The 214608-nt window shown below is 49.5% G+C and carries 219 protein-coding genes, 2 tRNA genes, 1 other RNA gene, 12 pseudogenes and 1 other annotated feature (1 of these 235 running past the window's edge); of the genes and pseudogenes, 108 read left to right on the plus strand and 126 right to left on the minus strand.

Features of this window, described 5'->3' with window-relative positions; translation table 11 throughout:
* Nucleotides 1-329 carry the 3' portion of a superoxide dismutase [Fe] gene (sodB, locus tag A9587_RS02570; RefSeq protein ID WP_000007276.1) on the plus strand. Its footprint begins 253 nt before the window's first position, so 329 of the gene's 582 nt are visible here — the last part of the coding sequence; the start codon falls outside the window, past its left edge; the stop codon is at nucleotides 327-329.
* A 146-nt stretch (nucleotides 330-475) separates the two neighbouring features.
* Here the strand turns inward: sodB and A9587_RS02575 are convergent, their stop codons facing one another.
* Nucleotides 476-1645 (minus strand): MFS transporter, encoded by a 1170-nt coding sequence (locus A9587_RS02575; protein ID WP_000701022.1) that lies wholly within the window; start codon nucleotides 1643-1645, stop codon nucleotides 476-478.
* Nucleotides 1646-1810: 165 nt separating this feature from the next.
* Nucleotides 1811-1900, minus strand: a complete 90-nt coding sequence (cydH, locus tag A9587_RS02580) for a cytochrome bd-I accessory subunit CydH (RefSeq protein ID WP_000102278.1) — start codon at nucleotides 1898-1900, stop codon at nucleotides 1811-1813.
* A gap of 298 nt (nucleotides 1901-2198) precedes the next feature.
* Between cydH and purR the strand changes: the two genes are divergently transcribed.
* A complete protein-coding gene (purR, locus tag A9587_RS02590; protein WP_000190977.1) occupies nucleotides 2199-3224 on the plus strand; it encodes an HTH-type transcriptional repressor PurR in 1026 nt (341 codons plus the stop codon).
* Here purR and punR read toward each other — a convergent pair.
* Nucleotides 3221-4153, minus strand: a complete 933-nt coding sequence (gene punR, locus A9587_RS02595; RefSeq protein ID WP_000269487.1) for a DNA-binding transcriptional activator PunR — start codon at nucleotides 4151-4153, stop codon at nucleotides 3221-3223. The genes purR and punR overlap by 4 nt on opposite strands.
* Before the next feature lie 112 nt (nucleotides 4154-4265).
* Here punR and punC point away from each other — a divergent pair, with 112 nt between their 5' ends.
* Complete coding sequence (gene punC / locus A9587_RS02600; RefSeq protein ID WP_016261990.1) at nucleotides 4266-5477, plus strand: purine nucleoside transporter PunC; 1212 nt, start codon at nucleotides 4266-4268, stop codon at nucleotides 5475-5477.
* 290 nt (nucleotides 5478-5767) lie between these two features.
* Nucleotides 5768-6916 (plus strand): cyclopropane fatty acyl phospholipid synthase, encoded by a 1149-nt coding sequence (cfa, locus tag A9587_RS02605; RefSeq protein WP_000098885.1) that lies wholly within the window; start codon nucleotides 5768-5770, stop codon nucleotides 6914-6916.
* 59 nt (nucleotides 6917-6975) lie between these two features.
* Here the strand turns inward: cfa and A9587_RS02610 are convergent, their stop codons facing one another.
* Complete coding sequence (locus tag A9587_RS02610; protein WP_000493961.1) at nucleotides 6976-7602, minus strand: riboflavin synthase; 627 nt, start codon at nucleotides 7600-7602, stop codon at nucleotides 6976-6978.
* Nucleotides 7603-7817: 215 nt separating this feature from the next.
* Between A9587_RS02610 and mdtK the strand changes: the two genes are divergently transcribed.
* A complete protein-coding gene (gene mdtK / locus A9587_RS02615; protein ID WP_001174974.1) occupies nucleotides 7818-9191 on the plus strand; it encodes a multidrug efflux MATE transporter MdtK in 1374 nt (457 codons plus the stop codon).
* Between the two features lie 40 nt (nucleotides 9192-9231).
* On the opposite strand, the gene A9587_RS02620 is transcribed toward mdtK, so the two are convergent.
* Complete coding sequence (locus A9587_RS02620; RefSeq protein WP_016248672.1) at nucleotides 9232-10488, minus strand: AIDA repeat-containing protein; 1257 nt, start codon at nucleotides 10486-10488, stop codon at nucleotides 9232-9234.
* A 307-nt stretch (nucleotides 10489-10795) separates the two neighbouring features.
* Here A9587_RS02620 and A9587_RS02625 point away from each other — a divergent pair.
* The 4 genes from A9587_RS02625 to A9587_RS02640 all read left to right on the plus strand — a co-directional run bounded on the left by A9587_RS02625 (nucleotide 10796) and on the right by A9587_RS02640 (nucleotide 13098).
* A tRNA-Val gene (locus A9587_RS02625) sits at nucleotides 10796-10872 on the plus strand.
* 4 nt (nucleotides 10873-10876) lie between these two features.
* Nucleotides 10877-10953 (plus strand) — tRNA-Val (locus A9587_RS02630).
* A gap of 109 nt (nucleotides 10954-11062) precedes the next feature.
* Nucleotides 11063-11368, plus strand: a complete 306-nt coding sequence (locus tag A9587_RS02635) for a monooxygenase (RefSeq protein WP_001516325.1) — start codon at nucleotides 11063-11065, stop codon at nucleotides 11366-11368.
* 125 nt (nucleotides 11369-11493) lie between these two features.
* On the plus strand, nucleotides 11494-13098 hold the full coding sequence (locus A9587_RS02640; protein WP_061091130.1) for an FAD-NAD(P)-binding protein: 1605 nt from the start codon (nucleotides 11494-11496) through the stop codon (nucleotides 13096-13098).
* A gap of 11 nt (nucleotides 13099-13109) precedes the next feature.
* On the opposite strand, the pseudogene A9587_RS24610 reads toward A9587_RS02640, so the two are convergent.
* From A9587_RS24610 to fumD, 3 genes and pseudogenes are all read right to left on the minus strand, one after another.
* Nucleotides 13110-13256, minus strand: a pseudogene (locus A9587_RS24610) (protein YdhT); the annotation flags it as partial.
* Nucleotides 13257-13310: 54 nt separating this feature from the next.
* Nucleotides 13311-13379, minus strand: a pseudogene (locus A9587_RS24940) (ferredoxin-like protein); the annotation flags it as partial.
* A gap of 122 nt (nucleotides 13380-13501) precedes the next feature.
* Nucleotides 13502-13711 (minus strand): fumarate hydratase FumD, encoded by a 210-nt coding sequence (gene fumD / locus A9587_RS02650; RefSeq protein ID WP_000528337.1) that lies wholly within the window; start codon nucleotides 13709-13711, stop codon nucleotides 13502-13504.
* 338 nt (nucleotides 13712-14049) lie between these two features.
* Here fumD and ynhH point away from each other — a divergent pair, with 338 nt between their 5' ends.
* The 3 genes from ynhH to lpp all read left to right on the plus strand — a co-directional run bounded on the left by ynhH (nucleotide 14050) and on the right by lpp (nucleotide 16211).
* Entirely contained in the window at nucleotides 14050-14244 is a 195-nt protein-coding gene (ynhH, locus tag A9587_RS25400; protein WP_242664678.1) for a protein YnhH, read from the plus strand.
* A 7-nt stretch (nucleotides 14245-14251) separates the two neighbouring features.
* Nucleotides 14252-15664, plus strand: a complete 1413-nt coding sequence (gene pykF / locus A9587_RS02655) for a pyruvate kinase PykF (protein WP_000751442.1) — start codon at nucleotides 14252-14254, stop codon at nucleotides 15662-15664.
* A gap of 310 nt (nucleotides 15665-15974) precedes the next feature.
* Nucleotides 15975-16211, plus strand: a complete 237-nt coding sequence (gene lpp, locus A9587_RS02660) for a murein lipoprotein Lpp (RefSeq protein WP_000648420.1) — start codon at nucleotides 15975-15977, stop codon at nucleotides 16209-16211.
* A 64-nt stretch (nucleotides 16212-16275) separates the two neighbouring features.
* Here lpp and ldtE read toward each other — a convergent pair whose 3' ends face one another.
* From ldtE to ydiJ, 10 genes are all read right to left on the minus strand, one after another.
* Nucleotides 16276-17280: a L,D-transpeptidase LdtE gene (gene ldtE / locus A9587_RS02665; protein ID WP_000817073.1), complete on the minus strand. Its 1005-nt coding sequence runs from the start codon at nucleotides 17278-17280 to the stop codon at nucleotides 16276-16278.
* Between the two features lie 148 nt (nucleotides 17281-17428).
* Nucleotides 17429-17845 (minus strand): cysteine desulfuration protein SufE, encoded by a 417-nt coding sequence (gene sufE, locus A9587_RS02675; RefSeq protein ID WP_001516323.1) that lies wholly within the window; start codon nucleotides 17843-17845, stop codon nucleotides 17429-17431.
* 12 nt (nucleotides 17846-17857) lie between these two features.
* Entirely contained in the window at nucleotides 17858-19078 is a 1221-nt protein-coding gene (sufS, locus tag A9587_RS02680) for a cysteine desulfurase SufS (protein WP_105263206.1), read from the minus strand.
* A complete protein-coding gene (gene sufD, locus A9587_RS02685) occupies nucleotides 19075-20346 on the minus strand; it encodes a Fe-S cluster assembly protein SufD (protein ID WP_000907679.1) in 1272 nt (423 codons plus the stop codon). Before sufD ends, sufS begins: the two co-directional genes overlap by 4 nt.
* Entirely contained in the window at nucleotides 20321-21067 is a 747-nt protein-coding gene (gene sufC / locus A9587_RS02690; RefSeq protein WP_016248669.1) for a Fe-S cluster assembly ATPase SufC, read from the minus strand. The genes sufD and sufC overlap by 26 nt, the downstream gene beginning before the upstream one ends.
* A 9-nt stretch (nucleotides 21068-21076) precedes the next feature.
* Entirely contained in the window at nucleotides 21077-22564 is a 1488-nt protein-coding gene (gene sufB / locus A9587_RS02695; protein WP_001516322.1) for a Fe-S cluster assembly protein SufB, read from the minus strand.
* Nucleotides 22565-22572: 8 nt separating this feature from the next.
* The gene (sufA, locus tag A9587_RS02700) at nucleotides 22573-22941 is read right to left on the minus strand and encodes a Fe-S cluster assembly scaffold SufA (RefSeq protein ID WP_000367150.1); all 369 of its coding nucleotides are present in this window, start codon (nucleotides 22939-22941) and stop codon (nucleotides 22573-22575) included.
* Between the two features lie 550 nt (nucleotides 22942-23491).
* A complete protein-coding gene (locus tag A9587_RS02705; protein ID WP_001516321.1) occupies nucleotides 23492-23680 on the minus strand; it encodes a YdiH family protein in 189 nt (62 codons plus the stop codon).
* A 99-nt stretch (nucleotides 23681-23779) separates the two neighbouring features.
* On the minus strand, nucleotides 23780-24190 hold the full coding sequence (menI, locus tag A9587_RS02710) for a 1,4-dihydroxy-2-naphthoyl-CoA hydrolase (RefSeq protein WP_000637992.1): 411 nt from the start codon (nucleotides 24188-24190) through the stop codon (nucleotides 23780-23782).
* The gene (gene ydiJ, locus A9587_RS02715) at nucleotides 24187-27243 is read right to left on the minus strand and encodes a D-2-hydroxyglutarate dehydrogenase YdiJ (protein ID WP_105263207.1); all 3057 of its coding nucleotides are present in this window, start codon (nucleotides 27241-27243) and stop codon (nucleotides 24187-24189) included. The genes menI and ydiJ overlap by 4 nt, the downstream gene beginning before the upstream one ends.
* A gap of 213 nt (nucleotides 27244-27456) precedes the next feature.
* On the opposite strand from ydiJ, the gene ydiK reads away from it, so the two are divergent.
* From ydiK to A9587_RS02755, 7 genes and pseudogenes are all read left to right on the plus strand, one after another.
* Entirely contained in the window at nucleotides 27457-28569 is a 1113-nt protein-coding gene (gene ydiK, locus A9587_RS02720; protein ID WP_001516319.1) for an AI-2E family transporter YdiK, read from the plus strand.
* A gap of 184 nt (nucleotides 28570-28753) precedes the next feature.
* An RNA gene (gene rprA / locus A9587_RS02725) (antisense sRNA RprA) lies at nucleotides 28754-28859 on the plus strand.
* 135 nt (nucleotides 28860-28994) lie between these two features.
* The gene (locus A9587_RS02730; protein ID WP_105263208.1) at nucleotides 28995-29351 is read left to right on the plus strand and encodes a YdiL family protein; all 357 of its coding nucleotides are present in this window, start codon (nucleotides 28995-28997) and stop codon (nucleotides 29349-29351) included.
* Nucleotides 29352-29447: 96 nt separating this feature from the next.
* Nucleotides 29448-30354, plus strand: a pseudogene (locus A9587_RS24365) (MFS transporter); the annotation flags it as partial.
* Nucleotides 30355-30435: 81 nt separating this feature from the next.
* On the plus strand, nucleotides 30436-31200 hold the full coding sequence (ydiB, locus tag A9587_RS02745) for a quinate/shikimate dehydrogenase (RefSeq protein ID WP_272896979.1): 765 nt from the start codon (nucleotides 30436-30438) through the stop codon (nucleotides 31198-31200).
* A gap of 30 nt (nucleotides 31201-31230) precedes the next feature.
* Nucleotides 31231-31989, plus strand: coding sequence for a type I 3-dehydroquinate dehydratase (gene aroD, locus A9587_RS02750; RefSeq protein ID WP_085448837.1), 759 nt, complete (start codon nucleotides 31231-31233; stop codon nucleotides 31987-31989).
* Between the two features lie 127 nt (nucleotides 31990-32116).
* Nucleotides 32117-33076, plus strand: a complete 960-nt coding sequence (locus A9587_RS02755; protein WP_105263235.1) for a CoA-transferase — start codon at nucleotides 32117-32119, stop codon at nucleotides 33074-33076.
* A 56-nt stretch (nucleotides 33077-33132) separates the two neighbouring features.
* Here A9587_RS02755 and ppsA read toward each other — a convergent pair whose 3' ends face one another.
* Complete coding sequence (gene ppsA / locus A9587_RS02760; RefSeq protein ID WP_000069391.1) at nucleotides 33133-35511, minus strand: phosphoenolpyruvate synthase; 2379 nt, start codon at nucleotides 35509-35511, stop codon at nucleotides 33133-33135.
* A gap of 332 nt (nucleotides 35512-35843) precedes the next feature.
* Here ppsA and ppsR point away from each other — a divergent pair, with 332 nt between their 5' ends.
* The 3 genes from ppsR (at nucleotide 35844) to hemP (ending at nucleotide 38203) form a co-directional block, all read left to right on the plus strand.
* Nucleotides 35844-36677, plus strand: a complete 834-nt coding sequence (ppsR, locus tag A9587_RS02765; protein WP_105263209.1) for a posphoenolpyruvate synthetase regulatory kinase/phosphorylase PpsR — start codon at nucleotides 35844-35846, stop codon at nucleotides 36675-36677.
* 156 nt (nucleotides 36678-36833) lie between these two features.
* Nucleotides 36834-37880, plus strand: coding sequence for a 3-deoxy-7-phosphoheptulonate synthase AroH (gene aroH / locus A9587_RS02770; protein WP_001516314.1), 1047 nt, complete (start codon nucleotides 36834-36836; stop codon nucleotides 37878-37880).
* Nucleotides 37881-38011: 131 nt separating this feature from the next.
* Entirely contained in the window at nucleotides 38012-38203 is a 192-nt protein-coding gene (gene hemP / locus A9587_RS02775) for a hemin uptake protein HemP (RefSeq protein WP_001516313.1), read from the plus strand.
* Nucleotides 38204-38206: 3 nt separating this feature from the next.
* Here hemP and selO read toward each other — a convergent pair whose 3' ends face one another.
* The 14 genes from selO to thrS form a co-directional block, all read right to left on the minus strand.
* Nucleotides 38207-39643 (minus strand): protein adenylyltransferase SelO, encoded by a 1437-nt coding sequence (gene selO / locus A9587_RS02780; protein WP_105263210.1) that lies wholly within the window; start codon nucleotides 39641-39643, stop codon nucleotides 38207-38209.
* A 62-nt stretch (nucleotides 39644-39705) separates the two neighbouring features.
* Nucleotides 39706-40419 (minus strand): EAL domain-containing protein, encoded by a 714-nt coding sequence (locus A9587_RS02785; RefSeq protein WP_000866247.1) that lies wholly within the window; start codon nucleotides 40417-40419, stop codon nucleotides 39706-39708.
* Nucleotides 40420-40662: 243 nt separating this feature from the next.
* The gene (locus A9587_RS02790) at nucleotides 40663-41127 is read right to left on the minus strand and encodes a C40 family peptidase (protein WP_001209789.1); all 465 of its coding nucleotides are present in this window, start codon (nucleotides 41125-41127) and stop codon (nucleotides 40663-40665) included.
* 77 nt (nucleotides 41128-41204) lie between these two features.
* On the minus strand, nucleotides 41205-41954 hold the full coding sequence (gene btuD, locus A9587_RS02795) for a vitamin B12 ABC transporter ATP-binding protein BtuD (protein ID WP_105263211.1): 750 nt from the start codon (nucleotides 41952-41954) through the stop codon (nucleotides 41205-41207).
* Nucleotides 41954-42505, minus strand: a complete 552-nt coding sequence (btuE, locus tag A9587_RS02800) for a bifunctional thioredoxin/glutathione peroxidase (protein ID WP_105263212.1) — start codon at nucleotides 42503-42505, stop codon at nucleotides 41954-41956. The genes btuD and btuE overlap by 1 nt, the downstream gene beginning before the upstream one ends.
* Before the next feature lie 61 nt (nucleotides 42506-42566).
* On the minus strand, nucleotides 42567-43547 hold the full coding sequence (gene btuC, locus A9587_RS02805; RefSeq protein ID WP_000956546.1) for a vitamin B12 ABC transporter permease BtuC: 981 nt from the start codon (nucleotides 43545-43547) through the stop codon (nucleotides 42567-42569).
* Between the two features lie 100 nt (nucleotides 43548-43647).
* Entirely contained in the window at nucleotides 43648-43947 is a 300-nt protein-coding gene (gene ihfA, locus A9587_RS02810; RefSeq protein WP_001229265.1) for an integration host factor subunit alpha, read from the minus strand.
* 4 nt (nucleotides 43948-43951) lie between these two features.
* Nucleotides 43952-46339 carry a phenylalanine--tRNA ligase subunit beta gene (gene pheT, locus A9587_RS02815; RefSeq protein WP_000672317.1) on the minus strand — a complete coding sequence of 796 codons (2388 nt, stop codon included), beginning with the start codon at nucleotides 46337-46339 and terminating at the stop codon, nucleotides 43952-43954.
* Nucleotides 46340-46353: 14 nt separating this feature from the next.
* Complete coding sequence (gene pheS, locus A9587_RS02820) at nucleotides 46354-47337, minus strand: phenylalanine--tRNA ligase subunit alpha (protein WP_000018588.1); 984 nt, start codon at nucleotides 47335-47337, stop codon at nucleotides 46354-46356.
* Nucleotides 47338-47545: 208 nt separating this feature from the next.
* Nucleotides 47546-47670: a sequence feature (Phe leader region), on the minus strand.
* Entirely contained in the window at nucleotides 47620-47664 is a 45-nt protein-coding gene (gene pheM, locus A9587_RS02825) for a pheST operon leader peptide PheM (protein ID WP_001386830.1), read from the minus strand. It overlaps the preceding feature by 45 nt.
* A 116-nt stretch (nucleotides 47671-47786) precedes the next feature.
* Nucleotides 47787-48143: a 50S ribosomal protein L20 gene (rplT, locus tag A9587_RS02830; protein ID WP_000124850.1), complete on the minus strand. Its 357-nt coding sequence runs from the start codon at nucleotides 48141-48143 to the stop codon at nucleotides 47787-47789.
* A 51-nt stretch (nucleotides 48144-48194) separates the two neighbouring features.
* Entirely contained in the window at nucleotides 48195-48392 is a 198-nt protein-coding gene (rpmI, locus tag A9587_RS02835) for a 50S ribosomal protein L35 (RefSeq protein ID WP_001124225.1), read from the minus strand.
* A gap of 92 nt (nucleotides 48393-48484) precedes the next feature.
* A complete protein-coding gene (gene infC, locus A9587_RS02840) occupies nucleotides 48485-49027 on the minus strand; it encodes a translation initiation factor IF-3 (protein WP_001700733.1) in 543 nt (180 codons plus the stop codon).
* 3 nt (nucleotides 49028-49030) lie between these two features.
* Entirely contained in the window at nucleotides 49031-50959 is a 1929-nt protein-coding gene (gene thrS, locus A9587_RS02845; protein WP_001144185.1) for a threonine--tRNA ligase, read from the minus strand.
* Nucleotides 50960-51260: 301 nt separating this feature from the next.
* Between thrS and yniD the strand changes: the two genes are divergently transcribed.
* Nucleotides 51261-51368, plus strand: a complete 108-nt coding sequence (gene yniD, locus A9587_RS02850; protein WP_001142445.1) for a small membrane protein YniD — start codon at nucleotides 51261-51263, stop codon at nucleotides 51366-51368.
* A 62-nt stretch (nucleotides 51369-51430) separates the two neighbouring features.
* On the opposite strand, the gene A9587_RS02855 is transcribed toward yniD, so the two are convergent.
* Nucleotides 51431-52189 carry a DUF481 domain-containing protein gene (locus A9587_RS02855; RefSeq protein WP_016261976.1) on the minus strand — a complete coding sequence of 253 codons (759 nt, stop codon included), beginning with the start codon at nucleotides 52187-52189 and terminating at the stop codon, nucleotides 51431-51433.
* 286 nt (nucleotides 52190-52475) lie between these two features.
* Here A9587_RS02855 and pfkB point away from each other — a divergent pair, with 286 nt between their 5' ends.
* The 3 genes from pfkB (at nucleotide 52476) to A9587_RS02870 (ending at nucleotide 54762) form a co-directional block, all read left to right on the plus strand.
* The gene (gene pfkB, locus A9587_RS02860; protein ID WP_000251744.1) at nucleotides 52476-53405 is read left to right on the plus strand and encodes a 6-phosphofructokinase II; all 930 of its coding nucleotides are present in this window, start codon (nucleotides 52476-52478) and stop codon (nucleotides 53403-53405) included.
* Nucleotides 53406-53505: 100 nt separating this feature from the next.
* Nucleotides 53506-53796, plus strand: coding sequence for a type V toxin-antitoxin system endoribonuclease antitoxin GhoS (gene ghoS, locus A9587_RS02865; protein ID WP_000896961.1), 291 nt, complete (start codon nucleotides 53506-53508; stop codon nucleotides 53794-53796).
* Nucleotides 53797-53901: 105 nt separating this feature from the next.
* Nucleotides 53902-54762, plus strand: coding sequence for a fructosamine kinase family protein (locus A9587_RS02870; protein ID WP_000267664.1), 861 nt, complete (start codon nucleotides 53902-53904; stop codon nucleotides 54760-54762).
* Between the two features lie 40 nt (nucleotides 54763-54802).
* On the opposite strand, the gene A9587_RS02875 is transcribed toward A9587_RS02870, so the two are convergent.
* Complete coding sequence (locus tag A9587_RS02875; protein WP_000222161.1) at nucleotides 54803-55339, minus strand: YniB family protein; 537 nt, start codon at nucleotides 55337-55339, stop codon at nucleotides 54803-54805.
* 146 nt (nucleotides 55340-55485) lie between these two features.
* Between A9587_RS02875 and hxpB the strand changes: the two genes are divergently transcribed.
* The 3 genes from hxpB (at nucleotide 55486) to tcyP (ending at nucleotide 58432) form a co-directional block, all read left to right on the plus strand.
* Nucleotides 55486-56154 (plus strand): hexitol phosphatase HxpB, encoded by a 669-nt coding sequence (hxpB, locus tag A9587_RS02880; RefSeq protein ID WP_000106844.1) that lies wholly within the window; start codon nucleotides 55486-55488, stop codon nucleotides 56152-56154.
* A 163-nt stretch (nucleotides 56155-56317) separates the two neighbouring features.
* On the plus strand, nucleotides 56318-56908 hold the full coding sequence (locus A9587_RS02885; protein WP_001516308.1) for a metal-dependent hydrolase: 591 nt from the start codon (nucleotides 56318-56320) through the stop codon (nucleotides 56906-56908).
* Nucleotides 56909-57040: 132 nt separating this feature from the next.
* The gene (gene tcyP / locus A9587_RS02890; protein ID WP_001010689.1) at nucleotides 57041-58432 is read left to right on the plus strand and encodes a cystine/sulfocysteine:cation symporter; all 1392 of its coding nucleotides are present in this window, start codon (nucleotides 57041-57043) and stop codon (nucleotides 58430-58432) included.
* A gap of 45 nt (nucleotides 58433-58477) precedes the next feature.
* On the opposite strand, the gene cedA is transcribed toward tcyP, so the two are convergent.
* The gene (cedA, locus tag A9587_RS02895; RefSeq protein WP_001241549.1) at nucleotides 58478-58741 is read right to left on the minus strand and encodes a cell division activator CedA; all 264 of its coding nucleotides are present in this window, start codon (nucleotides 58739-58741) and stop codon (nucleotides 58478-58480) included.
* A 182-nt stretch (nucleotides 58742-58923) separates the two neighbouring features.
* Between cedA and katE the strand changes: the two genes are divergently transcribed.
* A complete protein-coding gene (katE, locus tag A9587_RS02900) occupies nucleotides 58924-61185 on the plus strand; it encodes a catalase HPII (RefSeq protein ID WP_085448840.1) in 2262 nt (753 codons plus the stop codon).
* A 141-nt stretch (nucleotides 61186-61326) separates the two neighbouring features.
* Here the strand turns inward: katE and chbG are convergent, their stop codons facing one another.
* From chbG to osmE, 7 genes are all read right to left on the minus strand, one after another.
* A complete protein-coding gene (gene chbG / locus A9587_RS02905; protein WP_000440424.1) occupies nucleotides 61327-62085 on the minus strand; it encodes a chitin disaccharide deacetylase in 759 nt (252 codons plus the stop codon).
* Between the two features lie 12 nt (nucleotides 62086-62097).
* Complete coding sequence (celF, locus tag A9587_RS02910) at nucleotides 62098-63450, minus strand: 6-phospho-beta-glucosidase (protein WP_105263213.1); 1353 nt, start codon at nucleotides 63448-63450, stop codon at nucleotides 62098-62100.
* Nucleotides 63451-63569: 119 nt separating this feature from the next.
* On the minus strand, nucleotides 63570-64412 hold the full coding sequence (gene chbR / locus A9587_RS02915) for a transcriptional regulator ChbR (RefSeq protein WP_105263214.1): 843 nt from the start codon (nucleotides 64410-64412) through the stop codon (nucleotides 63570-63572).
* A 7-nt stretch (nucleotides 64413-64419) separates the two neighbouring features.
* Nucleotides 64420-64770, minus strand: coding sequence for a PTS N,N'-diacetylchitobiose transporter subunit IIA (chbA, locus tag A9587_RS02920; protein ID WP_001516303.1), 351 nt, complete (start codon nucleotides 64768-64770; stop codon nucleotides 64420-64422).
* 51 nt (nucleotides 64771-64821) lie between these two features.
* Nucleotides 64822-66180, minus strand: a complete 1359-nt coding sequence (gene chbC / locus A9587_RS02925; protein WP_016248655.1) for a PTS N,N'-diacetylchitobiose transporter subunit IIC — start codon at nucleotides 66178-66180, stop codon at nucleotides 64822-64824.
* 80 nt (nucleotides 66181-66260) lie between these two features.
* A complete protein-coding gene (gene chbB / locus A9587_RS02930) occupies nucleotides 66261-66581 on the minus strand; it encodes a PTS N,N'-diacetylchitobiose transporter subunit IIB (protein ID WP_000412169.1) in 321 nt (106 codons plus the stop codon).
* A gap of 300 nt (nucleotides 66582-66881) precedes the next feature.
* Nucleotides 66882-67220, minus strand: coding sequence for an osmotically-inducible lipoprotein OsmE (gene osmE / locus A9587_RS02935; RefSeq protein WP_001039038.1), 339 nt, complete (start codon nucleotides 67218-67220; stop codon nucleotides 66882-66884).
* Between the two features lie 200 nt (nucleotides 67221-67420).
* On the opposite strand from osmE, the gene nadE reads away from it, so the two are divergent.
* The gene (gene nadE, locus A9587_RS02940) at nucleotides 67421-68248 is read left to right on the plus strand and encodes an ammonia-dependent NAD(+) synthetase (protein WP_016248654.1); all 828 of its coding nucleotides are present in this window, start codon (nucleotides 67421-67423) and stop codon (nucleotides 68246-68248) included.
* Nucleotides 68249-68307: 59 nt separating this feature from the next.
* On the opposite strand, the gene ves is transcribed toward nadE, so the two are convergent.
* The 7 genes from ves to astC all read right to left on the minus strand — a co-directional run bounded on the left by ves (nucleotide 68308) and on the right by astC (nucleotide 75927).
* Nucleotides 68308-68883, minus strand: coding sequence for an environmental stress-induced protein Ves (gene ves, locus A9587_RS02945; RefSeq protein ID WP_105263215.1), 576 nt, complete (start codon nucleotides 68881-68883; stop codon nucleotides 68308-68310).
* A 202-nt stretch (nucleotides 68884-69085) separates the two neighbouring features.
* Nucleotides 69086-69571, minus strand: coding sequence for an ATP-independent periplasmic protein-refolding chaperone Spy (gene spy, locus A9587_RS02950; RefSeq protein ID WP_001228965.1), 486 nt, complete (start codon nucleotides 69569-69571; stop codon nucleotides 69086-69088).
* Nucleotides 69572-69899: 328 nt separating this feature from the next.
* Nucleotides 69900-70868 (minus strand): succinylglutamate desuccinylase, encoded by a 969-nt coding sequence (gene astE, locus A9587_RS02955; RefSeq protein WP_001516299.1) that lies wholly within the window; start codon nucleotides 70866-70868, stop codon nucleotides 69900-69902.
* Nucleotides 70861-72204 (minus strand): N-succinylarginine dihydrolase, encoded by a 1344-nt coding sequence (gene astB / locus A9587_RS02960; protein ID WP_000993902.1) that lies wholly within the window; start codon nucleotides 72202-72204, stop codon nucleotides 70861-70863. Before astB ends, astE begins: the two co-directional genes overlap by 8 nt.
* Nucleotides 72201-73679, minus strand: coding sequence for a succinylglutamate-semialdehyde dehydrogenase (astD, locus tag A9587_RS02965; protein ID WP_105263216.1), 1479 nt, complete (start codon nucleotides 73677-73679; stop codon nucleotides 72201-72203). The genes astB and astD overlap by 4 nt, the downstream gene beginning before the upstream one ends.
* Entirely contained in the window at nucleotides 73676-74710 is a 1035-nt protein-coding gene (astA, locus tag A9587_RS02970; RefSeq protein WP_105263217.1) for an arginine N-succinyltransferase, read from the minus strand. Before astA ends, astD begins: the two co-directional genes overlap by 4 nt.
* Nucleotides 74707-75927 carry a succinylornithine/acetylornithine transaminase gene (gene astC / locus A9587_RS02975; RefSeq protein WP_000083390.1) on the minus strand — a complete coding sequence of 407 codons (1221 nt, stop codon included), beginning with the start codon at nucleotides 75925-75927 and terminating at the stop codon, nucleotides 74707-74709. The genes astA and astC overlap by 4 nt, the downstream gene beginning before the upstream one ends.
* A 444-nt stretch (nucleotides 75928-76371) precedes the next feature.
* Here astC and xthA point away from each other — a divergent pair, with 444 nt between their 5' ends.
* The 9 genes from xthA to ynjE all read left to right on the plus strand — a co-directional run bounded on the left by xthA (nucleotide 76372) and on the right by ynjE (nucleotide 84718).
* A complete protein-coding gene (xthA, locus tag A9587_RS02985; protein ID WP_000673938.1) occupies nucleotides 76372-77178 on the plus strand; it encodes an exodeoxyribonuclease III in 807 nt (268 codons plus the stop codon).
* 166 nt (nucleotides 77179-77344) lie between these two features.
* Nucleotides 77345-78055: a TVP38/TMEM64 family protein gene (locus A9587_RS02990; protein WP_016242631.1), complete on the plus strand. Its 711-nt coding sequence runs from the start codon at nucleotides 77345-77347 to the stop codon at nucleotides 78053-78055.
* Nucleotides 78056-78059: 4 nt separating this feature from the next.
* Nucleotides 78060-78737 (plus strand): lipoprotein YdjY, encoded by a 678-nt coding sequence (ydjY, locus tag A9587_RS02995; protein WP_016248649.1) that lies wholly within the window; start codon nucleotides 78060-78062, stop codon nucleotides 78735-78737.
* Nucleotides 78738-78751: 14 nt separating this feature from the next.
* Nucleotides 78752-79459 (plus strand): TVP38/TMEM64 family protein, encoded by a 708-nt coding sequence (locus A9587_RS03000; protein ID WP_016248648.1) that lies wholly within the window; start codon nucleotides 78752-78754, stop codon nucleotides 79457-79459.
* Nucleotides 79459-80007 (plus strand): carboxymuconolactone decarboxylase family protein, encoded by a 549-nt coding sequence (locus A9587_RS03005; protein ID WP_000524099.1) that lies wholly within the window; start codon nucleotides 79459-79461, stop codon nucleotides 80005-80007. The genes A9587_RS03000 and A9587_RS03005 overlap by 1 nt, the downstream gene beginning before the upstream one ends.
* Nucleotides 80008-80016: 9 nt before the next feature.
* Nucleotides 80017-81183, plus strand: coding sequence for an ABC transporter substrate-binding protein (locus A9587_RS03010; RefSeq protein WP_016248647.1), 1167 nt, complete (start codon nucleotides 80017-80019; stop codon nucleotides 81181-81183).
* Nucleotides 81156-82691 (plus strand): thiamine ABC transporter permease, encoded by a 1536-nt coding sequence (locus tag A9587_RS03015; RefSeq protein WP_105263218.1) that lies wholly within the window; start codon nucleotides 81156-81158, stop codon nucleotides 82689-82691. The genes A9587_RS03010 and A9587_RS03015 overlap by 28 nt, the downstream gene beginning before the upstream one ends.
* Nucleotides 82691-83344 (plus strand): ATP-binding cassette domain-containing protein, encoded by a 654-nt coding sequence (locus A9587_RS03020; protein ID WP_085448844.1) that lies wholly within the window; start codon nucleotides 82691-82693, stop codon nucleotides 83342-83344. The genes A9587_RS03015 and A9587_RS03020 overlap by 1 nt, the downstream gene beginning before the upstream one ends.
* Nucleotides 83345-83410: 66 nt before the next feature.
* The gene (gene ynjE / locus A9587_RS03025; RefSeq protein WP_010376084.1) at nucleotides 83411-84718 is read left to right on the plus strand and encodes a thiosulfate sulfurtransferase YnjE; all 1308 of its coding nucleotides are present in this window, start codon (nucleotides 83411-83413) and stop codon (nucleotides 84716-84718) included.
* An 8-nt stretch (nucleotides 84719-84726) separates the two neighbouring features.
* Here the strand turns inward: ynjE and A9587_RS03030 are convergent, their stop codons facing one another.
* Nucleotides 84727-85347: a CDP-alcohol phosphatidyltransferase family protein gene (locus A9587_RS03030; RefSeq protein WP_105263219.1), complete on the minus strand. Its 621-nt coding sequence runs from the start codon at nucleotides 85345-85347 to the stop codon at nucleotides 84727-84729.
* Between the two features lie 86 nt (nucleotides 85348-85433).
* Here A9587_RS03030 and A9587_RS03035 point away from each other — a divergent pair, with 86 nt between their 5' ends.
* Nucleotides 85434-85847, plus strand: coding sequence for a pyrimidine (deoxy)nucleoside triphosphate diphosphatase (locus A9587_RS03035; RefSeq protein WP_000781858.1), 414 nt, complete (start codon nucleotides 85434-85436; stop codon nucleotides 85845-85847).
* Here A9587_RS03035 and A9587_RS03040 read toward each other — a convergent pair.
* Nucleotides 85807-86079 (minus strand): YnjH family protein, encoded by a 273-nt coding sequence (locus A9587_RS03040; protein WP_000085224.1) that lies wholly within the window; start codon nucleotides 86077-86079, stop codon nucleotides 85807-85809. The two genes, A9587_RS03035 and A9587_RS03040, sit on opposite strands and share 41 nt — an antisense overlap.
* 331 nt (nucleotides 86080-86410) lie before the next feature.
* Between A9587_RS03040 and gdhA the strand changes: the two genes are divergently transcribed.
* Entirely contained in the window at nucleotides 86411-87754 is a 1344-nt protein-coding gene (gene gdhA, locus A9587_RS03050; protein WP_000373052.1) for an NADP-specific glutamate dehydrogenase, read from the plus strand.
* Nucleotides 87755-87919: 165 nt separating this feature from the next.
* Here gdhA and topB read toward each other — a convergent pair whose 3' ends face one another.
* The 3 genes from topB to A9587_RS03070 all read right to left on the minus strand — a co-directional run bounded on the left by topB (nucleotide 87920) and on the right by A9587_RS03070 (nucleotide 91591).
* Entirely contained in the window at nucleotides 87920-89875 is a 1956-nt protein-coding gene (topB, locus tag A9587_RS03055) for a DNA topoisomerase III (RefSeq protein WP_016248644.1), read from the minus strand.
* A gap of 4 nt (nucleotides 89876-89879) precedes the next feature.
* Entirely contained in the window at nucleotides 89880-90923 is a 1044-nt protein-coding gene (gene selD / locus A9587_RS03060) for a selenide, water dikinase SelD (RefSeq protein ID WP_001516286.1), read from the minus strand.
* 116 nt (nucleotides 90924-91039) lie between these two features.
* Nucleotides 91040-91591 carry an NAD(P)H nitroreductase gene (locus A9587_RS03070; RefSeq protein WP_000339299.1) on the minus strand — a complete coding sequence of 184 codons (552 nt, stop codon included), beginning with the start codon at nucleotides 91589-91591 and terminating at the stop codon, nucleotides 91040-91042.
* A gap of 161 nt (nucleotides 91592-91752) precedes the next feature.
* On the opposite strand from A9587_RS03070, the gene sppA reads away from it, so the two are divergent.
* The 4 genes from sppA (at nucleotide 91753) to pncA (ending at nucleotide 96380) form a co-directional block, all read left to right on the plus strand.
* Nucleotides 91753-93609 carry a signal peptide peptidase SppA gene (gene sppA / locus A9587_RS03080; protein ID WP_001259890.1) on the plus strand — a complete coding sequence of 619 codons (1857 nt, stop codon included), beginning with the start codon at nucleotides 91753-91755 and terminating at the stop codon, nucleotides 93607-93609.
* A 115-nt stretch (nucleotides 93610-93724) separates the two neighbouring features.
* A complete protein-coding gene (locus tag A9587_RS03085) occupies nucleotides 93725-94435 on the plus strand; it encodes an SIMPL domain-containing protein (RefSeq protein WP_001030440.1) in 711 nt (236 codons plus the stop codon).
* Between the two features lie 131 nt (nucleotides 94436-94566).
* Complete coding sequence (gene ansA, locus A9587_RS03090) at nucleotides 94567-95583, plus strand: asparaginase (RefSeq protein ID WP_001516285.1); 1017 nt, start codon at nucleotides 94567-94569, stop codon at nucleotides 95581-95583.
* Between the two features lie 155 nt (nucleotides 95584-95738).
* A complete protein-coding gene (gene pncA / locus A9587_RS03095; protein ID WP_001120524.1) occupies nucleotides 95739-96380 on the plus strand; it encodes a bifunctional nicotinamidase/pyrazinamidase in 642 nt (213 codons plus the stop codon).
* A 153-nt stretch (nucleotides 96381-96533) separates the two neighbouring features.
* Here pncA and A9587_RS03100 read toward each other — a convergent pair whose 3' ends face one another.
* Both A9587_RS03100 and msrB read right to left on the minus strand, forming a co-directional pair.
* Nucleotides 96534-96806, minus strand: coding sequence for a YeaC family protein (locus A9587_RS03100; RefSeq protein ID WP_010376102.1), 273 nt, complete (start codon nucleotides 96804-96806; stop codon nucleotides 96534-96536).
* Nucleotides 96807-96847: 41 nt separating this feature from the next.
* Complete coding sequence (msrB, locus tag A9587_RS03105) at nucleotides 96848-97261, minus strand: peptide-methionine (R)-S-oxide reductase MsrB (RefSeq protein WP_001284624.1); 414 nt, start codon at nucleotides 97259-97261, stop codon at nucleotides 96848-96850.
* A gap of 341 nt (nucleotides 97262-97602) precedes the next feature.
* Here msrB and gapA point away from each other — a divergent pair, with 341 nt between their 5' ends.
* Nucleotides 97603-98598, plus strand: coding sequence for a glyceraldehyde-3-phosphate dehydrogenase (gapA, locus tag A9587_RS03110; RefSeq protein WP_000153502.1), 996 nt, complete (start codon nucleotides 97603-97605; stop codon nucleotides 98596-98598).
* An 83-nt stretch (nucleotides 98599-98681) separates the two neighbouring features.
* Nucleotides 98682-99566: a D-hexose-6-phosphate mutarotase gene (locus tag A9587_RS03115; RefSeq protein ID WP_016261957.1), complete on the plus strand. Its 885-nt coding sequence runs from the start codon at nucleotides 98682-98684 to the stop codon at nucleotides 99564-99566.
* 50 nt (nucleotides 99567-99616) lie between these two features.
* On the opposite strand, the gene yeaE is transcribed toward A9587_RS03115, so the two are convergent.
* A complete protein-coding gene (gene yeaE / locus A9587_RS03120; RefSeq protein WP_001186329.1) occupies nucleotides 99617-100471 on the minus strand; it encodes a methylglyoxal reductase YeaE in 855 nt (284 codons plus the stop codon).
* 89 nt (nucleotides 100472-100560) lie between these two features.
* Nucleotides 100561-101307 (minus strand): scaffolding protein MipA, encoded by a 747-nt coding sequence (gene mipA, locus A9587_RS03125; RefSeq protein ID WP_000163778.1) that lies wholly within the window; start codon nucleotides 101305-101307, stop codon nucleotides 100561-100563.
* Between the two features lie 435 nt (nucleotides 101308-101742).
* On the opposite strand from mipA, the gene yeaG reads away from it, so the two are divergent.
* From yeaG to yeaK, 5 genes are all read left to right on the plus strand, one after another.
* A complete protein-coding gene (gene yeaG / locus A9587_RS03130; protein WP_001019882.1) occupies nucleotides 101743-103677 on the plus strand; it encodes a protein kinase YeaG in 1935 nt (644 codons plus the stop codon).
* Between the two features lie 123 nt (nucleotides 103678-103800).
* Entirely contained in the window at nucleotides 103801-105084 is a 1284-nt protein-coding gene (locus A9587_RS03135) for a YeaH/YhbH family protein (protein WP_000219671.1), read from the plus strand.
* 278 nt (nucleotides 105085-105362) lie between these two features.
* Nucleotides 105363-106706, plus strand: a complete 1344-nt coding sequence (locus A9587_RS03140; protein ID WP_001516280.1) for a sensor domain-containing diguanylate cyclase — start codon at nucleotides 105363-105365, stop codon at nucleotides 106704-106706.
* Between the two features lie 180 nt (nucleotides 106707-106886).
* Complete coding sequence (gene dgcJ / locus A9587_RS03145; RefSeq protein ID WP_001516279.1) at nucleotides 106887-108377, plus strand: diguanylate cyclase DgcJ; 1491 nt, start codon at nucleotides 106887-106889, stop codon at nucleotides 108375-108377.
* 42 nt (nucleotides 108378-108419) lie between these two features.
* Complete coding sequence (yeaK, locus tag A9587_RS03150) at nucleotides 108420-108923, plus strand: mischarged aminoacyl-tRNA deacylase (protein WP_000138169.1); 504 nt, start codon at nucleotides 108420-108422, stop codon at nucleotides 108921-108923.
* On the opposite strand, the gene yoaI is transcribed toward yeaK, so the two are convergent.
* Nucleotides 108924-109028 (minus strand): small membrane protein YoaI, encoded by a 105-nt coding sequence (yoaI, locus tag A9587_RS03155; protein ID WP_050558860.1) that lies wholly within the window; start codon nucleotides 109026-109028, stop codon nucleotides 108924-108926.
* A 168-nt stretch (nucleotides 109029-109196) separates the two neighbouring features.
* Here yoaI and A9587_RS03160 point away from each other — a divergent pair, with 168 nt between their 5' ends.
* Complete coding sequence (locus A9587_RS03160; protein ID WP_001516278.1) at nucleotides 109197-109643, plus strand: DUF441 domain-containing protein; 447 nt, start codon at nucleotides 109197-109199, stop codon at nucleotides 109641-109643.
* Nucleotides 109644-109740: 97 nt separating this feature from the next.
* Nucleotides 109741-110088 carry a DUF488 domain-containing protein gene (locus tag A9587_RS03165; RefSeq protein WP_105263220.1) on the plus strand — a complete coding sequence of 116 codons (348 nt, stop codon included), beginning with the start codon at nucleotides 109741-109743 and terminating at the stop codon, nucleotides 110086-110088.
* Nucleotides 110089-110109: 21 nt separating this feature from the next.
* Here the strand turns inward: A9587_RS03165 and A9587_RS03170 are convergent, their stop codons facing one another.
* A complete protein-coding gene (locus A9587_RS03170; RefSeq protein ID WP_001516276.1) occupies nucleotides 110110-110364 on the minus strand; it encodes a putative hemolysin in 255 nt (84 codons plus the stop codon).
* 184 nt (nucleotides 110365-110548) lie between these two features.
* Between A9587_RS03170 and A9587_RS03175 the strand changes: the two genes are divergently transcribed.
* From A9587_RS03175 to yoaJ, 3 genes are read left to right on the plus strand one after another with little or no spacing between them, the layout of a single operon-like run.
* Nucleotides 110549-111574 carry a sensor domain-containing diguanylate cyclase gene (locus tag A9587_RS03175; RefSeq protein WP_001516275.1) on the plus strand — a complete coding sequence of 342 codons (1026 nt, stop codon included), beginning with the start codon at nucleotides 110549-110551 and terminating at the stop codon, nucleotides 111572-111574.
* 32 nt (nucleotides 111575-111606) lie between these two features.
* On the plus strand, nucleotides 111607-111705 hold the full coding sequence (locus A9587_RS03180; RefSeq protein ID WP_001219350.1) for a YoaK family small membrane protein: 99 nt from the start codon (nucleotides 111607-111609) through the stop codon (nucleotides 111703-111705).
* Nucleotides 111706-111707: 2 nt separating this feature from the next.
* Nucleotides 111708-111782: a protein YoaJ gene (yoaJ, locus tag A9587_RS03185; RefSeq protein ID WP_001386836.1), complete on the plus strand. Its 75-nt coding sequence runs from the start codon at nucleotides 111708-111710 to the stop codon at nucleotides 111780-111782.
* 58 nt (nucleotides 111783-111840) lie between these two features.
* On the opposite strand, the gene A9587_RS03190 is transcribed toward yoaJ, so the two are convergent.
* The 5 genes and pseudogenes from A9587_RS03190 to A9587_RS03210 form a co-directional block, all read right to left on the minus strand.
* Complete coding sequence (locus A9587_RS03190; protein ID WP_000512152.1) at nucleotides 111841-112089, minus strand: GlsB/YeaQ/YmgE family stress response membrane protein; 249 nt, start codon at nucleotides 112087-112089, stop codon at nucleotides 111841-111843.
* A 148-nt stretch (nucleotides 112090-112237) separates the two neighbouring features.
* Nucleotides 112238-112420: a DUF1869 domain-containing protein gene (locus tag A9587_RS03195; protein ID WP_000513737.1), complete on the minus strand. Its 183-nt coding sequence runs from the start codon at nucleotides 112418-112420 to the stop codon at nucleotides 112238-112240.
* Nucleotides 112421-112423: 3 nt separating this feature from the next.
* Nucleotides 112424-112783, minus strand: coding sequence for a DUF1971 domain-containing protein YeaR (gene yeaR, locus A9587_RS03200; RefSeq protein ID WP_000939314.1), 360 nt, complete (start codon nucleotides 112781-112783; stop codon nucleotides 112424-112426).
* Nucleotides 112784-112954: 171 nt separating this feature from the next.
* On the minus strand, nucleotides 112955-113593 hold the full coding sequence (gene leuE, locus A9587_RS03205; RefSeq protein WP_000457213.1) for a leucine efflux protein LeuE: 639 nt from the start codon (nucleotides 113591-113593) through the stop codon (nucleotides 112955-112957).
* A gap of 126 nt (nucleotides 113594-113719) precedes the next feature.
* A pseudogene (locus A9587_RS03210) lies at nucleotides 113720-114040 on the minus strand (LysR substrate-binding domain-containing protein); the annotation flags it as partial.
* 1 nt (nucleotide 114041) lies between these two features.
* On the opposite strand from A9587_RS03210, the pseudogene A9587_RS24945 reads away from it, so the two are divergent.
* Nucleotides 114042-114152 (plus strand): annotated as a pseudogene (locus tag A9587_RS24945) (tartrate dehydrogenase); the annotation flags it as partial.
* A 97-nt stretch (nucleotides 114153-114249) separates the two neighbouring features.
* On the opposite strand, the gene rnd reads toward A9587_RS24945, so the two are convergent.
* From rnd to A9587_RS03240, 5 genes are all read right to left on the minus strand, one after another.
* A complete protein-coding gene (gene rnd, locus A9587_RS03220) occupies nucleotides 114250-115365 on the minus strand; it encodes a ribonuclease D (RefSeq protein ID WP_001516274.1) in 1116 nt (371 codons plus the stop codon).
* Between the two features lie 81 nt (nucleotides 115366-115446).
* Entirely contained in the window at nucleotides 115447-117132 is a 1686-nt protein-coding gene (gene fadD / locus A9587_RS03225) for a long-chain-fatty-acid--CoA ligase FadD (RefSeq protein ID WP_010376141.1), read from the minus strand.
* Between the two features lie 204 nt (nucleotides 117133-117336).
* On the minus strand, nucleotides 117337-117918 hold the full coding sequence (yeaY, locus tag A9587_RS03230; protein ID WP_000290579.1) for a Slp family lipoprotein YeaY: 582 nt from the start codon (nucleotides 117916-117918) through the stop codon (nucleotides 117337-117339).
* 39 nt (nucleotides 117919-117957) lie between these two features.
* Nucleotides 117958-118653: a tRNA (adenosine(37)-N6)-threonylcarbamoyltransferase complex dimerization subunit type 1 TsaB gene (tsaB, locus tag A9587_RS03235; RefSeq protein WP_001221005.1), complete on the minus strand. Its 696-nt coding sequence runs from the start codon at nucleotides 118651-118653 to the stop codon at nucleotides 117958-117960.
* A gap of 57 nt (nucleotides 118654-118710) precedes the next feature.
* The gene (locus A9587_RS03240) at nucleotides 118711-120621 is read right to left on the minus strand and encodes an ATP-dependent DNA helicase (protein WP_000128825.1); all 1911 of its coding nucleotides are present in this window, start codon (nucleotides 120619-120621) and stop codon (nucleotides 118711-118713) included.
* Nucleotides 120622-120752: 131 nt separating this feature from the next.
* Here A9587_RS03240 and A9587_RS03245 point away from each other — a divergent pair, with 131 nt between their 5' ends.
* Nucleotides 120753-121097, plus strand: coding sequence for a RidA family protein (locus A9587_RS03245; protein WP_010376144.1), 345 nt, complete (start codon nucleotides 120753-120755; stop codon nucleotides 121095-121097).
* A gap of 419 nt (nucleotides 121098-121516) precedes the next feature.
* Nucleotides 121517-121816, plus strand: coding sequence for a DUF1889 family protein (locus tag A9587_RS03250; protein WP_001112001.1), 300 nt, complete (start codon nucleotides 121517-121519; stop codon nucleotides 121814-121816).
* 91 nt (nucleotides 121817-121907) lie between these two features.
* Here A9587_RS03250 and A9587_RS03255 read toward each other — a convergent pair whose 3' ends face one another.
* Together A9587_RS03255 and A9587_RS03260 are read right to left on the minus strand one after the other, a co-directional pair.
* Nucleotides 121908-122360 (minus strand): pentapeptide repeat-containing protein, encoded by a 453-nt coding sequence (locus A9587_RS03255; protein ID WP_000618094.1) that lies wholly within the window; start codon nucleotides 122358-122360, stop codon nucleotides 121908-121910.
* Nucleotides 122361-122366: 6 nt separating this feature from the next.
* A complete protein-coding gene (locus A9587_RS03260; protein ID WP_000457334.1) occupies nucleotides 122367-122546 on the minus strand; it encodes a YoaH family protein in 180 nt (59 codons plus the stop codon).
* 73 nt (nucleotides 122547-122619) lie between these two features.
* Here A9587_RS03260 and pabB point away from each other — a divergent pair, with 73 nt between their 5' ends.
* The 4 genes from pabB (at nucleotide 122620) to A9587_RS03280 (ending at nucleotide 127839) form a co-directional block, all read left to right on the plus strand.
* The gene (gene pabB, locus A9587_RS03265; RefSeq protein ID WP_001516272.1) at nucleotides 122620-123981 is read left to right on the plus strand and encodes an aminodeoxychorismate synthase component 1; all 1362 of its coding nucleotides are present in this window, start codon (nucleotides 122620-122622) and stop codon (nucleotides 123979-123981) included.
* Nucleotides 123982-123984: 3 nt separating this feature from the next.
* The gene (locus A9587_RS03270; protein WP_000456725.1) at nucleotides 123985-124563 is read left to right on the plus strand and encodes a CoA pyrophosphatase; all 579 of its coding nucleotides are present in this window, start codon (nucleotides 123985-123987) and stop codon (nucleotides 124561-124563) included.
* A gap of 183 nt (nucleotides 124564-124746) precedes the next feature.
* Entirely contained in the window at nucleotides 124747-126111 is a 1365-nt protein-coding gene (gene sdaA / locus A9587_RS03275; RefSeq protein ID WP_000624308.1) for an L-serine ammonia-lyase, read from the plus strand.
* Nucleotides 126112-126240: 129 nt separating this feature from the next.
* Complete coding sequence (locus A9587_RS03280; RefSeq protein WP_001516271.1) at nucleotides 126241-127839, plus strand: EAL domain-containing protein; 1599 nt, start codon at nucleotides 126241-126243, stop codon at nucleotides 127837-127839.
* Nucleotides 127840-127842: 3 nt separating this feature from the next.
* Here A9587_RS03280 and yoaE read toward each other — a convergent pair whose 3' ends face one another.
* A complete protein-coding gene (gene yoaE, locus A9587_RS03285; protein WP_000395006.1) occupies nucleotides 127843-129399 on the minus strand; it encodes a CNNM family cation transport protein YoaE in 1557 nt (518 codons plus the stop codon).
* Entirely contained in the window at nucleotides 129387-129545 is a 159-nt protein-coding gene (locus A9587_RS25405) for a protein YoaL (protein WP_269471531.1), read from the minus strand. Before A9587_RS25405 ends, yoaE begins: the two co-directional genes overlap by 13 nt.
* Before the next feature lie 316 nt (nucleotides 129546-129861).
* On the opposite strand from A9587_RS25405, the gene manX reads away from it, so the two are divergent.
* The 5 genes from manX (at nucleotide 129862) to mntP (ending at nucleotide 134057) form a co-directional block, all read left to right on the plus strand.
* Nucleotides 129862-130833, plus strand: a complete 972-nt coding sequence (gene manX / locus A9587_RS03300) for a PTS mannose transporter subunit IIAB (RefSeq protein WP_000150534.1) — start codon at nucleotides 129862-129864, stop codon at nucleotides 130831-130833.
* Between the two features lie 62 nt (nucleotides 130834-130895).
* A complete protein-coding gene (gene manY / locus A9587_RS03305; RefSeq protein WP_000406934.1) occupies nucleotides 130896-131696 on the plus strand; it encodes a PTS mannose transporter subunit IIC in 801 nt (266 codons plus the stop codon).
* 12 nt (nucleotides 131697-131708) lie between these two features.
* Entirely contained in the window at nucleotides 131709-132560 is an 852-nt protein-coding gene (manZ, locus tag A9587_RS03310) for a PTS mannose transporter subunit IID (protein ID WP_001516270.1), read from the plus strand.
* 54 nt (nucleotides 132561-132614) lie between these two features.
* Nucleotides 132615-133073, plus strand: coding sequence for a DUF986 family protein (locus tag A9587_RS03315; RefSeq protein ID WP_000156311.1), 459 nt, complete (start codon nucleotides 132615-132617; stop codon nucleotides 133071-133073).
* Between the two features lie 417 nt (nucleotides 133074-133490).
* The gene (gene mntP, locus A9587_RS03325) at nucleotides 133491-134057 is read left to right on the plus strand and encodes a manganese efflux pump MntP (protein ID WP_001027737.1); all 567 of its coding nucleotides are present in this window, start codon (nucleotides 133491-133493) and stop codon (nucleotides 134055-134057) included.
* Here mntP and rlmA read toward each other — a convergent pair.
* The 5 genes from rlmA to mgrB form a co-directional block, all read right to left on the minus strand.
* Nucleotides 134054-134863: a 23S rRNA (guanine(745)-N(1))-methyltransferase gene (rlmA, locus tag A9587_RS03330; protein WP_000010094.1), complete on the minus strand. Its 810-nt coding sequence runs from the start codon at nucleotides 134861-134863 to the stop codon at nucleotides 134054-134056. The genes mntP and rlmA overlap by 4 nt on opposite strands.
* A 166-nt stretch (nucleotides 134864-135029) precedes the next feature.
* A complete protein-coding gene (gene cspE, locus A9587_RS03335; RefSeq protein ID WP_001062678.1) occupies nucleotides 135030-135239 on the minus strand; it encodes a transcription antiterminator/RNA stability regulator CspE in 210 nt (69 codons plus the stop codon).
* A 39-nt stretch (nucleotides 135240-135278) separates the two neighbouring features.
* Entirely contained in the window at nucleotides 135279-135395 is a 117-nt protein-coding gene (locus tag A9587_RS03340) for a DUF2627 domain-containing protein (protein ID WP_032141266.1), read from the minus strand.
* Nucleotides 135396-136054: 659 nt separating this feature from the next.
* Nucleotides 136055-136342: a YebO family protein gene (locus A9587_RS03350; protein WP_001006870.1), complete on the minus strand. Its 288-nt coding sequence runs from the start codon at nucleotides 136340-136342 to the stop codon at nucleotides 136055-136057.
* Between the two features lie 74 nt (nucleotides 136343-136416).
* A complete protein-coding gene (gene mgrB, locus A9587_RS03355) occupies nucleotides 136417-136560 on the minus strand; it encodes a PhoP/PhoQ regulator MgrB (RefSeq protein WP_000714549.1) in 144 nt (47 codons plus the stop codon).
* Nucleotides 136561-136717: 157 nt separating this feature from the next.
* Between mgrB and A9587_RS03360 the strand changes: the two genes are divergently transcribed.
* Nucleotides 136718-136957, plus strand: a complete 240-nt coding sequence (locus A9587_RS03360; RefSeq protein ID WP_001211005.1) for a YobH family protein — start codon at nucleotides 136718-136720, stop codon at nucleotides 136955-136957.
* 154 nt (nucleotides 136958-137111) lie between these two features.
* Here A9587_RS03360 and kdgR read toward each other — a convergent pair whose 3' ends face one another.
* On the minus strand, nucleotides 137112-137903 hold the full coding sequence (gene kdgR / locus A9587_RS03365) for a DNA-binding transcriptional regulator KdgR (protein ID WP_001262177.1): 792 nt from the start codon (nucleotides 137901-137903) through the stop codon (nucleotides 137112-137114).
* 176 nt (nucleotides 137904-138079) lie between these two features.
* Here kdgR and A9587_RS03370 point away from each other — a divergent pair, with 176 nt between their 5' ends.
* Nucleotides 138080-139453 carry an MFS transporter gene (locus A9587_RS03370; protein WP_105263221.1) on the plus strand — a complete coding sequence of 458 codons (1374 nt, stop codon included), beginning with the start codon at nucleotides 138080-138082 and terminating at the stop codon, nucleotides 139451-139453.
* 46 nt (nucleotides 139454-139499) lie between these two features.
* On the opposite strand, the gene htpX is transcribed toward A9587_RS03370, so the two are convergent.
* The 4 genes from htpX to msrC all read right to left on the minus strand — a co-directional run bounded on the left by htpX (nucleotide 139500) and on the right by msrC (nucleotide 143933).
* Entirely contained in the window at nucleotides 139500-140381 is an 882-nt protein-coding gene (gene htpX, locus A9587_RS03375) for a protease HtpX (protein ID WP_000984500.1), read from the minus strand.
* A 191-nt stretch (nucleotides 140382-140572) separates the two neighbouring features.
* Entirely contained in the window at nucleotides 140573-142621 is a 2049-nt protein-coding gene (gene prc / locus A9587_RS03380; protein ID WP_001516268.1) for a carboxy terminal-processing peptidase, read from the minus strand.
* 19 nt (nucleotides 142622-142640) lie between these two features.
* Entirely contained in the window at nucleotides 142641-143339 is a 699-nt protein-coding gene (proQ, locus tag A9587_RS03385; RefSeq protein ID WP_000431382.1) for an RNA chaperone ProQ, read from the minus strand.
* A 96-nt stretch (nucleotides 143340-143435) separates the two neighbouring features.
* Nucleotides 143436-143933 carry an L-methionine (R)-S-oxide reductase gene (gene msrC / locus A9587_RS03390; protein WP_001043873.1) on the minus strand — a complete coding sequence of 166 codons (498 nt, stop codon included), beginning with the start codon at nucleotides 143931-143933 and terminating at the stop codon, nucleotides 143436-143438.
* Nucleotides 143934-144062: 129 nt separating this feature from the next.
* On the opposite strand from msrC, the gene yebS reads away from it, so the two are divergent.
* The 5 genes from yebS to A9587_RS03415 all read left to right on the plus strand — a co-directional run bounded on the left by yebS (nucleotide 144063) and on the right by A9587_RS03415 (nucleotide 150115).
* The gene (gene yebS, locus A9587_RS03395) at nucleotides 144063-145346 is read left to right on the plus strand and encodes a membrane integrity lipid transport subunit YebS (RefSeq protein ID WP_001516266.1); all 1284 of its coding nucleotides are present in this window, start codon (nucleotides 144063-144065) and stop codon (nucleotides 145344-145346) included.
* Complete coding sequence (gene yebT, locus A9587_RS03400; protein ID WP_105263222.1) at nucleotides 145315-147948, plus strand: lipid-binding membrane homeostasis protein YebT; 2634 nt, start codon at nucleotides 145315-145317, stop codon at nucleotides 147946-147948. Before yebS ends, yebT begins: the two co-directional genes overlap by 32 nt.
* Before the next feature lie 79 nt (nucleotides 147949-148027).
* Nucleotides 148028-149467 (plus strand): 16S rRNA (cytosine(1407)-C(5))-methyltransferase RsmF, encoded by a 1440-nt coding sequence (gene rsmF / locus A9587_RS03405; protein WP_024193571.1) that lies wholly within the window; start codon nucleotides 148028-148030, stop codon nucleotides 149465-149467.
* Between the two features lie 115 nt (nucleotides 149468-149582).
* Nucleotides 149583-149819: a YebV family protein gene (locus tag A9587_RS03410; protein WP_001516264.1), complete on the plus strand. Its 237-nt coding sequence runs from the start codon at nucleotides 149583-149585 to the stop codon at nucleotides 149817-149819.
* 104 nt (nucleotides 149820-149923) lie between these two features.
* Nucleotides 149924-150115 carry a YebW family protein gene (locus tag A9587_RS03415; RefSeq protein ID WP_001516263.1) on the plus strand — a complete coding sequence of 64 codons (192 nt, stop codon included), beginning with the start codon at nucleotides 149924-149926 and terminating at the stop codon, nucleotides 150113-150115.
* On the opposite strand, the gene pphA is transcribed toward A9587_RS03415, so the two are convergent.
* The 4 genes from pphA to yobA all read right to left on the minus strand — a co-directional run bounded on the left by pphA (nucleotide 150116) and on the right by yobA (nucleotide 152786).
* A complete protein-coding gene (gene pphA, locus A9587_RS03420) occupies nucleotides 150116-150772 on the minus strand; it encodes a protein-serine/threonine phosphatase (RefSeq protein ID WP_000806226.1) in 657 nt (218 codons plus the stop codon).
* A gap of 409 nt (nucleotides 150773-151181) precedes the next feature.
* Nucleotides 151182-151523, minus strand: coding sequence for a YebY family protein (locus A9587_RS03425; RefSeq protein ID WP_105263223.1), 342 nt, complete (start codon nucleotides 151521-151523; stop codon nucleotides 151182-151184).
* Between the two features lie 12 nt (nucleotides 151524-151535).
* Complete coding sequence (gene copD, locus A9587_RS03430; RefSeq protein WP_000879335.1) at nucleotides 151536-152408, minus strand: copper homeostasis membrane protein CopD; 873 nt, start codon at nucleotides 152406-152408, stop codon at nucleotides 151536-151538.
* A 3-nt stretch (nucleotides 152409-152411) separates the two neighbouring features.
* Complete coding sequence (yobA, locus tag A9587_RS03435; protein WP_000168753.1) at nucleotides 152412-152786, minus strand: CopC domain-containing protein YobA; 375 nt, start codon at nucleotides 152784-152786, stop codon at nucleotides 152412-152414.
* A 138-nt stretch (nucleotides 152787-152924) separates the two neighbouring features.
* On the opposite strand from yobA, the gene holE reads away from it, so the two are divergent.
* The 3 genes from holE to exoX all read left to right on the plus strand — a co-directional run bounded on the left by holE (nucleotide 152925) and on the right by exoX (nucleotide 154599).
* Nucleotides 152925-153155, plus strand: coding sequence for a DNA polymerase III subunit theta (gene holE / locus A9587_RS03440; RefSeq protein WP_000916764.1), 231 nt, complete (start codon nucleotides 152925-152927; stop codon nucleotides 153153-153155).
* A 100-nt stretch (nucleotides 153156-153255) separates the two neighbouring features.
* Nucleotides 153256-153912, plus strand: coding sequence for a carbon-nitrogen hydrolase family protein YobB (yobB, locus tag A9587_RS03445; RefSeq protein ID WP_000122137.1), 657 nt, complete (start codon nucleotides 153256-153258; stop codon nucleotides 153910-153912).
* 24 nt (nucleotides 153913-153936) lie between these two features.
* Nucleotides 153937-154599, plus strand: a complete 663-nt coding sequence (gene exoX / locus A9587_RS03450; protein ID WP_000944296.1) for an exodeoxyribonuclease X — start codon at nucleotides 153937-153939, stop codon at nucleotides 154597-154599.
* On the opposite strand, the gene ptrB is transcribed toward exoX, so the two are convergent.
* The 4 genes from ptrB to yebG all read right to left on the minus strand — a co-directional run bounded on the left by ptrB (nucleotide 154596) and on the right by yebG (nucleotide 158544).
* Complete coding sequence (gene ptrB / locus A9587_RS03455; protein ID WP_105263224.1) at nucleotides 154596-156656, minus strand: oligopeptidase B; 2061 nt, start codon at nucleotides 156654-156656, stop codon at nucleotides 154596-154598. The genes exoX and ptrB overlap by 4 nt on opposite strands.
* A 208-nt stretch (nucleotides 156657-156864) precedes the next feature.
* Nucleotides 156865-157524 (minus strand): tellurite resistance TerB family protein, encoded by a 660-nt coding sequence (locus tag A9587_RS03460; protein WP_000024720.1) that lies wholly within the window; start codon nucleotides 157522-157524, stop codon nucleotides 156865-156867.
* A gap of 306 nt (nucleotides 157525-157830) precedes the next feature.
* Entirely contained in the window at nucleotides 157831-158187 is a 357-nt protein-coding gene (yebF, locus tag A9587_RS03465; protein ID WP_001516261.1) for a protein YebF, read from the minus strand.
* Between the two features lie 66 nt (nucleotides 158188-158253).
* A complete protein-coding gene (yebG, locus tag A9587_RS03470) occupies nucleotides 158254-158544 on the minus strand; it encodes a DNA damage-inducible protein YebG (protein WP_016248628.1) in 291 nt (96 codons plus the stop codon).
* Nucleotides 158545-158685: 141 nt separating this feature from the next.
* On the opposite strand from yebG, the gene purT reads away from it, so the two are divergent.
* The gene (gene purT, locus A9587_RS03475; RefSeq protein ID WP_105263225.1) at nucleotides 158686-159864 is read left to right on the plus strand and encodes a formate-dependent phosphoribosylglycinamide formyltransferase; all 1179 of its coding nucleotides are present in this window, start codon (nucleotides 158686-158688) and stop codon (nucleotides 159862-159864) included.
* A 55-nt stretch (nucleotides 159865-159919) separates the two neighbouring features.
* On the opposite strand, the gene kdgA is transcribed toward purT, so the two are convergent.
* From kdgA to A9587_RS24615, 4 genes are all read right to left on the minus strand, one after another.
* Nucleotides 159920-160561: a bifunctional 4-hydroxy-2-oxoglutarate aldolase/2-dehydro-3-deoxy-phosphogluconate aldolase gene (gene kdgA, locus A9587_RS03480; RefSeq protein ID WP_000800529.1), complete on the minus strand. Its 642-nt coding sequence runs from the start codon at nucleotides 160559-160561 to the stop codon at nucleotides 159920-159922.
* A gap of 37 nt (nucleotides 160562-160598) precedes the next feature.
* Nucleotides 160599-162410, minus strand: a complete 1812-nt coding sequence (edd, locus tag A9587_RS03485; protein WP_001516259.1) for a phosphogluconate dehydratase — start codon at nucleotides 162408-162410, stop codon at nucleotides 160599-160601.
* Nucleotides 162411-162644: 234 nt separating this feature from the next.
* The gene (gene zwf, locus A9587_RS03490; protein ID WP_000301721.1) at nucleotides 162645-164120 is read right to left on the minus strand and encodes a glucose-6-phosphate dehydrogenase; all 1476 of its coding nucleotides are present in this window, start codon (nucleotides 164118-164120) and stop codon (nucleotides 162645-162647) included.
* 15 nt (nucleotides 164121-164135) lie between these two features.
* The gene (locus A9587_RS24615; protein ID WP_000155615.1) at nucleotides 164136-164435 is read right to left on the minus strand and encodes a hypothetical protein; all 300 of its coding nucleotides are present in this window, start codon (nucleotides 164433-164435) and stop codon (nucleotides 164136-164138) included.
* Between the two features lie 22 nt (nucleotides 164436-164457).
* Between A9587_RS24615 and hexR the strand changes: the two genes are divergently transcribed.
* Both hexR and pyk read left to right on the plus strand, forming a co-directional pair.
* A complete protein-coding gene (gene hexR / locus A9587_RS03500; RefSeq protein WP_001056699.1) occupies nucleotides 164458-165327 on the plus strand; it encodes a DNA-binding transcriptional regulator HexR in 870 nt (289 codons plus the stop codon).
* A gap of 126 nt (nucleotides 165328-165453) precedes the next feature.
* The gene (gene pyk / locus A9587_RS03505; protein WP_000091161.1) at nucleotides 165454-166896 is read left to right on the plus strand and encodes a pyruvate kinase; all 1443 of its coding nucleotides are present in this window, start codon (nucleotides 165454-165456) and stop codon (nucleotides 166894-166896) included.
* Nucleotides 166897-167050: 154 nt separating this feature from the next.
* Here the strand turns inward: pyk and lpxM are convergent, their stop codons facing one another.
* The 3 genes from lpxM to znuA form a co-directional block, all read right to left on the minus strand.
* Nucleotides 167051-168022, minus strand: coding sequence for a lauroyl-Kdo(2)-lipid IV(A) myristoyltransferase (gene lpxM / locus A9587_RS03510; RefSeq protein ID WP_001516257.1), 972 nt, complete (start codon nucleotides 168020-168022; stop codon nucleotides 167051-167053).
* A 118-nt stretch (nucleotides 168023-168140) separates the two neighbouring features.
* Nucleotides 168141-169463, minus strand: a complete 1323-nt coding sequence (mepM, locus tag A9587_RS03515) for a murein DD-endopeptidase MepM (protein ID WP_001184055.1) — start codon at nucleotides 169461-169463, stop codon at nucleotides 168141-168143.
* A 15-nt stretch (nucleotides 169464-169478) separates the two neighbouring features.
* Nucleotides 169479-170411: a zinc ABC transporter substrate-binding protein ZnuA gene (gene znuA / locus A9587_RS03520; RefSeq protein WP_024191867.1), complete on the minus strand. Its 933-nt coding sequence runs from the start codon at nucleotides 170409-170411 to the stop codon at nucleotides 169479-169481.
* Between the two features lie 78 nt (nucleotides 170412-170489).
* Between znuA and znuC the strand changes: the two genes are divergently transcribed.
* Both znuC and znuB read left to right on the plus strand, forming a co-directional pair.
* The gene (gene znuC, locus A9587_RS03525; RefSeq protein ID WP_001516255.1) at nucleotides 170490-171245 is read left to right on the plus strand and encodes a zinc ABC transporter ATP-binding protein ZnuC; all 756 of its coding nucleotides are present in this window, start codon (nucleotides 170490-170492) and stop codon (nucleotides 171243-171245) included.
* Nucleotides 171242-172027, plus strand: coding sequence for a zinc ABC transporter permease subunit ZnuB (gene znuB / locus A9587_RS03530; protein ID WP_000571466.1), 786 nt, complete (start codon nucleotides 171242-171244; stop codon nucleotides 172025-172027). Before znuC ends, znuB begins: the two co-directional genes overlap by 4 nt.
* An 836-nt stretch (nucleotides 172028-172863) precedes the next feature.
* Here the strand turns inward: znuB and A9587_RS03535 are convergent.
* The 3 genes from A9587_RS03535 to A9587_RS03545 form a co-directional block, all read right to left on the minus strand.
* The gene (locus tag A9587_RS03535; protein WP_001516253.1) at nucleotides 172864-173310 is read right to left on the minus strand and encodes a YcgN family cysteine cluster protein; all 447 of its coding nucleotides are present in this window, start codon (nucleotides 173308-173310) and stop codon (nucleotides 172864-172866) included.
* Nucleotides 173311-173401: 91 nt separating this feature from the next.
* Nucleotides 173402-174061, minus strand: coding sequence for a fumarylacetoacetate hydrolase family protein (locus tag A9587_RS03540; protein ID WP_000284291.1), 660 nt, complete (start codon nucleotides 174059-174061; stop codon nucleotides 173402-173404).
* Nucleotides 174062-174132: 71 nt separating this feature from the next.
* Entirely contained in the window at nucleotides 174133-174426 is a 294-nt protein-coding gene (locus A9587_RS03545; protein ID WP_001516252.1) for a YcgL domain-containing protein, read from the minus strand.
* A gap of 128 nt (nucleotides 174427-174554) precedes the next feature.
* Between A9587_RS03545 and minC the strand changes: the two genes are divergently transcribed.
* From minC to A9587_RS03570, 6 genes are all read left to right on the plus strand, one after another.
* Entirely contained in the window at nucleotides 174555-175250 is a 696-nt protein-coding gene (minC, locus tag A9587_RS03550) for a septum site-determining protein MinC (RefSeq protein ID WP_001516251.1), read from the plus strand.
* A gap of 23 nt (nucleotides 175251-175273) precedes the next feature.
* On the plus strand, nucleotides 175274-176086 hold the full coding sequence (gene minD / locus A9587_RS03555) for a septum site-determining protein MinD (RefSeq protein WP_000101053.1): 813 nt from the start codon (nucleotides 175274-175276) through the stop codon (nucleotides 176084-176086).
* 3 nt (nucleotides 176087-176089) lie between these two features.
* Entirely contained in the window at nucleotides 176090-176356 is a 267-nt protein-coding gene (minE, locus tag A9587_RS03560) for a cell division topological specificity factor MinE (RefSeq protein WP_001185664.1), read from the plus strand.
* A 283-nt stretch (nucleotides 176357-176639) separates the two neighbouring features.
* The gene (locus tag A9587_RS25615; protein ID WP_372340132.1) at nucleotides 176640-176789 is read left to right on the plus strand and encodes a hypothetical protein; all 150 of its coding nucleotides are present in this window, start codon (nucleotides 176640-176642) and stop codon (nucleotides 176787-176789) included.
* 16 nt (nucleotides 176790-176805) lie between these two features.
* On the plus strand, nucleotides 176806-177150 hold the full coding sequence (locus tag A9587_RS03565) for a YMGG-like glycine zipper-containing protein (protein ID WP_000726984.1): 345 nt from the start codon (nucleotides 176806-176808) through the stop codon (nucleotides 177148-177150).
* 3 nt (nucleotides 177151-177153) lie between these two features.
* Nucleotides 177154-177489 (plus strand): YmgD family protein, encoded by a 336-nt coding sequence (locus A9587_RS03570; protein ID WP_000979974.1) that lies wholly within the window; start codon nucleotides 177154-177156, stop codon nucleotides 177487-177489.
* A 307-nt stretch (nucleotides 177490-177796) separates the two neighbouring features.
* Here A9587_RS03570 and ymgF read toward each other — a convergent pair whose 3' ends face one another.
* The 3 genes and pseudogenes from ymgF to A9587_RS25620 form a co-directional block, all read right to left on the minus strand.
* A complete protein-coding gene (gene ymgF / locus A9587_RS03575) occupies nucleotides 177797-178015 on the minus strand; it encodes a cell division-associated protein YmgF (RefSeq protein WP_001065870.1) in 219 nt (72 codons plus the stop codon).
* A 170-nt stretch (nucleotides 178016-178185) separates the two neighbouring features.
* Nucleotides 178186-179709, minus strand: coding sequence for an EAL domain-containing protein (locus A9587_RS03580; RefSeq protein WP_105263226.1), 1524 nt, complete (start codon nucleotides 179707-179709; stop codon nucleotides 178186-178188).
* A gap of 672 nt (nucleotides 179710-180381) precedes the next feature.
* Nucleotides 180382-180467: pseudogene (locus A9587_RS25620) on the minus strand (capsid protein); the annotation flags it as partial.
* A 52-nt stretch (nucleotides 180468-180519) separates the two neighbouring features.
* Between A9587_RS25620 and A9587_RS03590 the strand changes: the two are divergent.
* Nucleotides 180520-180849: a YkgJ family cysteine cluster protein gene (locus A9587_RS03590; protein ID WP_032240664.1), complete on the plus strand. Its 330-nt coding sequence runs from the start codon at nucleotides 180520-180522 to the stop codon at nucleotides 180847-180849.
* A gap of 274 nt (nucleotides 180850-181123) precedes the next feature.
* A complete protein-coding gene (locus tag A9587_RS03595) occupies nucleotides 181124-181840 on the plus strand; it encodes a YebC/PmpR family DNA-binding transcriptional regulator (protein ID WP_000532916.1) in 717 nt (238 codons plus the stop codon).
* A gap of 112 nt (nucleotides 181841-181952) precedes the next feature.
* Here the strand turns inward: A9587_RS03595 and A9587_RS03600 are convergent, their stop codons facing one another.
* Nucleotides 181953-182279, minus strand: a complete 327-nt coding sequence (locus A9587_RS03600) for an EthD family reductase (protein ID WP_000092982.1) — start codon at nucleotides 182277-182279, stop codon at nucleotides 181953-181955.
* Between the two features lie 228 nt (nucleotides 182280-182507).
* Here A9587_RS03600 and A9587_RS03605 point away from each other — a divergent pair, with 228 nt between their 5' ends.
* Entirely contained in the window at nucleotides 182508-183419 is a 912-nt protein-coding gene (locus A9587_RS03605; protein ID WP_105263227.1) for a LysR family transcriptional regulator, read from the plus strand.
* Here the strand turns inward: A9587_RS03605 and A9587_RS03610 are convergent, their stop codons facing one another.
* A complete protein-coding gene (locus A9587_RS03610) occupies nucleotides 183420-184529 on the minus strand; it encodes an alkene reductase (protein WP_105263228.1) in 1110 nt (369 codons plus the stop codon).
* Between the two features lie 193 nt (nucleotides 184530-184722).
* Nucleotides 184723-184982: pseudogene (locus A9587_RS03615) on the minus strand (terminase small subunit).
* Nucleotides 184983-185768: 786 nt separating this feature from the next.
* Between A9587_RS03615 and ynfU the strand changes: the two are divergent.
* On the plus strand, nucleotides 185769-185939 hold the full coding sequence (gene ynfU, locus A9587_RS24955) for a putative zinc-binding protein YnfU (RefSeq protein WP_001405948.1): 171 nt from the start codon (nucleotides 185769-185771) through the stop codon (nucleotides 185937-185939).
* 279 nt (nucleotides 185940-186218) lie between these two features.
* Here the strand turns inward: ynfU and cspB are convergent, their stop codons facing one another.
* From cspB to A9587_RS03640, 4 genes and pseudogenes are all read right to left on the minus strand, one after another.
* Nucleotides 186219-186434: a cold shock-like protein CspB gene (gene cspB / locus A9587_RS03625; protein ID WP_000066486.1), complete on the minus strand. Its 216-nt coding sequence runs from the start codon at nucleotides 186432-186434 to the stop codon at nucleotides 186219-186221.
* 372 nt (nucleotides 186435-186806) lie between these two features.
* Nucleotides 186807-187131, minus strand: a pseudogene (locus tag A9587_RS03630) (antitermination protein Q); the annotation flags it as partial.
* Between the two features lie 216 nt (nucleotides 187132-187347).
* Nucleotides 187348-188143, minus strand: a pseudogene (locus A9587_RS03635) (helix-turn-helix transcriptional regulator).
* Nucleotides 188144-188152: 9 nt separating this feature from the next.
* Entirely contained in the window at nucleotides 188153-188704 is a 552-nt protein-coding gene (locus A9587_RS03640; protein WP_105263229.1) for a kinase inhibitor, read from the minus strand.
* Nucleotides 188705-189065: 361 nt separating this feature from the next.
* Here A9587_RS03640 and A9587_RS03645 point away from each other — a divergent pair, with 361 nt between their 5' ends.
* On the plus strand, nucleotides 189066-190109 hold the full coding sequence (locus A9587_RS03645; RefSeq protein ID WP_105263230.1) for an alpha/beta hydrolase: 1044 nt from the start codon (nucleotides 189066-189068) through the stop codon (nucleotides 190107-190109).
* Nucleotides 190110-190169: 60 nt separating this feature from the next.
* On the opposite strand, the gene emrE is transcribed toward A9587_RS03645, so the two are convergent.
* Nucleotides 190170-190502 (minus strand): multidrug efflux SMR transporter EmrE, encoded by a 333-nt coding sequence (gene emrE, locus A9587_RS03650; RefSeq protein WP_001070432.1) that lies wholly within the window; start codon nucleotides 190500-190502, stop codon nucleotides 190170-190172.
* Nucleotides 190503-190697: 195 nt separating this feature from the next.
* Between emrE and A9587_RS25625 the strand changes: the two are divergent.
* Together A9587_RS25625 and A9587_RS03665 are read left to right on the plus strand one after the other, a co-directional pair.
* Nucleotides 190698-190844: pseudogene (locus tag A9587_RS25625) on the plus strand (exonuclease); the annotation flags it as partial.
* Nucleotides 190845-191146: 302 nt separating this feature from the next.
* Entirely contained in the window at nucleotides 191147-191557 is a 411-nt protein-coding gene (locus tag A9587_RS03665) for an ASCH domain-containing protein (protein WP_172953840.1), read from the plus strand.
* A gap of 263 nt (nucleotides 191558-191820) precedes the next feature.
* Here A9587_RS03665 and icd read toward each other — a convergent pair whose 3' ends face one another.
* Entirely contained in the window at nucleotides 191821-193071 is a 1251-nt protein-coding gene (gene icd, locus A9587_RS03670; protein WP_000444484.1) for an NADP-dependent isocitrate dehydrogenase, read from the minus strand.
* 171 nt (nucleotides 193072-193242) lie between these two features.
* Between icd and rluE the strand changes: the two genes are divergently transcribed.
* The 8 genes from rluE to roxA all read left to right on the plus strand — a co-directional run bounded on the left by rluE (nucleotide 193243) and on the right by roxA (nucleotide 201065).
* Entirely contained in the window at nucleotides 193243-193896 is a 654-nt protein-coding gene (rluE, locus tag A9587_RS03675) for a 23S rRNA pseudouridine(2457) synthase RluE (protein ID WP_001516210.1), read from the plus strand.
* Between the two features lie 9 nt (nucleotides 193897-193905).
* Nucleotides 193906-194367, plus strand: a complete 462-nt coding sequence (nudJ, locus tag A9587_RS03680; RefSeq protein ID WP_000476079.1) for a phosphatase NudJ — start codon at nucleotides 193906-193908, stop codon at nucleotides 194365-194367.
* 53 nt (nucleotides 194368-194420) lie between these two features.
* The gene (mnmA, locus tag A9587_RS03685) at nucleotides 194421-195527 is read left to right on the plus strand and encodes a tRNA 2-thiouridine(34) synthase MnmA (RefSeq protein WP_001516209.1); all 1107 of its coding nucleotides are present in this window, start codon (nucleotides 194421-194423) and stop codon (nucleotides 195525-195527) included.
* Between the two features lie 34 nt (nucleotides 195528-195561).
* Nucleotides 195562-196203, plus strand: coding sequence for a high frequency lysogenization protein HflD (gene hflD / locus A9587_RS03690; RefSeq protein ID WP_105263237.1), 642 nt, complete (start codon nucleotides 195562-195564; stop codon nucleotides 196201-196203).
* Between the two features lie 3 nt (nucleotides 196204-196206).
* On the plus strand, nucleotides 196207-197577 hold the full coding sequence (gene purB / locus A9587_RS03695; protein WP_000423722.1) for an adenylosuccinate lyase: 1371 nt from the start codon (nucleotides 196207-196209) through the stop codon (nucleotides 197575-197577).
* Between the two features lie 159 nt (nucleotides 197578-197736).
* Nucleotides 197737-198408 (plus strand): two-component system response regulator PhoP, encoded by a 672-nt coding sequence (gene phoP / locus A9587_RS03700; RefSeq protein WP_001265481.1) that lies wholly within the window; start codon nucleotides 197737-197739, stop codon nucleotides 198406-198408.
* Nucleotides 198408-199868 (plus strand): two-component system sensor histidine kinase PhoQ, encoded by a 1461-nt coding sequence (phoQ, locus tag A9587_RS03705; protein ID WP_001516207.1) that lies wholly within the window; start codon nucleotides 198408-198410, stop codon nucleotides 199866-199868. The genes phoP and phoQ overlap by 1 nt, the downstream gene beginning before the upstream one ends.
* Before the next feature lie 75 nt (nucleotides 199869-199943).
* The gene (roxA, locus tag A9587_RS03710; protein WP_000456528.1) at nucleotides 199944-201065 is read left to right on the plus strand and encodes a [50S ribosomal protein L16]-arginine 3-hydroxylase; all 1122 of its coding nucleotides are present in this window, start codon (nucleotides 199944-199946) and stop codon (nucleotides 201063-201065) included.
* A gap of 48 nt (nucleotides 201066-201113) precedes the next feature.
* On the opposite strand, the gene pepT is transcribed toward roxA, so the two are convergent.
* Entirely contained in the window at nucleotides 201114-202340 is a 1227-nt protein-coding gene (pepT, locus tag A9587_RS03715; protein WP_105263232.1) for a peptidase T, read from the minus strand.
* A gap of 249 nt (nucleotides 202341-202589) precedes the next feature.
* Between pepT and potA the strand changes: the two genes are divergently transcribed.
* Together potA and potB are read left to right on the plus strand one after the other, a co-directional pair.
* Nucleotides 202590-203726: a spermidine/putrescine ABC transporter ATP-binding protein PotA gene (potA, locus tag A9587_RS03725; RefSeq protein WP_000531593.1), complete on the plus strand. Its 1137-nt coding sequence runs from the start codon at nucleotides 202590-202592 to the stop codon at nucleotides 203724-203726.
* On the plus strand, nucleotides 203710-204573 hold the full coding sequence (potB, locus tag A9587_RS03730) for a spermidine/putrescine ABC transporter permease PotB (protein WP_105263233.1): 864 nt from the start codon (nucleotides 203710-203712) through the stop codon (nucleotides 204571-204573). The genes potA and potB overlap by 17 nt, the downstream gene beginning before the upstream one ends.
* Nucleotides 204574-204804: 231 nt before the next feature.
* Here the strand turns inward: potB and A9587_RS03735 are convergent.
* The 10 genes and pseudogenes from A9587_RS03735 to A9587_RS24965 all read right to left on the minus strand — a co-directional run.
* A pseudogene (locus A9587_RS03735) lies at nucleotides 204805-204921 on the minus strand (tail fiber assembly protein); the annotation flags it as partial.
* A gap of 17 nt (nucleotides 204922-204938) precedes the next feature.
* Nucleotides 204939-205232 (minus strand): hypothetical protein, encoded by a 294-nt coding sequence (locus tag A9587_RS03740; protein WP_021555269.1) that lies wholly within the window; start codon nucleotides 205230-205232, stop codon nucleotides 204939-204941.
* A gap of 42 nt (nucleotides 205233-205274) precedes the next feature.
* Complete coding sequence (locus A9587_RS03745; protein WP_105281895.1) at nucleotides 205275-206315, minus strand: tail fiber domain-containing protein; 1041 nt, start codon at nucleotides 206313-206315, stop codon at nucleotides 205275-205277.
* A gap of 9 nt (nucleotides 206316-206324) precedes the next feature.
* Nucleotides 206325-206606, minus strand: a complete 282-nt coding sequence (locus A9587_RS03750; protein WP_021555267.1) for a hypothetical protein — start codon at nucleotides 206604-206606, stop codon at nucleotides 206325-206327.
* A complete protein-coding gene (locus A9587_RS03755; protein WP_021555266.1) occupies nucleotides 206603-209002 on the minus strand; it encodes a prophage tail fiber N-terminal domain-containing protein in 2400 nt (799 codons plus the stop codon). Before A9587_RS03755 ends, A9587_RS03750 begins: the two co-directional genes overlap by 4 nt.
* Before the next feature lie 64 nt (nucleotides 209003-209066).
* Nucleotides 209067-209666: an Ail/Lom family outer membrane beta-barrel protein gene (locus tag A9587_RS03760; RefSeq protein ID WP_021555265.1), complete on the minus strand. Its 600-nt coding sequence runs from the start codon at nucleotides 209664-209666 to the stop codon at nucleotides 209067-209069.
* 67 nt (nucleotides 209667-209733) lie between these two features.
* Entirely contained in the window at nucleotides 209734-213129 is a 3396-nt protein-coding gene (gpJ, locus tag A9587_RS03765; protein WP_105281896.1) for a phage attachment tail tip protein J, read from the minus strand.
* A 60-nt stretch (nucleotides 213130-213189) separates the two neighbouring features.
* Nucleotides 213190-213837, minus strand: a complete 648-nt coding sequence (locus A9587_RS03770; RefSeq protein ID WP_099588091.1) for a tail assembly protein — start codon at nucleotides 213835-213837, stop codon at nucleotides 213190-213192.
* Nucleotides 213735-214457, minus strand: a complete 723-nt coding sequence (locus A9587_RS03775) for a C40 family peptidase (protein WP_236942423.1) — start codon at nucleotides 214455-214457, stop codon at nucleotides 213735-213737. Before A9587_RS03775 ends, A9587_RS03770 begins: the two co-directional genes overlap by 103 nt.
* A pseudogene (locus tag A9587_RS24965) lies at nucleotides 214354-214608 on the minus strand (hypothetical protein); the annotation flags it as partial. The pseudogene A9587_RS24965 and the gene A9587_RS03775, both read right to left, overlap by 104 nt.

The following is a 214608-nucleotide window of genomic DNA, read 5'->3' on the forward strand; positions in this document are numbered from 1 at the left end:
CCGGTGGCGAACCGACTGGTGAACTGGCTGACGCTATCGCCGCTTCTTTTGGTAGCTTTGCCGATTTTAAAGCGCAGTTTACTGATGCTGCGATCAAAAACTTTGGTTCTGGCTGGACCTGGCTGGTGAAAAACAGCGATGGCAAACTGGCTATCGTTTCTACTTCTAATGCCGGTACTCCGCTGACCACCGATGCGACCCCGCTGCTGACCGTTGATGTCTGGGAACACGCTTACTACATCGACTATCGCAATGCGCGTCCTGGCTACCTGGAACACTTCTGGGCGCTGGTGAACTGGGAGTTCGTGGCGAAAAATCTCGCTGCATAATAACTGATGGCAAATGCAACATTGCCTGATGCGTTGCGCTTATCAGACCTACGCGGATGAGGCGTTAACACCACATCTGGCAAGATAAATCGCACTTTGCCTGCAAACTGTAACGCAGAAGGTTATCCTTCTGCGTTTTTGTTTTATTAGCTGTTGGCAACGCAAACTGCTTCAGGTTGTTTTCTGGCTGACATAAACACCAACAATAATGCCAGTCCCGCGACAATCGCCCCCATCACCGGCACAAAACTGTACCCCAGACCACCGGAAATCACCGCACCACCAGCAGCCGCTCCCAATGCATTTCCAAGGTTAAAGGCACCAATATTCACCGATGATGACAGACCCGGCGCTTCGCTGGCGACTCGCATCACTCGCATCTGCAAGGGCGGTACGACCGCAAAGGTTGCCGCGCCCCACACTACCATGCTGATTGCCGCACCGAACTCATTACGGGCCAGGAACGGGATTGCCAGCATAATCACCATCAGCAGCAACAAAAATCCCTTCAGCGTGCCGTTGACCGAACGATCTGCCAGTTTACCGCCGAGATAGTTACCGATAGAGAATCCGACACCAATCAGCACCAGCATGGCTGTAACAAACACCGGCGTCGCGTGGGTGATACTTTGCAGCACCGGAGAAATATAAGTGTAGAGCGTAAACATTGCGCCAGCCCCCAACACCGTCGTCAGTAAAGCCGATAACACCTGCGGACGCAGCAGCACCGCCAGCTCTTTTTTCACTTCTGGTCGCGCCCCTGCGCCACCTTTCGGTAAAGAGAAGTACAGGCTAATCATCGAAATCACGCCCAACCCCGCCGTTGCCAGGAACGACATTCGCCAGCCAATAGTTTCACCCAGCCAGGTCGCCGCCGGAACACCGCCGATATTCGCCAAAGTTAAGCCCATAAACATGGTCGCAACTGCGCTGGCCTGTTTATGTTTTGGCACAACGCTTGCGGCCACAACTGACCCCAGGCCAAAAAATGCACCGTGATTCAGACTGGTCAAAATACGTGAAAGCAGCAGTGTCATGTAATCCGGGGCAATGGCAGAAAGTACATTACCAAGGGTAAAAATCGCCATCAGGAAAATCAGCGCGCTGCGGCGGGCACGATGAGAAAGTAATAATGTCATCAGCGGCGCGCCAACCATCACACCAACCGCATAGGCACTGATTAACATTCCGGCAGCAGGGATCGAGACATCCACACCGCGCGCAATGACGGGCAACAGGCCCATTGGCGAGAACTCCGTTGTCCCGATACCAAACGCGCCAATCGCCAGCGCCAGCAACGGATAGTTAATTTTCATGCCTAATCTCCACCTCTTCGCGTCATCACGCGATGTTCATCAAAGTGGCGAAAGCATGACATCAATCACAAAAGAATGAAAATAACAAAAAGAGAAAACACTTTTGCCATTTTGCTAACAAAGAGGAGAGAGATGCGAGGGAGAACGCGCTCCCTCGAGGGGAAATCAGTGCAGCGCGGCAGTCAAACCCACTGCCACGATCAAACCAAGAACGATAATGGTTGTTACCAATGAAAATTTAAGGTCGGTGCTCATCAAGTTTTCTCCTTTTTTATTACCACACAAAAAATGATATTACTCATTTTTACACAGTGTGATGAAAAAATCTCCCGGCATTTATAATGATAAGTGTTTTTACTACTTCCCCTTTTCATCAAGATCGGCCAAAATTCCACGCTTACACTATTTGCGTACTGGCCATTGACCCCTTCCTGACGCTCCGTGTCATTTTTCCGGCGTACCGCAACACTTTCGTTGTGCGTAAGGTGTGTAAAGGCAAACGTTTACCTTGCGATTTTGCAGGAGCTGAAGTTAGGGTCTGGAGTGAAATGGAATGGCAACAATAAAAGATGTAGCGAAACGAGCAAACGTTTCCACTACAACTGTGTCACACGTTATAAACAAAACGCGTTTTGTCGCGGAAGAGACTCGTAACGCTGTGTGGGCAGCGATTAAAGAATTACACTACTCTCCTAGCGCGGTGGCGCGTAGCCTGAAGGTTAACCACACCAAGTCTATCGGTTTGCTGGCGACCAGCAGCGAAGCGGCCTATTTTGCCGAGATCATTGAAGCGGTAGAAAAAAATTGCTTCCAGAAAGGCTACACACTGATTCTGGGCAATGCGTGGAACAATCTTGAGAAACAGCGGGCCTATCTGTCGATGATGGCGCAAAAACGCGTCGATGGCCTGCTGGTCATGTGTTCTGAGTATCCGGAACCATTACTGGCGATGCTGGAAGAGTATCGCCATATCCCGATGGTGGTGATGGACTGGGGCGAAGCAAAAGCGGACTTTACCGATGCAGTTATCGATAACGCTTTTGAAGGCGGCTACATGGCCGGGCGCTATCTGATTGAACGCGGTCATCGCGAAATTGGCGTTATTCCTGGTCCGCTGGAGCGCAACACCGGCGCTGGCCGTCTGGCGGGTTTTATGAAAGCGATGGAAGAAGCCATGATCAAGGTGCCGGAAAACTGGATTGTGCAGGGTGACTTTGAGCCTGAATCGGGTTATCGCGCCATGCAGCAAATCCTGTCGCAACCGCACCGCCCTACTGCTGTCTTCTGTGGCGGCGATATCATGGCTATGGGCGCACTTTGCGCCGCTGATGAAATGGGTCTGCGCGTACCGCAAGATATTTCGCTGATCGGTTATGATAACGTGCGCAACGCCCGTTATTTTACTCCGGCGCTGACGACTATCCATCAGCCAAAAGATTCGCTGGGCGAAACGGCGTTCAACATGCTGTTGGATCGTATCGTCAACAAACGCGAAGAACCGCAGTCAATTGAAGTTCATCCGCGGCTTATTGAACGCCGCTCCGTGGCTGACGGCCCGTTCCGCGACTATCGTCGTTAATCATCCGTTGCGGGAGTCTCTTCCGGCTCCCGCAGCCATTCCTTATTCAGCGTCTCGCTATCACCGAGATACTCCAGCAGCCAGGTTAACGCAGGCGACATATCATTCTGCTGCCAGGTCAGACAACATGCCGAATCAGGGAATGGATTTTCCAGTTCTAATGCTACCCACTTCCCCTCGTTCAGCCACGGTTTAGCGAAATGGGTCGGCACCATGCCAATGCATAACCCGGCCGAGATACAGGTTGCCGATGATTCCCAGTCCGGGACAACCAGGCGCTTTTGGTTATCAAGCAGCCAGGTAATACGTTTGGGCAGCGTCCGTGACGTGTCTTCGCGCACCAGTGACGGCCAGTTGCGCAACGTATCATCGCTGAACGGCCCATTCATCGACGCAAGCGGATGGTGGCGGGCAACAACACAACTCCAGCTCAACATTCCCATATCACGGAAGGCGTAACGCCCACCTACCGGAATCGCCCGTGTCGCACCAATCGCCAGTTCCACACGTCCGTCGGAAAGCGCATCCCAGACACCGTTAAACACCTCCTGAAAAACCAGAAGTTCGACGTCATCAAAATGGCGATAGAAATCAACAATCATCTGCCGCGTGCGTTCTGGCCTGACAATATTATCTACCGCGATGGCTAACTGACCGCGCCAACCGTTCGCTATCTGCTGACATTGCTGGCGAGTGATCTGCATTTTTTTGACAACAGAACGCCCTTCTTTGAGAAACCACGCCCCGGCAGCGGTCAGTTCCACGTCACGATGACGCCTTTCAAAAAGCGGCACTGCCAGCCACTCTTCCAACTGACGAACGGTATAGCTGACCGCAGAAGGAACGCGATGCAACTCCTGGGCCGCGGCGCTAAAACTACCATTACGCGCCACCGCATCAACCACTTCGAGAGAATACTCAGACCACATAGTTTGCCTGCAAAATTTTTGAAACCAGTCATCAAATATTACCGTTTCACAACACGAATTTCACTCCCTACACTTTGCGACGGTGTTTAATTGAGAGATTTAGAGAATATACATGCAACCTGGGAAAAGATTTTTAGTCTGGCTGGCGGGTTTGAGCGTACTCGGTTTTCTGGCAACCGATATGTATCTGCCTGCTTTCGCCGCCATTCAGGCCGATCTGCAAACGCCTGCGTCTGCTGTCAGTGCCAGCCTTAGTCTGTTCCTTGCCGGTTTTGCCGCAGCCCAGCTCTTGTGGGGGCCGCTCTCCGACCGATATGGTCGTAAACCGGTGTTATTGATCGGCCTGACAATTTTTGCTCTGGGTAGTCTGGGGATGTTATGGGTGGAAAACGCTGTCACTCTGCTGGTATTGCGGTTCGTGCAAGCTGTGGGGGTCTGCGCCGCGGCAGTTATCTGGCAGGCGTTGGTGACGGACTACTACCCTTCACAAAAAGTGAATCGTATTTTCGCCACTATCATGCCGTTAGTGGGGCTGTCTCCGGCGCTTGCTCCTCTTTTAGGTAGCTGGCTGCTGGTCCATTTTTCCTGGCAGGCGATTTTCGCCACCCTGTTTGCCATTACCGTAGTACTGATTCTGCCCATTTTCTGGCTTAAACCCACGACTAAAGCACGTAATGATAGCCAGGATGGTCTGACCTTTACCGATCTGCTGCGTTCAAAAATCTATCGCGGAAACGTACTGATTTATGCTGCCTGTTCAGCCAGTTTCTTTGCCTGGCTGACCGGTTCTCCGTTCATCCTTAGCGAAATGGGTTACAGCCCGGCCGTCATTGGTTTAAGTTATGTCCCGCAAACTATTGCGTTTCTGATTGGTGGTTATGGCTGTCGCGCCGCGTTGCAGAAATGGCAAGGTAAGCAGTTGTTGCCGTGGCTACTGATGCTGTTTGCTGTCAGCGTCGTGGCAACCTGGGCGGCAGGATTCATTAGCCATGTTTCACTGGTCGAAATTCTGGTCCCATTCTGTGTGATGGCGATTGCCAACGGCGCAATCTACCCGATTGTTGTCGCACAGGCGTTGCGGCCCTTCCCACATGCAACCGGACGCGCCGCAGCCTTGCAGAACACTCTGCAACTGGGACTGTGCTTCCTCGCAAGCCTGGTGGTTTCCTGGCTTATCAGCGTTAGCACACCTCTGTTCACCACCACTAGCGTGATGTTATCAACTGTGGTGCTGGCCGCTCTGGGTTACATGATGCAACGTTGTAAAGAACGAGACTGCCAGAATCAAAGCAATGCCGAAGTCGCTCATAGTGAATCGCATTGATATATATCGATATCTTTATACTTAGGCCGCTAACAAAATTTTGTTGTATGATTGAAATTAGCGGCCTATACTAATTTTCAGTTGTTAAGATTACGATAAATATTATGTTTCTACGGGGACAGGAGTGTTCCCGGTTTACTATGGATGGTCATTTCGGCAAGGGTTCCTCCTTTCCCTCTGTTCTACGTCGGATTATAGACTCGCGGTTTTTTCTGCGAGATTTCTCACAAAGCCCAAAAAGCGTCTACGCTGTTTTAAGGTTCTGATCACCGACCAGTGATGGAGAAACTATGAGTTCATCGTGTATAGAAGAAGTCAGTGTACCGGATGACAACTGGTATCGTATCGCCAACGAATTACTTAGCCGTGCTGGCATTGCTATTAATGGCCCTGCTCCGGCAGATATTCGTGTTAAAAACCCCGATTTTTTTAAACGCGTCCTGCAAGAAGGATCGTTAGGGTTAGGCGAAAGTTATATGGATGGTTGGTGGGAATGTGACCGACTGGATATGTTTTTTAGCAAGGTCTTGCGCGCAGGTCTCGAAAACCAACTCCCCCATCATTTCAAAGACACACTGCGCATTGCTGGTGCACGCCTTTTCAATCTACAAAGTAAAAAACGTGCCTGGATAGTTGGCAAAGAGCATTACGATCTCGGTAATGACTTGTTTAGCCGCATGCTTGATCCCTTCATGCAATACTCCTGCGCTTACTGGAAAGATGCCGATAATCTGGAATCAGCCCAGCAAGCGAAGCTCAAAATGATCTGTGAAAAATTGCAGTTAAAACCGGGTATGCGCGTACTGGATATTGGCTGTGGTTGGGGCGGTCTGGCACATTACATGGCGTCTAATTATGACGTAAGTGTGGTGGGTGTCACGATTTCTGCCGAACAGCAAAAAATGGCTCAGGAGCGCTGCGCAGGTCTGGATGTCACCATCTTGCTGCAAGATTACCGGGACCTGAACGACCAGTTTGACCGTATTGTTTCGGTTGGAATGTTCGAACATGTCGGGCCGAAAAATTACGATACCTATTTCGAAGTGGTGGATCGTAATCTGAAACCGGAAGGTATTTTCCTGTTGCATACTATCGGCTCGAAAAAAACCGACCTGAATGTTGACCCGTGGATAAATAAATATATTTTTCCGAACGGTTGTCTGCCCTCTGTTCGGCAAATTGCTCGCTCCAGCGAACCGCATTTCGTGATGGAAGACTGGCATAACTTTGGTGCCGATTACGACACCACGTTAATGGCCTGGTATGAGCGATTCCTCGCCGCATGGCCAGAAATTGCTGATAACTACAGTGAGCGCTTTAAACGGATGTTTACCTATTATCTGAATGCTTGCGCTGGTGCTTTCCGCGCCCGCGATATTCAGCTCTGGCAAGTGGTGTTCTCACGTGGGATCGAAAGCGGTCTTCGGGTTGCACGCTAAATGTCATTCTATCGCCCCCGTTTTGGGGGCGATGTCATTTCAAATCAGGCTTCAGTATCTTATTGATTCAAGGCCTGCTCACGCATTGCCAGCACACGTTCTACCGTATCTACCACTGCCTGAGTTTGTGGATCGATTTCGATATTGACACGCGCGCCGAGTTTTTTCTTACCGAGGGTGGTACGTTCCAGCGTTTCCGGAATTAAATGCACACAGAAACGGGTCGACGTTACTTCGCCTACGGTCAGGCTAATACCGTCGATTCCGATAAATCCTTTATACAGGATATATTTCATCAACTGACTATCCTGCACTTTAAACCAGATCTGGCGATTATTTTCAGAGGTTAATATTTTCGCGACTTCGGCGGTGGTCATAATATGACCCGACATTAAATGCCCACCTATTTCATCACTGAATTTCGCCGCACGTTCTACATTTACCCAATCCCCAACCTGTAAATCGCCAAGATTGGTAATGCGTAACGTCTCTTTCATCAGGTCAAAACTGATATGGTTACCGTTGATTTCCGTCACGGTCAGGCAACAACCGTTGTGTGCTACAGACGCTCCGGTCTCCAGACCATCAAGCATGTAGTCAGGTAACTCAACCACATGAGTACGAAAATTTGGTTTCTCGTCAATCGACACCAGTTTTGCAGTGCCCTGCACTATCCCCGTAAACATACTTACAACTCCTGAAATCAGTTAAGGCATTCTGTTCAGCACAATAGCAGGTGGGAAACACCCTTGCCAGTAAAGGGGGCTGAATGGTTATTTTTTCACTGGAGAATTAATAAATCCTCGCTACAATAGACTGAATTTCCCCTGCTTCTTCTTTTTGCTGCCCATTCAGGCGGCTTTTTAGTCTCTCATATAACAACAATATAAAAGGTGTTCACGTGCAGAAGTATATCAGTGAAGCGCGTCTGTTATTAGCATTAGCAATCCCGGTGATTCTCGCGCAAATCGCCCAAACCGCAATGGGTTTTGTCGATACCGTGATGGCGGGCGGCTATAGTGCCACCGACATGGCGGCGGTGGCTATCGGTACGTCAATCTGGCTTCCGGCCATCCTCTTTGGCCACGGACTGCTACTGGCATTAACGCCGGTTATCGCGCAATTAAATGGTTCTGGTCGCCGTGAGCGCATTGCGCACCAGGTGCGACAAGGTTTCTGGCTTGCCGGTTTCGTTTCAGTGCTCATTATGGTGGTACTGTGGAATGCGGGTTATATCATCCGCTCCATGCAAAATATCGATCCGGCGCTCGCTGATAAAGCGGTAGGTTATCTGCGAGCACTGTTGTGGGGCGCACCGGGCTATCTATTCTTCCAGGTCGCACGTAACCAGTGTGAAGGTCTGGCAAAAACCAAACCTGGGATGGTGATGGGTTTTATTGGCCTGTTGGTGAACATTCCAGTGAACTATATCTTTATTTATGGTCATTTTGGGATGCCAGAACTCGGTGGCGTCGGCTGTGGTGTGGCGACTGCGGCTGTGTATTGGGTGATGTTCCTCGCTATGGTTTCTTATATTAAACGTGCCCGCTCCATGCGCGATATCCGCAACGAAAAAGGCACCGCTAAACCGGATCCAGCCGCCATGAAACGCCTGGTGCAACTTGGTCTTCCTATCGCGCTGGCGCTGTTCTTTGAAGTGACGCTGTTTGCTGTGGTGGCGCTGTTGGTATCCCCACTCGGTATTGTCGATGTGGCAGGCCACCAGATTGCACTGAACTTCAGTTCGTTGATGTTCGTTCTTCCAATGTCACTGGCTGCAGCGGTAACCATCCGCGTAGGTTATCGTCTGGGCCAGGGTTCGACGCTGGATGCACAAACAGCCGCACGGACAGGGCTTATGGTTGGCGTTTGTATGGCGACTCTGACCGCAATTTTCACGATTTCACTGCGGGAGCAAATCGCCCTGTTGTATAACGATAACCCAGAGGTTGTGACGCTGGCGGCTCACTTAATGTTACTGGCAGCGGTGTATCAGATTTCTGACTCCATACAGGTGATCGGCAGTGGGATTTTGCGTGGTTATAAAGATACGCGTTCCATTTTCTATATCACCTTTACGGCTTACTGGGTGCTGGGTTTGCCGAGCGGCTACATTCTGGCTCTGACCGATCTGGTGGTTGAACCAATGGGGCCAGCAGGCTTCTGGATCGGTTTTATTATCGGCCTGACTTCTGCTGCCATTATGATGATGCTGCGTATGCGTTTTCTGCAACGTTTACCGTCAGCCATTATTCTGCAACGAGCCGCTCGTTAATAAAGACAAGGCGCAACCTTCGCGGGTTGCGCCTTTGTTTTCATGCAGGCCGGAGCGTTGCGCCAATCCCGTCTTCGTCTGGCTGAAGTTTAAGCGCGCTACAGACAGGTTGCCGACTGGCATCCGTTATCTCAACGTGAATATCACCGCTAACTTCCCCTTTCACACTGATAGAGTCAGGCGAAATCTCTTTCGCACTGGTTTGCAGGCAGATCGTTCCTTCTCCGCGCAGGCTTTTCGCTTTCAGTTGTACATGCGTTGCTGCCGCCGTGATCAGCCACACTTTTCCACCGTCAAGCTTTAACTCTCCAATACGAAAAGTGACACCGTCACCTTTCACCGTGCTACCATCGAGGATTAACACGCCACCCTGCTGTACCGTAACCGTTGACTGCTGTAAATCGGCACCATAACCAATAATCAAAGAGCTACTTTCTTGTACGGCGACGTTACCCATCAGTTCAACTGGCGCACAATCCTCTTCCACTACAAATTTATCGTCCGCGCTGGTGGGAGACATGACAATCATCGTGCCACCTTTCACCACCACATTTTCCACCGTCCCCGCATGAATTTCAGCCCGTCCTCCCGTATTCACCGCCAAATCTTTGGCCTTACCGGAACTGTAGAGCTGTAGACCGTCCGTCCCCAGGCGATAAACGGCGCTATTCTCAACCAGGGTGTGGATGTCTTCTCCACCAAGATTATTCATGGCACCGCCCACAAGTGTCGTATCGCTGGCTTTCCCCGCCAGCATAAAGACACCGCCCTGGTTAATCATACTGTTGGAAGCTTCTCCACCTGGGTAAACCAACAATTCACCGCCTTCATCCACTATTGCAGATGAAGTTGTTCCGTTAACCAACAAACCACCAGCCTGATCGAGAATGATTTTTTCTGCCCGATGACCTTCCAGTACGCGCAAGTTACCGCCGTTCTCCAGCAACAAACCGCAGGCATAGCCCTGATCAACGCTAAATTCACCTTCAGGATGGCGGCCATTAACAGTGGCGAGCGTTGAAAGGCTAATTGCTCCACCGTCGGACTGAACAATATCTGTGGCAATGGCCCCGTCACTGACTGATAACGTGCCATTGTTGCCGTACTGTGCCCCCCTGGCGATCCCGCCTGCTTCCACTTTCAGCCAGCCCGCACCAGTCACTATGGTGTTTTCTGCCCTTCCGCCAGCCTCAATAATCAACTCACCGTCCGTAAGTTGAGTCGCACCGACGACCTCGCCTGTCTTAACAATTTGCACGTTCCCGTCGCTCATCAAATTTTTTTCATCAGATCCCATGATTTATTCCTTTGCTGCATCTGTGTGCCCTTATCACCACCTAAGTGTAAAGGCTACGAAGGATTTATCCACGCCAGAATTGATATGGAGGCAAACGGCACGGTTTACATCCTGATGCGCGAGGCCATTGACTGTGTCAGATGTAAATATGACTCTGAACAAAAACCGCCCTTTAAAATCAACAAAATATAGACAATTTGCTTAAAAGCTCTGCAAACGGTCGAAATGGTGCAGAAAATTACGTTTTACCTCTTGCCACCTTTCCACTCTGCCGCTAATATTCGTCCCCGTTGTCACCTACAACGTTGCGTTCATAGCTCAGTTGGTTAGAGCACCACCTTGACATGGTGGGGGTCGGTGGTTCGAGTCCAATTGAACGCACCATCCTGCGTCCGTAGCTCAGTTGGTTAGAGCACCACCTTGACATGGTGGGGGTCGGTGGTTCGAGTCCACTCGGACGCACCAGATTTTCTTAGTCTGGTCTCCTCATTTTTATTCCCTTATTTATTCTCTGTATCCAATACGTTAAAAGATTTACACTATTTTCGTATGTGTTATCAGAAGGAGAATAACGATGGCGACTTTGTTACAGCTTCACTTTTCATTTAATGGTCCCTTTGGCAATGAAATGGCCGAACAGCTTAAACCGCTTGCCGAGTCGATTAATCAGGAACCCGGTTTTCTGTGGAAGGTGTGGACGGAAAGTGAAAAGAACCACGAAGCCGGTGGCATCTATCTCTTTGCTGATGAAAAAAGCGCTCTTGCCTATCTGGACAAACATACAGCTCGCCTGAAAAATCTCGGTGTCGATGAAGTTATTGCCAAAGTTTTCGATGTCAATGAGCCACTGAGTCACATCAATCAGGCAAAACTCGCCTGACAGATCTTAATGAAGGGCGGTTAGCGCCCTTTTCATCCCTGTCTGAAATTTCTCATTTTATATAGATTTCAACCAAACTTATCTGATAACGCTAAATTCGAAAGAATGCACACAGGTAAGTAACAATGAAAAAAATCGCCATTGTGGGTGCCGGACCAACAGGGATTTATACTTTCTTCTCACTTTTACAACAACAAACGCCGCTTTCTATTTCCATCTTCGAGCAGGCCGACGAAGCCGGTGTCGGTATGCCGTACAGCGATGAAGAAAATTCTAAAATTATGCTGGCAAATATTGCCAGTATTGAAATACCACCGATTTATTGTACTTATCTGGAATGGTTACAAAGGCAAGAGGCCAGTCACCTGCAACGTTACGGCGTTAAAAAAGATACCTTGCACGATCGCCAGTTTTTACCGCGTATTCTGCTGGGTGAGTATTTTCGCAATTGCTTTTTACAATTAGTTGAACAAGCCCGACAGTTGAATTTTGAGATAAACGTGTATGAATCATGTCAGGTGACCGATCTGCAGGTCACAGACTCCGGTGTCATTCTTGCCACAAATCAGGAGCTACTCACAGAGACGTTTGATTTAGCGCTGATAGCTACCGGTCACGTCTGGCCTGATGAAGAAGAAGTCACCCGAACGTATTTCCCCAGCCCGTGGTCAGGATTACTGGAAGCGAAAATTGATGCCTGTAACGTCGGAATTATAGGCACATCCTTGAGCGGACTGGATGCAGCAATGGCGGTTGCCATTCAGCACGGTTCGTTTATTGAAGAAGATAATCAACACGTTCGCTTTCAACGCGATAGTAACAGTGAAAATCTGCATATTACGTTGATGTCCCGTACAGGTATTTTGCCGGAAGCCGATTTCTATTGCCCTATCCCCTACAAACCATTACGCATCGTCACAGAACAGGCTTTAAATAGAGAAATAGAAAAAGGTGCAGACGGTCTGTTGGATCGGGTATTCAAATTGATACAACAAGAAATTAGTTCTGCCGATCCTGACTGGAGTCAACGTATAGCGTTAGAGAGCCTCAATGTAGATACCTTTGCTCAAGCCTGGTTTGCCGAGCGTAAACAACATGATCCTTTCGGCTGGGCGGAAGAGAACTTAGCCGAAGTCGAGCAAAATAAACGGGAAAAACATACTGTCCCCTGGCGTTATGCCATTCTGCGTTTGCATGAAGCCGTACAGGAAATTGTGCCGCATCTGAATGAACACGACCATAAACGATTCAGTAAAGGACTTGCCAGAGTCTTTATCGATAATTATGCGGCAATCCCTTCAGAATCTATTCGTCGCCTGCTGGCCTTGCGCGAGGCGGGGATCATTCATATTCTCGCCCTTGGTGAGGACTACGAGATGGAAACCAACGAAACGCACACCGTTCTGAAAACAGCAGACAACAGCTACTCGTTTGATGTTTTTATTGATGCCCGGGGTCAACGTCCACTCAAAATACAAGATATTCCTTTCCCTGGGCTGCGCGAACAGTTGCAGAAAACAGGCGAGGAAATCCCTGATGTTGGTGAAGATTATTCGTTACAGCAGCCTGAAGAATTACGGGGGCGCGTGGCATTCGGCGCGTTACCCTGGCTGATGCACGACCAGCCTTTCGTTCAGGGGCTTACGGCTTGTGCAGAAATTGGCAAGGCTATGGCACAGGCCATCGCAAAGCCTGCTTCCCGTTCACGCCGGCGTCTTACGTTTGATTAAAGGTAAAGTTATCAGCACTCAACAAACTGATGTTGCTCATTGAGACGATAGCGAACTCCGGCACAAATATTATTTTCGCCTTCAACGGCGACGGCAAAGCGCACTCTTTCGCCGTCATGATATGCCAGCACGGCGCTGCAACCTGGACCGAGAATATTAGCCATGATTTTTCCTTTGCAAGACTCACACAGTAATATCTTTCCACTCGGTTATTTTTTACTTTTGGTATTTACGGTGGCCATCATCCACGGACATGCCGTAGTACAGGCACTACAGCCAATACGCTATAAATTAAAATACATATCGAAATTATGATAATTCCCTTTTATACCTTTCTTAAAACAAATCCTCATAGAGCAATAAAATAATAGAGGATGAAGTATTGCACTCCATCCCCAAACAATTATTTCACCAGTGCGTTAATAACTGTTTCCATCGCTTGCTTTTCCAATTCGCTACGCTGAATACGTTTATTTGCTAATGCTGTACGCAACACACCAGCGATGACTATGTGCTTTGGCTCCTGACCCAAATCGCGCATCTCCAGAACCACCTTCCCTACCACTCTGCACATTTCGCGGTACAGCTCGTCATCTTTTGTCCGGTTGCCCATTATTCATACCCATTTATCATGCCAGTCATCAGCATATATCAATCTCATCAATTAAACAAAAAACAAACAAAATCAAACAAATAACCCGATAAATTATTTTAATTGTATCAGTTGAATGGTATGACTTTGCGCCAGCAGACCTTCTCTCTCCAGCTATCGTTTTCACGTTGCGCAAACAGTGATGTTTTTGCGTAATCTCTTTCTGAGGACGTTAAATCTTTGATAACAATTTATTGTGAATATGGATGATTGTTTTTTGAAACGCTGTTTTTGTTTTCCTTTTGGATTAAATTCAGCGTATAATGCGCGCCAATTGACTCTTGAATGGTTTCAGCACTTTGGACTGTAGAACTCAACGACTCAAAAACAGGCACTCACGTTGGGCTGAGACACAAGCACACATTCCTCTGCACGCTTTTTCGATGTCACCTATCCTTAGAGCGAGGCATCATCACTTTCGTAATACCGGATTCGCTTTCCGGCAGTGCGCCCAGAAAGCAAGTTTCTCCTATCCTTCTCAACTTAAAGACTAAGACTGTCATGAAAAAGACCAAAATTGTTTGCACCATCGGACCAAAAACCGAATCTGAAGAGATGTTAGCTAAAATGCTGGACGCAGGCATGAACGTCATGCGTCTGAACTTCTCTCATGGTGACTATGCAGAACACGGTCAGCGCATTCAGAATCTGCGCAACGTGATGAGCAAAACCGGCAAAACTGCCGCTATCCTGCTCGATACCAAAGGTCCGGAAATCCGCACCATGAAACTGGAAGGCGGTAATGACGTTTCTCTGAAAGCTGGCCAGACCTTTACTTTCACCACTGACAAATCTGTTATCGGCAACAGCGAAATGGTTGCGGTAACTTATGAAGGTTTCACTACCGACCTGTCTGTCGGCAACACCGTGTTGGTTGACGATGGTCTGATCGGTATGGAAGTTACCGCTATCGAAGGTAACAAAGTTATCTGTAAAGTACTGAACAACGGTGACCTCGGCGAAAACAAAGGTGTGAACCTGCCGGGCGTTTCTATTGCCCTGCCGGCACTGGCTGAAAAAGACAAACAAGATCTGATCTTCGGTTGCGAACAAGGTGTAGACTTTGTTGCAGCTTCCTTTATCCGTAAGCGTTCTGACGTTATCGAAATCCGTGAACATCTGAAAGCGCACGGTGGCGAAAACATCCAAATCATCTCCAAAATCGAAAACCAGGAAGGCCTCAACAACTTCGACGAAATTCTCGAAGCCTCTGACGGCATCATGGTTGCACGTGGTGACCTGGGCGTAGAAATCCCGGTTGAAGAAGTTATCTTCGCCCAGAAGATGATGATCGAAAAATGTATCCGTGCACGTAAAGTCGTTATTACTGCGACCCAGATGCTGGATTCTATGATCAAAAACCCGCGTCCTACCCGTGCAGAAGCCGGTGACGTCGCGAACGCCATCCTTGACGGTACTGACGCAGTCATGCTGTCTGGTGAATCCGCAAAAGGTAAATACCCGCTGGAAGCTGTTTCTATCATGGCAACCATTTGCGAACGTACTGACCGCGTGATGAACAGCCGTCTCGAGTTCAACAACGATAACCGTAAACTACGCATTACCGAAGCAGTTTGCCGTGGCGCGGTTGAAACGGCTGAAAAACTGGATGCTCCGCTGATCGTCGTCGCAACCCAGGGCGGTAAATCTGCTCGTGCAGTGCGTAAATACTTCCCGGATGCAACTATCCTGGCCCTGACCACTAATGAAAAAACTGCACATCAATTAGTGTTGAGCAAAGGCGTTGTACCGCAACTGGTTAAAGAAATCACCTCTACTGATGATTTCTATCGTCTGGGTAAAGAACTGGCTCTGCAGAGCGGTCTGGCGCACAAAGGCGACGTTGTAGTAATGGTTTCTGGCGCACTTGTCCCGAGCGGCACTACCAACACTGCATCTGTTCACGTCCTGTAATATTGCTTTTGTGAATTAATTTGTATATCGAAGCGCCCTGATGGGCGCTTTTTTTATTTAATCGATAATCAGAAACAATAAAAAATCAAATCGGATTTCACTATATAATCTCACTTTATCTAAGATGAATCCGATGGAAGCATCCTGTTTTCTCTCAATTTTTTTATCTAAAACCCAGCGTTCGATGCTTCTTTGAGCGAACGATCAAAAATAAGTGCCTTCCCATCAAAAAAATATTCTCAACATAAAAAAGTTTGTGTAATACTTGTAACGCTACATGGAGATTAACTCAATCTAGAGGGTATTAATAATGAAAGCTACTAAACTGGTACTGGGCGCGGTAATCCTGGGTTCTACTCTGCTGGCAGGTTGCTCCAGCAACGCTAAAATCGATCAGCTGTCTTCTGACGTTCAGACTCTGAACGCTAAAGTTGACCAGCTGAGCAACGACGTGAACGCAATGCGTTCCGACGTTCAGGCTGCTAAAGATGACGCAGCTCGTGCTAACCAGCGTCTGGACAACATGGCTACTAAATACCGCAAGTAATAGTACCTGTGAAGTGAAAAATGGCGCACATTGTGCGCCATTTTTTTTTGCCTGCTAATGACTGCTATTGCGTCGCGCGTAACATATTTCCCTGCTCAGGCTCGCCATTCTGCGCTGACTCAACTGCGGACGCATTGCTGGCTGCGGGCGTCGCTCCGTTGCTCACCGCAACCGGATACCCTGCCCGACGATATAATGCTTTATCAACTAGCGTCTGATCTACCGCCTTATTATCTTTGAATTGTGTAAAACCAACGGGCAGTTTATACGGCATCGTCTGAACGTTCTGCTGTTCCTCTGCCGATAGCGGTCGATGCACTTCCACATAACGCATTCCGTTCGGTTCTACGGAGTATTTCACCGGCTCATTGATCACTTTAACCGGCGTTCCCGTTCTCACGCTGGAGAACAACGCTTTAATATCCGGCGCATTCATACGAATACAGCCCGAACTGACGCGCAAACCAACGCTGTCCGGCGCGCTGGTGCCATGAATAAGATACTCGCCATTACCATGCGCCAGGCGCAGTGCGTAGCGTCCTAGTGGGTTATTTGGCCCGGCGGGTACAACTGGCGGTAATTTGATGCCTCGCTCCAGTGAGCGTTGACGAATACCTGCAGTTGGCGTCCAGGTAGGATTCGGGATTTTTTGCCCTACCCGTGTTTCCATCACCGGCGTTTCCAGTCCCTGCAAACCAATTCCTATCGGGTAGACCTGTACGATATTTTCTCCCGGCGGATAATAATAAAGTCGCAGCTCAGCAAGGTTAACAATAATTCCCTGACGCGGCGCATCAGGTAATAATAATTGCGAAGGGATGGTTATCATCGTGCCAGGTTTTGGTACTGGTGCAATGGTGTTATTGGCTTCAAGGATCAACATTGCCGCAGTATCAAAACGTCGTGCGATAGCCTGAAGGTTTTTATCCCCCTCTTGAACCGTATAGGTTTGATTCTGCCCAACCAGTCGGCTTCCGGTTGGTGGAAGCGGATAATCTACCGCCCAGGCCGCGTGGATGGCGCTAAAAGCACCGATAAGAGTCAGTGTAAGCAGAGACGCGCGTTTCATTGTAAACCTCCTGTATTTGCCGGAGACTCACGCTGAGACGTCGGATGGTGCTTTTGCTTACCTGAAGCCAAAACACTCCTGTGCTGGCCAGAGTAAACATCGACCATCCGGCAATGTGAGTCATCCGGATGAAAGCTGTTCTTTTAGTTTAGCTAAGTGCAGCGGCTTTGGCGCGAATTGCACGAATCATCGCTTCCAGACCTTGTGAGCGAGACGGGGTGAGATGTTGGGTGAGCGCCATTTTTTCAAACCACGGACGCACGTCAAAATTAATAATATCCTGCGGCGTCATCTGGTCGTAGAGAATAAAGACGACCGCGATAAGCCCTTTCACAATGGCGGCATCGCTGTCGCCCTGTAATTCAATAATTCCCTGCGCATTCTGGCGCATCACAATCCACACCTGACTCTGGCAGCCCTGAATGCTATTTTGCGGACTTCTGTCTTCGTCACGTAATTCAGGCAGACGCTGGCCCAGCTCAATAATGTAGAGGTATTTTTCTTCCCAGTTGGTGCAACGTAAAAAATTACGCAGCAATTTTTCTTTATCTGGCAACACAGCCATAGAGCCTCCCTGTTATCCCAGCAGACGGTGAATACGTTGTAATCCTGTTACCAGACGATCCACTTCTTCATGGGTGTTATACATAGCCAACGATGCCCGACACATAGCGGGCACGTTGTAATACGCCATTAATGGCATCGCGCAGTGATGACCGGTACGCACAGCAATGCCATAGTTATCAAGAAAACTGCCGACGTCATAGGCATGATGTTTACCGAGATTAAAGGCAATAACGCCAAGTCTGTTCTGTGGGCCATAGAGAGTAAGATCCGGCACTGCTGCCAGTTGTGACAGCGCGTAATGCATCAGATTCTGTTCATACTCAGCAATGTGCTTAAGCCCCAGCGCCGAAACATATTCCAGCGCCGCGCCAAGTCCAATAATGCCGCCGGTATTGGGCGTACCTGCTTCAAACCGCCACGGCGCTTTGGCCCAGGTGGTGCCTTCGCTAAGACTAACGGTGGCGATCATTGATCCGCCCCCTTCCCACGGCGGCATCTCCTGCAACAAGGCTTCTTTAACATAAAGAATGCCAATCCCGGTGGGACCATACAGTTTATGCCCGGAGAAAACGTAGAAATCGCAATCCAGCGCCTGCATATCCACCGGATGATGCATCACTGCCTGAGCGCCATCCACCAGCACTTTTGCGCCATGCTGATGCGCAAGAGCAATCATTTCCGGTAGCGGATTTTCCGTCCCCAGCACATTAGACACGTGAGTAATCGCCAGCAGGCGGGTTTTCTCATCGAACAGATTAGGCAGCGTCTCCAGTTGCAGCGTACCATCGGGGTTGAGGGGGAGCACCCGCAACTCTGCACCAACGCGCGCACAAAGCATTTGCCAGGGAACGATGTTAGCGTGGTGCTCCATCTGACTGATAATGATGTTATCGCCCGCCCGCACGTTGCTGTTGCCCCAGCTATTGGCCACCAGATTGATGCCTTCCGTTGTACCGCGAACGAACACCAGTTCTTCCGCCGAGCGGGCATTGATAAACAGCGACGCCCGCTTGCGCACGTTCTCCATTTTCTCGGTCGCCTGGGCGCTCAACGTATGAATACCGCGATGCACCGCCGCATAGCCGTGACGATAGAACCCGGCTTCAGCGTCAATCACCTGGCTCGGTTTCTGCGCGCTGGCGGCGCTGTCGAGATAAGCCAGCGGCAGACCGTTCACCTCACGCGAAAGTACCGGAAAGTCGGCCCGCACTTTGTCGACGGAAAAAGTCATCTTGCACCTCCCGGCAGCCGTTGACCGATACGGGCCAGCACCTGCTGTTTAAGCCCCTCATCACGCAATGCTTCTGTCAGTTCAGCAGCAAAGGCGTAGATAATCATCTGCAGGGCATCCTGCTGATTGATCCCGCGCGAACGCAGATAGAACATCTGTTCGTCATTGATGCGCCCGACCGTTGCACCGTGGCTACATTTCACATCATCAGCATAGATTTCCAGTTGCGGTTTGGTATCCACTTCCGCCAGCTTGCCCATCAACAGATTATTGTTGGTCATCTGGCCGTCAGTTTTAATGGCGTGCTGCGCGACGTTAATCAAACCATTAAATACCGCGCGCCCTTTGTCGCTGACGATGGTTTTGTGCAACTGACGGCTGTTACAAAACCCTTTATTATGTTCAAGCCAGGTGCGGGTATCACATACCTCGTTTTTCACCGGCATCGCCAGGCTATTAATACGTAACGTGCTGTTTTCGCCATTGAGTTGCGTACTGGTGTTATGGCGTAAAACAGCGCCACCAAGCAGGAAACTGTGGCTAAATGCGGTGGCATCGCCCGCCAGCAGCAAATCGTTATGTGCAAAGTGGTGGCTTACAGGATTTTCAAACGCGAGCTTGATATGCTGCAAGTGGGCGTTCGCGGCAACGTTGATAGTGAACCGCGCTCCGGTAAAATGACGAGCGTCATTCAGGCTGACAAAATGTTCAATCACCGTGGCTTCGGCACCTTCCGCCAGATCCAGATGATGCCGATAGTGGGCGGTGTTCACTTCTTCACCTGCCACGCCCTGGGTAATATGCATTAACAGCAATGGCTTCGCGGGCCGTTGACCGCGCTTCACGGCAATATGTGTCACGCTTTGTGCCAGGCTTTCCGTCAGATGCAGAAACACTTCCGGCTGTATGGCATCAGGCAGTCCCTGACGTTCGTCGTTAATACTCACCTCATAGCCGCTGCCTTCGGTCGTATCGCTAAGTGATGGCACGTAGCGTCCATCGACAAACACCAGCCGCACGGCGTCTAAAGTGAGTGCTAAAGCATCTCGCTGTTGCGGGGATATCTCACCCGCAATGCTGACAAACTGGCTATTGGTCAGCCCTTCCAGTGGCGTATATTTCCAGTGCTCATGTTTACGTGTCGGCAGTCCGGTACGCAGCAGTTGTTGTAAATGCTGCTGTGCTTGCGGGGAGCGTTTCGCCCCTCCGACCTCAAACAAATGATGCCACTGTTGCAGCATGTTACTGCTGTTCGCTAAGCCAGCCATAACCCTGCTCCTCCAGTTGTTTGACCAACGTGAAATCACCGGATTTCACAATTCGCCCCTGATACAAAACATGGACATAATCAGGTTTGATGTAATCAAGAATGCGCTGGTAATGCGTAACGATGATGAACGAGCGTTTGCCATCACGCAGCGAGTTCACACCATCAGCAACCACTTTTAATGCGTCAATATCCAGCCCGGAGTCCGACTCATCAAGAATACACAGTTCCGGCTCCAGCACGGCCATTTGCAAAATATCGTTGCGCTTTTTCTCGCCCCCGGAAAACCCAACGTTAACCGAACGGGTTAATAAATCTTCCGGCATTTTCAGCAGGGCGATTTTCTCTTCCATCAAATCCTGAAAATCGAAGCGGTCGAGTATTTCCTGGCCGCGATAGCTGCGCACCGCATTGAGCGCCGTTTGCAGGAAAAACTGGTTACTGACGCCAGGGATTTCCACCGGATACTGGAAGGCCATAAAGATACCTTCACCTGCACGATCTTCCGGCGACAACTCAAGCAAATCTTTGCCTTTAAACTCAACCGTCCCCCCCGTCACTTCATAATCTTCGCGCCCGGCAAGCGTTGCCGATAAGGTACTTTTCCCCGAACCGTTTGGCCCCATAATGGCGTGAACTTCACCTGGACGAACGTCGAGGCTTAATCCGCGCAGGATAGCTTTATCTTCCACGCTGACGTGTAAATCTTTAATACTTAACATATTTATTCCTTATCCGACGCTATGTTCAAGACTAATGGCGAGGAGTTTTTGTGCTTCAACGGCAAATTCCAGCGGCAGTTCAGAGAACACATCTTTGCAGAAACCGTTAACAATCATCGAGATGGCGTCCTCTTCACTGATCCCGCGTTGCAGGCAATAAAACAACTGATCTTCGCCAATGCGCGACGTAGTCGCCTCGTGCTCCAGTTGCGCGCTGTTATTGCGACACTCGACATACGGGAAAGTATGCGCCCCGCAGTTAGCGCCAATCAGCATTGAGTCGCACTGAGTGAAATTGCGCGCATTGGTTGCCGTTGGCATGATTTTCACCAGGCCGCGATAACTGTTCTGGCTGTGCCCTGCGGAGATCCCTTTCGAGATAATGGTCGATTTGGTGTTCTTACCGATGTGGATCATCTTGGTGCCGGTATCAGCCTGCTGATGGCCACTGGTCAGCGCCACCGAGTAGAACTCACCGATTGAGTTATCGCCGCGCAGAATGCAGCTTGGGTATTTCCAGGTAATCGCTGAACCGGTTTCCGATTGCGTCCACGACATTTTACTGTTTTCTCCTTCACACAAGGCGCGCTTGGTGACGAAGTTGAGAATACCGCCAGTATTGTTATCGCCTGGGAACCAGTTTTGCACCGTGGAATATTTCACCTCGGCGTTTTTATGGATGATGACTTCCACCACCGCCGCGTGTAGCTGATAGCTATCTCGCACTGGTGCGGAGCAGCCTTCGATGTAGCTGACATAACTGTCTTCGTCGGCTATCAGAATAGTGCGCTCAAACTGCCCGGTTTTTTCTGCGTTAATACGGAAATAGGTCGAAAGTTCCATTGGGCAGCGCACACCTTTAGGTACATAAATAAACGTACCGTCGGAAGCTACTGCCGCATTGAGTGCGGCAAAGAAATTGTCATTACCTGGCACCACAGTGCCGAGATATTTCCTCACCAGTTCCGGGTGTTCATGAATCGCTTCGCCAAAGGAGCAGAAGATGATCCCTTGCTCTGCCAGTTTTTCACGGTAGGTGGTGGCAACCGAAACAGAATCGAAAATGGCATCCACCGCCACCTCTTTGCCTTCACGCACCGGTACGCCCAACTGCTCAAATGCCGCTTCCACCTCTTTACTTAAAAAAGCGTTCGCACCCGTTTGTTGCACGGCACCAGGTTCCGACGCACAAGTATCATCACAGTTACCGCACGATGGTGCCGAGTAATAGCTGTAATCCTGATAATTCAGCTTGTCATAGTGGCCTTTCAGCCAGTGCGGTTCTTCCATCTCCAGCCATGCGCGGTAGGCATTGAGCCGAAATTCCAGCATCCATTCTGGCTCATTACGCTTAGCCGAAATTGCGCGCACCACTTCTTCGTTTATGCCCTTAGCCAGCTCATCAGTGGCTAACTGGGTGAAGAATCCTTCTTTATAATTCAGTGGGCCGCCGGTCCAGGTTTTGACATCGTCAGTTGCTTCAGTATTACGAGACATAGTACCGCCTATACCCCAAAGCTTTCGCCACAGCCACATTCATTCTGGGCTTTCGGGTTGTGAAATTTGAATATCTGATTAAGTCCTTCGTGAACGAAATCGACTTCCGTGCCATCAATAAACGGCATCGCTTGCAGCGGGACGAACAACTTCGCGCCGTCGTGTTCAAACAGCAGATCGTCTTTGTCCGGCTCGCTGACGCTGTCGAGTACATAGCCAAAGCCCGCACAGCCCGTTTGTTTAACACCTAATCGCACGCCGACCATGCCCGACTGCTTCGCCACCAACTCACGGATGTGTGCTGCCGCTGCCGGTGTTAGCGTTAAGCCTTGCCAGGCGAAATCCTCTGGATTAAACGTTCCTGAATGCATGTCCATCGATTTACCTCACTTAAATCGCTTACCGCGGATAACAGCATGTTAGTGATAATGATTATCAGTTCAACCCAGCAAACGCAGGGGCTTTCCCATAAAACATGCTTTTTGCCTGCATTTAATAAGCATAGACCCTGATTTGTGGGTTAACAGGCACGCTAAGAATTAGGTATCTCATTGTTAGATAATGATTATTATAGAAATAGAGTTAAGGCGGTGATGGAAAAGGAAAAGTTGTATCGAAAATGACTATTTAAGGGATAGGTAAAAAAGTAGCGAGTTCAGAAATAAGAAAACCCTTAAGTCTGTTCGACACAGACTTAAGGGTTTCTACCCCATCCGGCGCTTATCTCCGGCACTCACAGTGGCTTAGCTCTTGAAGGGGCGATAAGAATAATCTCATAAGACCAGGCCACCGTTTTAACACAAACTGCGATTTGTATTCTTTTTAAGCGAGATCAAGCGGGTAAAATAAGCAGCATTAAGGAAGCCGTCGAGCCTGGACGGAGGTTAATCCAGGTCGATTTGGCGAGCTTTCGGCATTACACCACAATCAATGCACGCCCAGACGCCAGGCGAAGTAGATTTCTTCTTTTAATTCAGCAGAAGAGAGTGTGAGCAGGTCAGCGAATTCAAGTTCTAATTGTTTCAGTCGTTTGAGATATTGGGCAGGAGAAAGATTGCTCTGGTCACGGCGTAAAAATTCCATAGCCAGTTGGGTGGGATCAAGTTGAGTAGACATAGCATCCTCGTTTGTAGACAAGACCTGCACAGTATACCACCGTTTACTGCGCAGATAATAACCAAAAACAATATGCGTCACATTTTTCTGGTGACAACGTCACAAAATGGCGGTCGTCAATCGTGACGAACAGCACAAACGCTCTTTCTCATCGAAGATTTCAATCTGCCAGACCTGGTGCCTTGAACCGAGATGCAGCGGTTTGCAAACGCCGCGAACCCGCCCTTCTCGCGCCGACCGGACATGGTTGGCATTGATTTCCAGACCAACGACTTTTTGCTCGCCTTCGGTACATAAATAACCGGCAACGGAACCGATACTCTCAGCCAGAACCACAGACGCCCCGCCATGCAGCAACCCAAAAGGCTGCTTCGTCCGCTGATCTACTGGCATTGTCGCTTCCAGCGTGTCATCACCAATATGTTCAAAGCGAATATCCAGTAACCCCACCATGTTTCCTTCACCCATGACATTCAGCGCCTCAAGGGTGATTTTACGTTTCCATATCATTTAATAATCTCCAGTAATGCCTGCACAGGATGGCGTACCCCCGTGCCTTCAACCCGTTTTACCTGGCTTCGGCAGGAATATCCGGTTGCCAGGCAGCGATTACGCGGCAGTCGCTGCATCGCCTGATGCCAGGATAACTCATAGATCCCGAGCGAATTTTTATGATTTTTCGCTTCATGTCCGTAAGTCCCCGCCATGCCGCAGCAACCCACACTGACATTTTCCAGCTTCGCGCCAAAACGGGCAAATATCGTGGCCCACTGCGCTGGCGCACCCGGCAAGGCGGTGACTTCGGTACAGTGGCCAAAGAAATACCACGGCTCGCCACTAACCGCTGCCACCGGCTGTGGCTGAAGTGCGTTTGCCAGCCATTCATTTGCCAGTAAGACCTGAAAATCACCGCGCTCCTCGCCCAGCGTCAGCTTATATTCGTCGCGATAACAAAGCACCAGAGCTGGATCGACGCCCACCATTGGCATTCCCAGCTTCGCCATGCGGTTGAGGAAATCCGCCGTCTTTTTCGCTGTCTTTGCAAAACGATTGAGAAAGCCTTTGATATGCTGCGCTTTACCATTTGGTGAGAACGGCAGTAACACGGGCTGGAAACCTAATTTCTCGACCAGACGGACAAAATCCGCTACCACCTGTGCATCGTAATAACTGGTGAAAGGGTCTTGCACCACCAGCACCGTGCGTGCTTTCTGCTCAGCATTAAGCACTTCAAGCTGTTCCAGCGTCATGTTTGCCGAGCGATGCCCCACCATTTGTTGTTGCAACGACGGCACCGAAAGCAGCGGCAAGTCGACCATGCCGATATGTTTTTTCGACAGTTTGCGCACCAGCGGTTGGTTAATGAAGAAGTTAAACGTCTTCGGCGCTCGCGCCATCAGCGGCGCATAACTCTCGACCGTCACCACCAGATGGTCACGCAGCGGGCGTAAATAACGGGTGTGATAAAGTTGCAGGAAACGAGAGCGGAACTCCGGCACATCAATTTTGATAGGGCACTGGGTTGAACAGGCTTTACAGGCCAGGCAGCCAGACATCGCCTCTTTGACTTCGTGGGAGAAGTCATACTCACCTTTATTGGCATGCCAGCTATTACGAGTGCGGGCAATCAACGTGCGCAAACTGGCTCGCGTTTCAGGCAGTTCTTGTTCCAGTTTTAATGGGTCAACACCACGGTCAGCCAGCAAACGCAACCATTCGCGCACCAGCGTCGCGCGCCCTTTCGGTGAATGGATACGATTCTGGGTTATCTTCATCGACGGGCACATTGGGCTACGAGCATCAAAGTTGAAGCATAAACCGTTGCCGTTACATTCCATTGCCCCGCGCCACTGCTGACGAACTGCGATAGGGATCTGCCGGTCAAACGTACCGCGTTTCACCGCGTCCACTTTCATCATCGGCGCGTCGATACCTTCTGGCGGACAAATTTTCCCCGGATTAAGCCGATTATGCGGATCAAACGCCGCTTTAACTTTGCGCAGTTCAGCGAAAAGTTCCTCACCGAAAAACGCCGGGCTGTATTCGGCACGAAAACCTTTACCGTGCTCCCCCCACAACAAACCACCGTATTTCGCGGTAAGCGCCACCACGTCATCAGAGATTTGTTTCATCAAAATCTCTTGTTGCGGATCGCACATATCCAGCGCCGGACGGACGTGCAAGACCCCCGCATCGACGTGGCCAAACATACCATAGCTTAAACCGTGACTGTCGAGCAGTGCGCGAAATTCAGCAATATAATCCGCCAGATGTTCCGGCGGTACGCAGGTATCTTCGGCAAATGGGATCGGTTTGGCTGCCCCTTTAGCATTGCCAAGCAGGCCAACAGCTTTTTTACGCATCGCATAAATGCGCTCGACTCCAGCCAGCTCACGACACACCTGCCAGCCGATCACGCCCGCTTGCTGGCTGGCGATCAGCTCATCCAGCCGCGCACAGAGTGCGTCTACCCGCTCGTCGATCAACGCCTCATCGTCCCCGGCAAATTCAACAATGTTCAGCCCGAGCATCTCTTTGTCGGGCACATCGGTAATCAGTTCGCTAACGGAATGCCAGACGATATCTTCCCGCGCCAGATTCAGCACTTTAGAGTCCACCGTCTCTACTGAAAGCGCGCGCGCCTCAACCATAAACGGCGCATTACGCAGCGCGGAGTCAAAAGAGTCATATTTGACATTCACCAGACGGCGCACTTTAGGCAAACGAGTAATATCCAGTCGCGCTTCGGTAATAAAGGCCAGCGTCCCTTCTGAACCCGTCAGAATACGAGTCAGGTCGAACTCGGTCATCTCATCGTTAAAGACATGGCGCAGATCGTAACCGGTAAGAAAACGGTTAAGTTTGGGGAACTTGTCGATAATTAACTGCCGCTGCTGGCGGCAGCGTTGATAAACCGTTTTATAGATACGCCCGATAGCGGTGTTGGTTTTACCCAGCGTTTCAGCCAGTTCTACGGGTAAAGGTTGCGTATCGAGAATATCGCCCCCCAACAACACCGCCCGCACGCCCAGCACGTGATCTGACGTTTTGCCATAGACCAGCGATCCCTGACCGGAAGCATCGGTATTAATCATCCCGCCAAGCGTTGCCCGGTTGCTGGTCGAAAGTTCCGGTGCAAAGAAATATCCGAACGGTTTCAGATACTGGTTAAGTTGATCTTTAATCACCCCAGCTTCAACGCGCACCCAGCCCTCTTCAGGATTAATTTCGATGATGCGGTTCATATGGCGAGACATATCAACAATAATCCCCTGGTTGAGCGCCTGACCGTTAGTGCCGGTGCCACCGCCGCGTGGGGTGAAGATCAGCGATGAATAGCGTTCCTGCGCAGCCAGACGGGCGATTAACGCCACATCTGCGGTTGAACGTGGAAATACCACCGCATCGGGGAGAAGTTGGTAAATGCTGTTGTCGGTCGACATTGTCAGACGATCGGCATAACTTGTCGCCGTATCGCCAGTAAAACCCTGTTGCTCCAGCTCTTGCAAAAAATTAAGCACCAGTTGAACGACGCCGGGTGCCTGGGAAATCTGTGGAATCATTATATTGACCCTTTCCTGCGGTCTGTGATGAGAGATTAATCGTTTGCGTGTTATGTCACTTGTTGTACCACATTTTTTTCTTACACGCCCATCAGAATTAAGGGCAGAATCGGCCTGTTAAAAACCGCTGAAATTGCTCATCATTATGCAGGTGAGTTTCACGTGTTCACGTCGCGTCGACGATTTGACGCACAAAAAAGGTGAAAAGTAGTTATGGTAAATGTTCGTCAGCCCAGGGATGTCGCACAAATTCTGCTTTCGGTGCTGTTTTTAGCCATCATGATTGTGGCATGTCTGTGGATTGTTCAACCCTTTATTCTCGGCTTTGCATGGGCCGGTACGGTGGTTATCGCCACCTGGCCGGTATTGTTACGTTTGCAAAAAATCATGTTTGGCCGCCGCTCTCTCGCCGTTCTGGTAATGACGCTGTTGTTGGTGATGGTGTTTATCATCCCTATTGCCTTACTGGTTAACAGTATTGTCGATGGCAGCGGTCCGGTAATTAAAGCCATTTCCAGCGGTGACATGACGTTACCCGATTTAGCGTGGCTTAATACCATTCCGGTGATTGGCGCGAAGCTGTATGCAGGCTGGCACAATTTGCTGGATATGGGGGGGACGGCGATCATGGCGAAAGTCCGTCCTTATATTGGCACCACCACCACCTGGTTCGTCGGACAAGCGGCACATATTGGTCGCTTTATGGTGCATTGTGCGCTGATGCTGTTATTCAGCGCCCTGTTGTACTGGCGCGGTGAACAGGTAGCGCAAGGTATTCGCCATTTTGCGACTCGTCTGGCAGGCGCTCGCGGTGATGCCGCTGTACTGCTGGCGGCGCAGGCTATCCGCGCAGTAGCGCTGGGCGTTGTGGTGACTGCGTTAGTACAAGCCGTTCTTGGTGGGATCGGTCTGGCCGTTTCCGGCGTTCCTTACGCCACACTGCTGACGGTATTAATGATCCTCTCCTGCCTTGTCCAGCTTGGTCCGTTGCCGGTGTTGATTCCGGCGATCATCTGGCTTTACTGGACCGGCGATACCACCTGGGGCACGGTATTGTTAGTGTGGAGTGGCGTGGTCGGCACACTGGATAACGTTATTCGCCCGATGTTAATTCGCATGGGGGCAGATTTACCGCTCATCCTCATCCTCTCCGGGGTCATCGGTGGTTTGATTGCCTTCGGTATGATCGGCTTGTTTATTGGTCCGGTACTTCTGGCTGTTTCCTGGCGTCTGTTTGCCGCGTGGGTGGAAGAAGTCCCGCCGCCGACTGACCAGCCGGAGGAAATTATCGAAGAACTGGGCGAAATTGAAAAAACGAATAAGTAAATCTCTCATCAGGCGGCTTTGCCGCCTGATTGTTAATCAGGGCTAATTAATATTTCCTTTTTTTCATTCACCCTCTTGCTTACTGCCATTCAGCAACGCTTACCTGTCGCAAATCCTTTACAGTTTTTAAACTAATGAGACGAATCTGATCGACGCAAAAAGTCCGTATGCCTACTATTAGCTCACGGTTATAAATCAACATATTGATTTATAAGCATGGAATCCCCTGAGTGAAAAACGAATTGCTGTGTGTAGTCTTTGCCCATCTCCCATGATGGGCTTTTTTTTAACACTTTTTCGCCCCAACAACTCGCCTCTCGATATCTCCAGGAATATTGCACAAGATACTGTGATTCTCTTCAAGCCGTTAGCTGGCTGATAGTGCTATTTATATTTTATCCTTTTATTCATGCAGCCATTACACAATGAACGCTTATGAACTCCAGGCACTACGCCATATTTTTGCCATGACTATTGATGAATGCGCGACCTGGATTGCCCTGACGGGTGACAGTGAAAGCTGGAAACAGTGGGAAGACGGCAAACGCGCCATTCCTGATCGCGTTGTTGAACAACTACTGGCTATGCGTCAGCAAAGAAAAAAACATCTTCACGCTATCATAAAGAAAATAAATAACCGCATCGGCAATAATACCATGCGTTCCTCCCCTGACTTAACTGCGTTTCAACGTGTCTACCCTGATGGCAATTTTATTGACTGGAAGATTTATCAATCGGTAGCCGCTGAATTATATGCGCACGACCTTGAGCGTCTTTGTTGATATTTTAACGGGAATCAATAGCCATTATTACAAGAATAATGACCGGATATTGACGCAACATCGCCACACTTTTTAAAGCAAAATTGCTAAGTGGAACTTATGAAAATGCTGTTTTTATTTGGTATTCCTGCCTGCCCGAATTTAACCCTCGCTTACTGTCTGGCTGTGTGCGTCGGTATCGCCAACTCAGCACTGGATACTGGTGGCTACCCCGCGCTGATGGAATGTTTCCCGAAAGCCTCCGGTTCAGCGGTAATTCTGGTTAAAGCGATGATCTCATTCGGGCAAATGTTCTATCCAATGCTGGTGAGTTATATGCTGCTGAATAACATCTGGTACGGCTATGGGTTAATTATCCCAGGCATATTATTTGTACTTATTACATTGATGCTATTGAAAAGCAAATTCCCCAGCCAACGGGTTGATGCTGGCGTTGCCGGAGAATTACCGCAAATGAACAGCAAACCGTTAGTCTGGCTGGAAGGTGTTTCATCGGTAGTGTTCGGTGTCGCGGCATTCTCGACCTTTTATGTGATAGTGGTGTGGATGCCCAAATATGCGATGGCATTTGCCGGTATGTCGGAGGCCGAGGCTTTAAAAACCGTATGGGTTCGCTGGTCTGTGTCTTTATCTTTGCTGCGCTACTGAAAAAATGGTACGCCCCATCTGGGCTAATGTTTTTAACTCTGCGCTGGCAACGATCACTGCCGCCATTATCTATCTCTACCCTTCTCCGCTGGTGTGTAATGCCGGAGCCTTTGTTATCGGTTTCTCTGCTGCTGGCGGTATTTTACAGCTCGGTGTTTCGGTCATGTCAGAGTTCTTCCCAAAAAGCAAAGCCAAAGTCACCAGTATTTATATGATGATGGGGGGATTGGCTAACTTTGTTATTCCACTGATTACCGGTTATCTGTCGAATATCGGCCTGCAATATATCATCGTTCTCGATTTCACTTTTGCTCTGCTGGCTCTGGTGTTAATTATGGATGTTACGGCTAAATATGAATTAATTGGGCTGATGGCTTATCCTATCCGCCATAGCTTATCGCCTGAAATGCAGAATAAAGCCTGAGAAAAAGCGGGATTGCCATTTACCTATATGGCCTTTGAGGTGGATAACGACAGCTTTGCCGGTGCAATTGAAGGATTAAAAGCCTTGAAAATGCGCGGAACCGGTGTGTCGATGCCAAACAAACAACTGGCGTGTGAATATGTTGATGAATTAACGCCAGCGGCAAAACTGGTGGGGACGATCAATACCATCGTCAATGATGACGGCTACCTGCGCGGCTATAACACTGACGGCACGGGTCATATTCGCGCTATTAAAGAGAGCGGTTTTGATATCAAAGGCAAAACTATGGTGCTTTTAGGTGCCGGTGGTGCATCAACGGCAATTGGCGCTCAGGGTGCAATTGAAGGTTTAAAAGAAATTAAACGCTTTAACCGTCGGGATGAGTTTTTCGATAAAGCCCTCGCCTTCGCGCAACGGGTTAATGAAAACACCGATTGTGTCGTAACAGTCACCGATCTTGCCGACCAGCAAGCCTTTGCTGAAGCGCTGGCTTCTGCCGACATTTTAACCAACGGCACAAAAGTAGGAATGAAACCCCTTAAGAATGAGTCTTTAGTTAATGATATCAGTTTGTTACATCCAGGACTTCTGGTCACTGAATGCGTGTATAACCCGCATATGACGAAGTTATTACAGCAGGCGCAACAAGCAGGTTGCAAAACGATTGATGGATACGGCATGTTGTTGTGGCAAGGGGCTGAACAGTTCACGTTATGGACTGGCAAAGATTTCCCTCTGGAATACGTTAAACAGGTCATGGGGTTCGACGCCTGACAGGCTGACCGCGTGCAGAAAGGGTAAAAAATGAAAACCGTAACCGTAAAAGATCTCGTCATTGGCACGGGCGTACCAAAAATCATCGTCTCGCTGATGGCGAAAGATATCGCCAGCGTGAAATCTGAAGCTCTCATCTATCGTGAAGCGGACTTTGATATTCTGGAATGGCGCGTGGATCACTTTGCCGACCTCTCCTGTGTAGAGTCGGTCATGGCAGCGGCAAAAGCTATCCGTGAGATAATGCCGGAAAAACCACTGCTGTTTACCTTCCGCAGCGCCAAAGAAGGCGGTGAGCAGGCACTTTCGACAGAAGCGTATATTGCGCTCAATCGCGCAGCCATCGACAGTGGTCTGGTCGATATGATCGATCTGGAGTTATTTACCGGCGATGATCAGGTTAAAGAAACCATCGCCTACGCTCACGCGCATGATGTGAAGGTTGTCATGTCCAATCATGATTTCCATAAAACGCCAGAGGCCAAAGAAATCATCGCCCGTCTGCGCAAAATGCAGTCCTTCGACGCCGATATTCCCAAAATTGCACTGATGCCACAAAGCACCAGCGATGTGCTGACATTACTTGCCGCGACCCTGGAGATGCAGGAACAGTATGCCGATCGTCCAATCATTACGATGTCGATGGCAAAAACTGGCGTAATTTCTCGTCTGGCCGGTGAAGTATTTGGTTCGGCGGCAACCTTTGGCGCAGTAAAAAAAGCCTCTGCGCCGGGGCAAATATCGGTGAATGATTTACGCACAGTATTAACTATTTTGCATCAGGCATAATAAATAACGCTCCGGCGGGAACTTCCTTACCCGCCGAAATAAAAGTAAGTATTTTAAGAGTATTTAATAAAAATATTCCGTGAATATCTGCGCGCTATTTTTCTGGCTGACGCAGGGAAATTCACACCTGAATCAGGAAAAAAATAATGAAACCTGTAAACCATCTCGTATTAATGGACGAGTGCCGATCCTGTCGGCACAGGAAGCAGTAAATTATATCCCCGACGAAGCAAGGCTTTGTATATTAGGCGCTGGCGGCGGTATTCTGGAGGCCACCACATTAATTACCGTTCTTGCTGATAAATATAAGCAGACCCAGACACCGCGTAATTTATCAATTATTAGCCCTACAGGGCTTGGCGATCGCGGTATTAGTCCGCTGGCGCAAGAAGGTCTTGTGAAATGGGCATTATGCGGACACTGGGGACAATCGCCGCGTATTTCTGACCTTGCAGAACAAAATAAAATTGTTGCCTATAACTATCCACAAGGTGTGCTCACCCAAACATTGCGCGCCGCCGCTACCTACCAGCCGGGGATTATTAGCGATATTGGTATCGGCACATTTGTCGACCCTCGCCAACAAGGCGGAAAACTTAAGGAAGTGACCAACGAAGACCTGATTAAAATGGTCGAGTTTGATAATAAAGAATATCTCTATTACAAAGCGATTGCGCCGAATATCGCCTTTATTCGCGCCACCACCTGCGACAGCGAAGGCTATGCCACCTTTGAAGATGAAGTGATGTATCTCGACGCATTGGTTATTACCCAGGCGGTGCACAATAACGGCGGTATCGTGATGATGCAGGTGCAGAAGATGGTTAAGAAAGCCACGCTGCATCCCAAATCTGTCCGTATTCCGGGTTATCTGGTGGATATCGTTGTTGTCGATCCCGATCAAACTCAGCTTTATGGCGGCGCACCGGTTAATCGCTTTATTTCTGGTGACTTCACGCTTGATGACAGCACCAAACTTAGCCTGCCCCTTAACCAACGTAAACCATCCGGTAAAATACAAAAGTTTTTGTTAAGGAAAGATATTATTCAGCGATTAACCCAGCGTTATTGCGAAATCATGGAATAAGTTTCGTATGCGGAAATAGCGTAAGCCCGGCGACAGGACGCCGCCGGGTATTTATTTTACTTTTTCAGTTCAGCCAGACTTAACCATGTTTGCACCACGGTATCCGGGTTCAGGGACAAGCTATCGATCCCTTCCTCCATCAACCATGCAGCAAAGTCCTCGTGGTCAGACGGGCCCTGACCGCAAATCCCGACATATTTGCCCTGTTTCTTCGCGGCACGGATCGCCATTGATAACAGTGCTTTCACGGCGTCATTGCGCTCATCGAACAGTTCAGAAACTACGCCGGAGTCACGATCCAGACCGAGCGCCAACTGTGTCATATCGTTTGAGCCGATAGAAAAACCATCGAAATATTCGAGGAACTGTTCAGCGAGCAAGGCGTTGGACGGAATTTCACACATCATGATGATCTTCAGCCCGTTCTCACCACGTTTCAGCCCCTGACGCGCCAGTTCTTCAACAACCGCTTTCGCCTGCTCAACGGTACGCACGAACGGGATCATGATCTCAACGTTGGTTAACCCCATGTCGTTGCGCACACGTTTCACCGCTTCACACTCCAGCGCGAAGCAGTCGCGGAAACTTTCGGAAACGTAGCGCCCCGCGCCACGGAAGCCAAGCATCGGGTTCTCTTCATGCGGCTCGTAACGCTCGCCGCCCACCAGGTTGGCGTATTCGTTAGATTTAAAGTCCGAGAGACGAACAATGACGCGCTTCGGATAAAACGCAGCGCCCAGCGTCGCGATCCCTTCGGTCAGACGACCAACATAAAATTCACGCGGAGAATCAAAACCTTTCATCATCTCGCGGATTTCGTTTTGCAACTGCGGTTCCTGGTCGTCAAACTCGAGCAGTGCGCGCGGGTGAACGCCAATCATGCGGTTGATGATAAATTCCAGACGCGCCAGACCCACGCCTTCGTTTGGCAGGCAGGCGAAGTCAAACGCACGATCCGGGTTACCGACGTTCATCATCACTTTCAGCGGCAGATCCGGCATGGTTTCCACGCTGGAGCTTTTCACGCTGAATTCCAGCAGTTCGGCATAAACGTAACCGGTGTCGCCTTCGGCACAGGAAACGGTAACCTTCTCACCGTCTTTCATCCGTTCGGTTGCATCACCACAGCCGACTACCGCCGGAATACCCAGTTCACGAGCGATGATCGCCGCGTGACAGGTACGCCCACCACGGTTAGTGACGATGGCCGACGCTTTCTTCATGATCGGTTCCCAGTCCGGGTCGGTCATGTCGGTGACCAGCACATCACCTGGTTCGATGCGGTTCATTTCGCTGATGTCATGAATGACTTTCACCGGGCCTGCGCCAATGCGATGGCCGATAGCACGGCCTTCTGCGATAATCTTGCCCTGTGAATGCAGGGTATAACGTTCCGTGACCTGGCCGCGTGAACGCACGGTTTCTGGACGCGCCTGCACAATGAACAATTTGCCGGTGTGACCATCTTTTGCCCACTCAATGTCCATCGGGCGACCGTAGTGTTTCTCAATTTGTACGGCCTGTTTTGCCAGTTCCTGCACTTCTTCGTTGGTCAGCGAGAAGATGTCACGCTGTTCCTGTGGCACATCTTCAATTTTAACCTGTTTGCCATGTTCCTGAGTCGGCGCGTAGACCATGCGGATTTTTTTCGACCCCATCGTGCGGCGCACGATAGCCGGACGATTCGCCGCCAGCGTTGGTTTATGCACGTAAAATTCATCCGGGTTAACCGCGCCCTGCACCACCATTTCACCGAGGCCCCATGCGGAAGTGATAAACACCACCTGGTCGAAACCGGATTCGGTATCAATGGAGAACATCACGCCAGAGGATGCGAGGTCGGAACGCACCATCCGCTGAACACCGGCGGAGAGCGCCACGCCACGGTGATCGTACCCCTGGTGAACGCGATAAGAGATAGCGCGATCATTAAACAGGGACGCAAAGACATGTTTCACAGCTACGAGGACGGCGTCAAACCCCTGAACGTTAAGGAAAGTTTCCTGCTGACCGGCAAAGGAGGCATCCGGCATGTCTTCTGCGGTGGCGGAGGAACGCACTGCAAAAGAGGCGTTTTCGTCATCGGCAGAAAGCTGGGCATAGGCTTCGCGGATGGCATTTTCCAGCTCAGGCTGGAAGGGAGTGTCGATAATCCACTGGCGGATTTGCGCGCCCGCTTTCGCAAGCTGGGTAACATCGTCAATATCCGTTTTATCCAGCAGTTCATAAATGCGCTGGTTTACGCCGCTTTGATCCAGAAACTGGTTAAACGCATCGGCGGTTGTGGCAAAACCATTCGGAACGGAAACACCCATTCCGGAAAGGTTAGTAATCATTTCACCCAGGGAGGCATTTTTGCCCCCAACCCTGTCTACATCATTCATGCCGAGTTGGTTATACCAAAGCACCAGCGGTGACGAGCCATTGTTGGACATCGAACAATCCTTTTGTGATAAATGAACGGTTTGAGAAACACATTTCTGCGCATTTATCTTTGCATATTTAACCGGATGAAAAAAACGGTGAATCGTTCAAGCAAATATATTTTTTTGCTTTTTAAGAGTGCTCCCAGCGTTGCGCAAATCCACTATCTTCGATAATTCCCACATAAACCATCGGTATAAACGAAACCATAAAAATGAAATGCTATTTTCATAAAAAATAAAATTGAAGGTTCATTTTATAAACCAGTCATAACGTTCTACGCTTCTGTGCATTTTTAATTTATGCTTTCATAGAATTATGTCTGCATCTCGGGAAGAACAAAATGGATAATGCTGTTGATCGCCACGTTTTTTATATTTCTGATGGTACGGCAATTACTGCGGAGGTATTAGGTCACGCAGTCATGTCGCAATTTCCCGTTACTATCAGCAGCATTACGCTGCCGTTTGTCGAAAATGAGAGCCGTGCACGGGCGGTGAAAGATCAGATCGACGCGATTTACCAGCAGACGGGCGTGCGCCCGCTGGTCTTTTACTCCATTGTGTTACCGGAGATTCGCAACATCATTTTGCAAAGCGAAGGGTTTTGTCAGGATATTGTTCAGGCGCTGGTTGCTCCGCTACAACAAGAGATGAAGCTGGCCCCGACACCAATTGCTCACCGTACCCACGGCCTGAACCCTAATAATCTTAATAAATATGATGCGCGCATTGCGGCGATTGATTACACCCTCGCCCATGATGACGGCATTTCGTTGCGCAATCTGGATCAGGCGCAAGTGATCCTGCTCGGCGTCTCTCGCTGTGGTAAAACACCTACCAGCCTTTACCTCGCGATGCAGTTTGGCATTCGCGCAGCAAACTACCCCTTTATTGCCGATGATATGGACAACCTGGTCCTGCCTGCGTCGCTCAAACCACTTCAGCATAAGTTGTTCGGCCTGACTATTGACCCGGAGCGGCTGGCAGCCATTCGCGAAGAACGTAGAGAGAACAGCCGCTATGCCTCGTTGCGTCAGTGCCGGATGGAAGTCGCAGAAGTGGAAGCGTTGTACCGTAAAAATCAGATCCCGTGGATCAACAGTACCAATTATTCGGTAGAAGAGATTGCCACCAAAATCCTTGATATCATGGGACTTAGTCGGAGAATGTACTAGAAAACTAGTATAGAAGTTCGTTTTTTTGTTACTATGCCGTCAATTGCGCGAGGTGTTGCCTGCCTCGCACTTGAAATCAGCAGGGATTGGTTTATCGTGATGCGCATCACTTCCTGGCAACCCTGCCGTTGAAGCAACAAATTTCTGAGACTTGTAATGAACAGAACTGACGAACTCCGTACTGCGCGTATCGAGAGTCTGGTAACGCCCGCTGAACTCGCGCTGCGGTATCCCGTAACGCCTGGCGTTGCCAGCCATGTAATTGATTCCCGGCGCAGAATTGAAAAAATATTGAATGGTGAAGACAAGCGACTGTTGGTCGTTATTGGTCCCTGTTCGATCCACGATCTTACCGCTGCAATGGAGTACGCCACCCGTCTGCAGGCGCTGCGTAATCAGTACCAGTCACGGCTGGAAATCGTAATGCGCACTTATTTTGAAAAACCGCGCACCGTTGTCGGCTGGAAAGGATTAATTTCCGACCCGGATTTAAACGGCAGCTATCGCGTAAATCACGGCCTCGAACTGGCGCGCAAGTTACTGTTGCAGGTGAATGAACTGGGTGTGCCCACTGCCACTGAGTTTCTCGATATGGTGACCGGTCAATTTATTGCCGATCTGATTAGCTGGGGGGCGATTGGCGCACGCACAACCGAAAGCCAGATCCACCGTGAAATGGCTTCAGCTCTCTCCTGCCCGGTAGGTTTTAAAAATGGCACTGATGGCAACACGCGGATTGCCGTAGATGCAATCCGTGCTGCCCGCGCCAGCCATATGTTCCTCTCGCCAGACAAAAACGGCCAGATGACCATTTACCAGACCAGCGGCAACCCGTATGGCCACATTATTATGCGTGGCGGCAAAAAACCGAATTACCATGCCGATGATATCGCCGCCGCCTGCGATACATTGCACGAGTTTGATTTACCAGAACATCTGGTGGTGGATTTCAGCCACGGCAATTGCCAGAAGCAGCATCGTCGCCAGTTAGAAGTCTGTGAAGATATTTGTCAGCAAATCCGCAATGGCTCTACGGCGATTGCCGGCATTATGGCGGAAAGTTTCCTGCGCGAAGGTACGCAAAAAATTGTCGGCGGTCAGCCGCTCACCTATGGCCAATCCATTACCGACCCGTGTCTAGGCTGGGAAGATACCGAACACCTGATCGAAAAACTCGCCTCTGCGGTAGATACCCGCTTCTGAATGCGTGCCCATTCCGTCGGGAATGGGCATTTCTGCTCAACCTGTTGTCTTCACAACGAATTATTACTTGCCCTGACGCAATATTATATTGATAATAAGAATCATTGTTATATCAATTATTATTAATTTTTATGAGCTATACGGATAGCAGCAGACTCACACCTAAAACGGATGCAAATCAGAAGGCTCCTTCCCCACAGCCCATTCGGCGGATTGCCAGCCAGACACTGCTAGGTCCGGATGGCAAGCTCATCATTGATCATGACGGACAAGAATATCTGCTACGTAAAACACAGGCAGGCAAACTGTTGCTGACCAAGTAGCGTTTAACTTGAACAACTGACTTCCAGCCGTTTGCCCCAGTCCGGTGGACGGCTGACATAATCATCATCTCTGTCGCTGAAAGGATTTCGCAACGCCTCATGCAGGCGATGTAACTCCGTCATATCGCCTTGTTCTGCCGCCTCGATGGCCCGTTGTGCCAGCCAGTTACGCAACACCAGCGCCGGATTGACGCTCTGCATAAGTTGCTGACGTTCGCTGTCGGTGACTTCATCTTGCTGCAAACGCACCCGATAACGCGCAAACCAGTTATCAAACGCCGCACGATCAATAAATTCATCACGCAGTGGTGATGCCGCGCTGTGCTGCCCGGTCAGACTCAACATGCGGAATGTGCGGGTATAATCGCTGCGCTCTCGCGCCATCAGGCTGAATAATTCACTCAGCAAAACGTTATCCTCTTTTTGCTCCGTCATGAAGCCCAGTTTTCGGCGCATCCGTTGCCCATATTGGCTCAACAAAACCTGCTGATAGCTGTCCAGTGCCTCATTCAACGCATCCACAGAAATAAATGGCGATAATGTCTGTGCCAGACGCTGTAAATTCCACAACGCGACGGCAGGTTGATTATCAAAACTGTAACGCCCTTGATGATCCGAGTGATTACAGATAAAGCCCGGTTCGTAATCATCAAGAAAACCAAACGGTCCGTAATCGAGCGTCAATCCGAGAATTGACATATTGTCAGTGTTCATCACGCCATGTGCAAAGCCGACTGTCTGCCAGTTAGCAATTAACGACGCGGCACGTGCAACAACATCGGTAAACCAGAGACGGTATTTGTTCTCATCATCCAGAAGGTGCGGCCAGTAATGACGAATGGCAAAATCAGCCAACTGGCGAACTTTTTCCGGCTCGCGGCGATAATAAAAGTGCTCGAAGTGGCCAAATCGTAAGTGACTGCGCGCCACACGCATCAGCATCGCGCCCGATTCCACCGTTTCCCGATAAACCGGCGTATCGCTGGTGACAATACTTAAAGCGCGCGTCGTTGGAATGCCCAGGTAATGCATCGCCTCGCTGGCGAGGCTTTCGCGAATCGTAGAGCGTAATACCGCCCGTCCATCGCCCATTCGCGAATAAGGCGTCAGCCCCGCACCTTTCAAATGCCAGTCCATTGTGGTGCCATCGGCAAGCTGTTGCTCACCAAGTAGAATGCCGCGCCCGTCACCCAACTGGCCCGCCCAGACGCCAAACTGATGACCACTGTAGACCTGCGCCAGTGGTGACATGCCCGGTAGTAATGTTTCTCCTCCCCAGACGCCCGCGCCACTTTCAAACAGCGACGATGGAATACCCAGCGTATTAGCCAGTTCGGCGTTATACCAGATCAGCCGGGCATTATTTAAAGGCGTGGGGGAAAGTGATGTATAAGTTGCAGGTAATTCATCACGCCAGCGAGTAATAAAAGACAGGGTCATAGATCCTCCTGTCTGATAGTGTAGACGGTAACCCTCGTCTTAAACACCAGCAAACAAAGGGGTTATCGCTGAACCAGAGTTGTTACCTTGCTTACGGGAACGGCTGGCCATAAGCTTCCTTGTAGGGCATGGAAACCATACGGCGTTATTTTCGCCAACATTCCTGAGGTATCAATACCCGCCGCAATGATATAGTTGCAACAGGGTGATATTTGCGCATGAATAGCACGAATAAATGGCGCGAAGGATGTATTAGCTATTTGTTGCTGAACAAAGCCTTTATCCAACATAACTCGGGTGAAAAGACCATCAAATATCGCTTTCATGGTACTGTTTCCCGCACCTAAATTTCCCAATACCAATGGAAAAATTTGCGATAAGTGCAAAAGGTTGTAATTATCTTTCCCCTCATTAAGCTGTGGATAATTTTCATTAATCCGCAATTCAACAAAGGGGATTTTTAATAGTTGGGCTGCGTAATTATTATCAATTAATAATAACCTTGCCACTTGCGGTGTCAAATTAACCCATGCAAAGAGTTTGTGTCGAATAAAAAAATGTTGGCATGATTTAAGTAATTCCAACTGCTCGACAAATAACTGCCAATGCTGCTCCTCGGAAAGTTGCGCCATAACCCGCGTCGTCGGGATGCGAACCGTACCGTCTTCACTGGAGAAATGGGTTATTAATTCAATCCCAACAAGATTTTGCTGACTATCTCTTATCGGCAGAAAATAGCAATCAGAATGATAAACATTCTCCAGTAGAACCTTCATGGTAACCACCCTTCTCCAGGAATGTTTTTGCAATTCCGGCTAAAAAAGATGAGACCATAAGGCATAAAAAATACAGATCGGATAACTTTCATTTTTTCCTTGTTAACCACTTTTTCAGGGGTCCCTTTTAAGATTATCCTAATTATAAACGAATATTCCATTTACGGAATTTTTGTCTGAAAAATACTACTTTATTCAGAAGTAAAAGGACGGCGATGTATCATCACCGTCCTTTTTGACATACTAGATCCGTCTTGCTTGCCAGAAATTTTTCTGCCAGTAGACATTATCAAGGGAAGAGCGCATCACCCCTTTGCTGGTAGAAGCATGAATAAATTGGTTGTTGGTATCATAAATACCCACATGTAAACCATTTTGCCCGGAGCCAGTTTTGAAAAAAACCAGATCGCCTGGCAGCAACTCTTCTTTATCAATTTGAGTACCGATAGAGGCCTGCTGCTTTGTTTCACGCGGCAACTGCAAATCGAAACGATCGCGCATCGTTACGACCACAAAGCCTGAGCAGTCCACCCCACGACGACTCATGCCGCCATAACGATAAGGTGTGCCATGCCAGCTTTGTAGTTGATCGTTCAAACCGGCAATGACGGTAATAGAGTCAGAAAGTCTGGCATTTGGCGGCGGCGCTTTGTGATGGCTACACCCAACCAGAAACAGTGCTGTGATTAAAATAAGGCAGAAACGCATTCCGTACGAATCCTCTGTTTTTTATTCTTGCATTAATTTAGCGTCGAAATTACCCGATTTTCAAGATGCTATTGCTATCAGGCAGTCGAAATCAGCATTCTGTGTCCTTCAATGTCCAGACGGCGGAAATTCATCCCGTAAGCCTGGGCCAGGTTCGGCGGCGTCAAAACTTCATCCCGGCGTCCACTGGCTAACAGTTTCCCTTGTTTAAGTAACCAGGCCCGATGCGCGTGACGCAATGTGTGATTGAGATCGTGACTGCTCATCACTATCGCCAGTCCTTGCTGGCACAGCGCGCTCAGAATTTTGTCTAACGCACTTTGCTGGGCAACATCAAGGCTGTTCATGGGTTCATCGAGAAGCAGCAATTGACCATCAGGATTGGCTTGCGGCGTGATTTGCAGTACCACCGCAGCAAGACGCACTCGTTGCCATTCACCGCCGGAAAGTTGATTAGTGTTACGTCCGAGCTTGTCATCAAGGGCCAGCGCCCCGGCAACATCATTTAGCGGGTCAGTACGCGTTTTATCATGCTGATGCATGGTCAGGTAATGCCATACCGGCATAGCAAATGGCGGCGTTTGTTGCTGCGAAAGGTAAGCACGATGCAGCGCGAGCTTCGCCGCGGACCATGCTTCCAGTGGCTGGCCAGCAAACTGAATGTTTCCCATACCGCTGGTCATTCCGGCCATCCGCGCCAGCAACGTACTCTTGCCTGCGCCGTTCGGCCCCACCAGATGCAGGATCTCCCCTGCCCGGACTTCGCCAGAAAGCGGCCCCAGGCGGGTTGATTCCGCAACATCCTGTAACTGCATCACAATAGACATTATTTCGCCAACGCCAGTTTAATGCTTTCCATCACAATAGGATCTTCCGGCGTCATATCCGGGGAAAAACGCTGGATAACCTTACCATCCCTGCCCACTAAGAATTTTTCAAAATTCCATAAAATATCATCAGGATACAGTGGTGCCCGCCCCTTACTGGCCAGGCGCGTATAGAATCCGCTTTCTTCCGGCGCAACGGCGGTCGGCGCTGCGGCAATCAATTTTTGGTACAGCGGATGACGACCTTCGCCATTAACTTCAACCTTACTGAACATCGGGAACGTCACACCCCAGGTCATTGTACAGTAAGTTTTAATTTCTTCATCGCTGCCCGGCTCTTGCTCAAGAAACTGGTTGCACGGAAATCCCAATACTATAAAACCACGATCGGCCCAAGCTTTCTGAATGTTCTCTAACTGTTCATATTGCGGCGTTAAGCCACACTTTGAGGCGACATTGACAATCAGTAGCACATTACCGGCATATTTCTCCAGCGTGGTCACTTCACCGTCAATCGTCTTCACTATGGTGGTCAGTATGGAATCTTGCATCGTGTCTCCTGGATGAGGTCAGTAAAAATCTTAGCTTTTAATCATAGACCGTCTTTTGCGGCTAACGCCCTGCTTTTAACAATAACCAGATAAACACCGGCGCTCCCAGGGTTGCGGTGACCACACCAATGGGCAACTCGGCGGAAACCAGCGCCAGGCGAGCGACAATATCAGCGAGAAGCAATGCGGTAGCTCCCGCCAACGCACAGCCGGGAAGCAATACACGATGATCGGTTAACCCGCACAGCCGCAGAATATGCGGGATCACCAACCCAATAAATCCGATAGCACCAGCAAGCGCCACACTGACGCCGACCATCCAGCCGGTCGCGGCCACCAGCACATTGCGCCAGAACCACAGAGGCAAACCTAACTGTCGCGCCGGGATCTCACCAAGCGCTAACATATTCATCGGTCTGGACTGGCAGCAGACCCACAGCAGCACGGGAATCAACGCCAGCATCAACCAACTTTGCCGCCACTCAACGCCGCCAAAGCCGCCCATCATCCAATACATCAACTGCCGTAAATCAACAGAAGTGGAAAAGTAGATGGCCCACGTCATTAATGCACTACAGATAATCCCTAATGCAACCCCCGCCAGCAATAATCGGCTGGTCGAAAGATGACGACGAGCAAAACGTAAGAGAATTAAAGTGATAATGAGCGCACCAGCAATAGCACAAAGTCCCAGCGCCCACTCAGGTAATTGCCCTTGCCCCAGCAATACAGCAGCAATAAGCCCCACACCTGCACCGTTAGAGACGCCGAGTAGCCCGGGTTCTGCCAATGGGTTTTCAAATAACGCCTGCATCACTGCACCGGACAATGCCAGCGCCGCTCCAACCAATAGCACAGCCAGCGTGCGCGGAAGACGTATTTGCCAGATAAAAAGCTCGCCTCGGGGGGTAAACCAGTCATCTGGCGAGATCCATTGTTCACCAGCACAAAGGCTTAAAAGAAGCGCCAGCAGCATTAATGCTGACAAGGTAAATAACCAGCGTACATTTTGTCGCTGTTGTTGGCGGGCAAGTGTCAGCATGATATCCGTTCAGCTTCAGAATAATGCTGTTGATTTTACGGTGACTCAGCGGGAGTGAAAAGAAAAAAGGCCGCAGAGCGGCCTTTTTAGTTAGATCAGATTACTCGTCTTTGGGCGAAGCGTTTTCGACCCGGCTTTTTAACTTCTGCCCTGGTCTGAAGGTCACCACGCGCCGTGCTGTAATGGGAATATCTTCGCCCGTTTTCGGGTTACGTCCCGGACGTTGATTCTTATCACGCAGATCGAAGTTACCAAAGCCAGAGAGTTTTACCTGCTCGCCGTTTTCCAGAGCGCGACGGATCTCTTCGAAAAACAGTTCAACCAGTTCTTTGGCATCCCGCTTGCTAAGCCCAAGCTTATCAAACAGATATTCTGACATTTCAGCTTTTGTAAGCGCCATAGGTTCAATCCCTCAATGATGCCTGGAATCGCTCTTTTAATGCCTCTACACATTTGGCGACGGTAGCGGCAATCTCCTCTTCTTCGAGTGTACGGCTGGTATCTTGCAGGATCAGGCTTATGGCGAGGCTCTTATACCCCTCCGCAACACCCTTACCGCGGTACACGTCAAATAAGTTTACGCCAACTACCTGATTTACGCCAACTTTCTTACATTCGGATAAAATATCCGCAGCGGGAACGTTTTCTGCGACCACAACCGCGATGTCGCGACGGTTCGCCGGGAAGCGAGAAATCTCGCGCGCTTGAGGCACCACGCGGTCTGCGAGCTTGCTCCACTCCAGTTCGAACACCAGAGTGCGACCGTTGAGATCCAGTTTACGTTCCAGTTCAGGATGAACAACCCCAACAAAACCAATGCGTTCACCTTTCAGATAAATCGCTGCGGATTGTCCAGGATGCAGCGCCGGATTCGCTTCTGCACGGAACTCAACCTCATTCAGTTTACCAGTCAGGTCGAGAACGGATTCCAGATCACCTTTCAAATCATAGAAATCAACGGTCTCTTTTGCCAGGTTCCAGTGCTCTTCATAACGGTTACCGCAAATAACACCAGCTAACATCAGATCCTGACGAATGCCCAATGGTGCCTGGGTGTCCGGAACAAAACGCAGACCACTTTCGAAAATACGCACACGGTTTTGCTGACGGTTCTGGTTGTACACTACCGTTGCCAGCAGGCCAGTCCACAAAGAAAGGCGCATTGCTGACATTTCAACCGAGATCGGACTTGGCAGCAGTAACGCTTCTGCACCCGGGTGGATCATCTGCTGAACTTTCGGATCCACGAAGCTGTAGGTGATCACTTCCTGATAGCCTTTGTCGTTGAGAAGCGTTTTCACACGCTTGAGCGACAGGTCAGCTTCGCGGTGAGTGCCCATAATCAGGCTCGCCTGCACCGGCTCGTCCGGAATGTTGTTGTAGCCATAAACACGAGCGACTTCTTCGACCAGATCCTCTTCAATCTCCATGTCGAAACGCCAGCTCGGCGCAACTGCCTGCCACTCGTCCTTACCTTCGGTCACTTTGCAGCCGAGGCGACGCAGAATGTCGGTAACCTGCTCATCGGCAATATGATGGCCGATCAGGCGATCCAGTTTGCTGCGACGTAAAGTGATAGTCGCACGCTTCGGCAGCGTTGCTTCGTTGGTGATATCGATAACCGGACCTGCTTCACCGCCGCAAATGTCAATCAGCAGACGAGTCGCACGTTCCATTGCTTTATGCTGCAGTGCCGGATCAACACCACGCTCGTAACGGTGAGACGCATCGGTATGCAGGCCATGACGACGAGCACGACCGGTGATAGACAGCGGGCTGAAGAAAGCGCATTCCAGCAAAACGTTTTGCGTTTCTTCATTTACGCCAGAATGTTCGCCGCCGAAGATGCCACCCATTGCCAGTGCCTTGTTGTGGTCAGCAATAACCAGAGTGTCAGCATTCAGCTTCGCTTCAGTGCCATCGAGCAACACCAGCGTTTCACCCTCTTTCGCCATCCGCACCACAATACCGCCTTCAATGCGATCTTTATCGAAAGCGTGCATCGGTTGACCCAGTTCAAGGAGCACGTAGTTGGTCACGTCAACGACCGCATCGATAGAACGAATGCCGCAGCGACGCAGTTTTTCTTTCATCCACAGCGGAGTTGGGGCTTTAACGTTAATGCCTTTTACGACGCGACCAAGATAACGCGGGCAGGCTTCAGGCGCTTCTACTGCAATCGGCAACGTATCGTCAATGGTTGCACCAACCGGAATGATTTCCGGTTCAACCAGCGGCAACTGGTTCAGCACAGCAACGTCGCGCGCAACACCAATGATGCCTAAGCAGTCGGCACGGTTTGGCGTAACGCTGATTTCGATAGTGTTATCATCGAGTTTCAGGTATTCACGAATGTCAGTACCAATCGGCGCATCCGCTGGCAGTTCAATAATGCCGTTATGATCGTCAGAAATGCCCAGCTCGGAGAAAGAGCACAGCATCCCTTCAGACGGTTCGCCACGCAGTTTCGCCGCTTTAATTTTAAAATCACCCGGCAGAACAGCACCAATGGTCGCTACCGCCACACGCAGGCCCTGGCGGCAGTTTGGTGCGCCACAGACAATATCCAGCAGGCGATCACCACCAACGTTGACTTTCGTCACTCGCAGTTTGTCAGCGTTTGGATGCTGTGCGCACTCAACTACTTCACCAACAACCACGCCATGGAAGCTACCGGCAACCGGTTCTACACCGTCAACTTCCAGACCCGCCATAGTGATTTGATTCGCCAGCGCATCGCTATCAATCGCTGGGTTCACCCATTCGCGTAACCACAGTTCACTGAATTTCATAATCTATTCCTGCCTTATTTAAACTGTTTGAGGAAACGCAGATCGTTTTCGAAGAATGAACGCAGGTCGGTGACGCCGTAACGCAACATAGTCAGGCGCTCCATCCCCATCCCAAAGGCAAAACCGGAGTAAACTTCCGGGTCGATACCGACGTTACGCAGCACATTTGGATGCACCATGCCGCAACCCAGCACTTCCAACCATTTGCCGTTTTTACCCATAACGTCCACTTCTGCAGACGGTTCGGTGAACGGGAAGTAGGAAGGACGGAAGCGGATCTGCAAATCTTCTTCAAAGAAGTTACGCAGGAAGTCGTGCAGTGTGCCTTTCAGGTTGGTAAAGCTGATGTTGGTGTCAACAATCAGGCCTTCCATCTGATGGAACATCGGTGTGTGAGTCTGGTCGTAGTCGTTACGATAAACACGGCCAGGTGCGATGATACGAATCGGTGGCTGCTGGGCTTTCATGGTGCGGATCTGTACGCCAGACGTCTGGGTACGCAGCAGACGAGTAGCATCAAACCAGAAAGTGTCGTGGTCAGCGCGCGCCGGGTGGTGACCTGGAATGTTCAGAGCATCAAAGTTATGATAATCGTCTTCGATCTCCGGCCCGGTAGCCACGGTAAAGCCAAGCTCACCGAAGAAACTTTCGATACGGTCGATAGTACGGGTCACCGGATGCAGACCGCCGTTTTCAATACGACGCCCCGGCAAGGAGACATCAATAGTCTCTGCTGCCAGACGCGCATTCAACGCCGCGCTTTCCAGCTCGGCTTTACGCGCATTCAGCGCCTGCTGCACCTGCTCTTTTGCTTCGTTGATAACCGCACCGGCTGCCGGACGCTCTTCTGGCGGCAGCTCACGCAGGGTCGTCATCTGAAGGGTCAAGTGCCCTTTTTTACCCAAATATTCGACGCGCACATTGTCTAACGCGGCAACATCTGACGCCTGGCTAATGGCCGCCTTCGCACTGGCAACCAGTTCTGCGAGATGTGACATGGTTTTCCTCATTGTGTCGGTGGTGACACTGGTTCGTTGGACTTAGAGCCTATCCCATCAGGCTATTTTACTTGCCATTTTGTCCCGGACAGTGCTCGAAATCCTCACGTACTTAAGTACGCTCCGGTTTCTCCGCGCTGGCCGTGTCCAAACTGACTGCGACAATTACGCCTGATGAGACAGGCTTTTTATTTTTCAGAACGCGCATACAAAAAAAGCCTCCACTGGGAGGCTTTCAGGCGCTGTTTTCCGTTTCTCTTCTCACGCGCTAGCCTCCTGGAGTCAGGTGCTAAAGTAAAAAAAGAAGCGGAAAATAGCAGCATTCATTGCTTGCGTTACCTTTTGGAACTTTTCAAAAGACCTTTATTGAAAAGGCTACGACGATAAAAGTCAATGTTCTGATAGTGTTGAAACGAAAAGAGGGAGACAAGCTCCCTCTTTCAACTGGCTTATGCCAGAGCTGCTTTCGCTTTTTCAACCAGAGCGGTGAACGCTACTTTGTCGAATACTGCGATGTCAGCCAGGATCTTACGGTCGATTTCAACAGAGGCTTTTTTCAGGCCATTGATGAATTTGCTGTAAGAAATACCGTTCTGACGTGCTGCTGCGTTGATACGCGCAATCCACAGTTGACGGAACTGACGCTTACGTTGACGACGGTCACGGTAAGCATACTGACCAGCCTTGATAACAGCCTGGAAGGCAACGCGGTATACGCGAGAACGCGCACCGTAGTAGCCTTTAGCTTGTTTCAAAATTTTCTTGTGACGTGCGCGTGCAATAACACCACGTTTTACGCGAGCCATATGTGCTCTCCTGTATCTATTCTAATTAAAAAGTTAAAAAACGTTAACGACTTATGCGTACGGCAGGCACGCGATTACCAGGCCCAGATCGCCTTTAGAAACCATGGCTTTCGGACGCAGGTGACGTTTACGTTTGGTCGCTTTTTTGGTCAGAATGTGACGCAGGTTAGCGTGCTTGTGCTTAAAACCACCTTTACCGGTTTTTTTGAAGCGCTTAGCAGCACCGCGTACGGTCTTAATTTTTGGCATTTTAATAACTTCCACTTCGCATTGTTGATAAACAGAAACAAAGGCGAATCACCCTGTGAGCCGAGGCCCACAGGAATGATTACTTGATGGCCTTACTGTTTCTTCTTAGGAGCGAGCACCATGATCATCTGGCGGCCTTCGATCTTCGTTGGGAAGGATTCGACCACTGCCAGTTCTTGCAAATCGTCTTTCACGCGATTAAGCACTTCCATACCGATTTGCTGGTGCGCCATCTCACGACCGCGGAAACGCAGTGTGATTTTGGCTTTATCACCCTCTTCCAGAAAGCGAATCAGGCTGCGGAGTTTTACCTGATAGTCGCCTTCATCTGTACCAGGACGGAATTTAATTTCCTTAACCTGGATAACTTTTTGCTTTTTCTTCTGTTCCTTAGAAGACTTGCTCTTTTCATAGAGGAATTTGCCGTAATCCATGATACGACAAACCGGCGGCTCGGCGTTAGGGCTGATCTCGACTAAGTCTACTCCGGCTTCTTCAGCTTTCTCCAGAGCTTCTCTCAGACTCACAATACCAAGCTGCTCGCCTTCCAGACCTGTTAAGCGAACTTCCTGGGCGCGAATTTCGCCATTAATACGGTTAGGGCGCGCCGTTTGAACTCGTTTTCCGCCTTTAATACCTTATTCCTCCAATTGTTTAAGACTGCGGCTGCGAATCTCTTGTTGCAGCTTCTCGATCACTTCATTTACGTCCATGCTTCCCAGGTCTTTACCACGGCGGGTGCGAACGGCAACTTTGCCAGATTCCACCTCTTTATCACCACAGACCAACATATACGGGACGCGACGCAAAGTGTGCTCGCGGATTTTAAAGCCAATCTTCTCATTTCTCAAGTCTGCTTTAACACGAATGCCCGCATTTGATAGTTTTTGCGTCAATTCGTTAACGTATTCAGACTGCGAATCAGTAATGTTCATGATAACAACCTGAACCGGCGCAAGCCAGGTCGGGAAGAAACCAGCGAACTCTTCGGTCAGGATACCGATGAAACGTTCCATAGACCCCAGAATTGCGCGGTGAATCATTACCGGAACCTTACGCTCGTTGTCTTCGCCCACATAGGAGGCGCTCAGACGAGACGGCAAGGAGAAGTCCAGCTGTACCGTACCGCACTGCCATGCACGATCGAGGCAGTCATACAGGGTAAATTCAATTTTCGGACCGTAGAAAGCGCCTTCACCCAGTTGATATTCAAACGGGATGTTGTTTTCTTCCAGCGCAACTGCCAGGTCCGCCTCAGCACGATCCCACATTTCGTCGCTGCCAATACGTTTTTCAGGACGAGTGGAAAGTTTGACCACGATTTTCTCGAAGCCAAAAGTGCTGTACATATCATAGACTAAACGGATACATCCGTTAACTTCATCGCGAATTTGTTCTTCAGTACAGAAGATATGCGCGTCGTCCTGAGTGAAACCACGTACACGCATCAGTCCATGCAGAGAACCTGACGGCTCGTTACGGTGGCAGCTACCGAACTCGGCCATACGCAGCGGCAGATCGCGATACGACTTCAGCCCCTGGTTGAAAATTTGTACGTGACCCGGGCAGTTCATCGGCTTAATGCAGTATTCACGGTTCTCTGAAGACGTGGTGAACATCGCATCTTTGTAGTTTTCCCAGTGTCCGGTTTTTTCCCACAGGACGCGGTCCATCATGAACGGACCTTTTACTTCCTGATACTGGTACTCTTTCAGTTTAGAACGTACGAACACTTCCAGTTCACGGAAGATTGTCCAGCCGTCGTTGTGCCAGAACACCATACCCGGCGCTTCTTCCTGCATATGGTACAGGTCAAGCTGCTTACCGATTTTACGGTGGTCGCGTTTCGCGGCTTCTTCCAGGCGCTGCAGGTAAGCGTTGAGGGCTTTTTTGTCTGCCCACGCAGTACCGTAAATACGCTGCAACATTTTGTTGTTGCTATCGCCGCGCCAGTAAGCCCCTGCCGTTTTCATCAGTTTGAAGTGATGGCAGAAACGCATGTTCGGTACGTGCGGACCGCGGCACATATCGACATATTCTTCATGAAAATAGAGACCCGGCAGGTCATCATGGGCAATATTTTCGTCCAGGATGGAGACTTTATAGCTCTCGCCGCGTTTAACAAACGTTTCACGCGCTTCGTGCCAGCTAACTTTCTTCTTAATGACGTCGTAGTTTTTCTCAGCAAGCTCATGCATCCGCTTCTCGAGTGCTTCGACATCTTCCTGGGTTAACGTGCGGTCAAGATCAACGTCATAATAGAAACCGTTGTCAATAACCGGGCCGATTGCCATTTTGGTATGCGGCCAAAGTTGTTTAATTGCGTGCCCTAACAGGTGCGCGCAGGAGTGACGAATGATCTCCAGACCTTCTTCGTCTTTAGCGGTAATGATCGCCAGTTTAGCGTCGTTTTCAATCAAATCGCACGCATCTACCAGTTCGCCATTAACGCGCCCTGCGATACAGGCTTTCGCCAGACCTGGACCAATGTCCAGCGCAACATCCATGGGGCTTACAGCGTGGTCGTAATGGCGTTGGCTGCCATCAGGAAGAGTAATAACAGGCATGTTATATCCTTATTTGCAGTGGTGACCCACACGAAAGATCACATACAAAGATTCATATGAAATTTACCAAAAAGGTTTGGGTTGATTCCCGCTTCACTCTGCGAAATATGTCACAGCATACCGGTTGGTGATGCCAGACCTACACCCACTTTCTGATAATACCGCCTGGCAGTTTACACGGTATTTGTTGTCGGGCAAAGCGACAATCACCATGATCGATATGATATAAATCAACGCAGGCAACACCTGCCCATTTTGTTACACTCGATTATCGACTACTCGAAATACGCAGGAAAATCGCATGCCGACAAAACGTTTTGACAAAAAACACTGGAAGATGGTGGTGGTACTACTGGCTATCTGTGGCGCGATGCTGTTACTGCGTTGGGCAGCAATGATTTGGGGCTGAATGGTAAGACTCTATCCGCTAACGTAAAAGCCAGACCGCACGTCGCAGTCCGGCAGTAATAGTTACATTTTATATCCCAGCGATAACGTTGTTCGGCGGTCAGTATGTTCTGGAGCCGATTCAGGCGGTTCAGAGTTCCACGTGACGTTGTAAGCCACTTTAAGACCGAAATGCTCATTGATGGCAACATTCAGCGCGCTTTCCGAGTTTAACGTCGTGTCTTCCGCGCCAAAGACGGAAACACCTTGGGTAAATTTAGCGTTGTCGGTCAACTGCCACGCATAAGCCCCGGAAGCATAACCCAGCGGCTGAGTTTCACTGGCATTGTCGGTATATTTGTCGTAACGCACGCCAGGACCGAATTCAAAGCGGAAACTGTGTACCGGACCATTCAAAAACTGGCGACCATAACCCGCAGTCAGCACATCGCGTTCGCGATAACCGTTATAACGGTCTGTCAGCCAACTAGCCTGACCAAATAAATAGTCATAGTCAGTTAAATTAAAACGGCTACGCCCGCCCACCGCATATTTTTCCGAAGAACGTTCATCATTAGAAGACGTATTGCTGGCGTTCCCCCACAGCGACCAGGCAGTAGTATACCCATACCAGGTCATAGTGGTATCAGCCGTTAGTGAAGAACTTTTCGTGTTACCTGATTGTGCAAGGTAACCTGCATTCAGATTACCTTCGAAAGGTTTTTTGGCGCTGGCAGGGTCGTCCATGACAGTAAAAACGGAATCATCGGCAGTTGCATTCAGAGACGCAAACATACCCCCCGCCAACATAACGATGGCAGGAACTGTCTTCAAAAGCTTCATTTATTAAAAGTCCGTACAACAAAAAAAGAGACCATCGCGGTCCCGGAAACTTTCTTGAGGATCAAAGAGTAGCGTCCCTGGAAAGGTAACAAATTATAAAAAGGAGTGAAAAACTTAGCAATGACTTCTTATTTCATTTTTTGAATAAGCACATTGCGAAAACAGATATTTATTTATATATCTTTACCCGATTAATTTTATATAAATATCCAATAAATCATATTGTTAATTTCTTCACTTTCCACTGATTCAGTGCCAGACTGAAATCAGCCTATAGGAGGAAATGATGGTACGTATCTATACGTTGACACTTGCGCCTTCTCTCGATAGCGCAACAATTACCCCGCAAATTTATCCCGAAGGAAAACTGCGCTGTACCGCCCCGGTGTTTGAGCCTGGTGGCGGCGGTATTAACGTCGCCCGCGCCATTGCTCACCTTGGGGGTAGCGCCACGGCAATCTTCCCGGCTGGCGGCGCAACCGGCGAACATCTGGTTTCACTGCTGGCTGATGAAAATGTCCCGGTTGCCACTGTCGAAGCAAAAGACTGGACCCGCCAGAATCTGCACGTACATGTAGAATCTACGGGTGAGCAGTACCGATTTGTCATGCCTGGCGCGACGTTAAGTGAAGATGAATTTCGTCAACTTGAAGAACAGGTTCTGGAAATTGAATCAGGGGCTATCCTGGTCATAAGCGGCAGTCTGCCCCCAGGTGTGAAGCTGGAAAAATTAACTCAACTTATCTCCGCTGCACAAAAACAAGGGATTCGTTGCATTGTCGACAGTTCCGGCGATGCACTAAGCGCGGCACTGGCCATTGGCAATATCGAACTGGTGAAACCTAACCAGAAAGAGCTCAGCGCACTGGTCAATCGCGAACTCACCCAGCCAGATGATGTGCGCAAAGCCGCGCAGGAAATCGTAAATAGTGGTAAGGCCAAACGGGTTGTTGTTTCTCTTGGCCCGCAAGGGGCGTTGGGAGTGGACAGCGAAAACTGCATTCAGGTAGTGCCGCCACCGGTGAAAAGCCAGAGTACCGTCGGTGCAGGTGACAGCATGGTCGGCGCGATGACGCTGAAGCTGGCGGAAAATGCCCCTCTTGAAGAAATGGTTCGTTTTGGCGTAGCCGCAGGTAGTGCCGCCACGCTCAATCAAGGAACTCGCCTGTGCTCCCATGACGATACGCAAAAAATTTACGCTTACCTTTCCCACTAATAGAGATATTCCCCCAACATTGGGGGAATCACCACAAACCTGTCGGCAACGTGTTTCTCCGACTATGCTAAAAAATCACGTGATAACAAAGAGGTGAATTATGGCCGGTGGCGACCTTGTCCGTTATGTCATTACCGTCATGTTGCATGAAGACACATTAACTGAAATTAATGAGTTAAATAACTTTCTGACACGCGACGGTTTTTTACTGACCATGACGGATGATGACGGAAATATCCATGAGCTGGGAACGAACACCTTTGGGCTTATCAGTACTCAAAATGAAGATGAAATAAGAGAGCTGGTTGCCGGGCTTACCCAAAGTGCAACCGGCAAATCCCCGGAAATCACAATAACCACCTGGGAGAAATGGTATAGCGACAGAAAATAAATGGTTTTTGGGCAATAATCAGTCTGTGGTGTGCGTTAGCTCGTGTTTTTTCACCGCATTCTTGCGCTAACTTTATGATCTGGCAGACAACATGGGAGAGACATCATGTGGCAGGCAATCAGTCGTCTTTTGAGCGAGCAGTTAGGTGAAGGCGAAATCGAACTGCGTAATGAACTGCCTGGCGGGGAAGTCCATGCCGCATGGCATTTGCGCTATGCTGGACGTGATTTTTTCGTCAAATGTGATGAAAGGGACCTGCTTTCCGGTTTTACCGCCGAAGCCGATCAACTGGAATTATTATCACGCAGTAAAACCGTTACTGTGCCCAGAGTCTGGGCTGTTGGCGCTGACCGGGACTACAGTTTTTTGGTGATGGACTATCTCCCGCCTCGCCCATTGGATGCACACAACGCATTTATTTTAGGGCAGCAAATTGCGCGCCTGCATCAATGGAGTGATCAGCCACAATTTGGCCTCGATTTCGATAACGCACTTTCGACTACTCCACAACCCAACACCTGGCAACGTCGCTGGGCAACGTTTTTTGCTGAACAACGTATTGGCTGGCAACTGGAACTGGCGGCAGAAAAAGGGATCGCCTTCGGCAATATCGACGCCATCGTCGAACACATTCAGCAACGTCTGGCCTCACATCAGCCGCAGCCGTCACTGTTACACGGTGATTTATGGTCCGGAAACTGTGCGCTGGGTCCGAATGGCCCGTACATCTTCGATCCCGCTTGTTACTGGGGCGACAGAGAGTGCGATCTGGCGATGTTGCCGCTGCACACTGAACAACCGCCGCAAATCTATGACGGCTATCAGTCAGTTTCACCGCTACCGGCAGATTTCCTCGAACGTCAACCAATTTACCAGCTCTACACGTTACTTAATCGTGCAAGGTTGTTTGGCGGGCAGCATTTGGTTATTGCTCAGCAGTCACTGGATAGATTATTAGCGGCGTGATGTGAGTTGATGATAATGGCCGCTTCGCGCGGCCTTTTGATTAAATAAACCCAAGCAGAGAAAAAAACACATACCCAGCAGCAATACAAATGACCGGCAAGATATAGAGTGAAAAAAACTGCAAGAAAATGGTATGGTGCGGAACAACAATGCGTGACTCAATCTGTTCACGCGTTAACCCCTCGTCTCCTTTAGCCTTCTCCAGAATGAGTTGATCCTCAACACCTTCACGTAAGAAACGCGCCTGGCGGCTCATACGGGCACCGGAGTCTTGCAACGCAAGTCCAACAAATATCAGGATGAAAATCACCCAGAACATAATATTCACACCGCCATTAAAATTGGGCGTCGGTGAGTTGTACCAGAACAGATTCAAAAAAGGCGTATTCGCCTGCATCATATCGATCATGACATGGGTAAAGTCGAGCATGACCGCATTAATGCCTTCCTGATTTTCCTGCCGGGTATTCATAAATTTCAGCAAAGAAATCAGCGTAGAGATCAGTGCGGGTATAAAAATCACCCAACCGAAAATCCTTTTCAAAACAGCAATGCGTCCAGCTTGTTGATACGTCATGAGTTCTCCTTGATTAAGACGCGTCGATTCACTTAGTTTACCTGTAGATATCTGTTTTCGCCCATTCTTTAAAGGCGATATGATAGGCGCTTAATCATAAGCACTGCTTAATACCTTACACTTAATGCTCTAAAGGAGAGGTTGTAATGTCAACCCCGCGACAGATTCTTGCTGCAATTTTCGATATGGATGGATTACTTATCGACTCTGAACCTTTATGGGATCGAGCCGAACTGGATGTGATGGCAAGCCTGGGGGTGGACATCTCCCGTCGTAACGAGCTACCGGACACCTTAGGTTTACGCATCGATATGGTGGTTGATCTGTGGTACGCCCGGCAACCGTGGCGTGGGCCGGGTCGTCAGGAAGTGGTAGAACGGGTTATTGCTCGTGCCATTTCACTGGTTGAAGAGACTCGGCCATTACTGCCTGGTGTGCGTGAGGCCGTTGCGCTGTGCAAAGAACACGGTTTATTGGTTGGCCTGGCCTCTGCGTCGCCGTTACATATGCTGGAAAAAGTGCTGACCATGTTTGACTTACGTGACAGTTTCGATGCCCTCGCCTCCGCAGAAAAACTGCCTTACAGCAAACCGCACCCGCAAGTGTATCTCGACTGCGCAGCAAAGCTGGGTATTGATCCGCTGGCCTGCGTGGCGCTGGAAGATTCTGTAAACGGTATGATCGCCTCTAAAGCAGCCCGTATGCGTTCCATCGTCGTTCCTGCGCCAGAAGCGCAAAATGATCCACGTTTTGTGTTGGCAAACGTGAAGCTTTCATCTCTCACCGAACTCACCGCGGAAGACCTCCTCGGCTAATAAAAATCGGGCAGTGTCATCACTGCCCCTGGTTTTTTATCTGAATTTTTATTCAACTGGCGGATTTATCATCATTTTGTGATAAAGAGTTACACCGTCACCACTTCCGCGCACTGTATAAAAATCCTATACTGTACGTATCGACAGTTTAGTGAGTTTTATCATGACGGCGGAAGGTCACCTTCTTTTTTCTATTGCTTGCGCGGTATTTGCCAAAAATGCCGAACTAACGCCCGTGCTGGCACAGGGTGACTGGTGGCATATTGTCCCTTCCGCAATCTTAACGTGTCTGTTACCGGACATCGACCACCCAAAATCGTTTCTTGGGCAGCGATTAAAGTGGATATCAAAACCCATTGCCCGGGCATTTGGACACCGTGGATTTACCCACAGTCTGCTGGCGGTCTTTGCGTTGCTGGCGACCTTTTATCTTAAAGTTCCGGAAAGCTGGTTTATTCCGGCTGATGCTTTGCAAGGTATGGTGCTGGGTTATTTGAGCCATATCCTTGCCGATATGCTGACACCGGCTGGCGTTCCCCTCCTCTGGCCATGTCGCTGGCGCTTCCGCCTGCCAATTCTGGTGCCACAAAAGGGCAATCAACTGGAACGTTTTCTCTGCATGGCATTATTTGTCTGGTCGGTGTGGATGCCCCATTCATTGCCCGAAAACAGTGCCGTGCGTTGGTCATCGGAAATGATCAATACCTTGCAGATCCAGTTTCATCGCCTTATTAAGCATCAGGTTGAATATTAAAGCGGCAAAAACCGTCTTTCTGGAATAAGCAATTCCATTTGAATATAAGAGCCAGCTCACAGTTCTGTTAATCTTGCGACAACACTATGACTGTTACACAGTGATAGAAATAATAAGATCAGGAGAACGGGGATGAACTTTCCATTAATTGCGAACATCGTGGTGTTCGTTGTGCTGCTGTTTGCGTTGGCCCAGACTCGCCACAAACAGTGGAGTCTGGCAAAAAAAGTGCTGGTGGGTCTGGTGATGGGCGTGGTCTTTGGCCTTGCTCTGCACACCATTTATGGTTCTGACAGCCAGGTACTTAAAGATTCTGTACAGTGGTTTAACATTGTCGGTAACGGCTATGTTCAGCTACTGCAAATGATCGTCATGCCGTTAGTATTCGCCTCTATTCTGAGCGCGGTTGCTCGCCTGCATAACGCATCTCAGTTAGGCAAAATCAGTTTTCTGACCATCGGTACGCTGCTGTTTACCACGCTGATTGCGGCGCTGGTCGGTGTGCTGGTGACCAACCTGTTTGGTCTGACTGCTGAAGGTCTGGTTCAGGGTGGCGCAGAGACGGCGCGTCTGAACGCTATCGAAAGCAACTATGTTGGTAAAGTTGCAGACTTAAGTGTTCCGCAACTCATTCTGTCCTTTATCCCGAAAAACCCGTTTGCCGATTTGACTGGTGCCAATCCGACGTCAATTATCAGCGTGGTAATTTTTGCCGCCTTCCTTGGTGTCGCCGCGCTAAAACTGCTGAAAGATGATGCGCCGAAAGGTGAACGCGTCTTAACCGCTATCGACACGCTGCAAAGCTGGGTGATGAAACTGGTTCGCCTGGTCATGCAATTGACCCCTTACGGCGTGCTTGCGCTGATGACCAAAGTCGTTGCCGGTTCCAATCTGCAAGACATCATTAAGCTGGGTAGCTTCGTTGTCGCGTCCTACCTGGGTCTTATCATTATGTTTGCGGTACATGGCATTCTGCTGGGTATTAACGGCGTAAGCCCGCTGAAATACTTCCGTAAAGTATGGCCAGTACTGACGTTTGCCTTCACCAGTCGCTCCAGCGCCGCGTCTATTCCGCTGAACGTAGAAGCGCAAACGCGTCGTCTGGGTGTTCCTGAATCCATTGCCAGTTTCGCCGCTTCTTTCGGTGCGACCATTGGTCAGAACGGCTGTGCTGGTTTGTATCCGGCAATGCTGGCGGTGATGGTTGCACCTACAGTTGGCATTAACCCACTGGATCCAATGTGGATTGCGACACTCGTCGGTATCGTCACGGTGAGTTCAGCAGGTGTTGCAGGTGTTGGTGGTGGTGCGACATTCGCCGCGTTGATTGTTCTGCCAGCAATGGGCTTACCGGTAACGCTGGTGGCTCTGCTAATCTCCGTTGAACCGCTTATCGATATGGGCCGAACTGCATTGAACGTTAGCGGCTCAATGACCGCAGGTACGCTGACCAGCCAGTGGCTGAAGCAAACCGATAAGTCCATTCTGGACAGCGAAGACGACGCCGAGCTGGCACACCGTTAATCCTGGTTTATAACGCAAAACGCCTGTCATCCGACAGGCGTTTATTTATTCTTCGATCTCATTTTCTTGCCGCACCTGATTTGCCCAACGCTGGGCCGACTCCGGTACGCTAAACGCCGGTGAGCGCAAGAATGATTCCCCCACCAGGACAAACGCCACATACTTGCCGCGCAGTATCCAGACATCACGAAACGAATCCATTTTAACCGCATGTTCTGGCGGCGCGGGTTCTGTGCGCGGAACATAGCTAATAATCGGGCGGTTTTGCTGACGTAGCGGTTTCTTCATTACTGGCTTCACTAAACGCATATTAAAAATCAGAAAAACTGTAGTTTAGCCGATTTAGCCCCCGTCCGTCCTGCTTTGCGTACATTCCCAAAAACCTTCTCTGGCACCACTTCCAGAGCGAGATCCCCCTGGTGGTCTATAGTTAGAAGGTTTTTTGACCAAAACAGCGGCCCTTTCAGCAATGAAATAAGGAGACGAGTTCAATGTCGCAACATAACGAAAAGAACCCACATCAGCACCAGTCCCCCCTGCACGATTCGAGCGAAGCGAAACCCGGGATGGACTCACTGGCACCTGAGGACGGCTCTCATCGTCCAGCGGCTGAACCGACCCCGCCTGGTGCGCAACCTACTGCGCCAGGTAGCCTGAAAGCGCCGGATACGCGTAATGAAAAAATAAATTCCCTGGAAGATGTGCGTAAAGGTAGCGAGAATTATGCACTGACCACCAATCAGGGCGTACGCATAGCCGACGATCAAAACTCCCTGCGTGCCGGTAGCCGTGGGCCTACGCTGCTGGAAGATTTTATTCTGCGTGAGAAAATCACTCACTTTGACCACGAACGCATCCCGGAGCGTATTGTTCACGCACGCGGTTCTGCTGCTCACGGCTATTTCCAGCCGTATAAAAACTTGAGCGACATCACCAAAGCCGATTTTCTGTCTGATCCGAACAAAATCACTCCGGTATTTGTGCGCTTCTCTACCGTTCAGGGGGGCGCTGGCTCGGCAGATACCGTGCGTGATATCCGTGGTTTCGCCACCAAGTTCTATACCGAAGAAGGTATTTTTGATCTCGTTGGCAACAACACGCCGATCTTCTTTATTCAGGATGCACACAAATTCCCCGATTTTGTTCATGCGGTAAAACCGGAGCCGCACTGGGCGATCCCACAGGGAGGCAGCGCCCACGACACTTTCTGGGATTATGTTTCCCTGCAACCTGAAACCCTGCATAACGTAATGTGGGCGATGTCAGACCGTGGGCTCCCCCGCAGTTATCGCACAATGGAAGGCTTCGGCATTCACACCTTCCGCCTGATTAACGCCGAAGGTAAAGCAACCTTTGTGCGTTTCCACTGGAAACCACTGGCAGGTAAAGCCTCGCTGGTATGGGATGAGGCGCAGAAACTGACGGGGCGAGACCCGGACTTCCACCGTCGCGAACTGTGGGAAGCGATTGAAGCGGGCGACTTCCCGGAATATGAACTTGGCTTCCAGTTGATTGCGGAAGAGGATGAATTCAAATTCGACTTCGACCTGCTTGACCCAACAAAACTTATCCCGGAAGAGTTAGTCCCCGTTCAGCGCGTCGGTAAAATGGTGCTCAATCGTAACCCGGATAACTTTTTTGCCGAAAATGAACAAGTGGCTTTCCATCCTGGACACATTGTCCCCGGTCTGGATTTCACCAACGATCCGCTGTTGCAGGGGCGTTTGTTCTCCTACACCGACACACAAATCAGCCGTCTTGGCGGGCCGAATTTCCATGAAATTCCAATTAACCGCCCAACCTGCCCGTACCACAATTACCAGCGTGACGGCATGCATCGGATGGGAATCGACACTAACCCAGCAAACTACGAACCGAATTCGATCAACGATAACTGGCCGCGAGAAACACCGCCGGGGCCGAAACGCGGAGGTTTTGAATCCTATCAGGAGCGCGTAGAAGGCAATAAGGTACGCGAGCGTAGCCCATCGTTTGGCGAATATTATTCCCATCCGCGCCTGTTCTGGTTAAGCCAGACACCATTCGAACAGCGCCATATTATCGATGCTTTCAGCTTTGAGTTGAGTAAAGTTGTACGCCCATATATTCGTGAGCGCGTTGTTGACCAGCTAGCGCATATCGATCTCAACCTGGCGCAAGCGGTAGCAAAAAATCTCGGTATTGCACTGACAGACGACCAACTGAACATTACGCCACCACCGGACGTGAACGGGCTGAAAAAAGATCCTGCGTTAAGTCTGTATGCCATTCCGGATGGGGATGTGAAAGGCCGTGTGGTCGCGATTTTGCTTAATGATGAGGTGAGATCGGCAGACCTTCTGGAAATGCTCAAGGCACTGAAAGCTAAAGGCGTTCATGCCAAACTGCTTTATTCACGGATGGGAGAAGTGACAGCAGATGACGGTACAGTATTGCCAATAGCCGCTACCTTTGCTGGAGCCCCCTCACTGACGGTTGATGCGGTTATTGTCCCATGCGGCAATATCGCGGATATCGCAGACAACGGCGACGCAAACTACTACCTGATGGAAGCCTATAAACACCTTAAACCGATAGCCCTGACGGGAGATGCACGCAAGTTCAAGGCAACAATCAAGGTCGATGACCAGGGTGAAGAAGGGATTGTTGAAGCCGACAGAGCTGACGGCAATTTTATGAATGAGTTACTGACTCTGATAGCGGCGCACCGCGTCTGGTCACGTATCCCTAAAATTGACAAAATCCCTGCCTGAATATAGGCGGCGCAGTTGCGCCGCCTTTGCCTGATGCACTGCGCTTATCAGGTCTAGCGTAATAATTCATAATATATTGAAATTGCGACACTTTGCTGGCCGGATAAGGTATTTACGCTACATCCGGCAAAACAACATTACCTACACATCAAGATAACTACCCAACCGATAACCTCGCTCGGCAATGGCATACTTCAACGATGCTGATGTCAACACTTCCAGCTCCGTTAACCGTGGAAAACAGTAAGCACTCTGGCGAATCGTATTATCAATAAACGCCGGATGGCACATCACTTCCAGCGAGCGCTCACCGCGATGACTGGAATCATCCACCGCTTGCAGGAACAGGGACTCGCTGATCTCTTCACCATAGAATGCGCTACTGAAGCCCTGCGAACTGCGCAATTTAGCCGGTAAATCACTATCGTTAAATACTGGCTGACGATCGATGCGCAACGCAATCCCCTCTTCAGCGGCAAACCTGGCCACAATCGGGAAAATCTGCGGAAACATATGCACATGATGATGACTATCAAGATGGGTAGGTTTGCGCCCAAACAGCTCAATGAAACGCAGATACTGGCTGGCAAGTTCCTGAGCAATTTCCTCCAGTGGTAAAGCATCTTCTTTTGCCAGTTGCCAGATCCATTTCCCCAACACGCCTTCGCGGGTTAAACCGGGCATTGCAGTTAGCGGCTTGCCCAGGGTGAGGACAAAATGCATCCCGACGGCCAGGCTCGGCTCATCACGACTCAACTGCACCGCATGGTCGATGGCTTCACCATTTACCAGCGCCGTCGTCGACGTGACAATCCCGTTGCGACAGGCCTCGATAATGCCGTAGTTCTGACCTTTACTTAAGCCAAAATCATCTGCATTAACAATCAGTAAGCGTTCCATAATCAGCCCCGGTTAATGTGCTTTTTTGAGATCTACAATACAGTCAGCAAAGTTTGGTAGCCACTTCTCGTGCGCCAGAATCATCTCACGTGCCAGCAACTCTGCGTCATGATCGGAATGCACCAACGGGCTAAGGTTTAGCGCCAGTAACACATCGTTAAATTCACCGCTAAGTGCTGCGTTGCTGGCGGCAATTTCAAAGCCTTTAATGGTGTGGATCAGCCCCATGACTTTGTCATCAAAATGGGTAATTCGCGGATGTGGCGTCGCGCCATTGCGACCCAGCGTACAGGTCATTTCTACCGCCCAGTCAGGCGGAATATTATCAATATGCCCATGATGCGGGATATTAATGTAATGTTCCGTTTGCTTGTCGTTGTAGATAGCGTTAATCACCTCGCACGCCGCGTCTGAGTAATAAGCCCCACCGCGCTGCTCCAGCTCTTTCGGTTTAACTTTCAGCTCCGGGTTTTTATACAGCTCAAAGAGTTGTTTCTCGACTTTCTGCACTATCTGCGCACGCGCACCGCCTTTGTAGTATTCACCCATTTCAATCGCCAGCATCTCTTTTTGCTTGAAGTAATAAAGCAGATAAGAACATGGCAACAGATTCAGCGAACGAATTAAGCCTTCGCTAAACGGCAGATCGAAAATGTTTTTTACGCCAGACGCTTTTAACTGCCCGGATGCCACGCCGTCGAGCAATTCGGCAAAGCGCGATTTGCCATTTACCAGCACATCCTTAATAAACACCATATGGTTCAGGCCGAACAGATCGATAGATAAATCATCGCTCTCATTCAACGCTAAAACATCGCTGATAAACATTTTCATACCCACAGGAATATTACACACGCCGATAAAGCGTTTAAATCCAGTGTGACGATAAACCGCTTCAGTGACCATTCCCGCCGGGTTAGTAAAGTTGATAACCCACGCATTCGGACATAGTTCTTCAACATCGTTCACAATATCGAAAATCACCGGAATGGTGCGCAGACCTTTAAACAGGCCTCCCGCACCGTTGGTTTCCTGGCCAAGATAGCCATGACTTAACGGAATGCGTTCATCCAGTTCACGTGCCGGTAATTGACCTACGCGCAGTTGGGTAGTGACAAAATCAGCCCCTTTCAGCGCCTCACGACGATCAAGCGTTTTATAAAGCTTTATCGGTACGCCAGCGTTATCAATCATGCGCTGACAGAGTTCAAAAATAATATCCAGTTTCGCTTTACCACCTTCGACATCCACCAGCCATAATTCAGTAACCGGCAATTCGTGATAACGCTTAATAAACCCTTCCAGTAACTCCGGGGTATAACTACTCCCGCCACCAATAGTGACGATTTTTAATTTCTGGTTCATAATTTCTCCCTTCATCAGGAAATACTGATATTCTTCATGCCTGCCTCTGTGTCAGGAATATCCCGGTTTCCCCAGGATAAACAAGGCACGCATGTAAATTTAATGATCAGCGATAACAGCTACTGATTAAATTCAGTCAATTTCTTACGATAGCTATTTGGCGTAAAAGACGTTAGTTTCTTAAACGTTTTAATGAACAGACTTGGGCTACTATAACCAGCTTCAAATGCAATATCCGTCACAGAATAGTTGGTCATTTCCAGTTGTTTTTTGGCAAAGTTAATGCGGATTTCATTAATAATCTGCATCGGCGTTTTGCCATAGTACCGCTGAGTCGCACGCGTCAAATACTCCTGCGATTTAGCCGATAACGTCACCATGTTTTCCAACGCATTTTCACTGAACTGCACTTTATCATGCATCTTTTCAACCGTATTTTTTAGCCACTGTGGCACATCATCAATCACCTGTTCTTCGCGGTAATGGCGTAAACGGTTAATGACATAAAAAGTGACTATCTCAACAAATTCTTCCAGCCCGGTTTCACTGAAATTCAATGAAGAAATTACCGTTTCCACATAAGTGAGAAAAGCATTATTAGTGCGGTAAACCTGTGAAGCAACAAAGCAATAAGGTAACAACGGTAAATAATGCTGTTCAAAAAAATGTTTACTGATCCCAACGTTCAATATGCGCGTGGCACCAAACGCATAAAAACTTTGATGGTGTGATCCTAACGGAATAAAAACAAAATCGCCCCGTTCCAGCAACACACGCTTGCCGTTAATCTCCTGGAAATAACGACCGGTTAAAACCAGGGTAAATTCATAATAGTCATGCTGATGCAACCCAGTAATACTTTCGGTTTTATTGTAGATAAACACATGGAAATTTTTGCCATTAAATAATTGCTGCTCACGGGCAGTGGCAATTTCCGGCGCGTTAATCACTGGCTGCATCATTGACTCCTTATGCTTTCAGTTTTTCATGAAGCTCAATTAATTCACTAATCAGTTCACGCGCGAGCATTGAAGTCATTAAATGATCCTGCGCGTGGACCAGCACCAGGCTAACTTTCATCTTTCCTTCGCCCTGATCGCCTTCAATCAGCTTCGTCTGTACCAGATGCGCTTCATTCAAGGCCATCCGCGATTGATCCATCATCGTTCTGGCGGCTGCAAAATCGCCCTGCTTCGCCTGCTTCAGCGCGGCATACGCCAGACTACGTGCCTGTCCGGAGTTGATGATAAGCCCCATCACCACTTCTTCCAGTTCTTCGGCTTCGGTTTGCGTGTCAGGAATGTTTTCGAGATCCATCATACATCGTTCCTCTCTATTCTTACCGGCACGAGTTGCCCGCGCCGGTGTCGATTAAAATTTCAGGGCGTTAGCAATATCTTCTTCACTCTCTTCTTTATCAATCACGTTCTGCGCTTTGTTCGCCACCACAACAAATGGCAGATAAATCAGCGTTGCGATACCAAGGTTGAAGAGTGCGACCAGCAATGCGGCGACGCTACCGTTAGTATTAAAGAAGGCTCCCAGACCGGTTGGCATGGTCCACGGCGCAATGTTGGTCACCGGCGGGATAATGCCCATGTAGTACGTCGCCAGGGTAATTGCCGCCAGAATTGGTTGCACCAGCACGAACGGGATAAACATTACCGGATTCATGATAATCGGCAGACCAAACAGAATCGGTTCGTTAATCTGGAAGATGCCTGACGGCAGTGCCAGTTTTGCCACCTGACGATAGTCAGCACGACGAGAAGCGATAAAAATGGCCAGAATAAGCCCCAGGGTCGCGCCGCTGCCGCCGAGGAAAATAAAGGAGTCCAGCATCGGCTTGGCCCAGATATGGAAAGTCTTACCGGCTGCCAGCGCCGCTTCGACGGAACCATATTGCTGGTAGGTGGCGATGTTTTCCAGCGCCCACGGCGTCATAATGCCGTTGTCCAGGGCGGTCAACGCCAGCGCGCCATGAATACCAAAGAACCAGAGCAGCGGAACAAAGATCACATAGGCCCAGCCAACCACGCTACCCAACGATGCCAGCGGCGTCGAAATGGTATCCATAATAATCTGGTGGAAGTTAGTGCCCCAGGTAGTCAGCGCCCAGGCAATAATCCCCATCACGGAAAGAATAATAAAGCCGGGAATTAATGCAGAGAAAGAACGCGATACCGATGTCGGTACGCTGTCGGGTAATTTAATGACCCAGTTGCGGCGGACAATAAAGGTAAACATTTCTGCTACCACCAGGCCGATAATAATCCCGGAGATAATATTCGCGCCGCCTAACCAGTTTGCGCCGACCGCATAGGCTTCACCGACGCTATAAGGAGTGACGGTCATAAATGCCGCAACGGATAACAATCCTGCCGCCAGTGCATCGACTTTACGCTCTTCTGCCAGCGCCATGCCGATAAAGAACGGTGTCATTAAAGACATAATCCCTAACGTTCCGTTATAAACGTTGCCGCCAATACCCTTCAGCCCATTGAGTGTTTCAATAGTTGAGGCATCAAGGCGAATACCTAACGAGTAAAAAAACGACCCCTCCCCAAAGCTCAGAAAAACGTTATTGATTAATACAAACATGGCCCCTGCGAGGGTTAACGGCATTAAGCGAATAAAGCCGTTTTTGATTGCATTAACGTGTGGCTGCTTTCCTATTTTGACTGCAAAAGGGAGGAGTACCTTTTCAAGCGATGCAATAACATTACTCATAGAAAAATACCCTTAAAAACCGCAATTAAAATATTGCGGTATAGATTTATGAAATAACTCTTTGACGGAAAATTTAAAAATTAATTTGCTGCGGCTTTTTTAATTGCTGCAACTGCAGCCTTAAGCACGCCTAAACCATCGACTTTGCCATATAACAGTGAGTCAATTACTTCAACCGGTTTGTTGGGTAACAAACGCTGGATTTCGGGCAACATATAAGCAATCTGCGGCCCCAATAACACGACATCGGCATTCTGACCTTTTTCACCAGCCAGTGTTTCCGGAAATGCTTCAATAATGACCGGAACTTCATATTTTTCTGCCTGAGCGCGCATTTTTGATACCAGTAAAGAGGTAGACATGCCCGCAGAACAAAACAGATAAATGTGTTTCTTTTCCATAAAACTGCCCTCATCAACGACTATCTGTCAGCCAGACACTCCGCAAGTCTTAACCTGCTTCCATGCTCTGGGTAACTTGCGAAACCAACATGACTTTTTTTGGTGGCTGAAAAGAGTATACGGTATTGACCTGAACGATAGTATTTCCTTGACCTCATAAATTGTCTCTCCTTGACCTGCCGTTATGACCTTCTTCACATTTCAGTTAAATAATTCGCGACAATAAATAAGAACAAGGGTCAAAAAAAAACCGGCGCAATGGCCGGTTTCTGTTGTAACTCAAGCTTTCTGGCGAAGAAATTACTTCGCTGCTTGTGGATCGGTGTCGTATTCGGCACAGGTCTGATAGCCGGAGTTGATGACATGTCCGGTATCATCTAACGCGACAAAATAGGTTTCTGCTTTACCATCACGTTGACCCAGGATATAGGTCTGGCAAGTACCACGAGCATGGATCATGCTCACTTCAGACGAAGGTTTACCCGCAATTTGTGCAACCTGCGCCCGGCTCATGCCTTTTTTGACGTCTTTCACCACAGGCTGTACAAACTGGTCTTTGGTACGATCATACGCCGTACAACCTGCCAGCATGGTTAATACCGCCGCTGCACCCAGAATTCCTGCCATATTCTTGTTCATATTTCGTCCTCTTGTTTATCAGCGTGTTAGATAAGCCTGGAATACATCGGGGGCTTTTTCAAGCCTGTGAACGAAACGGCTCCGCTTTCAGAGGATTCCTGTATGACGTTTTAACCGCCATTCAACTTGCTGTCGCTTGTCGTTTCTGTAGCAACGGGTTAGCTTTAAGGAAGTTTTATTTTTTTGTCTGGAGGGGTTCAATGACATTGCAACAACAAATAATAAAGGCGCTGGGCGCAAAACCGCAGATTAATGCCGAAGAGGAAATTCGCCGCAGTATCGATTTTCTGAAAAGCTATCTGCAAACCTATCCGTTCATTAAATCACTGGTACTTGGTATTAGTGGCGGTCAGGACTCCACGCTTGCCGGGAAACTGTGTCAGATGGCGATTAACGAACTTCGTCAGGAAACGGGCAACGAGGCACTGCAATTTATTGCAGTACGCCTGCCCTACGGTGTTCAGGCCGATGAACAGGATTGTCAGGATGCCATTGCCTTTATTCAACCGGATCGCGTATTAACCGTTAATATCAAGGGCGCGGTATTGGCCAGCGAACAGGCACTGCGCGAAGCGGGTATTGAATTAAGTGATTTCGTTCGTGGCAATGAAAAAGCACGTGAGCGAATGAAAGCACAATACAGCATTGCAGGCATGACCCACGGCGTCGTGGTGGGCACCGATCATGCGGCAGAAGCCATTACCGGATTCTTCACTAAATACGGTGACGGAGGCACTGACATTAACCCGCTATACCGTTTGAACAAGCGTCAGGGTAAACAATTACTGGCAGCGTTAGGTTGCCCGGAGCATCTCTATAAGAAAGCACCAACCGCCGATCTGGAAGATGATCGTCCGTCACTGCCGGATGAAGTCGCGCTTGGCGTCACTTATGACAACATTGATGACTATCTGGAAGGGAAAACCGTACCGGAACAGGTCGCCAGAACCATTGAGAATTGGTATCTGAAAACCGAGCATAAACGCCGCCCGCCCATTACCGTTTTTGATGATTTCTGGAAAAAATAACGCAGACATGCTGTGTCAGATATCACCAGTGTTATCGGGCGCAGCATTCTAATAATGAATCACTGAACTTGATCCGGTGAATAGCCTGCAAGCCAGCTAATTTCACTGAACAGCAGTCTGCCTTGCGGTTGTAAAAGCCGCAGGGTGTGCCTGCCATCGTACCAGCATGCGCCCTGGTCGGTAGTCAACAGCTTGTCGCCCAGTTGCCACGCTCCGCTAATAACAAACACCACCCCACCACGTGAGCCAAAAGTGGTGAATGTGCGATCGGCAATTCTGACTTTCGCCTTACAGGCATCAAGGCGCGTCATAATGTTGAAATCCATCGACATCTGCCCTTCGGTCAGTTTTGCTTTTACCACCTGGTCCGCCGCGAAGGCAAAAGGCTGTAACGGTTTTAAGGTATGGCTAAAATGGCCTGCGCTTTCAAGGAGCATCTCGCCACCTTCCAACAGCGTCACACTCCTTTCCATGCCCGGAAACAAAGAAAACTCACCATTTGCGGCAATGGAAGCAATGCTGGCGCGCCAGTAAAAATCACGTTTTGCCGGGGGAAAGCTACAGATTTCGCGAGTTTCACCGGCAGCGTTTCGCCACAGGTTCACCGACATTTTACGCATATCAAAGTATTCCATACTCGCTCCCGGCATGCTCTTTTCATTGTTATCGTTCAGGCAACCGGGGATTGTTATCGGCAACTCGGGTGATTTACCTTAGTGGTGATTAGGCTTTTTTTGCAAAAGTTGAGCAGCAGAAAAGAAAACCGCCGATCCTGTCCACCGCATTACAGCAAGGTAGTGGACAAGACCGGCGGTCTTAAGTTGTCAGGCTGAAAGATTATTCAGCAGTTGCAGGCATTTTACCCTTTGCCGCAGGGCGTTCTGTCAGACGCTTCTCAAAATTGGCATTAAATTGCTTTTTCTGCTCCGGCGTCAGGATGTTGTAAATCTTGTTCTGGGTTTCCAGGTGCGCCAGCATGTTAGCTTTGCGCTGCTCTTCCATTTTTGCGATCTGCGCTTCAGCTTTTGCTTTGTCGAAGGTATCGCTGGCAATAATGTCATGCATTGCGCGGCGTTCTTCCAGCGGCGGACGTTTCATCTGATCACGCTGACCTTTCATGATTTCGCGGATCTGCTGTTTCTGCGCGTCGGTCAGGTTCAGGTCTTTAAACATCATGTCGTGATGTGGACCAAATTTACCTTTATGGTGCATCATCGGCTTGGCGTCAGCCGGTGCTGCGGTAGTGGTATCAGCGGCATGGGCCAGGTTAGCCGCGCCAAAAGCCAGGGTAGAGGCAACAAACAGTGCAGTTAATTTACGCATATTCAATATCCTTCCTTTCAGTTATTTATTACGGCTTTCTTAAGTAACGTGCCGTGTTGACGAGATTAACTTTACTGACTTTAGCGTCAATTAATCAGAGCAACGGTAAATCAATGAAAGTGTAAAAAACACTTTTGCGCCAATTATGGAGAAAAAAAGAAAATTTGATGGAGAGTGATGAATAAATATTACAACACGCTGATTTTGCAGTAATTATGAAAAACTATACCTGATAGCTGGTGATAATTAAAGCAAATAACCAGGATTAATCCGTATTATTTCATTAAAAACCCAGTAAATACCCGCAGATGATTTCTGCAGGTAAGCATCAGATTATTTGCTCCAGCATTAACCCTGCACGCAATCCCAGCGCCACCAATGGATTAGGGAATAACACATATTCAACATCATGAGTCACCGTAAAGCGTTCTTCGCCATCCTGCGCTAACAACGTCCCCTTCTTAAACGCCGTGAAGTTCAATGTCTCGCTCGCCATATGCAGTTCAAAATCAGTGGAGTGGCGGGTAATTTGCGAAACCACCCGGTAACGTAATGGCGGCTTTTTATCAAAACCGACGCTCATCCCGGATAACAGCGCGGCAATCGCGCTGGACGTTGGCGCAAACTGGCAAAGATCGTTTTGCCCAAACGGCAACGCTTTGCCAAGTTCCAGCGTACACGCCTGGGTGCCAAAATGTTCGGCGCTAAAATGGGTAAACGTGCCGCCAGGCGTCTGGTGAAACACCAGTGCCTCCAGCCCCGCTGCGCCCAGCCACGTCAGAAACTTCTCATCCCAGGGAATGTCACGTTGCGGTAAAACACCAAAACGCGGATGGTATGAACCACGAATTGCGGTATGCAAATCAAGGTGCCAACGAACGGACTCTTTACCCTGTTGATAAAAATCTTCCAGACTCTGTTCCAGTTCGCGGGCGCGACAGGTTTCGCCGCTTTCGGCAAATAGCTGCCAGCGTCCGCCAAACATTCGATTCATATCGCTATGACAATAACGCTTACCTTGCTTCAGGGCAGGAGGATTTCCGAGGATCGCCAGCAGCCGCCAGCGCAACTGAATCTCACCGTGATAAATTGCCCCAAGCAACGCCTCCAGCATCTCAACAGGTGCCGTTTCATTACCGTGGATCCCCGCTGATATCACCAGCGCACCTTGCGGTGGGGTGACTGGCGTCAGTTCCAGCAGCCCGTCACCCAGCCAGCGCCAGTGGACACCGTTGCTTTCTCTCGCTGTTACGGCTGGCTTTTTACCCGTTAACGTCAGGGCAAGAAAATTATCCATTGCCACTCCCCTCCCGTTGGAACGGGTAAACCGAACCGAGATTCAGCAAACGAGTCAGTGCATCCAGAGCTTCCCTTCCTTCGCGCAGCAATTGCGGATCGGCAAGATCGGCAGCGGTAAGACGATCGCGGTAGTAACGATCCACCCAGTCATTGAGCGCATTAAACTGTGTCTCGTTCATCATCACCGCCGGATTCACCGCCTGACGTTCTTCTGCCGTCAGCACCACGCGCAAACGCAGGCACGCAGGGCCGCCACCGTTTGCCATACTTTCGCGTAAATCAAAAACTTTCAGTTCACTGATCGGGTTATCGGCAACAAGTAATTCATTGAGATAACGCCATACCCCGGCATGTTCCCGACACTCCTGCGGCAGCACCAACACCATCGAACCGTCATCACGGCTCAACAACTGGCTGTTAAACAGATAGGTCGAGACAGCATCCGCTACGGAAACCTGTGCCGACGGAACTTCTATTGCCATAAAACCGCTCACCCGCGCACACAGATTTGCCAGTAATTGCGCCTGACGGGCGAATGCCTGCTGATGGCAAAACAGCACCTGGCGGTTGCTCACGGCAATCACATCATTATGAAAAACCCCCTGATCGATAACTTCCGGGTTTTGTTGAGCGAAAATTACCTGTTGTGGATTAACCTGATTCAGCCTTGCTACCGCCTCGCTGGCTTCGCGGGTTTGCCGCGCCGGATAACGGGAAGGTCGCGTGCCAGTGCCCTCTTCCCGGCCATAGACGAAAACCTGTATACCCGGATCACCATAGTTACCACTGAGCCGATTGTGGTTTGCCGCCCCTTCATCACCGAGCAGCGCCACTTGAGGCAGTGCCGAATGCACGGTGAATTTCTCTTCATCAATAAAAATGGCTTTTAACAGCAATTCGGTGGTCGGTGCTTCCAGCGAACGGTGAAATTTGTTGTTCAGATTGGCAACCGTCAGGTGCACTTTGCCATCCAGCGTGTCGGCAGAAGGTGCCACCGTCGCCGCATTCGCGACCCACATTGGCGAAGCGGAACTGACACTGGAAAGCCAGTGCGGCGCCTGACGAGCAACCTTTTCCAGCACTCGCTCATCGCTGCCGCTGAATCCCAATTGACGCAAAACCGGAATAAACGGGCGCTCGTGAGGCGGGATCACCGCCTGCGGGAATCCCGCATCGGCAAGGGCTTTCATTTTCAGCAAGCCCTGTTTTGCCGCCAGTCGCGGGTTAGATACCTGAAAACGGTGGCGGGTAGAAGCTTCATTACCAAACGACAGGCCAGCGTAATGATGCGTCAGCCCCACCAGCCCGTCGAAATTAACTTCCCGGGCGTTCATGGCACCACCTCATCGGAAAAATCCAGCCCGGGGTTAAGCGTAGTGGGCAGCGTTAACGAGTCCGATTCCAGGCTTGCCATCGGCCAGGCACAATAATCAGCGGCATACCATGCACTGGGGCGATGATTGCCGGAAGCGCCTACGCCACCAAATGGTGCAGTACTGGCCGCACCGGTCAGCGGTTTGTTCCAGTTAACGATCCCCGCTCGTGCCTCCAGTAACAGTTGTTCGAATTTTTCCCGCGCCGGTGAAACCAGCCCACAAGAGAGGCCAAAGCGAGTGTTGTTCGCCATCTTAATCGCCTCATCGAAGGTGTCATAACGCCAGACACGCAGTAACGGCCCGAACACTTCTTCATCCGGCACACCAGAAATGCCCGTCATGTCAATGATTCCAGGTGAAAGCAGTGAAGTACCTGGTTGCAGTAAGCGTGGCGTAAGCAACGTCCGTCCGCCCATGTTTTCCAGCTCCTGCCAGGCGGTAACAACATGCTGCGCGGCCTGTTCAGAAATCAGCCCGCCGATAAACGGCTGTGGTTCGTCATCCCAGTTGCCCGGTGTTAATCGCTGGCTGACGGCAACCAGGCGAGCAAGAAACGCATCGCCCTGCGCTCCACTTTTCAACAATATACGACGGGCGCAGGTGCAGCGTTGTCCGGCAGTGACAAATGCCGACTGGATAGTCAGATGCACTGCGGCGTCGATATCCGCCACTTCATCAATAATCAGCGGGTTATTGCCGCCCATTTCGAGGGCGAGGATTTTTTCTGGCTGACCGGAAAGCTGACGATGCAACTGGTAGCCAGTGTTGGCGCTACCGGTAAACAGCAAACCATCGAGATCTTCCAGCGCACTCAGCACCTGACCGGTTTCGCGCCCACCCTGCACCAGATTCAGCACCCCTGGCGGCAATCCAGCCTGCTGCCATAAGCGCATTACCGCTTCGCTGCTCCACGGTGTCAGCTCACTGGGTTTAAAGATAATTGTGTTGCCTGCCAGCAACGCCGGAACAATATGCCCGTTAGGTAAATGCCCAGGAAAATTGTACGGACCAAACACCGCCAGCACGCCGTGTGGGCGATGGCGTAAGCTTGCCGCCCCGTCTGGCATTTCACTGCGCTGATCACCCGTGCGCACGTGATATGCCTTGATTGAAATAGCAATTTTATTAATCATCGCCGTCACTTCGGTTGCCGCCTCCCAACGCGGCTTACCCGTTTCTCTGGCAATAATCGTCGTTAATTCAGCTTTATTGCTTTCCAGCAGTCCGGCAAATCGTTCAACTCTTACCTGACGATCGCCAAAGGAGAGCCGCGCCCAACGCGGAAACGCTGCGCGAGCAGCACGACATGCCAGCGCCACCTGAGCAGCATCGGCATCATTGCCTTGCCATAAAACGTCGCCAGATACCGGATTACGCTTCACGCGCAGCGCACCCAGGCCCGTCACCCAGTCGCCGTTGATCCATAAAGTCATACTGTTTTCTCCTCTGCGCACAGGCGTACCAGACGAACGTGATCCCCGGCATGACACTTGAGAGCGTCCAGTTGTGCGGCGGTTAAAATCAAACGCTCGGTAGCCGGATCGCTACGCACCAGCACCACGCGGAAATGATGATAATTTTCATTGGCGACCAGACAGGCCGGAAAATCGCCCTGTGCGGGTTGCCCTTCTGCCACTTCCACCAGCCGGCTTTTGCGAATGGCGCGAACGCGGTCGATGTCACACTCCAGCGTCGGCCCACCGTCGAAAATGTCGATATAGTTGCGGTAGCGAAAGCCCTCTTTTTCCAGCACCGCCCGCGCGGGTGCCGTTTGCGGATGTACCTGACCGATAACGTCTTGCGCTTCCTGGGATAAAAAGTCCGTATAGATCGGATGTTTTGGCATCAACTCAGCAATAAATGCCTTTTGACCAGTACCGCAGAGAAAATCGGCTCGGCTAAAATCCATCGAAAAGAAGCGTTTACCGAGGCTTTGCCAGAACGGCGAATAGCCGTGTTCGTCAATCACCCCACGCATTTCGGCAACCACTTTGTCGTTAAACTTGTCGCGAAAGGCTGCCATAAACATGAAGCGAGATTTCGACAACAAATAGCCGTTGCCCTCTTTGCGCCAGCCCGGATCGAGAAACAGCGTGCACAATTCGCTACTTCCGGTGTGATCATTACTGAGAAAAAGCGTCGGTAGCGCGTTATAAACATTCAGCTCTTTCGAAGCATGAACCAGCGTGCCGACGCGATAGTTGTACCAGGGATCGTTTAGCCCAACAGCCACCTCAATGGCGCAAATGCCCGCCACCGTACCTGTTTCACTCTCTTCCAGCACAAACACATAACCCTGCTCACTTTTGGGTAATTCGCCTTGCCATGTTTTGATGGCTCTATCGATACGCGCCGAAAGTGTGGCTTCATTGGCAGGAAGCGACGTTAAACCGCCGCCCGTTTTACTGGCAAGTTGCATTAACGCCGCGACATCGCTGCGCTCAACGGGACGGATGACCATCATGATGAACCTCGGCTAACAACGCGTTCACAGGCCAGCGCAAAGCGATCCAGCCCGGTAGCCATATCTTCTTCGCTGACATTCAGCGCCGGAGCAAAACGCACCACGCTGCCGCCCGCAATCAGCACCATCACGCCTGCTTCTGCCGCTTCCTGAGAAATCTGTTTCGCTTGTCCGGCATAGTCGGCATTCAGAACACAGCCAATCAGCAGACCCAGGCCACGAATTTCACTGAACAAACCGCAGCGATGATTAATAGCGTTAAGCCGCTCAACAAACCCGTCGTGGCGCTGTTTGACGCCATTACGCATTTCCGGCGTATTGATAAGATCCAGCACTTTGCCCGCCACTGCTGATGCCAGCGGATTACCGCCATAGGTGGTGCCGTGGGTGCCAACGGTCATCACGCTGGCGCACTCCTCCGTTGCCAGCAGCGCACCAACGGGGAAACCGCCGCCCAGCGCTTTGGCGGTGGTCAGCAGATCGGGGGTTACGCCGTAGTGCATATAGGCATACAGTTCACCGGTACGCCCGACGCCGGTTTGTACCTCATCAAAAATCAGCAATGCATTGTGGCGGTCACACAATTCTCGCAGCCCCTGTAAAAACGCTTTGCTGGCTGGCACCACGCCGCCTTCACCCTGCACTGGCTCGACAATTACCGCGCAGGTGGCGTCGTCAATCAGCGCACTGGCAGAATTGAGATCGTTATACGCGGCATGACGGATGTCCGGCGGCAGTGGCGCAAAATCCTGAGAATAGGCTGGCTGGCCACCTGCGCTAACGGTAAACAGCGTGCGCCCGTGGAACGCATTGTTAAACGCCACGATGCCGCTCTTATGGCTGCCGTAGCGGTCATGGGCGAATTTGCGCGCCAGTTTCAACGCTGCTTCGTTGGCCTCCGCACCGGAGTTACAAAAGAACACGCGATCGGCAAACGTCGCGTCGATAAGTTTTTTCGCCAGTCGCAGCACGGGTTCGTTGGTATAGCCGTTACCGGTATGCCAGAACTTACTCGCTTGCTCGTTTAGCGCCTCGCGCAATTCCGGATGCGCATGGCCCAGCGCGTTCACTGCAATGCCACCCGCGAAATCGATATACTCTTTCCCCTGCTGATCCCACAAGTGCGAACCTTCACCGCGTACCGGAATAAACGGTGCCGGAGCGTAAACAGGTATCATCCATTCATCAAAGTTTTCACGCGTAATTGACTGAGACATAGCGACCCCACAGTAAATAAATAGTTATTTATATGTTAATTATAAGTAATGTTTTCGCTGTAAATGTAGATTGCAGGGTTTGTGCCAGCCAGGGGTAAAATTGCATAAGCGACGGCGGCCAACTGAAAATCAACGAGTTATAACCAACTGATATGCACTTAAAGTGCATATAAAGTGAATACGTTTGCGATACGGATGAATAAAAAGAATAAAAAACGCAATGTTATGCAGAAGTAAAATATAATTCTGGAATTGTGATCATTGACGAAATTTACTGGAAATTACTGCGCCATTCTGACGCAGACCGCACCAAAAGCGGGCATTTTTTGCGCCATCGTTGACATCATTAACAACCATCGATCAAATCACTTAACAACGGGCGGTAAGTGCAGCGAATTTCTGCTACCATCCACGCACTCTTAATATGAATAAACGGCAGCGACTATGAAATTTGTCTCTTTTAATATCAACGGTCTGCGCGCCAGACCTCACCAACTTGAAGCCATCGTCGAAAAGCACCAACCGGATGTGATTGGTCTGCAGGAGACAAAAGTTCATGACGATATGTTTCCGCTCGAAGAGGTGGCAAAGCTCGGCTACAACGTGTTTTATCACGGGCAGAAAGGCCATTATGGCGTGGCGCTGCTGACCAAAGAGACGCCGATTGCTGTGCGTCGCGGCTTCCCGGGCGACGGCGAAGAGGCTCAACGGCGGATTATTATGGCAGAAATCCCCTCGCCGCTGGGCAATGTCACCGTGATCAACGGCTACTTCCCACAGGGCGAAAGCCGCGACCATCCAATTAAATTCCCGGCAAAAGCGCAGTTCTACCAGAACCTGCAAAACTATCTGGAAACTGAGCTTAAGCGCGATAATCCGGTGCTGATTATGGGCGATATGAACATCAGCCCCACCGACCTGGATATCGGCATTGGCGAAGAGAACCGCAAACGCTGGCTGCGTACCGGTAAATGCTCCTTCCTGCCGGAAGAACGCGAATGGATGGACAGACTGATCGGCTGGGGGCTGGTAGATACCTTCCGTCACGCTAATCCGGAAACAGCAGATCGCTTTTCGTGGTTTGATTACCGCTCAAAAGGTTTTGACGATAACCGTGGTCTGCGTATCGACCTGCTGCTCGCCAGCCAGCCGTTGGCGGAATGCTGCGTAGAAACCGGCATCGACTATGAAATCCGCAGTATGGAAAAACCGTCAGATCACGCACCTGTGTGGGCGACCTTCCGCCGCTAATTTATCTGCTCTCCTGACCCGCACGAGGTCAGGAGAATTAACCTTGAGAAAAATCAACAAACTGTCAGTAATGATTTGTTGCCTGCCGTCCTTTGTTATACCGTCACTGCGTTTTTAGTTGTCTGACCACTTCTCTATTATCAAGTTTGATATAGGAAACTCTACGATGAACGCTGAGCGTAAATTTCTTTTTGCCTGTCTGCTTTTTGCACTGATAATTTACGCTATCCACGCTTTCGGTTTATTCGATCTGGTCACCGATTTACCCCACTTACAAACGCTCATTCGCCAGAGCGGATTTTTCGGTTATAGCCTCTATATTCTGTTATTCATTATCGCTACCCTCTTTCTGTTACCCGGTAGCGTACTGGTGATCGCCGGTGGAATAGTCTTTGGCCCGTTGTTGGGAACGCTACTTTCGTTAATTGCCGCTACGCTGGCCTCGTCGTGCTCATTCCTGCTGGCGCGCTGGCTGGGGCGTGACTTGCTGCTGAAATACGTCGGTCATAGCCATACTTTTCAGGCTATTGAAAAAGGTATTGCGCGTAATGGTATCGATTTTCTTATTCTGACCCGCTTAATCCCGCTGTTTCCTTACAATATTCAAAATTACGCTTACGGATTAACTGCTATAGCCTTCTGGCCTTTTACCCTTATTTCGGCATTAACTACCCTGCCTGGGATTATTATTTATACCGTGATGGCCAGCGATCTCGCCCGTGAAGGCATTACCGTGCACTTTATTTTAAACCTCTGTCTGGCTGGACTGACGCTGTTTATTCTCGTCCAACTCGCCAAACGCTACGCCCGCTTTAAACACGTGGATCTGACTGCTTCTGACAGCCAACCGCTTACTCACCCTAAAAACGAAGGATAGAACGATGTTGCAACAATATTCAGTGTCATGGAAAAAAGGACTGGCTGCGCTGTGTTTACTGGCAGCGGCAGGGCTTAGCGGCTGTGATCAAAAAGAGAATACCGAGGCCAAAGTGGAATACGATGGGCTTTCGGCCAGTGAGCCACTGCGCGTCGATACACAGGCACATACGGTAACTATGCTGGTGCAAATTAATGGTCGTTTCCTCACCGACGATACCCGTCACGGCATTGTGTTTAAAGACGGCTCCAACGGGCATAAATCACTGTTTATGGGATATGCCACCCCGAAAGCATTTTATGACGCTCTGAAACAGGCCGGTGGCACACCGGGCGAAAATATGACTATGGATAACAAAGAAGCTACCCATGTTGCAGGCAGCAAACTGGATATTTCGGTGAACTGGCAAGGGGCGGCAAAAGCGTATTCCTTCGATGAAGTGATTGTTGATAGTAATGGCAAGAAACTGGACATGCGCTTTGGTGGCAATTTAGCGGCGGCAGAAGAGAAAAAAACCGGTTGTCTGGTGTGCCTGGATAGCTGCCCGGTCGGTATTGTCAGCAATGCGACATACACTTATGGTGCGGTGGAAAAACGTGGCGAAGTGAAATTCAAAGGCAATGCGTCAGTTCTCCCGGCAGATAGCACGCTGGCAACGGTGACCTTTAAAATCACAGAATAAAACATGGATAAAGGATGATGAAGATGCATTCGCGTAAAATCTGGTACTACCGTACAGCCATCATCATCCTGTTGTTCGCTACGCTGCTCGCATGGGCGCTGGTTCCCGGCGTCCATGACTTTATCAACCGCAGCCTTGCGGCGTTTGCCGCTGTGGACCAACAGGGTATAGAACGATTTATTCAGTCTTACGGCACACTGGCGGCAGTTGTCTCATTCTTGTTGATGATTTTGCAGGCCATTGCCGCACCGCTGCCTGCGTTTTTGATCACCTTTGCCAATGCGTCGCTGTTTGGCGCGTTCTGGGGGGGCTTGCTGTCGTGGACCAGTTCGATGGCGGGTGCGGCGCTGTGCTTTTTTATCGCCAGAGTGATGGGCCGCGAAGTAGTGGAAAAGTTAACCGGTAAAACCGTGCTCGATAGCATGGACGGTTTTTTCACTCGCTACGGCAAACATACCATCCTGGTATGTCGGTTATTGCCTTTTGTCCCTTTTGATCCAATCAGCTATGCTGCCGGCCTGACATCAATACGTTTTCGTCCGTTTTTTATCGCCACCGGGCTTGGTCAGTTACCCGCAACCATTGTCTATTCCTGGGCGGGCAGCATGTTAACGGGCGGCACATTCTGGTTTGTTACCGGACTGTTTATCCTGTTTGCCCTGACTGTGGTGATTTTCATGGCGAAAAAAATATGGTTTGAGCGCCAGAAGAGGAATGTCTGATGGGTTTACCGCCGCTTAGCAAAATTCCTTTAATTTTACGTCCGCAGGCGTGGCTACATCGTCGCCATTACGGTGAGGTGCTAAGTCCGATTCGCTGGTGGGGGCGGATCCCATTTATTTTCTATCTGGTGTCGATGTTTGTCGGCTGGCTGGAGCGCAAACGCTCCCCGCTCGATCCGGTGGTGCGATCGCTTGTCAGCGCGCGCATTGCGCAAATGTGCCTGTGTGAGTTTTGCGTAGACATCACCAGCATGAAAGTCGCTGAACGAACCGGCAGCACCGATAAACTGCTGGCGGTGGCCGACTGGCGGCAAAGCCCGCTGTTCAGCGATGAGGAGCGGCTGGCGCTGGAATACGCCGAAGCCGCCAGCGTTACGCCGCCAACGGTAGATGATGCCCTGCGCACCCGACTGGCAGCCCATTTTGACGCTCAGGCGCTCACCGAACTGACGGCATTAATCGGCCTGCAAAACCTGTCGGCCCGTTTTAATTCTGCTATGGCCATTCCCGCCCAGGGACTGTGCCGACTTCCTGAAAAACGTTCTTAAGGAGAAATGATGCGCCATTGTGGGTGGTTGCTGGGACTGTTATCGCTGTTTTCTTTGGCAACACATGCCAGTGACTGGCAGGAAACTAAGAACGACGCCAAAGGGCAAATCGTCTGGTTTAACGCCTGGGGCGGCGACACCGCGATTAACCGCTATCTCGACTGGGTCAGCGGTGAGATGAAAACGCATTACGATATAAACCTGAAGATTGTTCGCCTGGCTGATGCCGCTGACGCAGTAAAACGCATTCAGACCGAAGCAGCCGCCGGACGTAAAACGGGCGGCTCGGTAGATCTCTTGTGGGTAAATGGTGAAAATTTCCGCACGTTAAAAGAGGCGAATTTGCTGCAAACCGGCTGGGCGGAAACATTACCTAACTGGCGTTATGTCGACACGCAACTACCTGTACGGGAAGATTTTTCTGTCGCTACCGAGGGGGCAGAATCCCCCTGGGGCGGCGCACAACTTACGTTTATCGCTCGCCGCGATCTGACACCACAACCACCGAAAACACCGCAAGCCTTGCTGGAGTTTGCCAAAGCCAATCCAGGCGCAGTTACCTATCCACGCCCACCAGACTTTACCGGCACAGCATTTCTTGAACAGTTGTTGATTATGCTGACGCCAGATCCCGCTGCATTAAAAGAAGCGCCGAACGATGCTACTTTCGCCCAGATTACTGCACCGCTGTGGCAGTATCTCGATGCGCTGCATCCGTATTTGTGGCGCGAAGGAAAGGATTTCCCCCCTTCGCCCGCGCGAATGGATGCCCTGCTGAAATCCGGCACATTGCGCCTGTCGCTGACCTTTAACCCCGCTCATGCCCGGCAAAAAATAGCCAGTGGCGATTTGCCAGCGAGCAGTTACAGCTTTGGCTTTAGCGAGGGAATGATTGGCAACGTGCATTTCGTCACCATTCCTGCCAACGCCAGTGCCAGTGCTGCGGCGAAGGTGGTCGCCAACTTCCTGCTCTCACCCGAAGCGCAACTGCGTAAAGCGGATCCTGCGGTCTGGGGCGATCCTTCTGTTCTTGATCCACAAAAACTGCCTGCCGGGCAGCGCGAAACATTACAATCAAGAATGCCGCAGGATCTGCCGCCAGTACTGGCGGAACCGCATGCTGGTTGGGTAAATGTGCTGGAACAAGAATGGCTACGCCGTTACGGTACGCATTAATTTTATTGCTGTGGGTGGTGATGGCGGTGATTTACGCACCGCTGATCCCGGCAGCGCTCACGCTGATAACGCCTGCCTTGTCGTTGACACACTGGCAGGCGTTATTTGCCGATCCGCAGTTATCACAGGCAATACTGGCAACGCTGGTGTCGACAACTATCGCGGCGGTAGGTGCGTTGTTGATTGCCCTGCTGGTGATTGTGGCGCTGTGGCCTGGCGCGAAATGGCTGCATTTGTGCGCCCGTCTGCCGTGGCTGCTCGCCATCCCCCACGTCGCTTTTGCCACCAGCGTCCTGCTACTGTTTGCCGAAGGCGGCCTGGTTTATCAGTTTTTCCCTTTCCTCACTCCGCCGACAGACAGATTGGGTATCGGTCTGGGCATTACTCTGGCGGTGAAAGAAAGCGCATTTCTGCTGTGGATTTTGGCGGCAGTATTGAGTGAAAAAAGGCTGTTGCAACAAGTCATCGTGCTGGATTCACTGGGCTACAGCCGCTGGCAATGCCTGAACTGGCTGCTGTTACCCTCAGTCGCTCCCGCACTGGCAATGGCGATGCTGGCAATTGTGGCCTGGTCGCTATCGGTCGTGGATATCGCAATTATCCTTGGGCCGGGTAATCCACCGACGCTGGCGGTAATTAGCTGGCAGTGGTTAACCCAGGGCGACACCGATCAACAGATAAAAGGCGCACTTGCCAGCCTGCTGCTGATGCTGTTACTCGCCACCTGTGTTTTGCTGGGCTATCTTTTATGGCGCACCTGGCGGCGCACAATTCCCCGCAAAGATGGCGTTCGCAAACCAGCCACGCCTTTATTGCCCGGTAGTACGCTGGCGAGATTATTACCATTAACTGGCGTGCTCTGTGTGGTTCTGCTGGCGATCCTTGCAGATCAATCGACGATCAATGACGAGGCGCTATTCAATAGCCTGACGATGGGACTGGCAACGACATTCATCGCTTTGATCCTATTACTGCTGTGGCTGGAATGGGGAGCAAAGCGTCGCCAGTTGTGGTTATGGCTGCCCATTTTATTACCAGCGCTGCCGCTGGTGGCAGGCCAGTACACGCTGGCGCTGTGTTTACATCTGGATGGCTGCTGGGCTGTGGTGGTGTGGGGACATCTGCTGTGGGTGATGCCGTGGATGTTGTTTATCCTGCAACCGGCCTGGCGGCGTATTGACTCACGGTTAATTCTGATTGCCCAAACGCTGGGTTGGTCGCGAGGCAAAATATTCTTTTACGTGAAATGCCCGCTCATGCTGCGTCCTGCGCTTATTGCCTTCGCTGTCGGATTTTCAGTCAGCATTGCGCAATATATGCCGACGCTGTGGCTGGGCGCGGGGCGCTTCCCGACGCTGACGACTGAAGCAGTGGCGTTAAGCAGTGGCGGCAGCAACGGTATCCTCGCCGCTCAGGCTTTATGGCAACTGCTATTACCACTTATTATTTTTGCCCTTACCGCCCTGCTTGCAAAATGGGTAGGTTTTGCCAGACAAGGACTCCGTTAATGCTCTGCGTAAAAGATGTTTCGCTACGTTTGCCTGAAACCTGCTTACTGGAAAACGTTAATTTCACAGTCAATAAAGGTGACGTTGTCACGTTAATGGGCCCGTCTGGCTGCGGAAAATCTACGCTGTTTTCCTGGATGATTGGCGCACTGGCGGGACAATTTTCTTGCACCGGTGAACTATGGCTCAATGAGCAACGCCTCGACACCCTGCCCACCGCCCGGCGTCAGATTGGTATTCTTTTCCAGGATGCGCTGTTGTTTGATCAGTTCAGCGTTGGACAAAATTTACTACTGGCACTACCGTCAACGCTCAAAGGTGCCGCAAGACGCAATGCAGTGGATGATGCGCTTGAGCGTGCGGGACTTGGCGGAACTTTCCGTCAGGATCCGGCCACGCTGTCTGGTGGCCAACGTGCGCGGGTGGCTCTGCTGCGCGCCCTTCTCGCCCAGCCAAAGGCATTATTGCTTGATGAACCGTTCAGCCGTCTTGACGTAGCTCTGCGCGATAATTTTCGTCAGTGGGTATTCAATGAAGTCCGCGAACTGGCGATCCCCGTCGTTCAAGTCACCCACGATTTTCAGGATGTTCCTGCCAATAGTCCCGTTCTGGATATGGCTCAGTGGTCAGAAAATTACAACAAACTGCGATAACGCAAAGTTTTTCCCGATCCGTCAGTTCAGAATGGCGCACTCAAAACTACAATGTCGGGATTTTCGATGAAACGTGTTTCTCAAATGACCGCGCTGGCAATGGCTTTAGGGCTGGCTTGCGCTTCTTCGTGGGCCGCTGAACTGGCGAAGCCTCTTACACTTGACCAGCTTCAACAACAAAATGGCGCAGCAATAGATACCCGCCCCAGCGCGTTTTATAACGGCTGGCCACAAACCTTAAATGGCCCTTCCGGCCATGAACCTGCCGCCTTAAACCTTTCTGCAAGCTGGCTCGACAAAATGAGCACTGAACAGCTCAACGCGTGGATTACGCAACATAACCTGAAAGCCGATGCGCCGGTGGCGTTATACGGTAATGACAAAGACGTCGAAGCCGTTAAAACGCGTCTGCAAAAAGCAGGCTTTACGCATATCTCCATCTTGAGTGGCGCGCTAAGCGAACCTTCCCGTCTGCAAAAATTGCCGCACTTTGAGCAACTGGTTTACCCGCAATGGCTGCATGACCTGCAACAAGGCAAAGAAGTTACGGCGAAACCTGCGGGTGACTGGAAAGTGATCGAAGCAGCATGGGGCGCTCCGAAACTTTACCTCCTCAGCCATATTCCTGGTGCCGATTACATTGACACCAACGAAGTGGAAAGCGAACCACTGTGGAATAAAGTCTCTGACGAACAACTTAAAGCAATGCTGGCAAAACATGGCATTCGTCATGACACCACAGTAATTCTGTACGGGCGTGACGTTTACGCCGCCGCACGCGTGGCGCAGATTATGCTCTACGCTGGCGTGAAAGATGTGCGCTTGCTGGACGGTGGTTGGCAAACCTGGTCTGATGCGGGTCTGCCCGTTGAACGCGGTACGCCACCGACAGTGAAACCCGAACCTGACTTCGGCGTGAAGATCCCGGCGCAACCGCAACTGATGCTCGATATGGAACAGGCGCGCGGTCTGCTGCATCGCCAGGATGCGTCACTGGTCAGCATTCGTTCATGGGCTGAATTTATCGGCACCACCAGCGGCTATGACTACATCAAGCCAAAAGGTGATATCCCTGGCGCACGTTGGGGTCATGCGGGCAGCGACTCAACGCATATGGAAGATTTCCATAACCCAGACGGCACTATGCGTACTGCGGATGACATCACAGCGATGTGGAAAGAATGGAACATCCTGCCGGATCAACAAGTCTCGTTCTACTGCGGCACCGGCTGGCGCGCATCAGAAACCTTTATGTATGCGCGGGCAATGGGCTGGAATAATGTCTCTGTTTACGACGGTGGTTGGTACGAATGGAGCAGCGATCCGAAAAACCCGGTAGCAACCGGTGAACGCGGCCCGGACAGTAGCAAATAACACTGCAATTACTGACGCTGAAGCCCCTTCAGCGTCAGATACCCACTCCACACCCGTGTAAATGTCGTCATCCAGCACAGCGTGCCAAATATCCACGCAAACCACGGGAAATACGCTGGAAAGAGGCAACTCAGAACAAACAGCAAAATCGTCTCGCTGCCTTCAGTTAATCCCCCCAGATAGTAAAACGATTTGTGCGCATAACCGGGGTTATCAATCTGATGCTTCGCCGCCAGCGCAGCAAAAGCAAGAAAACTGCTGCCCGTGCCGATAAACGCAAACAGCAGCCAGCCGCCCGCCAGCGCATTTTGTTCTGGTGCCGCGAGAATAAAGCCAAACGGCACCAGCGCATAAAAGAGAAAATCGAGAGAAATATCAAGAAAACCGCCTGCGTCAGTTAATCCTCTACGCCGCGCCAGCGCGCCATCAAGACCATCAAGTAATCTGTTCAGCAAAATGGCGATCAGCGCAGGCAGATACCAGCCCAACGCCAGAAACGGCAGTGCCAGCACACCAACAGCAAACCCGACTAACGTTAAACCATCTGGCGTGATGCCGGGTTTATCAAGCACCTGCACGCATTGATGCAGAAAAGGTTTAATCCGGGGGTGAAGATGGCGGTCTAACACGGGCACTCCTTAAATATAAAGCCCTTCAGCTCGGGCAACACTGCGGATATTATGGCATTTTTCGCTTATCTGCCTGTGGGTAATTTATGAAAATGATTGATGTTGTTGCCGCCATTATCGAACGGGATAGCAAAATTTTACTCGCACAGCGCCCCGCTCATAGCGATCAGGCGGGGTTATGGGAGTTTGCAGGTGGCAAAGTCGAGCCGGATGAAAGCCAGCCGCAGGCGCTGGTGCGGGAATTGCGCGAAGAACTCGGCATCGAAGCTACTGTCGGTGTTTACGTTGCCAGCCATCAGAAGGAAGTGTCTGGCCGGATTATCCATCTTCATGCCTGGCACGTACCGGACTTCCACGGTACGTGCCAGGCACTCGAACATCAGGCGCTGGTCTGGTGTTCGCCAGAAGAGGCTTTGCAATATCCGCTGGCCCCTGCTGATATTCCACTTTTACAGGCGTTTATGGCTTTACGCGCCGCCAGACCAGCGGATTGGTGCTAATGGTTTTGTCATCCCGCTGGCATTGCAGCAATATCCCCTCCGCTTTAATCACTGCCCCCTCCGAATAGTTTTGATCCTGATAAACGCAGCACTGGTTACAGGGCTGCACCGATTGTCCGCCAGAACTAAACACCTCCGGCGGCACATTCACCTCTACATCCGGACGATATTGCGGGTTGGCCAGCGCAAAGAATGGAAATGCCAATGTTACGGCGAATAATGCTCTACTCACAGGAAACTCCTTATATTCGTTGTCTCTGCTACTGATAACGGTAACCGGGCAGAAAAACTTTAGCGTCTGGTTGCCGGATGCGACGTGCACGTCTTATCCGCCTCGAACCACTCTTGAAAATGCGCACGGTTTTCCAGGTCTGATAAAACGCACCAGAGTCACAGCAAACATTAGGTGACGTTTATAAAACCCGCAGATCATTAATTTGCTTTCCTGCGTCATTTTTTTCTTGCTTACCGTCACATTCTTGATGGTATAGTCGAAAACTGCAGAAGCATCTAAAACAAACAACACCAGCACAATCGTATTAATATATAAGGGTTTTATATCTATGGATCAGACATATTCTCTGGAGTCATTCCTCAACCATGTCCAAAAGCGCGACCCGAATCAAACCGAGTTCGCGCAAGCCGTTCGTGAAGTCATGACCACACTCTGGCCTTTTCTTGAACAAAATCCAAAATATCGCCAAATGTCGTTACTGGAGCGCCTGGTTGAACCGGAGCGCGTGATTCAGTTTCGCGTAGTCTGGGTTGACGATCGCAATCAGGTACAGGTTAACCGCGCATGGCGTGTCCAGTTCAGCTCCGCCATCGGCCCGTACAAAGGCGGTATGCGCTTCCATCCTTCAGTAAACCTCTCCATCCTTAAATTCCTCGGCTTCGAACAAACCTTTAAAAATGCTCTGACTACCCTGCCAATGGGCGGTGGTAAAGGTGGTAGCGATTTCGATCCGAAAGGGAAAAGCGAAGGCGAAGTGATGCGTTTCTGCCAGGCGCTGATGACTGAACTGTATCGCCACCTGGGCGCGGATACCGACGTTCCAGCGGGCGATATCGGCGTTGGTGGCCGTGAAGTCGGCTTTATGGCGGGGATGATGAAAAAACTGTCTAACAATACCGCCTGCGTCTTCACCGGTAAGGGGCTTTCTTTTGGCGGCAGTCTGATTCGTCCGGAAGCCACCGGTTACGGTCTGGTTTATTTCACTGAAGCGATGCTGAAACGCCACGGTATGGGTTTTGAAGGAATGCGTGTTTCCGTTTCTGGCTCCGGCAACGTCGCCCAGTACGCTATCGAAAAAGCGATGGAATTTGGCGCTCGCGTGGTTACAGCATCAGACTCCAGCGGCACCGTGGTTGATGAAAGTGGATTTACCAAAGAGAAACTGGCGCGTCTTATCGAAATCAAATCCAGCCGTGATGGTCGCGTTGCGGATTACGCCAAAGAATTTGGTCTGGTCTATCTCGAAGGCCAACAACCGTGGTCTGTGCCGGTTGATATCGCCCTGCCGTGCGCGACCCAGAACGAACTGGATGTTGACGCTGCACATCAGCTTATCGCCAACGGCGTTAAAGCGGTGGCCGAAGGGGCAAATATGCCAACGACCATCGAAGCGACTGAGCTGTTCCAGCAGGCAGGCGTGCTGTTTGCGCCAGGTAAAGCGGCTAATGCAGGTGGCGTTGCAACATCGGGGCTGGAAATGGCGCAAAACGCTGCGCGTCTGGGCTGGAAAGCCGAAAAAGTTGATGCGCGTTTACACCACATTATGCTGGATATCCACCATGCCTGTGTTGAGCATGGCGGTGAAGGTGAGCAAACCAACTACGTGCAGGGCGCGAATATTGCTGGTTTTGTGAAGGTTGCCGATGCGATGCTGGCGCAAGGGGTGATTTAAGTCATCAGGCGTTTGTGCCGGATGCGGCGTGAACGCCTTATCCGGCCTACGAAAACCCTCTGAATCAGAGAACAGCTCTGTAGGCCTGATAAGACGCACAAGCGTCGCATCAGGCATTTGTCCGGGTGCGACGTAAACACCCTGAAAATCTTCAGCATCACGCCTTTATGTTATCGCTCCACTGCCCGCATCTTCCGATGGTGGGCTTTTTTTCGGCGTTCGCTTGCGTGGTGAAGCCTTTTTCTTCTCTTCGCCGCTGCCCGGAGCCACTATGCCGCGAAACTGCCGCACCGGCGTGCGCTTAGCCTGATCAATCAGTTGGTACAGCGTCCCCACCAGCGGCTGCATAAAGTCCTGGTAGCGGCACTGTTTTTCGCTGATTTGCGTCAGCACCGATTCCCAGTGCGCTGTCATGTCCGGTCGCGTCGCCATTTCTGGCAGCGAATGGAATAACGCTTTTCCGGCATCAGTAGAGTGGATGTAGCGCCCTTTTTTGGTCAGGAAGCCGCGCTTGAACAGCAGTTCAATAATCCCCGCGCGGGTCGCTTCTGTGCCCAGACCATCGGTCGCACGAAGGATCTTCTTCAGATCTTTGTCCTGTACAAAGCGCGCAATCCCGGTCATTGCCGAAAGCAGTGTTGCATCGGTGAAATGGCGCGGCGGCTGGGTTTGCCGCTCTACCACTTCGCCCTTCTCGCACAGCAACTCATCGTCTTTTGCCACCACAGGAAGTGGCGTACCGTCGTTTTCTTCGTCACGCTCTTTGCTGCCTAACAGCGTGCGCCAGCCCGCTTCGGCAAGAAAACGTGCTTTTGCAACAAATTTGCCTTTTGCTATGTCCAGTTCGATCACACACTTGCGGAACACCGCGTCCGGGCAGAATTGCATCAGATACTGACGAGCAATCAGACTATAAACCTTCGCTTCGTTCTCCGTCAGGTTGATAGCCGAACTCCGCGCGGTCGGGATGATGGCGTGGTGGGCATCCACCTTTTTGTCATCCCAGCAGCGGTTGCGTAAATCTGGATCAACCACGGGCTGCGGCAGAAGACTCGGCGCATGGACACTGATGGCATTCATCACCGCATGGCGTCCGGCAAAATGTTCCTCCGGCAAATAACGACAATCGGAACGTGGATAGGTAATCAGCTTGTGCGTTTCGTACAATTTCTGACAGATATCAAGCACGTTCTGCGCACTCAGGCCAAAACGTTTTGCCGCTTCAATCTGTAACGTCGAAAGCGAAAATGGCAGCGGCGCGGATTCTGATTCCCGTTTATCGTTATAACTGGTGACAATCGCCGGTTGGCCGCTGATGCGGTTAACGACATGCTCCGCCAGCGGACGATGCAACAAACGCCCCTCTTCATCCTGGTACGGCTCACACGCTTCGCTCGGTTGCCAGATGGCGGTAAACCGCTCATCGGCAGGCGTCACGATATGCGCTTTGACTTCAAAGAAATCTTTCGCCACGAAGTTTTCAATCTCTTCGTCGCGGCGCACCACCAGCCCAAGCACTGGCGTCTGCACGCGCCCAACGGAAAGTACCCCCTGGTAGCCAGCATTACGCCCCAGAATGGTATATGCGCGGGTCATATTAATGCCGTACAACCAGTCGGCACGCGCTCGCGCCAGCGCAGAAACGCACAACGGTACAAACTCACTGTTGGAACGAAGACGATCGATCGCCCGCTCAACCGCCTGCGGGTTCAGGTCGTTGATTAAACAACGCTGAACTTGCTGGCGCTTTTCCGGCGCAAGTTGCAGGTAATCCAGCACTTCATCCACCAGCAATTGCCCTTCACGATCCGGGTCTCCGGCATGAACGATTTCGCTGGCTTCGTGCAGAAAGCGTTTGATGACGTTAAGTTGTTTGGTCACGGAAGGCCGCGGTTGCAATTGCCACTTTTCCGGGACAATCGGCAGATCTGCCAGATTCCAGCGCGCATAGCGGCTGTCGTAGGCGTCTGGCTGCGCCTGCTCAAGCAGGTGACCGATACACCAGGTCACCACCTGACCATTGCCGCATTCGATAAAGCCATCGCCTTTACGGTGCGGTTTGGGCAGGACATCAGCAATAGCGCGCGCCAGACTCGGTTTTTCGGCAATAAATAACCGCATTGAATTAACGGATCTCAACCATGGCACGACCACCGCGCGCAGGCACCAGTTCGCCAATCGCTGTCAGTTCGATACCAAATTCGGCTGCGGTAGCTTTAACTTCGTTTTCCGCCTCTGGCATAACCGCCAGTAGCAGGCCGCCGGAGGTTTGCGGATCGCACAGCAGATCGCGCACTTCGCGTGGCATTTCACCCATCAGATGACCGTAGCTGGCAAAGTTGCGTTCGGTGCCCCCCGGCACAGCGCCCAGCTTAATGTACTCTTCCACGCCCGGCAGTTTCGGGATTGCTTCATAGTCAATGCGCGCCTGCACGCCTGCGCCCTGGCACATTTCGCTTAAATGGCCCAGCAGACCAAAACCGGTAACGTCGGTCATCGCTTTTACGCCTTCAATGTTGGCAAAGGACGCTCCCGCGATATTCATCCGACACATCACTTCCGTCGCCAGTCCCTGATGTTCCGGTTTCAGCAGTGATTTTTTCTCGGCAGTGGTAAGAACACCAATCCCCAGCGGTTTCGTCAGGAACAGTTTACATCCCGCTTGTGCGGTACTGTTTTTCTTCACCCGTTCAGTCGGTACGATCCCCGTCACCGCCAGACCAAAAATCGGTTCCGGCGCGTCGATGGAGTGACCACCGGCCAGCGCGATACCCGCCTGACGGCATGCATAACGGCCACCTTCGGTCACTTCACGGGCAATTTCCGGGGACAGTTTGTTAATCGGCCAGCCGAGGATCGCAATTGCCATAATCGGTTTGCCGCCCATCGCAAAAATATCGCTGATGGCGTTAGTCGCCGCAATGCGACCAAAATCGAAAGGATTATCAACAATCGGCATAAAGAAGTCGGTGGTGCTGATGACGCTGGTGCCATTGCCCAGATCGTACACCGCCGCGTCGTCGCGGGTTTCGTTACCCACAAGCAAATTCGGATCAACAAACTTCGCCTGCTCACTGTGCAGGATGGTTTCCAACACTTTTGGGGAAATTTTACAGCCGCAACCAGCTCCGTGGCTGTATTGGGTCAAACGAATCGAGTTCTCGCTCATGGACATCTCCTGTCAATGCAATCCGGGTATGGTAACCCTCATTCCGTGAAGTGATAAGTGAGAGTGTCTGAATTCCTGCGTCTTTGCTCACAATCCACTCAGTTTCACCGCAATTATCAGAAATAAGTCACAAACGGTGTCGGGTCCGGAACGTTAATTGACGTTGACGCTTTCAACTGCGGTGTGCCGAGGTAGAGAAACCCGACGATTTTATCCTGCTCCCGACAACCGAATGCATCACGTACCACCGGGCTTTCGGTTAACGCCCCACTACGCCAGATCCCGCCAAAGCCCTGGGCAACCGCAGCCATTTGCATTGCCATGACCGCGCAACCGGCAGACATTTCCTGTTCCCAGCGCGGGACTTTATGATTTTCTTCGCATTTCGCCACCACCGTTATGATAAGTGGCGCGCGGAACGGCGCATTACGGGCTTTGTCGATCGCTTTCTCATCACTCCCCGCAGCAACTGCGCCCTGTTCCAGAACGGCGCTGAAACGTTCGCGCCCTTCCCCCTCAATCACAAAAAAATGCCACGGTTGCATGGACTTATGGTCCGGCGCACGCATCCCCGCACGCAGGATGTTTTGCAGTTGCTCACCTGTTGGTGCGGGTTCCGCCAGGCGGGAGGCGCTACGGCGATTGATCAATAGTTCGAGTGCATCCATTTGATTAACTCCTGTCATGATGTTTATTCACAAAATTAACACGAGAGTGGATTTTGTTACAGCACAGGCCGCGATTCCTGCTGACAAGTGCCGGTTGGGTCATTACGATAACCACATCTATTGCACCTGCGACAGGTGTAACTTTTAGTCTGGGAGAATACATGCGAACCCTTTGGCGACTTATTGCCGGATTTTTTAAATGGACGTGGCGTCTACTGAATTTTGTCCGTGAAATGGTACTTAACCTGTTTTTTATTTTTCTCGTGCTTGTTGTCGTGGGTATCTGGATGCAGGTCAGTGGTAGCGATAGCAAAGAAACCGCCAGTCGTGGCGCGTTGCTGCTCGATATCTCCGGCGTGATCGTCGATAAGCCTGACAGTTCGCAGCGGTTTAGCAAGCTGAGCCGTCAGTTACTTGGTGCCAGTTCTGATCGTTTGCAGGAAAACTCACTGTTTGACATTGTAAACACCATTCGCCAGGCAAAAGATGACCGGAACATCACCGGTATCGTGATGGATCTGAAAAACTTCGCGGGCGGCGATCAGCCTTCCATGCAGTACATTGGTAAAGCCCTGAAAGAGTTTCGTGACAGCGGCAAACCGGTTTATGCCATTGGCGAGAACTACAGCCAGGGGCAATATTATCTTGCCAGTTTTGCCAACAAAATCTGGCTATCACCACAAGGCGTGGTTGATCTGCATGGTTTTGCGACCAACGGACTGTATTACAAGTCATTGTTGGATAAGTTAAAAGTTTCCACCCATGTGTTCCGCGTCGGTACGTATAAATCTGCCGTTGAGCCGTTTATTCGTGATGATATGTCACCGGCAGCCCGCGAGGCTGACAGCCGCTGGATTGGTGAGCTGTGGCAAAACTATCTCAACACTGTGGCTGCTAATCGTCAGATCACCGCCCAGCAAGTATTCCCTGGCGCACAAGGGGTGCTTGATGGCTTAACCAAAACCGGTGGCGATACCGCGAAGTACGCGCTGGATAACAAACTGGTCGATGCACTGGCATCAAGTGCCGAAATCGAAAAAGCCCTGACCAAAGAGTTCGGCTGGAGTAAGGCGGATAAAAATTATCGCGCCATCAGTTATTACGATTATGCTTTGAAAACTCCGGCAGATACCGGCGACAGCATCGGTGTCGTCTTCGCAAATGGCGCAATTATGGATGGCGAAGAAACCCAGGGTAATGTTGGCGGCGACACAACCGCAGCGCAAATCCGCGACGCTCGTCTTGACCCGAAAGTGAAAGCGATTGTTCTGCGTGTTAATAGCCCTGGCGGCAGCGTTACTGCGTCTGAAGTGATTCGATCTGAACTGGCAGCAGCCCGAGCGGCTGGCAAGCCTGTGGTTGTATCGATGGGCGGCATGGCGGCATCTGGTGGTTACTGGATCTCCACGCCGGCCAATTACATTGTGGCTAATCCCAGCACTCTGACCGGTTCTATCGGTATCTTCGGCGTGATCACTACCGTAGAAAACAGTCTGGATTCGATTGGTGTACATACTGATGGCGTTTCAACCTCACCTCTGGCGGATGTTTCCATTACTAAAGCACTGCCGCCGGAAGCGCAGCAGATGATGCAGTTAAGCATTGAGAACGGTTATAAACGCTTCATCACGCTGGTTGCGGATTCGCGTAACTCGACGCCAGAGCAGATCGATAAAATCGCTCAGGGCCACGTCTGGACTGGTCAGGATGCGAAAGCTAACGGTCTGGTCGATAGTCTCGGTGATTTCGATGATGCAGTTGCCAAAGCGGCAGAACTGGCCAAAATGAAACAGTGGCATCTGGAATATTACGTCGATGAACCAACCTTCTTCGACAAAGTGATGGACAACATGTCAGGTTCTGTACGGGCGATGTTGCCAGATACGCTCCAGGCTATGTTGCCTGCACCGCTGGCCTCGGTGGCTTCAACCGTTAAAAGCGAAAGCGACAAGCTGGCGGCCTTTAACGATCCGCAAAACCGTTACGCGTTTTGCCTGACCTGCGCCAACGTGCGGTAATCCCTGCAAATATGTGGCCGATATGCTGTCGGCCACACTCCTGAACCGGACTGTCTTTCACTTCCTCTCTCCACTACATTGCCTTGCTCATTCTGCATCTGATAAGGAGTCATCAGTGAATAAGGCACCCTCTTTAATTGCCGCTATTGTCCTCGGACTGGGGATCAGCGCCTGTGGTTATTTCGTTGGCGATGGAGTTAAGCATTTAAAAACTAACAACCGTTATGTGAACGTGCGGGGGCTTTCGGAAAAAGAAGTTCGCGCAGATACGGCTGAATTAACCATTGCGATTAACTTTAAGGGCAATGTTCCCGGCGAGCTTTTCCCAAAACTGGAAGACGCGCAGAAAAAAATTGTTGCCGAACTCAACGCTCAGGGGATTAGCAGCACAGAGATAAACCTGGGCCAATGGACAAGCAAGCGAACGGACTCCTTTTATCTCAAAGATGATCCAACGATGCCTCGCTATAATGCCGACGGGTCAGTGACGATAAAAACCCATAACGTTGCTGCCGTCGAAAAAGTCGTCGCTAAACTAAACGAACTGCAAGTCGCCACGGATGGTGCTATCGCTGATAGCAAAATCGCCTATCGTTTTAATGGCATTGGCGCACTTCGCGCTGAGATGATTGCCGCCGCGACAAAAGACGCACGCAACGCAGCATTACAGTTTGCGACGGATTCAGGTAGTCAGGTGGGGTCAATCAGCGATGCTTCGCAAGGGGTGTTCCAGATCTTCGCCAGTGGCAGTGATGAAGATGATCCTACGGCGATTAATAAAACGGTGCGCGTGGTAACGACCGTAACCTATGCGTTGCAGGATTAATCACTTTTCTCCGGCGGGATGCTACACCCTCTGTTCCGCCAGACTTTTCTCATATCCACAGAGTATCCAGGTGCGCTCCCTGCCCCTCACGTATATACTTTTGCTCTTTCGATATCATTCATATCAATATCATGCAAAAGAAATCAATTTACGTTGCCTACACGGGCGGAACCATCGGGATGCAGCGTTCCGAGCAGGGTTATATTCCAGTGTCAGGTCATCTGCAACGCCAGTTGGCGTTGATGCCGGAATTCCATCGCCCGGAGATGCCAGATTTCACTATTCATGAATATACGCCGCTAATGGATTCTTCCGATATGACGCCGGAAGACTGGCAGCATATCGCTGAAGACATTAAAGCGCACTATAACGAGTACGATGGTTTTGTCATTCTGCACGGCACCGATACCATGGCATATACCGCCTCTGCACTGTCGTTCATGCTGGAGAATCTTGGTAAACCGGTCATTGTGACAGGGTCACAAATCCCGTTAGCCGAGCTACGCTCTGACGGACAAATCAATCTGCTGAATGCGTTGTACGTTGCTGCTAACTACCCGATCAACGAAGTAACGCTGTTTTTTAATAACCGCCTGTATCGCGGAAACCGAACCACTAAAGCCCATGCCGATGGTTTTGATGCCTTTGCTTCCCCCAATCTTCCACCGTTACTGGAAGCAGGTATCCATATTCGTCGTTTGAATACACCACCCGCCCCGCACGGTGATGGAGAACTGATCGTTCATCCAATTACGCCACAACCGATCGGCGTGGTGACAATTTATCCGGGGATCTCTGCCGATGTTGTGCGTAATTTCCTGCGCCAACCGGTTAGGGCGTTGATTCTTCGCTCTTACGGCGTGGGTAATGCGCCGCAAAACAAAGCTTTCCTGCAAGAATTACAGGAGGCCAGCGATCGCGGTATCGTGGTGGTTAATCTGACGCAATGTATGTCCGGTAAAGTGAATATGGGGGGATATGCCACCGGTAACGCCCTCGCCCACGCCGGCGTTATTGGCGGCGCGGATATGACTGTGGAAGCCACTCTCACCAAGCTGCACTATCTACTTAGCCAGGGACTGGATACTGAAACCATTCGCAAGGCTATGAGCCAAAACCTACGCGGCGAGCTGACGCCGGATGATTAAGCAACTGTCTTGTTCGGGTTTCAGATGAGTGGCTCAGTGTATGCGCCAAACGCTTAATCACGGGCTATAAACCCCAGGAGACAACTGGCTGCATACACATTGCCAAATCTAATCGCTGTTATATTAACCAATTTTCAAGATACAAGGAGATTGCAATGCCCCATCGCGCCCTGTTACTGGTCGATTTACAAAATGATTTCTGTGCCGGTGGCGCGCTCGCCGTGCCAGAAGGTGACAGCACTGTGGATGTCGCTAACCGCTTGATTGACTGGTGTCAGTTGCGCGGTGAACCAGTTATCGCCAGTCAGGACTGGCATCCGGCTAATCACGGCAGTTTTGCCAGCCAGCATCAGGTGGAGCCATACAGCCAGGGGACGCTCGACGGTTTGCCGCAAACATTCTGGCCTGAACACTGCGTGCAGAGCAGTGAAGGCGCGCAATTACATCCGTTACTCAATCAAAATGCGATCGCAGCAGTGTTCCATAAAGGCGAAAACCCTTTAGTTGACAGTTACAGTGCTTTTTTTGATAACGGACGTCGGCAGAAAACCGCGCTCGATGGCTGGTTACGCGACCATGAAATCAATGAATTGATCGTTATGGGGCTGGCTACTGACTATTGTGTGAAGTTTACCGTGCTGGACGCGTTGCAGTTAGGTTATAGCGTGAGCGTGATTACCGATGGCTGTCGTGGCGTAAATATTCAGCCGCAGGACAGTGCACACGCATTTATGGAGATGTCAGCGGCTGGAGCAACACTGTACACGCTGGCGGACTGGGAAGAGACGCAGGGATAATTTTGCTGGCCTACGATTCAGTACTGACGTTGTAGGCCAGATAAGACACATCAACGGCGCATCTGGCGTGCTCGTAGTTAAATCAAACAATCAACTCGTAACAGTAAAGATTATCCCTCTCTTCATAAACGTCTGATAAAGGGAACAAATCTCTTACTTAAACATGGCTATCGGCTTTGCCGAGATACCAAAATCTTCTTTCAACTGTTGTTTGCTCTTCATGACCATCTGACCGTTAGTGTCGATTGTCATATGCTGCGCATCGGTATTGTTTCGGGCCTGCCATAACATCACCAGTTGCAGGCAGTTCTCTTTTTGTTCTTCAGTCAGCGCAACACCATCTGGCCATTTTCCCAGTTCAACGGCAGTCGATAAACGCTGGTAAACCTCAGGCGTCATGCTGTTGATTATTTCATCAAGATCCATAATTTTCCCGCTCCTGTGGAATAAGTTGCTGAATCGTTTTTTCAACCGTTGATTTCTTCGCCATTTTCGTCATCAGTAAAGCGCAATGATGCCGAGTTAACACAATAACGTTCGCCTGTGGGTTGCGGGCCGTCGGGAAAGACGTGCCCCAGATGGGCATCACAGTTTCCGCAACGAATTTCTATCCGCTGCATACCATGTGACAAGTCTTTGATATAACGGATCGAATCTTCACTCACCGGCTCATAAAAACTGGGCCAGCCACAGCCTGAATCATACTTGGTTTGGGAGTGAAACAGAGGTGCATCGCAAATCAAACAGTGGTAAACACCGCCGCGCTTGTTATGCAGTAAACGTCCAGTGAATGGCGGCTCCGTCCCGTGATTCTGAGTCACGTAAAACTGCATCTCGGACAAATTTTTTTTCAGTTCTTCTGCCGAAGGTTTGTTAGCCATTTTCTCACATCTCACTTTAATCACGCTCACATTACGTGACTTATTCTAACAAAACATTAACACCTACTGGCAAAATTTTGTCCTAAACTTGATCTCGACGAAATAGCTGCACCTAAATCGTGATGAAAATCACATTTTTATCATAATTGCCCTTTAAAATTCTGGGCGCCGCCCTCATGTGGTTTCAAGCCCAAAGGAAGAGTGAGGCGAGTCAGTCGTGTAATGCCAAGGCACAGGATTGATTTGTCGCAATGATTGACACGATTCCGCTTGACGCTGCGTAAGGTTTTTGTAATTTTACAGGCAACCTTTTATTCACTAACAAATAGCTGGTGGAATATATGACTATCAAAGTAGGTATCAACGGTTTTGGCCGTATCGGTCGCATTGTTTTCCGTGCTGCTCAGAAACGTTCTGACATTGAGATCGTTGCAATCAACGACCTGTTAGACGCTGATTACATGGCATACATGCTGAAATATGACTCCACTCACGGTCGTTTCGACGGCACCGTTGAAGTGAAAGACGGTCATCTGATCGTAAACGGTAAAAAAATCCGTGTTACCGCTGAACGTGATCCGGCTAACCTGAAATGGGACGAAGTTGGTGTTGACGTTGTCGCTGAAGCAACTGGTCTGTTCCTGACTGACGAAACTGCTCGTAAACACATCACCGCTGGTGCGAAAAAAGTGGTTATGACTGGTCCGTCTAAAGACAACACTCCGATGTTCGTTAAAGGCGCTAACTTCGACAAATATGCTGGCCAGGACATCGTTTCTAACGCTTCCTGCACCACCAACTGCCTGGCTCCGCTGGCTAAAGTTATCAACGATAACTTCGGCATCATCGAAGGTCTGATGACCACCGTTCACGCTACTACCGCTACTCAAAAAACCGTTGACGGCCCGTCTCACAAAGACTGGCGCGGCGGCCGTGGCGCTTCCCAGAACATCATCCCGTCCTCTACCGGTGCTGCTAAAGCTGTAGGTAAAGTACTGCCAGAACTGAATGGCAAACTGACTGGTATGGCGTTCCGTGTTCCGACTCCGAACGTATCCGTCGTTGACCTGACCGTTCGTCTGGAAAAAGCTGCAACTTACGAGCAGATCAAAGCTGCCGTTAAAGCTGCTGCTGAAGGCGAAATGAAAGGCGTTCTGGGCTACACCGAAGATGACGTAGTATCTACCGATTTCAACGGCGAAGTTTGCACTTCCGTGTTCGATGCTAAAGCGGGTATCGCTCTGAACGACAACTTCGTGAAACTGGTATCCTGGTACGACAACGAAACCGGTTACTCCAACAAAGTTCTGGATCTGATCGCTCACATCTCCAAATAAGTTGAGATGACTCTGTGATCTAAAAAGAGCGACTTCGGTCGCTCTTTTTTTTACCTGATGAAATGAAGTTAAAGGACTGCGTCATGATTAAGAAAATTTTTGCCCTTCCGGTCATCGAACAAATTTCCCCTGTCCTCTCCCGTCGTAAACTGGATGAACTGAACCTTATTGTGGTCGATCATCCCCAGGTAAAAGCCTCTTTTGCATTACAGGGCGCACACCTTCTCTCCTGGAAACCTGCAGGTGAAGAAGACGTTCTGTGGTTGAGTAATAACACGCCGTTTAAAAATGGCGTCGCCATTCGCGGCGGCGTGCCGGTTTGTTGGCCGTGGTTTGGTCCGGCAGCACAGCAAGGTCTGCCTGCTCACGGTTTTGCCCGCATTCTGCCGTGGACGCTGAAATCGCACAGTGAAGATGCCGATGGCGTAGCGCTGACTTTTGAACTGACACAAAGCGACGAGACGAAAAAATACTGGCCGCACGACTTTACGCTGTTAGCGCATTTCCGCGTGGGTAAGACTTGTGAAATTGATCTTGAAGCGCACGGCGAATTTGAAACCACCTCTGCCCTGCATACCTACTTTAACGTGGGTGATATTGCTAAGGTGAGCGTCAGTGGCCTGGGAGATCGCTTCATTGATAAAGTCAATGACGCGAAAGAAGGCACTTTGACCGGGGGGATTCAGACATTCCCGGATCGTACCGATCGCGTGTATCTGAATCCGCAAGATTGTAGTGTGATTAATGACGAAGCGTTGAATCGCATTATTACCGTTGGTCACCAGCATCATCTGAACGTTGTTGGCTGGAATCCAGGTCCGGCGCTTTCAGTCAGCATGGGCGATATGCCAGATGACGGCTACAAAACCTTTGTCTGCGTAGAAACCGCTTACGCCTCTGAAGCACAAAAAACGTCCAAAGATATGCCCTCTCGTCTGGCACAATCCATCCGCGTTGCCAAACGCTAATCTGCGCTAGTTTTGTGTGCCGGATGCGATGTATCCGGCACTGCTCAGCATCACACCATATCCAGCGCAGTTTTTACTTTTGGTGCCGGATACGCTTTGTCCAACATCGCTAATTCTTCTGGCGAAAGCACAATCTCCAGCACAGCCGCATTTTGTTGAACATGCGCGATAGTTGCCGCTTTTGGAATCGCCATCACGCCTTGATGGCTGATTACCCACGCCAGCAGAACTTGCGCCGCGCTGACATTGTGGGCATGTGCGATTTCGTTGACGACCGCGTTTTTTAGCAGTCCATTGCGCAACCGCCCAGCCTGGGCTAACGGGCTGTAAGCCATCACCGGCATCTGCTGTTGCTGGCACCAGGGAAGTAAATCGAACTCAATACCCCGTGAGCCAAGATGATAAAGCACCTGATTAGTCGCACACTGATTTCCCCCCGGCACCTGCCAGAGCTCCTGCATATCGGCATAATCAAGATTAGAAACGCCCCAGCGGCGGATTTTGCCCTGGGCGATCAATTTTTCCATCGCGGCAACAGTTTCTTCAAAAGCGAAACTGCCAGACCAGTGTAATAAATAAAGATCGAGATAATCGGTATTAAGACGGCGTAAGCTGGCTTCGCAGGCATTAATCGCTTTTTGTCCGCCAGCATTCCACGGATAGACCTTAGAGACGAGAAAGGCCTTATCACGCAGGCCAGTTAATGCTTCACCAACTACCTTTTCAGCACCACCGTCCGCATACATTTCGGCGGTATCAATGAGGGTTAAACCGAGTTCAATGCCCGCGCGCAGTGCAGCGACTTCTGTTTTGCGCTGACTGACATCTTCGCCCATAAACCATGTTCCCTGCCCTATGGCTGGCACTGAGTCCCCATCACTAAACTGAATCATTTTTTGTTGCATTGTTTCCTCCCAGGTTACGCACCACCGTAATGCAAAACAGGGCGTGACGCCCTGTTTTTATGCACAAAATGCCCTGGAAAGATGCACTATCAGAATTTGTAGGTGATCCCGGTCGAAATCAGACCTGTCCAGGACTTATCAACCATCGGGCTATCGGTAACTTCATCGGACAGACGGGTGTAGCGCGCAGTACCGTAAATGCTCCAGTCGCCCATGAAGTTGTAGTTGGCGCTCAGTTCCAGATACGGACTCCAGCTATCATTCGGGTTATAGCCACGCAGACCGCTGCGCGCAGACTCTTTACGCGATACGCCATAATAGTATTCGTTATGGTTTTCGCTGTTCCACTGCACACCGATACCCGGGGTCAGAGTCAGACCACCGTTAGTGTAACGGTACAACCAGGCCGTATCCCAGACGATACCGTTGCTGTTATCCAGTGTGTCGGCTGCCAGAGAGGTACGCAGATAACCGTACTGGGTAAAGTGAGCGTAGGACAGACCGGCCATCATAGTGCTCTTACGGTCATCCAGGTGGCGCATCTGGTGGTTGCCACTGTCTTTAGCTTTGAAGTAGAGCGGCGACCAGTAAGCGGTAATCGAAAGTTTATCCGTTGCATCGTTCCACAGGTAGTAACCACCACCTAAGCCACGGAACCAGAAGTTATCGCCTTCATAGTTGATTACCGGTACTGGGTAAACATCGGTATCGTAATCTTTATAAGGGTGTTCAACGACACCTACGCCTGCGCCCAGGGAAAATTTACCTTCAGCGTGTGCTACGCCTGCAGACGTTGCGATAAGCACTCCAAGTGCCAGAAGTTTGAGTTTGGTCACAATTAATCATTCCTTAAACAAATGTTTAGCGGGCGACAAAGTTTACCCGTCAATACATGGAAACCCAACCTTTTTACATTTTCATTTCTAAAGGTAACTGTTTAATTTTCCTGACGCTGGTGACATCAGGCTTACACCTGAATGAATTTTGCATTACCGACGGCAATATTCTTTACATTAGTTATGCAATTTTTATGGGTGAGTTGTTGATATGCCATTGAAATCCAGAAAGCCGTGCAGGCAAGTTTTCCATTTGCCATCTACGCTTAATTTTGAAGGTGTATCACCGGGCACGTTCTTCTCGCAGTCGGTAAGATGGCATGAGAGTTGCTGTGTTTTAGCAAGAGACGTCGTTCAGTTTACCTCTTCCGGGAGCCTCTACTATTCATATGAACGGCTCTTAACCTGTGCTAAAAAACGAAAGGACGGCATACCATGAATATATTCGATCACTATCGCCAGCGATATGAAGCTGCCAAGGACGAAGAGTTCACACTGCAGGAGTTTCTTACCACTTGTCGGCAAGATCGCAGTGCTTATGCCAACGCGGCTGAGCGGCTACTGATGGCTATTGGTGAGCCTGTCATGGTCGATACAGCCCAGGAACCCAGACTTTCTCGACTCTTCTCGAACCGGGTCATCGCACGTTATCCGGCGTTTGAAGAGTTTTACGGCATGGAAGACGCGATTGAACAGATTGTCTCTTATCTGAAACACGCGGCTCAGGGGCTGGAAGAGAAGAAACAAATTCTGTATCTGCTGGGGCCTGTGGGTGGGGGGAAATCGTCGCTTGCGGAGCGACTGAAATCATTAATGCAACTCGTGCCTATTTATGTATTGAGCGCCAATGGTGAGCGCAGCCCGGTCAACGATCATCCGTTCTGTCTGTTCAATCCACAGGAAGATGCGCAGATCCTCGAAAAAGAGTACGGCATTCCGCGCCGCTACCTCGGCACTATCATGTCGCCGTGGGCCGCGAAGCGCCTGCATGAATTTGGTGGCGATATCACTAAATTTCGGGTTGTGAAGGTCTGGCCGTCGATTCTACAACAAATTGCCATCGCTAAAACGGAGCCCGGCGATGAGAACAACCAGGATATCTCAGCGCTGGTAGGGAAAGTCGATATTCGTAAGCTCGAACACTACGCGCAGAACGATCCAGATGCCTATGGTTATTCCGGTGCGCTGTGCCGCGCCAACCAGGGGATCATGGAATTTGTCGAGATGTTTAAAGCACCGATTAAAGTGCTGCATCCTCTGTTGACCGCCACCCAGGAAGGCAACTACAACGGGACGGAAGGTATCTCCGCCCTGCCGTTCAACGGGATTATTCTCGCCCACTCGAACGAATCCGAATGGGTCACTTTCCGTAACAATAAAAACAACGAGGCCTTCCTCGACCGTGTCTATATCGTGAAGGTGCCGTACTGCTTGCGCATTTCCGAAGAGATTAAAATCTACGAGAAATTACTTAATCATAGTGAACTGACTCACGCACCATGCGCACCTGGCACGCTGGAAACTCTGTCACGTTTTTCCATTCTTTCGCGTCTGAAAGAGCCAGAAAACTCCAGCATTTATTCAAAGATGCGCGTTTATGATGGCGAAAGTCTAAAAGATACCGATCCGAAAGCCAAATCGTATCAGGAGTATCGGGATTACGCGGGCGTCGATGAAGGGATGAACGGTCTGTCCACTCGTTTTGCGTTTAAGATCCTCTCTCGCGTGTTCAACTTCGATCACGTGGAAGTGGCAGCTAACCCGGTCCATCTGTTCTACGTTCTTGAACAGCAGATTGAGCGCGAGCAGTTCCCGCAAGAGCAGGCAGAACGCTATCTGGAGTTCCTGAAAGGTTATCTGATCCCGAAATATGCCGAGTTTATCGGCAAAGAGATCCAGACGGCTTATCTGGAGTCTTATTCCGAATATGGACAGAACATTTTCGATCGTTATGTCACCTATGCGGATTTCTGGATCCAGGATCAGGAGTATCGCGACCCGGATACCGGTCAGTTGTTTGATCGCGAGTCGCTGAACGCCGAGCTGGAGAAAATCGAAAAACCAGCGGGGATCAGCAATCCGAAAGATTTCCGTAACGAGATTGTCAACTTCGTGCTGCGCGCCAGAGCAAATAACAGCGGACGCAATCCGAACTGGACCAGTTATGAAAAACTGCGCACGGTTATTGAGAAAAAAATGTTTTCCAATACCGAAGAATTACTGCCAGTCATTTCGTTTAACGCTAAAACCTCAACCGACGAGCAGAAGAAACACGACGATTTTGTCGACCGTATGATGGAGAAAGGCTACACCCGTAAACAGGTGCGTTTACTGTGCGAATGGTATTTGCGCGTACGTAAATCCTCTTAACAACCATGGCCCGGAGCACATGCTCATGGGCCTACAACGACAGCGAACCGTAGGCCGGATAAGCGAAGCGTGTCCGGCAATACAGGTGCAGCATACAGTTGGCAAATGCAGTACGGGGGGCATATGACCTGGTTTATTGACCGGCGTCTGAACGGCAAAAACAAAAGCATGGTGAATCGCCAGCGTTTTTTACGCCGTTATAAAGCGCAAATTAAACAGTCGATCTCCGAGGCCATTAATAAGCGTTCGGTGACTGACGTCGACAGCGGCGAGTCCGTCTCCATTCCAACGGAAGATATTAGCGAACCGATGTTTCATCAGGGGCGTGGCGGCCTGCGCCATCGCGTTCACCCGGGTAACGACCATTTCATCCAGAACGATCGCATTGAACGTCCCCAGGGCGGCAGCGGCGGTTCCGGTAGTGGTCAGGGCCAGGCTAGTCAGGACGGTGAAGGTCAGGATGAATTTGTCTTCCAGATTTCGAAAGACGAATATCTCGACCTGCTGTTTGAAGATTTAGCCTTACCGAATTTAAAACAGAACCAGCAACGCCAATTGACCGAGTTTAAAACGCATCGGGCGGGTTATACCGCTAACGGCGTTCCGGCCAATATCAGCGTGGTGCGTTCATTGCAAAACTCACTGGCGAGACGTACCGCGATGACCGCAGGTAAACGGCGGGAACTTCATGCTCTGGAAGAAGATTTGGCAATCATCAGCAACAGTGAACCTGCGCAATTGCTGGAAGAGGAACGGCTACGCAAAGAGATTGCCGAATTACGCGCCAAAATTGAACGCGTTCCGTTCATCGACACCTTCGATTTACGTTATAAGAACTACGAAAAACGACCCGATCCCTCCAGTCAGGCGGTAATGTTTTGTCTGATGGACGTTTCTGGTTCAATGGATCAATCCACCAAAGATATGGCCAAACGTTTTTATATTTTGCTGTATCTGTTCCTGAGCAGAACTTACAAGAACGTGGAGGTCGTTTACATCCGCCACCATACCCAGGCGAAAGAAGTCGATGAACATGAGTTTTTCTACTCGCAGGAAACGGGTGGCACCATTGTTTCCAGCGCTCTGAAACTGATGGATGAGGTGGTGAAAGAGCGTTATAACCCGGCACAATGGAATATTTATGCCGCGCAGGCGTCGGACGGTGATAACTGGGCCGATGACTCTCCGCTTTGCCATGAAATTCTGGCGAAAAAATTGTTGCCCGTTGTTCGTTATTACAGCTATATCGAAATTACCCGTCGCGCTCATCAGACATTGTGGCGGGAATATGAGCATCTGCAATCTACATTCGAAAACTTTGCGATGCAGCATATCCGCGATCAGGATGATATTTATCCGGTGTTTCGCGAACTATTTCATAAACAAAATGCAACTACTAAAGACTAAAACCATCAGCCAGGTCATTATTCCCTGGCTGATTTTTAGTTAATTGTAAATACAGTTATTTATTATCTACATTAGCTTACAAACAACTTAAATATAACAGCGTAACCTTTACAGAACTTAGTTTCATGAAACAATCATTCGGAAAAATGATTCTGTTAGCACGCTTTTCTCAATGCTATACTTTAATTCTTTTTTACTGATAATGATAATTGATCCCGGTCAAAACTCCATTTCTCTGCAATCAATAAAATCGACTACTCAGATTGCTCTCCTTTTTTATGGTTCCCATGGGTACACAAAAATTAAAAGCACACAGCTTTTTTATTTTCAGCTTACTATTGACATTAATTTTATTTTGCATTACCACCTTATATAATGAAAACGCCAATATAAAGCTCATCCCTCAGATGAACTACCTGATGGTCGTTGTGGCTTTATTTTTCCTTAACGCCGTCATTTTCCTTTTCATGTTAATGAAGTATTTTACTAATCGAGATATTTTCCCAACCCTAATTTTAAGTCTTGCTTTTTTAAGTGGCCTTGTCTATTTAACTGAAACGATCGTTATTATTCACAAGCCTATCAGCGATAGTACGCTGATCCAGACGAAATCGAATGACGTTTCCATTTTCTATCTTTTTCGCCAACTAAGTTTTATTAGCTTAGCATCGCTGGCTCTTTTCTGTTATGACCGAAACAGCATTCTGACAAACAACAAGAAAAAAACCTGCATCCTGTTGCTGGCACTAATACCTTTTATGTTGTTTCCATTACTGGCGCACAACCTGAGCAGTTATAATCCTGACTATGCCTTATATGTCGTAGATTACTGCCCGAATAATAATACTGCGAGTTGGGGTATTAACTACACCAAGATTCTGGTTTGTCTGTGGGCATGTTTACTATTTTTTATTATCACACGGACAGGTTTAGCGAGCGAACTTTGGCCGTCAATCGCGTTATTATGTCTGGCCTCACTCTGTTGTAACTTGTTGCTACTGACTCTGGATGAATATAATTACACCATCTGGTATATCAGCCGCGGTATTGAGGTTTCCAGTAAACTGTTTGTGGTTTCTTTCCTGATTTATAACATTTTTCAGGAACTACAACTTGCCAGTAAACTGGCGGTTTATGATGTACTGACCAATATTTATAACCGCCGTCACTTTTTCAACAGTGTAGAGTCATTACTCTCTCGCCCTGTTGTGAAGGATTTTTGTATCATGCTGGTAGATATTAACCAGTTCAAACGCATAAATGCTCAGTGGGGTCATCATGTGGGCGATAAAGTTCTGGTTTCAATTGTCGATATTATCCAGCAAAGTATCCGCCCCGATGACATCTTCGCGCGTCTGGAAGGTGAAGAGTTCGGTTTACTATTTACCGAATTGAATGCTGCCCAGGCAAAAATTATCGCCGATCGGGTGCGTAAAAATGTCGAACTACTGACCGGTTTTAGTAATAGATATAATGTCCCTGAACAAATGACCATCAGCATTGGCTGTGTTTTTTCCACTGGCGACACGCGTAATATCTCGCTTGTCATGACGGAAGCTGATAAAGCGTTACGAGAAGCGAAAAATGATGGTGGCAACAAAGTGATTATTCATTATATTTGAGTGCAAAATTATTCACAGCCATGCGTTTTGCGTGGCTTTGGCATACAATTTATTATCAATACCCCTAAATTTCCCCTCCCCAGCGGCGCAGAGATGAGTATAATTAGCGCCCCTGTACCAGGCCGCAATCGAACTTTATCTGGTTTTCTCGTTTCACTAACCGAAGGAGTGCCATTTATCATGAAATTGCACCATAGAATGCTCCGGCATTTTATCGCCGCAAGTGTCATTGTGCTGACATCTTCCTTCCTTATTTTTGAACTTGTCGCCAGCGACAGGGCAATGAGTGCTTATTTGCGCTATATCGTCCAGAAAGCAGATTCCTCCTTTCTCTACGACAAGTATCAAAATCAGAGTATCGCCGCACATGTAATGCGCGCGCTTGCTGCGAAACAGTCTGAGGTGTCGCCAGAACAGCGACGTGCCATCTGTGAAGCTTTTGAATCTGCCAACAATACCCATGGCTTAAACCTGACAGCCCATACTTACGCGGGTTTACACGGAACATTGCAGACTGCATCCACTGACTGCGACACGATTGTGGAAGCTGCGGCGCTCTTACCGGCATTTGATCAGGCAGTTGAAGGCAACCGCCATCAGGATGATTATGGTTCCGGTCTTGGCATGGCCGAAGAGAAATTTCACTATTATCTTGATCTCAATGACCGCTATGTCTATTTTTATGAGCCAGTCAATGTTGAATACTTCGCGATGAATAACTGGTCCTTCCTGCAATCAGGAAGCATTGGCATTGATCGTAAAGATATTGAAAAAGTGTTTACCGGACGTACTGTGTTATCGAGCATTTACCAGGATCAGCGTACTAAACAGAACGTGATGAGTTTGCTGACACCGGTTTATGTTGCAAGGCAGTTAAAAGGTATTGTACTGCTGGATATTAATAAGAATAATCTACGAAATATCTTTTACACTCATGATCGCCCTCTCCTCTGGCGTTTTCTTAATGTCACGCTAACCGATACAGATTCGGGACGGGACATTATTATCAACCAGAGCGAAGATAACCTGTTTCAGTATGTCAGTTACGTCCACGACTTACCTGGCGGTATTCGCGTTTCGTTATCCATTGATATTCTTTACTTTATCACGTCTTCGTGGAAAAGCGTTCTGTTCTGGATTTTGACAGCGTTAATTTTGCTGAATATGGTCCGGATGCACTTCCGCTTGTACCAGAACGTGACGCGCGAAAATATCAGTGATGCGATGACCGGACTGTATAATCGCAAAATATTAACGCCTGAACTGGAGCAGCGTTTGCAGAAACTGGTGCAATCCGGTTCTTCTGTCATGTTTATTGCAATTGACATGGACAAGTTAAAGCAAATTAATGACACCCTTGGTCATCAGGAGGGCGATTTAGCGATTACATTATTAGCCCAGGCGATTAAGCAGTCGATTCGTAAAAGCGATTATGCCATCCGTCTCGGTGGCGATGAATTTTGCATCATTCTGGTCGATTCGACGCCGCAAATTGCCGCGCAACTGCCTGAACGTATCGAAAAACGCCTGCAACATATCGCACCGAAGAAAGAGATCGGCTTCTCTTCAGGTATTTACGCGATGAAAGAAAACGATACGTTACATGATGCGTATAAAGCTTCTGATGAACGTTTATATGTCAATAAGCAGAACAAAAACAGCCGTTCATGATAATCTTCTGTGGTTATTTGGTTATAATTCCAGGAGCGTGAAATGACTGAAATGACTAAAGGAAGCGTGACGCATCAGCGGTTAATCGCTTTATTATCACAAGAAGGTGCTAACTTCCGCATCGTTACCCACGAAGCGGTAGGTAAATGCGAAGCGGTGTCAGAAATTCGTGGCACCGCTTTGGGTCAGGGTGCTAAAGCACTGGTGTGTAAAGTCAAAGGTAATGGCGTAAATCAGCATGTTCTGGCGATCCTCGCAGCCGATCAACAGGCTGATCTTAGTAAACTCGCCAGTCACATCGGTGGGCTACGCGCTTCGCTGGCCAGCCCGGCGGAAGTCGATGAACTGACAGGCTGTGTCTTTGGCGCTATCCCCCCCTTCAGCTTCCACCCAAAACTCAAACTGGTTGCCGACCCACTACTCTTTGAGCGATTCGATGAGATTGCCTTCAACGCAGGCATGCTGGATAAATCTGTAATTCTGAACACCACAGATTACTTGCGCATTGCGCAACCAGAACTGGTCAAATTCCGCCGTACTGCGTAACTAGCTGGTCCGTTCAATAAGCAGAACGGACAGTACTAACACAACTGCAATGGCAAAAAACGATGACGTGATAATCAGTGTCTCAACGAGCATTTGATCGTTCATGGTTTTCCCCCAGAAGATACCTGTTTTCACGTTATTGTTAGCGTGTACAAGTGGCAATTTGATGACAATTTGCCTGATTTTTTATGCATAACACGTAATTTTTTTCTGCTTCCTTTCAGCAGCAGGCGTAAAGTAGGCGGGTTATTATTTTTTGGCAAGGAAACCACGATGTTTGATGTCACTTTGCTGATCCTGCTCGGCTTAGCTGCGCTGGGCTTTATCAGCCACAACACCACTGTCGCCGTTTCAATTCTGGTGTTGATCATTGTCCGCGTCACACCGTTAAGCACCTTTTTTCCGTGGATCGAGAAACAGGGACTGAGTATCGGGATAATCATTCTGACCATTGGCGTAATGGCCCCTATTGCCAGCGGAACACTGCCCCCCTCGACACTGATTCACTCGTTTCTGAACTGGAAATCGCTGGTAGCGATTGCCGTGGGAGTGATTGTCTCCTGGCTTGGCGGACGCGGCGTGACGTTAATGGGCAGCCAGCCGCAACTGGTCGCCGGGCTGCTGGTAGGCACAATTTTAGGTGTGGCACTGTTTCGCGGTGTACCGGTCGGCCCGCTTATTGCCGCGGGACTGGTCTCTCTGATCATCGGGAAACAGTAGACTGTTTTCGAACTCAAAACTGGCACAACAAAAAACCAACAGCCACAAAGTGCTATAGTGACGTGGTAAATCATGCGTGAAAGGGAGAACAAACACGATGAATATTCAGTGTAAACGCGTTTATGATCCGGCTGAACAGAGCGATGGTTATCGCGTACTGGTCGACCGCCTCTGGCCGCGTGGTATCAAAAAAACTGATTTAGCACTTGATGAGTGGGATAAAGAGATCACACCATCAACAGAGTTGCGCAAAGCCTTTCACGGAGAAGTGGTCGATTTTAAAACCTTTCGCGAACAATATCTTGCTGAACTGGCGCAACACGAGTCGGAAGGGAAACGGCTGGTGGAAATCGCTCAAAAACAGCCGCTGACCCTGCTCTACTCGGCAAAAAATACCACGCAAAACCATGCACTGGTCCTGGCCGACTGGCTACGCAGCTTGTGATTTTAGCATGGCATCCGGCTGTTATTTTTCACCAGCCGGATGATCCCGCCGCCATAACGCCCATTCATCAATCGTTTCACCACCCGGCAATTTGCAATTGTTACTGACCCCTTGCGGTGTCTGCACCGGAATGAGCGTACCGCCTTTCTGCTGACAGTAGACCGAAGCCGGATTCGCCATGCCAACCTGCGGCGGTTTTGGCGCATCCGGCTGAGAAGTAGTTGAACACCCTGCCAGAATTAGCAGGCAAGGCAGAGCAAAACTGAGAATTTTCATATATTGATCCCGCACATTTATCTACGCCTTAGAATATCGCGGTATCGTTTTGTTTTGCAGCACTATTTCTTTTACATTCACTTAAAATATATTACAGCTAGTTTCATCTTCGTTGATGATGTTTTATCATGCCTGTAAAGATTAAATAATCAGCATTTTACCCGCAGCATCCTGGAGTTCTTTCGTGTCAGATCAGATCATTGCCCGCGTTTCGCAGTCACTCGCCTCAGAACATTCTCTCGAAAGTCTGGTTCGGCAGCTTCTGGAGATGCTGGAAATGGTCACCGACATGGAGTCGACTTATCTGACAAAAGTGGATATTGACGCGCGCCTGCAACATATTCTGTTCGCCCGTAATAGCCAGAAAATGCACATTCCGGAGAATTTTACTGTCTCGTGGGATTACTCGTTGTGCAAACGCGCCATTGATGAAAACTGTTTTTTCAGCGATGAAGTTCCCGATCGTTGGGGTGACTGCATCGCAGCCCGCAATCTCGGCATCACGACATTCCTGAGCACGCCGGTTCACTTACCGGATGGTTCATTCTATGGCACGCTTTGCGCCGCCAGCAGCGAGAAGCGTCCGTGGAGTGAGCGCGCAGAGCAGGTTTTACAGTTATTCGCCGGGCTGATTGCACAATATATTCAAAAAGAGGCGCTGGTTGAGCAATTACGTGAAGCCAATGCCGCTTTGATTGCGCAGTCGTATACTGACTCTTTAACTGGGCTACCTAATCGGCGGGCGATTTTTGATAACCTGAAGACGCTGTTTTCTCTTGCCCGGCATCTGAAGCGTAAAGCCATGATTGCCTTTATCGACCTGGATAACTTCAAACTAATCAATGACCGTTTTGGCCACAATAGCGGCGATCTGTTTCTTATTCAGGTTGGTGAGCGCCTCAATAAGCTGCATCAAAATGGCGAGATTATTGGTCGTCTCGGCGGCGATGAATTTTTAGTCGTATCTCTGGTTAATGAAAACGCGGATATCCCGTCACTGCGTGAGCGTATTCAACAGCAAATACGTGGAGAATATCACTTGGGCGATATTGAGCTGTTTTATCCTGGTGCCAGTCTTGGCATAGTTGAAGTGGATCCTGAAACAACCGACGCAGACAGTGCCCTGCACGCTGCCGATATCGCGATGTATCAGGAGAAAAAACACAAAGAGAAAACACCTTTTATCGCGCATTCAGACAGGCATTCCTGAGGCATATTCACATCCTTTTCTTTGGTGGTAACATGCGAATCGGTATTATCTTTCCCGTCGTAATCTTTATTACGGCAGTCGTATTTTTAGCGTGGTTTTTTATTGGCGGCTATGCGGCCCCAGGGGCATGAAGATGAAAAAAACAACGATTATCATGATGGGCGTGGCGATTATTGTCGTTCTTGGCACCGAGCTGGGATGGTGGTAACACTACGTCGGTAAAAATAGCAAAGGCTGCCTGTCGGCAGCCTTTGTGTTTTTCAGCATTAACTTTTGACTTTTCTGTAGATAAACAACACGACAAGCGCACCAATCACGGCAACAACAAAACTACCAAAGTTAAAGCCATCGACTTTGCCAAAACCAAACAGTGTACTGATCCATCCACCAACTACGGCACCGATAATTCCCAGCAGGATGGTCATAAAGAATCCACCACCATCTTTACCAGGCATGATCCACTTCGCCAGAATACCGGCAATAAGTCCAAAAATAATCCATGACAGAATGCCCATTGTTTCCTCACTTATCTGTTTTGCATTAGCGGGTTAGTCGCTGATAAAAAGCATAGCACAACATAAGAGAAGCAAGAATTGTGATGTGTGTCACAGAGGATTTTTTTTGCGATGGCGCTGAATTAGCGCCATCTGACATTAGCAATTATTACCAACCACAAACATCATGTTCGTTTTCCGTGTCATATGAACGCACGGTATTGACGAGATCTTTTATTACTTCAGCCGCCACTTCTGGCACCAGTAAGGTCATCGGCGTCTCTGTTTCGTAATCGACAGAAACACCATTACTGTTATTGGTGACGGTTACGGTATACGTTGCTTTGCCCATGATTCATTTCCCGCTATGAATGACTTTCCGTTGTTTTGCACCTTCCATCAGGACTTCAGGAGCAACGAAGAAGTCAATGTTGAAATAAGTATCGTCAGTCATGGCTTCAATATTGTGCCACTTTTCTGGCGGGAACACCGCGAATTGACCTGCTTCGATAAGGATCACCTGATCAGGTTCTGCGCTGTGTTCATCGGCGTAGCCGAGATATTTGACCGCCCCATGCATAACGGACAGGCGTGGATAAACACCCGGACGCGTTCCTTTATCAAGATGACGTTCGAATATTCCGGCAGGCGCAGTTTGTTTATTCCAGAAAGGTGTTGAGCGCGTATGAATGTAGTTCTGTGGGATTTGCAGCATCCTTTTCCCTCCTTCAGTAAATATGCTGAAAACCATTTATTTCAGCCGTTTCAGAGTACGCCTGATAATTTGCATTTTAAATACCATTTATTGGTTACTTTTTAGCATCATCAAACGGTGAATACAGATGCATTTCAGGAGGGAAGCCCGCAGCATCGCGGGCTGAAAGCATTAAGACTGCAGCGTCGCCAGTCGTGCGGCAAAACCAACAAACATCAGACCAATCAGCGAGTTGCCCACTTTGGCTAGTTTCTTCTTGGTGCGAATGTATTGCGTGACAAATGCACCTGAAATAATCAGGAAGCTCAAATAACAGAAGCTTACCAATTCCAGTGTTGTCGCCAAAATAAAGAATGAAATCCCAGTATGTGGCGCATTGACATCAATAAACTGTACGAAAAACGACACATAGAACAAAATGGCTTTCGGATTGGTCAGACTCAAAATTAATGCGCGCTTGAAGATGGCACCATATTGTGGCTCATCTGATTTAGCCTCGTTATTTTTACCTTTCAGGGTGGCGTAAAGAATTTTACCCCCCAGATAGAGCAAATAAAACGCGCCAAGATAACGTACGATATTGAATAATATCGGTGTGGTCTTAATTAAGGTTGCGACACCAGCCCACGCCAGAAACATCAATACCGCGTCACCGATAAATACACCACAGGCCGCAAGATAACCGCCTTTCACTCCACTGCTGACGCTATTTTTAAGCACAAACAGGGTATTCGGCCCTGGCACCAACACGATAAAAATGGCACCAACCAGATAGGTCCAGTAATTCAGAACCCCATATTCTGCGAACACATTAACCTCTTTAATTCTCTTTGGATCATGCGCGATTAAAGGTGAATATGCTAACCAATCCGCAACGGCTTAGAAAGGAGAAAATCAGGTTTTAACCTGACAATAACTGGACAATTGAATTGTTATTCATGCCTGGCCCAGTGAAAAATTCGGATAGTGTTGGGAAAAATACTGGCGTAAAAACTCTACCGTTATCCGCACCTTCGCTGACATCGCCAGCCTTGATACATATACCGCCCAGACATTCGCTGGCTGGTAATATTCCGGTAGCACTTGCGCTAAATGACCACTGGCAATATTTTCACTGACATCCCACCAGGAGCGCAGCGCAATCCCCTGGCCATCGAAGCACCACTGATGCACAATTTACCCATGGTTAGACAACATCGGCCCGGTAACTTTAATCGTATGCTGCCCTTCTTTATTGCACAATTGCCAGACACCAAACCTGGCAGCGATTGAAGAAGTGATTACTCACGGGCCAAAAACACCGGATATGAAAGGCAATGCCACCACGCCACAATTTACTGACGCTATTTGCAAAATTATTTTGCGTTAAGGTCAAACCAGTTTATTTGAACCGACTGGTGTTGGATTTGTAGTTTATCCGAAGCCGGATGCAGCGCATAACGCACCTTGTCCGGCTTACGCACGTTTTATTGCGGATATTCCTGCAATAAATTGTGTAATGCTTCCGCCATCAGCGCACCACGCCAGCCGGAAATCAGCTCTGGCAAATTATTCTGTGGTTTTAATTTCCAGTGCCAGTTCAGCAGTTGGTTGATTTGCCGACGCGATGCCAGCAATTCGACGCTGATCTTGTGCGTTTCACTCACGTCAGTAATCAGCGACTTAATCGCTTTAAACGCTTTGCGATAACCGGGCATATCCATCAGGTTAAGCATCGGCTGCGGCAAGGCCTCTTCTGGCAATGCCTGCGCTTTCTCTACCAGCGCCAGCAACGTCTTACCGTGGAAGCGGATTTCGCTACCGGATAAGCCCAGGCTATCCAGCTCGCCCAGACTGCCCGGCATATAACGCGCTACCGACCACAAATGCTCTTCACGCACGACAAAGTTCACCGCCAGATCGCGCTCCCGAGCCTTACGCAGCCGCCAGTCGGCTAGCAGTTGCAGACAGGCGAGTTGGCGCGTGCGTAATTGCCAGGCATTGGTGATATCACGCCATGCGTCTTCTGGCGCAACGATCTCCTGACGACGCGTTTGCATCAGGCGGCATTCATCCAGTGCCGCAGGTAGCCAACCAGAGGCTTCCGTTTCAACCATCAGCTTTGCGGCGATCGGTAACAGATACCAGACGTCCGCCGCCGCGTATTCGCATTGACGCTCGGTTAGCGGTCTGGCCAGCCAGTCGGTGCGCGATTCGCTCTTGTCGAGCGTAACGCCGGAATACTCTTCCACCATAGAGGCAAAGCCCCATGACATCGGGCGTCCACAGAATGCGGCGAGGATTTGCGTGTCAATCAGAGGTTGTGGTAACTCACCAAAGACATTGAGGAACACTTCCAGATCTTCACTGCCCGCATGGAGAAATTTGGTGATGGAAGGATCGCGCAGGATCGCTTTCAGCGGTGACCAGTCGGTGATCCCGAGTGGATCGATTAGCGCCAGATGTTCGCCATCAAAAAGTTGAATCAACCCAAGTTGCGGGTAATAGGTGCGCGTACGTACAAATTCAGTATCCAGGGCTATCGCCGGAAAGGCACGGACGGCTTCACACAAAGAAGCCAGCGCATCGTCCGTGGTAATCATTTGGTAATTCAAATTGTATTCTCTTTAGTGGGCGTCAAAAAAAACGCCGGATTAACCGGCGTCTGACGACTGACTTAACGCTCAGGCTTTATTGTCCACTTTGCCGCGCGCTTCGTCACGTAATTCTCGTCGCAAAATTTTTCCGACGTTAGATTTCGGTAACTCATCACGAAACTCCACCAGCTTCGGTACTTTATAGCCTGTGAGCTGACGGCGGCAAAAAGTCACCAGTGATTCTTCCGTGAGTGACGAGTCTTTTTTCACCACGAAGATTTTCACCGCTTCACCGCTGGAACCGGAAGGTACGCCAACAGCCGCCACTTCCTGTACACCTGGGTGCTGCATGACCACATCTTCAATCTCATTGGGGTAGACGTTAAAGCCAGAAACCAGAATCATGTCTTTTTTACGATCGACAATGCGCAGGAATCCTTCTTCATCCATCACCGCGATGTCGCCGGTGTGTAACCAGCCATTTTTGATGATTTCATCGGTAGCGTCCGGACGCTGCCAGTAGCCCAGCATCACCTGCGGCCCTTTGACACAAAGCTCACCCGGTTGACCCGGCGGTACTTCGTTATCGTCGTCATCAACCAACTTGGCTTCGGTCGACGGCACCGGCAAACCAATGCTACCGCTATGATAATCAATATCATACGGGTTAACGCTGACCAGCGGTGCACACTCGGTCAGGCCATAACCTTCCAGCAGATATTGTCCGGTCAGTTTCACCCAGCGTTCTGCCACCACTTGCTGAACAGGCATCCCACCACCAGCGGAAAGATGCAGACTGGAGAAATCCAGTTGCTGGAATTCTTTATTGTTCAGCAACGCGTTGAACAACGTGTTAACGCCGGTGATCGCGGTAAACGGATATTTCGCCAGCTCTTTCACCAGCCCCGGAATATCACGTGGGTTAGTAATAAGCAGATTCTGCCCGCCCAGTTCGATAAACAGCAGGCAGTTAATGGTCAATGCGAAAATGTGATACAGCGGCAATGCCGTCACCACCAGCTCTTTACCCGGATACAACAGCGGCCCGTAGGTCGCGTTAACCTGTTCCAGATTTGCCAGCATGTTGCGGTGAGTCAGCATTGCGCCTTTCGCCACGCCAGTGGTGCCGCCGGTGTATTGCAGGAAGGCTAAATCTTCCGGCACCAGTTCAGGTTTTACGTACTGCATCCGGTAACCATTATGCAGAGCGCTACGAAATGAAATGGCATCTGGCAGATGATATTTCGGCACCAGACGCTTGATGTATTTAACAACGAAGTTAACCAGCGTCCCTTTCGCCGTAGAAAGCTGATCGCCCATACGTGTCAGAATCACGTGCTGGACAGCGGTTTTATCAACCACTTTTTCCAAGGTATGGGCAAAGTTGGACACGATGACAATCGCAGATGCGCCGCTGTCGTTGAGCTGATGCTCAAGCTCGCGCGGGGTATATAACGGATTGACATTTACGACGATCATCCCGGCGCGCAAAATGCCGAACAGCGCCACCGGATATTGCAATAAGTTAGGCATCATCAGCGCAACGCGATCGCCCTTCTTCAGCCCCAGCCCTTGTTGTAAATACGCGGCGAACGCACGACTGCGCTCTTCCAGTTTGCGGAAGGTCATCACCTCCCCCATATTCACAAACGCGGGCTTGTCGGCATAGCGCGCGACCGATTGCTCAAACATATCTACCAGAGATTGATAACGGTCAGGGTTGATCTCCGTCGGAACATCCGCGGGATAACGGTTAAGCCAAACCTTCTTCAATTCTTCACCTCTAAAATGCGTGTTCGTCGTCATCGCAACCCCAAGTGATATACATGTTATTAACATAATATTAACTCATCATACCAGCTTGATAATTCCCCAACGAAAAGGTTGCGAAGCGCGTCACTATTTATTTTTATCTTTACTCTAAGAATGCAGAAACAGCGGACCAGCCGCTGTTTCTTTTTCTTTAAAAACAAGCAATTATTCAGTTACAACTGTTTGTACTCTTGCAGGGCCGGGATTATACCAGCCCCATCCGCCGTAGCCATAGGGCCAGCCACGGCCACCATAAAACCACGGATCAATCGGCTGCGGCGGCATAATCACCTGCTGGGTTAAATGCCAACGCTTATAGCCCGTTACCTGCATAACCATAAATTTATAGGGTGTATTGCCGATTTTACCGTCAACCGTACCGGTGATTGGCCCGACAACCGTCACCAGTTGTCCGCGGAAATCAACTGGATCAAGAAAACCGTTCACATCGGCATAAATGCGCCCGCGAGAAGGTTCCCCCAGCGTCGGCCTGGCTCCGCTATCGAGCGGTACGGTGGCAATTTCCAGACGGGTTTTCCCCTGCTGGTTTTGTACCGCGACCACTTTGCCGCCAAAGCGCGCTTCCTGACCAACATACAATTGCGGCGCGCTCATCACCCGAACTAAATCTTGTTGCGGCGTGGGACTGCTGCCTTTAATGGCATCCGGCACAGTGACACAACCGCTCAACATTAGCGCAAACGTACCTGCCAGTATGCCTTTGATAACATTCTTTTGAACCGCCATGATGCGACTCCTTTTTTTCTCAGGGCATACTCTTAAGATTCATTCTTTGCCCGGAAGTTTCTTCCACGCGACGTTGTTACGCAAATAAACCGGCTCGGCATGTTCCACTGCCACCGTTTTGCCTTCAGCAAAGAGCTGGCAGGCAATCGGCAGCATATCTTCTGCGGCGGGCAGTAACACTTCGCCATCGCGCAAAACCAGCCCGCTCTCTTTACCGAGATCCGGCCAGGCTTGCCAGCCTGTCCCCACCGTCACCCATTCACCGGAAAGCTGCTGCATCCGCTCATGAACGAGTTCTGGTTTGAGTACAGCTTCGGTTTCTTCACCGTGCCAGATACCATTTTCATCACGCTGATATTCGGCCCAGTAAACTTCGCCCATTCGCGCGTCAATGGCCGCCAGCACGCGGGTCGCGCCATTTTTGCGCCATGCCCCTTGCGCCATGGTCATTAGCGTGGAGACGCCAATCATCGGCAGCTCCGCGCCAAGCGCCAGCCCTTGTGCAATACCAATACCGATACGCACACCGGTGAAGCTACCGGGACCACGCCCGTAAGCTAATGCGTTTATGTTAGTCAGGGAGGTTCCGCTGGTGGTCAGGATATCCTGCACCATCGGTAAGATTCGTTGAGTATGTTCACGTGGGCAAAGCTCAAAATGAGCGTTGACAGTGCCGTCATTCCACAGGGCGACAGAGCAGGCCTCTGTCGCGGTATCGATAGCCAGAATTCGCATGGGTCTTCGTGCTTAGATCAATAAAAAGGCGCGCATCATACCATACTCCATCACAAATTACCTGGAGGAAGGTATCGCAAGGAAACGAACCGCACGGGCTATATCACGGGTGCGCGGCGCAGGCGGCAGGCTGGCGAGGAACGTCGCGCCGTAAGGGCGCATCACCAGCCGATTGTCGCAAATCACCAGCACACCGCGATCGTCGGCGTCGCGAATCAGTCGCCCTACCCCCTGTTTGAGAGTAATGACCGCATCTGGCAGTTGCACTTCATCGAACGGGTCGCCACCGCGCAAACGACAATCTTCCATTCGCGCTTTTAGTAGTGGGTCGTCCGGCGAGGTAAACGGCAACTTGTCGATAATCACCAGTGACAGCGTATCGCCGCGCACATCCACCCCTTCCCAGAAACTACTGGTTGCGACAAGAAGCGCGTTACCGGCACTGACAAACTGCTGCAACAATTGCCCTTTACTGGTTTCACCCTGCAACAAAACGGGAAGCGTCATGGTGGCACGGAACTGCTCGGCCAGATCGCGCATCATGGCGTGTGAGGTGCAAAGCATAAAGCAGCGCCCATTGTTGGCTTCGATGAGCGGTCGCAACATTGCTGCCAGTTGCCGTGCGGAACCCGGTTGATTAGTTTGCGGCAGGTTACGCGGCACACAGAGTAACGCCTGGCGGCTGTAATCAAATGGGCTGGGTAACAGCAACGACTCGGCCTGTTCGATGCCAAGCCGGGAGGTAAAATGATGCAGATCGTCATTCACTGACAACGTTGCCGAGGTAAAAATCCAGCTTCCGGGTTTTTGTGCCATTAACTCTTTGAATTTATCCGCCACGCTGAGCGGCGTCAGCGCCAGAGTGAAATGACGTGAGGTGCATTCGTACCAGTAACTGTAGCCCGGTTGGTTGATCTCTTTCAGCCGCTTCAGACGTGTGCGATATAACGTGGCACGTTCAAATGCCGCATCCAGCAACGCGGAACGACCCAGCGACAATTTCGCCACGTCGTAACAGAGTTCAAGCGTGTCATCGAGCAGTAAAAACGCCCGCTGAATTTGCGGATTGGCTAACAATTCGCGCAGATTGCCACGATAACCCGGCTCACCGAGTTGCAGGCGAAAATCCTGCGCACTCTGAGCAAGGCGGTCGGCGCACTTTTGTAACTGTTGAGTGTCTTTTAATTCAGTGCGATAGGCGATGGTGATGTCTTTTGCCAGGTCGAGCAGTTGTCGGCTGGAAAGTGACTGACCAAAGTACTGGCTGGCAATATCCGGCAACTGATGGGCTTCGTCGAAGATCATCACGTCCGCTTCCGGGATCAGTTCGCCAAATCCGCTCTCTTTGACCACCATATCCGCCAGAAACAAATGATGGTTTACCACCACTACATCGGCGTCCATCGCTTTTTTGCGTGCTTTGACCACAAAGCAATCTTTATACATCGGGCAGTCGCTGCCGAGGCAGTTATCGTTAGTGCTGGTGACCAGCGGCCATGCCTGAGAATCTTCCGCAACGCTGACGCAGGTGCTGATATCACCATCGACGGTTTGATTGGACCAGGAGCGTAGCAGGATCACATCGCTTAAGATTTGTACCGGCAGATCGCCGCCCGCCAGCGCCTGCTGTTCGAGACGTTCGAGGCAGAGGTAGTTTGAACGTCCTTTCAACAATGCCACATTGCCGGTGTATTTCAGCGCCTTTGACACCGTAGGCAAATCACGGCTGTAGAGTTGATCTTGTAATGCTTTCGAGCCAGTCGAGATAATGACTTTCTTTTTCGCCCGCAGCGCAGGGGCAAGGTAAGCGTAGGTTTTGCCCGTACCGGTTCCCGCTTCCACCACCAGCGGTTGGCTTTTTTCTATCGCCCCGGTGACGGCTACCGCCATCTGTCGCTGTGGTTCACGCGGCTTAAAGCCTGGTATCGCTTTCGCCAACTGACCGTCTGGTGCAAAATCGTCCGTCACACTACCCCCTGTTGATTTGAACAGGGATTATGTCAGGCCAGGCTATTTTTCGCCAGTTGAAGTGATGACGGCGACTTCACATTGTGGCAGTCTTTGCAGCACAAAAATGGAATGATAATGAGGACAAAATGATGACTATCGTTCGTATAGACGCCGAAGCCCGCTGGTCTGATGTGGTGATCCACAACAACACGCTCTACTACACTGGCGTACCGGAAAACCTCGACGCCGATGCTTTTGAGCAAACGGCAAATACACTGGCGCAAATTGACGCGGTGCTGGAAAAACAGGGCAGCAATAAGTCGAGCATTCTGGATGCCACCATTTTCCTGGCCGATAAAAACGACTTTGCGGCAATGAATAAAGCGTGGGATGCCTGGGTTGTCGCGGGTCATGCTCCGGTACGCTGCACGGTGCAAGCGGGACTGATGAATCCGCAGTATAAAGTTGAAATTAAGATTATTGCGGCGGTTTAATTCCGGAAGAGAATTATCGAAAATACTGGTCGATCATGAACAAATCGACCAGTGCTTAAGCTCTTAATTTAGATGGACGGTGCCCCAGTCGGGGGCTTTATTATTTATTTTTTTGATTTCAAGTTTATTTATAAAGAAACGATATTAATCATAAAAACTAAACCACGTGTTAATCACTCAATTAACCTAACCTGTTTTCCGCTGTTGCCCTTACTTACCTGAACAACCAGGCTACGGTACTACGATTCTCTGTTAATTTCGGCACATCACTAGATAACCCGCCATGACCTGCTACCTTTAAAATACCTGAATGTCAACAGGTTAACGAATGAGATATTGTCATAATCCTTTTGATATTAGGCACAATTTAATGTCATATATAGCCTTATCGAAAACGTGGTTAATTTAAGGACAAGAATATGCCTGCTGTAATAGATAAAGCCCTGGATTTCATTAGTGCTATGGATATATCAGCACCAACCCCCAGCTCTATGAATGAAAGTACGGCGAAGGGAATATTTAAATATTTGCATGCTCTGGGTGTACCCGCGACGGCCACCGATATTACTGCGCGAGCTGAACAGGAAGGCTGGAATCCTGGATTCACGGAAAAAATGGTTGGCTGGGCAAAAAAAATGGAGTCTGGTGAACGCGTGGTGATTAAAAACCCTGAATACTTCTCGTCTTATATGCAGGAAGAACTTAAAGCCCTTGTGTGAGTCAAAACTCCAGCACTAAAAATCAATCCGGACGCTTTCATTGATCTTAGAAAAGCGTCCTTTTTTCTCGTTATCAATAAAACCGCTGAATTCAATCAAGCAAAACAGCCCCGCGTTTCTTTGGTTCAAACGCTGCAGGCCAAATGGTTCGCTTGTCATAATGCACCCCGTTGAAACAAACATTCTGAAGATCTGTCCCAGCGAAATTAGCACCTCTTAAATCGGCAGCGGTAAAATCTGCCCCACAAAGTCGTGAATGTCTAAAATCAGCAGCAATGGGGCGTGACTGATAAAAATTACAATTCGTCAGATCGGCGTGATTTAGCCAGGCACACATCAGGGCGGCAGACGAGAGGTCGGCCCCAATAAGGGAGGATGTGATGAAACTGATATTACGCAGATGCGCATCATTAAACCGAGCACCATCCAGACACATGCCATCAAAAATAGCGCGATGTAAATTCATGCCAGAAAAATCCCAGCCGATGAGGCTATCCGTATCAAGATACAGAACGTCATCCGTGACGAAATCGATACGGATCATTGTGTATTACTCGTCTTCATCCTCAAAACGCGCCACAATCCGTTCGCCGGAATGGTTGGCGCGTAACTCTTCGGCTACCAGTGCGATTGCCTGACCGCTGCTCATCCCCTGTGCCATCAATTCCTGAATCCGCTCAACGGCTTTTTGCTGCTGTTCATGGGTGAGTGAAGGTAAACCTGCAAACATTGTTAACTCCTGCTAAATTGTTGGCGCTAATTATTTCATGCTACCCGGCACATAGCCAGTAGAGTCAGGACTAATGAAGACGTTATCTCCCGCTGTGATTACTTTACCCTGGCGTCAGGACGCCGCTGAATTTTATTTCTCCCGCTTAAGCCACTTGCCGTGGGCGATGCTTTTGCACTCCGGCTATGCCGATCATCCGCATAGTCGGTTTGATATTGTGGTGGCAGACCCCGTTTGCACCTTAACAACTCACGGTAATGAAACCGTGGTGTGTGAAGGAGAAACCCGTACAACGACCACTGATGACCCGTTAAAGGTACTCCAACAGGCGCTGGAGCATGCAAACATTCACCCGTTGCATAATGGTAATTTGCCATTTCAGGGTGGCGCACTGGGTTTATTTGGCTATGACCTGGGCCGCCGTTTTGAGTCCCTGCCGGAATTGGCGCTGAGAGATATCAACCTTCCTGATATGGCGGTAGGTATCTACGACTGGGCGTTGATTGTCGACCACCAGCACCGGGTTGTTTCTTTGCTGAGTCATAATGATGTCAATGCCCGTCTGGCGTGGCTGGAAAACCAGCAAATTACACCGCAGGGTGATTTCACGCTAACCTCTGCCTGGCAATCTAATATGAGCCGCGAACAGTATGGCGAGAAATTTCGCCAGGTGCAGGAATATCTGCACAGCGGCGATTGTTACCAGGTGAATCTTGCCCAGCGTTTTCAAGCTACCTATTCTGGTGATGAGTGGCTGGCGTTCGTTAAACTCAACCAGGCCAACCGTGCACCATTTAGTGCCTTCCTGCGCCTGGAGCAAGGTGCGATTTTAAGCCTCTCGCCAGAACGTTTTATTCTTTGTGCTGATGGTGAGATCCAGACCCGTCCGATTAAAGGCACTCTGCCGCGTCTGGCCGATCCTCAGGAAGATAGCAAACAGGCAGAAAAACTGGCGAACTCACCGAAAGATCGCGCCGAAAACCTGATGATTGTCGATTTAATGCGTAATGATATTGGCCGTGTTGCCGTCGCAGGTTCGGTAAAAGTGCCGGAGCTGTTCGTGGTGGAGCCCTTCCCTGCAGTGCATCATCTGGTCAGCACCATAACGGCACGCCTTCCCGAGCAGTTGCATGCCAGCGATCTGCTGCGCGCGGCTTTTCCCGGAGGCTCAATCACCGGCGCACCGAAAGTACGGGCAATGGAAATTATCGACGAACTGGAACCTCAGCGACGCAACGCCTGGTGTGGCAGCATTGGCTATTTAAGTTTTTGCGGCAATATGGACACCAGCATCACTATCCGCACCCTGACCGCGGTTAACGGGCAAATTTACTGCTCTGCGGGCGGCGGTATTGTCGCCGATAGCCAGGAAGAGGCGGAATATCAGGAAACTTTTGATAAAGTTAATCGTATTCTGAAGCAACTGGAGAAGTAAGACGTGGAATACCGTAGCCTGACGCTTGATGATTTTTTATCACGCTTTCAACTTTTGCGCCCGCAAATTAACCGGGAAACCTTAAATCATCGTCAGGCTGCTGTGTTAATCCCCATCGTGCGCCGACCGCAACCGGGTTTGTTACTTACTCAGCGTTCAATTCACCTGCGTAAACACGCCGGACAGGTGGCGTTTCCAGGTGGCGCAGTAGATGACACCGACGCGTCAGTTATCGCCGCCGCGCTACGCGAAGCCGAAGAAGAAGTCGCTATACCGCCTTCAGCCGTTGAAGTTATCGGCGTGCTGCCGCCCGTCGATAGCGTAACGGGTTACCAGGTAACCCCAGTCGTCGGTATTATCCCGCCCGATTTACCCTATCGCGCCAGTGAAGATGAAGTCTCTGCTGTGTTTGAAATGCCGCTCGCTCAGGCATTACATCTGGGGCGCTATCACCCTTTAGATATCTACCGCCGTGGCGATTCACATCGGGTATGGCTTTCCTGGTACGAACAGTATTTTGTATGGGGAATGACCGCAGGCATAATTCGTGAGCTGGCGCTGCAAATTGGTGTGAAACCCTGACTATACTTATCTTTACATCTACAAAACACTACTTGAGACAATCATCGCAATATTAGTTAAATCGCGGTTTTTGATTAGTTTAATTCATGTGAATAGTTAAGCCGATCGCCGCGTTCCCTCTTACACTATGCGCTGTTATTAGTTCGTTACTGGAAGTCCAGTCACCTTGTCAGGAGTATTATCGTGATTAGTCTATTCGACATGTTTAAGGTGGGGATTGGTCCCTCATCTTCCCATACTGTAGGGCCTATGAAGGCGGGTAAACAGTTCGTCGATGATCTGGTCGAAAAAGGCTTACTGGATAGCGTTACCCGCGTTGCCGTGGACGTTTACGGTTCTCTATCGCTGACGGGTAAAGGCCATCATACCGATATCGCCATTATTATGGGTCTTGCAGGTAACGAACCTGCCACCGTGGATATCGACAGTATTCCCGGTTTTATTCGCGACGTAGAAGAGCGCGAACGTCTGCTGCTGGCGCAGGGACGGCATGAAGTGGATTTCCCCCGTGACAATGGGATGCGTTTTCATAACGGCAACCTGCCGCTGCATGAAAACGGGATGCAGATCCACGCGTATAATGGCGATAAAGTTGTTTACAGCAAAACTTATTATTCCATCGGCGGCGGTTTTATCGTCGATGAAGAACATTTTGGTCACGATGCCACCAACGAAGTCAGTGTGCCGTATCCGTTTAAATCTGCAACCGAGTTGCTGGCGTACTGTAATGAAACTGGCTATTCCCTTTCCGGCCTGGCAATGCAGAACGAACTGGCGCTGCACAGTAAGAAAGAGATCGATGACTATTTCGCGCATGTCTGGCAGACCATGCAGGCGTGTATCGATCGCGGAATGAATACCGAAGGCGTATTGCCTGGGCCGCTGCGTGTTCCGCGCCGTGCATCTGCCCTGCGCCGGATGCTGGTTTCCAGCGATAAACTGTCTAACGATCCGATGAATGTTATCGACTGGGTGAACATGTTTGCGCTGGCAGTGAACGAAGAAAACGCCGCAGGTGGGCGCGTGGTGACAGCGCCTACCAACGGTGCGTGCGGCATTGTTCCGGCAGTGTTGGCCTATTACGACCACTTTATTGAATCGGTCAGCCCGGATATCTATACCCGCTATTTTATGGCCGCTGGGGCAATTGGCGCGTTGTATAAAATGAACGCTTCTATTTCCGGTGCTGAAGTGGGTTGTCAGGGCGAAGTCGGCGTAGCCTGTTCAATGGCCGCCGCAGGCCTGGCTGAATTGTTGGGCGGTAGCCCGGAACAGGTTTGTGTGGCAGCGGAAATTGGGATGGAACACAACCTCGGTCTGACCTGCGATCCGGTGGCCGGTCAGGTTCAGGTGCCATGCATTGAGCGTAATGCTATTGCATCGGTGAAGGCGATCAACGCCGCACGCATGGCTTTACGCCGCACCAGTGCTCCGCGCGTCTCGCTGGATAAAGTCATCGAGACAATGTACGAAACCGGTAAGGATATGAACGCCAAGTACCGTGAAACCTCTCGCGGTGGTCTGGCAATAAAAGTCCAGTGTGACTAATACTTTTCTTTCGCCCATCTGCAACGGATGGGCGAATTTCCCCCGCTTTCTCGTCTGCTGTAAATTTCCCCACTACACTTCCACTGTTGCGTCAGGCGTTTGTTGCCATACGCTTACAGGGCGGCCCGCATGCAAAAAGCACAACGGATCATCAAAACTTATCGCCGTAATCGAATGATTGTTTGTACAATTTGCGCACTCTTTACGCTTGTGGCGACACTAAGCGTGCGATTTATTTCACAGCGTAATTTAAATCAACAGCGGGTGATACTTTTCGCCAATCACGCGGTTGAAGAGCTGGATAATATATTGCAACCCCTTCAGGCGGGACGCGAGATGTTACTTCCGTTGATTGGCCTCCCTTGCTCAGTCACTCATTTGCCTCTACGCAAACAAGCCGCAAAACTGCAAACGGTGCGTTCTATTGGTCTGGTACAAAACGGTACACTTTACTGCTCCAGCATCTTTGGCTATCGCAATGTTCCGGTTCATGATATTCAGGCCGATTTGCCCGCCCCACAGGCTCTTTTGCGCCTTACCACCGATCGCGTATTGATTAAAGGTAGTCCAGTGCTGATCCAGTGGTATCCCTCTCAATCACATACTGGCGATGGCGTTCTGGAGATGATCAACATTGACCTATTGACGACGATGTTACTGGAACCGCAGTTGCCGCAAATTAGAAACGCCAGCCTGACGGTGGCTGATCGCCATTTACTCTATGGTGACGGTCTGGTTGACGCTTTACCTCCACTTAATGGCAATGAACGTTACCAGGTTTCATCGCAGAACTTCCCTTTTACCATCAGCGTTAGCGGCCCTGGCGCGACAGCGCTGGCGTTGCATCATCTTCCCAGCCAGTTTCCACTGGCGGTACTGTTGAGTTTACTGGTGGGTTACATCGCATGGCTGGCAACCGCCCATAGAATGAGTTTTTCGCGCGAAATTAATCTTGGCCTCGCGCAACATGAATTCGAGCTATTCTGTCAACCTTTACTAAACGCTCGTAGCCAGCAATGTGTTGGTGTAGAAATATTGCTGCGCTGGAATAACCCGCGTCAGGGGTGGATCTCACCAGATGTATTTATCCCTATCGCGGAAGAACATCATCTGATAGTGCCGCTTACCCGTTATGTGATGATGGAAACCATCCGCCAAATCCACGTTTTTCCAATGAGCAGCCAGTTTCACATTGGGATTAACGTCGCCCCCAGCCATTTTCGCCGCGGCGTGTTATTGAAGGATCTCAATCAATATTGGTTTAGTGCTAACCCGATTCAGCAACTCATCCTCGAAATCACCGAGCGCGATGCCTTACTGGATGTCGATTATCGGATTGCCCGCGAACTGCATCGTAAAAACGTCAAACTGGCGATTGATGACTTCGGCACCGGCAACAGTTCGTTTTCCTGGCTGGAAACGTTACGCCCTGATGTGCTGAAAATCGATAAGTCTTTCACCGCTGCAATTGGTTCCGATGCGGTTAACTCGACGGTAACCGATATCATCATCGCATTGGGGCAAAGACTGAATATTGAACTGGTGGCGGAGGGCGTAGAAACGCAAGAACAGGCGAAGTATTTACGCCGTCATGGGGTGCATATTTTACAAGGGTATTTGTACGCGCAGCCGATGCCACTGCGTGATTTCCCAAAATGGCTGGCGGGCAGCCAACCGCCGCCCGCCCGGCATAATGGGCATATCACGCCCGTCATGCCATTTCGTTAATGATTATTCGTCTTCGTCGTGCGCCAGTTGCTCTTTAACAATGCGAACCAGATCAACACGATAATCATTAGCTTCAACAATGGTGATATGTAACGGCCCTACGTCAATCACATCGCCAGCACGCGGGATGTGACCATTTGCAGAAATCACCAGACCTGCCACCGTCGCGATATCATCGTCATCGGCAAGGTGCTCAACATCAAGCGCCTGCTGTAAGGCATGTAAGTCTGTACCGCCTTTTACCAGCCAGCCGTCGCCGTCAGTAATGATTTCCGGCGTTTCATCAGCGTCCGGGAACTCACCGGCAATGGCTTCCAGCACATCCAGAGGCGTGACCAGGCCTTGCACCACACCAAACTCGTTGGTAACGATAACAAAACTACCGCGAGCACGACGCAGCACGCCCAGCAGGTTGATCGGATCGAGGGTTTCCGGAACGATAATCGCCGGAGAAGCCGAGGCAATTGCTGCGACATCAACGCCATCTTCCAGCGCCACCAGCAGTTCTTTAGCACGCACGATACCGATGATTTCATCCAGTTCACCGCGACATACCGGGAACAGACTATGTGGCGAAGAAAGCAACTGCTCACGGATTTCATCAACACCGAGATTAGCGTCAACCCAGCTAATTTCGCCGCGCGGTGTCATAATCCCACGCAGAGAGCGAGACGCCAGTGTCAGCACGCCGTTAATCATATATCGCTCTTCTTCCGCAAACGCGCCTTCCGGCACAGGGATCGGCATCGGGTTATCGGCATCGTGCTGAACGTTCGCCTGACGTTTACCCCCCATCAAACGCAGGATGGCATCGGCAGTACGCGCACGCAGCGGTAAAGCTGACTGATGACGAATAAAGTTACGGCGCGCAATTTGGTTAAACACTTCGATGATGATCGAGAAGCCAATCGCGGCATACAGGTAACCTTTCGGAATATGGAAGCCAAACCCTTCAGCAACCAGGCTCAGACCAATCATTAACAAGAAGCTCAGGCAGAGCACCACCACTGTAGGATGCTGGTTAACGAATCTCGTCAACGGTTTCGACGCCAGCAACATGACCGCCATCGCAATCACCACCGCCGCCATCATCACCGGCAGGTGGTTGACCATCCCAACTGCGGTAATCACCGCATCCAGCGAGAAGACGGCATCGAGAATGACAATCTGCGTTACTACCACCCAGAAGCTGGCATAACCTTTACCGTGACCGGAATCATGATCGCGGTTTTCCAGCCGTTCATGCAGCTCCGTTGTCGCTTTAAACAGCAAGAATATCCCCCCGAACAACATAATCAGGTCGCGACCAGAGAAGGAAAAATCCATCACGGTAAATAGCGGTTTGGTCAGCGTGACCATCCATGAAATCAGCGACAGCAGTCCCAGACGCATGATCAGCGCCAGCGACAGTCCTAACAAACGAGCTTTATCACGTTGTTTCGGTGGCAGTTTGTCGGCAAGGATGGCGATGAAAACCAGGTTATCGATACCCAGCACGATTTCAAGAACGACAAGCGTGAGTAGCCCCACCCAAATCGAGGGGTCCATTAAGAATTCCATGACAAGCTCCTGCTTAAGGAATAGCTATTCGGCGCCAGAAATAATGCAGGCGTAACAACAAAATGCAAACAAAAGGTGCGGCAAAAAGTGCCAGAAAGGCAGGCGCTGAAAGGCCTGATGCTGAAATGACGTCGGTGACGATCCATACTGCGGGCTGCTGCCCTATACTCCTTGGTTGTTAAACGGGAGTTAAACATATCAGAGAGACCTCTGATTTGGCAAAGATTTACCTTCCTTTGCAAACAAATGTGACGAAAATATTTTCTCTTTCGGAATTTTGATAATCCAAAGTTAAATTACGGATCTTCATCACATAAAATATTTTTTTCGATATCTAAAATAAATCGCGAAACGCAGGGGGTTTTTGGTTGTAACCCTTATCTGAATCGATTCGATTGTGGACGACGATTCAAAAATACATCTGGCACGTTGAGGTGTTAACAATAATAAAGGAGGTAGCAAGTGACCATTGCTATTGTTATAGGCACACATGGTTGGGCTGCAGAGCAGTTGCTTAAAACGGCAGAGATGCTGTTAGGCGAGCAGGAAAACGTCGGCTGGATCGATTTCGTTCCAGGCGAAAATGCCGAAACGCTGATCGAAAAGTACAACGCTCAGTTGGCAAAACTCGACACCACTAAAGGCGTGCTGTTTCTCGTTGATACATGGGGAGGCAGCCCGTTCAATGCTGCCAGCCGCATTGTCGTCGACAAAGAGCATTATGAAGTGATCGCAGGCGTTAACATTCCAATGCTGGTGGAAACGTTAATGGCTCGTGATGATGACCCGGGCTTTGATGAACTGGTGGCGCTGGCAGTAGAAACAGGCCGTGAAGGTGTGAAAGCACTGAAAGCCAAACCGGTTGAAAAAGCAGCTCCCGCCCCCGCTTCGGCGGCACCCAAAGCGGCCCCAACTCCGGCAAAACCAATGGGACCAAATGACTACATGGTTATTGGCCTTGCGCGTATCGACGACCGTCTGATTCACGGTCAGGTAGCTACCCGCTGGACCAAAGAAACCAATGTCTCCCGTATTATTGTTGTTAGTGATGAAGTGGCTGCGGATACCGTTCGTAAGACACTGCTCACCCAGGTCGCACCTCCGGGCGTAACAGCACACGTGGTTGATGTTGCCAAGATGATTCGCGTCTACAACAACCCGAAATATGCTGGCGAACGTGTAATGCTGTTATTCACCAACCCGACAGATGTTGAGCGCCTCGTTGAAGGCGGCGTGAAAATTACCTCTGTTAACGTCGGTGGTATGGCATTCCGTCAGGGCAAAACCCAGGTGAATAACGCGGTTTCGGTTGATGAAAAAGATATCGAAGCGTTCAAGAAACTGAATGCACGCGGTATCGAACTGGAAGTCCGTAAGGTTTCCACCGATCCGAAACTGAAAATGATGGATCTGATCAGCAAAATCGATAAGTAACGTATTGTGTTGATTATCACTCAGTTTTCACACTTAAGTCTTACGTAAACAGGAGAAGTACAATGGAGATTACCACTCTTCAAATTGTGCTGGTATTTATCGTAGCCTGTATCGCAGGTATGGGATCTATCCTCGATGAATTTCAGTTTCACCGTCCGTTAATCGCCTGTACCCTGGTGGGTATCGTTCTTGGGGATATGAAAACCGGTATTATTATCGGTGGTACTCTGGAAATGATCGCTCTGGGCTGGATGAATATCGGTGCCGCAGTTGCGCCTGACGCCGCTCTGGCTTCTATCATTTCTACCATTCTGGTTATTGCAGGTCATCAGAGCATCGGTGCCGGTATCGCGCTGGCAATCCCGCTGGCCGCTGCGGGCCAGGTGCTGACCATCATCGTTCGTACCATCACCGTTGCTTTCCAGCACGCTGCGGATAAGGCGGCTGAGAATGGCAACCTGACGGCAATTTCCTGGATCCACGTTTCTTCGCTGTTCCTGCAAGCGATGCGTGTGGCTATCCCGGCCGTAATTGTTGCGCTGTCTGTAGGCACCAGTGAAGTTCAGAACATGCTGAACGCCATTCCGGAAGTGGTGACCAATGGTCTGAACATTGCTGGCGGCATGATCGTGGTTGTTGGTTATGCAATGGTTATCAACATGATGCGTGCAGGCTACCTGATGCCGTTCTTCTACCTCGGCTTCGTAACCGCAGCATTCACCAACTTTAACCTGGTTGCTCTGGGTGTAATTGGTACTGTTATGGCAGTGCTCTACATCCAACTTAGCCCGAAATATAACCGCGTAGCTGGTGCGCCTGTTCAGGCTGCTGGTAACAACGATCTCGATAACGAACTGGACTAACAGGTGAGCGAAATGGTTGATACAACTAAAACTACCACCGAGAAAAAACTCACTCCGAGTGATATTCGTGGCGTCTTCCTGCGTTCTAACCTCTTCCAGGGTTCATGGAACTTCGAACGTATGCAGGCACTGGGTTTCTGCTTCTCTATGGTTCCGGCGATTCGTCGCCTCTACCCTGAGAACAATGATGCCCGTAAACAGGCGATTAAACGTCACCTCGAATTCTTTAACACCCAACCGTTCGTGGCTGCGCCAATTCTGGGCGTAACCCTGGCGCTGGAAGAACAGCGTGCTAACGGCGCAGAGATCGACGACGGTGCTATCAACGGTATCAAAGTAGGTCTGATGGGTCCGCTGGCAGGCGTGGGTGACCCGATCTTCTGGGGTACGGTACGTCCGGTTTTTGCAGCACTGGGAGCCGGTATCGCGATGAGTGGCAGCCTGTTAGGTCCGCTGCTGTTCTTTATCTTGTTTAACCTGGTGCGTCTGGCAACACGTTACTACGGCGTAGCGTATGGTTACTCCAAAGGTATCGATATCGTTAAAGATATGGGTGGCGGCTTCCTGCAAAAACTGACGGAAGGGGCGTCTATTCTCGGCCTGTTTGTCATGGGGGCGTTGGTTAACAAGTGGACACATGTCAACATCCCTCTGGTCGTCTCTCGCATCACCGACCAGACGGGTAAAGAGCACGTTACCACTGTCCAGACCATTCTTGACCAGTTAATGCCAGGCCTGGTGCCGCTGCTGCTGACCTTTGCCTGTATGTGGCTGCTGCGCAAAAAAGTTAACCCGCTGTGGATTATCGTTGGCTTCTTCGTCATTGGTATCGCTGGTTACGCTTGCGGCCTGCTGGGACTGTAATACTGTTGTACACTACCGGGGCCTTTTGGCCCCGTTTTTTTATCTGGAGGATTAATGACAATCACGGAACTGGTACTGATTCTGTTCATCGCCGCACTGCTTGCTTTTGCGATATACGATCAGTTCATCATGCCCCGCCGCAACGGCCCCACCCTGCTGGCAATTCCTTTGCTCCGGCGCGGTCGCATCGATAGCGTTATCTTTGTCGGGCTGATTGTCATTCTTATCTATAACAATGTAACCAGCCATGGCGCACAAATAACCACCTGGTTATTAAGTGCACTGGCGCTAATGGGATTTTATACTTTCTGGATCCGGGTTCCGAAAATCATCTTCAAACAAAAAGGGTTTTTCTTCGCCAATGTTTGGATTGAATATAGCCGAATTAAAGCGATGAACTTATCGGAAGATGGTGTACTGGTGATGCAATTAGAACAGCGCCGTTTGTTAATCCGCGTCCGAAATATCGACGATCTGGAAAAGATTTATAAACTTCTAGTTTCAACTCAATAAGTTATCAACTTAGCCAAAGCTATGTGTAGTGTATTTTTAATAACCAGACATAGCTTAGGCTATATTACGCCGTCCCTTATTTGTTATTATTTTTAACGTTTTATTGATATATAAATCTAAATGAAAATCGTTATCAGTAATAGCAATGGAATAATATATTCTGACAGTTGTTTTATATTCTCAAAATATGTTAAGGTTGCGCCCTCATTTGGGGAGTAGCCGATTTCCAGACTCCGGAAATGTACGTGTCAACATACTCGTTGCAAAACGTGGCGCGTACGGACTGAACATTTTCAGTCAGGCGAGACCATATGCACATCAATCGCTATGCCTGCATGAGCGCTTCTTGTCGTTCGTGTGTGCATGTTTGCTGGGGGCGATGATGTGTTTTATGGATACCCCGGTCAGGACATTGTCATGAATATCACTGCTACTGTTCTTCTTGCTTTTGGTATGTCGATGGATGCCTTTGCTGCATCAATCGGTAAAGGTGCCACCCTCCATAAACCGAAATTTTCTGAAGCTCTGCGAACTGGCCTTATTTTCGGTGCCGTCGAAACGCTGACGCCGCTGATTGGCTGGGGGATGGGCATGTTGGCCAGCCGTTTTGTCCTCGAGTGGAACCACTGGATTGCGTTTGTACTGCTGATATTCCTCGGCGGGCGAATGATTATTGAGGGTTTTCGCGGTGGAGATGATGAAGATGAAGAACCGCGTCGTCGTCACGGTTTCTGGTTGCTGGTGACTACCGCAATTGCCACCAGCCTGGATGCAATGGCTGTTGGTGTTGGTCTGGCCTTCCTGCAAGTGAACATTATCGCGACTGCGCTGGCGATTGGCTGCGCCACCTTAATCATGTCAACATTAGGCATGATGGTGGGCCGCTTTATCGGTTCAATTATTGGGAAAAAAGCGGAAATTCTTGGCGGGCTGGTGCTTATTGGCATTGGCGTCCAGATCCTCTGGACGCACTACCACAGCTAATTTATTCGTTGCCAGACGTGAATATTAAAATCCGTCTGGCAATTAAATTCTTCTTTTGCTGCCAACGCTTGCCATACCTCTGGCTTTGCGCGCCAGGCAAACGGCGTCATCTGTAACAACGCAACCGCCTCATCTCCGCGCAGGCGCATCGGATAATGTAATTCATTACTCCGCTGCAGCTCAAAACCATCCAGTTTCTCAGCATGGGGCGCATGTAGATGTACTTCGTCGTAAATTAAACCCTTCAGCTCCATTAAATGCCGTGGCCCAGGAGTAGCGGTAATGACCCACCCACCCGGTTTGACTACTCGCGCTAATTCTTCTGCTTTGCACGGTGCGTAGATACGGATAATGGCATCCATACTGGCATCAGAAAACGGCAGACGGTGGCTGGAAGCGACACAAAAGGTGACCTGCTGATAGCGTTTCGCAGCAGCTTTAATCGCGACCTTAGAGACATCCAGACCAAAAGTCGTCACGCCAGGTAAGACATCGGCAAAAGCATGGGTGTAGTACCCTTCCCCACAACCAATATCCAGTATCGCCGTTGCGTGCTGCTCAAGACATTCACACAATTGAGCGACAATCGCATCGCGAAGCGGCTGATAATGACCGGCATCTAAAAATGTACGCCGCGCTTGCATCATTTCCGCACTATCGCCCGGATCGCGAGAACGTTTATGCTGAACGGGCAGCAAATTAACATATCCCTCTTTCGCCATATCAAATTGATGCCGTTGGGGACAGATATAGCTGTTTTTTTCAAGCGCTAAAGGCTGATGACAAAGTGGACAGGAAAATGACATGACAACTCCGGCAGGATACTAAAGGCCGCAAGTGTAACGCGAATCGCACGACTGGCAAATATCCGGAGACAGGAACGAAAATAAAACAAAGTAAAAAGCCTCGTAAATTCGACGAGGCTTTATAGCGAGATTGAAGCGCGTTTACACTTCAGATCAGTGGATTCGATCAGATAGCTGTTACGTTAACAGCCGCCGGACCTTTCTGGCCGTCCTGAATTTCGAACTCAACGTTCTGGCCTTCGGCCAGAGTTTTGAAGCCATTACCCTGGATAGCAGAGAAGTGTACGAACACATCTTTGCTGCCATCTGCCGGAGTAATGAAGCCAAAACCTTTAGACTCGTTGAACCACTTAACCTGACCTTTAATCTTTGCCATTTGAAAAATTCCTTAGATTGTTTTCTTCGCCCGCAGGCATTACAGAGATAAAACTGACACATTACTGCATGAGGCACTAATATAAGGCTCGGCAGAGAAGCGGTATTCAACGACAACGTGTTTACTCAGGACTTCTTTACTGAAAATGCCACACATAAACAGAACTGTACCTCGTTTAACCCGAAACTGTTATCACATACAACGTTAATTATGGCAAGCCATTTTTAAACATGTCTCGATCAGCCGCACAAATCTCGATACGCCTTCCACTTTTTTTGCACACTTATGCAACGGAATACGTGCCGATATATCGATGCACTTAACCATACCATTACACGCAGATACTTGACCTGATGCAGTTTCTAACATAGTTCAATAAGTTCAGTTCTTCCAGAGCAGCAGTACAAGTTATTACGCAATGCGAGCGATATCACTTTTTATGATATATAACGAATAAAATGTTATATAACTTCACCCAATAAAACAGATAGTTAACAACATACACAGGTGAAATGAAGAAACCAGACTTAATGCTCATTATTAATTTAAAATAAGAAAAATTGATGAATTACTAAAAAGTGAAGGGAGAAACGTTTCGCTAATAAATAATACCGCAATTGATCACAATTCCGATGTAAACATCCCAATAGCTTAGTGCGATTAATATCTTTTTCCGATACCGCTATTATGAAATAAATAACACGATAAATAATCGAAGTCAGACCAGAGTATTAATTTGAATCAATTGCACCACTATAGTGCGGATAAGATGAGTAACCCATCAGCATTAGGGCTACTCAAATTTTGAGGAAAGATTACCGTTCCGCTACCAGGCGGATGATATCTTCATCTTCAGCCGTTTTTAGGTTCTCAGCAGTATTCGCATCCGTTTTTTCAGGTTCGTTTGCTTCGCACAAACGACGTAACAGTGCATTTTGCCGTTTTTGCTGTTCCAGCAATGCCTCAAGAAGTTCAATCTGTTCGTTAGTCCGTGAACTGGCACGGTTGATGAAAAACCACAAGATGAGCCCAATAGCGAGAATTACCACCGATACAACCAAAGACGCAACGTTCATTACGCCTGAATTTACAACTTCGTTCATTTCACCACCTCTAAGTAGAGGTGTCATTCTACCACTGCCACACAGGAAGGAAATCTACTGCTGAAAAAATGATATCACCACGGGATAAATTGATTGATGGCACAAATTCCGCTGAAAAATTGTACATCCTGATCGCACATCATGTTGAATACCTGCGCCCATAGCAGCAAGCAAGCCAGCACAGCAACAACCAGAACGACCCATCGAAACTTTTTCACTCCATTCTCCGTTTAACCTACCTTATGTCATTAAACTATCATGCGTTAGTTAAACAGCGCCTAACCATGTCGATATTCGTGCTTTTTCGGAACTATACGCTTGCTTCAGTCCATATTACCGCTACGATTAAGCGAACAAAAAAGAGAAGAGGTCATAATGCGATTCATTATTCGCACAATTATGTTGATAGCACTGGTATGGACAGGATTATTACTAAGCGGATATGGTGTTCTGATTGGAAGCAAGGAAAATGCCGCTGGGTTAGGGTTGCAATGCACCTATCTGACGGCCCGGGATACCAGTACGGTACAATACCTGCACACTAAAAGTGGTTTTTTCGGGATAACCGATTGCCCACTGTTACGTAAAAACAATATCGTCGTCGATAATGGCTAATAGATTAAGGTATAAATACCCACATTAAACTCAATGAATAAAACGTACACTTATCACCAACGTATACGATATTACGCCAGCCATCAGTAACTTTATTTAACCCCCACCAGATAAGAACCTGTCTGAATATTATACAGACAGGTTCTAACTCTAATCAGAACGGATAGTCGTGATACCCCATTTGCGAGGAAATTTTACGTGCGGCCGTATGCAACATAGCTACGTACTCCTGCAAACGCTCTTCAGAGAAACGCAGCGTTGGGAAGGAGATGCTCAGACCGGCAATAACCACACCAAAGCGGTCAAATACCGGAACCGCGATACAACGTAGTCCTTCTTCCTGCTCTTCGTTATCTTCCCCATAACCTTGCTCGCGCACCTGGTCCAACACCGGTAGTAACGCTTCGGTACTGGTAATGGTACGATCGGTACTGCGTTTATACTCAACGCCCTCAAGGATCTGCTTCACTTCATCACGATCGCGCCAGGCCAGCAGCACTTTACCAATCGCGGTGCTGTAAAGCGGATTACGACGACCAATCCGTGAATACATGCGCAAATTGTACATAGAGTCAATTTTGTGGATGTAAACAATGCTGTCTTCGTCCAGTGCGCCAAGGTGGATGGTTTCTTTCGTCAGGCGGGAGATTTCGCGCATCTGGATATCTGCGCTACGAATGAGATCGACGTTTTGTAAGGCACGAGCCCCCAACTCAAACAATTTCAGGGTCAGAGAATATTTCTCCGACTCCCCTTCCTGCGCCACATACCCCAGGGTTTTCATGGTCTGTAAAAAGCGATAAACGGTGCTTTTTGACATCATGACGCGCTGTGACAGCTCGGTTATCCCTATTTCGCGCTCTTCGCCCAGCGCCTGTAAAATGCCAAAAACCTTCAGTACAGAAGATACAGAATCAGGCTGTTTATCCAGATCTGCGTTAGCCATTTATCACCTCATTGCGAGTGTTTTATAAAAATCAGAACTGTTTTTTATTATAATTTCGCGCCTGGGTGGTCGCAATCCATCTTTTGCCGGTTAGTTACAATTCTGCGACATCCGCCGTGAATATCAGTGCTAGAATCATAACCCTGTTGATTATCATCCAAAGATATAAAATTCCTATGCCAAAAGTTCAGGCCGATGGCCTGCCGTTGCCTCAGCGATACGGCGCGATTTTAACCATTATTATCGGTATTTCGATGGCGGTCCTCGACGGCGCTATCGCCAACGTCGCCTTGCCAACTATTGCTACTGATCTTCACGCCACGCCAGCCTGTTCTATTTGGGTGGTGAATGCCTATCAAATCGCGATTGTCGTCTCCCTGCTTTCGTTTTCGTTTCTGGGAGATATGTTTGGCTATCGACGCATTTATAAATGCGGCCTGGTCGTATTTCTGCTGTCATCGTTGTTCTGTGCCCTTTCTGATTCGCTGCAAATGCTAACTCTGGCGCGTGTAATACAAGGTTTTGGTGGCGCAGCACTAATGAGCGTCAATACTGCTCTTATCCGGCTAATCTATCCACAGCGTTTTCTGGGGCGGGGAATGGGAATTAACTCGTTTATTGTCGCCGTCTCCTCTGCTGCCGGGCCAACTATCGCCGCGGTAATCCTCTCCATCGCGTCATGGAAGTGGCTATTTTTAATCAACGTACCGTTGGGTATTATCGCCCTGCTTCTGGCAATGCGTTTTCTGCCACCTAATGGTTCTCGTGCCAGTAAACCACGTTTTGACCTGCCCAGCGCCGTGATGAACGCGTTAACATTTGGTCTGCTTATTACCGCGTTGAGTGGTTTTGCTCAGGGGCAATCGCTGACGTTGATTGGTGTAGAACTGGCGGTAATGGTTGTCGTTGGTATTTTCTTTATTCGTCGTCAGCTTTCTCTTCCCGTGCCGCTGTTGCCAGTGGATTTACTGCGTATTCCGCTTTTTTCACTGTCTATTTGCACGTCTATTTGCTCTTTCTGCGCACAGATGCTGGCAATGGTCTCCCTGCCCTTTTATCTGCAAACGGTGCTCGGACGTAGTGAAGTGGAAACAGGTCTACTTCTGACCCCATGGCCGCTGGCAACAATGGTGATGGCACCGCTGGCAGGTTATCTGATAGAACGCGTGCATGCTGGGTTACTTGGAGCTTTAGGGTTGTTTATTATGGCGGCGGGGCTTTTTTCGCTGGTTCTCTTGCCTGCTTCACCTGCCGATATCAATATCATCTGGCCTATGATCTTGTGCGGTGCCGGTTTTGGATTATTCCAGTCACCCAATAACCACACCATTATTACTTCCGCCCCGCGGGAACGTAGCGGCGGTGCCAGTGGCATGTTAGGTACGGCTCGTCTGCTTGGTCAGAGTAGTGGCGCAGCGTTGGTGGCACTGATGTTAAATCAGTTTGGTGATAATGGTACGCACGTCTCGCTGATGACCGCGGCTATTCTGGCAGTAATCGCTGCCGGTGTTAGTGGTTTACGGATCACCCAGCCACGATCCCAGGCATAAAAAAAGCGCGTCAACCTGGACGCGCTTTTTGAGTATTTATTTCATCTTACTTCAGGTATTCACCCGTGCGCAGAGCCTCAATACGTTTATCCAGCGGCGGGTGGGTCATGAACAGCTCGCTCAGCGATTTTGACTTACCGTTAATGCAGAAAGCCATCATGCTGGTTGCTTCTTGCGGTTCATAGCTGGTTTTCAGGCGCTGTAGCGCAGCAATCATTTTTTCACGGCCAACCAATTTGGCTGAACCGGCATCAGCGTGAAATTCACGGTGACGCGAGAACCACATGGTGATAATGCTCGCCAGAATACCAAACACTAACTCCAGTACCGTCGCAACTGCAAAGTAGATCAGCGGGTTGCCGTTACTCTCTTCGCCTTCGTCGCGGTTACCGCCCATGAAGCCAGCGGCCAGTTGTGCCAGAATACGGGAAATAAAGATAACAAAGGTGTTCACCACGCCCTGAATCAGCGTCATGGTAACCATGTCACCATTAGCAATGTGGCTAATTTCGTGGGCAATTACCGCCTCGGCTTCATCCGGGCTCATGTTTTGCAACAAACCCGTGCTGACAGCAACCAGAGAGGCATCCCGGCGCGCACCGGTTGCAAAAGCGTTAATGTCCGGCGCATGGTAGATAGCCACTTGTGGCATAGCAATCCCAGCCTGACGCGCCTGGGTTGCAACAGTATTGATCAGCCAACGTTCCCTTTCGTTACGCGGTTGCTCGATCACTTCCCCGCCAACAGATCGTAATGCCATCCATTTGGACATCAGAAGCGAAACGAAGGAACCACCGAAGCCGAACAGCAAGGCCATAATCATCAGCCCCTGAACGCTGCTCGACTGTATCCCTGTCAGGCTCAGTACCAGCCCGAAAACGACCATAACGGCCAGGTTCGTTAGCAGGAAGAGCGCGATTCGCATCATAATTTTCTTTTTACCTCAGTTTAACAAAACGCAATATGCGATACCCACATCGTATGGGTTACTCGACTATTTTCAAGTCTGGATAGAGCGTAAGTCACCAGAAAGACACAACTTTACATTTTGTAGCATCTGATTTACGGCATCTTGCCGCTGTTAAAAAATCAGGCACAATTTCTTGTGCCTGATTGATGTTACTTGACGGGAGCGGGCTGTTCCGCGGGTCTGGCTTTTTCCAGACGCGCCAAATCAAGCGCGATGTTCACTGTCTCATCCAGATATGGATCCGGCTCCTTATAATCTTTTGGCAGATCATCCAGTTTCTTCAATGCCGGTTTTCCTTCGCGTTTAAAGCGATCGTTCAACCGCGCCAGACGCGTCGCATCATCTTCGTTATTCTCTTTTTCACGCACGGCGTAGTTCAGAGAGACGATGTTACGCTTATCCTTCATGGCGTTGAAGCGAGCGATATCCTTCATGATATTCTGGAATTCAGGATCCTTCGCGATACGCGCATTATGTTCCTTCAACAACTCCGGCTCAAATGCCGTTAAGTCTCCTGATTTCACATAGGTTGCTGCGTCGATGCTATCCCACGGCAGCGCATTATCTTCGAATTTCTCACCCGTTTCCGTCTCTTCATTGCCCGTAGGCATGATGATATCTGGCGTTACGCCCTTACGTTGCGTACTGCCACCGTTAACGCGATAGAATTTCTGGATTGTATATTGTACTGAGCCTAACGCAGGCCATTCTGGGCGCAACATCTGATCGTAGATGCGGTTCAGAGAGCGATACTGCTGGACTGTGCCTTTACCAAATGTCGGCTCGCCCACAACCAGCGCGCGACCATAATCCTGCATTGCGGCAGCAAAGATTTCCGAAGCCGAAGCACTGAAACGGTCAACCAGCACCACCAGCGGGCCTTTATAGAAGACCTGGCCGTCGGTATCACTGTCTTCACGGACTTTACCGTTGTTATCGCGAACCTGCACAATCGGACCTGATGGGATAAACAAACCAGAGAGCGATACCGCTTCAGTCAACGCACCGCCACCGTTGCTACGCAGGTCGATGATGACACTGCTGACATTTTGTTTTTCCAGTTTCTGCAGTTGAACTTTGACATCGTCCGTCAAGCCAACATAGAAGCCCGGAATATCCAGCACACCGACTTTTTCTTTGCCAACCGTCTTCACAGACATTTTAACGGCACGGTCTTCCAGACGAATGCGCTCACGCGTCAACGTCACCGTGCGGGTTTTAGTGCCTTTACCCGCAGGTAAAATTTCCAGACGAACCTTACTGCCCTTCGGCCCTTTGATTAAGGCAACAACATCATCAAGACGCCAACCGATCACATCAACCATCGGTTTACCGGTTTGTCCGACCCCGACAATTTTGTCACCAACGCTAATCGCTTTACTTTTCGCAGCCGGACCACCCGCCACCATCGAATTGATAACGGTGTAGTCATCATCCATTTGCAACACTGCGCCAATACCTTCCAGCGATAAACTCATTTCAGTATTGAACTGTTCGGTATTGCGCGGGGAAAGGTAGTTGGTATGCGGATCAATTTCGCGTGCGAAAGCCGTCATTGCCAGCGAGAAAACATCTTCGCTGTTAGTTTGCGCCAGGCGGCGAATAGCAAATTTGTAACGACGCGTCAGGGTTTCACGAATTTCTTTATCCGTTTTTCCCGCCAGCTTCAGGCTTAACTCGTCGAATTTAACTTTGCTGTCCCACAGCGCGTTTAACTCAGCCTCATTTTTCGGCCAGGGCGCTTTGCTGCGGTCAAGGTTATAAGAATCATTACCGGTAAAATCCATCGGTTTTTCCAGTACCGACAACGCATACTGGTAACGTTCGAAGCGGCGTTTTTGCGCCAGATTGTAAAGATCGTAGAAAACGTCGAGTTTGCCGGAACGAAGTTCATCGCCCAACTCGGTTTTCTTTTTCGCGAATTGTTCGACATCGCTAGCCAACAGCACGTTGTGGCTGTAATCAAGCAGATTCAGGTAGCGGTCAAAGATTTTGGCCGAGAACGCCTGATCGAGGTCGAATTGTCGATAATGGGAACGGGTGAAGCGCGACGTTACGCGCTCACTCACAGTTGCATGCTGCGTCTCTTCCTTTAATACCGGAATCTGATCAGCACGCGTAATATCTTCTACAGCGAAGGTCTGGCCTGCTATTGCAAGCAGGCCAGCTAACGCGGTAAGCCTAAAAAACATGTTCATGCCTGGCCCGGCCTCCGTTTCAGAACACCAGGTGTTCTGCGCGCACAATCAAAGACATACCCGAATTCAGTTGGACGCGGACGCCGTCTTTGGTGATTTCTAATACGGTGGCATCCATCGCGTTTTGACCAGCTTTCACCTTCAGGGCTTGTCCGACAGTCAGAGCTGAAATGTCAGAAACCGGGGTATGCTGTTCTTCGCGAGGTGCTTTTACTGTTTTTGGCGCTTTCTCAGCCGGTTTTTGCGCACGAGGTTTGCGCTCGGCGCCTTCTTTACGGCGTTGCGCAGCAGGACGTGGTTTACGTTCACGACGTGGTGCATCTTCTTTCTCACCAGCAGCGATGGCAGCTTCGCGTTTTTTAGCTTGCTGTTCAGCACGCTGGGCCTGAACGCGAGCTTTCGCTTCTTCAAGCTGCTTGCGAGCATGTTCTACATGTTGCTCGTCCAGCTCACCGCAAGGGTTGCCGTCAAGATCGACACGCGTCGCGCCTGGTTTAACACCATACAGGTAGCGCCAGCTCGAAGTGTAGAGACGTAAAGCGGATCGCAGTTGCGTTTTGCTCAGGTTCATTTCCCCGGCAACACGATCGACCAAATCCTGAAAAATACCGATTTTCAGCGGACGCGCTTCACCTTCCGCACTGAAACAGTGGGGAAAACGTTCGGCCAGAAACGCGATTACTTCTTTACTGCTATTCAACTTAGGTTGATTTTCCATGAAATTTCCTGATTACAACGGACGTAGCCAACAAGCGCAGGCATGAACAGGCGTCATTATAATGACGCCATCAGTAAATGCTACGTTATCCGTTGATTATCCTGCGACGCTCGCAAAGAATTTTTTGTAATCCGTCGTTGCAAGCACCTTTTCAAGCTGTGCCACAAGCTGACGTAAGCCTTGTTCGTCCTCGTCGGTGAAGCGACCGAAGACGGTACTGTCGATGTCGAGAACGCCAATAATCTGATTTTTCACCACCAACGGTAGAACAATTTCAGAATTACTCGCCGCATCACAGGCAATATGTCCATCGAATGCGTGAACATCCTCGATTCGCTGTACTTCGTTACGGGCAACCGCGGTGCCACACACGCCGCGCCCGACGGGGATCCTTACGCAGGCAATTTTGCCCTGAAACGGTCCGAGAACCAACGTCTCATCTTCGAGTAGATAAAACCCCGCCCAGTTTACGTCGGCCAGACGTTCGTATAATAACGCGCTGGTATTAGCCAGTGTTGCCAGAAAACTGGTTTCTCCCGCCATCAGCGCATTAAAGTCGCGGTTTAAGTCCGCGTAAAATTCTGTTTTGTTCATTATATAATCACTTGGTTGTCTTACCTGGAACTGCCAGCCTATTAAAATAAGCATTAAATGCGTTAATGCTCAAGATCATTCCCATCATGAGTTAAGATTAGTGTTAATTCTTATTACATTTGGCGCGTCATGGCTCTTTACACCCCACAAGTTACGCCAACAAAAAAAATAACAGTGAGATCAATTGGCGAAGCGTTGCCGCATGGTGATTACCAACGCTGCCCGCAATGTGACATGCTGTTCAGCCTGCCAGAGATAAATTCACACCAAAGTGCCTATTGCCCACGCTGCCAGGCAAAAATCCGTGACGGACGCGACTGGTCGCTAACGCGCCTGGCGGCAATGGCCTTCACAATGCTGTTGCTGATGCCTTTTGCGTGGGGCGAACCACTATTGCATATCTGGTTGTTAGGTATTCGTATTGACGCCAACGTAATGCAAGGCATCTGGCAAATGACCAAACAGGGAGATGCGGTAACGGGCGCAATGGTTTTTTTCTGCGTTATCGGTGCCCCCCTCATTCTGGTGACATCTATTGCCTGGTTGTGGTTTGGTAATCGGCTGGGAATGAATTTACGTCCGGTGTTGCTGATGCTTGAGCGGCTGAAAGAGTGGGTAATGCTGGATATCTACCTGGTCGGCATTGCCGTTGCCTCTATAAAGGTGCAGGACTATGCCCATATCCAGGCCGGTGTCGGCCTATTCTCTTTTGTAGCGCTGGTGATTTTAACGACGGTGACGTTGTCACATCTTAATGTTGAACAGTTGTGGGAGCGATTTTACCCTGAACGCCCTGCCACGCGTAGGGATAAAAAACTACGCGTTTGTCTGGGGTGTCACTTTACCGGCTACCCTGATCCGCGCGGTCGCTGTCCCCGTTGCCATATCCCGCTTCGCCTGCGTCGCCATCATAGTATTCAAAAATGTTGGGCGGCGCTGTTAGCTTCAATCATCTTGTTATTTCCTGCCAACCTGTTACCTATTTCGATCATTTATCTGAACGGTGGTCGACAAGAAGATACGATCCTTTCCGGGATTATGTCGCTGGCGAACAGCAATATTGCCGTTGCCGGAATCGTATTTATCGCCAGTATTCTGGTGCCATTTACCAAAGTGATTGTTATGTTCACTTTATTGTTGAGCATTCATTTTAAGTGCCAACAGGGGTTACGTACGCGAATAATGTTACTGCGAATAGTGACCTGGATTGGCCGCTGGTCGATGCTGGATCTGTTTGTCATTTCTTTAACCATGTCGCTGATTAATCGCGATCAAATCCTCGCTTTTACTATGGGACCGGCTGCGTTTTATTTCGGCGCAGCGGTTATTTTGACTATTCTTGCAGTGGAATGGCTGGACAGCCGCTTACTTTGGGATGCACATGAGTCAGGAAACGCCCGCTTCGACGACTGAAGCGCAAATTAAAACTAAACGCCGTATCTCACCTTTCTGGCTACTGCCATTCATCGCGCTAATGATAGCCGGTTGGCTAATTTGGGGGAGTTATCAGGATCGAGGCAATACCGTCACCATCGATTTTATGTCGGCGGATGGCATTGTTCCGGGTCGCACACCTGTTCGCTATCAGGGCGTTGAAGTCGGAACGGTGCAGGATGTCAGTCTGAGCGACGATCTGCGTAAGATTGAAGTGAAGGTCAGCATCAAGTCCGATATGAAAGATGCGTTGCGCGAAGAGACGCAGTTCTGGCTGGTGACGCCAAAAGCTTCGCTGGCAGGTGTTTCCGGGCTGGATGCGCTGGTCGGCGGAAACTATATCGGCATGATGCCAGGTAAAGGTAAAGAGCAAGATCACTTTGTCGCCCTCGATACCCAGCCCAAATATCGGCTGGATAATGGTGATCTTATGATCCATCTGCAAGCCCCCGATCTTGGTTCGCTGAACAGCGGCTCGTTGGTCTATTTCCGCAAAATCCCGGTGGGGCGAGTCTATGACTATGCGATCAATCCCAATAAGCAAGGCGTGGTGATTGATGTCCTGATTGAGCGGCGCTTTACCGACCTGGTGAAAAAAGGCAGTCGCTTCTGGAACGTTTCTGGCGTTGATGCCAATGTCAGTATCAGTGGCGCGAAGGTGAAACTGGAAAGTCTGGCTGCTCTGGTTAACGGTGCGATTGCCTTCGACTCGCCGGAAGAGTCGAAACCTGCCGATCCGGAAGATACCTTTGGTCTGTATGAAGATCTCGCCCACAGCCAGCGTGGGGTGCTCATAAAACTGGATCTGCCAAACGGAGTCGGATTAAGCGCCGATTCAACGCCGCTCATGTACCAGGGACTGGAAGTCGGGCAACTGACCAAACTGAATTTAAATCCAGGTGGCAAAGTTACTGGTGAAATGACCGTTGATCCCAGCGTAGTTACCCTACTTCGTGAAAATACTCGCATTGAGTTACGTAACCCGAAATTATCCCTCAGCGATGCCAATCTGAGTTCCCTACTGACCGGTAAAACCTTCGAACTGGTGCCAGGTAATGGCGAGCCACGCAAAGAGTTTGTTGTTGTGCCTGGCGAGAAAGCCCTGCTGCATGAACCGGATGTTATGACGCTGACCCTGACCGCGCCGGAAAGTTACGGTATTGATGCCGGTCAGCCGTTAATTCTGCATGGTGTACAGGTAGGCCAGGTAATTGAACGTAAACTTACCAGCAAAGGCGTCACCTTTACCGTTGCCATCGAACCGCAGCATCGTGAACTGGTAAAAGGTGACAGCAAATTTGTCGTTAATAGCCGTGTTGACGTGAAAGTGGGACTGGATGGCGTCGAGTTCCTCGGTGCCAGCGCCTCAGAATGGCTCAACGGTGGCATCCGCATTCTGCCGGGCGAAAAAGGCGAGATGAAAGCCAGCTATCCGCTGTATGCCAATCTGGAAAAAGCCCTGGAAAACAGCCTGAGCGATTTGCCTACAACGACCGTGAGTTTGAGCGCGGAAACGCTGCCAGATGTGCAGGCGGGATCGGTAGTGCTGTACCGCAAATTTGAGGTTGGTGAAGTTATTACCGTACGTCCTCGGGCCAATGCCTTTGATATCGATCTGCATATTAAGCCGGAATATCGCAATCTCCTGACCAGCAACAGTGTGTTCTGGGCGGAAGGTGGCGCAAAAGTTCAGCTTAACGGCAGCGGCCTGACCGTACAGGCATCACCGCTTTCACGGGCATTAAAGGGGGCTATCAGTTTCGATAACCTCAGCGGTGCCAGCGCCAGTCAGCGTAAAGGCGACAAGCGAATTCTATATGCTTCCGAAACAGCCGCTCGTGCGGTTGGCGGGCAGATTACGCTCCATGCTTTCGATGCCGGAAAACTGGCTGTTGGTATGCCAATTCGCTATCTCGGTATTGATATCGGGCAGATCCAGACGCAGGATCTGATCACCGCACGCAATGAAGTACAGGCAAAAGCGGTGCTCTATCCAGAATATGTCCAGACCTTCGCCCGCGGAGGTACGCGCTTCTCGGTGGTCACACCACAGATTTCGGCAGCGGGCGTTGAGCACCTTGATACCATCCTTCAGCCGTATATCAATGTCGAACCTGGTCGGGGTAATCCTCGCCGTGACTTTGAGTTGCAAGAAGCCACCATTACCGATTCTCGTTACCTTGATGGCTTAAGCATTATTGTTGAAGCGCCAGAAGCTGGGTCATTAGGCATTGGTACTCCGGTACTGTTCCGTGGTCTGGAAGTAGGTACGGTTACCGGAATGACGCTGGGGACATTGTCAGATCGGGTGATGATTGCGATGCGCATCAGTAAACGATACCAGCACCTGGTGCGTAACAATTCCGTCTTCTGGCTGGCATCGGGCTACAGTCTGGACTTTGGCCTGACGGGTGGTGTGGTGAAAACCGGCACCTTTAATCAGTTTATCCGTGGAGGGATCGCCTTCGCTACCCCACCAGGAACGCCACTGGCACCGAAAGCTCAGGAAGGCAAACACTTCCTGTTGCTGGAAAGCGAACCGAAAGAGTGGCGTGAATGGGGCACCGCCCTGCCTCGTTAATCTCCTCCTGCTCCGGCGTGCCTGCGCCGGAGCGTTTATGCTAAACTGCGCGCCTGTTTTTTTCCGCTGGTACATACTTGTGGCTCAACACACCGTTTATTTCCCGGACGCCTTTCTGACGCAAATGCGCGAAGCGATGCCTTCGACACTCTCTTTTGATGATTTTCTCGCCGCCTGCCAGCGCCCGTTGCGCCGCAGCATTCGCGTTAATACGCTGAAAATCTCCGTTGCTGATTTCCTGCAATTAACCGCACCTTACGGCTGGACGTTAACACCTGTTCCCTGGTGTAAGGAGGGTTTCTGGATTGAACGCGACGATGAAGAGGCATTACCGTTGGGCAGTACCGCCGAACATTTAAGTGGCCTGTTTTATATTCAGGAAGCCAGTTCGATGTTACCGGTTGCGGCGTTGTTTGCCGATGGTAACTCCCCGCAACGGGTGATGGATGTGGCGGCTGCGCCGGGATCAAAAACCACGCAGATTGCTGCGAGTATGAATAATGAAGGCGCGATCCTTGCCAATGAGTTTTCCGCCAGCCGGGTAAAGGTGTTATATGCCAATATCAGCCGCTGCGGTATCAGTAATGTAGCTTTAACGCATTTTGATGGCCGCGTGTTTGGTGCAGCGTTGCCAGAAATGTTCGACGCCATTTTGCTGGATGCTCCCTGCTCCGGTGAAGGTGTGGTACGTAAAGACCCCGACGCGCTGAAAAACTGGTCACCGGAAAGCAACCTGGAAATCGCCGCCACCCAGCGTGAACTGATTGACAGTGCATTTCATGCCTTACGTCCTGGCGGTACGCTGGTTTACTCGACCTGTACCTTAAACCGTGACGAAAACGAGGCCGTTTGCCTGTGGCTGAAAGAGACTTATCCCGATGCAGTAGAGTTTTTGCCGTTGGGCGATCTCTTCCCTGATGCAAAAAAAGCGCTGACCGAAGAAGGCTTCTTGCACGTCTTCCCACAAATTTATGATTGCGAAGGCTTCTTCGTTGCTCGTCTGCGTAAAACTCAGGCCATTCCTGCCTTACCCGCACCGAAATACAAAGTGGGCAATTTCCCGTTTAGCCCAGTGAAAGATCGCGAAACCGCACAAATTCGGCAGGCGGCTGCGAATGTTGGCTTACAGTGGGACAAAAACCTGCGTCTCTGGCAGCGTGATAAAGAAATCTGGTTATTCCCGGTGGGCATTGAAGCGTTGATCGGTAAAGTCCGATTTTCTCGTCTGGGAGTAAAACTTGCCGAAACGCATAACAAAGGTTACCGCTGGCAGCATGAAGCGGTCATTGCCCTTGCCTCACCCGACCACGCTAACGCGTTTGAGCTAACACCACAAGAAGCAGAAGAGTGGTATCGCGGGCGCGATGTTTACCCGCAGACCGCACCAACCGGGGATGATGTGTTGGTCACCTTCCAGCGCCAGCCAATCGGTTTAGCCAAACGTATTGGCTCGCGACTGAAAAACAGTTACCCGCGTGAGCTAGTGCGCGACGGAAAACTTTTTACGGGTAAAGCCTGACAGTACACAAAAAGCGCACGTTTTGACTGGCGAATCTGACTGCCTTGACTAGGCTGAAAAATGGTGCGATCGGACTGGTCGTACCACAACCAGCACTTCAATGGAGAGCACGAAGATGAAAACCAGTGTGCGCATAGGCGCTTTTGAAATCGATGACGGCGAGTTACACGGCGAATCGCCTGGTGACCGAACGTTGACCATTCCCTGTAAATCTGACCCGGATTTATGTATGCAACTGGATGCCTGGGACGCCGACACCAGCATTCCTGCCCTGCTAAACGGCGAACACTCTGTCCTTTACCGTACCCGCTACGATCAACAGTCCGATGCCTGGATTATGCGTCTTGCCTGATCCAAAAAGAACCCGTCGGCATGACGGGTTATTTATCCCGGTTATTTTCCCGTTGTAAAATCTCTCCTAAACTTAACGGTACGGCAACGCACTTCGAGGATGAAATGTTCGCGCTGGTACTTTTTGTTTGCTATCTGGACGCTGGTTGTGAAGATATTGTGGTTGATGTCTACAATACGGAACAGCAGTGCCTCTACTCAATGGACGATCAACGGATCCGCCACGGTGGCTGTTTTCCCGTTGAAGATTTCATTGATGGGTTCTGGCGGCCTGCGCAAGATTACAGTGACTTTTAATTACTGGAGTCGTTCCAACGTGAGTGTTCCACCAAAGACCGCGCCGGTATCAATATAATGCAAGTTACCGATATCTACGCGATGGCGTAATGGCGTATGACCAAACCAGAAATGATCAGCGCCGGTAATTCCCTGCCCTTTTCGGCCTTCACGCAATCGCGAGCGACTCCACAACACCTGATGCAGATCGACTTCCTTATGCCACTCATAAATATCATTGGGGTAATCCGCATGGGCGATGACATGCAGTCCGCTACTACAGCTTAATTCAATTATCCACGGCAAAGACCCGCACTTTTCCAGCGCCCTTCTCGCTTGCTCACGTTGGTGCTCTGTCAGTGCGGCAAACCAGTCGCCACCATTCATAAACCACAAAGACATCTGCTGCGATGCCAGCGCATCCATCGCCATCTGCTCATGATTGCCTCTTACCGCCCTGACCCAGCGTTGATCCAGTAATTGCAGGCAACGCAAACTCTCCGGGCCACGATCGATAACGTCACCAACCGAGATTAACAAGTCTTGCCACGGGTCAAACCGGCAGAACCATAATTTCTCTCGCAGTTGCGCCAGGCAGCCATGAATATCACCCACCAGCCAAATATGTCGCCACTGACTACCATCAATTCTCTGATAGATGTGGCCTGCCTGTTTCATCAATTCCTTACTCCCGCGCATAAGATCACATTATTTTAACAAAAATGTTAAAAAAGCCTGGACTGAAGCAGTAGAGTGTGTGTTATGGTTGATTGTGAAGTCAGTGAGGGAAAAGCAGTAATGCCATTATCAAACTGGCTTTATAGATAAAAAGAGACCGAACACGATTCCTGTATTCGGTCCAGGGAAATGGCTCTTGGGAGAGAGCCGTGCGCTAAAAGTTGGCATTAATGCAGGCTTAGTTGCCTTGCCTTTTAAGAATAGATGACGACGCCAGGTTTTCCAGTCCGCGCGTAAAGTGGTCAGAAAAAAAGCGCGTTTATCATCCTCTAAAATGTTAAAAACCGCCCATTCTGGTGAAAGCACCCGGGCGGTTTTTTATTTAAAATCAAAAAATTACTATAGATAATTAACAGAGTCTCTCAGCTCTTTCAATAAACGGTGCCAGACTCACTTTTTCACCTGGTTTATTGGGATCATCAATCTGGATCACCGAAATGGGCTGGGCTTTAGTCTTCCCGCTGGCTACTTCCTTTTGTGCGATATCGTTTAAAGGATACTGCACCAGGGTACTTGGGTTAATGACATACAAAGTATTGCCCGGACGACAGGTCAGCATCACCTCTTCGCGATTAAACGCCCATTTGTCTTTACCCATTTCAAAACGGCTGACGGTAATCACCTGCGGAGCCGCCAACGCCGCTGCCGAACTGGTGAGTAACAGAAACGCCAGAATACTTTTTTTCATCATTTTCGTAATCCATCAAAAAGGTTCGAGAGTCGCAAGCAGGCTGATAATCACCAGCACTACCGCACCTATCGCCCATTCGAGTTTAGTCATCCACACAAACCAGGGTGCCGCACGGTCTTCGTCCTGCCCCATGCGCGGAACAAGAACATAACGATTTGCCAGCGCGATGGCCACCATAACCATTACCAGTATGACTTTAAGTAATAAAAGCTGCCCCCAGTACGTCGCAAGTGTGGGGGAAAATCCAGTGATTAACAATGTATTAAGCACACCACTGCCCAGTACACCTATCACAGCAAAATGTCCACACCGGGAAAATCGCATCAGTGCATGAATGGCCTCACGTCGCCAACGCCCTTTCACCAACTGCATACACCAGACGACCGGCAGCAAGCCACCAAACCATGCCGCCGCACAGATCAGATGTACGGCGTGATTCGTCTGATGGATTTTCGCCGTTAATCCTTCGTTTAATGTCGCGTGTCCTACTCCCGCCATCAAAATAAATTGCGCGGTAGTTAACATAAACAACAGACGAGGCATATTCCGTGGTTGCATCAGAGCCACGGTCAGCGTAACGAGGGCGAGAACGATTTGCCAAATCCAGACACCACCAAACTGTGTTTGTAACACCGACAACCAAATGTTCAACGACACCACATCCGGCCATCCCGCGCCCATCAACCCTCCCTGAACGGCGAACATCGCAGCGGCACTGCTCAAACTCCAGACGGCGGCGTGCTGTTGTATACGCAGAAAACGTTTCGTCAGTAATCGACGAATTGTTACTGGTGCCAGCCATGCTCCATACATCGCGAAGCCAAAGACCAGCATCAGGGAGATAAAATGGATAAATCGTAGTGCGACCCAGGTAAACGCCAACATGCTTTATTTCACTGTAAAGGTGTATTGCCCTTTGGTTTTATGCCCGTCCACCGAAACAACATGCCAGTTAACGGTATAACTCCCGGGCTTCAGGGCGTCGGCAAGCGGAACAATCAATTGGGTTTTGTCCTGTTCATTACGCTTCGCGGGTAACGTTTTAATATTTTCATTCTTTGAGCCAATGACTTTTGCGCCACTGAACCCGGGTTCAATACTTTCAGAGAAGTTTAAAGTAATGGCCTGTGGAGCAGCGATAACCTCCGCATTCGCCGCAGGATACTGATGCGTCAAGTGCGCATGCGCCCAGGCAGAAGGTACTCCCAGCGAAGCTGTCAGAAATGTCAGCGCATAACGAAGGGAACGTGCAGTTGAAGCCATATTATCTATTCCTTTTTGTAATAACTTTTTTACAGAGCATAACCTTGTCTAATGATAGAGTCGAGGATCATCAATTCCGGCTTGCCATCCTGGCTAACTCTTAGTAACTTTTGCCCGCGATTAATGAGGAGACACAGCATGTTGAAGAATCTGGCCAAACTGGATCAAACTGAAATGGATAAAGTTAATGTCGATCTGGCGGCCGCCGGGGTAGCATTTAAAGAACGTTACAATATGCCGGTGATTGCTGAAGCGGTTGAACGTGAACAACCAGAACACCTGCGAAGCTGGTTTCGTGAGCGCCTTATCGCCCACCGTCTCACCTCTGTAAATCTGTCACGTTTACCTTACGAACCTAAACTTAAATAAACCTTATATTAAGTTACACTTCCTTACATGATGCCTGCTAAATTATGAGTATTTTCTTATTCTCACCAATATTTGCGGACACTGTGAAAAGGAAGTCATCATGTCATACAGGAAAGTCGCAGCAGCACAATATGAGCCTCGTAAAGCCTCACTCACTGAGCAGGTAGCCCATCATCTGGAGTTCGTGAGGGCTGCCGCCAGACAGCAGTGTGAACTTTTGGTTTTCCCCTCGCTTTCTCTACTGGGATGTGATTATAAACGACGCCCTCTTCCTGCCCCGCCCGACCTCTCGCTATTAGACCCGCTTTGTTATGCCGCAATGACTTATCGAATGACCATTATTACCGGCCTTCCCGTTGAATATAACGATCGATTTATTCGTGGAATTGCCGTATTTGCACCGTGGATGAATGCGCCAGCAATTTATCATCAAAGTCACGGAGCATGCCTGGGGCGACATTCCAAAACCATCACGGTGGTGGATGGACAACCTGAAGGTATTGATATGGACCCGAGCTGCTCACTCTTTACCACCGGTCAGTGCATCAGCGAGCCAGATTTATTGACTTCTACTCGCCACTTACAATTTTTCTCACATCAATATTCCATCGCTGTTCTAATGGCTAATGCCCGCGGTAATAGTGCATTGTGGGATGAATATGGTCGCCTCATCGTCCGCGCCGATTACGGTTCGTTATTGTTAGTTGGTCAGCGTACATCGCAGGGTTGGCAAGGCGATATCATTCCATTACGCTAGGCGTTTTCGACCCGGAGTTTTGCCATGTTGCGTATTATCGATACTGAAACCTGCGGTTTACAGGGAGGGGTCGTGGAGATTGCCTCTGTTGATGTTGTTGACGGGAAAATCGTTAACCCTATGAGCCACCTGGTTCGCCCCGACCGCCCTATCACTCCGCAGGCTATGGCGATCCACCGTATTACTGAAGCCATGGTTGCTGACAAACCGTGGATTGAAGACGTGCTCCCACACTACTACGGTAGTGAATGGTATGTCGCCCACAACGCCAGCTTTGACCGCCGTGTACTGCCTGAAATGCCCGGTGAGTGGATCTGCACGATGAAATTGGCCCGTCGTTTGTGGCCGGGGATCAAGTACAGCAACATGGCGCTGTATAAAACACGTAAGCTCAATGTGCAAACGCCGCCGGGGCTGCATCACCACCGTGCGCTGTATGACTGTTACATCACCGCGGCCTTACTTATCGATATTATGAACACATCCGGCTGGACGGTAGAACAAATGGCGGATATCACCGGGCGTCCGTCATTGTTAACGACATTCACGTTTGGCAAGTATCGCGGCAAAGCGGTATCAGAAGTTGCAGAGCGCGATCCGGGCTATCTGCGCTGGTTGTTTAATAACCTCGACAGTATGAGCCCGGAACTGCGTTTAACCTTGAAGCACTATTTGGCGGATGCTTAAGCCGCTGGCTGACCAGGTAATGTTCCCTGCGCCAGCGCGACCAGAAAAGCATATTCCATTGCCACACCTTCGTAAGATTTAAAGCGACCGGATTTGCCGCCATGCCCCGAGTCCATGTCGGTACATAACAGCAACAGATGGTCGTCTGTTTTAAGCTCGCGCAATTTAGCCACCCATTTTGCCGGTTCCCAGTATTGCACCTGTGAATCGTGTAAACCTGTCGTCACCAGCAAATGTGGGTAAGCCTGCGCCGTGACATTGTCATACGGGCTGTAGCTTTTCATGTACTCGTAATATTGTAGATCCTGCGGATTCCCCCACTCTTCAAACTCGCCCGTAGTGAGCGGAATCGACTCATCAAGCATCGTCGTCACCACATCGACAAACGGCACCTGGGCAATAACGCCGTGGAACAATTCTGGTCGTTCATTGATAGCGACCCCCATCAACATGCCACCCGCGCTACCCCCCATCGCATAACAGAGCGAAGGAGAACCGTAACCCAGCTTTAACAGTGCGTCGCAGGCATCAAGATAATCATTGAAAGTATTTTTCTTTTTCAGGAACTTGCCATCTTCGTACCACTGCTGCCCCAGTTCACCACCGCCACGAACATGCACAATGGCGTAGACAAAGCCGCGATCCAACAAACTCAGGCGACTAAAACTGAAATCGGCATCAATACTTGCGCCGTAAGAACCATATCCGTACACCAGCAGCGGGTTGTGCTCTTTGCGGAAATGTTTGCGATGATAAACCAACGAAACCGGAACTTCGACGCCATCACGGGCGGTGATCCACAGGTGTTCACTACGGTAATTCTCTGCATCAAAACCGGGCACTTCAGTTTGTTTTAATACGCGGCGTTCACCGGTGTCCATATCCAGTTCAAACAGCGTGTCTGGCGTGGTCATGGAGGAATAGCCGTAACGCAATCGCGAAGTTTCAGGTTCCGGATTATAGGCAATCCAGGTGACGTAAGCCGGATCGTCAAAAGCAATACCGATAACTTCCCGCGTTTTGCGATTGATTTGCCGCAGACTGGTTAACCCACGCTGGCGCTCTTCAACCACCAGCCAGTCGGTAAACAGCGTAAACCCTTCCAGCATGATGTTATCGCGTGGCGGAATTAACTCTTCCCACTGCTGCTCTTCACGCATTCGGGTACGATATAAACCAAAGTTTTTGCCGTTACGGTTAGAGCGTAGATAAAAGCGGTGCTGATAATGATCGAGACTGTATTCGTGATCTTTACGCCGCGGCAAAAAGACAAACGGTTCTGCATCGGCCAGCTCGGCATCCAGCAGACGAACTTCACTGGTCGTGGCGCTGGCAAGGTGAATAACCACATAGTGTTTTGATGTCGTTTTATGCAGACTGACATAAAACGTATCGTCTTTTTCTTCGTAGATCAGTTTATCTTGCGATGCCGGAGTCCCGATGGCGTGCCGCCAGACCTGATAAGGCAGCAGAGTTACCGGATGCTTACGCACATAATAAAAAGTCCATGAGTCATTCGCCCAGACAAAGCTGGGTTCCACATTATCCAGCAGTTCGGGATACCAGTTGCCCGTTTCAAGATTGCGAAAACGGATGCCGTACTGGCGTCGGGAAAGGAAATCTTCTGCCAGCGCCATAATGGTGTTATCGGGCGTTATAGCCATGCCGCCCATAGAATAAAATTCACTGTGTGCCGCCCGCTTGTTGGCATCAAGCAACGTTTCCCATTCGTCCCACTCTTCAGTGAATGCAGACTGGCGTTGATAAATGGCATATTCACTGCCGGGTTCATAAATATGCCGGTAACGATAACCGTTTTTAATATAAGGCGCAGAGACTTCTCTTTGCGGGATACGCTCAATGATTTCTTTTAGTATCCGATCCTGCAGGGCTTGTTGCGAAGCCATCACCTGGTGCCCGTAACTATTTTCCTGTTGCAGGTAATTCAGTACTTCCGGCTGCGAGCGCGTGTCGTCCCGCAACCAGTAGTAATTGTCGATACGCGTATCACCATGAAGCGTCATGGCATGGGGAATTCGAGCAGCTTTTGGTAGCATGTTATTGTTCTTTCTGGTTGAAGCATCTTATAAGGGTGGCAAAACTCACCCGGGATGCAAGCGAAACAGGACAGTCATTGCAGCGATGATGACACGTTATGAAGTGAAAATCGAAAGGTAGCAGGCAGATAAAATCAGTCGGTTCAACTAGCTGTGCGAGTTTGTATAGCCCGAAAAACGTAAATATAGGGCTATACAGAGAGAAGGATTATTCAGACAAAGTACGCTTTTGCTGTTCGAGATCGCGTTCGATCCCTTCGCGAACATCCTGGGGAATTTTCAGCGCGTCGCCCAGTGCATTCAGGTAACTACGCTCCATAAAATGGTCAATATCAATAGCTGCACAGCTCAGGAAATAGATTTCCAGCGCCTCTTCTTCGTTTCGAACCCCCAGGGCCAGACGCTGAGGATCCAATGGCTGTTCGATTGCCTGCTCGATAAGAACACGGCCCTGCTCTTCTACACCCGCTTCACGCAATTGCTGATCGATAGCCGCACGCTCTTTGGCATCAATATGACCATCACTTTTAGCGGCAAATACCAGCGCGAGGATCAAACGTTCCGTGCGCTCATCCAGCGGCGTGCTCTGGGTGCCGAATTGCGGTTCGTTCTGGTGCGCCGCGCGAATTTTATCTTTGTATTTGTTCCACAGCACCGTACCAGCCACCGCGCCACCGCCTACCAGCAACGCGTTCGTGCCATACTTCGTTAAAAGTTTACGTGCTGATTTATTCGCTACCAGTAACCCAGCCAGCCCGCCTAATGCGCCCGGCACTAAAAGTTTGCCCAATCCCTGATCCGTAGACGAGGAGGTAGAAGAACTGTTTTGCCCGAGAAGGGATTGCAGTTGATTTAACCAGTTAGCCATGTTTGCTCCTCAATAACCATTTTAATGCCTGTAGCATAGCGGATGAGGATGTCAGAAAGTGTATATTGAGGCAAAAGATGCGCAAATTAGCGGACAGCAAGGAAGCCAGCCACGGAAAATGGTGATCGGGTTATTTAGGGTAATTGCGATGGTAGAGGTTTGTAGCCGTAATTGGAGTTGCCTTATGCTGATTGCCTGATGCGACGCTGTCGCGCCTTATCAGGCCTGCGGGATCTGGTGCGTTATAGAGCGGATAAGACGCTCGCGCCGCATCCGCCAGGGGTTATGTGCAATGACTGACAGCAATTAACGACGCTGGTAATCCGCCATTCCCGCTTTACAGTCCACATTAACCAGATAATGAATATCAGCGCTTTTACCACGCACTGTCAGCGGAACTGACCATTTATCATCTTTACCCTGAATATCCTGCACACTGACCCACGCTACCGGATCGGCCTGACCAACGATTTTTTGATCGTCTGCCCAGCGCGCGACGCGGTTTTGTTGATAATCGCGTTTTACACTCGCAGCGATTCCGGCAGCATCCAGACCTTCACACTTTGGGAAAGTGACCGACTTGCTGGTTTCGTTATTTGCAGCGAAAACTGATGCACAGGCAGAAAGCAGTAACAGCCCCAACAACGCCCCTCTTTTTTTCATGTTTTTCTCCATAGCACAATGATTCAGGAGAAAGCATGGTACAAATTATCAGGAGCGCAAGTGGCTTCAGGCGGCGTGTGTCTCATCTGCCACATCAGAGCGACTACCGACCACCTGGGGAGACGGTAATTTACCAGTTTTCAGAATCGTGCTAAGCACATCTTTCTGTTCTGCCAGCCACAGCGAAAGCGCTTCACGTTGCTCGTCTTCCATTTGTACTGGAGAACTTGTCAGCCAGGTGTCGAGCAGATCCGCCGTATCAAGCATTTTGTCATAAGCATCGGCTTCCTTTTTGCTGGTAAACGACATCTTCTCTTCGCCCTCACGAATGACTACGTATTTAATTTCAACCGCCATTTGCAGCCTCTCACAATAACTGTGATTTTATACAGTATAATTCTTTTCGGTCTTGAAATCAACACGAGCAATCAAGCAATAAAGACATACGCAAACGTTTTCGTTTATACTGCGCGCGGAATTAATCAGGGGATATTCGTTATGACGTTATTAGGCACTGCGCTGCGTCCGGCAGCAACTCGCGTGATGTTATTAGGCTCCGGTGAACTGGGTAAAGAAGTGGCCATCGAGTGCCAACGCCTCGGTGTAGAAGTGATTGCGGTCGATCGCTATGCCGACGCGCCAGCCATGCATGTCGCGCATCGTTCTCATGTCATCAATATGCTGGATGGCGATGCGTTGCGCCGTGTGGTTGAACTGGAAAAACCGCACTATATCGTGCCGGAGATCGAAGCTATTGCCACCGATATGCTGATCCAGCTTGAAAAGGAAGGGTTGAATGTTGTCCCCTGCGCTCGTGCGACTCAGCTAACGATGAATCGCGAAGGGATCCGTCGCCTGGCGGCAGAAGAACTTCAGCTTCCCACCTCAACGTATCGTTTTGCCGATAGCGAAAGTCTTTTCCGCGAGGCGGTTACCGCCATTGGCTATCCCTGTATCGTTAAACCGGTCATGAGTTCTTCCGGCAAGGGGCAGACGTTTATTCGCTCTGCCGACCAGCTTGCTCAGGCGTGGGAGTACGCCCAGCAAGGTGGTCGCGCCGGGGCGGGACGCGTGATTGTTGAAGGCGTGGTTAAGTTTGACTTTGAGATTACCCTACTAACCGTCAGTGCGGTGGATGGCGTCCATTTCTGTGCACCAATAGGTCATCGTCAGGAAGATGGTGACTATCGCGAATCCTGGCAACCGCAGCAAATGAGTCCACTGGCTCTGGAACGTGCGCAGGAGATTGCCCGCAAAGTGGTGCTGGCGCTGGGCGGCTATGGTCTGTTTGGTGTGGAGTTGTTTGTCTGTGGCGATGAGGTGATTTTCAGTGAAGTCTCCCCTCGCCCGCATGACACCGGGATGGTGACGTTAATTTCTCAGGATCTCTCGGAATTTGCCCTGCATGTACGCGCGTTCCTCGGACTGCCTGTTGGCGGGGTTCGTCAGAATGGCCCTGCCGCTTCTGCAGTTATCCTGCCGCAACTGAGCAGTCAGAATGTCACGTTTGATAATGTGCAGAATGCCGTTGGCGCAGGTTTGCAGATTCGTTTATTTGGTAAGCCGGAAATTGATGGCAGCCGTCGTCTGGGTGTGACACTGGCTACAGCGGAGAGCATTGGTGAGGCGATTGAACGCGCGAAGCACGCCGCCGCACAGGTGAAAGTACAAGGTTAAGTCCGTCAGAAACACGCTGCAAAAATGCCCGATCATGGATCGGGCATTTTGACTTTTACAGCTTCGCGCCTTCTACTGCTTCACGTGCCAGCTTAGTGATGCGGTCGTAATCGCCTGCTTCCAGCGCATCCGCCGGAACCAGCCATGAACCACCGATACACAGCACGCTTTTCAGCGCCAGGTAGTCACGGTAGTTAGCCGGAGAAATACCACCAGTCGGGCAGAAACGAACCTGGGAGAACGGGCCTGCGATCGCCTGCAGTGCTTTCACGCCGCCATTAGCTTCCGCCGGGAAGAATTTGAACTCTTTCAGGCCGTAGTCCATACCCAGCATCAGTTCAGAAACAGTGCTGATACCTGGAATCAGAGGAATGGAGCCTTCAGTCGCTGCTTTCAGCAGTGGTTCAGTCAGACCCGGGCTAATAGCGAACTGTGCGCCTGCTTCGGTCACTTCTGCCAGTTGCTGTGGGTTCAGCACAGTACCAGCACCCACAATCGCTTCCGGTACTTCTTTGGCGATTGCACGGATAGCATCAACTGCACACTCGGTACGCAAAGTCACTTCCAGAACGCGCACGCCACCAGCAACCAACGCTTTTGCCATTGGCACCGCGTGTTCCAGTTTGTTTACCACAATAACCGGTACAACCGGGCCAGTGGTCAGGATTGATTCTGCACTTGTTTTCCAGTTTTTCATCAGAGTTTTCTCTCGCCTGATTACAAATTTTGTCGTCTTAAAAAGTGATACAGGTTGCGCCCTGTTCGGCACCGGACAGTTTTTCACGCAAGGCGCCGAATAATTCACGTCCTGTTCCTACGCGTGACGCGCTCAGGTCAGGAATGTGTGGTTCGCGAGCAGCCAGTTCCGCTTCGTCTACCAGCAACGTCAGTTCGCCTGTCTGTCCATTCACACGAATGATGTCTCCATCGCGCACTTTCGCCAGTAACCCGCCATCGTAGGCTTCTGGTGTTACGTGGATAGCTGACGGCACTTTACCTGAAGCACCGGAGAGGCGTCCATCGGTAACTAACGCAATTTTGAAACGCCGGTCCAATAATACACCAAGTGGCGGCATGAGTTTATGTAATTCTGGCATTCCGTTCGCTTTTGGCCCCTGATGACGAACAACAACCACACAATCACGGTCCAGCAAACCCGCTTCAAAGGCTGGCATAACGTCATGCTGGCTCTCGAAAACAACCGCAGGCGCTTCAATTACCTGGTTTTCAACGGGTACAGCGGAGGTTTTCATAACCGCACGGCCCAGGTTACCGCTTAACACTTTTGTCCCACCATGATGAGAGAAAGGTTGTTCGAAGGAAGCGATCACATTGCTGTCGAGCGATTTTTCTGCACCTTCTCGCCAGTCCAGCTCACCGTTATTCAGCCACGGCTCGAGGGTATAACGAGAAAGACCAAAACCCGCTACCGTATTCACATCTTCATGCAGCAGACCCGCCTTGAGCAGTTCACGCACCAGCACCGGTACGCCTCCCGCCGCCTGGAAGTGATTAATATCGGCCGGGCCGTTCGGGTAGAGACGCGCCATCAGCGGTACGACATCAGAAAGATCAGAGAAGTCATCCCAGTTAATCTGAATACCCGCCGCACGCGCCATCGCCACCAGGTGCATTGTATGGTTAGTGGAACCACCTGTTGCCAGCAGCGCCACGATACCGTTCACCACCACTTTCTCATCGATCATCTTACCGATTGGCATCCATTCATTACCATTGCCGGTCATGCGTGTAACCTGGCGCGCAGCGGCTGCAGTTAATGCATCACGCAGTGGAGAGTCCGGATGAACAAAAGAAGAGCCTGGCAACTGCATCCCCATAAATTCAACCACCATCTGATTGGTGTTGGCTGTACCGTAAAAAGTACACGTACCCGGCGCATGATAAGACGCGGCTTCTGACTCCAGCAGCGCCATACGATCCACTTTTCCTTCAGCATAAAGCTGGCGAATGCGAACTTTCTCTTTGTTTGGCAAACCACTTGCCATCGGGCCTGATGGCACAAATACCGCAGGCAGATGACCGAACGACAGTGCAGCCATCGTCAGCCCTGGGACAATCTTGTCGCACACGCCGAGGAACAGCGCGCCATCAAACATGTTATGAGACAGCCCCACCGCCGCCGACATGGCAATCACTTCGCGGCTTAACAGCGACAGCTCCATTCCGTCCTGCCCCTGGGTGACACCATCGCACATCGCCGGAACACCCCCCGCCACCTGGCCGACCGCGTTAGCTTCATGCAGTGCTTTACGAATGATCTCTGGATAATGTTCATAAGGCTGGTGGGCAGAGAGCATGTCGTTGTAGGAGGTGATAATGGCGATATTGTTACGCAACATGCTTTTCAGGGAGGCTTTGTCTTCTGGCTGGCAAGCGGCGAAACCGTGTGCCAGATTACCGCATGCCAACTGCGAACGATGAACGGTCGAGGTTTTCGCTTGTTCGATCCGGGCGAGATAAGCAGAACGAGTCGCGCGCGAACGTTCAATAATTCGATTTGTTACGCGTAACAATTGTGGATTCATAAAGGCTCCTGAAATTGAGTTGTCAGAGCAGGGTGATTCACAATGCGTTTCACTCAAGAAAAATATGACTGAAACGCCTGTAACCGGAGCTCATAGGGCAGAAACGTTTCAGTGAGTGTAATAAAAAAAGCCTCGTGGGTGAATCCACACGAGGCTCAAAAGTGTAAAAATTACTCTACAATCTGTGCAAGATCATGTTACCGGTAAAATAACCCGTAAGGATAAGTCGAGATATTACTCAAACTCATTCCAGGAGCGACCGTCACGGGTAATCATCGCCACCGAGGCAACCGGGCCCCAGGTTCCGGCCTGATACGGTTTCGGCGCATCGTTGTCCATCGCCCATGCTTCAGTAATGGAATCTACCCATTTCCACGCTTCTTCCACTTCATCGCGACGCACAAACAACGCCTGAATACCGCGCATCGTTTCCAGCAACAGACGCTCATAAGCATCAGCCAGATGCGTCTGATTAAAGGTTTCTGAATAGCTCAGATCCAGTTTGGTGATTTGCAGATTATGTTTGTGATCAAGACCAGGGACTTTATTCAACACCTGGATATCCACGCCCTCATCGGGTTGCAGACGAATAGTCAGTTTGTTCTGCGGCAGATCCTGCCACGACTCTTTGAACAGATTCAGTTCTGGTGTTTTGAAATAGACCACAACTTCAGAGCATTTTGTCGGCAGACGTTTACCTGTTCGCAGGTAGAACGGCACGCCAGCCCAACGCCAGTTATCGATGTCGACGCGGATAGCCACGAAGGTTTCCGTGTTACTGCTTTTATTCGCACCTTCTTCTTCCAGATAGCCTGGTACTTTTTTGCCCTGAGCGAAGCCTGCGGTGTATTGCCCGCGTACTGTTTTTTCACGCACATTGGTGCGGTCAATTCGACGCAATGACTTCAGTACTTTCACTTTTTCATCACGGATGCTGTCGGCGCTCAGGTCGGACGGCGGAGACATCGCAATCATGCAAAGAATTTGCAGCAGGTGGTTCTGGATCATATCGCGCATCTGACCGGCTTTATCAAAATACCCCCAGCGCCCTTCGATTCCGACCTCTTCTGCCACCGTGATCTCAACATGATCAATGGTGCGATTGTCCCAGTTGTTCACAAACAGAGAGTTAGCAAAACGCAGCGCCAGCAGGTTCAGTACCGTTTCTTTACCCAGATAGTGGTCGATACGGTAAACCTGGCACTCCTCGAAATATTCGCCTACCTGATCGTTAATTTCACGCGAAGTCGCCAGTGATGTTCCCAGCGGTTTTTCCATGACCACGCGAGCAGGTTTAGCATTCAGTTTTGCCTCACCCAGCCCTTTGCAGATCGCACCAAAGGTGCTTGGTGGCATGGCAAAGTAGTTAATGGTGATACGATTTTTTTGATCCAGCATCGCGCCAAGGCGGTTGAATGCGGCCGTGTCATTGACATCAAGATTACAAAAATCCAGACGCGCACTCAGGGTATCCCACAGACCTTCATCAATGGTTTCTTTCATGAAGGTTTCAAGCGCCTCGCGGACAACTTTGGTATATGCCGCTTTATCCCAGTCAGCACGCCCTACGCCGATAATCCGGGTGTCCGGGTTGAGCTGACCGGCTTTTTCCAGTTGATACAGGGAAGGCAGCAATTTACGACGCGCAAGGTCGCCTTTCGCGCCGAAAATGACCAGGTCACAGGCCTGGGCTGTTTGCGTTACCGCCATGTCATTCTCCTTAAGTTAACTAACCCGGTACTTAAGCCTGGGTATATTTGTAATTTTCTTACGGTGCACTGTACTGCTTTTACGGGCTTGCGAAAACTGTAAACGCTTATCCACCCGTGCGATTACAGCAAAAGCGCGCAAAGTGCGGCAAAACTGATAAAAAAACCATCGTTTTCCATTGGGTAAAAATCTGACACTGATCATGTTATGAAAAAAAATAACAACTTTTTTATCTGCTTTTGTCATTAACCCAGCACACAGGCGTAATATCTGACAAAACTGCATTTCGATTTCTTTCAGTGCGGAAATCGTCATTACCCGTGAGTCTCTTTACATCATGAATATGCTGGAAAAAATCCAGTCTCAACTGGAACATTTGAGCAAATCAGAACGCAAAGTTGCCGAGGTCATTCTTGCTTCGCCCGACAACGCGATCCATTCGAGTATTGCTGCTCTGGCGCTGGAAGCCAATGTTAGCGAGCCGACGGTGAATCGTTTCTGTCGCAGCATGGACACTCGCGGTTTTCCTGATTTTAAACTGCATCTGGCGCAAAGTCTGGCGAATGGCACTCCTTATGTTAATCGCAACGTCAATGAAGATGACAGCGTTGAATCATACACAGGGAAAATATTTGAGTCGGCAATGGCTACTCTTGATCACGTCCGTCACTCGCTGGATAAATCCGCCGTCAATCGTGCCGTTGATCTCCTCACCCAGGCGAAGAAAATTGCCTTTTTTGGATTAGGTTCTTCCGCTGCCGTTGCCCACGATGCGATGAATAAGTTTTTTCGCTTCAATGTTCCGGTGATCTACTCGGACGATATCGTACTGCAACGAATGAGTTGTATGAATTGTAGTGATGGTGACGTCGTTGTGCTGATTTCCCACACCGGCAGAACAAAAAATCTGGTTGAACTGGCGCAACTGGCGCGAGAAAACGACGCAATGGTGATTGCCCTCACCTCAGCGGGAACGCCACTCGCCCGGGAAGCAACGCTGGCAATTACCCTCGATGTACCGGAAGATACTGACATTTATATGCCCATGGTCTCTCGACTTGCACAGTTGACCGTGATAGATGTGCTGGCAACAGGATTTACTTTGCGACGCGGAACAAAATTCAGAGATAACTTGAAGCGGGTCAAGGAAGCTCTCAAGGAATCGCGTTTTGATAAGCAGTTACTTAATTTAAGTGACGATCGCTGAAACGATAGTCACTGTTCTATCCTTATACGACATTCGCATGTGTTTAATTTAGAACCGTTATCGTTTTAATTTATGCGAATTTCATGTTCAAGCAACACCTTGTTGTTTCAGTCAACGGAGTATTACATGTCCAGAAGGCTTCGCAGAACCAAAATCGTTACCACGTTAGGCCCGGCTACTGATCGCGATAATAATCTTGAAAAAGTTATCGCTGCCGGCGCAAACGTTGTACGTATGAACTTTTCTCACGGCTCGCCTGAAGATCACAAAATGCGCGCAGATAAAGTTCGTGAAATTGCCGCAAAACTGGGGCGTCATGTGGCTATTCTGGGTGACCTTCAGGGGCCAAAGATTCGTGTATCTACCTTTAAAGAAGGTAAGGTGTTCCTCAACATTGGGGACAAATTCCTGCTGGATGCTAACCTGGGTAAAGGTGAAGGCGATAAAGAAAAAGTCGGTATCGACTATAAAGGTCTGCCTGCTGACGTCGTGCCTGGCGACATCCTGCTGCTGGACGACGGTCGCGTACAGTTAAAAGTGCTGGAAGTTCAGGGCATGAAAGTGTTCACCGAAGTCACTGTCGGTGGCCCTCTCTCTAACAATAAAGGGATCAACAAACTCGGCGGCGGTCTGTCGGCTGAAGCACTGACCGAAAAAGATAAAGCTGATATTCAGACTGCAGCACTGATTGGCGTGGATTATCTGGCAGTTTCCTTCCCGCGCTGTGGCGAAGATCTGAACTATGCCCGCCGTCTGGCACGCGACGCAGGTTGTGATGCGAAAATTGTCGCCAAGGTTGAACGTGCGGAAGCCGTTTGCAGCCAGGATGCAATGGACGACATTATCCTCGCCTCTGACGTGGTGATGGTCGCACGCGGTGACCTCGGCGTTGAAATTGGCGATCCGGAACTGGTCGGCATTCAGAAGGCGTTGATCCGTCGTGCGCGCCAGCTTAACCGTGCGGTAATTACAGCGACCCAGATGATGGAGTCAATGATCACCAACCCGATGCCAACCCGTGCAGAAGTTATGGACGTGGCAAACGCCGTGCTGGATGGTACTGATGCCGTGATGCTGTCTGCGGAAACCGCTGCGGGCCAATACCCTTCAGAAACAGTTGCTGCGATGGCGCGCGTTTGCCTGGGGGCTGAAAAAATCCCGAGCATTAACGTTTCTAAACACCGTCTGGACGTTCAGTTCGATAATGTGGAAGAAGCAATCGCCATGTCCGCGATGTATGCAGCTAACCACCTGAAAGGGGTTACCGCTATCATCACCATGACCGAGTCTGGTCGTACCGCGCTGATGACCTCCCGTATCAGTTCCGGTCTGCCAATTTTCGCCATGTCTCGTCATGAGCGTACCCTGAACCTGACTGCACTTTATCGTGGTGTCACGCCGGTCTATTTTGACAGTGCAAGTGATGGCGTAGTTGCGGCCAGCGAAGCGGTAAATCTGCTGCGCGATAAAGGCTATCTGATGTCCGGCGACCTGGTCATCGTCACCCAGGGCGACGTAATGAGTACCGTGGGTTCTACCAATACCACGCGTATTTTAACTGTTGAGTAAGTAAGTTGCCGGATGCGGCGTAAACGCCCTGTCCGGCCTACAACACCTTGATAATTCAAAAGATTACAAATCGTCTGTAGGCTCGATAAAATTACTCATCAGGCAAACTTGAACTTATCAACTAACGGAAGCCTCTCCTCGTGAGAGGCTTTTTTTATTTGATGGGATAAAGATCTTTACGTTTATACGGCTGGATTTCACCAGGCTTCCGGGTCTTGAGCAATTTTAAAATCCAGGTGTATTGTTCTGGTCGCGGACCAACAAAAATCTCGACTTCTTCATTCATCCGCCGCGCAATCGTATGATCATCCGCTTCTGACAAGTCGTCCATCGGCGGGCGCACCTGAATCGTCAAACGGTGCGTCTTGCCATCATAAATCGGAAACAGCGGTACGACGCGCGCACGACACACTTTCATCAAACGACCAATCGCGGGCAGCGTCGCTTTATAGGTTGCAAAGAAATCAACAAATTCGCTGTGCTCCGGGCCATGATCCTGATCGGGCAAATAATAGCCCCAGTAGCCCTGACGAACCGACTGGATGAACGGTTTAATGCCATCATTTCTCGCGTGAAGACGTCCGCCAAAACGACGACGCACGGTGTTCCAGACATAATCAAAAACTGGATTGCCCTGATTATGGAACATTGCCGCCATTTTCTGTCCTTGCGAGGCCATCAGCATGGCGGGGATATCCACTGCCCAGCCGTGCGGCACCAGAAAGATCACTTTCTCGTTGTTACGCCGCATCTCTTCGATGATCTCCAGCCCCTGCCAGTCGACGCGCGGCTGAATTTTCTCCGGCCCACGTATCGCCAGTTCCGCCATCATCGCCATCGCCTGGGGCGCTGTGGCAAACATCTCATCAACAATCGCTTCGCGTTCGGCTTCGCTACGTTCCGGAAAACAGAGGGACAGGTTGATCAACGCACGACGGCGCGAGCTTTTTCCCAGTCGTCCGGCAAAACGCCCGAGTCGCGCCAGAATGGGATCGCGGAATTTCGGAGGTGTTAAAGCAATACCGGCCATCGCCGCCACGCCCAACCAGGCTCCCCAGTAGCGCGGATGGCGAAAGGATTTATCAAACTCAGGAATGTATTCACTATTATTTTTTTTCGTTTCCATGCTTTTCCAGTTTCGGATAAGGCAAAAATCAATCTGCTGATAGTGTAGCGGCGCAATTTGCCCCGCACCAAATAAAAAAGCCGGTACTGACTGCGTACCGGCTGCGAATGGATGTTAATTAATCAAACAGTAGCTGCGGCACAATCTCTTTGGCCTGCGCCAGGAACTCGCGACGATCGGAACCTGTCAGCCCTTCGGTACGCGGCAGTTTCGCCGTCAGCGGGTTTACGGCCTGCTGGTTGATCCATACTTCATAGTGCAGGTGTGGTCCGGTTGAACGCCCGGTGTTACCGGATAGCGCGATACGATCGCCACGTTTCACCTTCTGCCCCGGTTTCACCAGAATCTTACGCAAGTGCATATAACGCGTGGTATAGCTACGACCATGACGGATCGCAACATAATAACCTGCAGCGCCACTGCGTTTGGCTACCACCACTTCACCGTCACCCACCGAAAGCACCGGTGTACCCTGTGGCATCGCGAAATCAACACCTCTGTGTGGTGCAACACGACCAGTTACCGGGTTCAGACGACGCGGGTTAAAGTTAGACGAGATGCGGAACTGTTTCGCCGTCGGGAATCGCAAGAAACCTTTCGCCAGGCCAGTACCGTTACGGTCATAGAACTTGCCATCTTCAGCGCGGATTGCGTAATAATCTTTGCCTTCAGAACGCAAACGCACGCCCAGCAACTGGCTTTGCTCACGTTTGCCATCAAGCATTTCACGCGACATTAATACAGCAAATTCATCGCCTTTTTTCACCTTCCGAAAGTCCATCTGCCACTGTAGCGCTTTGATCACTGCGCTCACTTCAGCGCTGGTCAAACCAGCATTTCTGGCGCTGGCAACAAAGCTCGACCCAACAGTGCCTTTCAGTAGATTATTAACCCACTCCCCTTGCTGCATTTCGCTGGTCATTTTAAAACCATTAGCAGCAGTGCGATCATAGGTACGGGTTTCGCGGCGAGAAACTTCCCAGGTCAGACGCTGTAAATCGCCCTCTGCGGTTAATGTCCAGGAGAGTTGTTGACCAATTTTCAGGTTACGCAGATCTTTATCCGCAGCAGCCAGTTGGGTGATATCACCCATCTCAATACCATATTGATTGAGGATGCTACTTAGCGTATCGCCTGTGGAAACGACATATTCATGCACACCCGCTTCACCAGCGGTTTTGTCGTCCAGTTCGTCCTGCGGAATGGCTTCATCTTCTTGTGCGGTTTGATCAATCGGTTCACTGGCTTCAGGTAAGAGTGAACGGATTTCGTTCTGTTCCAGCTCAATTGTTTTGACAATTGGCGTGGCGTCGCGGTGGTAAACATAGGGCCGCCAGACAGCGACGGCCAGGGTAAGAACGGTGAGCGACCCCAGCATAACGCGGTGTGGTCGCGGTAAATTATTAAACGCCAGGGCGACAGAGCGGGCTATCTGTTGCACGTAATCACTTCCTCATTAATCTCCTTTCAGGCAGCTCGCATACTGGTTGGCTAATTGATTCAGAAACTCTGAATAACTTGTTTTACCCAGTTTGATATTCGTCCCAAGGGGATCCAACGTTCCCATACGAACGGATGTCCCTCGTGCGACGCTTTCAACGACCGCTGGCCTGAACTGTGGCTCAGCAAAAACGCAGGTTGCTTTTTGCTCAACCAACTGTGTTCTTATTTGATGTAAACGCTGCGCGCCCGGTTGAATCTCTGGGTTAACGGTAAAATGACCAAGCGGTGTCAGTCCGAATTGTTTTTCGAAGTAGCCATAAGCATCATGAAAAACGAAATAACCTTTTCCCTTGAGCGGCGCGAGCTCATTACCAACCTGTTTATCGGTTGCAACTAATTGTGCCTCAAAATCCTTCAGGTTGGCGTCAAGTTTGGCTCGACTTTGCGGCATAAGTTCCACTAATTTTCCATGGATTGCAACCGCTGTAGCCCGCGCTATCTCTGGGGAAAGCCAAAGATGCATGTTGAAATCGCCGTGATGGTGATCTTCGTCACTTTTTTCCGCGTGGTTATGATCATCATCATCGTCGTGAATACTTTTCATCAGCAGCGGTTTTACATTCTCAAGCTGCGCAATCGTTACCTGTTTCTTCTCTGGTAATTTGCTCACCGGCTTTTGCATAAACGCTTCCATCTCCGGGCCAACCCAAACGACTAAGTCCGCGTTCTGTAAGCGTTTTACATCCGATGGACGCAGTGAATAATCGTGTTCAGAAGCACCATCCGGAAGTAATACCTCGGTCTCTGTTACCCCATCAGCAATGGCGGAAGCGATGAATCCGACAGGTTTAAGCGAAGCAACAACGGCGGCATTTGCGGCCTGTGTTGCGCCCCCCCAGAGAGCAGCGGATAATGCTGCGAAAAGAAGCGTTTTTTTATGTAACATAATGCGACCAATCATCGTAATGAATATGAGAAGTGTGATATTATAACATTTCATGACTACTGCAAGACTAAAATTAACATGACAAGTCTGGTTTCCCTGGAAAATGTTTCGGTCTCTTTTGGCCAACGCCGCGTCCTCTCTGATGTGTCGCTGGAACTTAAACCTGGAAAAATTTTGACCTTACTTGGGCCGAACGGTGCCGGTAAGTCGACGCTAGTGCGGGTTGTGCTCGGACTGGTAACACCTGATGAAGGTGTTATCAAGCGCCACGGAAAACTGCGCATCGGATATGTGCCGCAGAAGCTGTATCTCGACACCACGTTGCCACTAACTGTAAACCGTTTCTTACGCTTACGCCCCAGTACACATAAAGAAGACATTCTGCCTGCACTGAAACGCGTTCAGGCCGGGCATCTGATTGACGCGCCAATGCAAAAGCTCTCTGGTGGTGAAACGCAGCGTGTATTGTTGGCACGCGCGTTGTTAAATCAACCGCAATTATTAGTGCTGGATGAACCTACTCAGGGCGTGGATGTGAATGGTCAGGTTGCGCTGTACGACCTTATTGACCAACTGCGCCGCGAACTGGATTGCGGCGTTTTAATGGTGTCTCACGATCTGCATCTGGTGATGGCCAAAACCGATGAAGTACTTTGTCTGAATCATCACATCTGTTGTTCCGGCACACCGGAAGTCGTTTCCCTGCATCCGGAATTTATTTCGATGTTCGGACCTCGGGGTGCTGAACAGCTAGGTATCTATCGCCATCATCATAATCACCGCCACGATTTACAGGGGCGAATTATTCTGCGTCGGGGAAATGATCGCTCATGATTGAATTATTATTTCCCGGTTGGTTAGCCGGGATCATGCTGGCCTGTGCTGCAGGTCCGCTGGGTTCGTTTGTTGTCTGGCGTCGTATGTCTTATTTCGGTGACACGCTGGCTCATGCGTCTTTACTGGGAGTCGCGTTTGGTTTGTTACTGGATGTGAATCCTTTCTATGCGGTGATTGCGGTTACGCTGCTGCTGGCGGGCGGCCTGGTATGGCTGGAGAAGCGCCCACAACTTGCGATCGATACGTTATTGGGAATTATGGCGCACAGTGCATTGTCGCTGGGTCTGGTCGTCGTCAGCCTGATGTCTAACATTCGCGTTGACTTGATGGCATACCTGTTCGGTGATTTGCTGGCAGTAACACCGGAAGATCTTATCGCTATTGCGATTGGCGTGGTTATCGTGGTGGCGATTCTGTTCTGGCAATGGCGCAATTTACTGTCGATGACGATTAGCCCGGATCTGGCGTTTGTTGATGGTGTGAAATTACAGCGTGTGAAATTGTTGTTGATGCTGGTGACCGCATTGACGATTGGCGTAGCAATGAAATTTGTTGGCGCGTTGATTATTACCTCGCTGTTGATTATTCCTGCGGCTACTGCGCGCCGTTTTGCCCGCACGCCGGAACAGATGGCTGGTGTCGCTGTTGTAGTAGGAATGGTTGCTGTAACGGGCGGTTTAACATTTTCCGCGTTTTACGATACGCCAGCAGGCCCCTCGGTGGTGTTGTGTGCAGCGCTGTTGTTCATTCTCAGTATGATGAAAAAGCAGACCAGCTAAGTTGCGACTGGCACTATACAGTGCCAGTTTCATCAACCAGGCCACCACATTGCGGACATAATCAAAAAAACATACCGTTAAGAACGATCGAACAGTGAGAACATAAATCTGTATATGTTCTGAATGAGACCCGTGTTCGGGTTCGACGAATTAAACGGCTATATTAGCAAATCTCCTTTTACAGCTATTCTCCCTCTCAAAAAAGCGAAATCAGATCAAACCCCTCTCACTTGTGAGGGATATTATCGTCTCTCTGGAAAATGCCCGTACAGGCAGATACATAATCTCTGGAAACTGGTAATAAATACAGTAGTGTGGCACGGCGAAATATATGTATTAGCAGGGAAATATTTATACAAAAAATGGATAATTACCATCAAATGCAATCTTGCGATTAAAGATCATTTCACATCATCAGAAACAGAAAGCGGTATACGGATGATCAATCTTAGGCAGGCCGTTATTAATGTGCTGATAATTCAGATGGCTTTTACCAGAATAGGTAAATAACCTTATATTGAGGTTCATCTTCGTTCCTCACTTGATGGCAAGAAATAACAAAGGTGGTAAACGGCATGCACCTGGCTCATTTGGTGCTAACTGAAACAACATTCTAAAAAGAGCAGCTATGTGTTTGTAACGTGTACAAATCAAGGCGCACATTTGCTTGTAGAGCACTAAGCGCAGGTCATTGCTGCACAAATGGGGCAGATTTCTGCTCAGATGGGTGTCAGACAATAATGGCAATCCACTGGCAATTCTGGATGCTAATTTCAGTTCTGATGCACCAACAATGCCCCATGCACAAAACAAGTAATCCCTTCGGTTTCAGTTGCTCACTGTGCCCAATCAGGTTTATTGAGTATATGATCCTGCCAGTCGATCACTTCTGATTCTTTCACCGCGATATGACGTACGGAGATTCGCTCACCATGCATTGCCGCTTTCGAACCGGTAATCAGTGGGTGCCACCCAGGCAATGCCTTCCCTTCCGCCAGCAACCGATAAGCACAGGTCATCGGTAGCCATTCGAATGTTGGCAGATTCTCACGGGTTAATTTAATGCAGTCAGGTTCAAACTCGAAGCGGCGTTCGTAGTTACGACATTGACAGGTTTTAATATTAAGCTGACGGCAAGCGACGTTAGTGAAGTAGATTTCGTCAGTATCTTCATCCATCAGTTTATGCAGACAGCACTGACCACAACCATCACACAACGACTCCCATTCTGCATCGCTCATTTCATCCAGGGTTTTACTTTGCCAGAAAGGTATATCGCTCATCAGGTGTTCCGCCATTACGTTAAAACGCACCTTATAACCAGTCTGGCACAGCGTTGCAAGTATTGCCGCCTCTTTCAGGCGGCAAAAAGTATTACAAAACGCGAGTTGTCAACGAATGACTACCGAAAGTGATGATCAGTTCATCACCGCTGTGTAGTGGTCCAACACCATCAGGCGTGCCTGTTAGTACAACGTCACCAGGCTTGAGGGTAAAAAACTTGCTCATATAAGCAATCAACGGAACGATTTTATGGATCATATCTGCCGTTGTACCCTGTTGACGAACGACACCATTTACACTTAAGCCTAGCGACGTATTTTGTGGATCGCCAGTGAACTCTGCAGCGGGAATAAACCCGGACAGTGGGCAAGAGTTATCAAACCCTTTAGCTTTTTCCCATGGCTGCCCGGCTTTCTTCATCTTTCCCTGAACATCACGTAATGTCAGATCGAGCGCCACACCATAACCGGCAATGGCTTTGCGTACATGCTCTTCCGTGGCCTGGCGTAGCGTCGCGCCGATCAACACCGCCAGTTCAACCTCATGATGAACCGCACCGAAATCAGAGGGGATGGCCAATGGCTGGCGCAGATCGCACAGTGCCGTTTCGGGTTTAATGAACAACACTGGCTCTTCAGGCACTTCACTCCCCATCTCTTTAATATGTTTGGCATAATTACTGCCAACACAGACCACTTTACTCACCGGATAATCCAGCAGCGCACCTTGCCAGTTGTGATGTTGATACATAACGTTCCTCTCACTTCATCGTGGTTCTTAAAACCCGCTCCGACAAATATGGTGCCACCGCCGGATATCGGTTATTTTTTAGTGCTGTCTGTATTTTTCGCCATCACAGAAAGATGTTGCTTCAGCAAATCCTCGGGAGGTGGTGGCAATTGAAGATAATAGCCATGCTCAGCTAATGCCTGTTTAACTTTCTCAATATCGGCATTTACCAGTTTCTTTCTCCCGTCCAATGGAAGAATCATCGCAAGTTGAGGTTGACCAAAACCTTTCATCAGCTCCTCTGGAACACGCGAAAAGTCGTCTTTTTTTTCAACATATAAATAGGTCTGGTCACGTTTGCTACTTCGATAGATCACACAAAACATAATTTTACTCTGAATAAATGGGGGGGTGACTTGCCTCAATATAATCCAGACTATAACATGCCTTATAGTCTTCGTAATATCATCGCACGCTGATGATGATGGTAATTAGCTAATTGAGTAAGGCCAGGATGTCAAACACGCCAATCGAGCTTAAAGGTAGCAGCTTCACCTTATCTGTGGTTCATCTGCATGAGGCAGAACCTAAGGTTATTCATCAGGCGCTGGAAGACAAAATCGCTCAGGCTCCCGCATTTTTAAAGCATGCCCCCATCGTACTCAATGTCAGTGGCCTCGAAGAACAGGTCAACTGGTCTGCAATGCATAAAGCTATCTCGGCAACGGGCTTGCGGATCATTGGTGTCAGTGGCTGCAAAAATGCGAAACTGAAAGCTGAAATCGAAAAAATGGGGTTGCCAATCCTGACTGAAGGAAAGGAAAAAGCGCCGCGTCCAGCTCCTGCCCCCCAGGCTCCTGCGAAAAATACAACGCCGGACACAAAAACGCGCTTAATAGATACCCCAGTGCGTTCCGGTCAGCGCATTTATGCGCCACAATGTGATCTGATTGTTACAAGCCATGTTAGCGCAGGGGCAGAATTGATCGCAGATGGTAACATTCATGTCTATGGCATGATGCGCGGTCGTGCGCTGGCGGGGGCAAGTGGTGATCGGGAAGCACAAATATTTTGTACGAGCCTGATGGCAGAACTGGTCTCTATCGCAGGTGAATACTGGCTGAGTGATAAAATCCCAGCAGAATTTTATGGCAAAGCGGCACGGCTGCAATTAGTCGAAAACGCTTTGACCGTTCAATCGTTAAATTGATCCCTTTTTAACAAGGAATTTTTATGGCACGCATTATTGTTGTTACTTCGGGGAAAGGGGGCGTTGGAAAGACAACCTCCAGCGCGGCCATCGCCACTGGTTTGGCCCAGAAGGGAAAGAAAACTGTCGTGATCGATTTTGATATCGGCTTGCGTAATCTCGACCTGATTATGGGTTGCGAGCGCCGAGTCGTTTACGATTTCGTCAACGTCATTCAGGGCGATGCAACGCTAAATCAGGCTTTAATTAAAGATAAGCGTACTGAAAACCTCTATATTCTTCCGGCATCACAAACTCGCGATAAAGACGCACTCACCCGCGAAGGGGTCGCCAAAGTTCTTGATGACCTAAAAGCAATGGATTTTGAGTTTATTGTTTGTGACTCACCGGCGGGTATTGAAACCGGTGCATTAATGGCGCTCTATTTCGCAGATGAAGCTATTATAACCACGAACCCGGAAGTCTCATCAGTTCGTGACTCTGACCGTATTTTAGGTATTCTGGCGTCGAAATCCCGTCGAGCAGAAAACGGTGAAGAACCGATTAAAGAGCACCTGCTATTAACGCGCTATAACCCAGGCCGCGTTAACAGAGGCGACATGTTGAGCATGGAAGACGTACTGGAGATCCTGCGCATCAAGCTCGTCGGCGTGATCCCAGAGGATCAATCAGTATTGCGCGCCTCTAACCAGGGGGAACCGGTTATTCTCGATATCAACGCCGATGCGGGTAAAGCCTATGCTGATACCGTAGAACGTCTGTTGGGAGAAGAACGCCCTTTCCGCTTCATTGAAGAAGAGAAGAAAGGTTTCCTCAAACGCTTGTTCGGAGGATAAGTTATGGCATTACTCGATTTCTTTCTCTCACGGAAGAAAAACACGGCCAATATTGCAAAAGAACGGTTGCAAATTATTGTTGCTGAACGCCGGCGCAGCGATGCAGAACCGCACTATCTGCCGCAGTTGCGTAAAGATATTCTTGATGTCATTTGTAAATACGTACAAATCGATCCCGAGATGGTGACTGTTCAGCTTGAGCAAAAAGATGGTGATATTTCCATCCTTGAGCTTAACGTGACCTTGCCGGAAGCAGAAGAGCTGAAATAAGCCGTATTAGCTCAGACCTGATCTGACAGTTACCGGTGATTTATACAGGTATCTGTCAGATTACATCCGATTTAAGTTTTCTCTGCCTGGCTACCCCCTTCCCCGCCAAACAGATTCACATTACTGCCGCCAGAAGATAATCACTTACATTACGTTTTCTGATAAATATTGTTCACATATAAATTACACAATAATATTGATATTTCAGATCACCTTACCTTTACAATACCACGTTAACATTTGATGACATTTCTTGAATAAACATTTCAAATCAATGAGTTAATTGTTATTTAAGATTATTCCCATTCAAGCAAAAACCATAATTCTTATTATACAAACCGCGCTCATTTTGAATTATCTGAATAATAGAGAGCGTTCTTTAGTTAAGCTGTTCTTAATTGAAGACGAAATTATTGTGTGTGCAACTTACTAAATACCGGACATCTAAGTTGAAGAAAAAAATACTCGCCTTAGGGCTTATCTCAGCATTGCTCTGCTCCGCGCCAGCGATGGCGGATATGAATCGCACCACGAAAGGTGCACTGTTAGGCGCAGGCGTTGGTTTACTGACTGGCAATGGTGTTAATGGCGTACTGAAAGGTGCTGCTGTGGGCGCTGGCGTTGGTGCAGTAACAGAAAAAGGCCACGATGGTAAAAATGCCCGTAAAGGCGCAAAAGTGGGTGCCGCCGTTGGCGCGGTCACTGGCGTTCTGACCGGCAATGGTCTTGAAGGCGCAATTAAAGGTGCCGTAATTGGCGGTACGGGTGGTGCAATTCTGGGTAAAATGAAATAAGGAATGATGATGAAAAAATTTGCTTTACTGGCGGGGCTGTTCGTCTTCGCACCAATGACCTGGGCTCAGGACTATAATATTAAGAATGGTTTGCCAGCAGAAACCTATATTACCTGCGCAGAAGCCAACGAAATGGCAAAAACTGACAGCGCACAGGTTGCAGATATCGTTGCGGTAATGGGTAACGCCAGCGTTACCAGCCGTGATTTAAAGATTGAGCAATCACCGGAACTGAGTGCCAAAGTGGTAGAAAAACTGAATCAGGTTTGTGCCAAAGATCCGCAAATGCTGTTAATTACCGCAATTGATGACACCATGCGTGCCATCGGTAAAAAATAATCGATAATGTAGCACCGCGCCGATTGATTCGACGCGGTGTATTTTTAGCGGGTGAACAGACTTACAGACAATACTGAAGCACTGATTATTTATTTTGGTGATTTTATTGATTTAGTTTTTTATTCTTCACAAAAACCATTTCCCTGCAATCATATTCGTATACGCGTTACTCACCGCTAAAGCAATTCCTCAAATTAAACCCGGATAGTTTTTCAGTTTTAACGATTAATTATTCAATGATTGGACTTATAAACACGCCTGATCAAATATTCTATAAGTCCAGATTATCAAAATATAATGAAAAAGATTAATGTTGATCCCTTTGACTTACAAACTTTTCTCTTAATCGGTTAAGTAAATTGATCACCAACCAAACAAGTGCATTGATTAAATTTATGGTAACCAGCACTTCTCCCAGCCAGATGCTGGGTTTGGCGACCAGGATCACCAGAATGGTGATCAGCATAAACGCGATGGAGAAGATGATATACAAAGTGAAATAATCCAGGCTATTACTATTGTTCATGCTACTGACGGCGATCCTGAAAACAATTTCAGATAATTATAGCAAACAAAATAATGAACAATAGTAACAAGACGCAACGAGCTAATTATCTGTCTACAATTGCACCACCACAGAGTCTTTTTGATCATTTTTTAGCCAGACATCATCATACTACGTGAATTAGTACCTATTCACTCAACAACCACCTTCACCCTCGGTTTTGAGAGAATAATTTTGACTAACTCAATATACGTCACCGGTTTATAGAAATAATACCCCTGCTGAAACGTGATATTATTTTTGTTCAGGTAATCGAGTTGCTCCTTCGTTTCGACACCTTCGGCAACAATACTGATAGAAAGTTTGCGCGCCAGATCCAGCACACAGTCCAGAATTCGGGTGGAATCTGGATCTGCGTTGACCCGACCAACGAAACTGTGATCAATCTTAATATAATCGATGTGCAGATCATGGAGATAAGAAAGTCCCGAGTACCCCGTACCAAAATCATCCAGCGCAATGACAAAGCCATTTTCATGCAGAATATTTAGTCGCTGGACAAGGTTTTCATCAACATGCAAAGCTTCACGCTCAGTAACCTCAAGAACGAGATTCAAATCATGGCGCGTGAAGCTGTCCCGGTATTTCAGACACTCTTCAACAAACGTAGGCGAAATAATATGTGAGGCGCTAAAATTAATCCCTACATGGAAACCTTCCGGCAGTTTACTTGCGATCGCGTTCATTTGTGTGGCGACCTGGTTCATCAGACTTTGGGTGAGCGGAACTATCAACCCTGATTTTTCAGCAAGTGGAATAAATGCTGCGGGTGAAATATATCCTCCGCGAGGATGTTTCCACCTGGCAAGTACTTCTACGCCGCGTAATGTCCCTTCCCGGCCATTAACCACGGGTTGGTAAAAAGGTACAATTTCACCATTGCTTATTGCTCTACGCAGGATCTCTTCAGGTGTGTCACTCTTGTTAAAATATTTATCAAGCAAAAAAGCAGCAGAACAGGAGATTAACAGGCTGAATATCAAAATACCCAAGCCTTTATCGATAAGTCTGGTGAAATTAAATAGTGGCGGTTGGTTATAGATAATACTGAAATGATATTCTGTGGAATTTACCCGTCCAGAAAATTGATGGCTGCCATTGAGAGTTGTCACATCTCCTGACGGTCCAATAATGCTATTCCCCACGCGCAAAGTATATTTCACCCCCTTCAACGGCACATTGAGCGCCCCGCGGATATGCTGGTCACTAATTGTCACCAGGATACGCGTATCAGAGAATTGAATCTGATAAAGGAGGATGGGTAATCTATTTACGGTGTCGATCGCCGGAGCCAATAGCAAATTGTTGTCAGATATAACAGGAATACGGGATAGCAGAACCCGATTACCTGGTAGCGATGTACACCAGACTGCACCTTGTTTGAGAATGATGATCGTCCGCAGATGTGGTTTCAGCGCAGCCTCTGTACCTAGTTGGTATTGTTCATCCAGATCGCACCTCTTCCCGGCAATTTTCATTGCCGTTCGAGTCGCCTGTGACGCTTCCTCAAGAATATGATTAATGTTGTTAGCGGCGTACCTCGCCCCCGCCAGGCTCTCTGCTTTTGCGGAATACCAGAGCTGAAAATTCAAAATAGACACACCAGTAAGAAACAAGCACACCGCAACGAGGATGGGGATAAGTGTATTGCGCATTTGCGTGTCCCGGGGCCATTATTTTGTGTTCATTCGCTCAATCTGGCGTCTACAAAGAGCATGGTAGAGAGAACCAGAAATATCCATACTCTTGATGAAATTTTGCCCTCTATGCCGTAACTTAAAGCAGAGAAAAAGCATTGGACAACAAAACGGAACAAGAATATTGGTCAGGCAAAGTTCTCTGTGTCCCCTTCACTTTTATACATAAGCTATCAATAAGTAAGGATATGATGAACTGGCACAACGTCGATGGGGCCTCGCTGGTAAGGTGGGTGTTAATTTTCCAGTACGTGCCCCCGCGTCTTTTCTTCGATAGCGGCGGCTCCAGATCATAAGATGGAGATGCCAGACCATGTCGCTCAATAGCCACATCCCAAATCAGCACCAATACATACAGCAAAATCACTAGAATGAATGTGAAACACGGATAGCAGTAATATAAGCCTTACACGTTAAAACAAGAAAAATAACTTTTTCTGATGAACTTACCTAACCAATTAGAATTAAAAAGAAATCACTAATCGCTATATTTAGCAAGTCGGACTATAGGGACAATATAATACAGACTCTGGTTACATAAGACGTTCACTTTTCACAAACCACCACGTTACAAATTGTAAAGATTAACTCTTCCAGTTTGCATTCAACTTGTCTGGTCATATCTAAATAGATATGTAAAATTGATAACGGCTGGTAATCATTCAATACTCGCACTATAGAAAGTTCGCCAGCCTGCCGCAGGCACGTGCTTTCATATGACGTGTCTGCGGTTTCGTTGTGATATTTAAATAGTAGTACTGGTGAATTATGAGCAATCCGAATCCATGCCTGACGTGTGGTGCCTGTTGTGCATTTTTCCGCGTCTCTTTTTACTGGGCCGAAGCTGATGATGCAGGCGGCACCATACCGGCTCATCTGACTGAGCAGATATCCCCTTACCACCGATGTATGCGCGGTACTAACCAGAAGAATCCACGCTGTGTTGCCCTGGCTGGAACGCCTGGAAAAAACGCCTGCTGCACAATATACAAGAATCGCTCATCCACATGTAGAGAATTCGCCATGTCTGGCGAGCATGGAGAAATTAATGAGGCATGTAATCGCGCCCGAGCTAAATATGGGCTACCGCCAATTTAAAACCGCGCCTCCTTAATAAGGCATTCAGGTGTCAAAATCAACCATACCGCGACATTATTGTTGCGGTTTAATTATTAACAATGAAAAATGAAATCATAAAATAACGCATCGACAATAATTAACATCGTTAAAATTAAATATCCTTGCGTGAAAATAGAATATTTTATATTCCCATAGACGAATTTTTTCATGTTATGATATAATATAATACGATGAAAAAACACAAGTTATCAACTTGTCGGTAATGTAAATAAATTTCGAGGAGATCATTCCAGTGGGACGTAAATGGGCCAATATTGTTGCTAAAAAAACGGCTAAAGACGGTGCAACGTCTAAAATATATGCAAAATTCGGTGTAGAAATCTATGCTGCAGCTAAACAAGGTGAACCAGACCCTGAATTAAATACATCTTTAAAATTCGTTATTGAGCGTGCGAAGCAGGCACAAGTTCCAAAACACGTCATTGATAAAGCAATTGATAAAGCTAAAGGTGGCGGAGATGAAACGTTCGTACAAGGACGTTATGAAGGTTTTGGCCCCAATGGTTCAATGATTATCGCCGAAACGTTAACTTCAAATGTTAACCGCACGATTGCTAATGTTCGCACAATTTTCAACAAAAAAGGCGGAAATATCGGAGCGGCAGGTTCTGTCAGCTATATGTTTGACAATACTGGAGTGATTGTATTTAAAGGAACAGATCCTGACCATATTTTTGAAATTTTGCTTGATGCTGAAGTTGATGTTCGCGATGTGACCGAAGAAGAAGGAAATATCGTTATTTATACTGAGCCTACAGACCTTCACAAAGGAATTGCAGCGCTAAAAGCAGCCGGAATTACTGAGTTCTCAACAACAGAATTAGAAATGATTGCTCAATCAGAAGTTGAGCTTTCACCAGAAGATTTAGAAATCTTTGAGGGACTTGTTGATGCCCTTGAAGATGATGATGATGTTCAAAAAGTATATCATAACGTTGCAAATCTCTAATTATGAATTTAAGAAATCTGCCTTTATGGCAGATTTCTTCACCTTATCTTAGATTTACCTAAAAACTCCGCATTAAATCCAGTACCTCTACCGCTCCCGGCATGTTAAGGCATTAGCGCTTTCTGATTTCAGTGATGTAGGTAATGGCAGCATGTTCAACAAAATTGGACACGTCGTCATAGGCTTCTTTACCGACGGGAGAATTGAATGCCGCGATAGCGTCTTCAAGTGAGTCGAACCACAGTTCGGAGAAACCGTCGACGGGGGAATCGGGATATTTTTCCCGATCGATGGGGTTGAGTACATAACCTCTTAAGCCGGGGAGTCTGAGCGCTATCGCTGTATGTACCTCATCCCAGTATTTAACAAAATCGTCGAAGCTCTGTCCTTTTTTACGGGTAAGAAAGCCCACATGTTTGAAACCGTTAGCAGATGACATCATATTCTCCTCTGTATTAATTCATGTTTTTGTAAAACTGGCCGGCGAAATCCGGCATCGTCTTGCAATTTAGATGAAGCGTAATAGAGAAGGTGACTATGGCTGTTTTTCTTCGTGCGATAAACACGCTTTCACTCGTCTCTGAGTAGACATAGATTCTACAAATCGTTTTCAATTTATTGTAAAATAAATCTATGTATACAGGGCTAATACCTCTCACGGACAATTATGAGAAGAACAGATCATCTGGGGGGAATTACGGCTTTTGTCGCCACAGCCCAGCAAGGAAGTTTTACGGCAGCAGCGGAAAAGCTGGGGCTGACAAAGTCTGCCATAGGAAAAAGCGTCAGTCGTCTGGAAGACCGCCTCGGGTTGAAGCTTTTTCAACGTTCCACCCGTCGGTTGAGCCTGACGCCTGATGGCGAGCGTTTTCTTGCCAGTTGCCAGAGCGCAATAGATATCCTGGAGCAGGCTGAGGCGGAACTGACGTCACATACCTGCCAGCCCTCCGGGCGCCTGCGGGTAGATTTACCTGCAGCCTTCGGACGACAGCGCATCCTTCCTATCCTGCTTGATATCACCCGACGCTACCCCGAACTGGCGTTGACCGTTACGTTCAGCGAGCGGTTCGTTAACCTGATTGATGAGGGGCTCGATCTTGTCGTTCGCATTGGTGAGCTGTCAGACAGCAGTGGGCTGGTTGCCAGAAGACTGACAACCCAGAAGCTGGTGATCTGCGCCTCTCCAGATTATCTGTTCAACCACGGCGAGCCTGTCAGTATCGATGACCTGAATCACCATCAGTGCGTTGTCGGCTTTCGCCGTAACCAGCCTGTTTCGTGGTTGCTGAAAGAGGGGGATGGTCAAATCAGCCGCTTTGTCCCTCCGCCGACCCATGAGTTTGCCGATGGTGACGCGATGCTCGCTGCTACCCTGGCGGGAGGGGGATTGTCGCAACTCCCCCTCTGGTTGGTGGGCAGATATCTCGACGAGGGTAAATTGCGGGAAGTGCTGCCCGGACACTCCGGCGGGGAGATGCCTATCAGCGCGCTGTGGCCAAAAAGCCGCCAACTGCTGCCCAAAATCCGCTATGTAGTGGATACCCTGGTCAGGGCTGCGGAAGACGGCCTGCTTGATTAATTATTCCCTGCTATCGGACCAGAAGGGGTAATCTGTATAGCCTTTTTCATCTCCGCCGTACATCGTTGCCCGGTTAACGTCATTCAACGGCCAGTCATTAACCATTCGTTCCACAAGATCCGGGTTCGCAATGTAAGGCCGACCAAAACCAATCAGGTCAGCTTTCCCCTCCTGGAGATATGCTTCGGCACGCTGCTTATCAAAGCCACCGGTAATAATCAAAGGTCCGGAATAAGCTGCACGAAATTTTTCAATAAACCCGGCAGGGATGGCCTGTTCTCCCAGTGTTTGCTGGTCGCTCAGATGAACATACGAGAGAGAACGGGCGCTGAGTTTATCAGCAAGCATCAGCCAGGTTTCTTCCTCGCCATCAAAAGGACGCATGTCAAACAGACGCCCGAAGGGAGCCAGGCGGATACCCGTTTTACCTGAGCCGATGGCCGTAGAGATTGCGTCAGTCACTTCCAGAACAAAGCGCAGGCGATTGTCAGTATCCGCGCCACCGTACTCATCCTTGCGAGTATTCAGCCCACCATTAATAAACTGCTCAAGCAGATAGCCATTGGCGGCGTGGATCTCAACACCATCAAAGCCCGCCCGAATAGCATTTTTAGCGGCCTGAACGTAATCCTGCACCACGGCTTTAATCTCGGGGATCGACAGCGCACGGGGTTCCGATACCGGAACCGGACCGGGTTTGCCGTTTTCGTCGCGTGCGTAGCAGGTGGAATTATTGGCTTTAACTGCCACCGAACTGACGGGGGCCTGTCCATTAGCCTGCAAACTTGTGTGAGAAATTCGCCCGACGTGCCAAAGTTGAATATAAATTTTTCCGCCAGCGTCGTGGACCGCTTTTGTAACTTTTCCCCATCCCTGCACCTGAGCATCGCTGTAGATTCCGGGAGTGAAAAGGTAACCCTGTCCCTGGACGGAGATTTGCGATCCTTCTGTAATAATGAGCCCTGCAGATGCGCGCTGCTGATAATATTTTGCAGTCAGTTCATCTGGAGTATCGTCTGAAATTGCCCGTGAGCGGGTCATTGGTGCCATAACGACGCGATTTGCCAAGTTAGTGTCACCGGCCTGAAACGGGGTAAATAATTTTTCCATTTTTATCTCCTTTACTGGAGGAAGTATGATGGTCTCAACGACGTAATAAAAAAACAGCACTCTGGTCCGAACTAAGTAGACATAACTTCTACATTTAGTGTTCTCTCAGTATTAAGCCGTCATATTTTTGTTTTTAGGTGATGTCCCACGTGGAGATAAAGCCTGCCGCAAAGTTGATGAAGGCTCAGTACATCTACTTCTGGCACATAACAGTCTTCCAGACAGCGGTCGATATATTCACTCGGCCCCGTATCAGTTCATCCAGTGCGGTTGCTTTGTTCATGGCTTTGATGATGTCCCGTTTCAGGAAATCAATATGCCGGTTATCCAGCTCAAGAAAATGCTGCTGCACCACAGGGGTATTCCGTCGAGCATACTGGCAATTTCACCTGCAATCCGTGAAAGTACAAAATGCGGTTTCCACCACTTCAGCAGAGTCTCTGGTATTTTCAGCTCCTGTGCGTCGGTCTGCGCACGTGTAAGTTCTGAATAGTACGGACATTCGCACCAAAAATGTCAGCCGACTGCTTTTTGTTGACTTCCATTGTTCATTCCACGGAAAAAACAGAGAAGGAAGCGGCAGAGGCCAAAAAGCCCATTTTCAGTAACTGTCGTTTTCTTTCTTTTTAGGCGGTGTTTTAAATAAAAACATTAAGTTACTGTGAAGAAGAACGAAACGCCTTAAACCGGAAAATTTTCATAAATAGAGAAAACCCGCGCGCCTTCCCCCGTAGTCTGCCGGATTGCCGGAAAGGGCCTGCAAAATTTTAGTCACCAAGTCCAGTTATAAGAGGAGCATTCCTGTCTCATATTCTCTTTTTCTGCTCCTCACTCTGAGGGAAATAACGATTTTTGGAAGTAATAGCAACCGCAACAGTCTTGCGTAATGATGGCGGCATCATTCATCTCTCGCAGTCTTACGCCTCTCTTCTTTAATCTTGAAATGTGACGGAGTTCCGGCAATGCCCAGAAACCAGCATTACAGGCCGATGTGCCACAGGCGACGCCAGTTGTTATTATCAATGGATTTCATATCCTCACCCCGATGTGCGCGAATGGTGCAGTATGTTTGAAAAGATCGGAGTCTACGGGTTAGTTTTTACAGCAAACATTGTTCACAACAACACTAAAAAACAGAAATTTAAAATAATAGGGTTAAAACCCATGTATTAAATAATAATGCGCGATATGTTTTGTTATTTAGTGTATTGTATACGACCATTTACACAGGAAAAGCCTATGTCAGAACGTAAAGACTCAAAATCACGCCGTAATTATCTCGTTAAATGCTCCTGCCCAAACTGCACCCAAGAATCAGAACACAGTTTTTCCAGAGTACAAAAAGGTGCCCTTTTAATCTGCCCTCATTGCAACAAAGTATTCCAAACAAATCTTAAAGCTGTTGCCTGATTTTTGATTACTTATCAAGAGCTTTGATATTTTAATAATATATTTAAATCAGATAAGAAAAAACCCGCCTGAGCGGGTTTGAGATTGTGGTGCTTTTTGTGGGAGTCACCCACTTACGCACTTTGTTTTACTATGCCAGCAGTTAGCTTCTGCTATTAAACTATTCATACAGCAAACCTGTACTTCACCACAAAATGGGATTCTATATCCATTACTCTATCTGCATCTCTACTCAGGCATCAGCCATCTTCGTTATCGTATACAGTCGAGTCCTGGATTTTAATCGGTAATTATAACATTTGCTGCCGCAGGACCTTTAGCACCACTCTCTACAGAGAAGGTAACCTTTTGACCTTCAAATAAGGTTCGATAATTATCATTCTGAATCGCAGAAAAATGCACAAACACATCTTTACTACCATCAACAGGAGAAATAAAGCCAAAACCTTTATCAGCGTTAAACCATTTTACTAAACCAGTCATTTTATTTGACATTCTACATTCCTTAACTTGAGCCTTTCGGCATAAATGGTTTGTATAACAGAAACGACTTCGTACTTAATTGGAGAGACTCAAAGAAGGAATAAGTGAATAACACCTGAAATGAGAACTGCTTTAGTAAACTACTTCGTATATCGTCTGTTCTTCAAACCGACGCAATCATTAACGCATAGTTGTACACATAGAAGCAATGTTTATTTTAGACATCCAGCCACCCCCTCCAATTTAAAACACAAAAAACTCTCATTAGCGGGTTTTCTACTTTTTCTCAACACCGGATATACAAAGCCCATCGTTGAGAAAATCTCACCCATGTTTTTTGAAGCAAAAAGCAAGCATCATGCCGCCATCTTCGCTGAAAATTATTTATATTGTCAATTTCCTTAACTGCACCTCACATACGCTTCTTCCTGCCAGCACTTTGTAACCAGTTTATCAATAACGTCAGCATATCCTTTATCCCATTGATAATCCGTCATGTCTGGAACCAGCTTCTGGACATGACATCGCACCTGGGGGGGCGGTAAACGACTAAACCAATTTCCATTGCAACGTCCGCACATCTTATAAACAGGCACGCCATGAAGCCGGATTCTTTTTTATCCAGGACAATACCTTTACCCTTACACCCTCTGCTCACCGTGCTGACTTCTCCCTTGCCATGACAATACTGACATAGTTTCTTCTCCCACCAGGTAGACGGTATATCCGAGCAGCGTTGGCATTTCGGATAACTTCAGCTCAGGTTTACGCTTCACCTCCACAGAGGTCAAACGCTGGATACAAAAAATTGTATGTGCGCATAAACGTCCCTGTTTAGCGCAGAAGCCACCGGAGTTGTTCAGGCTCCGATAGGGTAATTATGCCGTTTTGATTTCCCAAAAACATCGATACAGTTAAAATACTTTTACTCTCTGGAAGCCTTTCTTAGCTCTCTTGGTGTTATCTTAAAACGATTATGGAATCTTTCAGTAAAACGAGAAGGACACTTATAACCATTTTCTCTGGCAATCTCGCTTATGGATTTTATAGTCGTTTGTATAGCAGACAACGCATTATTTAACCTCACATCGTCCAATATACTTTGAAAACTTACCCCCTTGTTTGCCAGACGGCGATGTAATGTGGAAACAGAAATGTAGAGATATCTCGCAACCTTGTTTGCTGTCCATTTTGCTCCTGGTTCGGATAGCAGCAGGTTATAACAATGACTTATCAGTGATTGTTTACTATCTGATAAAAGTAAATAATTAGCATGATTTACTCCTAACGAAAGTCGAACAGCCATTGCTAAATGCTCCTGAATTTGAGTTGAGAAACCTCGAAAAATAGATATTTTTAGCTGCTCCCAACAATATATTAACTCAGGGTTCTGAGGTAAACAGAACCCTGTTTTGTTACGTGTTTGATCAGTTACCGCAAAAAATTTTTGGAATTTTTCAATTAGTTCAATGGGAAAGTAAAGCATTTCTGCAAGATAAAGACCTGCTTCTGGATAATTCGCAATATAAAACTCATGTCCACATGGAAATAACATTATTTGATTATTATCAACAGTCAAACTATGCGTCTCCCAATTGATAATTTTTTCCCTGACGGATACGGCATAAAGCTGGCACAATAGCCCTAACCCTATGAATCTCATGATGTTTATGCATCCGTATTTCTTCAATCTTTAGGTTGGTCTTACCTTTTGCCAGCATACTCTCACCCTACTTTATCTCATAAACTGGTGTTATCTCAGCGGTTGTGATTTTATTGGCATTAAGCATATAACCAACTAACGCTCCGCTGGAATTAGAATCTACAGGAATCTTGTCAGTTTTCAGAGCCCATACTTTAAACTGGTAATGATGCGGTTTATCCCCTTTCAGAGGACATGCACCACCAAATCCGGCATAGCCAAAATCATTTCGGCCTTGAACAGCACCTGTCGGCAGTTTTGTACCATCACGTCTTCCTGCATCAGCAGGCAAATATGTTACTGTTGCTGGAATATTAACAACAGTCCAGTGCCACCAACCACTACCAGTAGGTGCATCTGGATCATAAACAGTTACGGCAAAACTTTTAGTGCCCTCAGGGGCACCAGACCAGGTTAATGAGGGCGATATATTGCCACCTTCACACCCAAATCCGGAAAAGATATGAGACTTTGTAAGTTGTTTTCCTGTTTTCATTTCACTACTTGTGACCTGAAACTCTGCGGCCTGCGCAGAAAATGTGATGAATACCAATACACTTGAAACGATAAGTTTTTTCATAAAAACCTCTTTGTTATGACCTATCGTTATTTTATTTGATATTCATTTATCTCATTATGCATAAAGACGCAATGTTCATGCAAAAGCAATCATAATTATAAAATCGACCCCAGCATTAACCATAATATGCACGAATCATATTGATGTTATCTAAATAGATTTTAGGTTTATTATTAGTCATGCGGGCATAAGTTAGTATGATTTATAGACGGCTATTCTTGAACCAGAATACGCGCAATTTCACTGACAAGGATTTTTTGCATCTTGTTGAGTTTCCTAAGATGCCTCCTGTTGTACAACTCTTAAGTTGCCGTTAAATTCGCTAAGAAAATTTCATCCGATAAGTCAAGGCATGTAAAATATGAAAATTAACAAAATACTATCATCCGCAACATTATTGTATGGTATGTCAGTAGTCATGTCGGTCGGGAATTGTTCAACAACTGTCCAGACTAATCTTCCTGGTTACACCCCTGGTGCAGATGTCATTAATGTTTCATCGACCAGAAACCAGGTCGATCTTATTGGTGATGTTGTTTATTCCCAGATAAAAGGGACTCGTTCTGTCAGACAGCTTCACATGTCAGTTCTTGTCCCGCGAACAAATGATTTGAAACCAGCCATTATTTATTATCCTGGCGGCGGATTCATGTCTTCTGAACATGACAAATTTATTGAAATGAGAATGGCTATGGCAGAAGCTGGTTTTGTTGTAGCCGCTGTAGAATACAGAACAATTCCTGATACATTTCCAGCGCCAGTTGAGGATGGAAAAGCTGCAATACGTTACCTGAGAGAGCATGCCAGCGATTATGGGGTTGATCCTCAAAGAATCGGAGTTCTGGGTGACTCTGCCGGTGGATGGCTTGCCCAGATGATGGGAACTACAAATGGTGACAAAACCTTTGATAAAGGTGACTTTCTTCAGCAATCATCAGATGTTCAGGCAGTTGCCACACTTTATGGGATTTCTGACTTGTTGAATATTGGTGAGGGGTTCCCTGAATCAGTGCAGGAGGTTCATCGATCTCCTGCCGTAACCGAAGCTTTAATGATCAATGGCCCTGCATTCAGAAGTTTTGCGGGAGCCCCCATCACAGCGTCAAAAGAAAAAGCGCTAAACGCCAGCCCAATCGGACATATGAAAGGAGTAAAACCCCCATTTCTTATTATGCATGGTAGCAAAGACACTCTGGTTTCACCGGAGCAAAGTGCCAAACTATTCAGAATGTTGAAAAAGAACGGCAATAATGCTGAGTACGTGCTGGTAGAAGGGGCTGAGCATGGAGATAATACATGGTATCAGCCAATTATTATAAACAGGGTTGTTGAGTGGTTTACTAAAAATCTGGGAGTCCCTATGAAAACCACCACCCAACAACAAAACCCAAACGCTAACCTGTAAAAAGCAGCCCGCATTTACATGCGGGCTGACATATTCCATTTGATTAAAAAGAAATTATTTTTAATGTGGTGCGCTTCGTGACAACAAGTTAATTACCAACACTCCGGCACAAATCAATATCATGCCTATAATGGCTGGCAGATCCAGACGTTGGCCGAAAAATCCCCAGGAAAGTAAACTAATCAGGACTATACCGACTCCTGACCAGATAGCATAAGCAATCCCTGTAGGAATATAAGCCAATGTTTGAGCTAATAACCAGAATGATGCACAGTAACAAATAATTGTACCAACAGAGGGCCATAACCGTGTAAAGCCATCTGAATACTTCATTAAGGTTGTACCAATCACCTCTGCAAATATTGCACCACCAAGATAAATATAAGGATTCATAGAATACTCTTTCCTGTTAATACCGGAGAGAATTGTACTACAGTTTGAACTTAACTCACCGGTTTCATCCCGGTGCATTCATTGATGTTCGTTTATATACCATCGATAACCTGAATTCCTGTCTGCGCCACTTTAGCCGCTGCCTGATTTATACTGGTTACTGAAACAGAAAGCCACAGAGCAGAAGGTGGTGTCATGGCACCGGACATTATCCTGCTGCGTACCGGGATCGACGTGAGGGCTGTCAAACAGGGAGATAATGCGTGGCACAAATTACGGCTCAGCGTCATTACCGCTTCTGAAATTCACAACGTGATAGCAAAACCCCGTTCAGGAAATAAGTAGCCTGACATGAGAAGTACATGCCGAGTTTTGACGAGATGGTGCCGGAGTTCATCGAAAAAATGGACGAGACATTGGCTGAAATTGGTTTTGTATTTGGGGAGCAATGGCGCAAAGTAGCGTTGTGAAAATTTAAACGTCTCAACGCCTCCTTGAATTTCTCACCCCACATGAAAAAGAACCAAACAGCCCGCTTTGAGCGAAAAACGAACTATGATATTAGCAAGAAAGCATCACTGTTAATATTCGAACAATTAATGCTCAGCTATTTCTCTATTATTTACAATCAGAAAGGACGTGTAATGGGTAAGGTTGATGAACTAAAGATGAAATATCCGGACGCGAATGCCTGGCAAATGGGCGACAGCCCTGAACTGGCTAACGAGCTTGCAGCACTTATAGAAAAAGGGATTAAAACGGCCTCCTGTGGCTCTTATGCCTCTTATCAGAAGGAAGAATTTGCCCCAAGGATTGGGAGCTATAACATCATCCTTGACGGCCAGGATGTACCGGTATGCGTGACCAGGCTGGTGTCGATGCAACTGGTGTGTTTTTGTGATGTTACTGCCAAGTTAGCTCGCAAGGAAGGTGAAGGCGATTTGAGCCTTGAATATTGGCAGAGAGAGCATCAACGATTTTTCACCCAGGAAGGTCATTTTTCTGAAGATATGGAGTTGATTATGGAAGAGTTTGAAGTTGTTGAGGTTCTGTAAGATGAGATAAACGAGCTGACGTTATATCAATTGGCATTTATAACAATGTCCGCACCTGACACATAGCGGATCTAAATATTAACGAGCGTCCACCAAATAGAGGAATGTCTAATAGGAACCTGGCAGTAGAACTGTCATCTGACTGACCAACCGACCCCAAACAACTAAGAGGTTTTGATAACTTATTTTGATAACCGTTAGCAGACTAACAAAAAACAACGGGCGCGTTAAGCGCCCGTTACAATATTTAACATATGCAACAATTACATGTTTTCGATGATTGCGTCACCAAACTCGCTGCATTTCAGCAGTTTAGCACCATCCATCAGACGTTCGAAGTCATAGGTTACGGTCTTGGCGTTGATTGCGCCTTCCATACCTTTAACAATCAGGTCAGCCGCTTCAGTCCAACCCATATGGCGCAGCATCATCTCCGCGGAGAGAATGATAGAGCCTGGGTTTACTTTGTCCTGACCGGCATATTTCGGTGCTGTACCGTGGGTGGCTTCAAACAGTGCGCATTCGTCACCGATGTTTGCACCAGGGGCGATACCGATACCGCCAACCTGTGCTGCCAGTGCGTCAGAAATGTAGTCACCGTTGAGGTTCATACAGGCGATAACGTCGTATTCAGCCGGACGCAGCAGGATCTGTTGCAGGAATGCGTCAGCAATCACGTCTTTAATGACGATCTCTTTGCCGGTGTTCGGGTTTTTGACTTTCAGCCACGGGCCGCCGTCGATCAGTTCACCGCCAAACTCTTCACGCGCCAACTGGTAACCCCAGTCTTTAAACGCGCCTTCGGTGAACTTCATGATATTGCCTTTGTGCACCAGGGTCACTGAGTCACGGTCGTTGGCAATTGCGTATTCGATTGCTGCTCGTACCAGACGTTTGGTGCCTTCTTCAGAACACGGCTTAATGCCGATACCGCAATGTTCCGGAAAGCGAATTTTCTTCACCCCCATCTCTTCACGCAGGAATTTGATCACTTTCTCAGCGTCAGCAGAGTCAGCTTTCCATTCGATACCTGCATAAATGTCTTCCGAGTTTTCACGGAAGATGACCATATCAGTCAATTCAGGGTGTTTAACCGGGCTTGGAGTGCCCTGGTAGTAACGAACCGGGCGCAGGCAGATGTAGAGATCCAGTTCCTGGCGCAGTGCTACGTTCAGAGAACGAATACCGCCACCAACCGGAGTAGTCAGCGGGCCTTTGATGGCAACGCGATATTCACGAATCAGATCAAGGGTTTCAGCAGGTAGCCAGACGTCCTGACCATAAACCTGGGTGGATTTTTCACCGGTGTAAATTTCCATCCAGGAGATTTTACGCTCGCCTTTATAGGCTTTCTCGACTGCAGCGTCGACCACTTTCAGCATGGCTGGGGTTACATCTACACCGATTCCATCACCTTCAATGTAAGGGATAATCGGATTTTCAGGAACGTTGAGTTTGCCGTTTTGCAGGGTGATCTTCTTGCCTTGTGCCGGAACAACTACTTTACTTTCCATTCACCTCTCCTTCGAGCGCTTCTGGTTTGCTCGTCTGCCACCACGTTGCACATGCGTTTGCGTCCTGCCACACGGATGCATTAGAGCAATTTTTTGTTAATGATTTGTAATTGGCTTGTCAATACTACCCTATTGTTTGTCGTCATGAAAGATGCGCGTTATTAGGCTATAATGCGGCAATTCATAAACCCTGAAAATACCATGCAAAAAACTTCTTTTAGAAATCACCAGGTTAAGCGATTCAGCTCGCAACGTTCCACCAGGCGCAAACCTGAAAACCAGCCCACGCGCGTGATCCTGTTCAATAAACCCTACGATGTTCTTCCGCAGTTCACCGATGAAGCCGGGCGCAAAACATTAAAAGAATTCATCCCTGTTCAGGGCGTTTATGCGGCAGGTCGTCTCGACAGAGATAGCGAAGGGTTACTGGTGCTGACGAATAATGGCGCGTTACAGGCGCGTTTAACCCAGCCGGGCAAACGCACCGGAAAAATCTATTATGTGCAGGTGGAAGGCATTCCCACGCAAGACGCACTTGAAGCCTTACGCAATGGCGTAACCTTAAATGATGGCCCTACCCTGCCCGCAGGTGTGGAACTGGTTGAAGAACCGGAGTGGTTATGGCCACGTAATCCACCAATTCGTGAGCGTAAAAGTATTCCTACCTCCTGGCTTAAGATCACCTTATATGAAGGACGTAATCGCCAGGTGCGCCGCATGACCGCCCATGTTGGTTTCCCCACGCTGCGACTGATTCGCTATGCGATGGGTAATTACACGCTGGATAATCTTGCCAATGGCGAATGGCGAGAAGCGACAGAATAAGGACGCAAAATGTTTAAACCGCACGTTACCGTTGCCTGCGTGGTGCACGCAGAAGGCAAATTTTTAGTCGTTGAAGAGACGATTAATGGTAAAGCGTTATGGAACCAACCCGCCGGGCATCTGGAGGCGGATGAAACATTAACAGAAGCAGCGGCGCGTGAGCTGTGGGAAGAAACCGGCATCAGCGCGCAACCGCAATATTTCATCCGTATGCATCAGTGGATTGCGCCGGATAAGACGCCATTTTTGCGCTTCCTGTTTGCCATTGAGCTTGAGCAAATATGCCCAACACACCCTCATGACAGTGATATCGACTGTTGCCGTTGGGTCAGTGCTGAAGAGATTTTACAGGCACCAAATCTGCGCTCGCCATTAGTGGCAGAAAGTATTCGTTGTTATCAAAGCGGGCAACATTATCCGCTGGAGATGATTGGCGAGTTTAACTGGCCTTTTACAAAGGGTGTCATCTAAAAGGCTGCGTGATAGAATACGCCGCCTTGAAGTTCAATGTCGTGAGTAATCCAATGTCTGAAACCGCAAAAAAAGTGATCGTCGGCATGTCCGGCGGCGTCGATTCCTCCGTTTCTGCCTGGCTGTTGCAACAACAGGGATATCAGGTCGAAGGCCTGTTTATGAAGAACTGGGAAGAAGACGACGGTGAGGAATATTGCACGGCGGCAGCGGATCTGGCTGATGCCCAGGCTGTCTGCGATAAGCTCGGCATTGAACTGCACACTGTCAACTTTGCAGCCGAGTACTGGGACAACGTCTTTGAACTGTTCCTTGCTGAATATAAAGCGGGTCGCACGCCGAACCCGGATATTCTGTGCAACAAAGAGATCAAATTTAAAGCCTTCCTCGAATTTGCCGCCGAAGATTTAGGTGCCGATTATATCGCTACCGGCCATTACGTTCGTCGTGCAGATGTCAATGGCAAGAGCCGCCTGCTGCGTGGTCTGGACAGCAACAAAGACCAGAGCTACTTCCTTTATACACTTAGCCATGAGCAGATAGCGCAAAGCCTGTTCCCGGTTGGCGAACTGGAAAAACCGCAGGTACGTAAGATTGCGGAAGATCTCGGTCTGGTCACCGCGAAGAAAAAAGATTCTACCGGGATCTGCTTTATCGGTGAACGTAAATTCCGCGAGTTTCTTGGCCGTTATCTCCCGGCGCAACCGGGAAAAATCATTACTGTCGATGGTGATGAGATTGGCGAACACCAGGGGCTGATGTATCACACCCTCGGACAGCGTAAAGGCCTGGGCATCGGTGGCACCAAAGACGGCACTGAAGAGCCGTGGTACGTGGTGGATAAAGACGTCGAGAACAACATTCTGATTGTTGCGCAGGGTCATGAACACCCACGTCTGATGTCTGTCGGATTGATTGCCCAGCAACTGCACTGGGTCGATCGCGAACCTTTCACCGGCACTATGCGTTGCACGGTGAAAACCCGCTACCGCCAGACTGACATTCCATGCACCGTCAAGGCGCTGGATGATGATCGCATTGAAGTGATTTTCGATGAGCCGGTTGCGGCCGTCACTCCAGGTCAATCCGCCGTCTTCTATAACGGTGAAGTGTGCCTCGGCGGCGGCATCATTGAGCAGCGTCTGCCGCTGCCAGTCTGATTATTTTCTTACTTAAAACAAGGAAGCAGTGAACGTGGCAAAGAATTACTATGACATCACCCTCGCCCTGGCCGGTATTTGTCAGGCGGCACGCCTGGTACAACAGCTTGCTCACCAGGGGCATTGTGATGCCGATGCGCTACACGTCTCACTCAACAGTATTATCGATGTGAACCCCAGCTCCACGCTGGCGGTTTTTGGCGGCAGCGAAGCCAACCTGCGCGTCGGGCTGGAAACCCTGCTCGGCGTGCTCAATGCCAGCAGTCGCCAGGGCTTAAACGCTGAGTTAACCCGCTACACCCTTAGCCTGATGGTGCTTGAGCGCAAACTCTCGTCTGCCAAAGGTGCGCTCGACACTCTGGGTAACCGGATTAACGGTCTGCAACGCCAGCTCGAACATTTCGATTTACAGTCGGAAACGCTGATGAGCGCAATGGCTGCTATTTATGTTGATGTTATCAGCCCACTTGGCCCACGTATTCAGGTCACCGGTTCCCCTGCCGTACTGCAAAGCCCACAGGTGCAGGCGAAAGTTCGCGCTACCCTGCTGGCAGGCATTCGCGCCGCCGTGCTCTGGCACCAGGTTGGCGGCGGACGTCTACAACTGATGTTTTCTCGTAATCGCCTGACCACTCAGGCAACACAAATTCTTGCTCATTTAACCCCGGAGTTGTGATCTATGGAATTATCCTCACTGACCGCCGTTTCCCCTGTCGACGGACGCTACGGCGATAAAGTCAGCGCGCTGCGCGGGATTTTCAGCGAATATGGTTTGCTGAAATTCCGTGTACAAGTTGAAGTACGTTGGCTGCAAAAACTGGCCGCGCACGCAGCGATCAAGGAAGTTCCTGCTTTTGCTGCCGACGCAATCGGTTACCTTGATGCAATCGTCGCTAATTTCAGTGAAGAAGATGCGGCGCGAATCAAAACCATTGAGCGTACCACTAACCACGACGTTAAAGCGGTTGAGTATTTCCTGAAAGAAAAAGTGGCTGAGATCCCAGAACTGCACGCAGTTTCTGAATTTATTCACTTTGCCTGCACCTCAGAAGACATCAACAACCTCTCCCACGCATTGATGCTGAAAACCGCGCGTGATGAAGTGATCCTGCCGTACTGGCGTCAACTGATTGACGGCATTAAAGATCTGGCTGTTCAGTATCGCGATATTCCGCTGCTATCCCGTACCCACGGTCAGCCAGCGACACCGTCAACCATCGGTAAAGAGATGGCTAACGTCGCTTATCGTATGGAGCGCCAGTTCCGCCAGCTTAATCAGGTGGAAATCCTCGGCAAAATCAACGGCGCGGTCGGTAACTATAATGCCCACATCGCCGCGTATCCGGAAGTTGACTGGCATCAGTTCAGTGAAGAGTTTGTCACCTCACTGGGTATTCAGTGGAACCCGTACACCACCCAGATTGAACCGCACGACTACATTGCCGAACTGTTTGATTGCATCGCGCGCTTTAACACCATTCTGATCGACTTTGACCGTGACGTCTGGGGTTATATCGCCCTTAACCATTTCAAACAGAAAACCATCGCCGGTGAGATTGGTTCTTCCACCATGCCGCACAAGGTTAACCCAATCGACTTCGAAAACTCCGAAGGTAACCTGGGGCTTTCCAACGCGGTGTTGCAGCACCTGGCCAGCAAACTGCCGGTTTCCCGTTGGCAGCGTGACCTGACCGACTCTACCGTGCTACGTAACCTCGGAGTGGGCATCGGTTATGCGCTAATTGCTTACCAGTCCACCCTGAAAGGCGTGAGCAAACTGGAAGTGAACCGTGACCATCTGCTGGATGAACTGGATCACAACTGGGAAGTGCTGGCTGAGCCGATCCAGACAGTTATGCGTCGCTACGGCATCGAAAAACCGTACGAGAAGCTGAAAGAACTGACTCGCGGTAAACGCGTTGACGCCGAAGGCATGAAGCAATTTATCGACGGTCTGGCGCTGCCGGAAGAAGAGAAAGCGCGCCTGAAAGCGATGACCCCTGCTAACTACATTGGTCGCGCCATCACAATGGTGGATGAGCTGAAATAACACCCATATCAATGCCGGATGGCGATGCTGTCCGGCCTGCTTCTTAAGCTGATCTTTTCCCGTATTATCTCCCCTACCCGCTGGTTTAATTAATGTTTACTCCCATAAACACATAATCGCGTTACACTATTTTAATAATTAAGACAGGGAGAAATAAAAATGCGCGTACTGGTTGTCGAAGACAATGCGTTGTTACGTCACCATCTTAAAGTTCAGATTCAGGACGCTGGTCATCAGGTCGATGACGCAGAAGATGCCAAAGAAGCAGATTATTATCTCAATGAACATTTGCCAGATATTGCAATTGTCGATCTCGGTTTGCCTGACGAAGACGGTCTGTCACTGATCCGCCGCTGGCGCAGCAATGATGTTTCACTGCCGATTCTGGTATTAACCGCCCGTGAAAGCTGGCAGGACAAAGTCGAAGTATTAAGCGCCGGCGCTGACGATTACGTGACTAAACCGTTTCATATTGAAGAGGTGATGGCGCGGATGCAGGCATTAATGCGTCGTAATAGTGGTCTGGCTTCACAGGTTATTTCGCTGCCACCGTTTCAGGTTGATCTTTCCCGCCGTGAACTATCGATTAATGACGAAGTGATCAAACTGACCGCGTTTGAATACACCATTATGGAAACGTTGATTCGTAATAATGGCAAAGTGGTCAGCAAAGATTCGTTGATGTTACAACTCTACCCGGACGCCGAATTGCGGGAAAGCCATACCATTGATGTACTCATGGGGCGTCTGCGCAAAAAAATTCAGGCGCAATATCCGCAAGAAGTGATTACCACCGTTCGCGGCCAGGGTTATTTGTTCGAATTGCGCTGATGAAAAAATTACTGCGTCTTTTTTTCCCGCTTTCGCTGCGGGTACGTTTTCTGTTAGCGACGGCGGCGGTAGTACTGGTGCTTTCGTTGGCCTACGGAATGGTCGCGCTGATCGGTTATAGCGTCAGTTTCGATAAAACCACGTTTCGCCTGTTACGCGGCGAGAGCAATTTGTTCTATACCCTCGCAAAGTGGGAAAACAATAAGTTGCATGTCGAGTTACCAGAAAATATCGACAAGCAAAGCCCCACCATGACGCTAATTTATGATGAGAACGGGCAACTTTTATGGGCGCAGCGTGACGTTCCCTGGCTGATGAAAATGATCCAGCCTGACTGGCTGAAATCAAATGGCTTCCATGAAATCGAAGCGGATGTTAACGACACCAGCATCTTGCTGAGTGAAGATCATTCGATACAGCAACAGTTACAGGAAGTACGAGAAGATGACGACGACGCAGAGATGACCCACTCGGTGGCGGTGAACATCTACCCGGCAACGTCGCGGATGCCGAAGTTAACCATTGTGGTGGTGGATACTATTCCGGTGGAGCTTAAAAGTTCCTATATGGTGTGGAGCTGGTTTGTCTACGTGCTCTCAGCCAACCTGCTGTTAGTGATCCCTCTGTTATGGGTCGCCGCCTGGTGGAGTTTACGCCCCATCGAAGCCCTGGCAAAAGAAGTCCGCGAACTGGAAGAACATAACCGCGAATTGCTCAACCCAGCCACGACACGAGAACTGACCAGTCTGGTGCGTAACCTGAACCGGCTATTAAAGAGTGAGCGTGAACGTTACGACAAATACCGCACAACGCTCACCGACCTGACGCACAGCCTGAAAACACCACTGGCGGTACTGCAAAGTACGCTGCGTTCTTTGCGTAGTGAAAAGATGAGCGTCAGTGATGCTGAGCCGGTAATGCTGGAACAAATCAGCCGTATTTCACAACAAATCGGCTACTACCTGCATCGCGCCAGTATGCGCGGTGGAACGCTGCTTAGCCGCGAACTGCATCCCGTTGCCCCGTTACTGGACAATCTCACCTCGGCGCTGAACAAAGTGTATCAGCGTAAAGGGGTCAATATTTCTCTCGATATTTCGCCAGAAATCAGTTTTGTTGGCGAGCAGAATGACTTTGTCGAAGTGATGGGCAACGTACTGGATAACGCCTGTAAATACTGTCTTGAGTTCGTGGAAATTTCAGCGAGGCAAACCGAAGATCATCTCTATATTGTGGTCGAGGATGACGGCCCGGGAATTCCATTAAGCAAGCGTGAAGTCATTTTCGACCGCGGCCAACGTATAGATACTTTGCGTCCCGGACAAGGTGTTGGTCTGGCTGTCGCCCGTGAAATTACCGAGCAATACGACGGAAAAATCATCGCCGGAGAGAGTATGCTCGGCGGCGCACGAATGGAGGTCATTTTTGGTCGCCAGCATTCTGCACCAAAGGGTGAATAAATATGCCCTTTCTTCACGCATTACGTTAAGCATCCGTTATAATCGGTTGCAGATACCCGCCTATGGACGCTTAATATGGAATACCAACTTACCCTTAACTGGCCCGATTTTCTTAAACGCCACTGGCAGAAACGTCCGGTGGTGTTAAAACGCGGCTTTAATAATTTTATTGACCCGATCTCTCCAGACGAGCTGGCAGGTCTGGCAATGGAAACGGAAGTCGACAGTCGGCTGGTCAGTCATCAGGATGGCAAATGGCAGGTCAGCCACGGTCCATTCGAAAGCTACGATCATCTCGGTGAGACCAACTGGTCATTGCTGGTGCAGGCAGTGAATCACTGGCATGAGCCAACCGCCGCGCTGATGCGTCCGTTCCGTGAATTACCAGACTGGCGCATTGACGACCTGATGATCTCATTTTCCGTACCTGGCGGCGGCGTCGGTCCACATCTCGATCAGTACGACGTTTTTATTATTCAGGGCACCGGTCGTCGTCGTTGGCGGGTGGGTGAAAAGCTGCAGATGAAGCAACACTGCCCGCATCCGGATCTGCTACAGGTCGAGCCGTTTGAAGCAATTATCGACGAAGAACTGGAGCCAGGCGATATTCTTTATATTCCGCCAGGATTCCCGCACGAAGGCTACGCGCTGGAAAATGCGATGAACTATTCTGTCGGTTTTCGTGCACCGAATACGCGGGAGCTGATCAGCGGTTTTGCCGATTATGTTCTGCAACGTGAGCTGGGCGGTAATTATTACAGTGATCCGGATATCCCTCCTCGCGCCCATCCGGCGGACGTTCTGCCGCAGGAGATGGATAAACTGCGTGAGATGATGCTTGAATTGATCAACCAGCCAGAACACTTTAAACAGTGGTTTGGCGAGTTTATCTCCCAGTCACGGCATGAACTGGATATCGCTCCGCCAGAACCGCCTTATCAACCGGATGAAATATACGACGCGCTGAAACAAGGTGATGTACTGGTACGTCTGGGTGGTCTGCGCGTGTTGCGTATTGGTGATGAAGTATATGCTAATGGTGAAAAGATCGATTCTCCACACCGTCCGGCGCTGGAGGCACTCGCCAGCAATATTGCTCTGACCGCCGAGAATTTTGGCGATGCGCTGGAAGATCCATCGTTCCTCGCGATGCTCGCGGCGCTGGTCAATAGCGGGTATTGGTTCTTCGAAGGATAAGTTTGAATCTAAGCCGGATGCGGCATCACATGCCGCATCCCTTTTCGCTTACTTCCGTTGTGCCGTTAACTCGGCAATACGCACGATCACCTGTACCGCTTTTTCCATTCCTTCCAGGGTCACAAACTCATGTTTACCATGATAGTTATAACCGCCGGTAAACAGGTTCGGGCACGGCAATCCCATAAATGACAACTGTGCACCGTCGGTGCCGCCACGGATCGGTTTCAGATCCGGTTCAATATCGCAATCGCGCATCGCCTGCTGGGCGATATCAAGAATATGCGGATGCTCAACGATTTTCTCGCGCATATTGTAGTAGCTGTCTTCAATCACCAGTTCAATGTAGCAGTCAGGGTGTAGCCCTTTGCCCACTTTCTTGGCAATTTCCATCATCTTACGTTTACGCGCTTCAAACTGTTTACGGTCGAAATCACGAATGATGTAGTGCATATCGGCACGCTCAACGGTGCCTTTCATGCTCGTCAGGTGATAAAAACCTTCATAACCTTCGGTAGTTTCCGGGCTTTCATCCGCCGGAACTTCCGCATGAATGCGTGTTGCCAGTGACAGCGCATTAACCATCACGCCTTTTGCCGAGCCAGGGTGAACGTTGTTGCCGACTATTTTGATATTCACCGATGCGGCATTAAAGTTTTCAAACTCCAGTTCACCTACGCCACCGCCATCAACGGTATAAGCCCAACGAGCATCAAAGGCTTCAACATCAAAGTGTTTTGCCCCTTTGCCCACCTCTTCATCTGGCGTAAAGGCGATGCGAATATCGCCGTGTGGAATGTTTTTCTGCTGCAATACTGCCAGCGCGGTCATGATTTCTGCGATACCCGCTTTATCATCTGCACCTAACAAGGTTTTACCATCGGTGGTGATCAACGTCTGCCCCAATAGTTGATGCAGAACCGGGAACATCACCGGTGATAAGACTTCATCACCGACACCCAGCGCGATGTCACCACCGCGATAGTTTTCAACAATTTGCGGATTTACATTTTTACCGCTGCAATCCGGAGAGGTATCCACATGAGAAATAAAGCCAATCGCCGGAATATCGCCTGGAACGTTAGCCGGTAACGTCGCCATCAATGTGCCCTTCTCACTTAAGGTCACATTGATAAGCCCCATCTCTTCAAGCTGATCTTTCAACAGATGCAATAACTTCCACTGGCCTTCCGTGCTGGGAACCTGTCTCACCCCCGCTTTTGATTGGGTATCCAGAGATACGTAGTTCAAAAAACGCTCAAGTAGTTTATCCATGTAGTCACCCTCACTTTTCGTGACAACATTATTAAGAAGCAAGAAAAGACAAATATTGCGTCAGGTCACTTTTACCCCTGCAAGCGGGAATATTTATCAACATTACCTTAATCAATATAAAGCTAAGCCAGTAATTCACAACAAGGATTGGCGATTACGATGGTTTGCCGTAGAATTACCGCCCTCATTAAGAGTCACCAAGGTGGTTAACCACAAACCCCGCATCGGTAAGCCATCCGTTGCGTTTACATGGGACAGAGTAAAAAATTGAATAAACAACCGAGTTCGCTTTCACCGCTGGTGCAATTGGCGGGAATTCGCAAATGCTTTGATGGTAAAGAAGTCATTCCCCAGTTGGATCTGACTATCAACAATGGCGAGTTCCTTACGCTGCTTGGCCCTTCTGGCTGCGGTAAAACAACCGTTCTTCGCCTGATTGCAGGTCTGGAAACTGTTGATTCTGGACGCATCATGCTGGATAACGAGGACATCACCCACGTTCCGGCGGAAAACCGCTATGTGAACACCGTTTTCCAAAGCTACGCGCTATTCCCCCACATGACCGTGTTCGAAAATGTGGCCTTTGGCTTGCGTATGCAAAAAACCCCCGCTGCTGAAATTACGCCTCGCGTGATGGAGGCTCTGCGGATGGTGCAACTGGAGACCTTCGCTCAACGCAAACCGCATCAACTCTCTGGCGGTCAACAGCAACGCGTAGCCATTGCCCGCGCGGTGGTTAACAAGCCTCGCCTGTTGCTGCTGGATGAATCGCTCTCCGCGCTGGATTACAAACTGCGTAAACAGATGCAGAACGAGCTGAAAGCTTTACAGCGTAAGCTTGGCATTACTTTCGTTTTCGTCACCCACGATCAGGAAGAAGCGCTCACCATGTCGGACAGAATTGTGGTGATGCGCGATGGTCGCATTGAACAAGACGGCACGCCGCGTGAAATTTACGAAGAGCCGAAAAACTTGTTTGTTGCCGGATTCATTGGCGAAATCAATATGTTCAACGCCACGGTGATCGAGCGTCTCGACGAACAACGCGTACGAGCCAACGTTGAAGGCCGCGAATGTAATATCTACGTTAACTTCGCTGTTGAACCAGGGCAAAAGTTGCATGTTTTGCTGCGCCCGGAAGACTTACGCGTTGACGAAATCAACGATGACAACCACGTCGAAGGGCTGATTGGCTACGTTCGCGAACGCAACTACAAAGGTATGACGCTGGAATCAGTTGTCGAACTGGAAAATGGCAAGATGGTGATGGTCAGCGAATTCTTTAATGAAGACGATCCTGACTTTGACCATTCTCTCGACCAGAAAATGGCCATTAATTGGGTAGAAAGCTGGGAGGTTGTACTGGCTGATGAAGAACACAAGTAAGTTCCAGAATGTAGTGATTGTCACTATTGTCGGTTGGCTTGTGTTGTTTGTCTTTCTGCCCAACCTGATGATCATTGGCACCAGCTTTTTGACCCGCGACGACGCCAGTTTCGTCAAAATGGTTTTTACGCTGGAGAACTACGCCCGTCTGCTCGATCCGCTCTATTTTGAAGTGCTGCTGCACTCACTGAATATGGCGCTGATCGCGACTATAGCCTGCCTGGTGCTGGGCTACCCGTTTGCCTGGTTTCTGGCTAAACTGCCACACAAGGTGCGTCCGCTGTTACTGTTTCTGTTGATTGTGCCGTTCTGGACCAACTCACTGATTCGTATCTATGGCCTGAAAATTTTCCTCAGCACCAAAGGCTATCTCAACGAGTTCTTGCTGTGGCTGGGCGTTATTGATACCCCAATTCGCATCATGTTCACCCCCAGCGCGGTGATTATCGGTCTGGTATATATCCTGTTGCCGTTTATGGTGATGCCACTTTATTCCAGTATTGAAAAGCTGGATAAGCCATTACTGGAAGCGGCTCGCGATCTCGGTGCCAGCAAGTTGCAGACTTTTATCCGCATCATCATCCCACTGACCATGCCGGGGATTATTGCCGGATGTCTGTTGGTGATGCTGCCAGCAATGGGCCTGTTCTATGTTTCTGACCTGATGGGCGGTGCGAAAAACCTGCTGATCGGTAACGTCATCAAAGTGCAGTTCCTCAACATTCGCGACTGGCCGTTTGGTGCCGCGACCAGTATTACCCTGACTATCGTAATGGGTCTGATGCTGCTGGTTTACTGGCGCGCTTCTCGTTTGCTGAACAAGAAGGTGAGTGAATTAGATGATTAATCCTTTATATTCAATACATTAGGTTTGTTTTTGAGTGGTTTTGCCGTTTAAGGTAACGGCGTTATAGATCCTATCAAAATCAATCAATTGCATTCTGGTTTTGGAGAAGGATTTTTCGAGAGCTTCGGTCTTTTACTAAAACTGATTGCGTATAATCCCAATACCCCTCCCCGACTATCTGAATGGTCGGGGAGGCACTTCAAGCACAAAATATCATCCCTGCGCCGTTGATTACTCTGCAGGTGAAGTCGGCCACTCAATATCAAGTGCAGTTGATGTATCAACACGGTTCAGCAGCACCTGATACTTATTCCAAGCTTCCAGCAACGAGGTTTCGCCCTCCGTTGCATATACAACTCACTTTTTTACCCGTGATTAACCAACAGCCAGACCAGCAGACACACCACCACCGGCACAGCAAAATCCATCAGGCTTGCCACATCCCACACGCGCGGATCAAAACCGCCCCACCACGGCATATTCATACGCTTGCCATGCCCGAACATTTCAATCCAGCGATATTCTGCCTGGGTATGTTCGCGCGCAATGAAGAACGTACAACCGGCTATCGCCCCGTAAGCCCAGTTCCCGGTAAAAAGACCAATCAGTAGCTGCGCAGCCGCAGCACAAAGCGCATGAAGGAAAGGTGTTATATCCATTTTCATCCTACCCAATAAAACGGGGCGCTCGGCCCCTTAATATTATTTAGACGCAAGCGCCGCCTCAATTGCAGATAATCTTTGTTTTAATTCTGCGTTTTCTTCTTCCAGTGCTGTTATTCTGTCGTCTGACTCTCTGGCTACCTGAACAAGCAAGCCAGTAATACCAGAATAATCTACTGTGTAATAACGTTCACCTTCTTCACCTTCCGATCCGCTTGCAGCGTCCTGATATTTCACTGCGGAACCTACAACTTCTGGGATTGCTTCCAGAGCTTCCTGTGCAATGACACCAGCATAGGGCATACCGTTTTCTTTAAGCGTGTATGTATAGCCGTTCATTTTACGGATGCGGTCGGTTGCATTATCGATCACCTGAATGTTGTCTTTCAGATCCCGGTCGGAATGCTGGTTAAATGCGGTGGCATGACATGCACCATTAACGCTTAACATATAGGTGTTATCGGTATTTTTCTGCGCATAGAACATATACGCGCCACCATCAGCACCAACTTCATATACAACCGGACGGGTAGAGTTACCCCACAAACTAGTAGTAGCGCCAGAATGAGCGGTCCCCTGTGTGTTTAATGTCATGGTTGACCCATGATTGGCATATTTGATCTGTAATGTGTCGGTGTAATCAAATTTAATAAGCGCGTTACTTCCACGCTTGCTGTATGACATAAGGCAGTTACCCATTTTGAGGTATCCGCTGTCACCGGGAAAAATCATCGTACCGCCATAAAGGTTGGTAAAGTCCCAGCAAATGTTTGTCCCGTTATCGTTCAGGTTAAGGCGCGCCATTGCGTTACCTGGACTGTCTATCCATTTTTTGAGGTATAGTTCGCAATACGCATCCTCAACACCTGCCGTCCTGTGAGTTGAGCGGAGTTTTCTCCCAAATATAGCTCCGCTAGTTGGCAATACCTGCTGATACCATGAAGCAGACCAGTCACCAACGGTTTCATCTTTGCTGTCTACATATGATTTTGTTGCGTAGCTTCCTTGATCGTTTTTTAATTTGCTAACGTCGGATTTTAGCGTTTTGATGTCATCCGGAATTACTGTCGATGTAGCCATTTTTCTTCCTCACATCCAGCCACGAAGTTGATGCTCAACAGCAACCACGTATTCATCGAATAATGACGATATTTGCGAATCATTAATGATGCGCACGTTTACAAAATATCCGTCTTCCTTAACACATACCGGTTCGCCATCTTCAGTCAGTTCTCCGGTTTCTTTGTACACGTTACCTATCAAGTCAATAAGAATATCATCCTGCATCGACTCGTCATCATAATAGCCAATACTCTCCATAAAGGCCGAAAAGTCGGCCCTGTCTGCAAATTTGAGTGTTAAATCTTTCATTTAATACTCTCCCCCATTTGCGCATCAGTTAATTCTTTATGCCAGAGACGAAGATTTCTCAAATGGCCGAATAGATGACGAGTTCCTGATGTGGCTTGACCTCCAATTCGAATAAAGGTCCGTGTTTTTACGCCCGTCCACTCCGTTTTCATAGTTTTAGTAGCCTCACCGTTAGAAACTACTCGTTTAGTACCATCAGAATAAATATTAAAACCACCAATGAATTTTCGAACATCAGTTCGACCAGCAAACACACTAGAAACGTAAGTACTTGTCGACGCTTTATAAGTTTGCATATAAAGCTGACCGTAATATTTCTCAGTTGTGTTAAAAGCGTATGTAATTGACTCAATAGGTGGCACACCAGAAAAATCAAAAATACGCGGTGCTACATTAGGAGGAATATCGCCCCAATTTCTATTAACCTCGACCAGACACGTAAGCGGTCTATTATAGATATTATTTTCAGTTGGGATCGTCACCATATCACTAGAGCGGGTTGCGGGTGCAGTTGTCGTAATAACAAAAGATGAAGCACATCCGCCGTTTTCAAATTGTGGTGTTGCAAGGTAAATATAATCTCCCGCTTCAGTTACACCACCTTTTTTCGGCGCATACTGAATCATTGCGCCAATTAAGGTTTCACCTTCAACAGCTTCTATAGTTGCCTCATAGAAAATCCACCCTGTAACCGGATCTTTAGTTGCAGTAGCTGCTATTCTATTGGCTGCTCCGCCAGTTTTTTCTATTATCAGAGTTCCGAAAGTTAAATAAGCATCTCCTAAAAATGTATAAACCGATCCATCGTATTTTTCAAAACGCAAACGACAACGAAGACCATCAGGAGCTTTAACCCTGCATGAAACAGTGCAATACTTATTATCGCCACTAACATCAATCCCCCGGGATGCACTGCATGTATGCAGACTAAGTGCAGATGATTGTCCTGTCATATTATCTTTTGCTCGCATTTTGGCATATGAAAAACCAAATTCATCAACACCATTATTAGTTTTATCGATATTGCTGGTACTCGTCCATTCAGCGGGGGTATTGGATTTAACAAAATAGTTAGTGCGCTGTCCTTCAATCAATAAACCTTCTTTTTCAAATCGTGGCTCATCAATTTTAGCAACACTAAATACGCCTGATTTATTGATATATGTGGCAGTTGATGCGCGTTTAAACTTTACAACCTTATCGCCAGGCATCGTTATTTCATCATCACCAATAACAATCTTTTTATATGACGGCGAAAAGCCCGTAATCATATCCAGTGAATCGTTAAACGGTATCCACACATCGGGAAGCGGCTGCAAAACTTGTTTATACGGCTCCGCAGCCTGGCTTGCATACTCTCTGGCTGCGTCTTCACTTGCTTTTGCAGCCGTCTGGCTTGCAGCGGATGCTTTCGCCGAGTTAGCCGCAGCAGTCTCGCTCGCCTTTGCGTTGGTTTCACTGGTTTTTGCAGCTTTTTGACTGTTGGCTGATGCAGTGGCAGAAGCAGCCGCCGCACTTGCAGAACCAGCTGCGGCACTCTCGCTTTCGGCTGCTGCAGCCTGGCTGTTTTTCGCCGCAGTTTCGCTGGCTTTAGCATTCGTTTCGCTGGTCTTCGCTGCCGTCTGGCTGGACTTTGCGTTGGTTTCGCTCGTCTTCGCTGCTTTCTGACTGTTAGCCGCAGCAGTTGCTGATCCGGCTGCTGAAGTCGCAGAACCGGCTGCCGCGCTCTCGCTTTCGGCTGCTGCAGCCTGGCTATTTTTCGCTGCAGTTTCACTGACTTTGGCATTCGTTTCGCTGGTTTTCGCTGCCGTCTGGCTGGACTTTGCGTTGGTTTCGCTCGTCTTTGCGGCTGTCTCGCTGTTTTTCGCGTTGGTTTCTGATTTTTTGGCTGCTGTCGCGGAGTTTGCCGATGCAGTCTGCGAGGCCGCTGCCGCCTGTGCACTATTAGCTGCATTCGTTTCTGAGGTTTTCGCCGCGTTCTTCGATGATGCCGCTGCAGTTTCGGATTTCTTTGCCGCCGCTGCGCTCTGAGAGGCGGCTTCGGCGTTGCGTGCCACTTCTTCCACCATTGCCTCAAAACGACGCAATGCCTCCGGCATGACATCATCTTCCGTCATGGCACCGAGAAAATCATTCAGCGTACCTGGTCTGGAACCTTCATAGACGGTAATGGTCCCGGCATGTGAAGGCGGAAAACCTTCAACCAGCAGGGCGACGCTGTACTGGCCATACTCGACATCCATGCTGTAACGTCCGGCTTCATCCGGATTTTCAGAGGCCACCGTGTTCACCAGTACCGTGGTACTGTTACGCTTTGCTTTGAGCTGAATAGTGCAGTTTTGTATTGGTTTTCCCGCACCATCTTTCAGCACACCAGAGATTTTTACTGCTGCCATATCCACTCCACAAAAAAGCCCGCCAGAATCTGCGGGCTGTCATAACACTGTGTTACCTGGCTAATCAGAATTTATAACCGACACCCACGATGAAACCTTCAGTGCGCCAGTCGCCACTGCCGGAACCTTCATAAGCAAGGTCAATGGCCACGGATTCGGTCGGGTTAAACTGCACGCCAGCCCCCCATGCCAGAGACGTGTTGCTGTGGCGACCGTCATCACTTACGGTCAGCACATCGTGCGTTTTCCCCTTGTTGTCAGTTACGCGGAGATAATCCCCGGAGAAAGTCGAAACACGGCTGTAAGCCACACCCGCCATCGCATAAGCACTGAACCATTCATTCACGCGTACAGACGGCCCCGCCATCACGCTGAACCAGCGATTACGCACTGAATCTTCATGCCAGCGGGTATCGCTGTAATGCGTTTTTTGCTCATCTTTGGCATTGGCATAACTGAATGACGTCACCAGCCCCAGCGTGTCCGTAAACTCATAACGGTATTTCACGTTAATGCCCTTCAGGTCATCGCTGCCTGGCATATCAGTATGGGTCTGAAGATACCCGGCGCTTAGTGTGGACTGATGCTCTGCTGCGCTCGCTGGCGTACCAGCGGCAACCAGCCAGACTACTGCGGACAGAATAACAGCACATAATTTACGCATAATTACCTCTCGCTTTTCTGCAATAAAAAAGGCGCCATTTCTGGCGCCCGTATCTGGGTTATAAAATTCAGCTAATCGTGATGCCTGCAGTAGCTTTCTTCATCACAACAACCAGCAAATCGCTGATACTTGCTGTGGGATACCAGTTATTTACCCACCATGCTGATACAGAAAACTCCAGTGTCATTACGCCACTGCCTGCAGGCATATCAATAACACCTGTGTAAATCAGAGTATTATCCAGAGCCGTTCGGTTATAAATTTCAGCCCCGTTATTCTTCACTATCAGGCGACATGACGAATAAGTATCGCTATTCTCCCGCTCATGTCTGGCGCCGCTGAAAGCCACCGCTGGAATAACAATTTGCCGGTCAAACGGCTGATCGTCATAAACCCTGACGGTAATGGTCCCTGATGGCCACCGCTCCGGAGCACGGGAGTCCCGGGGGAAAGCTTTGCCCACTGTTTTAACGAGATCGCCTTCAATCTGGTTCGCGGACAGTTTTCCCAGAACCCGACAGTTCTCGTTAATCGTGACGTTGTTGAGCGTCCCGGAGTTCGCATTCACGTTACCGCTGATATCGGCATTTTTCGCCGTCAGCCGCCCGTCCGGCGTCAGGGAAAATGCAGGAGGATTACCGCCGCTGGTGATGGTCGGGGCCGTCAGACGCTTCAGGAACACGTCGTTCATGAATATCTGATCGCCCTGACCAACAAACATTGGTCGCGTGTTGCCATTAGACGGATCAATAAACGCGATACGGTTAGCGGCAACCAGGAACTGGCTCAGTTTGCCTTCCTCCGTATCCTCCATGCTGAGGCCAAGCCCCGCGACATAATGCCTGCCGTCTTCGGTCTGCTCAATTTTGACGCCCCACATGGCATTCCATTTATCGTTGGCGTCCTTCCACTCTTTCGAAAACTCCTCCAGTTTGCTGGCGTTATCCTCCGTCAGCTCGACTTTTTCCAGCAGCTCCTTGCCGAGATGGGATTCGGTTATCTTGCCTTTGAAAAAATCCAGGTAACCTTCCGCATCATCGCTCGCCCGACCGACGGCCTCCACGAATGCCGATTTGCCAACGGTGTTCACACTGCGGATATAAAAGTAATAATCATGGCCCGGTTTGATATTGATACTGGCGGCTATCCAGTACAGCGCCGTACCAAGATAGCGGGCTGTGGTTTCAACCTGCCTGATATCGGTAATCCGCTTTTCCGAGAACCAGAACTCAAACTGTACCGTCGGGTCATAAACCGCAAGATGCGGCGTGGCGGTTATCTGAAAATAGCCCGGCGTCAGCTCAATCCTCGACGGTGCTGCCGGTGCGGCAATCCGGAACGATACCGACGTCGGATCGCCCTGCTGCCCCCACGCATTTACCGCCCGGACTGTCAGCCTGTAGTTCCCCAGCGCCAGTTGCGTGAATCGGTATGTGGTTTCCGTCGTCCGGGCCGTGCTGACCAGCCGCTCACTGCCGTCATCCGCTGTTACGGTCAGACGGAGCAGGAAGCTCACGCCCTTCACCACCTTCGGCGTGTCCCAGCGCGCCAGCACCTGATATTCCCCGCTGTCTGCGGTGACTTCGGCGGTCAGGTGCTGCACCGCTGGCGGCGTGACACCATTCACCGTGCCGCTCTGGTCGCCGTCAAAGTGCGCCCCGTTATCCACGATGGCTTCTTTTTCCGGTACATGCTGCACGGCAGTGATGGCATACGTGCCGTCATCGTTCTCACGGATACTCACACAGCGGAACAGGCGCTGACGCAACGTCGGCAACTTCAGCCCCCACACACTGTATTCTGCAACGCCGTCAGGAACACGGTTCACTTTCACCTTAAGTCCGTCGGTGACGGACTGAACCTCCACGCTGACCGGATTACCACTTCCGTCAACCAGGCTTATCAGCGTGGTACCGGAGGATGGCAGCGTGATTTCACGGTCGAGCGTCAGCGTCCGGGTCTGGCTGTTCACCGCCAGCACGCGACCACCGATGCTGATACCGGCATAGTCATCATCACAGATTTCAATGACATCGCCCGGTACATGGCGAAGCCCTTCTGCGCCCACGCTGAAGTCCACGGTCTGCGTTTCCAGCAGTTCTGTTTTAATCAGCCACAGCCCGGCGCGGTGTGCCTGCCCCCGGCTGGTACAACCAAAAGCATCCATCTTCGTGACGTTACGACCGTAACGGGCAATGGCCTGCGTATCCTCCACAAGCTCTGTCGCCGTCTCCCAGCCGTTGTTCGGGTCAATCCAGTTCACCTCAACGGCATTATGGCGGTCTTTCAGGGCGCTGAAGCTGTAGCGGAACGGCGCGCCATCATCCGGCATCACCACATTACTGCGGTTATAGGTCCACACCTTATCCGACGGTCGGTCCTGCACGAACGTCAGCGTCTGCCCGTTCCATACCGGCATACAGCGCATCGCCGAGCAGAAATCGCTGAGAACATCCCACGCCTTACGCTGCGTGGTCAGGTAAGCGTTACAGGTGATGCGCGGCTCCGTGCCACCAAAGCCGTCCGGCACCGACTGGTCACAATTCTGGCCGATGACATACAGCGCCCATTTATCCACATCCGCCGCACCAAGACGTTTCCCCATGCCGTAGCGCGGGTGGGTCAGCATATCCCACAGACACCAGGCCATGTTGTTGCTGTATGCTGGCTTAAACGTTCCGTCCCAGATACCGCTGTATTGCCGCGTCTGCGGGTTATAGTTCGATGGCACCTGCAGAATGCGCCCGCGAAGATGATAATTACGGCTCACCTGCTGGCTACCGAACTGCTCCGAGTCCACCTGCACGCCGACCAGTGCCGTGTTCGGGTAGCACTGTTTCACATCGATGATTTCGGTGTATGACGACCAGAGCGTTTTGTTCTGCAGCTGGTCTGTGGTGCTGTCCGGCGTCATCCTGCGCATCCGGATGTTGAACGGGCGCGGCGGCAGGTTACCCACCACCACCGAGGCCAGATACTGCGAGGTGGTTTTGCCCTTAATGGTGATGTCTTTTTCCGTCACCCAGCCACCGTTACGCTGTATCTGAACCAGCAGGCGGACTTCCGACGGATTCCTGTCCCCCTTTGAGGTGGTTTCCACCAGAGCCTGCACACCGAAGGTAAAGCGCAGACGGTCGATGTTTGCCGACGTGATGGTCCGGGTGATCGGCGTGTCATATTTCACTTCCGTACCCAGCACCGTCTCGGAGCCTGAGGATTCAAATCCCTCCGGCGGAGTCTGCTCCTGCTCACCTGCCCGGAACACCACCGTGACGCCGGAGATGTTGGTATTCCCCTCACTGTCCAGCACCGGTGTACTGTTCAGCAGCACGCTTTTTAAGCCATCCACCGGACCTTCAACCGGCCCTTCACTGATGGCATCGATCACACTCAGCAACTGCGTGGATTTGAGGTTGTCCTTCGCTTCGCGCGGGGTATGCCCCTTACTGCTGCCTTTACCCATTCGTCATGCTCCATAAACGACAAAACCGCCCGGAGGCGGTTTCACATAAAATATTTTGCATCATCGACCAATCACCACAACCTGACCACCATCCCCTTCGTCTGCCGTGCTGATCTCCTGAGATACCACGCGTGACCCCACGCGCATTTCACCGTACAGAACGGGCAGAACATTCCCCTGGGCAACCATGTTATCCAGCGAGGAGAAATACGTGTTCTGTTTGCCGTTATCCGTTGTCTGTGTGCGGGGAGTTCTGGCTTTCGGTGCCAGCATCTGCGCCACACCGCCCAGGATCATACTGGCCCCTGCCGCATACATGCCCGATACAGCCGCGGCACCCAGCCAGCCCACAGGGTTCCACCATGCCACCGCAATCAGCGCCGCCCCCAGCACAGCCTGAAACACACCGCCACTTTTAGCTCCCGCCAGACGCGGCACGATGTGGATCACGGCACCATTTGCCAGCGATTCATTAAGACGGGCAGATAATTCGTTTTCGCCTGCATCACGCCCGGCAATGCGCACCTGATACCAGCCGTCATTCAGTTTCTGACGAAACGCCGGGAGCTGTGTGGCCAGTGCCCGGATAGCTTCGGCTCCCGTTTTCACACGAAGGTCGATACGGCGGCCAAATCGTTGTAAATCCCCGTAAAGGCAGATGCGAGCCATGCCTGGTGACGCCAGAGGGAGTGTGTGCGTCGCTGCCATTTGTCGGTATACCTCTCTCGTTTGCTCAGTTGTTCAGGAATATGGTGCAGCAGCTCGCCGTCACCACAGTAAATGGCGGCATGATTCGGCACCGATGAACCAAAGCAGCACAGCAGCACATCGCCCGGCTGCGCCTCTGTCAGTGCGACACGGTAAAAACCCGTTGCCTCCATATTGTCAAGATAGAGATTCTGACCGTTACGCCACCAGTCATCCCCGCGATGAAAATCCGGCATCTCAATCCCCGCCAGATGGTAAGCATCCCGGAACAGCGTGTAACAGTCCGTCACCCCGTGCTCAAAGCGCCGCCCGGTGAGATGCGGCACACAGCGGAACTTATGAATCGCCCCCCGGCAGACCAGCCACCATGGCAAATCACTCTGCACCTGCAGCCGTCGGTCAGCCTCACTCAGCCAGGGCAGACCACCGGGATGACTGTGGACCAGCGCCACAATCTCACCCTGCATTTCTGCCTGCAGCCAGTCCTCCGGCGACATCCGGAAATAATCCTCCGGCTCACCGGAGATATTCACGCAGGGAAAATATCTTTCCCCCTCCGGCGTTCTCACCACGAAGCCGCACGACTCCGCTGGCGCACATCGCCGGGCGTGCGCCAGAATCGCTGATTCTGTCTCTGTCATGGGATTTATATGAACGCATCCCGTTTTGCACAGCTTCCATTGTTTTGACATTGACGGTAGGTTGCAGCTTTATATCCGGCTTTATTGCAGCCATAAAGCTGCGAGCCCCTATGTAATTCGCTGACTCACA

The sequence above is a fragment of the Escherichia sp. MOD1-EC6162 genome (genome assembly GCF_002965125.1).
In the GTDB taxonomy this organism is placed as follows: Bacteria; Pseudomonadota; Gammaproteobacteria; order Enterobacterales; family Enterobacteriaceae; genus Escherichia; species Escherichia marmotae.

Bases quoted from the DNA above. Each gene is read 5' to 3' on its own strand.
- A9587_RS03070 (WP_000339299.1), bottom strand. From the start codon at position 91,591: ATGGATGCACTCGAACTATTGATCAATCGCCGTAGCGCCTCCCGCCTG.
- A9587_RS03195 (WP_000513737.1), bottom strand. From the start codon at position 112,420: ATGGGCAAAGCAACGTATACCGTAACCGTCACCAATAACAGTAATGGT.
- A9587_RS03540 (WP_000284291.1), bottom strand. From the start codon at position 174,061: ATGTATCAACATCACAACTGGCAAGGTGCGCTGCTGGATTATCCGGTG.
- A9587_RS03250 (WP_001112001.1), top strand. From the start codon at position 121,517: ATGCCTGCTGTAATAGATAAAGCCCTGGATTTCATTAGTGCTATGGAT.
- astD (WP_105263216.1), bottom strand. From the start codon at position 73,679: ATGACTTTATGGATCAACGGCGACTGGGTGACGGGCCTGGGTGCGCTG.
- A9587_RS03165 (WP_105263220.1), top strand. From the start codon at position 109,741: ATGAATATTCAGTGTAAACGCGTTTATGATCCGGCTGAACAGAGCGAT.
- A9587_RS03665 (WP_172953840.1), top strand. From the start codon at position 191,147: ATGGGTAAGGTTGATGAACTAAAGATGAAATATCCGGACGCGAATGCC.
- A9587_RS03460 (WP_000024720.1), bottom strand. From the start codon at position 157,524: ATGGCTAACTGGTTAAATCAACTGCAATCCCTTCTCGGGCAAAACAGT.
- xthA (WP_000673938.1), top strand. From the start codon at position 76,372: ATGAAATTTGTCTCTTTTAATATCAACGGTCTGCGCGCCAGACCTCAC.
- ldtE (WP_000817073.1), bottom strand. From the start codon at position 17,280: ATGAAACGCGCGTCTCTGCTTACACTGACTCTTATCGGTGCTTTTAGC.
- yobB (WP_000122137.1), top strand. From the start codon at position 153,256: ATGTCATACAGGAAAGTCGCAGCAGCACAATATGAGCCTCGTAAAGCC.
- A9587_RS03015 (WP_105263218.1), top strand. From the start codon at position 81,156: ATGGCTACGCCGTTACGGTACGCATTAATTTTATTGCTGTGGGTGGTG.
- rplT (WP_000124850.1), bottom strand. From the start codon at position 48,143: ATGGCTCGCGTAAAACGTGGTGTTATTGCACGCGCACGTCACAAGAAA.
- celF (WP_105263213.1), bottom strand. From the start codon at position 63,450: ATGAACCAGAAATTAAAAATCGTCACTATTGGTGGCGGGAGTAGTTAT.
- nudJ (WP_000476079.1), top strand. From the start codon at position 193,906: ATGTTTAAACCGCACGTTACCGTTGCCTGCGTGGTGCACGCAGAAGGC.
- chbC (WP_016248655.1), bottom strand. From the start codon at position 66,180: ATGAGTAATGTTATTGCATCGCTTGAAAAGGTACTCCTCCCTTTTGCA.
- roxA (WP_000456528.1), top strand. From the start codon at position 199,944: ATGGAATACCAACTTACCCTTAACTGGCCCGATTTTCTTAAACGCCAC.
- pfkB (WP_000251744.1), top strand. From the start codon at position 52,476: ATGGTACGTATCTATACGTTGACACTTGCGCCTTCTCTCGATAGCGCA.
- astE (WP_001516299.1), bottom strand. From the start codon at position 70,868: ATGGATAATTTTCTTGCCCTGACGTTAACGGGTAAAAAGCCAGCCGTA.
- pncA (WP_001120524.1), top strand. From the start codon at position 95,739: ATGCCCCATCGCGCCCTGTTACTGGTCGATTTACAAAATGATTTCTGT.
- btuE (WP_105263212.1), bottom strand. From the start codon at position 42,505: ATGCAAGATTCCATACTGACCACCATAGTGAAGACGATTGACGGTGAA.
- A9587_RS03340 (WP_032141266.1), bottom strand. From the start codon at position 135,395: ATGTGTGGCATTTTCAGTAAAGAAGTCCTGAGTAAACACGTTGTCGTT.
- A9587_RS03640 (WP_105263229.1), bottom strand. From the start codon at position 188,704: ATGAAAAAACTTATCGTTTCAAGTGTATTGGTATTCATCACATTTTCT.
- chbB (WP_000412169.1), bottom strand. From the start codon at position 66,581: ATGGAAAAGAAACACATTTATCTGTTTTGTTCTGCGGGCATGTCTACC.
- punR (WP_000269487.1), bottom strand. From the start codon at position 4,153: ATGTGGTCTGAGTATTCTCTCGAAGTGGTTGATGCGGTGGCGCGTAAT.
- rlmA (WP_000010094.1), bottom strand. From the start codon at position 134,863: ATGTCATTTTCCTGTCCACTTTGTCATCAGCCTTTAGCGCTTGAAAAA.
- manZ (WP_001516270.1), top strand. From the start codon at position 131,709: ATGGTTGATACAACTAAAACTACCACCGAGAAAAAACTCACTCCGAGT.
- hexR (WP_001056699.1), top strand. From the start codon at position 164,458: ATGAATATGCTGGAAAAAATCCAGTCTCAACTGGAACATTTGAGCAAA.
- A9587_RS03020 (WP_085448844.1), top strand. From the start codon at position 82,691: ATGCTCTGCGTAAAAGATGTTTCGCTACGTTTGCCTGAAACCTGCTTA.
- ydjY (WP_016248649.1), top strand. From the start codon at position 78,060: ATGTTGCAACAATATTCAGTGTCATGGAAAAAAGGACTGGCTGCGCTG.
- sppA (WP_001259890.1), top strand. From the start codon at position 91,753: ATGCGAACCCTTTGGCGACTTATTGCCGGATTTTTTAAATGGACGTGG.
- purR (WP_000190977.1), top strand. From the start codon at position 2,199: ATGGCAACAATAAAAGATGTAGCGAAACGAGCAAACGTTTCCACTACA.
- znuB (WP_000571466.1), top strand. From the start codon at position 171,242: ATGATTGAATTATTATTTCCCGGTTGGTTAGCCGGGATCATGCTGGCC.
- A9587_RS03255 (WP_000618094.1), bottom strand. From the start codon at position 122,360: ATGATCCGTATCGATTTCGTCACGGATGACGTTCTGTATCTTGATACG.
- A9587_RS03570 (WP_000979974.1), top strand. From the start codon at position 177,154: ATGATGATGAAAAAATTTGCTTTACTGGCGGGGCTGTTCGTCTTCGCA.
- chbR (WP_105263214.1), bottom strand. From the start codon at position 64,412: ATGATGCAGCCAGTGATTAACGCGCCGGAAATTGCCACTGCCCGTGAG.
- A9587_RS03160 (WP_001516278.1), top strand. From the start codon at position 109,197: ATGTTTGATGTCACTTTGCTGATCCTGCTCGGCTTAGCTGCGCTGGGC.
- A9587_RS03580 (WP_105263226.1), bottom strand. From the start codon at position 179,709: ATGCGCAATACACTTATCCCCATCCTCGTTGCGGTGTGCTTGTTTCTT.
- A9587_RS03180 (WP_001219350.1), top strand. From the start codon at position 111,607: ATGCGAATCGGTATTATCTTTCCCGTCGTAATCTTTATTACGGCAGTC.
- A9587_RS03410 (WP_001516264.1), top strand. From the start codon at position 149,583: ATGAAAACCAGTGTGCGCATAGGCGCTTTTGAAATCGATGACGGCGAG.
- yobA (WP_000168753.1), bottom strand. From the start codon at position 152,786: ATGGCTTCAACTGCACGTTCCCTTCGTTATGCGCTGACATTTCTGACA.
- A9587_RS03000 (WP_016248648.1), top strand. From the start codon at position 78,752: ATGATGAAGATGCATTCGCGTAAAATCTGGTACTACCGTACAGCCATC.
- ymgF (WP_001065870.1), bottom strand. From the start codon at position 178,015: ATGAACAATAGTAATAGCCTGGATTATTTCACTTTGTATATCATCTTC.
- minD (WP_000101053.1), top strand. From the start codon at position 175,274: ATGGCACGCATTATTGTTGTTACTTCGGGGAAAGGGGGCGTTGGAAAG.
- A9587_RS03115 (WP_016261957.1), top strand. From the start codon at position 98,682: ATGATTAAGAAAATTTTTGCCCTTCCGGTCATCGAACAAATTTCCCCT.
- A9587_RS03370 (WP_105263221.1), top strand. From the start codon at position 138,080: ATGCCAAAAGTTCAGGCCGATGGCCTGCCGTTGCCTCAGCGATACGGC.
- ptrB (WP_105263224.1), bottom strand. From the start codon at position 156,656: ATGCTACCAAAAGCTGCTCGAATTCCCCATGCCATGACGCTTCATGGT.
- A9587_RS03135 (WP_000219671.1), top strand. From the start codon at position 103,801: ATGACCTGGTTTATTGACCGGCGTCTGAACGGCAAAAACAAAAGCATG.
- sufS (WP_105263206.1), bottom strand. From the start codon at position 19,078: ATGACTTTTTCCGTCGACAAAGTGCGGGCCGACTTTCCGGTACTTTCG.
- manY (WP_000406934.1), top strand. From the start codon at position 130,896: ATGGAGATTACCACTCTTCAAATTGTGCTGGTATTTATCGTAGCCTGT.
- lpxM (WP_001516257.1), bottom strand. From the start codon at position 168,022: ATGGAAACGAAAAAAAATAATAGTGAATACATTCCTGAGTTTGATAAA.
- menI (WP_000637992.1), bottom strand. From the start codon at position 24,190: ATGATATGGAAACGTAAAATCACCCTTGAGGCGCTGAATGTCATGGGT.
- rluE (WP_001516210.1), top strand. From the start codon at position 193,243: ATGCGGCAATTCATAAACCCTGAAAATACCATGCAAAAAACTTCTTTT.
- yeaG (WP_001019882.1), top strand. From the start codon at position 101,743: ATGAATATATTCGATCACTATCGCCAGCGATATGAAGCTGCCAAGGAC.
- rpmI (WP_001124225.1), bottom strand. From the start codon at position 48,392: ATGCCAAAAATTAAGACCGTACGCGGTGCTGCTAAGCGCTTCAAAAAA.
- nadE (WP_016248654.1), top strand. From the start codon at position 67,421: ATGACATTGCAACAACAAATAATAAAGGCGCTGGGCGCAAAACCGCAG.
- sufB (WP_001516322.1), bottom strand. From the start codon at position 22,564: ATGTCTCGTAATACTGAAGCAACTGACGATGTCAAAACCTGGACCGGC.
- purT (WP_105263225.1), top strand. From the start codon at position 158,686: ATGACGTTATTAGGCACTGCGCTGCGTCCGGCAGCAACTCGCGTGATG.
- tcyP (WP_001010689.1), top strand. From the start codon at position 57,041: ATGAACTTTCCATTAATTGCGAACATCGTGGTGTTCGTTGTGCTGCTG.
- kdgA (WP_000800529.1), bottom strand. From the start codon at position 160,561: ATGAAAAACTGGAAAACAAGTGCAGAATCAATCCTGACCACTGGCCCG.
- ydiJ (WP_105263207.1), bottom strand. From the start codon at position 27,243: ATGATTCCACAGATTTCCCAGGCACCCGGCGTCGTTCAACTGGTGCTT.
- msrB (WP_001284624.1), bottom strand. From the start codon at position 97,261: ATGGCTAACAAACCTTCGGCAGAAGAACTGAAAAAAAATTTGTCCGAG.
- yniD (WP_001142445.1), top strand. From the start codon at position 51,261: ATGCCGACAAAACGTTTTGACAAAAAACACTGGAAGATGGTGGTGGTA.
- btuC (WP_000956546.1), bottom strand. From the start codon at position 43,547: ATGCTGACACTTGCCCGCCAACAACAGCGACAAAATGTACGCTGGTTA.
- selO (WP_105263210.1), bottom strand. From the start codon at position 39,643: ATGACCCTGTCTTTTATTACTCGCTGGCGTGATGAATTACCTGCAACT.
- A9587_RS02620 (WP_016248672.1), bottom strand. From the start codon at position 10,488: ATGGGATCTGATGAAAAAAATTTGATGAGCGACGGGAACGTGCAAATT.
- A9587_RS03755 (WP_021555266.1), bottom strand. From the start codon at position 209,002: ATGGCAGCAGTAAAAATCTCTGGTGTGCTGAAAGATGGTGCGGGAAAA.
- holE (WP_000916764.1), top strand. From the start codon at position 152,925: ATGTTGAAGAATCTGGCCAAACTGGATCAAACTGAAATGGATAAAGTT.
- chbG (WP_000440424.1), bottom strand. From the start codon at position 62,085: ATGGAACGCTTACTGATTGTTAATGCAGATGATTTTGGCTTAAGTAAA.
- lpp (WP_000648420.1), top strand. From the start codon at position 15,975: ATGAAAGCTACTAAACTGGTACTGGGCGCGGTAATCCTGGGTTCTACT.
- A9587_RS02640 (WP_061091130.1), top strand. From the start codon at position 11,494: ATGAAAAAAATCGCCATTGTGGGTGCCGGACCAACAGGGATTTATACT.
- A9587_RS02730 (WP_105263208.1), top strand. From the start codon at position 28,995: ATGAACGCTTATGAACTCCAGGCACTACGCCATATTTTTGCCATGACT.
- ihfA (WP_001229265.1), bottom strand. From the start codon at position 43,947: ATGGCGCTTACAAAAGCTGAAATGTCAGAATATCTGTTTGATAAGCTT.
- A9587_RS03260 (WP_000457334.1), bottom strand. From the start codon at position 122,546: ATGTTTGCAGGTTTACCTTCACTCACCCATGAACAGCAGCAAAAAGCC.
- punC (WP_016261990.1), top strand. From the start codon at position 4,266: ATGCAACCTGGGAAAAGATTTTTAGTCTGGCTGGCGGGTTTGAGCGTA.
- A9587_RS03415 (WP_001516263.1), top strand. From the start codon at position 149,924: ATGTTCGCGCTGGTACTTTTTGTTTGCTATCTGGACGCTGGTTGTGAA.
- minC (WP_001516251.1), top strand. From the start codon at position 174,555: ATGTCAAACACGCCAATCGAGCTTAAAGGTAGCAGCTTCACCTTATCT.
- A9587_RS03280 (WP_001516271.1), top strand. From the start codon at position 126,241: ATGCAAAAAGCACAACGGATCATCAAAACTTATCGCCGTAATCGAATG.
- aroH (WP_001516314.1), top strand. From the start codon at position 36,834: ATGAACAGAACTGACGAACTCCGTACTGCGCGTATCGAGAGTCTGGTA.
- spy (WP_001228965.1), bottom strand. From the start codon at position 69,571: ATGCGTAAATTAACTGCACTGTTTGTTGCCTCTACCCTGGCTTTTGGC.
- A9587_RS03535 (WP_001516253.1), bottom strand. From the start codon at position 173,310: ATGAGCGATATACCTTTCTGGCAAAGTAAAACCCTGGATGAAATGAGC.
- A9587_RS03315 (WP_000156311.1), top strand. From the start codon at position 132,615: ATGACAATCACGGAACTGGTACTGATTCTGTTCATCGCCGCACTGCTT.
- gapA (WP_000153502.1), top strand. From the start codon at position 97,603: ATGACTATCAAAGTAGGTATCAACGGTTTTGGCCGTATCGGTCGCATT.
- ynjE (WP_010376084.1), top strand. From the start codon at position 83,411: ATGAAACGTGTTTCTCAAATGACCGCGCTGGCAATGGCTTTAGGGCTG.
- A9587_RS03350 (WP_001006870.1), bottom strand. From the start codon at position 136,342: ATGAACGAAGTTGTAAATTCAGGCGTAATGAACGTTGCGTCTTTGGTT.
- A9587_RS02635 (WP_001516325.1), top strand. From the start codon at position 11,063: ATGGCGACTTTGTTACAGCTTCACTTTTCATTTAATGGTCCCTTTGGC.
- A9587_RS03590 (WP_032240664.1), top strand. From the start codon at position 180,520: ATGAGCAATCCGAATCCATGCCTGACGTGTGGTGCCTGTTGTGCATTT.
- mntP (WP_001027737.1), top strand. From the start codon at position 133,491: ATGAATATCACTGCTACTGTTCTTCTTGCTTTTGGTATGTCGATGGAT.
- A9587_RS03745 (WP_105281895.1), bottom strand. From the start codon at position 206,315: ATGGCTACATCGACAGTAATTCCGGATGACATCAAAACGCTAAAATCC.
- A9587_RS03140 (WP_001516280.1), top strand. From the start codon at position 105,363: ATGGTTCCCATGGGTACACAAAAATTAAAAGCACACAGCTTTTTTATT.
- cfa (WP_000098885.1), top strand. From the start codon at position 5,768: ATGAGTTCATCGTGTATAGAAGAAGTCAGTGTACCGGATGACAACTGG.
- pabB (WP_001516272.1), top strand. From the start codon at position 122,620: ATGAAGACGTTATCTCCCGCTGTGATTACTTTACCCTGGCGTCAGGAC.
- pykF (WP_000751442.1), top strand. From the start codon at position 14,252: ATGAAAAAGACCAAAATTGTTTGCACCATCGGACCAAAAACCGAATCT.
- A9587_RS03360 (WP_001211005.1), top strand. From the start codon at position 136,718: ATGCGATTCATTATTCGCACAATTATGTTGATAGCACTGGTATGGACA.
- yeaR (WP_000939314.1), bottom strand. From the start codon at position 112,783: ATGCTGCAAATCCCACAGAACTACATTCATACGCGCTCAACACCTTTC.
- pheS (WP_000018588.1), bottom strand. From the start codon at position 47,337: ATGTCACATCTCGCAGAACTGGTTGCCAGTGCGAAGGCGGCCATTAGC.
- yebS (WP_001516266.1), top strand. From the start codon at position 144,063: ATGGCTCTTTACACCCCACAAGTTACGCCAACAAAAAAAATAACAGTG.
- znuA (WP_024191867.1), bottom strand. From the start codon at position 170,411: ATGTTACATAAAAAAACGCTTCTTTTCGCAGCATTATCCGCTGCTCTC.
- A9587_RS03760 (WP_021555265.1), bottom strand. From the start codon at position 209,666: ATGCGTAAATTATGTGCTGTTATTCTGTCCGCAGTAGTCTGGCTGGTT.
- A9587_RS03245 (WP_010376144.1), top strand. From the start codon at position 120,753: ATGACTATCGTTCGTATAGACGCCGAAGCCCGCTGGTCTGATGTGGTG.
- yoaI (WP_050558860.1), bottom strand. From the start codon at position 109,028: ATGAACGATCAAATGCTCGTTGAGACACTGATTATCACGTCATCGTTT.
- A9587_RS02855 (WP_016261976.1), bottom strand. From the start codon at position 52,189: ATGAAGCTTTTGAAGACAGTTCCTGCCATCGTTATGTTGGCGGGGGGT.
- exoX (WP_000944296.1), top strand. From the start codon at position 153,937: ATGTTGCGTATTATCGATACTGAAACCTGCGGTTTACAGGGAGGGGTC.
- zwf (WP_000301721.1), bottom strand. From the start codon at position 164,120: ATGGCGGTAACGCAAACAGCCCAGGCCTGTGACCTGGTCATTTTCGGC.
- pphA (WP_000806226.1), bottom strand. From the start codon at position 150,772: ATGAAACAGGCAGGCCACATCTATCAGAGAATTGATGGTAGTCAGTGG.
- A9587_RS02870 (WP_000267664.1), top strand. From the start codon at position 53,902: ATGTGGCAGGCAATCAGTCGTCTTTTGAGCGAGCAGTTAGGTGAAGGC.
- astC (WP_000083390.1), bottom strand. From the start codon at position 75,927: ATGTCTCAGTCAATTACGCGTGAAAACTTTGATGAATGGATGATACCT.
- yebG (WP_016248628.1), bottom strand. From the start codon at position 158,544: ATGGCGGTTGAAATTAAATACGTAGTCATTCGTGAGGGCGAAGAGAAG.
- pyk (WP_000091161.1), top strand. From the start codon at position 165,454: ATGTCCAGAAGGCTTCGCAGAACCAAAATCGTTACCACGTTAGGCCCG.
- astA (WP_105263217.1), bottom strand. From the start codon at position 74,710: ATGATGGTCATCCGTCCCGTTGAGCGCAGCGATGTCGCGGCGTTAATG.
- gpJ (WP_105281896.1), bottom strand. From the start codon at position 213,129: ATGGGTAAAGGCAGCAGTAAGGGGCATACCCCGCGCGAAGCGAAGGAC.
- ynfU (WP_001405948.1), top strand. From the start codon at position 185,769: ATGTCAGAACGTAAAGACTCAAAATCACGCCGTAATTATCTCGTTAAA.
- A9587_RS02885 (WP_001516308.1), top strand. From the start codon at position 56,318: ATGACGGCGGAAGGTCACCTTCTTTTTTCTATTGCTTGCGCGGTATTT.
- znuC (WP_001516255.1), top strand. From the start codon at position 170,490: ATGACAAGTCTGGTTTCCCTGGAAAATGTTTCGGTCTCTTTTGGCCAA.
- A9587_RS03035 (WP_000781858.1), top strand. From the start codon at position 85,434: ATGAAAATGATTGATGTTGTTGCCGCCATTATCGAACGGGATAGCAAA.
- A9587_RS03425 (WP_105263223.1), bottom strand. From the start codon at position 151,523: ATGATGAAAAAAAGTATTCTGGCGTTTCTGTTACTCACCAGTTCGGCA.
- sufC (WP_016248669.1), bottom strand. From the start codon at position 21,067: ATGTTAAGTATTAAAGATTTACACGTCAGCGTGGAAGATAAAGCTATC.
- dgcJ (WP_001516279.1), top strand. From the start codon at position 106,887: ATGAAATTGCACCATAGAATGCTCCGGCATTTTATCGCCGCAAGTGTC.
- ghoS (WP_000896961.1), top strand. From the start codon at position 53,506: ATGGCCGGTGGCGACCTTGTCCGTTATGTCATTACCGTCATGTTGCAT.
- hemP (WP_001516313.1), top strand. From the start codon at position 38,012: ATGAGCTATACGGATAGCAGCAGACTCACACCTAAAACGGATGCAAAT.
- cydH (WP_000102278.1), bottom strand. From the start codon at position 1,900: ATGAGCACCGACCTTAAATTTTCATTGGTAACAACCATTATCGTTCTT.
- A9587_RS03610 (WP_105263228.1), bottom strand. From the start codon at position 184,529: ATGGAAAAATTATTTACCCCGTTTCAGGCCGGTGACACTAACTTGGCA.
- ansA (WP_001516285.1), top strand. From the start codon at position 94,567: ATGCAAAAGAAATCAATTTACGTTGCCTACACGGGCGGAACCATCGGG.
- A9587_RS03605 (WP_105263227.1), top strand. From the start codon at position 182,508: ATGAGAAGAACAGATCATCTGGGGGGAATTACGGCTTTTGTCGCCACA.
- phoP (WP_001265481.1), top strand. From the start codon at position 197,737: ATGCGCGTACTGGTTGTCGAAGACAATGCGTTGTTACGTCACCATCTT.
- emrE (WP_001070432.1), bottom strand. From the start codon at position 190,502: ATGAATCCTTATATTTATCTTGGTGGTGCAATATTTGCAGAGGTGATT.
- A9587_RS02990 (WP_016242631.1), top strand. From the start codon at position 77,345: ATGAACGCTGAGCGTAAATTTCTTTTTGCCTGTCTGCTTTTTGCACTG.
- ves (WP_105263215.1), bottom strand. From the start codon at position 68,883: ATGGAATACTTTGATATGCGTAAAATGTCGGTGAACCTGTGGCGAAAC.
- A9587_RS02610 (WP_000493961.1), bottom strand. From the start codon at position 7,602: ATGTTTACGGGGATAGTGCAGGGCACTGCAAAACTGGTGTCGATTGAC.
- yeaY (WP_000290579.1), bottom strand. From the start codon at position 117,918: ATGGCGGTTCAAAAGAATGTTATCAAAGGCATACTGGCAGGTACGTTT.
- topB (WP_016248644.1), bottom strand. From the start codon at position 89,875: ATGCGGTTATTTATTGCCGAAAAACCGAGTCTGGCGCGCGCTATTGCT.
- A9587_RS02575 (WP_000701022.1), bottom strand. From the start codon at position 1,645: ATGAAAATTAACTATCCGTTGCTGGCGCTGGCGATTGGCGCGTTTGGT.
- mnmA (WP_001516209.1), top strand. From the start codon at position 194,421: ATGTCTGAAACCGCAAAAAAAGTGATCGTCGGCATGTCCGGCGGCGTC.
- A9587_RS02705 (WP_001516321.1), bottom strand. From the start codon at position 23,680: ATGTCTACTCAACTTGATCCCACCCAACTGGCTATGGAATTTTTACGC.
- msrC (WP_001043873.1), bottom strand. From the start codon at position 143,933: ATGAACAAAACAGAATTTTACGCGGACTTAAACCGCGACTTTAATGCG.
- fumD (WP_000528337.1), bottom strand. From the start codon at position 13,711: ATGGGCAACCGGACAAAAGATGACGAGCTGTACCGCGAAATGTGCAGA.
- ppsR (WP_105263209.1), top strand. From the start codon at position 35,844: ATGGATAATGCTGTTGATCGCCACGTTTTTTATATTTCTGATGGTACG.
- thrS (WP_001144185.1), bottom strand. From the start codon at position 50,959: ATGCCTGTTATTACTCTTCCTGATGGCAGCCAACGCCATTACGACCAC.
- kdgR (WP_001262177.1), bottom strand. From the start codon at position 137,903: ATGGCTAACGCAGATCTGGATAAACAGCCTGATTCTGTATCTTCTGTA.
- rnd (WP_001516274.1), bottom strand. From the start codon at position 115,365: ATGATTACCACGGACGATGCGCTGGCTTCTTTGTGTGAAGCCGTCCGT.
- A9587_RS03170 (WP_001516276.1), bottom strand. From the start codon at position 110,364: ATGAAAATTCTCAGTTTTGCTCTGCCTTGCCTGCTAATTCTGGCAGGG.
- sufA (WP_000367150.1), bottom strand. From the start codon at position 22,941: ATGGACATGCATTCAGGAACGTTTAATCCAGAGGATTTCGCCTGGCAA.
- yoaE (WP_000395006.1), bottom strand. From the start codon at position 129,399: ATGGAATTCTTAATGGACCCCTCGATTTGGGTGGGGCTACTCACGCTT.
- gdhA (WP_000373052.1), top strand. From the start codon at position 86,411: ATGGATCAGACATATTCTCTGGAGTCATTCCTCAACCATGTCCAAAAG.
- pepT (WP_105263232.1), bottom strand. From the start codon at position 202,340: ATGGATAAACTACTTGAGCGTTTTTTGAACTACGTATCTCTGGATACC.
- A9587_RS03600 (WP_000092982.1), bottom strand. From the start codon at position 182,279: ATGTCATCTGCTAACGGTTTCAAACATGTGGGCTTTCTTACCCGTAAA.
- hxpB (WP_000106844.1), top strand. From the start codon at position 55,486: ATGTCAACCCCGCGACAGATTCTTGCTGCAATTTTCGATATGGATGGA.
- A9587_RS25405 (WP_269471531.1), bottom strand. From the start codon at position 129,545: ATGGATCGTCACCGACGTCATTTCAGCATCAGGCCTTTCAGCGCCTGC.
- A9587_RS03750 (WP_021555267.1), bottom strand. From the start codon at position 206,606: ATGAAAGATTTAACACTCAAATTTGCAGACAGGGCCGACTTTTCGGCC.
- A9587_RS03005 (WP_000524099.1), top strand. From the start codon at position 79,459: ATGGGTTTACCGCCGCTTAGCAAAATTCCTTTAATTTTACGTCCGCAG.
- selD (WP_001516286.1), bottom strand. From the start codon at position 90,923: ATGAGCGAGAACTCGATTCGTTTGACCCAATACAGCCACGGAGCTGGT.
- A9587_RS03010 (WP_016248647.1), top strand. From the start codon at position 80,017: ATGCGCCATTGTGGGTGGTTGCTGGGACTGTTATCGCTGTTTTCTTTG.
- ydiK (WP_001516319.1), top strand. From the start codon at position 27,457: ATGGTAAATGTTCGTCAGCCCAGGGATGTCGCACAAATTCTGCTTTCG.
- htpX (WP_000984500.1), bottom strand. From the start codon at position 140,381: ATGATGCGAATCGCGCTCTTCCTGCTAACGAACCTGGCCGTTATGGTC.
- potB (WP_105263233.1), top strand. From the start codon at position 203,710: ATGAAGAACACAAGTAAGTTCCAGAATGTAGTGATTGTCACTATTGTC.
- A9587_RS02875 (WP_000222161.1), bottom strand. From the start codon at position 55,339: ATGACGTATCAACAAGCTGGACGCATTGCTGTTTTGAAAAGGATTTTC.
- A9587_RS03645 (WP_105263230.1), top strand. From the start codon at position 189,066: ATGAAAATTAACAAAATACTATCATCCGCAACATTATTGTATGGTATG.
- yebF (WP_001516261.1), bottom strand. From the start codon at position 158,187: ATGAAAAAAAGAGGGGCGTTGTTGGGGCTGTTACTGCTTTCTGCCTGT.
- pheT (WP_000672317.1), bottom strand. From the start codon at position 46,339: ATGAAATTCAGTGAACTGTGGTTACGCGAATGGGTGAACCCAGCGATT.
- phoQ (WP_001516207.1), top strand. From the start codon at position 198,408: ATGAAAAAATTACTGCGTCTTTTTTTCCCGCTTTCGCTGCGGGTACGT.
- katE (WP_085448840.1), top strand. From the start codon at position 58,924: ATGTCGCAACATAACGAAAAGAACCCACATCAGCACCAGTCCCCCCTG.
- icd (WP_000444484.1), bottom strand. From the start codon at position 193,071: ATGGAAAGTAAAGTAGTTGTTCCGGCACAAGGCAAGAAGATCACCCTG.
- A9587_RS03740 (WP_021555269.1), bottom strand. From the start codon at position 205,232: ATGGATATAACACCTTTCCTTCATGCGCTTTGTGCTGCGGCTGCGCAG.
- copD (WP_000879335.1), bottom strand. From the start codon at position 152,408: ATGTTGGCGTTTACCTGGGTCGCACTACGATTTATCCATTTTATCTCC.
- yebT (WP_105263222.1), top strand. From the start codon at position 145,315: ATGAGTCAGGAAACGCCCGCTTCGACGACTGAAGCGCAAATTAAAACT.
- prc (WP_001516268.1), bottom strand. From the start codon at position 142,621: ATGAACATGTTTTTTAGGCTTACCGCGTTAGCTGGCCTGCTTGCAATA.
- tsaB (WP_001221005.1), bottom strand. From the start codon at position 118,653: ATGCGAATTCTGGCTATCGATACCGCGACAGAGGCCTGCTCTGTCGCC.
- aroD (WP_085448837.1), top strand. From the start codon at position 31,231: ATGAAAACCGTAACCGTAAAAGATCTCGTCATTGGCACGGGCGTACCA.
- proQ (WP_000431382.1), bottom strand. From the start codon at position 143,339: ATGGAAAATCAACCTAAGTTGAATAGCAGTAAAGAAGTAATCGCGTTT.
- cspE (WP_001062678.1), bottom strand. From the start codon at position 135,239: ATGGCAAAGATTAAAGGTCAGGTTAAGTGGTTCAACGAGTCTAAAGGT.
- cspB (WP_000066486.1), bottom strand. From the start codon at position 186,434: ATGTCAAATAAAATGACTGGTTTAGTAAAATGGTTTAACGCTGATAAA.
- A9587_RS03545 (WP_001516252.1), bottom strand. From the start codon at position 174,426: ATGTTTTGTGTGATCTATCGAAGTAGCAAACGTGACCAGACCTATTTA.
- ppsA (WP_000069391.1), bottom strand. From the start codon at position 35,511: ATGTCCAACAATGGCTCGTCACCGCTGGTGCTTTGGTATAACCAACTC.
- A9587_RS24615 (WP_000155615.1), bottom strand. From the start codon at position 164,435: ATGACGATTTCCGCACTGAAAGAAATCGAAATGCAGTTTTGTCAGATA.
- edd (WP_001516259.1), bottom strand. From the start codon at position 162,410: ATGAATCCACAATTGTTACGCGTAACAAATCGAATTATTGAACGTTCG.
- cedA (WP_001241549.1), bottom strand. From the start codon at position 58,741: ATGCGTTTAGTGAAGCCAGTAATGAAGAAACCGCTACGTCAGCAAAAC.
- astB (WP_000993902.1), bottom strand. From the start codon at position 72,204: ATGAACGCCCGGGAAGTTAATTTCGACGGGCTGGTGGGGCTGACGCAT.
- A9587_RS02790 (WP_001209789.1), bottom strand. From the start codon at position 41,127: ATGCGTTTCTGCCTTATTTTAATCACAGCACTGTTTCTGGTTGGGTGT.
- potA (WP_000531593.1), top strand. From the start codon at position 202,590: ATGGGACAGAGTAAAAAATTGAATAAACAACCGAGTTCGCTTTCACCG.
- osmE (WP_001039038.1), bottom strand. From the start codon at position 67,220: ATGAACAAGAATATGGCAGGAATTCTGGGTGCAGCGGCGGTATTAACC.
- chbA (WP_001516303.1), bottom strand. From the start codon at position 64,770: ATGATGGATCTCGAAAACATTCCTGACACGCAAACCGAAGCCGAAGAA.
- A9587_RS03100 (WP_010376102.1), bottom strand. From the start codon at position 96,806: ATGGATCTTGATGAAATAATCAACAGCATGACGCCTGAGGTTTACCAG.
- yeaK (WP_000138169.1), top strand. From the start codon at position 108,420: ATGACTGAAATGACTAAAGGAAGCGTGACGCATCAGCGGTTAATCGCT.
- purB (WP_000423722.1), top strand. From the start codon at position 196,207: ATGGAATTATCCTCACTGACCGCCGTTTCCCCTGTCGACGGACGCTAC.
- A9587_RS03770 (WP_099588091.1), bottom strand. From the start codon at position 213,837: ATGGCAGCGACGCACACACTCCCTCTGGCGTCACCAGGCATGGCTCGC.
- A9587_RS03190 (WP_000512152.1), bottom strand. From the start codon at position 112,089: ATGGGCATTCTGTCATGGATTATTTTTGGACTTATTGCCGGTATTCTG.
- sufD (WP_000907679.1), bottom strand. From the start codon at position 20,346: ATGGCTGGCTTAGCGAACAGCAGTAACATGCTGCAACAGTGGCATCAT.
- yeaE (WP_001186329.1), bottom strand. From the start codon at position 100,471: ATGCAACAAAAAATGATTCAGTTTAGTGATGGGGACTCAGTGCCAGCC.
- sufE (WP_001516323.1), bottom strand. From the start codon at position 17,845: ATGGCTGTGTTGCCAGATAAAGAAAAATTGCTGCGTAATTTTTTACGT.
- A9587_RS02785 (WP_000866247.1), bottom strand. From the start codon at position 40,419: ATGAAGGTTCTACTGGAGAATGTTTATCATTCTGATTGCTATTTTCTG.
- minE (WP_001185664.1), top strand. From the start codon at position 176,090: ATGGCATTACTCGATTTCTTTCTCTCACGGAAGAAAAACACGGCCAAT.
- btuD (WP_105263211.1), bottom strand. From the start codon at position 41,954: ATGTCTATTGTGATGCAGTTACAGGATGTTGCGGAATCAACCCGCCTG.